This is a genomic window from Acinetobacter sp. AS167 (genome assembly GCF_037152175.1).
In the GTDB taxonomy this organism is placed as follows: domain Bacteria; phylum Pseudomonadota; class Gammaproteobacteria; order Pseudomonadales; family Moraxellaceae; genus Acinetobacter.
In genome coordinates this window covers 57,672-248,026 of sequence record NZ_JBBCMP010000005.1, presented here as the reverse complement: position 1 = coordinate 248,026, position 190,355 = coordinate 57,672, and the positions used below count along the sequence as shown (strand labels likewise).

Below are 190,355 nucleotides of genomic sequence, written 5' to 3'. Positions count from 1 at the left end.
AGTCTTGCGAACGACTTAAAACGTGAACAAAATCGTTTGGAAAAAGCAAACTCCACTCTAATAGTTGTACCAATTTTAAAGTCTATTAAGACTAATATTAAATCATTAACTAGGCAAATTCAGAATCTAGATACACAAATTCAAAACCATATTGATCAAGACCATGAGCTTAAACGTGATCAAAAGCTTCTTGAAAGCATTCCAGCAATTGCTGAGCGTACCAGTTTATTAATGCTTGTTTTTTTACGTGCTCATTCTTTTGAAAAAGCTAGCCAAGCTGCTGCATTTGTGGGTTTAGTTCCCATTCATAGACAATCTGGTAGTTCTGTGCTTGGAAAAAGTCGCTTATCTAAAGCCGGTTCACCTAAAATTCGATCGGGTTTATATATGGCTGCCATTGTTGCAACTCGGTACAATCCTCACATTAAAGAGTTGAGCGAACGGCTCTTAGCGAAAGGGAAAACTAAAATGGTAGCGATTGCTGCTGCTATGCGAAAGTTAATTCATCTTTGCTATGGTGTTCTTAAAAACCAACAATCTTATCAGGCAAATTATAAGGCATGAATCCTTAAATAATTTGCTTGACAGTTAAGACGGTATCTTTTCATCTCTGAAAAGTGAGGCATCGCCTACGCAAAGATATTTAAACTTTGAATGTAAGAAGTGGCAGTGTAAACTTTTTTATAACCAAATAACTTTTTACATATATCTGATTTAATACAAAATATTAATTAATGGCAATAATATTCATGTGTCTGAGTTTTTTTACAGGTTGACTTACTTTGAATAGATATGGTCAGTTCCCCGCATTTTTATCGTCAAATTGCCTCTTCTAAACCATTCTTATTTACATTTAATTACATTTCTCATTAGGCATTTTTGCCTTCTCATTCGTCTATATAGATAAAGGCAGTGTTTTTTAATTCACAGCAATTGATCTGATAGACGAAGCAGGAAGGACTCATGAACAGTACAACGCAATACAATAGATTGAGCAGACAAGAAAAGCATAGGGTCTTATTCAGCACTCAGCAAATGCGCTACATTTATTTGCGCTGTATCTAAGCCTATGTCTGCTGTAATTCTCGCTTCAAATGATAAGCAAAAATACTCTACGCTTTGTGGGGTAGTGATCAGTCATATATTGTTGTTATGGTATTTGTCTTATTTAAAAACAGATGTTCGTATTGAATCACATTCAGTTGAAAATGCGATTCAAATTCGTTTTATCAGCTTGAACAAAACCGATGTTGTACAACAGAGCAGTACCAAGCTGCAGAAGGCATCAGAGCAAGCTGCAACGCAATCAAAAGCACAGCCTCAATCTACAGTAGCAACAGCGGTACAACATCAACAACAGGTAAAAGTGATAAACAGTACTGAGTCAAAAAAGTTGAAGATGGATCAAACAACACAACAGACAACAAAAGCACAAGAAAAAAAACCAACCGATCAACAGACGGAAAGTAAATCTGAATCAAATCGTCAGTCAACGCAAACATTCACGGAAACGAAATCATCTACGAATAGTGAACAGACTGTTACAGGTCAGTCAAATGAGATAGCCAAACGTGCAGGCGGTGAAGCAGGCAAAGACAATAAAAAAGAACAAAACGCTGCCTCTACTTCTCAACCACAGCAACCGCTTCCCGTGAGTCGGGTCGATGTACTCAGCTTTGGCAAGCTTAATTACGATGATCGCGAATTGCAAAACCAGCAGCGCTTGTTGGTTCTCACCATCAAAATCAATCCACAAGGGCAGCCGATAGATGTCAGAGTAAAGCAAAGCTCAGGCATGAGTAGTTTGGACGAAAGAGCTATACAAGCTGCACAAAAAGCAAAATTTAAACCACATATTGTCAATGGTGAAGCATTGGCAATCGTGGTGGATTTTCCCATTCAGCTTAAGCTTGGTCGTAATCGCTGATTGGATCATTAAACAATGAAAAGGTTTATTTAGGAGTTTTTATGAACGCATCAACAGAAAAAGTGATCAGCAGTAGTTTAATGCAACGCTTGAAACAAGAAACACTGGCAGAGCATGAACGTATGGAAATCTTGATGCAGCAATCAGGCGCGTTTGAGAGTAAAGAAAATTATGCGCAATTCACCCTGTCGCAATATTATTTTCAGAAAGATGTTGAACATCTTTATCAAGATTCACAGGTTGAACAATTGATTCCCGATTTAGATGTGCGTGGGCGTTCCGATGCAGCTTTACAAGACTTGGCTGATTTAGGTTTAACGCCTCAGCAGCAGGGTATTGCAACCGATGAAATTAGTTTTCCACAATCTTTGGGCTGGATTTATGTTTCAGAAGGTTCAACCTTAGGCGCAGCATTTTTACTCAAAGAGGCTCAGGCTAGATTTGGCTTTAATGCTGATTTTGCTGCACGTAACTTAGCAGCATATCCAGAGGGGCGTGGTTTAGTGTGGAAGCGTTTCAAGCAAACCCTAGATGATGCAAATTTTAGTTTAGAGGAACAGCAATTGATTATTGAGGGGGCTATGCAAGGCTTTCATCGTTTTGGTGAACTTTTAGCACAATTAAAAACACTGAAATAAATAATTGATGATGGATAAAGGAAATCAAGCAATGAAGCAAACGGGGTCAGAGACCAATCTAAATACCAGTATTTCTATGTCGGAGCCGAGACTTGCGAAGTCATGGTTGGTTCGCTGGATCTGTATTGCACTGGCGGGGTTATGTCTGGTCTTAGGGACGATCGGTTTGGTGGTTCCTGGTTTGCCTACGTTTGATTTTTATTTTTTGGCAACGTTGTTTGCTGCAAAGGGTTCGCAACGAATGCATCAGTGGATTGTTAATAATAAAGTCATTGCTCCGATTTTACAGCAATGGCAACTCAAACGAACTTTGCCCGTAAAAGTAAAACTATTTTCTTTGGCCAGTATGAGTGTGGCTGCTGGCATTTTAATTTGGACTGTGCCTCATCCATGGGCAGTAGGGACCATTGTTTTGATGATGGTTTGTGTGCAATTGTGGATGTGGTTAAAAGCATAAATGAGGATAATCTCAGGATGGAAATCTTTGAATATTATAAAAATACTGAAGAACTTAAACGCTTGCTGTTGCAAGCAAACTTAAAAGTAACCACAACACGATTAACTGTACTGAATATTTTAAGAAATGCACAACGAGAGCTGACAGCAGCCGAAATTTTGTATAGTCCAGATTTAAAAGTGAAAAAATTATCTTTTGCTGGTGTCTATCAAACCCTGAAACAGCTTGTTAAAGCAGGATTGTTGGTTAAATTTAAGCTGGGCAGTGAACAAGCATTATATTCATTCAAGGGAAGTCAAACCAATATGAGAATATATTGTAAAAAGTGTAGTCAGTTGCAACAAATTAATGATGAGGCTTTAGAGCAGCAAATTCGAGGACTTATTTTAGAACATTGTGCAAGTTCATATCATCTGGTTATAGAAAAACCCTCTTGTCCTTATTGTAGTCATTAAAACAACATGTCAAAGGGGAAGATTATTTTATGATAAAAATATCCATAAAATTAAATAATAAATCGGAATTTACACTGAATGATAACCAAGATATTGAGGTTCAATGTGTATTAACGATTGATAATTTAGCTTTATTTTTTAAGTATATTAAATGATCAAATAGAACATAAGGATGTACATAAACTAAAAAATAATCATATATACGGGGATTTTCTCTCAGGGTGTCTTGACATTTAAATGATAATTATTATCATTTAAAAGACCATCAAAGAGTTGATCCTATTGTGAACAAAAATCCTGCATTTGTAGATCAATTGTACCGTAACCACCAATCTTGGTTGCATCAATGGCTTAGAAAAAAAGTAGGCAATAGTGAGCAAGCCGCAGATTTGGTACAAGATACGTTTATTAAAATTCTGCAAACGCGTGATGAACTTTTTGGAGTAAAAGAACCTCGTGCATATCTGGTGACTATTGCCAGAAATTTAATGATTGATCAGGTACGCCGTAAGCGCATAGAGCAAGCCTATCTGAATGAATTAAGCCAGATGGAATATATGCTGGATACAATTCCTTCACCAGAAGATCAGCTTCAAGTTGTTCAAGCGATTGACCAGATTTGTCAGGCTTTGATACGCGTCTCTGAAAAAGCACAACAAGCTTTTGTGCTCCATTATTTTGAAGGTTTAACCCATAAAGAAATTGCAGAAATCATTGGTGTTTCAACCAAGATGATTCAAAAATATCTAGCAACTTGCCTTGTGCAATGCTACGCACTGAAACAAGAGAAGGATTTGTTTGAGTAAATGATTGAAGAAGAGAAGAGTAAGCAAAAATTAATCGAAGAAGCAGCGGAATGGATTGTGCTGCTGAGTAGCGATGATGATTTACTCAAAAGAACAGCGCAATCAGATTTTGATGCTTGGAAAATCAAGAGTCCACAACGCCAAAAAATTGCTCAAGATATCGAGCAATATATTACTTCGATTCAAAAATTGGTACAGAATCCACAACAACAGAAAATGACCCAATCTGTCTTAAAAACAGGTTTACATAGTGCCCGTAAGCAAAAAAATATGCGCTATGGTGGAATTTTAACGGTGATATTGTGTTGTGTAGGGGGTATTTATAGTTATTTTATTTATCATCCAGTGTCATATCTAACCGCTAATATTAAAAATCATGCGGGAGAATGGGCAACCCAAACTTTAGCAGATGGTTCACAACTTAAACTCAGTGGTCAGAGTGCGGTTAATCTAGACTTCTCAGCAAATCAGCGTGTTGTGGAGTTGGTTCAAGGGGAAATATTTGTAGATGTGGCCAAAGACAAAACCCGTCCTTTTATTGTCAAAACCCAACATGGTCAAATTGAAGCATTGGGAACTGCATTTAGTGTTCAATATCAGCCAGACGCGACTGGGCTTAAAATGCTACATTCCAAAGTGAAAGTGCAGTCCTCGAAACAAGACGAAGATCAAACCAAAGCATCTTCTGTGATTGTGACAGCAGGGCAAGAAGTCATACTTGATCGAAATGGTATACAACCTATACATACTTTTAATTTATACAATGAACAGCAGAAATGGAATCAACGGCATTTGATTGTTGAAAATATGTCTTTGTCAAAAGTGCTAAATGAGTTGAATCGAAATAGTAAAGAAAAAATTATATTTAACGCTACCAAGTTAGAGCAAATTAAGGTCAATGCTGTATTGCCTTTAGATCATACCGAAAGCGCCTTGCAACTATTAAGCAGTGTGTTCCCTCAGTTAAATGTCTATCAAATCACCCCATATTTCACAGTTGTGACTTTGCAATAAACAGCATGATTTAAGCACTTGGTTTGAATCATGCTGTTTAGCTTTAAATTAGACCTAAAATTTTAGGATAAAATTCATATCGTTTTTAAAAATGATTGATAAATATGACAAATAATAATTTTGTGAAAATAAAAGATAGATAATTTAAATTTATTTTGAATAAACGGTTCCACTTTTTCATTTCTTGTACGTCATAGTAAGTAGAAGCAAATATTAGGAATACATTTAATTTAATATATTGAATGATTCTTATTTACATTTACTGGGGCGTAAAATGAGTGAAGCTGTTTGCGGTCAAAAGCATCCAAAATATTCTTTCAAAGTGACATCATTGGCATTGGCGATTCATCTCGTTTGTGTTGGTGTGGCAACAACATTCGCGACACAAAGCACTTATGCGCTCAGTACAGAAACGCAGTCATATCATATTCCAGCGGGTTCACTTGCCAGTGTTTTAAATACCTTTGCTGAGCAAGCGGGTACCTCGATTGCAATTGATGCAAATCAGCTCAAAGGTAAACGTAGTCTAGGTTTAAGCGGGCAGTATAATTTAGAAAACGGCTTTCAACATATTTTAGCAGCAACCGAGTTTACTGTGGTGAAAGTTGGAAATGGCTATATATTGAAGCATGTGGATAAAGCTGAAATTAGACCCATACCAGTACAATCTCAGCCTATGACATCAGATCAAGAAAATGTCGTACAGCTTAGCCCAATGACTGTTTTTGGCACAGTCAGTCGCGATACAAAAGGGCAGAATGATGTTTATGATCAAGATATTTCTAGCGTCTATGCCAGCAAAGAGCAAATAGAACGATATAAAGGTGCTCAGCCAGCAGACTTATTTAAGGGAATGGTCGGAGTATACAGTGGTGATGCCCGAAATAGTGGTGCTTTAGATCCAAGTATCCGTGGTGTTCAAGGACCGGGCCGCGTTCCTGTCCTTATTGATGGCACAGAACAGGCACTCACTGTATGGCGTGGCTATAACGGTGCAAACAATCGTAGCTATATTGACCCTAATTTAATTGGTGGGCTACAAGTGATTAAAGGGCCTTCCATCACACGCAATGTAAATACAGGTGTCGGTGGCGCTGTCGTTATTCATACTCTAGCTGTAGATGATGTTTTAAAAGAGGGCAAAAATTTTGGTGGGGAAATAAAAATAGAGACCAGCAGCAATGCGGTGAAACCTCGAGAACCGCAATTACTCACCGGTCAAAGCATTTACGATAATCCAAATTATCCAGCTACAGGAACGGACTGGCAAGGCAATCCAGTTTTCGAGCCTTATTATGATCCATCCTTATTTAAATTAGCACGACAAAATAAAGAAAATAATATTTATTCAGGCGATGATGTTGCAACACGTATTGCTTTGGCAGGACGTAGTGATAATTTTGAAGTTTTGGCTGCTTATGCTTATCGTAATAAAGGCAATCATTTTGCAGGGAAAAATGGCAGTGATTTTTATGATAAACCTGCCACAGGACGATTTAATTACGTTCCATACCTTGCCAAAGTTTACCCAGGAGGTACAGAAGTTCCCAATACATCCCTTGAAACTGAATCTTATTTGTTGAAAGCGACATGGAAACCAACAGATGAACAGCGTTTAGAGTTTGGTTATCGGGACAGTTCAATTACCAATGGAGAAATTCTGCCTTCGCGAATTGCTTGGGGTGAGCTGGTAAAAAATAAAGCAGGGGTACCGCAATGGCCTTTAAGTCATATCGACTCTAAAGCCTATAATATGGAATACAAATATCAACCTAAAAACAATAATTTAGTCGATTTTTACGGCAATATTTGGCGGACAGATACCAAGAGTCATACCTATAGTTCAGGTGGATTTCCCAATGATACCAATACAAACTTAGGTGTTTTTGTGAACAGTGCTACTGCAAACTCAGACAACACCCGCCAAGGAATGACCTTGAGTAATAAGTTTAAATTGCTGTCTAATCTGGGCTTAACAGTAGGGGGAAGTTTTCAAAAAGAAAAACTCAGTTCAGATGATATTTATAAAGATCCGAATATTAACGGAACAAATTTGGGCTATAGGATGCTACCGCGAGCAGGCGAACGAGAAGAGAAAGAGTTTAATTTTAACTTTGACTACCAACCTATCTCATGGCTGAATTTAAGTGCAGGTGCAAGATATCAAAATTATTGGGCATTTGATGATTTTCTCAATGAACGAGTCAATGCGGGTGATCCTCAATTCAGCCTGATTAAAAAAGCCACAGCATTAAACATGACTTATTATACAAAAAGAGCAAATATGACCCCTGCACGAGAACAACAATTAAGAGAAATGTTTGATGCAGAAGCTTTGGCTCAGGGGTGGACGGAAGAATATAAGCAACAGGAATTAAAAAGAAGTCTATACGCTAAACAGAATACGATCGAATATAAAAAGGATAGTCGTGGAAAATTAACCATTGCCAATAATCCATTTTTAAATGGTACTTTGGTGGAGGGTAGGGATTATGGATATTATACGGATGGCACTCCAAGTGGTTATGAAGATATTGATTTAACCAAAACAGGTGTGCAAAAAAGCAAAGATCATGGTTGGACACCGACAGCTTCAGCAACGGTAAACTTTAGCCCCAATAGTAGAATGTATTTGCGCTATAGCGAAGCGTATAGAATGCCAAGTATGTTTGAAAGTACGCTCGGGTTTTCTGGAACCTTAAGTGGTTATAAGTTAGAACCAGAGCATGCATCGAATTATGAACTTGCCTACGTTCATAATTTATCAGAGTTATTTAAAAACAGCAGCTATGCAGATATTAAATTGGCTTATTACTATAACAAAACCAAGAATGCGATTGAGCGTAGTCCAACTTTAGCATTTAGTAATATCGATAGTCTTACTACAGAAGGCTTGGAACTGCAAAGTCGTTTTGACAATGGGCGTTTCTTTACTGACTTAAGTGCCAATTATCGTTTTAAGAATAAAGTGTGTGATGAAAATTCAGCAATGCTTTTAGGAGCGAATCACCAGTTTTCATTAAATCGTTGTGTAGATGATGGATTTGTAGGGGGATATTTGGTCAGTATGGCAACCCCAAAATATTCAGTAAATTTGACACTCGGTGGGCGATTCTTTGATCAAAAACTCGAAGTCGGAACGCGTGCAAGTTATCACCATAAGTATGAAAATCCTGAAACGAAAAACTATAACGATTTAGAGATGAGTTATTACGCGAATACGCCTTTGGCATGGAATTCAATGACCATTTTAGATGCTTATATTAATTATCGGTTGAAACAAGACACCTTATTTGAATTGGTGGGGACTAATCTCACTGATGAATTCTATATTGATCCATTAACTCGTTCGGCAATTGCAGCACCAGGTCGAACATTTAAGCTAAGCATTAGCCATAAGTTTTAAAGGAATTTATAGGTAATGAACTGAATTTATTGTCACTTAGTGGGCAATAAATGTGTGGTAAGAATAAGACTTGTACTCCTTGATTTTACACTTGAATTGAAAAATTAAAATCAGTGCAGCACATGTTTTATTTTAAATGATAATCATTAAGTTTTTTATTTTTATTCTTAATGATAAACCTTAAACTCATATCGAGGAACTTAAAATGAAACTTCAATCTATCTCATTGGCTGTTTTACTATCTGTTGGTTTAGTCGGTGTTGCACAAGCGGCCGTAGTCGGTGAGACGAGTGATGGCACTAAAGTTTTGGTTGGTTCGACTGGTTCACTTGGGCCAAATCATCCAAACTCAGGTGTTGGTTTTGGTGTTAAAACCCTTTATAACGGTGCAATAGTTGCATTTTCAGGGTTTAACGGCTATGCAGATGGCAATGGTGTGGTACGTCTAAGTCCGTACTTACCAGGGCTTCCAGCGTCTCATGCTGGAATTGGTTATGCCAACTATAAACAAGTGCCTACACAAGACGTTTGGTTTGGTGAGTGGAATGCAGAAGCCAAAGATGCCAGCGGTAAGCGTCTAGGTACAGCTGATCCAGCGACACATACTGTTTATTACAACGGTAAAGATGCGGATACCAGCGTACCATCTACAGGTACTGCAAATTATAGCGTTCAAGGTGTCAATAATTATAATGGCTCTAATTTATTGTCAGGTACGTTTACTGCTAACTTTGCAACTAAACAGTTAACGGGTTCATTGAGCGATAGTTCACGTACCTTTAATTTAGGTACTGCAACCATTAATAATGATGCAACGATTAGTGGTTCAAATGCATCTTGGACAGGTGGTCCTTCTGGTGGTGATGTTTCAGGTCAGTTCTATAATAGTCAAACCAGCTTAGCAGGTATTGCAACATTTGCTGGTAATAGAACATATGATGTAGCTTTTGGTGGTAAGAAATAATGATTTGAATGAGAAAGGCTTACTTCGGTAAGTCTTTCTTTTTTATTCTATTTGGTGAGTTTATAGATGAAAAAAATAGTATTGCTTGGTGCCGTATTGCAGTGTGGACAATGCGTTTATGCAGCGGATGATACCAGTATCAGGTTAAATCAGGAAATTAGCCAACAGCAATATCAAAATGATAAGAAACTACTCAAATCAGATGATCCTCAAAAAGACCAAGCATTGCCGAATCTGATCATACAAGGTCAGGAATATATGGTGAAGGATGAACCCGCGGAAGTTGCTTATGCGCTTTACTTGGCAGTGATGCAAAAACAATGGCAAGTCGCTTTACGTTATCTTGAAAAATATAAAAATTTTCCAAATTATGATCAGGCATTGACGGAATTTGCTGAGGGTGTCATGGCACGCACGCAGGGGAATTTAAGTTTAGCTGAGAGCAAACTAAAACACAGTTTAGAGATTCAATCGAATAATTTAATGACTCAACTTGAACTGGCTCGTGTTTACACGGAACAACAAAAAAATCAGCAAGGTCAACAGTTATTTCAGCAGATTCAATCTCAATTGGATCTGTCTACAGATCCCGCTGCCCAAGGTGTTCGTCAAACCGTAGAGATGTATATCAAAGGGCTTAAACAACGAGATGAATGGCATGGTTCATTGGCTTTTGGTTCACGTTATGCCAGTAATGTTAATAATGCTTCCGATAAATACGACATCATTACATATTATGGCATTGACCCTGAGACTAAGAAGGTCGTTCCTATTGAACAAGTAAAGCGTGGCACACCTGACGCGATCAGTGCGCAAGGTTTGGATTATGAAGCCACCTTAACTAAACGATGGTCGCTTTCTGGACAACATGGCATTGCATTGCGTGGATTATTCTATGGTCAAGTTTATCCAGAGCAGACTGATTATAATGAATTAACTTTTAACTTAAATGCGGGTTATAGTTATTACAACGAACGTAATCAAGTCTTGATTGCCCCCGTATTTGAACATAAATACTATGCCCACGACTCGCTGTATAGTGCCTATGGGCTAAGGGGTGAGTGGATGCGTTTTATCTCTAACGACAAAGCTGTCAAGTTAGAAGCCGAAATGAAAGATATAAATTATTCCCAGTATAAAGGCCAAGATGGCATGGAATATTCAGTCTATTCAACCTTTTGGAAAATTTTACCAAAAAACTGGACGCTATTTGGCGGACTGGATTTTGTTGACCATAATACCCAAGAACAATATTTTACGGCTTATCAACAACAAGGTGTACGTTTAGGGCTTTCCAAGAACTTTGAGTCAGGTTTTAACGCAAATTTATTTAGTTCTTTTCGTTGGCGTCAATTTGATAAATTTACTCCAGTGTTGGAGGCTAGACGACATGATTTTGAACAAAATTATACTTTAATTCTAAGTGCACCACGCTGGGTTTTTTATGGTTTAACACCTAATCTCACTTATCAATATAATCAAAATAACAGCAATGTAGAGTGGCTATATTCTTATGATAAACATAATGTTAGTTTAAAGCTGGAGCATCGGTTTTAAAATATTGTAGAGGTTTTATTTCTATTTGAGGAATTGAAAGCATATCAAAGAGGTCTTCTTACTGAATTCTAATTTAGACATTTATATAGTTAACTTGTCAAAAAATTCATACACAAGAAATTAATATTTATAATTAAATCAATTTCATGGAAAAATAAAATTGTTTGATTATAAAAATGCTTGCAATGCCACACTTTATGTTCAAAGTTTAAATAGCTTTGCCTAGGCGATGCCTCACTTTTCAGAGATGAAAAGATGACAAAAATCTTCCGTTTAACAGGGCTCTTGCGCTGCAAACAAAGCAGTGCTTTATTTTTGCTCATATACCCCCGCCCAACGGCGACATCCATGTCGCCTCACGGTAGGACAACCATCTTTTATTCAAAAGTACGAAAAACGAATTGATAACCAATAGCTTCCATAAGTTCATACAAAAACATAAGCTTCATTTATGATCAATGACTTGATGCAAATCACTTGTATGTATGATTAGGTGGTTTGACTATAGCCAAATTGAATTTCAATAAATCTAAGTTTTAAATGGGTCTAAGATATAGAGGAAATCCCTTGATTCCCTCTGTTCATTCATCACTTATTGAGCAAGAAATCTGACAGCTTCCTCAATTAAGTCTGAAATGTCTTTTGGATGTGATGCCAAAGAAGCATGGCTTGCATCTAACGAAATCACTTTTTTTGCATTTAAGCGTGCCGACATGACTTTTTGATTTTCAGGGTGGATCATTCGGTCTTGAGTCGAGATTTGATACCAAGATGGTTTCGTTTTCCAGGCTGGCGTGGAAATCGTATCGCCAAAAGTGCTTGCTACTGGCGCTTTTTGGGTGACACCCATTGCAAACCCTTCATCTTTACTTAAATCCTGACAGAAACTTTCATGGAATTTATCTGCTTTAAGCCAGAGATAACCATCACTGTCTGGTTCTAAGTTTGGTGCAGCCTCAGGTAAATGTTGTTGAGTAATGCCACCAGGGCTTTCGTTTGAGTCAGGTGCAAAAGCAGCAATATAAACCAGGCCTACGACATTCGCTTGATTGCCAACTTCAGTAATTACAGCGCCACCATATGAGTGACCAACCAGAAGGACATCTCCTTTAACTTGCGCAATCATTTTTCTTGTTCGTTCAACATCTTCAGCCAGTGAGCTAAGCGGGAGTTCTACTGCACGTAATGATCCATAACCTCGGTGAGACAGCTCAGTTACGACTTTACTCCAATGAGCAGCGCCTCCCCAAAATCCGTGTACGAATATAATTGTCGGTTTATTACTCATGTATCTCTCCTAGCTAAATGCTATTGTATTTGTTGAGCTAAATGGTTGAAGAATTTTTGTGTAAAGATTGGATATATACAGAATGTAATTTTTATACTCAAAAAAGCTTCTATAAACGATTATTCATGTTTAAATTCAATTTAACAATAACAGAAACACCAATGTTTTTGCAGAAACACTTTTTAGGAATTGTGACAAAAAAATGAGAGATGAATATGCAGAAAAAAGTGCTTTAACGGATATATTCTTTGATATTTATCAATTTGCAAAAATATCAGGTGAGATCTATGACTTCGCGCGATTTACAGATCAACAACAGTTAAGCTTTAAACAGGATTATGCATATATCCATATCGTTCAGCAGGCGACATGCAGACTTAAAGTTGCATGCACTAACCTAGATCTCGTTTTAAAAGCAGGGGATATTATTGTTCTACCTTCAGCAGGAGAACACACGATTGAATTGTTGGATACTGAAAACCAAGCAGCCGCTGTGATTAGCTGTATTTTTAAACTTAGTGGGATTTATGGCGAAGCCATAATCGAAGGGTTGCCTCACTATATCCATGTCCCATCGCACAATGATACGGATAAAATTGCAGAATGGGTGCCAATGACTGTTGCTGCGATAAAGCTTGAACTTGAACATCCTAGCCTTGGTAGTCAAGTGATGCTTTCAAGGATTATCGATCTTTTATTGGTGTGGTCAATACGGTTTTGGTTGGCAAAGGCAACCATTGAACATAAAAGCTGGATTGTTGCTTTACGTGACCCCACGATTAGTAAAGCATTATTTTTGCTGCATGATCGTCCTGCTTATCCATGGGATGTAGAAAATTTGGCTCAATCCACCCATCAATCACGTTCAAGTTTTGCTAAAAAATTTGTTGAACAGGTCGGTGTTTCTCCAATTCAATATTTAAAAAATTGGCGGATGAGACTGGCAAGTCAGTTTTTAAAAGAGACAGACAAAAATATCTTTCAAATTGCTGAATTAGTAGGATATAGCTCACAAGCAGCATTCACTCGTGCCTTTACACAAACATATGGGTGCGCACCAAAAGTATTTAGAGCATCATTGATGCAGAGTCATCAATAAATACAGATAATCAACTGTAGCTTTTTATGCTTTAAATGCTTTTTAACACTGAATCGTACTTAGCCAAACTGATCCAGAACAGCAATAAAACTTAAAGATTTAGGTTAGATTTCAGGTTTTATTGAAGATGAACAAAAATTGGTTAATGTCATAAATGTAATTCCCAAGACCGTGAATTGTATAGTTTCGACCTCTAGAATGAAGTGATACATCAATGGGAAGAATGACATGAAAACTTTAATCAGATTAGCTGTTATTGGTCTTTGTAGTGTTTCAAGTTTAAGTTTTGCATCACATCAAAATACGCAAGAAATACGCATTGATCACTTTGGTACAGGTAGCGATGGAGATAATACGTCAGGTCTTTTATTGAAAGAGCCAATAAAACTTGTGCCTTATTTAAAGCTTGATCAAAATAAGGAGCCGAGAATTGAACATTATGGGACAGGCAATGATGGAGACAATACCACAGGGTTATTATTAGTCGATCATGAAAAGTACTATGCGGCAAACACATCTACTGTGCAAGTTGATACTGGACGTATAGATCATTACGGTACTGGAAATGATGGAGACAATACCACGGGCTTGCTCCTCAAAGATTAATTTACAAAAAATATAGAAGCTTGTTGATAAAAATAGTGACATGTTGATAAGTAATATAAATAAAGATAAAAAAATGGGTGTAATCAATACACCCATTTTTCATTTAAACCAATCTCGTCTTATTGCGCTGCTTTTTCAGCTGCGATTGAAGCAATTGCTGCATCAACACCGTCAATAGAATCTGCAGCTTTTTTAATACGAGCAAGTGCATCAACAAGTACTTCATCAGCAGTCGCATAAGAAATACGCATATAGCCGCCTAAACCAAAAGCATCACCAGGAACTACAGCAACACCAGTTTCTTCCAACAACCATTCTGAGAATTCTGTGCAAGATTTTAAACCTTTTGCACGAATCAAAGGACGAATATTGGCATAAGCATAGAATGCGCCATCAGCAGGTAAGCAGCTAATCCCTTGAATTTCATTCAAACCATTCACAACTAAATCATGACGGCGTTTGAATGCTTCAATCATCGGTTGAAGTACATCTTGAGGACCATTTAACGCAGCTTCAGCAGCAACTTGTGAAATCGAAGTTGGGTTTGAAGTTGATTGTGATTGGATTTTTTTCATTGCACCAATCAATTTTGCAGGTCCTGCTGCATAACCGATACGCCATCCAGTCATTGCATATGCTTTAGATACACCGTTAAGTACGATAACGCGCTCATAAAGGTCAGGAGCTACAGTCGCAATGTTGTAGAACTCATCATCCCAACGGATCGGCTCATACATATCATCAGAAGCAACATAAACTTGAGGATATTTACGGAGCACTTCTGCTAAAGCTTCAAGTTCAGCTTTGCTGTAGATCATGCCTGTTGGGTTAGAAGGACTATTTAAAACCACCAAACGTGTTTTGTCTGTAATCGCAGCTTCTAGTTGAGCAGGTGTAATCTTGAAACGTTGTTCTTCACCACATTTCACGATGACAGGAACACCTTCAGCAATGATCACCATATCTGGATAGCTTACCCAATATGGCGCTGGAATAATGACTTCATCACCTTTGTTTAACAAAGCAAGTGCTAAGTTAAAGAAAGACTGTTTACCACCGCAAGAGACTAAAATCTGATTTGCAGCATAGTCAAGATTGTTATCACGTTTTAGCTTCGCAATAATTGCTTTTTTAAGGCCTGGTGTACCATCAACAGCGGTATATTTGGTAAAACCGTTGTTAATCGCTGTAATCGCAGCATCTTTGATGTGTTGTGGGGTGTCAAAATCTGGTTCGCCAGCGCCCAATCCGATTACATTTTTACCCGCAGCTTTTAATTCAGCAGCTTTGTTGGTAACAGCAAGCGTTGGAGACGGTTTGATGGCATTTACACGATCAGAGAGACGTACGTCCACGGCATTATTCCTTCTTATAGGGATTAAAAAAATAAAAAGCACATTATCATAGCCTAATTTTTCATGTTTGGTCGTCTAATATCTATTCAAATTCAATAAATATTCACGAAAAGCAAAAATTAATGTATCAAGAGAATACAAATAAAAGTGAAAGTTTAAGAGCACTCGCATCAAAGCCGAAATTTACGTACAATATAGTCAGTTAAAATTGAGTGAATCACATGAGCACCCAAAATACTCCCAAAAAGAAGCCATTGGTGAATTTACCATTTCCAATGCCATCATCTTTAGAAAATGATGATGATGTTGCCCATAACAACGTTCGCCCTAAACCTGAGCAATACGCAGACCGTACTTGGATGCCACCTCGTGGTACACGTCGTTCGATGGGAAAACGTTAAGTGTGTAAAATATAAAAATAGGTGCTTGATGCACCTATTTTTATATTAAGTGTTCAAAAGAATATTTTTTCAAGCTTATTGTTTATCTTTGTTGATGGTTAAGCACCGTCATTTAGCATTTCCGTGACATATTCATAATATTTTTTTTTCTTTTGATACATCAGTAAATCTGCTCGTTTTAGCATATTATCTATACTTTCATTTGCACCTGTTGTTGCGTAACCAATTGCAACGCTGATAGGTTGTGACGAGTAGTACTGGTTATCTATATTGAGTAATTCTTCAATAGTCATGATCATTGATTCGACGGTTTGCTCATTTGCCGCAGGCATGAGAATTACAAACTCATCTCCACCAATACGAGAAGCAGTATAACTTGTATTGGTAATGGTACGAGTCAGAATATTGCCCATACGTCGAAGTAATTCATCCCCAACATCATGACCTAACTGATCGTTGATGGCTTTTAAACCATTCATATCAATAAAAATGGCTGAAGTCGGGCGTAGTACGCCACGCTCTAAACGATTGATTTCTTCTGTATAAAATGAACGATTAAATAATTTTGTGAGAACATCATGTTTTCCAAGATATTCCAAATACGTTTCTGCTTTTTTTCGTGCAGTAATATCAGTCAATGCGACTTGAACAAGACTCCAATCATGTTCATAACCTGGGAAAACAGTGAATTGGAGTAATACATTTCGTACTGAACCATCTAATGCATAATTTACAGCTTCACGTTGATGATGAATTTTACCATTCCATAGCTCAATCAGTTGCTCACGGAAAGTCTGGTACATCTCTTTTGCAAATACTTTATTTAAGTTTTTAAATAAGGTCTCTTTATCTTTGGCTTTAAATAAATCCAGTGTTGCTTGGTTGACGTCTAATAAGATGATGTCTTCTATACACTGGTTTACAAAGTCAGTATGAACATCTAAGAAGGTACGAAAATCTTCGATACCAATTTCACGGAGTTGATCTATACGTAGTCTTACACGACTAAAATCTTCCACCCACAATGAAGTTGGCGAATAAATAAAGCGAGATTCTGCCAGTTGGCGATTTTTTTCTTCTAAACGGCGCGCATTTTGATAGTCAGTAATATCTTCAGTGGTGACTAAAACTCGGTCTAAACTGACTTCTGAACCCGGCAAAATGATACCGCGTAATTTGATATCTAACTTTTTACCTGAAATCGTGTAATTGACAGTAGTATTTGAAAATTCAGCTTCTCCATTCCAAAGTGCAACCAACTCTTTAATATGTGAATGCAGCATTTCTTTCTGAAAAATAATATCTAAGCTCTGATAGAGGTGTTGTTGAGTTCTTGCTTCAAATAAATTTAAGGTTTTTTTATTGACCTGAAGAATCTTAATTTTATGCGCACAAGCTGTGATCTGGTCTGGATTTTCTTCTAAAAAGCTTTGTAGATCTGTGATTCCTTGACTTTTCCATTGGTTAAATTGTTCTTTTACTTCGCTATAGTCTTCTAACCACATTGGGGTAGGGGATATATCAAAAATAGAAGAATCAGAAAATTCCATTATAAGATTCTCGTTCGATGTGAGGTGCTTTAGAATATTTGAAATATATCCTAAAAAAGGAGGATATAAAATAATAAAATTCATGATATTTATTACTAATCGTATTTTATGATAACTGGTTATCGTTTAATTGGATTTGCACAACTGTTACTTAATTCAAATTATATTTTTAATCCGTCAAACTATTAATCGGTCTTCAATAAATAATATGCTTGCTTATCTTGATACATAATTTTATCTGCTTTTTTTAATAACTCATCGATATTTTTATAATGGTGAGTTGTTGCATAACCAATCGCCACATGAAGTGGATGTTGCGGATTGTTAATTTGATCAAGTTCTATTTCTTGCTTAATTATTTTAAGCAGTAGCTCTATATGCTGATAATTTGATTCAGGCATAAGAATCACAAACTCATCACCACCAATACGGGAAACAGAATATGGGGTGGTTATGGTGGATTTTTTTAAAAGATTTGCAAAACGTTGAATCAGCAAATCACCAATATGATGGCCCTGTAAATCATTAATCCTTTTTAAACCATTGATATCTAAGTATATGCATGAAAGTGAACTGAATGGGGTAGTTTGTAAGCGTTGAATTTCACCTACAAAAAAAGTTCGATTATATAATTGAGTTAATTGATCATGCTTGCTTGCATATAGCAGATGATCTTCTAATTTCTTACGCTCTGTTAAATCGGTAAAGGCAATTTGCACGGTATCCCAGTTATGTTTTGAATCTGGAAAAATAACAAACTGTTCGAGGACATGTAGCAAATCTCCGTTGATTGACCGATACTCACATTCTCGCTTAAGCTGATGATGGCCATCCCATAAATGTAATAATTGTTTATAAAAATTTTGTTGATAATTCTCTCTGAAAATATGATTTAAATGCTGATAAAAATGTTGTTCATTGTTGGCATTAAATAAATCCAGTAAAGCTTGATTTACACCAACTGATCGAATATTTTCAAAACAAAGAAATAGAAAATCAGGGTTTTGCTGAATATATTGATCTAAGTCAGTGACATTATTCGCTAGCAATTGATTAAATAATGATTTTATTTGGCTATAGTCTTTGACCCAGAGGGCAGTGGGTGAATGCAAAAATAGGGATTCTGCAATCCGACGTGCATTTTGACACTGAGAGATATCTTCCGTGGTTAATAAAACTCGATCCCAACTTTCTTTCGCATCCGTTAAAATATTGGCTCTAAGTTGGATATCAATTTTTTTACCTTTGCAGCTAAGGTTGACCACTTGAATCGAGCAATCTTTTTCTTTATTCCAAAGTGCTGAAAAAAATTGGATATGTAATAGTTCAGTATTTTCTGTATGCATTTCCGGAAATTTTTCTAAAATCTCCGCTAAATCATCAGCTTCATATAAAATCAGAGTGCTTTGATTGATATGAATGGTACGGATCGCTGCCAAACAGGGTTTTAAACGGCTAGTATCCTCCAATAGATGTTGTTTAATATCGGGAATACCTTGCGCCGTCCACTGATCAAATATTTTTTTTATACCACTAAAATCTTGTAACCACATGGCAATTGGAGACAAATCAAATATTGTTAAATCCATTTGCTCCATACGCTTTCCAATATCACTCTTATTAGTTTAGGGGTGTTGACATTTTATAAATGACTTGCCTTGTATCGTCTAAAAATGACTTATAGTCTCAAACAGAATCGGGCTGTCATCAGACCTTGTTCCGAGCGATATGACTTAAGTAAAAATTAAACATAGATTGGTTCAATCAAAAATAACCACACACTGAAGTATATTACTTTTTAGCCCGATGTTCTGCTTTTGGTGCAGCAATGGTACGCTGGCCAGTCCATACTGAAATAAAGTCTGTTTCATTTAAATTATAGAGTTCTAGAAGCGCTAAAATAGCTCCCCCAAAAATCATTGAACCCTCTGAATCAGACTGAAATTCAAATACTTTTCCATTTAGATTGTGAAGAATATCTTGTATTTCAAAAATACGATCTCGACCATTACTATCATTTGGATACATGGGTGTATTGAGAATAATTGTAGCGAGACTTTTTTCAGCTTCAGTTAAATCTAAGCTTTGAATTTTTTGTTCTATATCTGAACTAAAAATGACCTCATCTGATATAAAGCTATGCAGCAATTTTTGTGTGAGCTTAGGCAAAGTTTTTTCTACAAATGGGCGGAATGAAGCAGGGAAGATCACATTGCGTGAAATACCTTTAAACATGGGGGCAATTTCTTCAACTTTATAGCCAGCAACACCACAACCCACAGAAGTAATAAAATATTTTATCTTCGGGTGATTTTTTGTATAAATTTTAAAATCATCAATATAGTGTTGAATTTGCGAAAGTGGCATTTGCTGTAAATGTTCATTCATGGTGGGTATAGCAAAACTTTGTCCCGCCCAGCCACGTCCAACACCTTTAGTTGCGCCAAAATGTAAATGTGCTGTTTTTGCAGCACCGCCTTGATGAGTACCCGCCATATTACTACCAAAAACAAACACAGTATCTTCTGGCAAAGTTTTGATTATGCTTTCATCATGATAGTGATATGTCATGTTTTTCAATCTTTTAATTGGCTTGTTTCCATGTTGCTATTGAAATAAAAAAGGGTCAAGGTATTTGTTGAATATTGTGTAAAAAGCCCCATCTAGAATAGGTGTCAATGTATGGGTTTAATTGGTTTCTGTTAAACTATTATGGCTTCTTCCCGATTGGTTAAAGAGTGAATTATTGTGAGTGAACATCAACCTTTTGAACTTGTTACAAATTATCAACCTGCTGGAGATCAACCACAGGCAATAGCAAAATTAGTCGAAGGCATAAATAAAGGTTTTCACGATCAACTTCTACTCGGTGTAACGGGTTCAGGGAAAACCTACACCATGGCAAATGTGATTGCGCAAACGCAACGTCCAACTATTGTCATGGCACATAACAAAACTCTTGCTGCACAATTATATGGTGAATTTAAATCCTTTTTCCCAAACAATGCAGTTGAATACTTCGTTAGTTATTATGACTACTATCAACCCGAAGCTTATGTTCCATCTTCGGATACCTTTATTGAAAAAGATTCAGCGATCAATGATCACATTGACCAGATGCGTCTCTCTGCTACGCGTGCTTTATTAGAACGCCGTGATGCTATTATTGTCGCATCAGTATCCGCAATCTATGGTTTGGGTGATCCGAATGCTTATATGAGTATGTTATTGCATATTGTACAAGGGGACAGAATTAGTCGTGATGATATTATTCGCAGACTTGTTGAAATGCAATATACGCGAAATGAGTTGGAATTTTTACGTGGTACTTATCGTATTCGTGGCGAAATTATCGATATTTTCCCTGCTGAATCAGACCAACACGCAGTTCGTGTTGAGTTGTTTGATGATGAAGTCGATTCAATTCGATGGTTTGATCCAATTACAGGGAAAATGGTACGTAAAGCACCACGTGTGACAATCTATCCGAAAAGTCACTATGTCACTCCAAAAGATAATCTACAACGTGCAATTGGAACGATTCGGGATGAACTGGCTGATCGATTAGTTTTTTTTAAAGACCATGAAAAATTACTCGAAGCACAGCGGATCGAACAGCGCACACGTTATGATTTAGAAATGATGCAACAGTTAGGCTATACCAACGGTATTGAAAACTATTCACGTCATTTATCTGGTCGTCCAGCGGGTGAGGCGCCACCTACATTATTTGATTATATCCCAGATGATGCTTTATTAATTATTGATGAGTCGCATGTGACTGTACCCCAAATTGGTGCAATGTATAAAGGCGATCGTTCACGTAAAGAAAACTTGGTCAATTATGGTTTCCGTTTACCAAGTGCATTGGATAATCGTCCAATGAAGTTTGAAGAATGGGAACGTATCGTCCCAACCACCATTTATGTTAGTGCAACACCGGCTAAATATGAACTTGAAAAATCTGAACAAGTTGCCGAACAAGTGGTGCGACCAACAGGATTGGTCGATCCAGAAATCGAAATACGTCCTGTTTTAACGCAAGTGGATGATGTTCTTTCAGAAATTAATATCCGTAAAGAACTTGATGAGCGTGTTTTAGTCACTACTTTAACCAAGCGTATGGCAGAAGACTTAACCTCATATTTAAAAGAATATGGGGTGAAGGTGGCTTATCTGCACTCAGATATTGACACAGTTGAGCGAGTCAAAATTATTCATGATCTTCGTACAGGCGTACATGATGTTCTGGTCGGGATTAACTTATTGCGTGAAGGTTTGGATATGCCGGAAGTTTCTTTAGTTGCCATTCTTGACGCAGATAAAGAAGGTTTTCTTCGTTCTGAACGATCGTTAATCCAAACTATTGGTCGTGCTGCACGACATTTAAAAGGTAAAGCGATTTTATATGCTGACCGTATAACCGATTCGATGCAGAAAGCTATAGATGAAACCGATCGTCGTCGGGCTAAACAAATCCAATTTAATGAAGAGCATGGTATTATTCCACGTAGTGCTGTACGCCAAGCAATTAAAGAAATTGATACGGGTGAGGTTATTAGTGATGATCAAATTGAAGTAAACATAAATGATCAGCATCAAGCTTTAACTGCTGATGAACGTCACATTTTGTCTGATCCAAAACTGTTTACTAAGCATATTACGAGACTCGAAAAAGAAATGCTGAAAGCATCTAAAGAATTACAATTTGAACAAGCTGCGCGTTTACGAGACGAAATTGTGCGTTTAAAAAATAGAATGTTAAAATAATTGCTTTATTGACGTGATTTCACTTTTGCACTTGCTGTAGCTTTAGGCCAAACAAGGATACATAAAGCTACAGTCTAAGTTTAAATTTATGATTATTTTATAATAAATAGTAAAAAGTAATGCTGAGGGTATAAAGTGCAATCATTTAAAATATTACCCAAATTATATGACTTCAAAAAATTAATAATCGTGTTGGGGGTGGTTTTTTCGAGCTTTTTATATCCAAAAGCCTATGCTGAAAATTCGACTTTAGCAGCGATTCCAAAATTGGAATTGGGTCAATATTTAGGATTATGGTATGAAATTGCCCGTAAACCAATGTATTTTCAAAAAGACTGTAAGTCAGATGTCACTGCACGTTATACCGTAAATGAATATGGTAATGTTGCAGTAGATAATCGATGCGTCGATCAAAATGGACAAGAATTGCGTTCACTGGGTGAAGCATTTATCAGTAATGAGCCTTTTAATTCAAAATTTAAAGTGAGTTTTATTCCAGAAGCGGTTCGTTGGATGCCTGTGGGCCGTGGTGATTATTGGATTTTAAAAATTGATTCACACTATCAAATGGCTTTGGTCGGAGAACCTAAACGAAAATATTTGTGGTTACTGTCTAGAGATCCTCATCCAGATGAAGCAAAGGTGATTGAATTTCTCCGCTATGCGCAGACGGTAGGTTTTAACTTAAAAGATCTGATTCGAACCAAACAGAATACGCAAGAATAAGATAGAAAATTTAAGTTGATATATTTTAAATATTAAAGTAGTTGTAAATCCTTAATTTTGAAAATAATTGAGAATTCAAATTAATTTTGGGTGAAGGTGTTTATAATGCCTAAGAGTTTATTTGAAAATCATGGTGAGGCCACAGATGTTTAAGGGCGTCGTATTGTCTGTATTGGCATCTGTAACGTTTGGGGTCTTATATTTTTATACCAAAGTGTTGGGCGATCTAGATAGTCAGCAAACCTTTGGTTGGCGGATTATTGCGACTTTGCCGTTCCTTACTTTATTCATGCTATGGAGTGGTGATTTTGTTCATGTTAAAGCGATTTATTATCGAATCCTCAAACAACCTGCTTTATTACTTTTATTAATCATTACATCTATTTTGACCTGTTTCCAATTATGGCTTTTCTTGTGGGGCCCAATGAATGGGCGGGGATTACAAGTTTCACTTGGGTATTTTCTATTACCCTTGGTCCTTGTACTCGCAGGTAGTTTATTTTATAAAGAGAAATTATCAAAATTCCAAATGGTTGCCGTTGCTTTTGCTGTGCTTGGTGTAGGGCATGAATTATGGCGTTTGGGTAGTATTGCATGGGAAACACTAAGTGTTGCATTAGGTTACTCTCTTTATTTCTTGATTCGAAAAACCATCAAAACCGATAATTTAGGTGGCTTTTGGTGGGATATTTTAATTTGTATTCCTATTGCAATTTATTTCACCCAAACTGGATTAGAAGCATATAGTCAATTTGCTAACTCACCCGTTTTAATTCTTGTGGTTGCAGGGCTTGGAGTTTTGAGTGCAATTGGTCTAGGTAGCTATATTTTAGCCAGTCGTTATTTGCCGATGGTTTTGTTTGGGTTATTAAGTTATTTAGAACCTGTTTTGTTGGCGCTAGCCTCGTTGGCGTTGGGAGAGTCTATTTCTGCAGATGAATGGTTTACCTATATTCCAATTTGGTGTGCTGTGAGTATTTTGGTATTAGAGGGGATTTGGCATATCTATCAACAAAACAATAAACGGAAAAATTTAGTATTGAATATTGAAAAATTGGACGAAAGAATCCGTTAGTTAAAACAAAGATCGATAATAGTTGGATTGTCATTTAGAATCGTGACTTTAACAAGATCTAACTCATTAGATGTGTGATAGCTTTACTATTAACAGCAGGTTAAGTGTAGCAATTTGGAATTTAAAGATCTAACATGATCTTTATTTTTCTTCTTACTCTAATAAAGTCAATATCACGACTAAAATCCACATAGAACTGAAATATTATTTAAAGATCAAGGCATAATTTAAAATAAAATACCCAGTATGACAAAATTCTATAAAAATGTATCACGATTTGATTTCAACTAAATGAGAATTACATTACAATTGTGGGGTTTAAAAATCCATGTCTAGATATACATAAATAGAGGACGTATCTGTGAGCAAAGACACTATCATCGCCCTACATGCAGAGCACCAAGGTCGCTGGAAAAACCGTGAAGAAATTGCGGAACGTATGATTGCATTAATCGGTCAATTATACCGTGAAAAAAACATTGTGACTTCTGTGTACGGTCGTTCTTTAGTGAACCGTTCAGTAATTCAAATCCTTAAAGCACACCGTCGTACACGTATGATGGATGTTGAGCTTTCTGTTGTACATACTTTCCCTATTTTAGAAGCTTTAGCGAAATTAGATAATATCGGTTCTGCTGAAGTTGATTTAGGTAAACTTGCAGTTGAATATAAAGAAAAGGGCGGCGATATTGATGCATTTGTTGCTCAAGCTGTTCAATCTTTAGAAGGTCGTCCCGCACAAGTTGAGCCTAAAGATGTTGTTCTTTATGGTTTTGGTCGTATTGGTCGTATTTTAGCGCGTCTGATCATTAGCCAATCAGGTCTTGGTCGTGGTTTAAGCCTTAAAGCGATCGTTGTACGTAAATCATCTGATGGTGATTTAGAAAAACGTGCTTCATTGTTACGTCGTGATTCAATTCATGGTCCATTTGCAGGAACGATTTCTGTGGATGAAGAAAATGAAGCAATCATTGCAAATGGTAACTTTATCAAAGTGATCTATGCATCTAGTCCTGCTGAAGTTGATTACACAGCTTATGGTATCGACAATGCATTAGTGATTGATAATACTGGTAAATGGCGTGATATCGATGGTTTATCTCAGCATCTTAAATGCCCTGGCGTAAGTCGTGTTGTACTTACAGCACCTGGTAAAGGTGATATGAAGAATGTGGTGTTTGGTGTTAACCAAGCGGACATCATTGATTCAGACAAAATCATTTCTGCTGCAAGCTGTACTACTAACGCAATCACACCAGTTTTAAAAGTGTTAGAAGACAAATACAAAGTGATCAATGGTCATGTGGAAACTGTTCACTCATTTACTAATGACCAGAACTTGATTGACAACTATCACAAAGCAGATCGCCGTGGCCGTGCTGCAACACTGAATATGGTTATTACAGAAACAGGTGCTGCAAAAGCTGTTGCGAAAGCATTACCTCAGTTACAAGGTAAATTAACAGGTAATTCAGTACGTGTTCCAACACCAAACGTTTCACTTGCTATTCTTAACTTAACACTTGAGAAAGAAGTAGATCGTGAAGAAGTGAACGAATATATTCGTCAAATCTCGATCAACTCTAACCTTCAAGGTCAAATTGGCTATACTAACTCTACAGAAGTTGTATCGTCTGACTTTATTGGTTCGCGTACAGCGGGTGTATTTGACGCACAAGCAACAATTACTTCTGGTAACCGTTTAACAGCTTACGTTTGGTACGATAACGAAGTTGGTTATAGCTGCCAAGTATTGCGTATTGCTGAACAAGTATGTGGTGTAAGCTATCCAAAAGTACCAGCTGAAACAAATGCATAATTTCTAAGAGTCGTCGAAAAGGAGCTTCAAATGGAGCTCCTTTTTTTATATTATAAAGTTATGGTTCTATTTAAGTTTTAATTTATGATTCTAATTAAAACTTAGAGAATATTAAAAATAAAGAAAAAATTATCAATTTTTGCTTTAAGTTTGCTGAATTTATCAACAATGATTCACGCAACTCCGCATACAAGTCTTGATTTAACTCCTATATTGCAGGATCGTTTTGAACAAAATTGTGCGATTGGTCAACAATTCGATTTTTATACTCATGATGAGATGCAGGTAATTTTAATGAATCAGGTAGTTAAGGATGAAGTAGAAGAGCAAGCGGCTTACGTCAGCAAAAATTTTAGTTTAAAAAATACGGCTTACAGGGGATTAGTCGTAAATAAAATTGAATTTTGATGGGGGCGGTTTGACTTTGAGTGAGACGTTGTACTTTGATCTTCCAATGGCTTCAGCCAAACAGCAATTTAATAAGATTAAAAGCAATATACAGCAACCAACTAAAGCTGCAAATTTTGTGATGGCTGGAAAGGGCAAGAGTGATGCAATTGCTATCTGTTTATGGTCTGATAAAAATGGACTTCAATAGTGTTATTGTGAATTAAGTTTTGGGATGATTTCTAAAAGTGATGAAACTTTTTACTATCACATAGAAATAGGTGTATGAAAAGCAAGTTTGCAATGCCACATTTAAAGTTTAAATTGCTTTGCTTAGGTGATGCCTTACGATAGAAAGACCATCTATGGTTTCATCATTATTTAAAACGATACAAGTATTAAATGCTCATTTTTGACTAACGCAAGAAGTCTAATAAAAGCTATTTTATATAAAGTAATTTGCAACAAAGGAAAATCACATGAAGAAAAAGATATTACTGAGCATGATGTTACTGCTAACGGGAGCTACACATGCCAAATCCTTAGAACTACGTCCTTTATTAAAAGATCGCTTCGAACAAAACTGTGCAATTCGGCAGCAATACGATTTTCATAATGAAAATTCAGAACTGATTGCACCACTTGAACACTATACGATTGATGTAAAATATGTGGATAAACAGGTTTATGACTCAACCACGTATAAATTAAAAAATGTCACTTATGCTGGCATTCCTATTCGCAAAATAGAATTTAGTTTTGGTCGTCCCGCGCAACAATACAATCAATATTTATATTTTGATCTGAGTGCTACAACAGCAAAGCAGCGATTTAAAACTCTAAAATTCAATCAAAATCATGAAAAAGGCGATGTGAGTGTTGAGTATAAAAATAATACAGCAATTGTGCAGTGCTATTGGTTAGCTGATTTTTCGAAATAATCCGTAGATTAGATATCAATTGTTTAATAATTAAACAAAATTCTTCGACTTTTATACATAAAAACGCATATTAATTCACATAAGTATTTAAAATAAAAAATAATTAAGGATAAAAATTAAGGACAGGATTTTGCAGTTGAAGCAAGTTATGGCGGGAGTTGCCTTTATTCTTATTGCTACGGTGTGTGGTGTATTGATTGCAATCTGGGTATTTAAACATTTTAATATTTATATTCCACTTGAAAATCAAGCTGTACGTATCGATTTAAAAGAACCTTTACAAGCCAAAGTACAAATTCATGACGCATTAGATGTGGATGTCAAAGGAAAAGTGAAAGCTGAAATTCCTATTCATGAAAAGCTAAACTTACCGATTACACAAACCTTAACCCCACATGTGTATTTTGATAATGAAGTCCCTATTCAAACCACAATTCCTGTGAATGAAGTGATCAAAATCAATCAGGATATGCCGATTGATACCAAGGTTAAAGTCACTGTGTTAGGTAAAGATATTACTTTACCATTAAAAGGGAACATCCCGATTCATATGGATGTGCCGATTAATTTACAAGTGCCACTCAACCAAAATATTCATTTAAAGTTTGATGCCCCAGTAAAGGTGTTACTTAAAGAAAATTTACATGTGCCACTTGATGCGACATTAAAAACCAATATTCCAATTCAGGGCCATCTCAATGTTCCAATTAAATCAGCACTTCAAGCAACAGTAGATGTTCAAAATACATTACCGGTAAAAATTGAAAAAGGGCAACTTAAAATTCCGCTCAATAGTTTAAGGCTATCACGCCGCGATCATCCGCCAGTAAAACCACAACAACCACAGTCCGAAGCTTTAAAATAGGGTGGTATGGAAATGTGGATCTTTAAATCTATACGAAATTTGTTGTTCACTTTTATGAGCGTCGTATTGCTCATTGCGCTGTGCGTTTGGTTGTATTTGAATATTCATGCCTCAATGCAGGTTTCTGCGCAAAGGGCACAAATTCAATTGTCGGAATCTTTACCGACAAAAATCCATGTGGGGAATTATTTACAAACACATGCACAAGGTGCTTTAGATACTGAGTTGACGATTGACCGTGAGTTGGCTTTACCTTTAAAAGGCAAATATTTGGCTAATTTAAGTTTTGTTGTAACAACGCCGATTGAGGTTGAGCTTGATTATGAGACTGATATTCAGATTGAAACGCTAATGCCATTAGAAACAACCACGGATTTGGTTTATCAAAATAAACTACTGCCTCAATTTCCTTTAAAAGTGGATATTCCGATTAAACTTTCGGTGCCATTTAAGTTAAAACGACGTTATCAAGTTCCAATCAAAATTATGTTTGATGGACCTGTTTATTTAGATTTTGATGAAGTGATTCATTTGTATGTGAAGCATAAACTTAAGCCAATACTGAATATTAATGATCCAATGACGATGAGAAAAATTGCGGTGTTCCGTGCAACCATGTACAACACAGAAAGACAGTCCCTAGCAGATCTGGAGATGAATATCGATTTTCCTATCAAAAATATTCATCCTTAATTGCTCAGTATAGCATGGGCTTAAATTTTGTATTAAGCCCATGCTTATCTTTAAAAATGCCTAAAATAAAGCTCTAACCTGATCCTGAATATGCGTTGTTTTACGACCAATTAAATATTCCAAGTCTTTACTTTCACTATACATTGCACCATTTACAGTCTGTACATCTGCGTCAACAATAACCGCTACTAGTGCATGGGGTAACCCTGCCGTAAGAAGTGACTGAGTATAATCTTCCGAGCTGATATCTTGATACTGTACAGTTTGACCTGATGCCAAAGTGATATAAGAGGCTAAATCTGCAAGGGTAAAATGATTTGAACCTGCAAGCTCATAAGTTTTATTTTCATGATCTGAGGAAGTAAGGACTTTAGCAGCAGCTTCGGCATAATCTAAACGAGAAGCTGAACTGATTTTTCCATTTTGAGCGCTGCCGTAAAGTGTTCCTGTTTCCGCAGTATGCTTAACGTTACCAAGATAATTTTCGCTATACCAATTGTTGCGTAAAAATGTATATTTCAAACCACTTTGCAGAATGAGAGCTTCTGTTTCACGATGTTCTTGCGCTAAACCTAGTGGATTATCTGTTGCATTGAGTAAGCTGGTATAGGCAATGTATTCAACTTTGGCTGCGACAGCTGCCTCTATAACTGCTTTATGTTGTGGGGTACGACGACCAATTTCATTGGCTGAAATTAAAAGTAATTTATCTACATTGTGTAAAGCAGATATTAATGTTTCAGGTTGATCATAGTTAAATAGGCGAAGTTCAATCCCTTGTTGTTTGAGCGACTGTGCTTTATCTATATTTCGAACCAGCGCCACAATATTTTCAGCAGCAGTATGTTGAAGTAAGGCTTGGATCACCAATTGTCCAAGTTGACCCGTTGCGCCTGTAATTGCGATTTTCATAAATTCACCTTTAAATATGATTTAAATTGGATGTTTTTTAAACTTGATGTTATTATCATAATCATTAAACTTACTATATGTAAGTACGTACCTAAAAGTAAGCTAATTACTGTGTAGAGAGAATTTATGAGCATCTATGCTTCAAGTGATTTAATTGGTCAAGTTTTATCCAGTCAGTGCCCATCTAGAGAAATATTGGAGCATTTAACCAGCAAATGGTCTGTATTGGTTTTACGTTGTTTAAATGATGGTGTGCAACGTTTTAGTGAACTGCGCAATCGAATTGAGGGGATCAGCGAAAAAATGCTGGCACAGACATTAAAAGTGCTTGAGCAAGATGGCTTTATATTGAGAACGGTTTACCCTGAAGTACCACCGAAAGTAGAGTACCAATTGACGATTTTAGGTGCACAAGCGGCTGAAAAATTAAACTATTTGATTGGTTGGATCGAGCGCAGTTTGCCCGATATCTTAGAGAATAAACAAAGATTGCAAAAGTAAAACTCAGTGGATTCTATACTCACCAACAACTTGATCGCTGAGTGAGTATATTGAGAGGAAAGTCCGTATTATTGAGGATGATTCCCTTTTGCCGCAGCTTTTAAAGAGACTAGTCCTGTCATGATTGCACCAATGGTGGCTAAGAACATATCCTTATGCGCATCCCATATATCACCTTGTTGCCCATTGTAGTTTTCAGCTTCTTCTGGAGATAGGCCAATGGCAATCCACCATTCAATCCATTCATAAAATAAACTGGTTGCCATAACAAATTGAATGACTAATAAAAATAAGGTTTTAGGCTTTAAGTTTGGTAACCACACTTGGAAAATTCGGTAGAAAAATGGGTAAAGAAATAAGCCATAGAATAAGTGTACAAATCGGTCAAACATGTTACGTGTCCACCCTATTGCTTGATTGAGATCAAAGTTTAAGTATTTGATTGACCAATCATTATAAGGCACATAAGAATAAAGATAATGTGCAGCAATGACATGAATCACCAAGAAGAGGATGTACAATAAAAATGATGAAAATGTCAGCCCTATTTTCTTTAGACAGAAAAATAGAACAATCAGCATGAGTAAGGTGCCAATCTGATGCAGCATGTAAGATGGGTATTCTAAGGGATTGATACTGGCAAGAATGATTGCGATTGCAAGCAAAGCAAGAACAAGCCAATGTTTTTTTGTTAAGGCATGATAAATCATTATGGTATTTTCTAAAAATTATTACTGCGCATTGTAATCAAAATGCAAAAAAATGCGAAGCATCGGCTTCGCATTTTTTAGGTCTTTTAGATGATTAAAAGCTTAGATTTTAGCAATCAAATCTTTAATTTTTTTGGCTTGATCCGCAGCATTACCTGTGTAAGTAGCAGGAGTCATTTCAGCCAAACGTGCACGATCAGCAGCAGGTACAGCTTCAAGCTCAGTACCATTGACAAAATCAACCATCATGTCACGTGTCATCGCTTGACCACGAGTCAATGCTTTTAATTTTTCATATGGTTTTTCAACTGCATAACGACGCATTACAGTTTGAATTGGTTCAGCCAATACTTCTTGTGCATGATCAAGGTCTTCAAGAATACGTGTCGCATTAAGTTCAAGTTTTCCAATACCTTTTGAACATGCTTCAAAAGCAATTAAACTTTGTGCCAAGCCAACACCCATGTTACGTAATACGGTAGAGTCCGTGAGGTCACGTTGCCAACGGGAAATTGGCAATTTTTCACCTAAGTGCGCTAATACTGCATTTGCAATGCCCAAGTTACCTTCTGAGTTTTCAAAATCAATAGGATTGACTTTGTGTGGCATTGTCGAAGAACCGACTTCACCTTCTTTTAGACGTTGTTTAAAGAAGCCTAAAGAGATATAGCCCCAAACATCACGGTTAAAGTCGATTAAAATTGTATTAAAACGACGTAGAGCATCGAACAATTCAGCGATGTAATCGTGTGGTTCGATCTGAGTTGTATAAGGGTTGAAGGTTAAACCGAGTGATTCAACAAATGCTTGCGAGTGAGCAGGCCAGTTGATTTCAGGATAAGCAGAGTAGTGTGCGTTGTAGTTACCCACTGCACCATTAATTTTGCCCAATAATTCAACTTGTTTAAACTGTTTGATTTGACGTGCTAAACGATATGCAACATTGGCCATTTCTTTACCCAAAGTCGTTGGGCTAGCAGTTTGGCCATGGGTACGTGATAGCATCGGTTGTTCAGCATGTGTTTCAGATAAAGCCACAATAGAATCAACAATTTGTTGCATAGCAACAACTAATACTTCACGACCACTTTTCAACATTAAAGCGTGAGAAAGGTTGTTGATGTCTTCTGAAGTGCATGCGAAGTGAATAAATTCACCTGCATTTTTAAGCTCATCAATATGTGCAATTTTTTCTTTTAAGAAATATTCAACCGCTTTTACATCATGGTTAGTGGTACGCTCAATCTCTTTAATACGGTTAGCATCATCTTCAGAAAATTGAGTAACAATCGCATCTAAAGCAGTATTGGTTGCAACAGAAAAAGCGGGCACTTCTGTAATTTCTGGACGATTTGCAAGCGCTTGTAACCAACGCACTTCAACAGTCACACGAGCATGGATGAGACCAAACTCAGAGAGGTAAGGGCGTAATGCATCGCATTTGCTTGCATAGCGTCCGTCTAGTGGAGAAAGGGCGGTTAAAGCGTTCATAAAGATTCCTTAAATTTTGGAATTAGAGCGAATGGCGTAACCCGAACAGTATCAAATTAAACAACCTGATATTGTAATCGAGCCAGATCTTGAATATCTTGAAGAAGTTTGCGTTTGCTAAAGATCATATTCCATGAACTACCACCTAATTGACGCCATAGGTGTGCCATTTGTAAGCCTGTGAATAAACTGGCGCGGATACGATTGGTATGGGCAGAATCTTTAAAGGCCTCTGCATTGCCGCGAACTAGAATTCGAGGATTAATTTGACCAGCAGTGTCGACATAGGTTTGTGCTAAATTGGCAATGATACTTGGATGTAAATAGTTATTATCAAAAAAAGACAGCTGTTTTAATATTTTTTGTTGAGATTGTTCAATAATTTCAACAAATTTTGAATTGCTATAGACTTTTTTTTCCAAGGCCAATAACGACATTGCATAAGTCATTGGTAGTTTTGCATTGGCAATTTTAGGAATTCTAGATTTCGGTGATGTCGAGAAAGGTTGTGTAATACTACTTTCTAAAGCTTTTAAACCTAAAGAAATGTCTGCCAATTGATTGAAAAAATCTAAAGTTTGACCGGATAGATTGGCAGAAGGACGAATATTGAGGCTAGCTTTGATGAGCTGTTCAAAATAGAAATTACCACTTTCACCAATACTTTGACGTCCTGACATTGCAGTCATATGCGTCAGCTGTGTTGCTTGAAACACAGCTGCTAACGCCAAAGCTCGATTTTGGCGTTGATTCAAAGTCTGAGGCTGTTGAAAGGGCAACTCAACCATGCCTAAATTCCTTTAAATAATTTTTAATCATTACTCAATAAAATCTGGTTTTGGTGCGTTGGTATGATGAATCACACCACCACCTAAACATACTTCATCGACATAGAAAACAACACTTTGTCCCGGAGTAACGGCACGCTGTGCTTCATCAAATTCGACACGAACACCATTCGGAGTGTTTGTATCTTTATAAATTGTACATGCTTGATCAGGCTGACGGTAACGAGTTTTTGCCGTGCATCGGAAACCAGTGTCTGAAATTGCTTGTTCACCCGCAACCCAGTCAATAGTTTCAGACCATAAAATGGTACTCTGCATCAGTGGATGTTCATGACCTTGCCCAACTACAAGACGATTAGATTCAATGTCTTTATGTAGAACAAACCAAGCACCTTCTTCAGCACCTTTGAGACCGCCTAAACCAATACCACCACGCTGACCGAGCGTATAGTACATTAAGCCGTGATGATCACCAACCTCTTTTCCAGTATCTAAGACAATTTTTCCAGGTTGTGCCGGTAAATATTGTTTTAAGAAGTCATTAAAACGGCGCTCACCAATAAAGCAGATTCCTGTTGAATCTTTTTTCTTGGCAGTGGCTAAACCCAATTCTTCCGCAATTTTACGTACTTGTGGTTTTTCGATTTCACCAACAGGGAACAAGGTCTTATTGATTTCACGACCATGGACTGCGTGAAGAAAATAGGTTTGGTCTTTGTTATTGTCTACACCACGCAATAAAGGCGCATATTGATCACCTTTTGAGTTTGTGGTTGTTTCACCACGACGACAATAATGTCCAGTTGCAATAAAATCAGCGCCTAAATTGACAGCATGATCTAAGAATGCACGGAATTTAATTTCTTTATTACACAGAATATCTGGGTTTGGTGTACGCCCAGCGGCATATTCTGCTAAGAAATGTTCAAATACGCGATCCCAATATTCCATTGCAAAATTTGCAGTATGGAGTTTGATCCCAATTTTGTCACACACCGCTTGTGCGTCAGCAAGGTCATCCATTGCGGTACAATATTCCGTGCCATCATCTTCTTCCCAGTTTTTCATGAAAAGCCCTTCAACTTGATATCCTTGTTGAAGTAAAAGTGCAGCAGAAACAGATGAATCTACACCACCCGACATACCGACGATGACACGTTGTTGCATAGGATTAGGCATCCAAATTTGAAATTAAAGGAGAGTTTTGGTGCTCATAGATGAGCGAAAGTGGGTATTTTTGCCCAGAAAGTGCATCTTGTACAGCTTTAATGACCAAAGGACTTCTTGCGCGAGCAGATTCAAGCAGTTCTTCAAGCGTCATCCATTGTGGTCCAATGATATCTGTATCCAGCTGTGCGTCTGGAAAGTATTCAGTGACGTGTGCTAAAAAGCAAAATCTAAAATAAGTGCGGTCTGGAAACATGGGTGGGGTATAGGTATAGATCCCCAGTAATGAATTGATTTCTACTGCATATCCTGTCTCTTCCATGGTTTCACGTAACGCAGCTTGAATAATAGTTTCGCCATATTCAACATGCCCAGCGGGTTGATTGAACACAGTATAGCTTACACCTTCGGTATATTCTTCTACAAAAAGAAATTTTCCATCTTTTTCTACAACTGTCGCAACAGTAACGTGGGGTGTCCAAGCGGTCATGACCAGCACCAAGGGAGATAAAGCATTATTCTACAAAATTTAGCACGTGGTGGCTATGTTCGTGCGGATTTTCTTTGATCATCCTAAGCGGACATGTATCCACAATATGCTTAAAATACTTCTGGGCAAGTTTGCTTATCTTGCATTTGGAGCTGAAATCTCAGCGCTTTAACTGATTAATCTATTATTTTATACCAGCTTGTTGTAGGTCAGAATGTTTCACATAAAAATTACTATATAAACTGATGTATTTGGCTCTATCGATCCAGCTCAATAGACCGCTGGAATATTCATGTGTAGATGTGTTAAGTGTAATACGCAATATGTCTGTAAGATTATTCGACTTAATACCGAACACAGAATTAAATACATTCGCTATTTACGGGTGTACCCCACTAAAACATAAAAGACTTTATTTGTTTGAATCTACTGTATCGTCGAATGTTTTTTGGATAGAATTATAAGACATTGACTATAAAAGATAGTCAAATCAAAAAAGCTTGAATTGGGGCTTGATCAAGCAACGTTTTATACAGGTAAAGCCAGTTCTTGTTTTAAGATCGCTTAGCCATTCCAATTCTTGGGCATACAATAGGATTTAAAAAGTATGATAAAGAAATTATTATGTATACCTTTAGGTGTATTACTGATCACTGGGTGTGCTTCAAATCCTAATGATGCCACTTCAAATGTAGGTACACAGGGATTATTAATTTGCCAGCCAAGTGAACTTTGTCCAATCGTCACTGTGGTGTGGAATGAGACACATAAAGACTTTTTAAAGGTGAAACTCAGCTTAAATAGCGCCTATACCAAATATAATATTGAAAAAGTTGTATTTAGTGATGGTGCAAAAAGTCACTCATTTAATGTGATTGGGCCAACTGAAATTGATTTTGCATTTAAAGCAAATCGTTCTCGTAACAGTGTGCTTATTCCAGTCAACCTAATGGGGGACTTCAAAAGCTCGCAAAATATCTTTATGGAAATACATACAGATCAAGGTGTGATTACCCGCTATATCTTAAAAGACAATGTCAAAGCCCCCGTATTTGAAGAATTAACCAAATACTACAAAGTCTCTGAGTAGCGGTTTGATCCAAAATGTAATGCCTAATTCCACTGTAGTTTAGTGGAATTAGATTTACTTGAGCAACATGTATTCAAATAAAAAATACGCTTTTAAGCATGCTTAGATATTTGCTTTAATCCTATGATTAATCGTGTGTCTCTAAATGATGATTCGCCACTTTGACATAATGTCTTGCTGAATAAGGTAGAAATTCTTTTTCTTTATCGGTTAAAGGGCGAACTTTTTGTACAGGGCTTCCTACATAGAGGTAACCACTTTCCAAGCGCTTTCTTGGTGGAACTAGAGAGCCTGCACCAATCATGACATCATCTTCAATTATCACATCATCAAGAACAATGGTATTAATTCCAACTAAAACACGGTTGCCAATGGTACAACCATGTAAAGTGACATGGTGCCCGATCGTCACATCTTCCCCAATTACTAAAGGTGAACCATTGGGTTTAGCATCATTTTTATGACTAACATGTAACATGCAATGGTCTTGTACATTAGAATAACGCCCAATTTTAATGTGATTGACATCAGCACGAATCACCGCAAAAGGCCAAACAGATACATTTTCCGCCAAAGTTACTTCACCGATTACAACCGAGAGATCATCGATATAACAGGTTGAATCAATTTTAGGATGATGGTCTAAATACGAACGAATATTTTTTTTCATGTTGGCTTCCATGTCAAAAGCAAAATTTAACCAATGTGTTTTTACTGAGTATAAATTAAAAAGGCATCCAAATCTGTGATCAGGATGCCTGTGCTTTAGTCTAATAAACTCAATATTAGGTTTAAGCGAATAATTTAGAACAAGTTGCTAAAGAACATTTTGATATGATCGATCAAGCGAGAGAAGAAGCCTGCTTCTTCTACAGCTTTTAACGCCACTAATGGTTTTTCAGCAATGACTTTACCGTCTAAAGTTGCAGTAAGTTTACCTACAACCTGACCTTGTTTTAATGGTGCATTTAAGTTGGGTTGAACAGTAACTTGAGTTTTAATGGCATTAGCCTGACCTTTAGGCATCGTCACATTGAAGTTTTCAGCTAAACCAATTTGTACGTCACTTTCTTTACCAAAATAAACCTTTGCTTTAGCAAGAACTTGATTTGCAGGTTGCACACTGACAGTTTCAAAGTTTGAGTAACCCCATGCTAATAATGAACGTGTTTGACTCGCACGTTCATTCATAGACGGCGCACCAAAAATCACAGAAATCAAACGCATTGGACCACGTTTTGAGGAGGTAGTTAAGCAATAACCCGCTTCATCTGTATGACCTGTTTTTAAGCCATCAACACTTGGGTCAGTATAAAGTAAGGCATTACGATTACCTTGTTTGATGCCGTTAAAAGTAAATTCTTTTTCCGAATAAATAGGATAATATTTTGAACTGTCATGAATGATATGTTTAGCAAGTACCGCCATATCTTTTGCGGTTGAGTAATGACCTTCAGCAGGCATACCTGTTGCATTGATAAAATGCGTATTGACCATGCCCACACGTTTGGCTTCTTGGTTCATCGCATAAGCAAATGAACCCTCATTACCGGAAATATGTTCAGCCATAGCTTTAGATGCATCATTACCTGACTGGATAATAATGCCTCGTAACATTTCTAAAACTGTTGCAGTACCATTTAAAGGTACGTACATACAAGATTCAGTACTGCTACCACGGCACCATGCAGACTCATTCATGCGAACTTTTTCACTTTCGGTCAGTTCACCTTTAAGAAGTTTTTGCTCAATGATGTAACTCGTCATCATTTTAGTCATCGAAGCAGGTGCTAATTTTTCATTTTCATTCTTCGATGCAAGAATTTGACCTGTCTCATAGTCCATTAAGACATACGATTTATTATTTAATTCTGGCGGAGTTGTTAAGACGGTTGCTGCATAAGAAAATGAAGGTAAAAGTAATAATGCAGCAATGGCGCTTTTTCGAGTCATTCTAGGTCGTTCCAATCGTTATATGAGCACAAACAGGCTAGCATTTTAGGGCAAAGCAAAGCCGACTTCTACAAGGAAAGTCGGCTTATTTCTTACTTATTGTAACTAATTCAATATTTGTTGAATATATTGTACAAATCGTTATGACTGATAGTGACTAATGTCATTACAAATCGCTGTATTTTCAGCATCACCTGCTTTTTTTGCATCACTTTTTGCTTCTTTTAACGCTCTTTGGAAATCCTTTTGCTTGGTAAGTGATTTTAAGGTTGCTTTAGGATCTTTGTCATTTGGCATATAGTCTTTAAGCAGATGATCAAAACCTTTGTTAAACGCAGCATCTGTTTTAATTAGACTCGGGCAGATATCCGACAATACATAAATTGCAGCCAATTCTTCTTTAGATACTTGTTGCTGAGTAACTTCGATTTTGTCAGATGCGGCAAAAGCATGTGTCATAAATAAACTACTTGCTGATACAAGGCTTAATGTCAGCATTTTTAACGTCATACGCATAAATAACCTAATCAATTTTTAATTTGAGAATTTGCATAGATTAAACGTAAAAACTGTGAAAAATATAGAGAAAGTGTATCGATGTTGTAGATTTATTTGAAATTTTCGCAAACTTAACAATGCAAAAGATGTCAAAAAAGTATTTTTTAACATCGCATTGGTCGTGAGGTTCTTATGCTGTTCTAGTGTGAAAGTTCAAGTACATCAGCACATACTGCTTTGTGTTCAGCTTGATCCACTTCTTTGGCACTTATTTGTGCTTCTTTCAGTACAGTTTGGTATTCTGGATCTTGTTGAAGCTGCACTAATGTTGTAGTTTTCGAGAGACCCTTTAATAAGATTTGGGTTAAATTCTCAATTTTAGTTTGAAATGCAGGATTGTTACCGATTAACACTGGGCAAACTTCGGCAAGCACTTGGGTTGCTGCAATATCTTCTTTCGCAATTCGATCAGACTCTTGTGAAGTTAATGTTTCTGAAAATGCAGATTGTGCACAAAGTGTGATGAGAGCCATAGAAATAGTATGAGTAAGAGAACGTGTAATCATCTTTATAGTCACAAATTAGATTTAAAATTGAGTAAGTAACTATATATAATTGTTAAATAAATTTGAATTAAATAACTCAGTAGTCATTTAATAAATTTTAATCAGAGAACCCGTTAGTGAATATTTTAATTGCAAATGATGATGGTGTTTTTGCACCAGGTATTCAAGCTTTAGCAAAAGCGTTGCGACCATTAGGTCGAGTTGTTATTGTTGCGCCAGAAAGTGAGCGCAGTGGTTTTTCAAGTGCATTAACCCTAGATCGACCAGTTCGACCAATTCAAATTGCAACAGATATGTGGGCAGTAAACGGTACACCTGCAGATTGTGTCTATTTGTCCATGAATGGTTTGTTCGATTTTGAATTTGATTTAGTTGTGAGCGGAATCAATAGTGGGGCAAATTTAGGAGACGATGTACTTTATTCTGGAACAGTAGGGGCGGCATTTGAAGGGCGTTTGATGAAACAACCTGCCATCGCAGTTTCATTAGCGGGCAGTAATGTGCGTTCATATGACAATCCTGAAGATTATGCGCAAGCCGCAAATTGGGTTTATACGTTTATTGCCAAAGGCTTACCTGAACTGCCTCCACGACATATTCTAAATATCAATATTCCTGATGTAGAAGATATTTTAGGTGCTCAAATTACTTATCAGGGTCGTCGAATACAATCAAAACCGATTACCAGTCAGGTCGATCCTCGTGGTCGTCAAGTCTATTGGATTGGTTTGGCGGGTGAAGCAGTGACAGACCCCAAAAAGAATTCAAAAAATCTGCAATCTGACTTTTTTGCAATTGCCAATGGGTATGTCAGTATTACACCAATTCAAATGGACGCGACTAATTATACGATTCTTGAAACACTACAATCACAACTCTCACATAGTCATTTTGATGTTTGAGTGTTATAACTTTGTGAAAAAGCACTGTTAAACAGTGAAATGCGTGTGTTTTTTGCTAATCTTAAGCAAATATTTTTAAATTTTAAGATTGTAGAGAGGGAAATCAATGCTTTTGGCTCGATCAACACTTCCAATTCAAATGCCTAAACGATGGATAAAAATCATTTTGTCCACAATAGCAATCACCTCTACAATATTGGTGACTGGGTGTGCATCGAAGCCTCAAATAAATAATCCTACACGCTATGCTGTTGCACCTGACTATTACACAGTTCGTTCTGGTGATACCTTAAGTGCAATCTCAATGCGTTATGGTTTGAGTTATCTCAGTGTTGCTGAAATGAATGATATCGCTGCGCCTTATCGAATTTATGTGGGGCAGTCATTACGTTTGAAAAAGGGTAGTGGCAATGTCACTCGATCTACGACGAAAGCGTTAACTAACAATGAACCGCAAATTCAACGTCAAACGATTAAGTTACCAACACAGCAGCCAACACCACCAACTGGGACAATAACTGCTCAGCCAGCAACGCCGCCTGTGCAAACGACGACGACAGTACAATCAACACAATTGAGATGGGTAAAACCATCAAATGGGCCTGTTATTGCAAATTATAATGTTGCGAATAATATAAAAGGAATACGTTTCGGAGGGAATCAAGGTGATCCAATTTTTGCCGCAGCGGATGGTCAAGTGGTTTATGCTGCAGATGGATTAAAAGAATATGGTAATCTTGTCTTAGTAAAACATATTGATGGTTACATTACTGCATATGCTCATAACAGCAAAATGTTGGTGAAAAGTGGTCAAACGGTGACAGCAGGACAGAAGATTGCAGAGATGGGATCTTCAGGCGCCACCAGTACTATGCTGGAGTTTCAGGTACGTTTAGATGGAAAACCAATTAACCCAGCAAATATTTTACCAATAAATTAAATATTTTAATGCAAAGTGTAATTTTCTTCGTATAATACAATGAGTTGTTTTGAACAAAAAAGTGTGAAACAGCTCATAATTTCAGAGGGAAATTTATGTTAGATCAACTTCGGGCAATGGGTGTATTTGCTTGTGTTGTTGAAAAAAGTTCTTTTAGTGGTGCCGCGCGTGACCTTGGCATTACGACTAGTGCGGTTAGTCAGCAAATTAGATCTTTAGAACATGAAATGGAAGTTACGCTTCTACATCGTTCTACACGAAAGCTGAGTTTAACTGAGGCTGGTCAAGCTTTTTTCCACAGTTGTCAAGAAATGCTCGCTGCCGCAGAGCGTGGAAAAATCCGCATTAATGAGTTGCGCGATGATTTAGTTGGGGATTTGCGTATTGCGACAACCCCAGAAATAGGAGCAACACATGTTGTGCCTGCTTTATCGCATTGGATGTCTGCACATCGAGGTTTGATGGTTCATTTTGAAGCAGATAACCAATATATCGACTTGATCCAAGAGCGTATAGATATTGCTATTCGTATGTCTTCAAAAATCGAAGATGTGAATAACTTGAGTTGTACGCCTCTTGCAAGAGTAGATCAAATCTTAGTTGCATCGCCAAGTTATTTAAATCAAACAGTGCCTATTTCGCGACCTGAAGATTTACAGAATCATGATTTGATTCCGATAAATATCATGAAAAATTCTCAACATTTTTCATTTCAGCATGGTGCAACAGGTGAAGTCGTTAATTTAGAAATGAAGCATCGTCTTCAGACAAATAATGTATTTGTTGCAAAATCATTGTGCCAACATGGACATGGTATTGCTCGGATTCTTTATTTAGATGTGCAAAAAGAATTGATGAATGGAACGTTGGTTGAAGTATTACCAGAGTGGAAGTTACCAACTTTCACTTTAAGTGCTGTGACCTTAAAGCGTGAACAGCAACCGATGAAAATTCATCGTTGTCTAGACGCTTTGAAACAATATTTTAGCCAGTTACCTGGTGGTAGAATTTTCCAAGAAGCCTCATAAAGCCAAAGTTCTAACTCTAATAAGTTCTAATAAAAAAGCCGCTTTAAAGCGGCTTTTCTATATTTTTAACTTTATAAGCAATGACGATAAAACTAAAAGAGATTAACAGGTTGAGCTCTTAAAGTGTTGGTTAATGTTTAAGCAAGAAATGCTTTAATTGCAGGCACTAAACGTTTCAATAAGTCATCTGCCTGCTCATGATTCATATTTAACGCAGGAAGTAAGCGGATCACATTACCTGAAGTAACATTAATGATTAAGTGATACTTATCACGTGCTATGTTCACCAATTCAGCACAGTCTTTTGATAGTTCGATACCAATCATCATACCGAAACCACGCACAACCACATCCTGATCTGCAAGTTGAGCACGGAACTGATCGACTAAATAGGTTCCAATTTCTGCAGCATTTGCGACAATATTTTCTTTTTGGATCAAATCAATCACAGTGTAGACGACACGTGAGCCTAAATGTGTGCCGCTATAAGTAGACCCATGATTCCCAGCAGCAAGAACACCAACACCACGACCCTGTGTCATCACAGCACCAATTGGAAAACCATTTCCCAAACCTTTTGCTGTGGTTAAAACATCTGGAATAATATTGGTATGTTGATAGGCAAAGTATTTACCAGTACGGCCATTACCTGTTTGGACCTCATCCAGCATCATCAACCAATTATGTTGATTACAAATGCGACGAATATCTTCAAGATAGCTAAAGCCTTGAGGAGCCGTATTGACACCACCTTCACCTTGGATTGGTTCAACCAAAATTGCCACAATGTCAGGATGCTGAATAGCGGCTTCTTCAATGGCTTCTATATCGCCAAAAGGTACACGAATAAAGCCATCAACCAAAGGTGCAAAGCCTTCCTGAACTTTTTTATTGCCAGTAGCAGAAAGTGTTGCAAGCGTACGACCATGGAATGATTGGTCTGCAACAATGATTTTAGGGGTGGAAACACCTTGTAAATGACCAAATTTACGTGCAATTTTAATTGCACCTTCATTCGATTCTGCACCACTGTTTGAGAAAAAGATTTCTTCCATTCCTGAAACTTCAGCCAGCTTTTGTGCTGCTGCAGTTTGCCAAGCGACTTCGTAAATATTACTCGTATGAATTAACGTAGCTGCTTGTTCTGCAATGGCTTCAGCCAACACAGGATGAGCATGCCCTAAGCCACAAACGGCTATACCCGTCAATGCATCTAAATACTCAGTGCCATTTTCTGTATAAAGATAAGAACCTCGTCCTCGTATAAAGCTGATCGGTTGACGGCTGAATACAGGCATCAAATGTGAAGGTTGATCAGTTTGTACCGGAGCGAGGGTGATGTTATTCATAACTAACTCTTATCTGTTAGGAGTGGAAAGGGTGAAAGATTATCTAACCAAAATATGCGGAAGATTTAAAGCTTTAATATAAATAAAATTGGAAATAATCGTCTAGACATATTCTTTATTGTGGATTTAGGTATAATGCAGGCAGATGAGTTGAGGATTTAATCAATGACTGAACAAGCGCGTGATACAGAAGCGTTAATTCGCGATCAAATAGCTAAACATGCAGTACTTCTTTATATGAAAGGTACTCCGCAATTTCCACAATGTGGTTTCTCTGCGCGTGCAGTTGAAGCACTTAGCCAAATTGGTCGTCCATTTGCTTATGTAAATATCTTGGAAAATCCTGATATTCGTGCAACTTTGCCACAAATTGCAAATTGGCCTACATTCCCTCAATTGTGGATTAATGGTGAATTGATCGGCGGTAGCGACATTATTCTAGAAATGTTCCAAAATGGTGAATTAAAACCATTGATTGAGCAGTATAGCCCAGCGCCAGATGCTTAATGAGTAGATGATGTAGAAAAAGCACCGGAAGGTGCTTTTTTATTTGGCTAAGATTTATTTTGTTCTAGGATGGGAAAATTGATCAACAGCCTAGACAAGACTTTGCGATAACTGGTGAAGAGTTTAAGTGTTTAGATATTTAAAAAAAACAGGAAGTTTAACTCATTTATGATCATGAAAAATAAGACAAAGCCTTGAATATTCAAAGCTTTGTCTATGTGAGGCTGTAAATTAACAATCAACTTAAGATGAATTTCGTTTATTCTGCTTTGCCACAACTTCAAGCTGGTTTTCTTCAGTGAAGACAGTTGGTGCTTCAGCTTCAGCCTTTTTCAGTTTTTTTCCCTTCTTCTTTTTTTTCTTTTTCTTTGGTTTCTGTTCTATTTCAACACCATCTTCCAATGCCTGCCAATATTCAAGCTGTGCCATCACTGCTGCATAGATTGAACCTTTGGTATAGCGGTCTTTCTTGTCTAAGGTACCAACAGGGCGCGCCATTAGGATTTCTAAAGCTTGGTCAATAGTGTCAATTGCGTGGATGTGAAATTGACCTTCATTGACAGCCTCAATCACATCATGACGAAGCATCAAATGCTGCATATTCTGACGAGGAATAATCACACCTTGTTTGCTGGTTAATCCTTGTAGCTTACATGCGTCGAAGAATCCTTCAATTTTTGCATTAACTCCACCAATAGGCTGAACTTGACCCAATTGGTTCATTGAGCCTGTGATTGCCCAAGATTGATCGATAGGCAATTGGCAGATCGCAGAAATTAACGCAGAGAGTTCTGCAACTGTGGCACTGTCACCATCTACTTGACCATAACTTTGTTCAAAGGCGAGGGCAGCAGAAAAATGCAAAATCTGTTCACGACCAAAATGTGCTTTTAAGAAGCTCGACATGAGCAAGACGCCTTTGGCGTGTAATGAACCACCCAGTTCCACACTACGTTCAATATCTAGAATGTCACCACCACCTTGGTATACAGAAGCGGTTAAGCGTGAAGGTAAACCAAACTCAACGTCGGCATATTGGATCACAGATAAAGCATTAATTTGACCTAAGCGATGGCCACGAGTTTCGATTAACTGAGTGCCACGTGACAAGTCTTGCCAATAGAGCTCTCTTAAATAGCCTAAGCGGTATTGACGATGTTTCAGGGCTGTATTGATATGATGAGACGTAACTAACTTTTCGTCCGACTGCGCTGCATGATGATGTGACTCACGAATTAAATCACCAAGCGTTAAAGCATGTAAAGACAATGAGCTTTGGTCTTCAGCTTGGCGACTTGAATCTGTTAATAACGCTGCCAATGCAGAGCGATCAAATGGCAGTAATTTATCTTGTTGAACATAGTCTGCAATCAGTTGCATATAGGCTTGCTCATTATCATCATTACGTTGCAGAGTGTCGGTAAAATCAGCACGAATTTTAAAAACACTGCCTAATTCTGGCTCTAATTCTAAAATTTCATAATAAATTTCAGGTTCTGCCAATAAAACCACTTTTAAGTTAAGTGGCACAGATGCCGGTTCAATTGAAATACTGCCTGTTAAAGTCAGCATGTGCTCAAGAGAAGATAACTTTAATTGTCCTGATTTTAATGCGCGTTTTAGACCTTGCCATGCATAAGGCTGTTCTAACAGTTGTTCCGCTTCTAAAATTAAAAAACCACCATTGGCTTGATGCAATGAGCCTGGACGAATCAGAGTAAAGTCAGTGGTAATCGTACCATTTTGTGTCAACTGTTCAACATGTCCAAGTAAATTGTAATGTGTTGGGAAGTCTTCAAAAATAACCGGTGCACCAGAATTCGGTTTATTGCTCACTACGACATTGGCTTGGTAACGTGAAGGAACACGATTAAATAAAGCAGGAGAGAACTCTTCACCTTCTTGATCTAGAATCGTTTCAACATTTTCAATGATATCAGCAGCAAAATGTTTTAAATATTGATCTAGTCCATTTACGGTTTTAAATTTACTTAAAATTAAATCAATACGAGGAATTACCACTTGTTTGGCAATATCACGATTCAGTTCAGAAACTTGATCACGTGCATCATCTTCTAAATCACCTAACTGAAGACCAAGCCGTTCAAGTTTCTTATCCATATAACGCATATTGGAATTAATTTCTGCACGCTGTTTACTGTCAAGCGCATTTAAATCTTCCTGTGACATTTCCAATATTTTGTCATCTTTGACATGGATCGGCACAAAAATATGTTCATCGTTACGATTAATTAGTTTTAGGTCTAGGTCTTCGCCTTCTTTGGTCAGTTCAACTAAAGCGAGTTGTTGCTCATTTCCCGTAATCTGACGAATGCGTTCAATACGATTGTGATACGTTTCTGCACTAAAGCGACGTTCAAGTTGTTTAAGAATGGTTTGCCAAGCTTGGTGGATTAAAGCTTGAAACTTACTGCCTTGACCTGCTTGAAAACGCAGGGCAATCGGTTGTCGCGCATTTTTAAAATTATAAACATAGACCCAATCATCAGGCGTTTGCATAGTTTTGGCATGTTGTTGCAACAAGCGCTTGATCATGGTCCTTTTTCCAAGCCCTGCCGTGCCCACAGCAAAAATGTTGTAACCTGAATAAGGTAAAGCAATCCCTGCTTCTACAGAGGCTCTGGCACGATCTTGCCCTAAGAAATTATTTAAAGGCTTGATTCTCTTGGTTGACGTAGGAATCTTGCTCAGATTGGGGATATGCGTCAGTTGTTCTGATTTTAGTGCGGTTTGTGTCAACGTGTTTTGAATTTCCGTTTGATCAAAAGCAGATGGAAAAATCGTTTCAGTTTTTTGTATTGGGGTTGCAGTCGTCGTAATTGAAACAGTAGTAGAGCTTAATTGATCGTGTCTTTGGGTCACAGGTGAAATCCAAAACTTATATGGGTTGAAAAGTTAAAGGTATACAGGATTGGGGGTAAAGATCAAGCGCCAAAAGCGGAAATATCTGTAAAAGCGCTCATCAGTTGCATAAAAGTGATTGAAACTCTAAGCATTAAGCGGTTGAATAGCACTATTTCATTTTTCAGAAAATAACAACGCAATGACAACGCAATTATCTCAGCAATCAGCTGAGCAGAATTCCACAGCAAAAAAAGGATGGAAATCTGCTTTTGCCGCTTTTATCGATCGGCGTGCTGCAATTATGCTCTTTCTTGGGTTTTCGGCAGGTATTCCCATTCTGCTAATTTTCTCAAGTTTATCTTTATGGCTAGGTGAGGCCGGAATTGAAAAAAGTGCAGTGACTTTTTTTAGTTGGGCTGCGCTAGGCTATTCTTTTAAATTTGTATGGGCGCCACTGATTGATGAATTACCCGTCCCGATACTCACCAAAAGACTGGGGCGGCGACGCGCATGGTTGTTGATTGCACAAGTACTAATTATCTGTGCGATTTGTATTATGGCGTTTTCTGATCCCGCTTTGGGCCAAAGTTATATTTACCAAATGGCTGTGGGGGCTGTATTACTGGGGTTTTCCGCAGCAACACAGGATATTGTGATTGATGCCTATCGAATTGAGCTGGCTGAAACTGAGATGCAAACGGTGTTGGCATCGACCTATAACGCAGGCTACCGTTTAGGGATGATTCTTGCTGGTGCGGGCGCTTTATTCCTTGCTGCTTCTTTGGGAACTGCAAAAGGGAACTATATTTATGAAGCATGGAAATATACTTATTTAACGATGGCACTGGTGATGCTGGTGGGCATTATCACAACCTTAGTGATTCGAGAACCCTTGGTTAATCGAGTTGATAAACACTATAAAAATATTGATTACTATCGTTTGGTTTTGGTTTTTATCTTGGCTGTGGCGAGTTTTGTTTGTTTATATATTTACTCTGATGACATGGTTCAATATTTACAAGCGACTTGGAAAGTCGAAGACAACTTGCTTAAGTTTTTAATGGAAGCTGTGCGCTTTTTAGGCTCAGGTCTCGGTGCAATTCTTGTTGCTACATCGTTGATACGTTTTGGTGTCGTTAATAAAAAGATGGCCTATGAGACTTGGGTTAACCCGATTGCTGATTTTTTTAAGCGTTATGGGGTAAAACTGGCATTGGTTTTACTGTTATTGATTGGTTTTTATCGAATTTCAGACATTATTGCTGGTGTTATTTCGAATGTTTTCTATCAAGATTTAAACTTTACCAAAGAACAAATTGCAGAAGCTGTTAAAATTTACGGGGTGATTTTTAGTCTATTGGGTGGTTTTTTAGGGGGGTTACTTGCACAACGTATGAACATTATGAAATTGATGTTTGTGGGTGCAGTTTTAGCAAGCTCAACTAATTTAATATTTATTGGATTGGTGAAATCTGGTGCACCGATGCAAGCAGTATCTGTACAGATTGGCGATAAGAAATTTCAAGCTCAACCTGATGAAGTAGGTTATTGGAAGGTTTCTGTGCCTGGTCAGGACTTGATAGGGGAAAATACCATTCATATTAAAGCAGCATTGGTTAATCAGGCTGTTGCAAATGAATATACGGTGCCCTATCTAAAAGAAGAAGCCAAGGCTCAAATTCAATTATTGCCTATCACTAGTGATAATCAATTATCTGCAACAGAAGCGAAGCAAAGTATTGTGGTTAAGGGGCAGATTGCGGGAATACCTGTATCTGAGCTTAATCCAGATCAGCCGATTACACTTAAACTCGATGACAAAACATACCCAGCAAAATTAGATAGAGATGGTTTATTTAGCGGTGCGATTGATGGTAAAGCTTTATATGCTTCTGGCACAAAAAACGTGATAGCTGTGGTAAACTATCAACAAACAAAAGCAGCATTGAGTACTCAACAAAGCTATCAATTAACAGCGATAAAAAGTGATATCGATGTAGATATTCAACCACTTCCAGTGATCAAAGCAGATTCATCTGCAGCCGTTGAGATTAAGGGTAAAGTGATTGAAAAATATAGTTCTGGTTGGCTGTATTTTGCTATCGTTGTTGATAATTTAGCTTCGGGTTTAGCGGGTGCAGCATTTATAGCGTTCTTGTCTAGTTTGACCAGTGTGTCATTTACAGCAGTTCAATATGCGATCTTTAGTTCATTGATGACGCTTACACCTAAGATTTTAGGTGGCTATTCTGGAACAATTGTTACCCACATTGGTTATCCTAAATTCTTTTTAATGACCACCTTAATTGGTATTCCAATCCTATTGCTTGTGTTATGGGTTGGAAAATTGTTGCGACAACATCAAGCGCAAAAGATGAATCAATCCATCGAGTAAGCGACTGAATTACTCAAGATAGATTTATGAGGATAACAAGAAGCCTATTTTATCTTATAGATAAAATAGGCTTCTTTAACAGGATGAGAGTTTGAACCATTGGATTGCTAACACATTCAAATAGTTTATTCTAAAGATAAAGTTGTAGTGTTCTTCTAAAATAAGCTGTTATTGCTTAAAAATAATCCAGAAGATTGTCTCATTGATCTGACAAAATATAGATAATTTGAAATATTGAATTGTATTGCCTATATTGGCAGATAATATCTGACTAAACAGGAAAATAAATCATGCGCATGTTGCATACCATGTTACGAGTAGGCAATTTAGAACAATCTTTAGCGTTCTATACTGAAGTTCTCGGTATGACATTACTTCGTAAACGTGATTATGAAGAAGGGCGGTTTACTTTAGCATTTGTGGGTTATGGTGATGAAGAGCATCATACTGTATTAGAACTTACCCATAACTGGGATACTGCAAGTTATCAATTAGGCAATGCCTATGGACATATTGCTATTGGTGTCGATGATGCCTATAAAGCCTGTGAAGAGATCAAAGCACGTGGTGGTAATGTGGTACGTGAAGCGGGTCCTATGAAGGGTGGTGTCACAGTCATTGCTTTTGTTGAGGATCCAGATGGCTATAAAATTGAATTGATCCAACAAGATCAAGATGCTCGAAATAATTAGGGGCCGTTGACAATTTGTCTACGTTTGCGACTAGGTGTGTTTTTTAGGCGATACTAGGCGCGAGATACGAAATTTAGCCATTCTAAATGATGAAAAACATCGTTTGGCAAGGTAACAATGTACCGGTAAAAACATGCTAGTCCCCGCTGTGCCTTGCGTTGCAAACAAAGCCGTGCTTTGTTCTTGCTCAGGGTTGTGGCTAAAATTATCTCAGCCTATGTTATGGAACTCGAAAATAGTCTCGCTATTCTCTTCATGCTTTACGACGTATACGTCTCATGCTCAATTTTAACCTACAACGCAAGCCATTTATGAAATGTCTACAGCCCCCATCATTAAAAAAATGATGAGGGTCTATTGCTTATTTAGCAAAGAAATATCAATAGGCCTTAAATTAACTTGAGATGTGTCGTAAATAAATAGTGAATATTTAGCCAAATGAATAGCTTTATTTATTTCGCTCAGTAAGATTGAATTTTACCTGGTAGTAAAATTTAACTACTGGGCTTTTTCATGTTTAGAATACAGGACGTTGCTTATGAAAATGTTGAAATTATTAGCATTAGATCGCTTTACGATACTTTTAATCGCAATGGTGGTTTTAGCTTCTATTTTTCCGATTTCAGGACAGGCAGCGCTTATCTTTGGAAAAATCACTACAATTGCAATTGCGATTTTATTTTTCCTACATGGCGCAAAATTATCACGTGAAGCCGTGATTGAGGGGGTTTTGCATTGGAAATTGCACGCACTGGTTTTTGCTTTTACCTTCTTAGTTTTCCCACTATTGGGCCTAATGGCAAAACCTGTGCTTGAACCTTTGCTTGGACAACAATTGTATTGGGGTTTTCTGTTCATGTGCTTTTTGCCATCGACAGTACAATCATCCATTGCCTTTACCTCTGTTGCAAAAGGCAATGTGGCAGCGGCAGTGTGTAGTGCCTCCTTCTCCAACCTGATTGGTATGTTTATTACTCCGATTTTAGTGAGCTTATTCATTTTTGGTCAATCTAAACATAATTATGACCCAACATCTTCTATTATAGAAATTACCTTATTGCTGTTGGTTCCATTTGTATTAGGACAAGTATTACGCCCGTATGTATTCCCACTCATGCAAAAAATGCCAAAGATCGTCAAGGTTTTCGATCAAGGCTCTATTTTGATGGTGGTCTATGGTGCATTTAGTGGGGCAGTAGTTGCTGGTTTATGGCATCAGGTCAGCTTATCTACATTGATCTATCTAACCTTAGCATGTTCAATTCTACTCACAGTGATTATGTTGTTGGCTTTGTATGTTCCAAAATGGCTTGGTTTTAGTAAAGCAGATCAGATTTCGATATTCTTCTGTGGCTCGAAGAAAACTCTTGCCAGTGGTGTACCTATGGCGCAGATTCTATTTATTGGACAGCCCTTAGGCATGATAGTTTTACCGATAATGATTTTCCATCAAATCCAGTTAATGGTTTGTGGAGTGATTGCTAACTATTGGTCTAAGCAAAACCATACTGATGAGTAAATTATATTGATTTTTAATCAAGTGGCTCGCAATTTATATATTTTTCAAGTATAATCTTGCCCACTTGTTGTGCTTAGCTCTGACGCTTATAGTCTCGGTGGGCCAAAAGAAATGGTCTGTTATGGTGTTAATCTGCTGATTTAGAATTTAAATCTGCTTTCCTCAAAGTTTTATTAGATTTTGAGAGTGGTTAATTGCGATGACAGCTAAACCTTTCTTAACTTAGGAGAATCGACCATGCGTGCCGATATTCACCCAAAATATGAAAAATTAGTTGCTACTTGTTCATGTGGTAACGTTATCGAAACTCGTTCAGCTTTAGGTAAAGAGACACTTTATTTAGACGTATGTTCAGCTTGTCACCCATTCTATACTGGTAAACAGAAGAATGTTGATACTGGTGGCCGTATCGATAAATTCAAACAACGTTTTGCTGGTATGTCACGTTCTGTTAAACGTTAATACGACAAAACATAAAAAACGGGCTAAAGCCCGTTTTTTTTGTTGCTGAATTTTATCCAGTTTTAATCTATTTATGTTATCAATTAAAAAGGTTGAGTTTTTTAGGCGCTCAACCTTTTTTGATATTATGCTTTATTGATCTTGGACGTCAGTTAAATGGTCCAATTTTTTCTGAAAATATTCACCTTGTAAGTATCTTACATCTACATTCCAAGCATTTGCAAAAGAGTTCATATCATTTAAATTTTTCAGCAAAAATTCAATTGGTTTAATAGTGTGATATTTTTCCAGGGTATGTTGGAATTGAGTCATGCTGGCCTCACTATTCATCTGCTGCGTAAACTTCTCATCCAGTGTTAACAAACTTACATCCAATTGTTTTAAGATAGCTTCACTTGAAATACTAGAACCAAAACGTCGAATTGAAATTTCGGCACCATGATCACGTAAAACACCAATTTGCTTGTGAGATTCAATGATATTTTTTGCTATATCCTCTTCATCAAATTGTAAAATCAGAGGATGGGATTGACGGCTTCCAACAATCGTTAAGAGTTTAGAAATAAGCTCAGGGAACTGCTTGTCGTGAAATAGGACATGGCGATTTAAATTAACGATTAATTTTGCTTCTGGATACTGGGTGATAAAGTTATGTAATTGCTTACATGCTTCAACTAATATCCAGCGATCTAATTTAATTGAAAGTTCAATATCATCATCTAAATCAATTAAATTACTTACTTTTTTCCACTGATTTTCAAAAATAAAACCGCTACTAACCTCATAAGTATTTAAATTACTATCTTGTTTGTCATAAAGTTGTTGGTATTTTAGCTGAATCTCACTTTTTTCAAGAGATTGTGCAATTTGACCAAGAATAGCGGAGGCTTTAAAGATATGAGCCGCTGGAGTTTCTTTAATTTGTTCTTGTTTCTCTACCAATGTATTTTCAAGCTGAGATTTTGCTGTAGGTTCAATCGGGTCACTTTGTAGCTGCAATGGTTCAGCATCTAACTTTTGTTCAACCAATGACAATTCAATTTTAGTGTCTTGTAAAGTTGCGGTTAATTGTTGGTCTGATACAGACTCTTTTTTTGCTAAACGATGATCATAGGCTTGTTCTAAAACATCCTCAAAATTTGCTTCTGTAAAGTTGTTTTGCTGTATATTTGAATATCCAATCTTAATATTCAGTGGATAAGTATGACTATCGATCTCAAGTAATTGTGGCTTTTCTAAAGCATGAAGTCCATGGATGCGTGACTCTAAAATCGTCTCTGATTCTGCTTGTAAAATAACAGCATACAATAACATATCAATTTGATATACTGTGCTATTGGTTTGTTCTTGAATAAAATTTTTAAAGCCTTCTAAGTACTGAATAGCTGTTTTCCAAGGCGAAGTTAAAATATTCTCAGGACAAGCGGCGAAGCTAAAAAGGACTAAAGCATTAGATTTAGCGGGTTGATTAATTAAAGCATACTGAATTTTTTGGTAACTACTAGCGACACTACTCATTCCTTTTTTAGCAGAGTCGAATGAGTGAGCTTGAGAGGCTTGACTTGTAGAATTGTTCTCAATGGTGATTTGAATACAGTCTTCTTCATCTGAAGGAAGAAACTCAATTTTCAAAGGATTTTCTGATTTAGCATCGCTATTCAGGGTATCTATTTCAAAACGTGCTAAATCAAAATTACCTTGAGAAATCTTTTTAAAACGTTGTTTAAAATCATGGATATTCTTAGGCTTTAAAATATCTAATAAAGGCAATCCAATAATTTCTGCTTCATCTTTTAGACCAAACAATTTCAGATATTCAGTATTGGCTTGGGTATGAATACCTTCCTGAATTAAGGCAATTGCTTTGTGCTGTTCTTCAACCAAGGCTTGAGCTTGGTTCTTGGCATTTTCAAGATCATTTAAAAGGTGTTTTTTCGCTTGTAAGGTGCGACTGTAAGACAGTGCACGAATTAAGCTAATATAAAAACGATCGGTATATTTTAAGTCAACTACATCATAGATGCCTTTTTGAATATAGGATTGATATTGGTTGGTTTGATAATCTTCAGGTTTTAAGAACAAAACAGGTAGATCAATATCAGCAGAGGCTTGAATCAATGTAATAGCTTGCTCAATTTTGATGTCATAAGCACGACCAAAAATAATCAAGTCCCATGAAGTATTGAGCTGTTTTTCAAAACTTTTTAAATCATCAAGTAATATCGCTTGTACTTGATGATTCTTACTTTGAAAAAGATCAATAATTTGATTATAACGAATTTGGTTATCATCAATAATGAGTAATCTAGTTTCAGACAGTTTTAATTTTTTCGATAATAATAGATTTCTCACTTTAAAGCTTCCCATACATCTTGATTATTCAAATTGGCTGATTGGTGTTGAATGAACTGATCTATACGATTATTTTCTTCATCATTGATCAATTCAAATTCGAACTGAATAAAGCTCTGGGTAATTAACAGTGTTTTTGTTAAATACACTTTAATTTCTTCAGTGTCTAAACGTAAATAAATGGCTTGCTGTTCTTTGAAGAACGGTAAATTTGGCAAAATAATAGAAATATTTGATTCATTCAAATTTTGTACTTGAACCATAAGACAAGGGTGGTAGTTAATGGTTGAGCGATCTGCTGGAACTTTTACTGCACATGGGTAAATATCTTGGGCTAAAACCTCTAGACCAACTTCATAGGTTTTTTTAACAGACTGTTTGATCCAACGAATGATTGCACCTTTCCATTTGTCATTGAGGCTTTCATTGACCAAGATAAATTCCCCTGTTCTTAAGTTTCGTGGGGTTTCATCTGACCATCGAATACGATAACCACTGACGCTAATGTCTAGTACTTGAGTTTGATAGATTTGTTTTGCTTCACGGTCTAAACTTTTAATTTGTCCTAAGTTTGATGCGGTGCTTGAGCCTGTTGAAATAGATGAATGGATATTGGATTCAGACTGAAATGCATAATTGTTATTTAAATTGAGTGTTTCATAGAAATTCTTAGCTTTGGATAAATAGAAATGCGCTGTTTGTAAGCTAAAGCAAATTTGAAGTTGTGCAGAGTATTCATAGCGCTCATGTTGACGTTCAGTTGTCGTACCCAAGACATTTTGCACATGAAACTTTAATGCAGCGGATAAATAGATCTGTTCATTTTTAGACAGATATTCATCTTTATGAATCGTTGAATTAATATGTTCCAGCAGATTCTGTGTAGAAATATACAAAGAAGTCCGAAAGTTAGCATGTTGTTTGCGATTGTAAATGGGCGGAACGTCTTTTGAGCCATCAATCACATAACGCGATAAACTGGTTTCTCTTGGTAATATTTGAATAAGTTTAACCCAATCAAATGTACATTGATAAAGCGCTTGTGTTTCTGTTGGACGAATCTGATGCGTATTAAAAATATCCAAAAGTAGTACTTGTGCATAGGCTTGCTGGATATTTTGAATGGTAAAATGTGTGCCTTGTAATTGATTGATATTAATATTAAATTCTTGATTCTTAACAGCGAGCTCATAAAGAAGGTGGGTGGTTAACCATTGATGGGTCAATGGACCACTGTAGAGCATTTGTTGCTGAACTAATAATAAACCAAGCTGTTCTAAAGCATAAAAGGTTGCAAGTGTACGTGCTGTCTGTAAATTTCGTTTTTCTTTGAAATTAAAAAATGAGAATTTATTTGAAACTAGTGTTTGATGACTTCTTCGCACAATATTGATGTACACGTTGGCAAAATAGGTGCGAATTCTAGAAGAAAGATCAATAATATGTTCAATACGCGCATTTTGAGAAAGACCTTGATTTAATATATTTTTTTCAAGGCTAGATAAAATACTTTCTGTAATTGGATGTAAAACTTGAATTAAGTCAAAGCGTAGCATTTCGCTACAATCTAATTCACTGATTTCACTTATGGCTTTTAAGACAGACTCTGAGGTGTCACCAAGTTGCATAATAGAAAGTGTGGCCACCCATGCATTGACAGACGCCACAGAGTTTTCTGCAAAACTTAGACTTTCTCGTTGTAGAACCGTGATATTTTGAAAAATTTCTGAAATTTCTTTATTTATCATGAGTATTTCAACTCTTAAAAGGTTGTGACTCCAAAAAGCGGTGTTTTATTATTCTCTCCCGCGACTTCTCGAACCAGTTTAGGAACTAGATAACCCGGTAAACTGGCCAATACATCCTTATAGATCTGATCAATTTTTTCCGCCCCTAAATCGAAATGATGTGCACCTTTTACCTTATCTAAAACATGAAGATAGTAGGGTAAAACTTGTGCTTCAAAAAGTCGTTGACTCAAATTAACAAGAGTTTGTGCAGAATCATTCACACCTTTAAGTAAGACTGCTTGATTCAACACAAGAATATTTTGTTTTGCTAAATGAGATAACTTTGAACAGGTCAAATTATCTAATTCTGCTGGATGATTTGAGTGTACCACTAGAATTACACGTAGCCTACTGTTTTTCAATAAAGAAACTAGCTCTTCATCGATTCTTTCTGGAATTACAATTGGAACTCGTGAATGAATTCGCAAGATTTTAATCTGACTGAGAGATTCTAGACGTTCTATCCAGATGGCTAATTTTCGATTAGATAGCGTCAACGGATCGCCACCACTCAAAATCACTTCATTAATTTCCGGATGATCTTCTAAATAGCCTTTAATGTTCAACCAATCTTCATTTTTAGGTAAATTGTCTTGATAAGGAAAATGACGACGAAAGCAATATCTGCAATGTACGGCACAAGCACCGGTAAGGGTAAGTAAAAAACGTGACTTATATTTGTGTAATAATCCAGGAATCTGATTGGCTTGTTCTTCATCAAGAGGATCTATGACAAAGCCTTCATGTTCTTCCATTTCAAGATGATGTGGTAAAACTTGTAGTAAAAGCGGATCTAGGGGGTTTCCAACCTCCATCTTTTTTACAAATGCGCGCGGTATACGTAGTTTAAATTGTCCAGACGCGAGGATAGCGCCAGACAGTAACTGGGCTTTAGAAAGTTCAAGTGTTTCTAACAGCTCTATTGGGTCAGTAATTAAATCACTGAGTTGAGATTGCCAATTTTGCTCTTGATATAAGTAATTTAACATGCCACGTGCGATAAATAGTTGGAGATAGGGAAAGCGGATTGTATTGCTTGTTCAGATTGAATTTGTCAGGTCCAATTTGAAATATTTCAATGGAAAAATGCTTTCAGTACAGTTGATTTGTATTGAACAGCAGTGAATCACCAATGAATCGAAGATTTTACCCTCAATCTGACCGAACATGGGTAATTTTTCATTGCTTCACGATGTATTGCTCATTTAGAATACGAAAAATGTAAAATACATTCTTTGCTGTTTGGAATGATCACTATCACAAATCGGGTGATTTGCTGATAGCATCGCAGTAGAGATTTAAATTAGTAAGTTCGGAGTGTGCCTTTCATGGCCTATTATTCTACAAATGATTTCAAAGCTGGCCTAAAGGTTATGCTTGATGGTAACCCATGTTCAATCATGGAAAACGAATATGTAAAACCAGGTAAAGGTCAAGCGTTTAACCGTGTAAAACTACGTAACCTAAGATCTGGCAAAGTATTAGAAAAAACTTTTAAATCAGGTGAATCTCTAGAAGCAGCTGATATTGTAGAAGTAGAAATGGATTATCTCTACAACGATGGCGAATTGTGGAACTTCATGGATCCCGTATCTTTTGAACAAATTGCTGCTGATAAAGTTGCAATGGGTGATGCTGCGAAATGGTTGAAAGACGATTCAAACGAAAAATGCACAATTATGCTATTTAATGGTATTCCATTAAACGTAAGTGCGCCAAATTTCGTTGTATTGAAAATCGTTGAAACTGATCCTGGTGTACGTGGTGATACTTCAGGTGGTGGTGGTAAACCAGCTAAACTTGAAACAGGTGCAGTTGTACGTGTTCCATTATTTGTACAGCAAGAAGAAAGCGTTCGTGTAGACACTCGTACTGGTGATTACTTAGAGCGTGCTTAAGCATTTTTTGAAAAATGAAGAAGCTGAGGGATGATGAAAATCATCCCTTTTTTATTGTATTTAGATTAGAGTTTGTATAAGCCTTTCTAAGGGTAAAAGCTTTTATAAAATAGAGAATAACGGCTAAATTTTCGACTAAAGTCGTAGAATGATAGCCCATAATTAATAGTAGAGTCAGATAGTCGAATTATTATATGAATGATAAAAATAACAAAGTCACGATTTAAGTCATTGTGATGTCATGCTAATAGTACATATTCAGATCAGTTTTAATGCCAAAGTCTTAGATGAAAACAAAAAAATGAGGAGTAGAGTCACCAAGGAATGAGTCACGGAAATGCATTACGCTTTATAAAAACAATGGAACTGCTTTTTGTAATCAAGATGTGAGGTTTTAATGGAAAATATTCAAACAAAATCATCACCCTTATCAAAATTGATCTGGGTGATTGTCGCCATAATTGGTGCAGTATCTTTTGGAATACTTGCGGTGAGCAAGGGTGAGCATGTCAATGCGGTTTGGCTAGTACTTGCAGCGGTATGTGTCTATAGCATTGCATATCGTTTTTATAGTTTATTTATTGCCAATAAAGTTTTTGAACTAAATTCTCGGCGATTAACTCCAGCACATCGTTTAGCAGATGGCTTGGATTATGTTCCGACCAATAAATATGTACTTTTTGGCCACCACTTTGCTGCTATTGCAGGAGCGGGGCCATTGGTTGGACCTATTCTTGCTGCCCAAATGGGTTATTTACCCGGAACAATTTGGCTTTTAGTCGGGGTTGTTCTTGCAGGTGCGGTTCAGGATTTTTTGGTTTTATTTATCTCTACACGTCGAGATGGCCGCTCACTTGGGGAAATGGCAAAGCAAGAGCTTGGTTCATTTGCTGGTGTTGTGGTCATGCTTGGTGCATTAGGCGTGATGATTATCATCCTTGCTGTATTGGCATTGGTAGTGGTAAAAGCACTTGCACATAGCCCATGGGGTGTGTTTAGTATTGCAGCGACGATACCAATTGCCTTATTTATGGGCATTTACATGCGTTATATCCGCCCAGGTAAGATTGCTGAAGTATCTATCATTGGTTTTGTTCTGATGATGGCTGCAATTGTTTATGGTGGAAATGTTGCCGCTGATCCTTATTGGGGACCATTCTTCACATTAACAGGAACACAACTCACTTGGGCTTTGATCATTTATGGATTCGTCGCTTCAGTATTACCTGTTTGGCTGTTATTAGCACCGCGTGATTATTTATCAACTTTCTTAAAAATTGGTGTAATTGCAGGTTTAGCAGTGGGTATTATGGTTGCAATGCCAATGTTAAAAATGCCGGCTGTTACGCATTTTATCGATGGTACAGGTCCTGTCTTTGCTGGATCCATGTTCCCATTCTTATTTATTACCATTGCTTGCGGTGCGATTTCTGGTTTCCATGCCTTAGTTTCGTCTGGAACTACACCTAAACTGATTGATAACGAAGTCAATATTCGTGTCATTGGATATGGCGGTATGTTAATGGAATCATTTGTTGCAATCATGGCAATGATTTGTGCAACAGTGCTTGAACCGGGTGTTTATTTTGCGATTAATGCGCCAGCGGCAGTATTGGGTACTACAGTAGAAAGCGCGGCAGAAGCAGTACGTACACTTGGTTTTGTGGTTACACCTGAAACATTGAGCTTGCTGGCAAAAGAAGTCGGTGAAAGTACGATTCTTTCGCGTACTGGTGGTGCACCAACATTTGCAATTGGTATGGCTCATATCATCACGGATATTTTCAATAATCGTTCAATGATGGCGTTCTGGTATCATTTTGCGATCTTATTTGAAGCGCTGTTTATCTTAACTGCAGTCGATGCTGGAACTCGCGCATGTCGTTTTATGGTACAGGATACGGTGGGTATCGTTGTTCCAGCACTTAAAAACTCACACAACTTCGTGGGGAATATGATCGGTACAGCGGTTGCTGTTGCGGGATGGGGCTTCTTTGTTTATCAAGGTGTAGTCGACCCACTTGGTGGTATTAACAGCTTATGGCCTTTGTTTGGTATTGGTAACCAAATGCTTGCGGCAATGGCTTTGATCTTAGGTACAGTGATTTTATTTAAAATGAAGAAAGAGAAATATGTATGGGTTACCATTATCCCAACAATTTTCTTATTCATTACCTGTATGACTGCGGGTTGGCAAAAAATCTTCCATACCAATCCTAAGATTGGATTCTTGGCTCAGGCGGATAAATTCTCAACAGCAATTGCCAATGGTGAAATTTTAAAACCAGCCAAAACACTTGAAGAAATGCAAACCATTGTATTGTCCAATCAAATCAATGCTGCACTATGTGCATTCTTTATGATTGTTGCGATTGTGATGCTGTTTGCCGCTATTGGCGCAATTCGTCGTGCATTGGCGAGTCCTACACCAACAGTAAATGAAGCTCCAGCGGTATATGCAGATCCTGAAGAAGTGTCTGTTTCTAAATCACACTAAGTTGATATTGCAGATAGAGTGAGAGGTGAGTGATGAAGCTTAAATTTGCTCAAGGTGGTAAAACGGTGATTTATAAAATCATCAAGATGACCATCATGTCGCAAAAGGAACTAATTTTTAATCCTAAAAATTGGTCTAGAATTGCAACATTATGGACACGCTTACAACAAAGTTTCCGTTTGATGGTGGGTGTTCCAGATTATCAAAATTATCTGGAACATATGAAAAAGCATCATCCCGATATGGATGCAATGGATGAAAAGACTTTTCATCGCTATTGTGTAGATGCCCGCTATCCAACAGCTGGTGGAACAATGAAGAAATGCCCATGTTGATGGAATGTATAAGTTGATTTAAAGCTTAAATAGAAACGGCACTTGGGTGCCGTTTTTTATTGAAGATGAGCGAAGTGATTTATCGGTTTAACGCAATAACAGCACACTTCATGATTAGACTTGTCGTATAACTGACAGTTGGCAAATTCTAACTCCGCTAAAATCATGTAATACATATAAATGAAAAGGAGACTGCTATGAAAATCTATATTTATGGTGCTGGTAGTATTGGATGTTATATTGGCGGTCGATTAGCAATGGTAGGTGCTGATGTGAGCTTTATTACACGTTCTCGTGTATATGAAGAATTAAGCACGTCTGGTTTAAAACTGACAGATTACACTGGTAAAACGATAAAAATCGCGGCAAATGATTTACAGCTCAGTGTTGATCCTAAAATAGTCACAGATGCTGATATTATTTTTGTATGTGTAAAGTCGGCTGCGACTGAGCAAGTTGCCAAGGAACTTTATGACAACTTGGGCGCACACAGACCCTATATTGTGAGTTTTCAAAACGGGTTGAGTAATGTTCCGATTTTAAAGCGGATTTTAAAACATCATTCGATTTTAGAAGGTATGGTGCCTTTTAATGTTGCAGTTCAAGCAGTTGGGCATTTTCATCAAGGGACATCTGGTGCGTTGCATGTGAAAGCGTATGCACAGCAACAGGATTTAGCCAAGCTTTTTAAACAAGCTGAATTAGGAATTGTTTTTGATCAGGATATGCTTGCAGTGCAATGGGCAAAAATTTTGCTGAATTTAAATAATTCAATCAATGCTTTATCAAAGTTACCGTTAAAACAACAATTGTCTAATCATCAATATCGACAATGCCTTGCTATGGCGCAACAAGAAACGTTATATCTCTTAGATTTAGCACAAATTAAGCCGGCCAAACTCACAGCAATTTCGGCACATCTATTGCCTAAAATAATCAGTTTGCCCGATTTCATTTTTAAAATATTAAGCCGTAAAATGTTGGCAATTGATCCCTTGGCGCGTTCATCTATGCAAGATGATCTGATGGCAGGGCGAACCACAGAAATGGACTGGATTAATGGTGAAGTCGTTCAGCTCGCCCAGCAGTTAGGTAAACAAGCGCCTATCAATAAAACCTTAATCGAATTGATTAAACAGGCTGAAATTTCAGGAAGTGAATTTTCAATTGGTGCAGATGATTTAAAAATAAAGTTAAAACATGCTGCAAAATTAAAATTTTAGTTGATGGGGGCTATAAATTTTGAAGTATATCTAATATTCAGCAAATGAAAATAAGGAATTATAGCAGTCAAGATTGAGTATTCCTTAAAACCGTGTATGTTAAGGAAGTTACAATAATTTTATTGGGGAAATATAAGGTGATTTGGGGAACAACACAAGTAAAGGCATCAGAACAACATAGTCCTGTAACAAATTTAGACCTCGTTCAGTTTTACCCCAAAATTGATGACTTTTTAAGTCAAATTAACCAAATTATTTTAGATAAAAGTCATCAGACTAAACTGGCGTTATGTAGTCTATTAGCTGGTGGACATTTACTTTTTGAAGATCTACCCGGACTTGGAAAAACCACCTTAGCCAGCAGTTTGTCACGTCTAGCAGGTCTCGATTTTCAACGGATTCAGTTTACCAATGATATGCTGGCAAGTGATGTGATTGGGATCAATATGTTTAATCAAAAAGAGCATCGATTTGAGTTTAAACACGGTCCAATCTTTACCCAAATTCTGCTTGCAGATGAAATTAACCGCTGTAGCCCTAAAACCCAAAGTGCTTTGCTTGAAGCAATGGAAGAGGGCAATGTCACTATAGATGGTACACGTTACTCTTTACCTCATCCATTTTGGGTGATTGCAACGCAGAACCCACTTTTTCAAAGTGGAACCTATAGTTTACCAGAGTCACAACTTGATCGTTTCTTAATGCGACTGTCTTTGGGGTATCCATCACGCGCAGCAGAAAAACTATTACTACAACAAAACTCACGACATGATTTGATTGAAAAGTTGCAAGTAATTTTTCAACATCAGGAAATTTTGCAATTACAATGTATGGTAAATCAAATTACATTAAGCGATGTGGTTTTTGAATATATGCTTGATTTAGCAGAAGAAACACGTAAAGGTCGTCATGGCTTATCTCCACGTGGATTATTGGCGTTAAAAAAATCAGCACAAGCCTATGCTTTGATTGAAAAAAGACAATTTGTAATTGCAGATGATGTACAAGCCGTATTTGTTGCTGTGGTGTCTCATCGTATAGGATTAGGTGAGTCTGAGACACGAGCGCTTATGCAAAAAGTTCCTGTAAAGGGCTAATTGGAAACGCTTATGTTAGGTCAACGATTTGTTAAATGGCTGCATCTTCGGTTTCGCTATACAGGAACTCGTACACTGAAACAAAACCAAGTGTTGGTTTTTATATACCAGCAGGGTTTTTTATATCTAGTCCTCATTCTGATTACTTTTATTGCTGGTATTAATTATGCCAATAATTTAATTCTTGGCTTTTGTTTTTTAATGAGTGCGATTTTATGTATTAGTTTCTATCTCAGTTTTAAACAATTACATGCGATTACATTAGACGTATTTGTCGATGAGGTGGGTAAGGTTAATGAAGTTTTTAAAGTGAAAGTAAACCTACAACAGGACCGTGCTACGCCTAAATTTTTAAACTTTAAATTTGATGAACAATTACAATCTTTTCTATTTGAAGAAAAACAACAAAGTTTTGAATTGAATTTTATCCCACAACAACGTGGCGAATTTTCAGTCCCCCCAATTCAAATTTACTCCACATATCCACTCGGTTTGGTGCGGGCATGGACCTATATTTATTTAACTGAAAGTTACTGGATTGCTCCTGAAGCGAAGCCTTTAACGCATCAATCACAGAATTATTCTAATACGGGCGAACCTGATTTAGATGAATTTAAAGAGTTAAGGACTTTTAAATCAGGTGATTCATTGCAAAGCATTTCTTGGAAACAGGCTGCGCGTGGACAAGGATTATTTGTCAAACAATTCGATGATTTGGTCGATACCCATGCGATGCAAATTGAATATAGCAAAATGCCAAGTGCAGACCATGAAGAGAAGCTGAGTTTTATGATGGAGTTGGTCGATCGATGTCATCAGACTGAAACGCCGTACAGCATTATTTTACCGCATGCACAAACTGAAAATGGGATTGGAGAACAGCACTATATTCATATCAAAACCTTATTGGCGCAAGCGTGAGGATGAACAATGAATAAATCGATACAAATTTCAATTTTAGTTGTGCTGAGTTTAATTTGGTTGGCACAACTGGCTTATATGCCTATTGCATTGTCTATTTTATTCCTCATTAATATAATGACTTTGGCGCTGTATTATGACAAAACTAATAAACATCAAGTCTATAATCTGCCTCGATTATTTACACAAATCCCAAAATTAGTTTTTGCACTTTTAGCTTTGCTCATCATTTATTTTGATTCACGCACATTTTTAGGCGTAGAAGCAGGGACAGCCGTTCTCTCCACTTTTTTATTTGCTAAAGCGCTTGAAACCAAATCAAAACGAGACTTCATTATTCTGTTTAACTTCGCTTTATTCGTCAGTGCCAGTTTGTTTTTACACAGCCAAGCCTTTTGGATGGCACTGTTAGTTTTGTGCTGTTTAATCAGTAGCTTGGTTGGGCTATATCGTGTACAAATCGTTAATTTTGAAATAGATCAACCGATTTTTCAGTCATTTAAAACTGATTCAATACATATTGTTAAATTTATTGCATTAGCTTTGCCATTCTTTGTTTTACTGTTTATGTTTTTCCCGCGGTTGCCACCACTTTGGCAAATCCCCATTCCCAATAATAAAGCGGTAACGGGATTGAGTGATCGCATGTCACCAGGTGATATCGCTGAGCTTTCACAGTCTAGTGCATTGGCATTTCGAATTATTGGCAATATGAAGCAATTACCAAACCGTAATGAACTATATTGGCGTGCGATGGTGCTTGATCGTTATGATGGTACAACGTGGACAAGTGAGTTTGCCAATAAACAGGTAAAAGCGTATTCCAAGATCGCAGGGCATCTTGATGGATTTCATTATCAATATCTTGCCAGTGATCCAAGTCAGCAATGGATTACCGGTTTAGAAAAGTCCATTCCAATAGAACAACGTTTTGAGTTACACCAAGATTGGTCGATTACACCTAAACGACTGGTACAGCGTACCCAGCCAATTGAATTGCAGTGGGTGGGGAGTCAGGTTAGAGATATTCAAGATGCACATTTTGAACAGATGATGCTGAAAAACAACCTCAGTTATCCCAAAAAGAATGATCTACAGGCCCAGAAGTTTGCTTTAAATCTGTATCAGCAGAGCCAGTCCAATCATGAAGCTTATATTCAGAATGTATTGAACTGGTACAAGAAAGAAAATTTTGTTTATACACTTGCACCAGGAAGGTTGGGGAATAACCGCATTGATGAGTTCCTATTTCAATCACGGCAGGGGTTTTGTGAACATTATGCCTCAAGCTTTGTCTTGCTGATGCGTTATGTTGGAATTCCAGCGCGTGTAGTCACAGGCTACCAAGGCGGTGAGTTGTCTCCTGATGGTCAAAGTTGGGAAGTACGCCAGTTAGATGCACATGCTTGGGCTGAGGTTTACCAACACGGGCAATGGCAACGCATTGATCCAACAGCCATCATTGCACCAACACGTATTGATCGTGGTATGCAAAATGTGATGAATGATGATCGTTCGATTTTTGGTGATGCGGGTTATTCAAATTTGCGTTTTCAGCATTCATCGCTGCTTAGAACATTGCGTGTTTGGAGTGACTATGCTGGTTTTCAATGGCAGAGTAAGGTTGTCGGTTACGATGCAGAGAAGCAAAGCGACTGGATGAAGAAACTTGGCTTAACATCGGCCTATAGTTATGGTTTGGTTTTAATTTTTGGAATTCTTGGATTACTGTTGATCTATTGGGGCGTGACGCAATTTTGGCGCATTCGTCAAATGTCAGGACTTGAGCGAATCATTGCTCAATTTAATCATCAATTATCTGTGGTTGATCAAAAAGCAGAAGCAGAAACGTTTCAACAATGGATGCAGCGTTTAACCTTGCGGGCTGAACAAAAACATCTGTTTGAGCAAGTGAATCAGATTTTTCAAAAAATTGTCTATTTAGGTAATGAAAATCAACAGGATATTAAAAATATCAAGAAATTGCTTAAAGAGTGTGCGAATGCATTAAAAGTGAAGAAATAAGGCTTGTCATCTTATTAAAAAATGAATAATATTCTCAGCACTTCAGGTGTATAGCTCAGTTGGTTAGAGCGCTACGTTGACATCGTAGAGGTCTCCAGTTCGAGTCTGGATATACCTACCAAGATATTAAAGTCATATAAACTCAAATAGCTTTGTATGATTTAAAAAATCCCTAAATTATAATGATTTAGGGATTTTTTATTGCTTTATATAAACTATCATAAACACATACAGCAGATCGATCCTTGTATCATCGTGTGTATGTGTATCATGGTTGAATAACTTAACTCATGATACAGTCTGCTTCTTTAAATTGCACCCAAAGCCTTTGAGCTTTTATTAGTTGCTGCTTATAGTCAGGTTCAAGAGTTTTTATTTACTCTGATATATTAAAATCAGTTTCTTTGCTGCCGAGTTTAATTTCTTAGAATAGCATATCTCTAATATTTGTAGAGGATACCAATTCAAGGCAATCTTTAGCAATTACTGAACAGCTTATAAGGCTTATTAAGCTAAAAAAGATAATATGTTTCATGAAAAATATTCCCCCGAGTTTCTAGTCATTTATAAATTAACTGCATCTTGTTCTTTTCAGTAAAAAATCTATCTTAGAGTGAATAAAAAAGGGATCCATAAATGAAAAAACTAATTTTAATTGCTTGTTGTATGTTTAGTGTTGGGGCATGGGCAAGTTGTGAAGATTTGAACAGAATAGCTGATAAAAAAGGCATACATTATGGAACTGAATACAGCTTTGTTGTTAAAGGACCAAAGGGACATAGAGCATACTTTCATTCTGCACCGGCGAATAAATGTAAATATGCTAAGACTTACTTAATTCCTAATGATTCAGTGGTTGGTTATCAAAAGTTTACTAATGATAACCACAATTGGATCTATGTGATGTATGGCTCTAAAGATAGAGTTTATACTTCAGGATGGATTAAAGAAAATGACTTAAAAATATCTGATCGTATCAGTCCTATTAATTAATCAAGTAAGCACACTTTTAGAGATGAAAATAAATGAAAAAACTAATAATTCTTACCCTTTTATTAAGCGGCGGGGCTTGGGCTAAGACATGTGATTACCTATCGAAGATAGCAGATGATAATGGCATGCATTACGGAACAAAGTATTCCTATACAGTTCAAGGTACAAAGGGATTTAGATCATATTTTCATTCAGCACCATCAAGCGAATGTAAGTTGAAAGGTGTATTTATTATTCAGAATGATTCAGTTATAGCTTATCAGGAATTTAAGAACGAAAATCAAACTTGGCTTTATGTAATGTATATAGATAAAAACGGCAATGATACTTCAGGTTGGGTTAAAGCTAAAGATTTTAAATTATTTGGTCGCCTTAGTCCTATCAATTAATCAAGTAAACACAATTTTAGAGAAGCAAACAAATGAAAAAACTATTCCTTTTAACTCTTTTAATTAGTGGTGGGGCTTGGGCTAATGCTCCATACAAAGCTACAACCGAATGCCAATTTGATTATGATGATTTCAACTTTTGCTCAAAAGTAAACGTGGCTAAATACAAAAATGCTCTAAAAACACAAAAACCTAATTTTAACCAAAAGTACATTCTTCTCAACCTAAGCTCATCACCTCAAATATTTAGATTTATTGCTTTAGATACAAAAAATGGCTTAGCTTTACCTTTAAGAGATGGAATTCTAGGTTTTAAAGATAAAAAAGGAGATTTAACAGGAAAACCTCCCGTAACCCAATACTCAGTTAATAATTCACTCTTATGCACTCAAGGAAGTATTTTTGCTTATCGAGATGATTATGATAATGTAAAAACATGTTATTCAATTCAAGATAATGAATACTCTGAATATGGCAAAGAGTTCAAAAGATCAGATACACCAGTGAGTATTAATTAACTAAACCTTCACTCCCTTAGAATTTCTAGTCATTTGCAGATTAACAGCGTCTTGTTCATTACGAACATTTCGAGTTGCCAACATCGGATCAGAATTACCGCTAACGTGAATATCTGTTTTCTAATTGATATTCACATTACGATTAGATGACTGAGTATTATAGAAATTAGGAAAGACAGGTTTAATATTGTCTGGAATTTCTGCATTTTGAGCAAATTTAGAAAGTATCTCCTTGTTAATCGGAGTTTTAGGCTTTGATGGGTTATCTGATTGAGATACATTGTTAAGACTAAGGCGCTGACTAACATCTTTGACCATGGTAAAATTTTTAGATACATAGTTTTATAGGAAGCATAAACTGAATTTTTAAGAACTGAAAAAACATTTCAGGAGTTTTTGCACCTTTAGCTGTTTTATATCATCCTGCTTTTGCTATTGTTTTTATATAGTCATCTGCAAATTGTTCAGGGCTGTCATAAACTCTGTAAGGGTCGTAGGACTTTTCTATTTTATCCCATGCTCTCACCGTTTTTCCTTTCCAAGAAGAACCTGCCATAATATTTCCCAAATTAAATTTTGCCCCTGGATTTATATGTTCTCCCCACCCAGTTTCACCTGAAAATTGAGCTAATATATACTCTGGTTTAACATCAAATGTTTTCCGATTCTAACTACCATGCCCCAATAAGTTTTTAAAAAATCTATTTGCTTTTTACCTTTAGCCCCTTCTTTAATCGCTGCTTTATCCGAATATTCGTTATTCGACTGAGTTCTCGCATTAACATCACCAGCTACAACATTCGCCATTCCAACAATTGCATTCACTCCAGCTAAAGCCGTTTTTTGAAGCATTTGGATTGTTTGTTATTTAGTATTATCTGTACTGGATTTTTCAGCATCAAGTGTTGCTTGAGCTTCTTTATTACCAATAAAGCTAGACCCTTTGCGACAGTGCGCCTGATTCAATCTAATCCATTTAACTTGTTTAAGAAATCTACTAAGCCACAATCTTATTAATCAAGCTCAGATCGATAGAGTCTTATTGGGAATTGAAGTTTAAGAACATGATTTGAAATGTTACAATGATTTTTGATAAAATTATCCTATGTATATTTTTGATATTATTAAATTTTTTATTTAAATGTGCTATTATTAATTATAATAATTTATCTATAAAAGTTCTAAAAAATTTAATTTTTTGAGAAAGAAATCTCATAATAGTAGAATCTTTTAAATTTTAACAGTTGATTATTTTACTAAACCTGAATTATTATATCTATAAAATACGATATAGTGAATCGTAGCTCAAGCGCCATCGCTTCTCTGACTGATCAAACTTTTAATTAAAAAGGATTTTTGGTTGGAATTGCGAGATTCTTTATCTGATTATGGAAAGAAGGAATATGCATAGATTTTCAAAAATTGTGTTGATAACAAATAACTTAACTAAAAAGATTGAGCATGATCTAGAATTAAGAATGAGTTGTGATGGTGCATATACACATACTATAAATAGAGAAGATGAAAATTATAAAATTGAAGTTATGATTGATCCACCAAGTGATGTTTTAAATACTTTTAAAAATATAGCGCATGACATTAAAGATTATTTGGATGAAATTGATTATAAAGGGAAATTTGAATTTAAGTTCATTGTTTAGTGTCTGACTGGCTACATGCAAGATTTCCTATTATTATTGTAGTGAACCTATTCTATTTTTCTATCATTTTGTATGATTTACATACCCACATGACCCTCTCTTTATGAATATTTATTTGTGTTATCTTTAAAATAAATGCCAATGAGCATTATGGTCATCAGTGAGTATTGAATATTTCAAAATCGCTTTTTTTTAATAGTGTTTAAAATAACCAAAAAAAATCAAGTTCTATTATTTTAAATAAAATAGTATATATATCAGTATTTTATTTGGTTTTATATGCATAATATGAGATAAATTTAGAATAGAAAATGTGAGGGTTGTGAATCTATAAAGATTGATGATTTAGCTTTTTTCGCACAAAATCTTTGATTTCTCTAGTCTAAATAATGAGGCTGTTACATAAAGTTGACGATACATATATGAAGATTTACCAAAAGGTAAAATATTTTATTTGAATGTTAATATGAATTGTGTAAAATTTAATCAGTGAAGAAGGTTGTGCTTTTCACTTTGACTTGCTATCTAAGTCTTTAATCAACCCACCTTTTTTAGGTGGGTTGATTAATTTTATGTTAGACAATAAACAATCGGTTTCTGACTTCTACTTAAAAATAGGAAATAAGAATAATTAAATTGGAAATAAGATGAATTGTTCTATTTATTTCAAAAATATTGTGTGTTTAATGTGATTTTTATCACGTTATTTTTGGAGGGAGTCAATATTAGGAATTGCTATCGTAAATTGTTGAGCTGGTTTTTTAGCTTTAGCTGATAAAGTATTAAATAATGCACCATAGGGACGAATTATGAGAGTAAGTTTTTGATTAAAATTTATACCAAGGTATAGATTGTTTATTCCACGATTTAAATGTACATTCAAGACCACATTTTTTAATTCAAACATTATGAATATTTGTATAGGTGGACCTTGGCACGGAAGTAAGCTGCTAGGACATGATAATAAAAAGTCTTTTAAAGTAAAAGCTAACCAGTCAGACTCAGTAACAAACTATTCGAAAAGAAAGATTAAGTTTAAAAACGAGTTTTATATTTTTTGGGTAGCTGATGAGTTGATGATATTAGATGAGAATGAAATTATTAAAACTTATTTACTAAAAAACTAAATATTATTGTTTAAATATACTTTAGATATAAAAAAGGCGCAAATGTGCCTTTTTTATATCAGTCAGCTTTGCCTTGGAATATTTGGTTTAAAGTCAGATATCTATAATTTAGGATAATCTATGAATTCTCTTATTTTTATTATTTGGTAGTTAATTTTGGTTTAGTTGCACAAAGCTATCTCTAAAGGCTCATTCAGCAATATAACTCTTAGATGAATGAGTCTGCATCCAAAATATATCGTATAACGAATTGGTTTCCTTACATGAGCAGTATACTGCGAAGATTTAAATTAATTGTCGCAATATCACTATTTGGTTTGATTCCAATTACTCAGCGCTATGCACAATCAATACACAATCAAGGACGAAATCAAACCTACTCAGATAAAGCGATTCAGTACTGTTTAATAATTAAATCTCTCTTTCGTTTAACTTTACGAATAACCACAGGATTTGTTCAAAGTCTCGTTCGTCTTTGCAGATTAGACTGGACTGCACCAAATTATTCAACCCTTTTTGGAAGACAAAAGTATACTGATATTGCAATTAGCTTAGAACAAAGCAGAGATGGACTTCACCTATGAGTTGACTCTACAGGTATGAAATTTTTAGTTGAAGGAGAATGGAAGCGTAAAAAACCTTAGCCTGAATATTGTCGACAATGGTGTAAACTCCACATTGGTATTGATACTAAAACATTGTAAATACGTGCTGTTCAGCTCACTACAAATATCGTGGGAGATTCAAAAGTATTAAGGGATTTACTTGATTAAATTCCAAAAATAAACATATAGATTCCAACTATGCGGATGGAGCTTATGACAAAAAATACTGTTGATAGGTGATTTCAGATAGACATACACGTTCTATCGTTCTGTCGAGAAAAAATGCAAAGCCTTGGAAAGATACAAAAGCTCATACATTAAAGAGAAAACAACAACTAAGAACGATTAAGTATTTGGGGAGGACAATGTGGGAAAATTGGTCAGGCTATCATCTTCGAAGTTTGGTTGAAACCAAGATGCACTGAATTAGGTTATTAGGAGATAAATTATCAGCAAAGTACTTTTTAAGTCAGGTCAATGAAGTGCATACGAGAATTGCAGTTTCGAATAAATTCACTGAAATAGGTAGACCTTATACCCCAGTTGTATCTTAAATTTGAGTTGATTAGGCTAGTTTTAGCTTTGCAATCTTTTTGCAATCGAAAGGTTAATTTTAACAAATGGTAAAAAATAAATTATAAGTTATTTAAATTATTTGATATTTTAAATGATTTATTGTATAAAAAAGAAACAACAATAAAGTGGAGGTGAAATCATGATACACAAATCAATAAGCATTGCATTTTTCTTTTTCATGTTTGTAGCTTTAACATTACTCGTACACTTATTGGGAAATGTTCCAACTGGAATATGGCTTCCATAATAAAATTGCTGGCTGGGAAAGCTCATCTTGAGGTGAGCTTTTACCCTATGGAGGAGTTGATTTTGATTCAATTCATAAAATGTATTTTTGGCTTTCATCGCGTAATTGAAACACATTATTGTAAAGATGGTGAGTTGGAAGTTTGTCATCATTGCTTAAAAGTTGTTAAAAAATAATCGTATAGATTGATTTCAACCGAATACATGATATTTCAATATTTATACTCAATTCAAAGTTAAGTTGATCATAATATTTTTGACATTCTTTAATATGAGTTTTTTTAATGCCAAAACCAAAAATGAGTGACAATAAAATAGATTCAAATCACATGCTGTATTTTTCAATTGATCAGCTTAAAAGTTTTTTGAAGACCCAAATTCGGTTAAAAGCGGATCAAGGAGAGCTGTTTATAAGTGAATATATCACTAAAGATTTCACTCATCATGAAATAATTAATTTGGGTGAGGAATTTAAGAAAGCAGGGTATAAAGTTAAGATTAGAAATACAGGCGAAGAAAAAATATTTTCTGTTTTTTGGAATTAAATAACTGCGAGTTTTTATACTTCCAAAAATAAGAATAATTTTATTTCGACATTTTGACGATTTATATTTTATTTTTTGATAGGATTTGATTTTTAAACAGGATAGGCTTAATTAGAAAATTATTTAAATAGTTAGCTTAGTTTTATTATATCGCTTAAATACTAGTCAAAAATAAATATACAAGATCAAACTTCAACTTAACATATCTTTGATAAAGACAGTTAATAAATGCTAGCGATTGGTGTTATGAGTGAGTTGGGCATATTTCACCTGTATTGAATCACGTGCTGGAAATCTATGAGATAACCCGATAGGATTTATGATTTTTATGAGAGAAGAAAGTGAGTAATCTAGAAAATGAAAATTTAGAACAGCAATCTCAACAACAGCAAAAAGATTCTAGCGTAATGAATGATATCGTGAATTCGATCAATCCATTGGATGCTGTTGATCTGATTGTGGAAGCAGGTCGGTTGATTGTGAATACGGGTAAAGATATTGTTTCTGACATTGCCAATAACATCGATATTGATATAAGTCTTTAAAATTACTGAGCGAGTGCACCCATCTAAAATTAAGGCTTTAATTTATGAGATTAAACTTCTTTGCATATGACATTTAAATCAATGATGAAAAAATTTGTCTTGGCGTTTCTTATATTGAATTCGAAGTTTAGCTTTGCTGATCCAATAAAACCAACTTTTCTTGAAGAAAAATTAGATATTAAAAAGTTTAAAAAAGAGCTAGATGATAAGCATACATCTAAAATTAAAAAATCCCTTTTTCTTGTAAAAAGAGAGCCAGAATTGGACCAATTTAAATATAAAGCAGTTATGTTGAGAATTGCTAAGGATAGGCAGGGTAATTCTTTTAAATATATGAAAATGATCACTTATCTAGACTGTGATGAAAATAAAACCTATACATATTTGTCATTTTATGATGAAAATGGTATTACGCATGGTATTGGTTCGTCTAATGGCGATCTTCCTCAAGATAGTCCATTAAGAAAACAAGTCTGTATCAATGAATGATGGTGAATAGCTGTAAAACATGCTTATTTTATGTTTTAAATTGACACATTTCACGTTATTTAGTAAAACCGTGATTGTTAATTCATTATAGTGAATAAACATACAATAATCCTTAATCAGCGCAAAAATTAAGGGGAAGCCTCACAGTGATGTGGGGCTTTTTTATTTGAATGATTTATTCCAAGCGGCGTTTGCAATCATCAGTGAGTATATGTCTGTGATTTTGTTTAAATCTAATAGAGATGATGTTCTGCTTTAAAACGTTCTAGATTCCGAAGCGCATCTTGGTAACGTGAGCGTACTTGACTGCTATTGCTTCGGAGGTCAGATAATTTCTTTTTATAGTCATCACGATCTTTGTTAGACAGGTCTTTACTGTCTAATTTTCCAAGATAGTAATCTATATTATTCTGTGAAGTATTAAATTCTGTATTCGCATAGTAAAAGTTACTGGCGACTTGAAAATAATGACGTAAGGATTCGCGTTTCTCTGCCGGGCAAACCCGAAAATTACCGCGCCCCTCTAAAGCTTCGTAAAAGATATTTTCAGGTTGGCAGTAAGCCCCTAAACCTTTTAGATAACCCATTTCATAAAGATTTTGACTAGGAATAATATTGGCTTTTTTACAAGAAGAATAGTATTTATCTATATGGGATTTATTTCCAGCAGCGCCATCTTTTTCACCAACGTTAAACCAATTCGCAGTTTTACATTGTTCAACACTCATTGCAGCACAACCAGAAAGTAAAACCATAAAAGTAGATAAAATTACTATAAGTTTCATGAAAAATTCTTCCAAACGATTTTTGAATTACTTTTTAAAAAATGATTTTATCATGACAAGATCAATAATTTCCTGATCATTAATGTGGTACTACATGAAAAGTGCATTTAAATTCTTAAAAATACAAAAGATTTTTTATCTTGATTCTGCAGTTATTGCCGATATCGTATTCTAACTTTGGCGTATCTTCAGCTTGCGCATAATATTTGTATCGCAGTTGATCGATATAAACTTAGGGATTCCATCTCCAAAAGAGCAGATCTGCCAAATTCATAACTTAATTTAAAAATAGTTGATGGATAGTTAAATTTAATTAGTTGATCATTTGTTCAGATTTCTTTTAAAAAACAGGACCTTTTATCTAAAAATTACGGGGATTAAAGCAAGACTACAATTCGAGAACATAGACAGCCGTTGAGCTAAGTACAGTCAAGATTACACAGAAATTTATCGTTACTTTTTTAATTTCATAAAACTTATATACTATGATTTTATAGTTAAATTTACATTGATCTTTAAAGTGGCTTAATTCTAATGTTTGGGAAGATCGTTTTTACTGTATCGGTAGTCTTATCCATAGTTTTTTTTGTTCTAGGTTTAATCGAAGCTATTGTTGAGTTTATCGTTATTGGATGCCTCGGTTTTATAGCATCTGGCTTGGTTTTTAAACAAATGAAAATATCATTCAAGCAGAGTGACGACTAATTTTGTGGTTTTAAACAATAGCGCTTCTGGCTATTTTATTTTCACAATGATATGGCGGCGTTGAGTGAATGTTAAAGATCCAAAGTAAATTTTTGAATTGAAGTCTTTTTCAGATTTCTCTTCTACTATTTGTCAATCAAAAGAGAGCAGATAAAATTATAAACTTAGCTAAAGGTTTAGATATGATTCGATCAAGTGGAATATTGTGATCTGAAATAGAGTGTAAGCGTTGGTAAAGCGCTAAGCTAACGAAATTTAAAAATTTGATAAAACCCTCATAAGAGGGTTTTTTGTATGTAAAGGTGCTGAAAAACAGTAAAAAAATTACATATTATTATAATAATATAATATTTTATTATCATTTTATGATATTTTTATGTTGTTATAGAGCGTTATAAATCTATATAAATCATCTTATATTAAATAAAGGGGTTAAAAATAATGGCTAAAATTGACTTAAATCCATTAGCGGAAATTGATGGATTCACAGCAGCAGCACTTGTAGACTATACCAGTGGATTATCACTTGCCGCTCAAGGAACGGGGATCGATTTAGAACTTGCTGCTGCGGGAAATACGGAAGTTTTGAGAGCAAAAATTAAAACAGCAAAAGCATTAAATTTGCAAGATACGATTGATGATGTTTTGATCACACTTGGGAAGCAATACCATTTATTACGACCACTTGAAAAGAATAGCGATTTATTTTTATATCTGGTATTAGATCGCCAAAAATCGAACTTAGCGATGGCAAGACATGAGCTTCGTATTTTTGAAAAAGAGTTAGATTTTTCTTAAAACATTGATTGGCTATTATATTTGATACGATGTAATAGCCATTTTAAGTCATCAATACTAAGAAATTAGAAAATATATTTAACATATAAATACAGCCCGAATATAGGTTATCTAAAGACGTTGAAACTTGAGTGAAATAGTCGACTTAAGTCTATGAATGTAAAGTTATAAATATGAATACTATAAAATAAAAAAATATCATTGAAAATCTCATAAATGTTATTAGAATTCTATTTCTAAATAAATTAAGAGATTGGGGATATGGAAAATAAAACAGCAAGATTAACTATTTTGATAGACCCGAACAAAAAGGAAGCTTTTGAAGAATTGTGCAATCGTCAAGATCTAAAGCCTTCACAAGTGGTTCGCCAACTAATTCGTGAGTATTTAGAAAAGCATGGTGTAGATTACGCAACGAAACCTAATTTACCCAAAAAGTAAGAATTTTAGTTTATCTATTTTATCAATAAATAGGACTATGCTTTTTTGGGGAAAAGTGTGTCTTATTAATATTGAATTAGAAGAAATTGAGTAAAATTGATCAAAAACGTTGCACTAATTATTGAAGATTCTGATATTTATAAATTTTTAATGTATTTGATTCTTTAAATCTGACCAATTTGAGCTTGATGATATTCAGTAAATAAGTAAAAGAGAGCTTACAAGCATTTTATGGCTTGTAAGCTTTCTTTTTTGTAGAAAAAGAAAGCTATAAAAAGGACATTTAAAAAGAAATTTTTGAATTCAATTTTACAAAACTACTTCTTGAATTTGGTCTTTAAAAAAATACTTTTCATGTATTTTAGATTAAGAGTATTTGCATAAATTTACCTCAAGTTAAAAATATATAAATGATAATTATTATTATTAGTAATTGCATTTGAAGTTTTGCTCAAATACAATACGCAACAATTCTTTCACAATTCCTCCGTATTTAAGTTGCGTATTAACATGAATAAACAATTAAGATTCCAGACACTGTCAATTTCAATACTCACCGCAATGTCAATTTCCGCATATGCAAAAGATACTTCTGAAGATGCGACAAAATTAAAAACAATTGTGGTGACTGCGAGTAGTCAAGCTGTAGATGTTAAAGAAGCACCAGCAAGTATTAGTGTTATTACAAGCGAAGATATCGAAAAACAACCAGTGGGGAGTCTTGGAGAATTATTAAGTAAAGTCCCGGGGGTAACGGGTGGAATTAGTCCCTCAGGCGAAGGTTCTAAGATTAAATTACGTGGTTTACCAGATAATTACACGCTGATTTTAGTTGATGGCAAACGCATCGGGTCTTCAAGAGATACAAATTATCGTCCAGATTTAGGTCGACAGGATTTAAATTGGATTACTCCTGATATGATTGAAAGAATTGAAGTTGTCCGCGGTCCAATGTCTTCTTTGTATGGTTCAGATGCAATGGGGGGAGTAATTAATATTATTACCAAGAAAATTCCTAGTGTTTGGGGTGGTAATGTTACGTTAAATTATACTCAGCCAACGACCTCTTCTGATTTAGGTACATCTTTACAAACAGGCATCATGGCTGCTGGCCCATTAACGGATACCTTAGGTCTGCGCTTGACAGCAGGGATGACTGAACGAGAGGCAGATAAAAAATATAAAGCAGGAAATGGGACCACAGGTTCTCAAGATCAAAACTACAATGCGATGTTGCATTATCAGCCAACAGATAAACACTCACTCAGTTTTGAAGCGGGGCATAGTATTCAAAAGAATGAAAAGGGTTCTCAAATTAACGCCACAACAGGTGCTGAGCAGGAGACCAGTTGGGGCGCAAATAAATTAGAACATAACTCATATAGCATATCGCATGATGGCGAGTGGGCAATTGGTAAATCTAAATTAAGTGCATATTACAATGACTATGATTCAAGTGTGCTTGGTTCTAAAACTAAATCAAATGAAATGATTGTTGAAGGTAGTTTAACCATGCCATTTGAGGCAATGTTTAAGCAAGTCTTAACTGTTGGCGGTCAATGGAAAAAACAAGAATTAACCAATACTGACACGATTGGCACTCTACCAGGAGGGAGTTGGGATGGGAAAAGTTATACCGATCCTACAGTGAATAATAAGAATTGGGCATTATTTTTTGAAGACAATATTTCAGTGTTGGATAATTTGACATTAACCGTAGGGAATCGTTTAGATCATGATGATAAATACGGTGCACATCATAGTCCACGAGGTTATTTAGTTTATAGTCTAACAGATGATCTGGTAATTAAAGGTGGGGTCGCAAAAGGCTTTAGAGCACCAACAGTGAAAGAATCATCTCCTGGTGGAGCTACTCAGTCTGGCGGGAATGGTTGTAATGGTTTAAAAGGTAAAACTTGGTATGACAGTAAGCAAAAACCAGATACCTATACAGGCGGTGGTTGCTATATGACAGGTAATCCCAACTTAAAACCTGAAGAAAGCATAAACTATGAAATTGGTGTGAATTATACTGGTTTTGGTGCGGACTTAGGTTTGACACTTTTCCATACAGATTTTAAAAATAAAATCGCTTATTCACCATTAGGTCACGAAGGTGGTATTTGGTTTACCCGTAATGAAAATATTCAAAAAGCGGTAACACGTGGTATCGAAATGGTTGTAAATTTCCCAGTTTTAGATAATCTAAAATGGAATAATAATGCTACCTATTTCTTAAAAGCAAAAAATGAAGATACTGGTGCAACTTTACTGACTACTTCAAAATTAACAGTGAATTCCGCATTAAATTGGCAGCCAACAGATCCACTCAATTTAGAGTTGTCCGCACAATATTTGGGTAAACAATATTTGACCGATAAAGGCGCTACCCCTACGATGCAAAAACCACATACGATCGTAAATCTAGCAAGTAATTATCAAGTCAATGATAAGCTTATTGTACGTGGCGGTTTTACTAATTTACTTGATAAAAAGTTGTCAAATGGTAGAGATGCATACTTCGTTGAACGTCAAAAAGTATTTGTAGGTGCAACCTTTAAATTTTAATCAATTATATTGAAGTGAAGACAGACTTCACTTCAATAATAGATCATGTGTTAAAAAACCATCTGCGGATGGTTTTTTTGCTATGTTTTTTATTCATATCAAAAATTTACCCTAATTTTTTTTACACTCTTATAGTTCAATAAAATCAAGTGGTTATATATATTGTAAAAAACTTTGGTATTTTATGATTTTTATAATTAACTTGCTGTTATCAGAGTGTTTTTTGATTTAAAATTATTGTTCACTGCCATATAGGCAGCTTAGAAATATCAAGCCATTAGCTTGAGCATTTGCACTGTGTTCACTGCCATATAGGCAGCTTAGAAAAATAGAACGCCCCTTGCGAAGTTTTCATTGTGGTTCACTGCCATATAGGCAGCTTAGAAAATCTCGTGACCCAATCATTCTAGAAATGTCAGGTTCACTGCCATATAGGCAGCTTAGAAAAGACAAGGAAAATAGACATGACTGATTATGTAGTTCACTGCCATATAGGCAGCTTAGAAAAAGTGGGAGAATTGAGATTTAACAATCGGGCCGTTCACTGCCATATAGGCAACTTAGAAAATTATCTTTTCAGCATAACTACTACTGCACATGTTCACTGCCATATAGGCAGCTTAGAAAATAGAGTTAAGCGCTTCCTGTGTTGGTAAGATGTTCACTGCCATATAGGCAGCTTAGAAATTGAAAGCATTACCTACATATGCTGCTTGGGGCGTTCACTGCCATATAGGCAGCTTAGAAATTAACCGACTTCAAAGATCGTTTTTTAAAGCCGTTCACTGCCATATAGGCAGCTTAGAAAATCAAGGTCATGCCTTCATTTGCTTGCCATTGGTTCATTGCCATATAGGCAGCTTAGAAAATTTACGATTCTCATTAAACTGATACTCTTGTGTTCACTGCCATATAGGTAGATTAAAAATCAATAGATGAGCAATAGATGATGTTGACTGCTAGTTAATTGAGAATTTTATTTTGTGTATTTTAAGCAGTGATAATTTTATCAGTAGAGAAAGCCACCTTAGCGATAACTTTCTCTGATTAAACCTATTAATTTATTTTAATTTAAATCAATATTTAGCCAATTATAAATAGGTTTTAGTATTACCACTCGTATTTTAAGCCCACTCTAAAATTAGTCGGTGCACCATAATAGCTATTGGTTGTCGCTAAATGATATTTTTCATTAAACAGGTTGTTGATATTCAGATTCAGCAATAAATTTTCATTGATTTTATAACGTGCCATTAAATCAACTAAAGTATAACTGTTCTGGATAAAACGAGTCTTTACAGGGAGGGTTATATCTGAATAAATATCACTTTGCCAACGTAGACCGCCACCTATTGTCAGAGCCTTATCAAAGTAAGGCAGAGTATAGGTGGTAAATAATTTAGCAGTATTATTTGGAATGTTGGTGTTTATACTATTACCTTGACTGTTTTTCGACAAATTTCGAGTAAAACTTCCTGAAACTTGCCATAACTCATTGAGTTTTCCTGTGGCTTCTACTTCAAGACCGCGGCTCTTTGTTCCCGATTCTGCTGTATATGCTTGAGATCCATCAGGAGCTATGTGAGAGTTATCTGCTTGTTCAGGGACAGCGATTGCAAAATTATCTTCTTTAGTTTGATAAACAGCAGCACCTATATTTAATTGATTATCGAAAAATTCACCTTTAATGCCTACTTCTGTACTGTTGCCGACAAGTGGGTCTAAATAATCTCCCTTAACTGTCTTTTTATCCTGAGGAGAAAAAATATTGGTATAACTGGCATATGTTGTCCAATTGTCAGTTAAATCATAGCTAAGCCCTACATACGGGATGACTTCACCAGTCTCTTTATGAGTTTTGATATCTGTTGTATTTTTAGCATTATCATGATTTACAGCAACACGTTTCCAGTCTTCAACGCGCGTACCTAAAATAATCGCTGCCTTGTCTGATGGCTTTAAACGAACTGCACCAAATATAGAACGACTACTATCATTTCCACTATACCAGCCGTCAATTATCGTTTCAGGTCGACTTGGTGTATGACCATCCCAAGTGAAAATATTGTCTAATTTTCCATTCCAAGACATTCCATTATTCCAACCCGAGTAGGTAGGACGTTGATTTTCACTTTTGGTATAGGTTGTACCTAAAACAACTTCATGGGTTTGATTGAATAGATTAAAAGAACCATTCAGCGTTAAATTAAATAAGTTTTGTGTTGGTTCATAATCCCAGCGTGTCGCATAAATTAAAGCACCTTTTCCAGTTTGTTTATCTATTCCTGAACTATTATATGCATAACCGACCACTTCGTCAGACGACGTCTCAGTTCGAGATACCGTCCCTTTGATTTTCCAGTTATCGTTAAATTTATGTTCAATATCTGCAAAATAACCAGTCGTTGATCGATCTGAATACGTCCAACCTGCAGCTGCTGAATCAGAGCGTGACCATTCAATCTGTGAACCATCCGTATAATATGAAGGCAAACCTCCACGAGCAATGCCTGAAATATCAATTTTTTGATAGCTAATTCCAAGACTTGCTTTGGTTCGATCTGTTAAATCAGCTTCAAGTACGCCATATGCAACTTTACGTTCTTCCGCATAACGGTCTATATAAGAGTCGCCATCTTGATAAGCTAGTACGGCACGACCACGGATATTCCCAGACTGATTCAGCGGTGTTGAAACATCGATATCTGTTCTATAGGTATCCCACGATCCAGCACTAGAGCTTATAGAAGCTTTAAAGTCTTGTAATGGTTTTTTTCGAACCATATTAATACTGGCACTGGCTGAACCAGCACCAGTCATCAAACCATTAGCACCCCGAACAATCTCAATTCTGTCAAAAAGTGCAGTATCTTGACTTTGAAAAATGTTGGAATATGAATTCAGTAATTTCACACCATCTAATAAATAGTTGTCTACAGTTTGACCTCTTGCATAAATTGGTGAGTTATCTGAGCCAATATTTCCACCTTGATTGATTGTTAATCCAGCAGCTTGCGTTACGACATCTGTTAATTGTGTTAAGTTTTGATCCTCCATTTGCTGACGTGTGATTACACTGACCAATTGAGGTGTTTCTTTTAGGCTGAGTGCTAAGCCTGTTGATGCAGTGGTGGCTTTTGCGGTATATAAACCTGAGTCTTCAGTTGTCAGGCTATTTGTATTATTGACCGATACAGTGATGGTAGGGAGCTGAGTAGAATTTTGTTCTTGGCCATCAGATGTACTTATTGCTGAGAATACAGATCCATTTACTAGAAAAATAGATCCGCCCCAGAGTGCTGTACGAATTGCAATCGCTAAAGCATCTTTAGTTTGATGTTCCTTCATTAGATTCTCGTATGAGTAATATTCATGTACTTAGTCGTTTTTGTCTTAAAAAAAGCTCATTTTTTTATTATTTAAATACTGGATATGTATTTAGTTGCAACAACAGTAGATAACAGGAGTGAATAAGATAGAGAGTGTTAAAAGAACAAATATTTTTTAACTATTTGTTTTATCAATAGAGGGATTTCAAAAGTTTGGGGTAAGTATTGCAATATACTTTATTGAATTTATAGATTTAATTTTCATTTACTAAATTTTTTTATAAGTAAAAATGATGATTAATTAAATGTTGTGTTATAGATACTAGAGCAGGCGTGAAAAGCTTGTTTAATATCTCGTTTAACGGTGGCTTCAGAAATATTAAGTTTTTCGCCGATAGATCGGTAAGTCATATCTTCCATCTGTGATAATAAAAAAACCTGTGCAACCCGGTCGGGGAGCTTTTCTAGCGTTTGATGAACTTGGTATAAACTTTCCTGAATACATATTGTATGTTCTACAGATGGGTGACTATCCTGAGGTGTATGTATTAGTGCATCTAAATATAAGCGCTCAATTTGCTGATGGCGCCAATGATCAATAATCACGTGTTTGGCAATCCCCAATAACCATGCTTTGGGTTCTTTAATATTTTCAAAACTGTAGTTACTTTTTAATGCACGATAAAAAACTTCCTGACTTAGATCTTCGGAGTGGTGATGGTTGTGAAGTTTATGTTTGAACCACAGAAGTAAAGTATTTTGATGGTCTTGATAAATATGATCAAACCACTGTTGCTTTTGTACGTTCAAATTCATTAGATTTGCCTGTTTAATAAGCGAACAACACACAGTTATGCTAAGGTGGGGAAAGTGTTGAAAATAATGATAGTGATAATGATTATTAAATGCAATAATAAAACTTACAAAATGCAACATGAATAATTGAGTTGTTTTGAACCTTCTTTCACCTTAATTATTAATGAGATGAATAATTAATAAATGTGAGATTTCACTTTATTTGGTTCGTAATTGTAAATTTTGATCGTTCTACGAATGTATGAATAAGAGTTCTTATGAGTAAGCCATCTGTAAATGTAAACCTCAAAAAAAGTTTTATTGGCCGCAAATTTAAATATTTAATTGGATTTATGCTGCTGATTATTTTCGGACTAGCAGGCTTCTATTGGAAAAAAACCTCATCCAAACCCGCAGAGGAATATAGCCAATGGAGTAAACCTGTACCCGTGCGAACTGTGCCAGTACAACGACAAGATTTACAGGTTGAAATTAAAGCAATTGGTACAGTCATTCCTACACATATTGTGAATGTACAAAGTCAGGTTTCTGGGGTTTTACAGCAGATTTATTTTAAAGAAGGGCAAACCGTAAAAAAGGGTCAGCTCCTTGCACAAATTGATCCCGCACCATTCCAAGTCGTGCTTGCACAGGCTGAAGGAACACGACAACAGAACTTAGCACAATTGCAAAATGCTGAAACAGAGTTGAAGCGTTATCAATTATTGTTTAAACAAGATTCAATTGCGAAACAACAAGTAGAACAACAACTCGCTCTGGTCAATCAACTCCAAGGACAGATACAAGCAAACAAGGCGCAAGTGGATGCCGCAAAACTACAGCTGTCTTATACTAAAATTTATTCACCTATTGATGGGCGGGTTGGATTTAGACAGAAAGATGCTGGTAACCTGATTCAAGCCAATGAAAGTGGTGGTTTAGTCAGTATTACTCAAGTTCATCCAATTTTTGTGCAATTTGCAGTGGCAGAAAACTACTTAGCAAACCTGCGTCAATCCTTAAAAAAGGGAGACAAGGTGCTGGTAAGTGCTTGGGATAAAACAGAACAAAAACAACTTGCGCTGGGCCATGTACAAGCAATAGATAATCAGATTGATATCAGTACTGGGACTTTAAAAATAAAAGCAATTTTTGATAATTATGATGATGTTTTATTTCCAAATCAGTTTGTCAATGTGCATTTAAATACTCAAACCATTCAAAATGCACTCAGCATCCCTAATGATGCTGTACAACATGGCGCAAAAGGCAGCTATGTTTATATCATCAATCCGCAAAACAAAGCCGAAATTCGGATGCTAAAACTGGGCATGACCTCGAATGGTCAAATTGAAGTTTTAGACGGATTAAAGGGTAGCGAAAAAGTCGTACTTGAAGGAATTGATCGTCTTTCGGAAGGCAAAGAAGTTCAAATTGTTGTAGAGAATCAACAGCCAATTTCTACGGCTAAGCCAACTGCTGGATAAATCATGAATATTTCACGGTTCTTTATTTTACGTCCAGTCGCAACCACATTATTGATGTTAGCACTATTGTTAAGTGGCTTCTTGGTTTGGCGATTGTTACCTGTTTCTGCTTTGCCACAGGTCGATTATCCAATTATTCAAGTCTATACTTTTCAACCTGGCGCCAATCCCGATACAGTACAACGTACAATCACCGCACCACTCGAACGAGAAATGGGCAAAATTGCGGGTTTAAAACAAATGTCTTCCAGTAGTTCAGTGGGGGCATCCGTCATTACCTTGCAGTTTGAACTGAGCGCAGAGCTTGGTGTCGTTGAACAAGAAGTACAGTCAGCACTCAGTACCGCCAGCAGTAAATTACCCAATGATCTACCAGCACCACCGGTTTACCGTAAAGTAAATCCTGCTGATGTTCCTGTGATTACCCTTGCCATCAGCTCAGAAACTTTACCTTTAACCACTGTCTACGACATGGTGGATACCCGAGTTGCACAAAAGCTTTCTCAGCTTTCAGGTGTAGGGATGGTGAGCCTTGCAGGGGGGCAACGTCCAGCAATACGCGTGCAAATGAATGCTATGGCACTTGCTGCTTATAAAATGAGTGCTGAGGATGTACGCTCCGCAATTAATTCTGCCAATGCGAATCAACCCAAAGGAAGCTTTGATGGTCCATATCGCACCACAATGTTGGATGCCAATGATCAGATTCGTTCGATTGCAGATTATGAAAATTTAATCTTACGCTGGAACAATGGTGCTCCGATACGTCTGAAAGATGTGGCAAAAGTCATCGAAGGTAGTGAAGACCGCTATATGGCTGCATGGGCAGATAGTCAATCTGCAATCTTAGTCAATGTGCAGCGTCAACCAAATGCCAATGTGATTCAAGTTGCAGATCAGATTAAACAGATATTGCCTGAACTACAAAAGAATCTGCCTGAAAATGTCGAAATTCGGGTGTTAACAGATCGAACAGAGAGTATTCGTAGTTCCATTGATGATGTGCAAAAAGAATTGGTTTTTGCCGTATGTTTGGTGGTGATGGTCACTTTTCTCTTTTTAAGAAATTTATCTGCAACCGTAATTCCAAGTATTGCAGTGCCACTGTCGATTGTTGGTACCTTTGTTGTGATGTATTTTTTAGGCTTCTCGGTCAACAATTTGACCTTAATGGCGCTCACCATTGCGACAGGATTTGTAGTCGATGACGCAATTGTGATGTTGGAAAATATTGCACGACATCGTGAGGCAGGAGAAAGTTTATTACAAGCAGCACTCAAAGGGTCTAAGGAAATAGCTTTTACTTTGATTTCCCTGACGATTTCTCTAATTGCTGTATTAATCCCATTACTGTTTATGGGCGATGTTGTTGGAAGACTGTTCCACGAATTTGCTGTCACTTTAGCAGCTGCAATCGCAATTTCATTGGTGGTGTCACTCACATTGACCCCGATGATGTGTGCATATTTATTAAAAAGTACCAAACATTCAAGTTCACACAGTCGCTGGAGTCTAGATCGCATTATTCAGCATTATGGTAAAGCTTTACAGTGGGTTTTTCGGCATCAAGTGCTGACACTTTCGGTGATGTTGAGTACCGTCATTTTAGCTGGGCTGTTGTATTGGATGATTCCAAAAGGTTTTTTCCCTGTACAGGACAGCGGTGTCATACAAGTGGTCACTCAAGCACCCGATGATATTTCATTCCACGCTATGAGTGAGCGTCAACAAGCACTTGCAGGTCAGATCCTAAAAGATCCTGCTGTGGAAAGTTTGTCTTCATTTATCGGTATAGATACCAATAACCCAAAACTAAGTAATGGGCGTATTTTAATTAACTTGAAGCCGCATGCTGAAAGAGACCGTGTAGATCAGATCATGGCACGTCTACGAGAACAGTTCGCTCAAGTTAAAGGGATTCAAGGTTGGATGCAACCCGTACAAGAGCTGAGCATTGAAGATAAAATCAGTCGAACTCAATATCAACTCAGTATAAGCGCTGCTAAAACGACAGATTTAGCACAATGGACTCCTGTATTTGTTGATGCTTTACGGCAACAACCTGAATTTGCAGAGGTGACCAGTGAAGACGGTGGGCAAGGCTTACAGGCATTTATTGATGTCAATCGAGATGCCGCAGCACGTTTAGGTTTAAACATTGAAGATATCAGTTTAGCTTTACAAAATTTATTTGCGCAGCGCCAGATTGCGACTTTATACACGCAATCCAATCAATATCGTATTGTTTTGGAACTTGACCCAACATTCACTCAAGGTATAGATGCTCTAGGGCAAACCTATATTCATAATAAAAGTGGAGAGCCGATATTACTCAGTTCTGTTGCCAATATTGTGCAAAAACGCGTGCCTACTATTCTGCAACAGCAATCACAATTTCCAGCCAGTGGGGTATCTTTTAATCTTGCATCAGGGGTCGCGCTCGGGGATGCGATCAAAGCGATTGATCGCGTACAACAGCGTCTAAATCTACCAACAGAAGTAAAGGTGAAACTACAAGGTGCAGCCGCTGCTTATGAGAACTCACAACAACATACTTTCTGGTTGGTGATTGCAGCAATAGTGACCATGTACATTGTGTTAGGCATTCTGTACGAAAGTTTTATTCATCCGATAACTATTCTTTCTACTTTGCCTTCTGCTGCAATTGGTGCTTTGTTGGCATTGTTTTTGGTCAATCGGCCATTGGACATGATTGCCTTGATTGGGATCATTTTATTGATTGGTCTGGTCAAGAAAAATGGCATCATGATGGTGGATTTTGCTTTGGCTGCACAACGTCATGAAGGATTGTCACCACAGCAAGCGATTTATCAAGCCGCATTGATGCGTTTTCGCCCAATTTTAATGACCACACTCGCGGCGCTGGTTGGGGCAATCCCATTGATGCTTGCGTCAGGTTCAGGCGCAGAATTACGTCAGCCTCTCGGGGGCGTCATGGTGGGTGGTCTGATTTTAAGTCAAGTCCTCACGTTATTTACCACACCAGTAGTTTATTTGTTTTTTGATCGTCTGCAATATTCATTACAACACACCAATTCAGATTTAACTGTAGATGATTTCCCCCCAGATCATGATACGACAAGGAGAGAGTTTTGACCTTTCTCTCGACCTTTATTCATCGACCTGTTGCCAGTATTTTACTTGGGATCGCAATTGTATTATTGGGTATATTGGCCTATTTTCGCTTACCTGTAGCCGCTTTACCACAGGCAGATATTCCAACGATTGTGGTGCGAGCAAGTTTACCTGGTGCAAGTCCTGAAAGCATGTCTGCCACTGTGGCGACGCCGTTAGAGCGTGCCATGATGGGCGTTTCAGGGGTAAAAGCGATTAATTCTTCAAGTAATCAAAGCGCAACCCAAGTGGTTTTGCATTTTGATTTAAAGACTGACATCAATGAAGCCGCCAGAGAGGTCCAAGCTGCAATCAATGTTGCGATGTCACAGTTGCCTTCTGGAATGCCAAGCCCCCCTGAATATTTCAAGATCAATCCAAGCCAGAGTCCAATTTTTTATTTGGCATTGAGTTCGGAACATCTTTCTGCGGGCAAACTCTATGAAATTGCCAGCAATCAGCTCCAGCCAAATCTTGCGCAAATTAATGGGGTTGGTGAAGTTGTCATTGACGGGGCATCTATGCCAGCTGTGCGAATTCAACTCAATCCAAATGCCTTGATTTCACAAGGGGTGTCTTTGGAGCAAGTTCGTGAAGCGATTGTAAAAAGTAATACAGTACAAGCCTTAGGGGTAATTGAGACTGAACAGTTACGTTGGCAAGTTGAGCTTCCAAATCATTTAAAAAAAGCGGATGATTTTGCCAATTTGATCGTGCATCAAAATGGTCAGACAGTTGTTCGTTTAAAAGATGTGGCTGAGGTACAGGATTCTGTCGAAAACCGATATGTAAGTGGTTTCCACAATGGCAAACCAGCGGTGATTATTAAAATCAGCCGTCAGCCCAATGCAAACACCGTTGCCACAATCGAAAAGATCAAAGAAAAACTACCTGAGTTAAGCACATTAATTCCAGCAGATTCACAACTGACCACAGTGATGGATGGATCGGAAATTATTCGGGCAGGCTTAAATGAGGCAAGAGATACTTTATTATTTTCCATGCTTTTGGTGATTATTGTGGTCGCTCTGATGTTAGGTCGTCTGCAAAGTGCTCTTGTTCCAAGTATTGCCTTGATTGTGACTTTGATTGGCGCATGCAGTTTGGTTTATCTCGCGGGATTTTCACTGAATAACTTGTCAATTATGGCAGTCATTGTTGCGATTGGACTTGTAGTTGATGATGCAATTGTGGTTTTGGAAAATATTGAACGCCATATAGAACAGGGTGAACAACCTGTACAAGCTGCCTTAAAGGGTATTCAAGAAGTCGGTTTGACCTTGTTAGCAATGAATTTAGCTTTGGTAGTGATCTTTATTTCCGTGCTATTTATGGGTGGTGTAATCGAGAGACTGTTTAGAGAATTTTCTTTAACCTTGATTTTTATCATTATTCTATCTGTATTTGTCTCTCTGGTCCTTACGCCAAGTTTATCCGCACGCTGTTTAAAACCATTGGAGCGTTATCAACATCAGGCTTTGTATCGCTATAGCCATCGCTGTATGCAAGGTTTGAGTCGGCTCTATTTGCATTCACTAAAATGGATGATTAAACACGGTTATTTGGTCATTTTGCTATGGGGCGGTGCAATTGCTGCCTCTGTATATGTGTATCAAACATTACCCAAACGTGTATTACCTGAGCAAGATACCGGACGGGTTGAAGCTTTTATTCGAGGGGATGATGGCTTCTCCTTTCAAATTATGCAACCCAAAATCGCCACCTTTAGTGAAAGTGTATTAAAGGATCCCGCAGTCAAAGATGTGATTGGTACGTCTGGTGGTGCTGGCGGAATCACCAATTCATTTTTAATGGTGAGTTTAAAACCTAAAGCAGAGCGAGATGGCAAATCTTCACATGAAATTGTAGACAGAATTAAAAAAAATGCCCCATGGTTGGCAGGTGCGATTTTCTCTGCACAAGTCAAACAGGAACTAGAATTGGATGATCCATTTTCAAGTGGAAGTGGGCAAGATTATTTGTTGTTACTGCAATCTGATAATGTTGCGTTATTACGTCAGTGGGTGCCTAAAGTCGCTCAGGCAATGCAGAAACTTCCAGAGTTAGAAGAAGTTGAAACCATGGGCGATGAAGGTGCTCAGCATGTGACTTTAGACATTGACCGTGAAGCTGCACGTCGTTTGGGGGTGGATATAGACAATATTTCAAGCGTACTCAATAACTCATTTTCGCAGCGCCAAATTTCGACTATTTATGATCAAACCCAACAGTTTTATGTGGTGATGGAAGTTGATAAACACTTTACTGAACACCCTGAAGCGCTGGCAAATGTACGTATTCCAAATCAACAAGGTATTGCAGTGCCTCTGAGTAATTTTGCCACATGGTCTTATGGCATCACCAATGATCGGGTTTATCGACGCAACCAATATGCCGCAATGGGGATTGGTTATGTGGTTAAACAAGGCTATAGCTATGAACAAGCGGATGTAGCTATTCGGAGTGTTTTACCCGAAGTCATGTTACCCAATGAAATTTTTATCATGACAGATAAAGATGTAGAGGCAGAAAGTTTGCAGACTGGTTTATCGACCCCTTTACTTGTCTGTGTGGTGATCTTACTTATTTATATTGTTCTCGGGGTTACCTATGAAAGTCTGGTTCATCCATTGACGATTTTATCGACAGTACCCGCTGTGGCTTTGGGGGCTTTGCTAACCTTATGGTTATTTAATTTCCAATTTACCTTAATTGCACTCTTGGGCATGTTTTTATTGATTGGAATTGTTTTAAAAAATGCCATTCTTTTAATTGATTTTACTTTATTGGAAAGAAGAGCAGGCAAGACTGCATATCAGGCTATTTTGTCTGCCGCAGCACTTCGTTTTCGTCCAATTCTGATGACTAATACCGCAGCGTTGCTGGGTGCAATTCCACTGGCACTTAGCTGGGGAGAAGGGGCAGAGCTACGTCAGCCTCTAGGTGTTGTCATTGTGGGTGGTTTAGCTTTGGGTCAATTATTGACGTTGTATACAACGCCAGTCTTGTATTTGGTGTTGGAAAAATGTGCTGAATCTTGTTTGAAATTTAAAAGTAAATACGCACTTCATTAAGGTAAATAGGAAAATATAATGCAGAGTTTAATCGTTAAAAATGTCATGTGCCTTAGTGTTCTATTGATGTTAACTGCATGCAATTCTACTGTTGTGTTGCATCCGCCTGAATATAAAGTGCCTATCCTTCAAACGGATGATCATTATAAATATGCTGTTTTAAATTGGGAAAAAACCTCAAACATAGAAGTCAATGCCAACACTTGGTGGGAAATCTTTCAAGATCCTATTCTCAGTCAATTGATGCAACAATTGAATCAAGAAAATTTGAGTCTGAAACAGGCAGAAGCACGATATCAACAAGCCAATGCCTTACTTGAGCAGCAACACGCAAACCGTTTGCCAAGTTTAAAGTTAAATGGTTCTGCACAACGTAGTGGAACAAAGGATAGTACACCAAACAACCGATTTACGGCGGGTGTTCAAGTCAGTTGGATTCCTGATTTATGGGGCAGAGTCGCCAAAGCGATTGAAGGGCAACAAGCAAATTTAGATGCTTCACAGGCTGACTTAGCCGCAGTTAAACTTAATCAGCAATTATTGGGCACAGAAACCTATTGGAATATCCGAGTACTGGATGCGCAGTTGGATGTTTTACAACAAACTCAACACAGCTATCAACGTTCCGTCAAAATTTTAAATAACCAATATGTTGCCGGGATGAGCGCGCGAGCGGATGTGATACAGGCTGAAACACAACTCAAGCAAGTGCAAATCCAGCAGATAGAAACCCAACGAGAACGTGATTTACAAGAAAATATTTTAGCTGTGGTACAAGGTAAAACGGTTGCTCAATTTCAATTGCCCAAACAAAAACAGTACTTTCAAGTTCCAATATTACCAAGTCAGCTACCAAGTCGGATGCTTATCCAGCGTCCTGATGTGATACGTGCTGAACGTGAATTGGCTGCAACACATGCCCAATTGGGCTTGGCTCAAACAGCATGGTTACCCGATCTCAGTATTGGCCTAACGGGTGAATTAAATAGTCTCGTATTGAGTCAACTGTTTCAAGCACCACAGTACTTGTGGTCGACTGGATTACAAACAACGGCATTGATATTTGATGGTGGAAAACGTAAGGCTGAGATTGCACAAGCACAAGCGAGTTATACTGAAAAAGCAGCGGCTTATAGACAGGCTGTTTTAACGGGTTGGAAAGAGGTAGAGGACGCACTTATTCAGTCATCCAGTTTTAAACAACAACAATCTGAACAATTTGAATTGTTTAAGATTGCTTTGGAAAATGAACAAGTCGTGACTCGACGTTATAATGCAGGCTTAGTCAGCTATTTAGAAGTCATCACTGCACAGAATTTAAGATTACAGGCAGAACAGGCAACTTTACAACTTAAGCAATTACAGTTAAAAAACACAGCTCAACTGATTGCCGCCTTAGGTGGTAATATAAGTTAAGGTTCTAAAAAGCAATTAAATCACTGGATTTATAACTTAAATTTAATTAATTCAATATCTTATATTATTTTTAAGGTGTGTAATCTAAAGTGTGAAAACCCTTATTGGTGACTATTTTATGCTTTCAAAGATTATTATTGAATTCGATTTAAGCAATGAGAATGATCATTTTATAAAAAGGTTGCTGTGCTTCATGTGAGAACAATGCGTATTTTGCTAAAACAATATTTTAGCTAGCGAGTGCACCGAATAGGGCTATTGTGTTTTTTCATATTGTTATTTAATTCGATGTTTTAAATCACAATTTTGATAATTAGCAGTACTTTATATGTATGACTCAATTCAACGTTTTGTATGCACTATGAAAGTGCAAGTTTAGATTAGTGATTAATTAAACAATTTTATTGTTAAAATGTTATTTATGTCACATTTATGTGTATAATTGTGGGAATTTATACCTCGATCTGATTTTGAAATGGTAAAGCTTGTAACTTTTTTCGTGTTAAGTAGTGTGATATTTCTAGGCTATTTCTCTTATGTGGATTCTCAACAAAGAAAATATGAAGAAATGCAAAATATTATTAAAGATGCGAATTTAACCATTCGGAAAATTGAGTCTAATCCTAATAATCACAATCATCTAAAAGTAAGTAATACCGTGATTTGATTTAAGTGCTGTATATCCTTAAAGCACTAAACTTCTGAGTTCACATGAATTGGATGACTAAAAGAGTCAGATTGATAAAATTATTTAAACTGTATGTTATAATTTGTAATATGTAATCGATAACGACCGTTAAACCTTCTAGAAAATGAAAGCTGCTAATCTGCAGCTTTTTTAATTCAAGTTTTTTATCGGAAATGTCATTTTGGTATGTTTATTGAATGCTGAATTATGGCCTAAATTGAAGGCATTTAGCATTTTTTTAAATGAACTCGATTTTATCAACGAATAGCTCAAACTTAACAGGGGCTCAACAATGACGAATCCAAATCCTTCAGCGGGTTTGCTCGAACGCTTATTTAAACTGAGCGAAAATAAAACAACGTTTAGAACCGAAATACTGGCAGGTTTAACGACATTTTTAACGATGTGTTACATCATTATTGTTAACCCATTGATTCTTTCAGAAACAGGTATGGATCATGGCGCCGTATTTGTGGCAACGTGTTTGGCCGCTGCGATTGGTTGTTTGGTCATGGGGGTGGTTGCAAACTATCCGATTGCACTTGCACCGGGTATGGGGCTGAATGCTTATTTTACTTATTCCGTTTGTTTAGGTATGGGCGTTGAATGGCAAACCGCTTTGGCTGCTGTATTTGTTTCCGGACTCGTTTTCATCGCAATTAGCATGTTTAAAATCCGTGAAGCCATTGTCAATGCAATTCCAATGTCATTGAAATTTGCAATCGGTGGTGGTATTGGATTATTCCTTGCACTGGTTGCATTGAAAAATTCAGGCATTATTGTTGCAAATCAAGCAACTTTGGTGGGTTTGGGTGATTTAAAGCAACCTACAGTTTTACTGACTTTATTGGGTTTTTTCCTGATTGTGATTATGCACCACTATAAAATTCGTGGCGCAATTATTATCAGTATTTTAGCGATCACTGGTATTGCAACAGCTTTAGGCTTAAACGAATTTAAAGGAGTTGTTGGTTCGATTCCTTCTATTGCACCGACTTTCATGCAAATGAATTTTGAAAACTTATTTACAGTAAGTTTGGTAGGCGTGATTTTCGTATTCTTCTTGGTTGATTTATTTGACTCAACCGGAACATTGGTCGGGGTTTCACATCGTGCGGGTTTATTGAAAGATGGTAAATTACCACGTTTGAAAAAAGCGCTGTTTGCTGATTCAACTGCAATTGTTGCTGGTGCTGCTTTGGGTACATCATCAACAACACCTTATATTGAGTCATCTGCGGGTGTTGCTGCAGGCGGTCGTACAGGTTTAACTGCAGTTGTTGTTGGTATTTTATTTTTAGCGTGTTTATTTTTAGCGCCACTGGCTCAATCTGTTCCTGGATTTGCGACCGCTCCAGCATTATTATTTGTTGGAGTGCTGATGATTCAAGGCATCATCAATATTGAATGGGATGATATTACCGAAGCAGTTCCAGCATTTTTAACCATTGTATTTATGCCATTTGCTTATTCAATTGCAGACGGTATTGCAATGGGCTTTATCAGTTATGCATTGGTTAAATTATTTACAGGTAAAGCCAAAACTGTTCCATATATGGTTTGGATCATTGCTGTGCTCTGGGTGATTAAATTCGTTGCATTTGGTGGTTAATAAATTTAAATAAGGAAAGGGTGTAAACTCAAGTTTGCACCCTTTTTTGTTTTAATCAGATTGAAATGAATCCAAGCGATTTGGATGATTGAAATTTAATTTAATAAGTTTGAGGAAAAACGTGAATAGATTAGAACTTATTCGTGCCTTACCTAAGGCAGAACTCCATGTACATATCGAAGGCACGTTTGAGCCTGAGCTGATGTTTGCGATAGCTCAACGTAATCAAATTGATATCCCGTATAAATCTGTAGAAGAAGTCAAACAAGCATATAACTTTCATAACCTACAGTCTTTCCTTGATATTTATTATGCAGGTGCAAATGTACTGATCAATGAACAAGACTTTTATGATTTAGCTTGGGCATATTTTGAAAAATGTGCAGAAGATAAAGTTGTACATACTGAAATGTTCTTTGATCCGCAAACGCATACCGACCGTGGTGTAGCATTTGAAACGGTAATCAATGGTTTACAGCGCGCGTGTGATGATGCCCAAACAAAGTTGGGTATAAGCTCTCATTTAATCATGTGTTTCCTACGTCACTTAAGTGAAGAAGCAGCATTTGAAACATTAAAGCAAGCCTTGCCTTATAAAGATCAAATTATTGCTGTAGGCTTAGATTCAAGCGAAGTTGGACATCCACCAGCTAAGTTTGAACGAGTTTTTGCTCAAGCACGTAAAGAGGGTTTCTTGGTGGTTGCGCATGCGGGAGAAGAAGGTCCTGCTGAATATGTATGGGAAGCTTTAGATTTATTAAAAGTAAACCGTATTGATCACGGGGTACGTTCAGAAGAAGACCCAGCCCTGATGCAACGTTTAATTGCAGAAAAGATGCCTTTGACTGTTTGCCCACTGAGCAATTTAAAATTGTGTGTGGTGGATAATATGGCACAACATAATATTCATCGTTTATTGCAAAAAGGAGTGCATGTGACTGTTAATTCAGATGACCCATCTTATTTCGGTGGCTATATGAATGATAATTTTATTTCGATTGCTGAAGCACTAGATCTTTCCAATACAGAGTTAAAGCAATTGGCAAAAAATTCATTTGAAGCGTCATTTATTTCAAATGAAGAAAAGCAAAAATGGAACAATCAAATTGATCAATTGGCTTAAATCAAGCTATATTCTTTAAGCCTATAAAAGCAGTGTGTGAACACTGCTTTTTTTCATAAGGAAAATAGAATGAAATTTTTAACAACAAGTTTAACCTTATTCATTATTTTACCTGTGACTATTGCATGTGCAGACTCAAGTACAGAAACGATTACGCATAAGATGTTAAAACCATTAATCGAACAGCAGTGCGCCAGTGAATTAAAAGCTTCAAAAATTTGGCAAGCATCTTCATTTTTATGGACTGCTACACAGCAGCAACATGCACAGCAAAAAGTTTGTGGCTGTGTCAGTGAGAATGCTTTGAATGATATCCCTGCTAAACAGCTGGTTATGGCAACTTTTAATGAAGCTACAAAAAATAAGCTGATTCAACAGGCGGTGATAAATAGTTTAAAAGGTTGTGCAAAAGAAGCATTAAAGTAAAGATCTAGAATTTAAAACATAATAAAAATATAAAAAAGCACACCGTTTGATGTGCTTTTAATTTGTATTTGACTAGCCTTGTCTTGTCATACTTTTCAACACATTGTCTTTATCAATAAAATGATGTTTGAGCGCAGCGAGAACATGTCCGACAAGAAGTAGACCAGCAGCCCATGAAATATAAATATGTAAAGGTTTCACAATCGCTGTTAAATCGGGATTATCTTGAACAAGTCTTGGAATTTCAAATAAGTACAATACAGGCACGGGATGACCAGCACTCCAGCTAAATAAACATCCAGTGATTGGCAATGCCAATAACATGAAATATAAACCTAAATGTCCTAAATGAGCCAAAGTTTTCATTAATGGTGACATTGTTTCAGGTAGTTCAGGAGCAGGGTGTGTATAACGCCAAAAGATACGGATAATGACTAAAAAGATAATTACCGATGCAATATTTTTATGTAAGGTGATGACATCACCTTTAAACGGCCCATCGACATCATAGCTTAAAAAATTGCCACTATAAAAACCAATGACCCAAGCGGTAATAAAGATGATTGCCATAATCCAATGCAACCATTGTGCTGTCCTTGTATAGTATTGTGATTTTTGTTGCATGACACAGATTCCAGTTTAATTTAGTGCTTATGATATGGATTTTATTTAAAGAAATCATTTCTAAAAACTCAACGTATTGTTTTAAATTTGCAACGCTTAAAGCAATAATTGTGAAATATTTATCCATTTAGCATCTAATGAGTTGATTATTGAAATAATTAGTTTAATACAAGTATAAGTTTAGGCAAAATACCCTAGCTTTATCTCATAAAAAGGAAAAAATTGTGAAAAATCGTGTTGTCTTGCTTGCTTCAATCGCTTTAGCTCTAACGGCTTGCGCGACCAATGACCCAACAGGTGCTGCAGCAGCGTCAACAACTCAGCAGTTAGGGGGTGTTGCGCTTAAAATCGCGATAAATGCGAAATGTACAACTGAACTGAATAATTTACCTGCTTGGAAGACTGCAACAAAAGTCATGACTACAGATCAGAAAAACAATGTACAAAGTGAAATTTGTGGTTGTGTCAGTGAAAAAGCACCACAAAGTGTCAGTACTGTAGATTTGGCAACGGCTGCTTTAGACCCTCAAGCACGTGCAACGATTGTTTCAAACGTTGTGACAAAAACAATCAATGCATGTGTTGCTGAAGCAATGAAATAATTGCATTAAAACCAAAGATATATGAATTTATTGATATAGATTTTTGTATTTTAATAAATTCATGGTCTTAGGGTTGATGCTCTTTTCTTAAAATTAAGTCATTCACTCTAAGCAAAGTATTTTAAATTTTGCTCAGTCCATTGAATTTATGTAGAAAGAAAAAGGTCTAAAATCTGTCATCATCTCAAGGTGATGATGTAAGAACTCAGATAAAATCTATTGAGCTTCTTTTATGATAGGAAAGAAAATGTTAGTTGCTGGTGTAGATGAAGCAGGACGAGGTCCTTTGGTTGGCTCTGTGGTTGCAGCTGCTGTTATTTTAGATCCAAACAATCCAATTCAAGGGTTAAATGACTCTAAAAAATTAACTGAAAAAAAACGTGAAAAGTTGTTTGTTGAAATTCAAGAAAAAGCGATTGCTTGGGCAATTGCTGAAGCAACACATCAAGAAATTGATGAGCTGAATATCTTGCAAGCTTCATTATTGGCAATGAGACGTGCAGTAGAGACCCTTAAAACCATACCTGAACATGTGCTTGTGGATGGAAATAAAGTTCCTAAAGGCTTAAGCATGAGCTGTGATGCGGTCGTAGGAGGGGATGCTCTACATGCTGAGATCAGTGCGGCAAGTATTTTAGCCAAAGTAACACGTGATCATGAAATGGTTGAGTTAGACAAGCAATATCCACAATTTGGTTTTGCAAAACACAAAGGCTATCCAACCAAAGCACACTTTGAAGCTATTGCTGAGCATGGGGTGATTGAACAGCATCGCCGTAGCTATTCGCCAGTCAAAAAAGCACTGGGTCTTGAATAAAACGGATGATGTTTTTTACTGATCAATAAAAATTTAAAGCGGCTTAAAAGCCGCTTTAGTTTCCAAAACCACTATAATCTTAACGATTATAGGTGTTTTGCGAATTATCATCTTCAAAAGAAGGTTGATAATCTTGATCAATATGTTGCAAATGCTCGTGCATAGCACGCTCATGTTGAATACGTTGATAAATTTCTTCGCGATGTACAGAAACTTCTTTTGGGGCATTTACACCAATACGAACTTGGTTGCCTTTAACACCAAGCACAGTAACACTGACTTGATCCCCAATCATCAAAGTTTCTCCGACACGGCGGGTCAGAATCAGCATGTTTATCTCCTTGCTTAAACGCTAAACCTGCGATGAATTTCTAAAAAATAGAAAACACAACTTTAAATAGCACCGATAATTTTAACAGAATAATGTGACAAGTTTTTCATTTTCACATAGCTCTATTGAAATTTCTCTAAAACCTCAAAACTAATATAACAGAGCCACTATAGAAAACACTATAGTGGCTCTGATTTTTTCTTGGTCAAAACAGCGAATAAGTTGCTATATTTGATCAAAAATTACGCACGCGCACTCGATTCGCCATGTTCACGATCTAAACCGAAAGCTGTGTGTAGTGAACGAACAGCAAGTTCTAAGTAATTTTCTTCAATAATCACAGAAATTTTAATTTCCGAAGTTGAGATCATTAAGATATTGATACCTTCATCTGCAAGTGCAGTAAACATTTTACTTGCAACACCTGCATGAGAACGCATACCTACACCGACAATCGAAACTTTGACAATATCATCACGTGTAGCAACTTCACGTGCACCAATCGCTGTAGCAGTTTCTTCTAAGATTGCTTTGGCTTTTTTAAGCTCACTACGATTCACTGTAAAGGTAAAGTCAGTAGTACCATCTTCTTCAACGTTTTGGATGATCATATCCACTTCAACGTTTGCAGAACCAATAGGTGATAAGATTTTAGACGCAATACCTGGTTCATCAGGTACACCTAAAATTGTTAATTTAGCTTCGTCACGGTTAAATGCGATACCAGAAATAATTGGCTGTTCCATATTGTCTTCCGCTTCAGTAGTGATTAGTGTTCCGACATTGTTTTTGAAATCTTCGTCGAATGCGCCATCATTGTCATTATCAAAACTTGATAATACGCGTAAAGGCACTTGGTATTTTCCTGCAAATTCAACAGAACGAATCTGCAATACTTTAGAACCGAGAGATGCCATTTCAAGCATTTCTTCAAATGAAATACGATCAACTTTTTTTGCTTTAGGTGCAACACGAGGATCAGTGGTATAAACCCCATCCACATCTGTGTAAATCTGACATTCATCAGCTTTTAATGCCGCAGCAAGTGCAACACCAGAAGTATCAGAACCGCCACGGCCTAAAGTTGTTGTATTACCATCAATGTCGAAACCTTGGAAGCCTGCAACAACAATGACACGACCTGCATCCAAATGATTTGTCATCACATCTGTATCAATAGATTCGATACGGGCTTTGGTAAACGCGCTGTCAGTTTTGATACCAACTTGGCGACCTGTGAGTGACTTAGCTTCAACACCAATTGAATTGAGCGCCATTGCTAACATTGAAATCGTTACCTGTTCACCCGTAGACACCATTTGGTCTAGTTCACGAGGATCAGGGGTTTCGGTAATGGCTTTCGCTAAAGCCAATAAGCGGTTTGTTTCACCACTCATTGCGGATACAACCACTACGACCTTGTGGCCGTGGTCATGCCAACGCTTTACACGACGAGCAACATTTAAAATGCGCTCGGGAGTACCCATAGAAGTACCGCCATATTTTTGAACGATTAATGCCATAGTTGTTCCATATAAGCCATGACCCTAATCGGCATTAGGGTCAGTTACACAAAAGGTGAAGTATTATTTTTGAGCAAGCCAAGCAGTTAAATCTGCCATTACTTGTTCAAACTTCTCGTTTAGTGGCGCGCCACCTTGTGCTAAGTCAGGTTTACCACCACCTTTACCACCCAACTCAGTAGCTAAGTGTTTGATGATGTCACCCGCTTTTAGATTTGCAGTAAAATCTTTAGCTACAGAAGCGATAAGGCTAACTTTTTCACCCTCTACAGCTGCAAGCACAATCACTGCATTATCTAATTTTGATTTGACACTGTCATGAAGATGGCGAACAGACTTCGCATCTTGTCCCTGAACTGTGGCAATAAGTGTTTGGCGACCTGAAATTTCTGTCACTTGATTGATTAAATCAGAGGCTTGGAAGTTCGCCAATTTTTGATTCAATTGCTCGATATGTTTTTGCAATTGATGTGCTGTTTCTAGAGTTGATTGAACTTTTTCAACTGTTTGATCTTTCTGTGCTTTTAATAAGTCATTGATATGCAAAATGTCTGCATCAAATTTTTGAACAATTTCAAGCGCTTTGGTACCTGTGACAGCTTCAATACGACGAACACCTGCTGCAACACCACTTTCAGAGGTGATTTTAAACAGACCAATATCGCCAGTGCGTTTAACATGGATACCACCACAAAGTTCGATAGAGAAATTTTTCTCATCTTTGATTGAGCCCATAGAAAGTACACGAACTTCATCACCATATTTTTCACCGAACAACATCATTGCGCCTTTTTCTTTAGCGGCATCGATGTCTAAAAGTTCAGTAGAAACGGCGGTGTTTGCAATCACTTCACGGTTTACAATACGTTCAACCTGTTGAATTTGTTCAAATGTCACAGGTTGGTCATTGGCAAAATCAAAACGTAAAATGTCAGAAGCGACCAACGAACCTTTTTGTTGTACGTGCTCGCCCAATACTTGACGTAAAGCGGCATGTAAAAGGTGAGTTGCAGAGTGGTTGCGTGCAGTAGCTTCACGAAGATCGGCTTTTACAATTGCTTCAACATTTTGAGTCGCTTTTAAGCTTCCCATTGTCACGATGCCTTGGTGGACAAACGCGCCGCCAGATTTTTTAGTATCTTGAACTTCAAAAATACCCGTATCGTTTTTGAACACACCTGTATCACCAATTTGACCACCGCTTTCTGCATAGAATGGTGTTTGGTTCAATACGATCAGTGCTTCGTCGCCTTCAGCAATTTCATCAACTTGTACGCCATCTTTGTAGATCGCAATAATTTGACCTTGACCTTGAGTTGCTTCATAGCCATCAAATTGAGTATCGCTATCTACTTTCACAATACTGTTATAGTCAACAGCAAACTTGCCTGCATCACGTGCACGTTGGCGTTGTGCTGCCATTTCAACTTCAAAACCTGCTTCGTCAATTTCCAGTTCGCGTTCACGTGCGATATCTGCAGTTAAATCAGCAGGGAAGCCATAAGTGTCGTAAAGTTTAAAGACTGTTTCGCCTGGAATGGTTTTACCCTTAAGATTGGCTAATTCACCTTCAAGCAGTTTTAATCCTTGTTCAAGCGTTTTCGCAAACAATTCTTCTTCACGAACCAAAGCAGCTTCAATCACATTACGACGTTGTTCAAGCTCAGGATAAGCAGTGCCCATGGCATCGATTAATGGTTGTAACATTTTGTAGAAGAATGTACCCGTTGCGCCCATTTTATTACCATGACGTACTGCACGACGGATAATACGACGCAATACATAACCACGACCTTCATTTGAAGGATTAACGCCATCTGCGATCAGGAAGCAACATGAACGGGCATGGTCTGCAACTACTTTAAGTGAAGCAGGGTATTCAATTGGTTTATTGTTTGCTTGTGCAGTTGCAACCGCTTCAGATGTATCAACACCAATAATTTCAGCAGCAGATTTTAATAAATTTTGGAACAGGTCAATTTCATAGTTTGAATTGACATGCTGTAAAACAGCAGAAATACGTTCCAAGCCCATGCCTGTATCTACAGATGGTGCAGGAAGATTATGCAGTACGCCATCAGCAGTACGGTTAAACTGCATGAAAACGTTGTTCCAGATTTCAATGAAACGGTCACCATCTTCTTCAGGTGTACCCGGTAAGCCACCCCAAATATGATCGCCATGGTCAAAGAAAATTTCAGAACAAGGACCACACGGACCAGTATCACCCATTGCCCAAAAGTTATCAGAAGCGTATTTTTCGCCTTTATTGTCACCAATACGGATAATACGATCTGCAGCTAAGCCAATTTCCTTGTTCCAAATGTCAAAAGCTTCATCATCTGTATGATAAACAGTGGCATATAATTTATCTTTAGGTAGTGCCAACCATTCTTCACCCGTAAGGAAATCCCAAGCGAAACGAATCGCGTCACGCTTAAAGTAATCACCAAAAGAGAAGTTACCTAACATTTCAAAGAATGTATGGTGACGTGCTGTATAACCGACATTATCTAAGTCGTTGTGCTTACCGCCTGCACGGACACATTTTTGCGACGTCGTTGCGCGAACATAGTCACGTTTTTCTAATCCAAGGAAACAGTCCTTAAACTGGTTCATCCCTGCGTTGGTAAAAAGCAGAGTAGGGTCATTGGCAGGTACAAGTGAACTTGACGCGACACGTGTATGTCCTTGCGATTCAAAGTAGCGCAAAAATGCTTCACGTATTTCAGCAGTTGTCATAAAACGAGTACTCACAACCAAGTCACTCCTTAATTTTCGTATTGGCTAAAAGTGCGTTGCTGAGTCTGATTTTTGCGCTCAGTCACCACACGGGCTTATTTGTAAAAACGCCAAAGTATAACGGAAAATGTAGTGTCCACCAATGATTTTAAGGTGAATTATTGGTATTTCTATACATTTTCAACTTTCGTCTGGAGTAAATTTTGGTTGTATAAATTTAAAACTTAGCCACTTTACCATTATCGTATTTAAGCTTGCTTAAAAAGGGTCAATTCCCAGTAGATCATTATGCTGTAATTTATATTCTTGACCATTAAATTTAATGGTCTGTTGTTGTTTATATTGTTTTTTTACAGATTTGCATGTCTGATAGTTGGTTTTCGTTTGGTCTTTGATTTCTTTTAATACAATATCTTGTAAACCATGTGTGGTTTTGTTGGAAAGCACTAAAATACGTCTTACATCTGAACTGGTATTATTTCCTATACAATTTCCAATTCTTTCATAGCCACTATCATTTGTTCCAATACCCGCAAAAACTTGTTTAATTGGTTGGCGAGGATTAACTTTAAATAAAGCAAGATTATTATGGCTATAGGTAAAACCACCTTCATGTGAGGATGAGGTTTCTAAGCCGATCACATCTGTATTCGGCAAGGTTGAAAATCTTGTGTTGTGGAGTTTTGCTCCATCATAATGATCTGCATCTGAATAAAAAGTTTCTGGGGCTTTATACTTTTGCAGAATTTTATGCTGAGAAGAGTCAATTAAATATAAATTTAGATCATGCTCCATATCATCATAAGATTTATAATTAATCGGTTGGCTAATGGCAACCAATTGAATTCTTTGTGTACTGTCCAAATTGATACAGCTTTTATATGTTTTAGCTTCAGTCTTGGCAAAACTTGGGTTGGTTAGTTTAAATTTTTGAATTAAAGAATCTTGTAATTGTTCTGAACAAGCTTGATAAGGTGCTGCAAAACTATTTCCAGTAATCAAAAGCAGTGCAGCGTTCAATACAATTTGTAATGTTTTCATGCGCTCATCTCTAAAAAGTTCAAAATACAATTAAATTCCAAAGTCTAAAAAATTAAGATGTTCAAAATGATATTTTTTCCCATCAAATTTCATGATATGGCGTTGCTTTTTGACAATACGCTGGGTACTACAGTTTTTTTCGTTAAGTGTTATACGCTCTGTTTTTTCCGTTAATTGAATGTCAGCTAGACCATGACTGTTTTGTTTTAAGGGGTGAAGTAAAATTTGAGTCTCAGTTTGTGCATTATTTTCACATATAGATGGTCTTTCGCCAGCTGAGTAATTCGTCATAAATTTATCTAAAACCAATTGCATTTGTTGATTGCTGATTTTGAATAACTTTATTTCACGTATTGTATAGTAAATTCTACCTAAATGCCCATAGGTTAAGGCTAGACCAATGACTGGTGTCGCATTGTCGGTAGAAAAGTGGTGAATATCAAATTTTAAACTTTCAAACTGACCAGCATTTGAAGAGATGATTTTTGGATAAGTATAATGATTTAAAATTTTTGAAGATGCAGGATCGATCAAATATAAATTCAAATTATAATCCGCAAAGCCAGATTGCATTGGAACAGGATTGCTGATTGCAATAATCTGTTGATGTTTCCTGATCGTTAAGCAGGTTTGGAATACAGGATAAAGGGGATCTAAATTTTGTTGGGTGTTTAAGTTGAATTTTTGAATGAGCTGTTTAGTCTGTGGCTCTGTGCATCGCGAATAGACATCTTGGGCATGTGTTGATTGTATACATAAAAAAGTTAGTAAAATCATACAGTAAAGGTAAAGTAATTGATTTAATTTAAAAGTATTTTGAATGGGAGAATACATTTATTTTATCCTAAATAAATTAAAAACTTATTTTTGAGAAAATTTTATGACTAAATAAAACATATTTTAACAGTAGACTCTATAAATCTTATAACATATACGCATAAAGTAGTTTGGCTGTAAAAGGACATCTGATGCAACGTGTGGCAATAAACGGATTCGGGCGAATTGGACGGAATGTATTACGTGCTTGGTTTGAAAATCCGAAAAGCTTCCATTTTGAAATTGTTGCCATTAATGATATTGCGGATGTTGAAACGCTGGTTCATTTATTTAAATACGATACAACGCATGGTCGTTTTGATGGTGCGGTGAATATCTTACAAGAAGATGGACAGCTTTATATGTTGATTGACGCACGTCAAATTAAACAGAAAGTGCAAATTTTAAGACAAGCCAATCCTGAATTATTGCCTTGGGAAGCACTCAATATTGATGTTGTTTTAGAATGTACAGGGCTGTTTCGTTCAAGAACCGCTGCCACACAACATATAACAGCAGGTGCTAAGCGCGTCATTATTGGTGCAGCACCTTTTGACACTGTCGATGCTGCCATTGTTTATGGGGTAAATCATCATGATGTGAAAGCCGATGATCAAATTATTTCGGGTGTGTCATGTACCACACAAGCTTTGGTCCCTTTGGTCAAAATTATTGATGATGCCTTTGGAATTGACAGTGCATTAATGACAGAAATCCATGCGGTCACAGCAGATCAATCTGTACTGGATCATGCACATCGAGATTTACGCCGCGCACGTGCCTCAGGACAAAATATTATTCCAACAACATCTTCTGCTTTGGGTGCATTAAAACAAGTCATGCCCAAAATGGAAAACCGTATTGACGGTTTTTCAATCCGTGTACCAACAATTAATGTTGCCGCGATTGATTTAACATTTGTTGCTCAAGCGCCTGTAACAGCTCATTTAATTAACCAAACCTTAATTCAATCAGCAAAATATGATTATGCGGAAATTATGTCTGTCACAGATGAGCAATTGGTTTCAAGTGATTTTAATCATTCACCTTATTCACTGATTGTTGATTTGACTCAAACTATGGCCGTGGGTCAACAGGCGAAAGTGTTTGCTTGGTATGATAACGAATGGGGCTATGCGAATCGCTTGTTAGATTTGTGTGAATCATTTTATTAATCTAATATTTATCACTTTAAAATAACTTTAATGACTTGAGTTTAATCAAGACTAAGATTGACATGTTTTGTTGGGGGTGAATGATGTTTTTTATATATTTGGTGATTGTGATTCTTTATCTGGCCATGATGTTTGTGATTTGGCAAATGGGAAAATTAAAGAAAGAAAACCTTGAATGGCTTAAGCATGTGCAGAATCATGAGCAACAGATCCATGCACAAGAGCAACATCTCAAACAGACCTTACAAATTATGCAAGATTTGGCTAAAAAAATGCATGTACAGCAGGAAGTTTTAGACAATACCTCAACACGTTTGACTCAAGTTGAGTTTCAAAATGCTGAATTAATTAAAATATTACAGCAAAATTCAAAACCTTAATTGAGGTTTTGAATTGCATCAAGTCAGGAGTGACAGGCTATTGAGAACGTTTAAAGCATAAAGTATCTCAAAATCCCTGTTGCAATGATACTGATCAGTACAGTGGGTAATAATGAAAAATAACAAGCTGCGAATAGTGTGATGATAATTGCAATCAAGTTGGCTGGTTGATCTGTAACAAAGTAGGGTGCAATCACTGATATCAAAACACAGCCGGGGATAACCTGTAAAATTCGCGTGGTTCTTTTGCTGAGATGTCTATTCTTTAACAGTAAATAGCCTAAAATTCGAGTTAAGTAGGTTGTTAATCCCACACAAACAATGGCGATGAATGTCGTCATATGAATCATTCCTCATCTCCAATCAGTAAAAAAGCAGCGATAATTCCTGAAATAGAACCAATCAATACATACCAGCCTTTGGGTAGATAATAATAGGCCAGTGCAGCGGCAATCAGACTAATCAACCAAGGCAGTGCGGGTTTAAAGCCTTTCCACATTCCGCGTAAAAGCACCAGAAAAACTGCGGGGAATGCCATGTCAAAACCAAACTTTGTGACATCACCAAGGAAAGAACCAATGCCGACTCCCATAGTGGTAAAAACCACCCACATAACATATAACGCAAAACAAAGGCCGATATAAAAAAACACACTAAATCCTGCATAGGGATTGCGAGGGTTTTGTTTGTGTGAATCCGTAATGCTAAGGGCCCAACTCTCATCACACATAAAAAATAATAATGGAAGGGCTTTACGATTGGGCAAATGTCGAATATAGGGTGCTAAACTTGCACCCATTAAAATATGGCGGCTGTTGACCAGAAAAGTGATCAGAATTAAAAACAACAATTGAGGTGGCTGCGTCCAGACTTCAATAATGGCGAACTCAGAACCACCAGCAAAATTGAGTCCTGTTAACAATGGAACTTCTAAGGCAGAAAATCCTTTTTGCGCTGCTTGCGTTCCTAAAACCAGTGCAAAAGGGATAATACCCAGTAGCATTGGAATAGAGGTTTTAAGCCCACGTACAAACTCTCTAAATTCAATTGAATAGGTCAGTTCAGTCGTAGCGTTCTTAAAACTTAACATGAGTCGCTCAATGGTCGGTAAAACAAGATGATTTTTATTTTATGCCAATTGATTCGCTATATTTCGCTAAAATTGCTGCCTGTAAAATAATTTTTGCAATATTATTGCTGGAATATGTTATTTTTTGGTTTTATCTACTAGAAATAATTTTATGAAATTGGATCAGATAGATCGGCGTATTCTGTGTGCATTACAACGTAATGGAAAACTACAAAATAATGAATTGGCAGAACAGATAGGTTTATCCGCTTCACCTTGTTTAAGACGAGTAAAGCAACTGGAGGATGAGGGGATCATTGACCAATATGTTGCATTGGTCAATCCACACAAAGTAGATCTTAGTTTGACAGTCTTTGCACGAATTTGGTTAAAGAGTCAGGATGAACAAGCGGTCAATCGATTTATCGAAAGCATTATGAATATTTCTGAAATTGTTGAATGTCAACTTATGGCAGGAGATTGTGATTTTTTCTTACGTATTGTGGTTTCTGATTTAGAGGCATATCGTAAATTTCAAATTAATCATTTAAATAAAATTCCAGGGATCCAGAATGTCAAAACTGAAATCCCTTTACAGAAGATTAAACAGACCACAGCCTTACCGCTGGATTAGTTTTTTTGATTCGCTTTCGAATAACTTTAAATATTTTATCGGCACTTGTTCAGTCAACCAAACCCCATTTTCAGCACAATAAAATTGGAAACCATCTTGATGCATCTGTTTGGTGTCTAGGATGAAAATGATGACTTTGCCATGTCGTTGTCCCACTTTCTGGGCTGTGACTAAATCAGCAGATAAATGTACGTGATGACGTTCACCTGAAATTAAGCCTTTTTCTAAAATACTGTCGACAAAGCGAGTTGCTGTTCCATGAAAAAGTGTATCGGGTGGCGTAATAGCAACATACTCACGTTGAACCTGAGCACTAGAGTGACCTTGTACTGCGCGGATTTTGTTTTGATCAGGTGAAAGTTGGAAGCGTTTTTTATCACTGCTTTCAACAACCTCAATCAACTCTACGAGTTTAAGTGGTCTTCTGTGTTTGATCATTTGCTGTAAAAGGATGTGTACATCCGTCCAGCCTTCAGAATCGAGTTGGATTGCAATGGTTTCTGGTTGATGTCGAAGTACTAAACTTAGAAATTTACTATGTTCGCGTAATGTTTTTTCTGAAGATTTCATTTGTTATTCTTACATGATATGGATTTGGATATAAAATTAAGGCTGAGTTTCAATTGCTCTTACGACACTATCTACTGAATATTGTCCCCATTCAGAGAGTTGCTCGATAAATAGATTGATTGCATGACTATCAAAATGCGCAACCAGCATATAGCAAGCGGAACCACAGACTTTATAGCAACTTTCAATTGACTCAAATTGAGCGATAAATGCTTCAAACTGTTCAAATTCATTAGTCTGCATCATCACACGTATAAATTGTGTTGATTGGTTCTGTAGCGTAATCGTATATTTCTGAATTGTGCCTTCATCTTGCATTCGCGCAATGCGACTTCCTACAGCTTGGCCTGTACGGTGTACTAATTTTCCGATCTCTTTATTGCTTAACCGAGAATCAGTTTTTAGTATTTTTAAAATTTTGAGGTCAATTGGGTCATTTGGCAACATAGTGAATTGAACAAATTTTCAGTTTGAAAGTTTCTAATCGATTATTCTTTCATGAGTGACTGCAAATCGCCAGTTGTTTTGATTAATCTTATAAAAACATCAACACAAGGGTTAGGGAAACACCATGAGTCAAACAGCATTATTAGTGATAGATGTACAAAACGATTATTTTCCTCAAGGGAAGATGGAGTTGTTCTGTGCGGAACAGGCTTTAAAACATATCAATCGATTGGAAGATCTATTTATAAAGCGTGAGCAGCCGATTATTTATATTCAGCATATTGCCAATCAACCCAATGCTACATTTTTTGAAGCAGGAACGCAGGGTGTAGCACTACATTCGGGTTTACGTGTTAAGATCGATTCAATTGTGATTGAAAAACATTATCCCAATAGCTTTTTTCAAACCACTTTAAAAGCAGAATTAGAGCGACTGAATGTTGATAAATTGGTGATTAGTGGCATGATGACGCATATGTGTGTTGATGCGACGTCACGTGCAGCGGCAGAATTTGCTTATCAACCGACGATCATTGCAGACGCTACAGCGACGCGTCAATTGAGCTATTCAGGCAGAACAGTTGAAGCAGAAGATGTACAAACAGCCTGTTTGTCAGCCTTTCAAATGTTTTCACAAGTAGTCAGTATCGAGGACTATTTAAAATAGCTGAAAGAGTCAAAATAACAGGGAAGTACAGCGATTCGATTTTGTACTTCCCTTTAAATCTGAATAAAAATTTATTCTTGGTTTAAGAAACCTTCTTTGATTTTTTCAGGTAAACCTGTATGCCACCATGTATAAATGGAAGATTTTATTTCGTCATCTTGTTCAGGATCATTGAAAGGTTCATCATCTTCACGAATCAACTCATCGCCTTCAAATTTAAACCAGAATTCCCACGGGTCATCATCCCCACAACCCCAAGCCAGAGTGTGAATTTCAGGGAGTAATGCTTTTAAGAAAAGTAGGATTGCTTCGATAAACTCATCACCCGAAGAACCATGCACAAAATGGGCAACTGAATAGCCTGCAATAGTGTGTAATGATTCAGGACCCAAATCAAACTCAATATTGTCAACTGTATTTAAAAGATCTTCTGCAAGTTCTTGCCCCAATTGTGAATTGAGCTCAACTGCAACAGCAATAAATTTGTCTTGTTCACCGCGATGCTCTTGAAATAAACGGCCTAGCTTTTGCATGATTTCCGTATTTGGATGCGTGTAATATAAGTTGCTATGTAGTTCCATACTTCCCCAGTTTTTAGTATTTCAGTTGCTTTAAATAGATGCTGTTTTTCTAAACGAATAAATTATATTTTCAACAACGCAAATAGCAATCAACACTTGTGTGAAAAGTTAAATAAATACAAAGAATTGAAGTGGGGTAATGTGTAATAGATAGTTTTTTGCCTAAATTATGCATAAGTGGTCAAATTATCTAGGCATCAAAAGTTATTTTATTAATGCATGGCGCAGATGATCGTGCTAAAATAAGAGAAATCGGGTGTGTTCCCGATTTTTTTATGCGGATTACTTCCGCGCTGACAGGATTTAGGTTTACAACATGCCCATTTCAGAGACATGGTTATTACCTGATGGTGTAGCTGATGTATTACCAGAGCAAGCGCAAGTAATTGAAAAATTGCGCCGTGAAGCTTTAGATTTCCTCGCATCACGAGGTTATCAGCTGGTGTATACGCCATTCATCGAATACATCGAATCTCTTTCTTCTCTCTCCGAATCGAATCAAGATTTAGACTTAGCCACTTTTAAAGTCATCGACCAACTTTCAGGTCGTTTACTTGGTGTGCGTGCCGATATGACACCACAAGTGGCTCGTATTGATGCCCATGTACATCAAGTACAAGGTGTGGCGCGTTACTGCTATGCAGGAACTGTACTTCATACTAAACCACAAGGTTTTAATACCACGCGTGCACCACTTCAGTTAGGTGCAGAGTTATTTGGTTCAGACAGTATTGACGCAGACGTTGAAATGATCGATGTGATGCTCAATCTGCTTAATACCGCGGGTTTAGCTGATGGTATCCATCTTGATTTAGGGCATGTAGGACTGTTTAGAAGTCTGGTAAAACATGTGGGTTTAAACAAATCAACAGAAAGCCATTTATCTGATTTGTATCAGCGCAAAGCACTACCAGAACTTGCTGAATTCACTCAAAATTTAGAATTTGGTTCTGATTTTTATGCTTTAGGTCGTTATGCAAGTGATCTGGATGCATTGCAAGCGAATATTAGCGCAGAAATTTTTGCTGATGAAGCATTTAAAAATGCTTTTGAGGTACTTAAAACAACATATACAGAAATTCAAGCACGTTGGCCAAAACTCAATATTGGTATCGATGTTGTAGAGCTTCGTTCGTACCATTACCACACTGGGTTAATGTATGCCGTGTATGCACCAAACCGTGCTGCACCGTTGGCACAAGGTGGTCGTTATGATGGTATTGGTGAACACTTTGGACGCGCGCGTCCTGCAACAGGCTTTTCTTGTGACTTGTATTCCTTAAGTGCGGGTCAACGTCAACAGATTGAAAAAGTAGTTGCACCGAAAGGTACCGAATCCACTTTGCTGGATGCGATTGCCGTAGCACGTCAACAAGGTTTAAGTGTAATTCAGTTATTGGGTAATGACGATTTAAACTCAGTTCCAAATGCAACCCACCAGATGGTGAATGTTGCCGGTGAGTGGAAAATCGAAACAATTTAAGTATCAGATTGAATGTTCATGTCATTCGATTTGGTTTTCTATTTTAACAGCATGATGTAATGAGGCTATTATGGGCAAAAGTGTTGTGGTACTCGGTACCCAATGGGGCGACGAAGGTAAAGGTAAAATCGTTGACCTGCTCACAGATCAAGCAGCTGCGGTAGTCCGTTATCAAGGCGGACATAACGCAGGGCATACGCTCGTCGTTGGTGGTAAGAAAACAGTTCTTCACCTCATTCCATCAGGTATTTTACGTGAAAACGTACTTTGCTTAATTGGCAATGGTGTTGTACTTTCACCTGAAGCATTGATCAAAGAGATGGATATTCTTGAGAAAGAAGGTGTACCCGTTCGTGAACGTCTGCGTATTTCTCCAAACTGTCCGTTGATTCTTCCTCACCATATTGCACTTGATCAAGCGCGTGAGAAAAAACGTGGTAATGCCAAAATCGGTACAACTGGTCGTGGTATTGGCCCTGCTTATGAAGATAAAGTAGCTCGTCGTGCGATTCGTGTTGCAGATTTAGTACGTGGTGGCGATCATCTTAAAGCACTGCTTGAAGAGCTTCTTGAATACCATAACTTCCAATTGACTCAATTCTTCGGTGTTGAAGCCGTTAAAGTTGAAGATGTTTTGGCACTTTGTGATCAATGGCGTGAAGTGGTTAAGCCATTAGTTTTAGATGTGATTACAACATTGCATAACTATCGTAAAGATGGTGCAAACATCATGTTTGAAGGTGCGCAAGGTTCACTTCTTGATGTTGATCATGGTACATACCCATATGTAACTTCATCGAATACTACCGCTGGTGGTGTAAGTTCAGGTTCAGGTCTTGGTCCATTGCATCTTGACTATGTTTTGGGAATTACCAAAGCCTATACAACTCGTGTAGGTGCAGGTCCATTCCCAACTGAGCTTGTTTATGATGCTTCCAATGATGTTGGTGATGCAGTTGGTAAACACTTGGGTACTGTGGGTTCAGAATTTGGTGCGTCGACTGGTCGTCAGCGTCGTTGTGGTTGGTTTGATGCTGAAATCTTACGTCGTTCTGTAGATGTAAACTCATTATCAGGTATTTGCTTAACTAAACTTGATGTTTTAGATGGTTTGGAAGAAGTAAAAATCTGTGTCGGTTATGAAGCTGCGGATTCAGGTTGTGTAGGTTCTACAGATGCACTTGCATTTGAAACCTTAAAACCAATTTATGAAACTATGCCAGGTTGGTCTGAGTCTACGTTTGGTGCGAAATCATTAGATCAATTGCCACAAAATGCAATTAATTATGTAAAACGTATTGAGCAGTTGATTGAATGTCCTATCGACATCATTTCAACAGGTCCAGATCGTGATGAAACAATTGTGATGCGTCATCCATTTGATGCTTAATTGATTCAATCTTTAAAAAGCTCCTTCGGGAGCTTTTTTTATTGTTATTGTTTTTAGGCGTTTTAAATAAACTGTGATTATATTTTGATTTTTTTTGTAAAATACAACATAATGCAGCCGCTAAGAGCTGAGCTTCGTTTTGAAGCTTGCAATAAGATCTATGAAATTTGGTGAAAATAATGATTAACAAGAAACTATTACTTGGATTAGGGTTGGCTATAGGCTTAACAGGTTGTACAACTGTTGCTGAATTAACGGGTAATGATTCTGCGACGCTAAACCTCAATGCAGCAGCAGATTATAAACTTCTTGTAGATGATGCAAGGGCACAAAAAGCACTTGATACAACATCTGCAACATATAAACGAGTCAATGCTGTTTTCTTAAAGATGAAACCTTTTGCTGATCAAGCAAATCAAACTGGTCAAAAATTTGACTGGCAATTGAGTGTACTTAAATCAAATGAACTCAATGCATTTGTAATGCCTGGCGGTAAGGTTGTATTCTTTACAGGTATTGTCAATCAATTGAAACTGACTGATGCTGAAATTGCTGCCATTATGGGACATGAAATGACCCATGCCTTAGAGGAGCATTCTAAACGTGGTGCTGGTGCAACGGCAATTACTGACTTTGCTGTGAAAATGGGCAAAACCTATGCAGGCGATAAATTGGGTTCAGTCGGCACTCAAGCTTTAGACATCGGGAGTAAATATGGTGTAGGTCTGCCATATTCACGTAGTTTAGAATCATCTGCTGACCGTGGTGGATTAATGCTTATGGCGAAAGCTGGCTATAATCCTGAAGCGGCAATCAGTGTTTGGCAAAAAATGAACAAGATTGATGGCGGCAGTAATAATGGTGTACAGAAGTTCACTTCAACACATCCATCAAATAACGACCGTATATCAGATTTAAACAAAAATATGGTTGAAGCAAAGCAAATCTATCAATCTGTTGTTAAAAAGTAATTTGATCGCAGAGTGTTCAGCCCGATGTAAATCGGGCTTTTTATTTAAAGCTAAAAAAGACTAAAGTCGATATCAATCAGGCTAGGTTTTCAAGCTTGGCTTGTTAAAATGTCCTTTTATATACACATTGAGTTTGTAGGATGCAAAAGAATATATCGAGCACAATATTTTACTCTCTGATTTTCGCAATGGGCGGTGCTCCAACGATTGCAATGCTGATTATTCAGGCTCAAACCACTGATCTGAATATTATCAATAATGCATTGTTAGGTCTGAGTGTAATGGTTGCATGTGTGCTGGTTCCTGTTATTTTGATCCAAAATGCATTTTTATTTATCAAAAGAAACGACCAATTGTTAGAGACAAAAATTATTCCATTGAAAAACATATATTTGATGCTTAATGTGATTTGTCTCATCTATTGGTTGGCGATTCAATTTTTGTAAAATTTCACTTACATAATTAATATGAATTAATGGATCTTATTGATTTAACCTTATGTAACATTTGCATATAATCCACAGTGCTTTTCATTGTTCTCCATGGAGTTGATTATAATGAACAATAAATTAATGCTTAGTCTTTGTGCGGCGACTGCCATTTCAATTTCAGGGTGCTCAACTATTGCGGATATGGCAGGTGCTGATTCTGCAACGCTTAATTTAAACGCAACACAAGGCTTTAATAAAACGGTGCAAGAAGCACGTTTGAATAAGACTCTAGATACAACTTCTGCAACTTATAAAAAAGTGAATGCAGCATTTATCCGATTAAAACCTTTTGCAGATCAAATGAACCAAACGGGTCAAAGATTTGATTGGCAGTTGGCTGTCCTTAAGTCAGACGAAATCAATGCTTATGTCGCACCCGGTGGTAAAGTGGTTTTTTACACAGGGATTGTAAATCGACTCAATCTATCTGAAGCTGAAGTTGCTGCAGTAATGGGACATGAAATGACCCATGCTTTAGAAGAACATTCTAAACAAAAATTAGGTGCGCAAGCGTTGACCAATCTTGCAGTAGGAATTGGTAAATCGTATGCAGGTAGCCAAATTGGTGAATTAGGTAATGCTGCTCTCGATTTGGGAAGCCAAGTTGGAGTGGGTTTACCATACTCACGTAGTTTAGAGAGCCGTGCAGATGAGGGCGGCTTAATGATGATGGCAAAAGCTGGCTATAATCCTCAAGCAGCAATTAGCTTGTGGGAAAAAATGGCGAAACAGGGTGGAGGAAAAGGTTCTGCATTACTGTCAACACATCCATCTGATGTTAATCGTATCAATGCAATGAAAAAGAATTTACCTGCTGCAATGGCAGTTTATACTGCGCGAGGCGGAAGATAAGTTTTTTGATAAAACCTATCGAATAAAAAAGGATGCTTATGCATCCTTTTTTATTGAAAACAACGTAGAACAATGAGCGTTTCAAAAATTGTGCTTAAGGTGCAGGGTTTGGCTGCTGCTGATGAATCGCATCTATTTCCAATAAGATTTCTTCAGACAATTGGGTATCAAAGGCCTGAATATTCTCTTTTAGTTGCTCGAGCGTAGTCGCACCAATAATGGTACTACTCACAAAAAATTGTTGTTTAATAAATGCTAAAGCCAATTGGGTAAGGCTTAAACCATGTTTTTCTGCAAGCTGTGCATATTGTTCTGTCGCCCAATCGCTCTGTGGATTGCTATAGCGGCTAAAGCGAGAAAATAGTGTAATACGTCCTTTTTCAGGGCGTGCGCCGTGGCGATACTTGCCAGTTAAGTAACCAAAGGCTAAGGGTGAGTAAGCGAGTAAGCCAACGCCCTCGTGTTGTGCGATCTCAGACATCCCAATTTCATAAGTACGATTGAGCAAACTATAAGGGTTTTGTACACTCACAATTTTTTCTAAGCCCAATTGTTCAGCTAAATGTAAAAACTTTAAGGTACCCCAAGGTGTCTCATTGGATAAGCCAATATGACGAATACGCCCTTTTTTAACTTCTTTCGAGAGTGCTTCTAAGGTTTCAGCAAGCGGGGTGATGTCTTGTGTACGTGCCGCAAGCTGATTGCTGTAACCCAGCGTGCCAAAGAAGTTAACAGGGCGTTGTGGCCAGTGCAGTTGATAAAGATCTATATAGTCTGTTTGTAAGCGCTTGAGCGAGCTATCAATAGCACTACTGATCTCTGCTTCTATAAACTTGGTATGCCCATCACGAATTTGACTGCCACCTTGTTGGGGGCCTGCAATTTTTGTGGCAATGATAAGTTTGTCACGCTGACCGTTTTGAGCAATCCAATTCCCTATGATGCTTTCAGTCGATCCCTGTGTCTCTGGTTTAGGGGGTACCGGATACATTTCAGCAGTATCCCAGAAATGGATATTTTGATCGATTGCATAAGCAAGTTGTTCAAATGCTTCATTCTGATTATTTTGTTCACCAAAGGTCATGGTACCTAAACAAATTTCAGGGACCACAAGATCAGAATGCCCTAAACGATTTGACTTCATTTTATGTCCTTCAAAACTAATATTCAGTATCTTGTGAGAATAATAGCGTAATTTAAATTTGATAACTAAGTGAAAAAATGTTTCTAATTATCAAAATAAGATAAAGTTATCTGATTCTTTTATAAAATGCTCATTTTAGCTTGGTCTAGTTTTATAGCATGGTCATGAGACCAGCTCACAGTCATTCACTGTGTAGTTCTAGCAACATGAAAAAAGCAAACTCGGGAGTTTGCTTTTAAACTATATTTCAACTTTTTGACAATATTTGATATTTACCCCATTCAACATAATTCTTTAAGGAAATAAATTCTCAAATTTGTTCTCAAGTTTTATTCATCATCTGTGCTTAGTTCGTCTTCAGAAAAATTAGATTCTTCTAAAGATACATCAAATATAAGGATGGCTTTACCGTCGGTTTCGATCATGCCTTGTTCTTCAAGTGTTTTTAGAACACGACCAACCATTTCACGGGAACAGCCCACAATACGACCAATTTCTTGGCGAGTAATGCGGATTTGGCGGCCGTTTGGCAAGATCATCGCTTCAGGCTGTGCTGAAAGATCAATTAAACAACGTGCAATACGCCCAGATACATCAATAAATGCAAGGTCAGTTACTTTGCGTGTTGTATTTTTTAAACGACGAACAAGTTGTGCAAATACGGCATAACTTAAGTCAGGATATTGTTTACTAATTTCGTGGAAATTATCATATGAAATTTCAGCAATTTCACATACGTCACGGGTTCTTACTTCCGCAGTACGTTGTGGATTCTGCTCAAATAATCCCATTTCCCCAAAAAAGTCCCCAGGGTTCAAATATGCAACAACAATTTCACGTTCATCATCTTCACGTAAAATAATTGAAACTGAACCTTTTAAAATTAAATACAGTGATTTTGACTCTGAACCTGCATCAATAATCGTTGAGCGTTTTGGAAAACGATTGATGTGGGCTCTTTTGAGCAAAGCTTTGACTGACTCAGGTAGTTGACCAGGAGACAAAGCATCTGTACTAAGTTGTGCAAAATTAGAAGACATGCTTAAAAATTCCGAATTGGATAATAACTAGATCTGTTGATCTAAATTGAACTCGTCACGTAGAAGCAGTAGAGATGAAATTCCTTATCAACTCATTTTATGCTAGTGTACAGGTACCCCGTAAATTTATAGCTTTTTTTAGGTAGTTGCAATGCAAACTAGCGTTCATTGGTTAGAGAATGTTGCTTTCGAAGCAAAATCAGAAAGTGGTCATCAAATTGTGATGGATGGTTCTGCTGAATATGGTGGTGAAAACCGTGGCCCACGTCCTATGGAACTCATATTAATGGGACTTGGTGGGTGTGCTTCATTCGATATTGTGACCATTTTAAAGAAATCTCGGCAAAATGTAACAAATGTTGTTTGTCAGCTCAAAGCGGATCGAGCAGACACGATTCCAGCTGTATTCACTAAGATACATTTACATTTTGTGGTAACAGGGCATGATGTAAAAGAGAAGCAAGTAGCGAAAGCTGTTGAATTATCAGCCGAAAAGTATTGCTCAGCAAGTAAAATGCTATCCGATGGTGGTGTTGAAATCACCCATGATTTTGAAATAATTTTAGCTGAATAATTAAATTATTATTCTAAAAAGCCAATCCTTAGATTGGCTTTTTTTTATGTGCTCTAACTTTTTAAATTCATGACTCATGCTAACAATTTTTTAAAAAATAAATTATTACAAAATGTGTATTTCTTTAAAAGGACCATTTTTGAAACAAATGTTCAAAGTTTTCTTTGCATTTTGCTTGCAAAATTAAAGTGATAAAAATAATTGTGGATCAACTCGGGCATTATTTAAGCTCATTCCCCAGTGTAGATGTGGACCTGTTACTCGTCCTGTTTTACCCACCAATCCCAATAATTCACCTTGTTTCAAGATTTGCCCTTTTTCTACATTGATTTTACTGAGGTGGCAAAACATGCTGATCAGACCTTGTCCGTGATCAATCATAACGGTATTTCCATTAAAGAAATAATTGCCTGTGGCAACCACTGTTCCTGCGGCAGGCGCAACCACTTTTTGTCCGATGGGGGCAGGGATATCTAAACCAGAATGTGGAGCACGTTCTTCACCATTAAAAAAGCGTTTACGACCAAATGAATTACTAAATTTTCCTGCTGTAGGACGGATAAATGTTGGAAAGTCTTTCCATTGTGCAGGGCTAAAAGAGCTATAAACACTGTTTTGTTCTTTCGCTTCTTGGCTATAACGATCAAGTTGTTCTTGATTCGGATTGACGTAGTCCTGATTTTTTACATTGAGGCGCTGCTCAGCGTATTTAAATGGCTTCACTTCAATATTAATTGGGCCTTTAGAGCTTTGTAATTGCAGTGTACCCAGTGGCGCTGAAAGCGGAATACCAAAAACAATATGGTTTACTGCATTTTCACCATCCACGATCAAGACAGGTTTGTCTTGATAAGTGACATTTAACACGGTTTTAGCAACAGGAATAACCGCTATGCCACCTGCACGACGTGAGTCTTGAGGTAAGGCAAAAGCTTGTGTTGCTATAATTAAGCTAGATAGTAGGAAAAGTTTTTTGATTGAAGGCATAAATAACATACAAGGTTTAATTTTTTGTAGTATCTCGCTTTTTTATTCAGATGCTCAAGCATGTGATTGTTAAATTGTAAGTAGAGTGTTCTTGATGACTATTCAAAATACTGTAGGGCAATGAATATTACCCAATTATTTGAATATCTGATTTGTTAAGAAAGATTCAAGAGATCTAATTGAGAACATTGGTCAATAGGCTTGATAAGCGAGTTGATTGAAATATGAATAGTGTAAAGATATTGATCAATTTAAATTATTAAAATTATTTAATAATTCTATTAAATTTGTCTTAATAGTTGGTTTTATGTTTCAATTGCTATGTTCTTCATTCAATAACAATAATTGGCCTCAGTATGACGAAACCTAAATTTTTACATGAATTACCAATTGAGCAGTTAAAGCAGATGTCTCAAGAAGACATAAAGCAAACAATAAAAGCAGAGCAGCTTTATTTTCGACACAGACCCAAAAAGATCTATTACCTTGCGGTAAATGGGGCTAAAACCAAAAATGGTGGGTTAGTTAAAGCGACTGCATTGCAAAGCCGAATAGGTGGATTGCCTATTGCTTTAGTTGGTGACGATGCTATTTACGCAGATGGGACAATTTCTAAAATCATTTCAGGTGCTGGCAAGGGTTGTCTTATAAATGGTCAGTCCGCTGCATTGGTAGGAAGCCACTTAGAGAATGGTGATGAGATTGTCGATAGCCCTAATAACTCTGTAGCTATAAATATCTTTATCGGTGATAAGGCCCCTGAAGGCTTTTTGTGCCAAGATGGTTTTAATCATGACTAAAGGTTTTGCAATTCATAACTCTATGACAAATCATGGAGGCATCATTCAAGCAACACAACAACGAACATCTCAAATGGGAAATCTATTTCTACGTGCTGGAGATGGTCACTTTTGCCCTAAGTGCAAATGTTGGTCTGAAATTGTTAAAAGCCATGATCATATTATTATGGATGGCAAAGCTGTTGCTTATGTTGATGACTTATTGACTTGTGGAGCTAAAATTTTACCTAAACAAGATCATGTTGTTGGAACAAGCCAAGGTGAGAATTATAGAAGTTCTTCAAGCTCAAAAGAGCCTTTACAAAATAGCTTTATAGATAAAGTAATCTCAACAAATTTTGGTTTGCAACACCAATTGTTAGATAAAGCTACTCAGAAACCGTTAGTTGATTTTCCATACCAATTGAAACGTGCAAACGGTGAAGTTATTGAGGGGAAAACTGATGAAGATGGAAATACAGTTCATATTGATTCAGGTGATCAAGAGGAACAGGTAGAGCTAATAATTTATGACCTTTCTAAACCAATGCCTCCACTAGATGATGACTTAGGGTAAAAAATTATGGCTGACGTTATTGTAACTGATAAGGGTATGTTTCCTAGGGATGTTGAAGTTTGTAACTATCCCTCTGTAACGTGTAATCCAGCGTTTAAAGTTGGTAATTACTACATTGCTGCGCCTTACAATTTTTTCTTTGACGAAGATCATTGGCAAAGGCTGGAACGCACAAATAAAGTAGAGTTTCTACTGGCTTTACGTTTTGGTATGGAATATGACATAAACAAATTTGGTGATGGAATGATTAATAAGCTTTCCTTCAACACTATGATGTATGTAAAGTTTCAACAGTATGTACGGAAACACTCAATGCATGAAGCCAGTAAATTAGTTGCTCAATTTCAAAAACAAACCTTTTCAATCAGACTTAAAACAGGATTTAGTTTTTTTGATGTATTGGCAGTAATAGGAATTGCAAAAAATATTACTGTTCCAGAAACCATAGTACATCTTCGGCAATTGGCTGAAAATAATCATTGTCCTCTATATGTAAACAGATCCACATTTAAAAATATATTTAATGAAGATTATCATTCGGGAATGTTAAAACAGTTAACAGGAGATGGAACGTATAAGGGGGAAGGTTCTGTTGTAGACTTGAAGCAGTTTGACAATAAAGGAAGTGGGTAATTATGAAATTTAAATTTTTAACTCTAATATTAATACCACTGGTATCGATAGGATGTTCTGCTAATGAAATAACAAAAAAAGACATTCAAAAATACGTAGAAACAAGTGATGTATTTATCAATATTGATACACCTATTTATAGATTAGCTGACACGACTAAGAAAAATGCGATGGCTGACGCAATTTATAAATCATCATTAGCCAAGCTTTATTTTTTAAAAAGTTATGAGAAAGAGCTATTCCCTATTTACAATCTCGAAGACAAGATGATGTCTGAAAACTTCTTTGGCTATTGTTGGATGGGAAAATTCATCAATGATTATAAATCCTTTGCACCCAAGCCTTCTTTAGTAGATGTTGAAACATTGCAATGGCTGGATAAAAAGCGCGCTATATGGGCTCAGCATATTAGTAAAAAATTTGGGAATGATACGTCCGTTAAAAATTACTGTCCTTACTAACAGGTACAGCCGATATATTTACTTTTAAAGTTATGAGTAATATAGTCTTAAAAATGTTGCAAAAATAGGTTGATAAAAATAATGGTAAATCAACCTGATTTAAACTAAATAGCGGCTTAATTTTTTTGTTGTAGTGTATCGTTTTATCGAATTGAGGGGATATTTTCACTAATTGGATGAATTACGCATCCCCATTCAAAAATAGATCATACAATCGTCACCTCGAAAAATCACATGCCTAATTAATTAAGCATGTGATTATGATCGATCAATAAAGTCTTTGAAAACTAAAACTTAAAAACTAAGCTTTAAAAGCTAAAGTTTAAAATTAGGATTTATAAGGTTTAGCACGGCGGAGTTGATGCAATACTGAAACCAATAAATCAATTTCCTCAGTGGTATTATAAAACGCAAGAGAAGGGCGTACAGTACGTTCAACACCGAAACGGCGTAAGATCGGTTGGGCACAATGATGCCCAGTACGCACGGCGATACCATATTGATTGAGTACTTTCCCGACCTCTTCCGTTTCATAGCCTGCCAGTGTAAAAGACATCACACTGGCTTTATTTAATGCAGTACCAATCAGGCGTAGTCCAGAAACGCTTTGTAGTGCATGTTGACCATATTCAAGCAAGTCATGTTCATAACGTGCAATGTTATGGATTCCAATACTTTCTACGTATTCTAAAGCAGCACCTAAGCCAACAGCATCTGCAATATTCCCCGTACCTGCTTCAAATTTATTTGGTGCAGGTTGATAGACCACATTCTCAAACGTCACATCCTGAATCATATTTCCGCCGCCTTCCCATACAGGCATGCTATCAAATAATTCAGACTTGGCATAAACAGCGCCAATACCCGTTGGGCCAAAAACTTTATGCCCAGAAAACACAAAGAAATCGGCATCTAAGGCAGTAACATTGGTGGGCATATGCGAAACAGACTGAGCACCATCAATCAAAACTCGCACACCTGCTGCATGCGCCAATGCAATAATTTCTTGAGTAGGCGTTACAGTACCCAAAGCATTAGAAACCTGTGTGATCGAAACCAGTTTGGTTCTAGGATTAAGCAATTTTACAAATTCCTCAATTTGAATCTGACCAGTATCATCCACAGGAATTACACGGAGTTTTGCACCAGTTTCTTTACTAAGTTGGTACCAAGGCACAATATTGGCATGATGCTCAAGATGGGACACAATAATTTCGTCTCCCGCTTGAATATTCTGTTTACCCCACGATTTTGCGATTAAATTAATACCTTCTGTTGTACCTCGAACAAAGACGATATTTTTTGCTGAAGCGGCCCCAATAAAGCGAGCCACAACATCCCGGGCATGCTCATAAGCATCACTGGCACGTGCTGCAAGTTCATGTGCTGCGCGGTGAATATTCGAGTTTTCATGTTGATAGAAATATGAAATTCGATCGATGACCGCCTGAGGTTTATGGGTGGTGGCTGCATTATCCAACCAAACCAATTGCTTACCATTTACACGCTCTTGTAGGATGGGAAAATCCCGACGGATTTGCAAAATATCAATGGGTTGATAGTTCTGAGCATTCGCTGGTATTTGCACATCTGAATGCGGACGAACAGCTTCAATGGTAGGTGATTGAAGAAAATAATAACCAGACGCTGCTGTTGTAGGTTTGTCATTACGATCTTGTAATACACTTTTTAATTGCTGGTCATCTGTCACATGATAATGATCAAACGCATATGGATTTTTAAGCACATCAGTTTGAGCCGTATTGGTATTGACTGTTTGGGCGCTAGCAACTTCAGGGTGAGGCAGATCCAAAAAGTAATAACTCGATTGAGCTTGATGTGGCGCAGTCGTTGTTAGGTTTGATGGTGCAGTCTGTTGTGTGATTTGTGTAGGATTCAAAGACAAATCTAGCTTTTGTCCGACAGCAAATGGATCAGGAGTATTTGCACCACCAACAATGGGCGAAGAAGATAGAATTCTACGCTCGGGATGGTCGGCGGTCGGTTCTACATAGTGATGTGTAGAATCCGGGTTTAAATTTGCCTGTTGTACAATGGCAGGTATGCGCCCAGACAATGCAGTAATCGGGTCTTTAGGCTGTGGTTGGTGACTAATACCTTGAGATCGTTGATCGGGTATATCAAAGTTGAAACCTTGTGGGTTTTGCTTGGGTAAAGCCGAAAAAAATTCAGCAGCCAATTGTGCAATGACAGATTCACTGATGGGCGCATCAGCAATATGATCAGAAGAAATATCTGGAGTAGGTTGATTACTTGTAAGTTGTTGGATAGTCATGGTACTTGTCTACCTCCACATCTTCGAGCACAGCGAGTGCATCATCTGTTAACACAGCAAGAGAACAATATAAGGAGATTAAGTAAGAGGCGATTGCATTACGATTGATGCCCATAAAGCGTACAGATAGGCCAGGTGCCTGTTCACCAGCAAGACCTGGTTGGAATAAGCCAACAACACCTTGACGCTTTTCACCAACGCGTAACAAGATGATTTTGGTTTTGCCATCTTCAACTGGAATTTTATTTGAAGGAATCAGTGGAATACCACGCCAAGTGATGAACTGTGAACCAAATAGGCTTACGGTGGGTGGTGGAACCCCACGACGGGTACATTCACGTCCAAAAGCTGCAATCGCATCGGGATGTGCTAAGAAGAAGCCTGGCTCTTTCCAAACTTTACGTAGTAAATCATCAAAATCATCTGGTGTGGGTGCACCTGTCAAAGTGGAAATACGTTGCTCATCTGCAACACTTGCCAATAAGCCGTATTCAGGATTATTGATTAATTCACTTTCTTGACGTTCTTTAATGGTTTCGATGGTTAAGCGTAACTGTTCTTTGATTTGATCGTGAGGACTACTATATAAGTCAGAAACACGAGTATGAATATCCAGAACTGTGGAAACACCATTTAAAAAGTATTCACGTGGATTAACTTCATAGTCGACAAAAGTTTGTGGAAGTGTTGCTTCATCACGTTGTGTACAAGCCACCTGAATATCATCGGTATTGCTGACTTTATTGACCCGATAGATACCTGCTTCAACAGGGGTCCATTGCAATAAATGTGTTAGCCAACGTGGCGTAATGGTGGAGAGTTGCGGTACTGTTTTTGTCGCATTGGCAAGTTGACGGGCTGCTTGATCATTTAGCGCTTGGCGTGTGACTTCTTGGTTCTTAGCCATGTTTTAATCCTTGGTGGTATTGGAAATTAATTTATTGATTACTCATCTGATTTAAAAATGCTGTTTTTATCATCTCCAATAAAGTAAGAATTTTGCTATTGGTGTTTAATTGTGACCGGTATTTATTGCATTAATTTGATTCTAATTAAGAGCGTTTTTAATCATTATCAACTGCTTATAAAAATTCATAAGAGGAATAAAGCAAGAGCCTTATTCCTGACGCCAAGGTAAGTTGTGGAAACGCCATCCATTGAAAGAACCACGATGATCATTTTCGTCAAGGTCACCTTCAAAGCCTTGTTCGATATTGTAAATATTTTCAAAACCCGCATTAAAAGCCACATTTGCAGCAGCTGCGGAACGTTTGCCACTACGACAAAGCAGTAGAATGATCTTGTCTTTTCCAATTTTAGTTTCAAGTTCTTTGGCAAAGCGTGGATTGCGGTTCAGCGCAGTTCCTGTCGCCCAAGGAATATGAATAGTATCTTCTACATAGCCGACAAATTTACGTTCTTCGTTGGTGCGTACGTCGACAATCACCACATGACCCGCTTTAAACAATGCCCATGCTTCATGAGGTAAAATTGTTCCCGTAAATTCTAAATAATGATCTTCAACACGTTGTTTTGCTTGTTCAAAGATATTTTCAATTTGAGCCGTTGTTAATTCGGTAAAGTGTTGTTGATTTAAACTCGTCATTTCAGTTGCCTTTCTTCAAACTTAGAATTACATCTAAGTCTTGATGTATCAGATGTATTGATAACAACTATAATGATTTTATATATTCAATAAATTAATAAAAATTGAATTGCTTATTCTTATTTTGAAATAAGATTTAAATGATTTTTAAAGATATCTTTATACGAAGAATGTTTATCTACAAGATTGCTAATAAAATAGTATTTACATATTCAAAGTGAATAATAAAATTTCATGTTAAGCGCATGGATTGTGAAAAGTCATTTCAGTAGGTAAATATATGACCCAATGGAATATCCCCAATATTGTGGATGAGCTACAACAAGCTCGTAATGAATGGCGTACTCAACGTAAAAGCTTAAAAGACTTTGGCGGTAGGGAATTACCTTCAAAAGATGAAATTAAGAAAATCATGAATGATCTGTGTGGTATCTTGTTCCCTATGCGACTAGGGCCACCTGATCTACGCCAACAAAGTGAAAATTTTTATATTGCACATGCACTTGAGAAAACTTTGCACTCATTATTGGAGCAAGTCAAACTTAATCTAACTTATGATTATAAATATAAAAAGCACAACGAAAATGCCGACGTAATTGAGGTATTGGCACAAAGTATCGTCAGTGAATTTGCACAAAAATTACCAGATCTACGCCGAATTTTAGATACAGATGTGATTGCAGCCTATGATGGTGATCCAGCTGCACGAAGTGTCGATGAAGTTTTATTGTGTTATCCGGGTATTTTGGCAATTATTTACCACCGAATTGCACATGAGTTTTATAAAAAAGACTTGTCACTGTTGGCACGTTTAATTGCTGAGATTGCACATTCAAAAACTGGCATTGATATACATCCAGGCGCACAAGTCGATCAAGGTTTCTTTATTGATCATGGTACAGGTGTGGTGATTGGTGAAACCTGTATTATTGGTAAAAATGTGCGAATTTACCAAGCCGTAACGCTTGGCGCTAAACGTTTTGAAATCGATGATTTTGGGCGTTTACAGAAAGAATATGCACGTCACCCAATCGTAGAAGATAATGTGGTGATCTATGCAGGTGCAACTATTCTTGGGCGTATTACCATTGGTCAGGGTGCTGTAATCGGTGGAAATGTATGGATTACCCAAAATGTCGCAGCGAAAAGCGCAGTTTCTCAAAGTTCTGCAACCAAGTCAGAAGTGTAAGTGCATTGAAAGTTTAATAGGTTGTGTAGCTTAAAATTTTATGAGGTTAAAATGCTTCATTAAGAAAGTGGAATGATGTAGTAAGTTTGATCAACCGAGATGATCAGTTTATTTCTAATTTGATATATCCAAGCAGTGTCAATGGGCAGCTTAAATTGTTTATTTTGCCCATGTTGTTTGATTTCAAATACGTCATAGCCAATAGGTGTAAACCAGAATATATAATGATTTCCTGAACCTTGAACATCATCAATACTTTGATATTTTAGATATTTGGCATTTACAGTGGGTAACTCTACTGGCTTTTTGCATTCAGGCAGTCTTATCTCATCTTTCAACTGTGGCAGAAATTTGGAAAAATCGCGACTATAGAGATAACTTTGAGGTGTTTTTAAGAGCCGTGTTTCGTGTTCAAGAATTAAATAACATTCTGCTTGGTGCTGTTGTAGATAGAGCCTTAATTGTTGAATGAGTTTTAAATTAAAAGGTTCGGCAGGTTGAGCAGGATAATCATCTGGTGAAAAATCACGTTTTGGTTGTTCAGGCTTGTCTCTAAAAATATCTTTGAAATTTTTGATTACAGATTGCTGCTGTTGTTTATGTTCTTTTTGAGCTTCTGCGGCTGCTTTGGCCGAAATATATTGAGGATCAAAATAAACTGTTGTGTCATATTCTAAGACTTTCTTTTGATATGTTTTCTCTTGCACCATTTGCTCTAAAATTGTCTGAGAAAATGCAGCATAGGAAAACGAAGTCATGGCCGTTAAATTTTGTGTCTGTGCATTGAATAAATAAGCTTGCATTGGATCATTCACACCAGATTGAAAGGTTTTTATAGTGATGAGAAAGTGATTGTGATTTAAGGCGACAATTTGATCGATCAATTGATTTGTTTGTGCAGCAATGAAATGAGGCTGAATCTGTTGATCATGATTTAGATCGTAAGTACATATTTTAAAATTCTTTACAGGATTTTGTTTTATATGACTTTCAGGGCAATTGTAAACAATAAAATTTTCATTGAGGGCTTTTCTATTCATGTCATCAGGCGTTTTAAACCATGTGAATTCTATGCCTGATATATTCGGTGTTAATTGCTGGATATGTTTGTGGGGAAATTCTTCACTATTTGGCGATTTGTAGCCACAGGCATACAGTGCAGATACTGCAATTAATACAGATAATGATTTACCGAAAGTCAACATTGTTATTATACTAAAATCTCTCAATACTCCTTACTCTAAAGCATATCGTTGAAAATACAAACGTTTAAAAAACTAATTCTCTATATTTTTCCATAAGCTTACTTGAAAAATAACGTTTCAGCACAGATATTAATACTGAAATCCATTCTAAGTATTTTGGTAAGTTTTTGAAAAATATATAAATTAATTCATTATTGCTATTGAAATCGAAAAAAACGTTCCCATTTATTATTCAAGTACAAAATTTGTTGTGAGGAATAACAAGAATGCGATTTGAAAAATTTACGAACCGCCTGCAGCAAGCCTTATCTGATGCACAATCTCAGGCAATGGGTAATGATAATACCGCAATTGAGGGTATTCATATTCTTTCCGCTTTATTGGAAGAACCATCTAATCTTAGTCTTTTGCAACAGTCAGGCGCCAATCTACCTGAGTTAAAAACAAAATTGCAAAAAGCCTTAACAGATGCGCCCAAAATTGGAACACCAACTGGAGATATTAATTTAAATCCAGAAGCTGTACGTGCGCTTAATTTGGCAGATAGCTTTGCTCAAAAAGCAGGAGATGAATTTTTATCTACTGATTGGGTAATCTTGGCACTTGCTGAAACAGGTGCTACCAAAACATTGTTAACAAGCGTAGGTGTCACGACTGACAAACTACGCAAAGCAATTGAAAATATTCGAGGTGGCGAACAAGTTATGGCAAATAACCATGAAGATCAACGAGATTCACTTAATAAATATACCATAGATTTAACAGCACGTGCTGCGGAAGGTAAACTCGATCCTGTGATTGGCCGTGATGAAGAAATTCGTCGGACTATTCAAGTGTTGTCGCGTCGTACTAAAAATAATCCTGTATTGATTGGTGAACCTGGGGTAGGTAAAACGGCGATTGTTGAAGGTCTGGCACAACGTATTATCAATGGTGAAGTGCCTGAAGGCTTAAAAGGTAAGCGTGTTTTATCGCTAGACTTAGGTTCGTTGCTGGCTGGTGCAAAATACCGTGGTGAGTTTGAAGAACGTTTAAAAGCAGTACTCAAGGATCTAGCGAAGTTTGATGGTGAAATCATTCTCTTTATTGATGAGCTACATACGCTTGTTGGTGCAGGTAAGGGTGATGGTGCGATGGATGCAGGTAATATGTTAAAACCTGCATTGGCACGTGGTGAATTACGTTGTGTGGGTGCAACGACACTGGATGAGTATCGTCAATTCATTGAAAAAGATGCAGCTTTGGAACGCCGTTTCCAAAAAGTTTTGGTAGATGAGCCAAGTGTTGAAGATACCATTGCAATTTTGCGTGGTCTCAAAGACAAATATGCAACACATCATGGTGTTCAAATTCTCGACTCTGCAATTATTGCAGCGGCGAAAATGTCACATCGCTATATTACAGATCGCCAATTGCCAGATAAGGCGATTGATTTGATTGATGAAGCAGCATCACGTATTAAAATGGAGATTGACTCTAAACCTGAGCCACTTGACCGTTTAGACCGCCGTTTAATCCAGTTAAAAATGCAATTGGAGGCGGTAAAAAAAGATGCAGATTCAGTCAGCAAAGCTGAAGTTGAGCATTTGGAAAAACAAATTGCAGATGTCGAAAAAGAATATAGTGATTTGGAAGAAATTTGGATTGCTGAAAAGCGTTTAGTGGATGGTACAAATCAGGCGCAAATCGAACTTGATAAAGCCCGTACTGCATTTGAAAAAGCGCAACGTGAGGGTGATTTGGCTGAAGCAAGTCGTTTGCAATATGGGGTGATTCCAGAATTGCAAAAACGCTTGAGTGAGGAAGAGGTAGCGGAAGTCAATGAAGAACCGAAACTGATTCGTACCAAAGTGACTGAAAATGAAATTGCAGAAGTAGTCAGTGCTGCAACTGGTATTCCTGTATCAAAAATGCTACAAGGCGAGCGTGAAAAATTACTCCATATGGAAGATTTTTTACACAACCGTGTGGTGGGACAGGATGAAGCTGTGGTTGCTGTCTCAAATGCAGTTCGTCGTTCACGTGCGGGCTTATCTGATCCAAATCGCCCAAGTGGTTCGTTCTTATTCCTTGGACCAACAGGGGTGGGTAAAACTGAGTTAACCAAGGCTTTAGGTAATTTCTTATTTGACAGTGATGATGCAATTATTCGTATCGATATGTCAGAGTTTATGGAAAAGCATTCGGTTAGTCGATTGGTGGGTGCACCTCCGGGTTATGTTGGTTACGAAGAAGGTGGTGTTTTAACTGAAGCAGTACGCCGTAAACCATATAGTGTGGTGTTATTTGATGAAGTTGAAAAAGCCCATCCAGATGTATTCAACATTTTATTACAAGTGTTGGATGATGGACGATTAACTGATTCACAAGGCCGTCTGATTGATTTTAAAAACACCGTGATTGTGATGACATCGAATTTAGGTTCAAGTGATGTACGTGAGCTCGGTGAAGGTGCGAGTGATGAGGATGTTCGTATAACGGTGATGAATGCCGTATCACAACATTTCCGTCCTGAGTTTATTAACCGTATCGATGAGTTGGTGGTATTCCACTCGTTGAAAAAATCACAAATTCGTGGCATAGCAGATATTCAATTGAATCGCTTACGTTCACGTTTATCTGAACGAGATATTGGGTTGAAAGTCGATGATCAGGCCTTTGATATTCTGATTGATGCTGGTTTTGATCCTGTATATGGTGCACGTCCACTTAAACGTGCGATTCAACAACAGGTTGAAAATCCATTGGCTCAGCAAATTCTTGCTGGTCAATTTACAGCAGGTGATACCATTTTAATCAGTGCTGAACATGGTCAACTTAATTTTGGTAAATTAAAACTAAGTTAATTTATCTAGCTGTATAACCAAAGCCAACTACCGCAAGGTAGTTGGCTTTTTTAGTAGAGAAGTATTTATATTTTTACGTGTTATATAGTCAAACCAGCTAATTACTCATACAAGTGGTTTCCATCAAGTCATTGATCATAAATGAAGCTTATGTTTCTAAATGAACTTTTAGAAACTATTGGTTAACAATTCGTTTTTTGTACTTTTGAATCATAGATGGTTGTTTTAATCATGGGGCGACATGGATGTCACAGTTGGGCGGGGGTATAGGACGTACCCCCGTCCATGAGCAAAAACAAAGCACTGCTTTGTTTACAGTGTAAGGTTTGGCAACCCTTACGAAAAGTGAGACATAGCCTACGCAAAGGTATTTAAACTTTGAATATAAGGTATGGTATTGCAAGCTTTAGGACTTTTTAGCGTTCTACATAAGTGTAAGCATTGGCTCAAAAGGTAAGTAATCTTAATGGATAACACTTGTGAAGGGGAGATGAGGTTGATTGAGCAGTAGAATGCCACATTAAGACTTTCCGCATAATAGGGAAAACACTACACATCGTAGAATTGATGCAAAGGTTTAAAGCCTGTTTAATCCCCCAATCAAGCATCCAGAGCTATAGGAATGCATAGATTTATAAACCATCCTAAACCACTAATCGGCATAGCTTGGTCTTTTCATCATATTATTTTAATCATCAAATATTTATGTGTATTGATTTAGGTTTTACCTATTATCGGGTTTTTCATGAATTTATTGAAAAAACGGTCAAAAATTGATAGTTTTTTCAGTGAGGAATAATAAGAAAGGAAACGTTGATCATGAGGATCAAAGATAAGGATAAATCTGATTATTTAAAAATATTCGGTTTTCTCTTGATGGCATTCAGTTCGGTAGAGGTATTGGCAGATAAATTAGATGATCAAGATCTTGCAGAGCAATCTGTAGGTGTGGTTAAACTGTCACCTATTATTATTAAAGCTGTAAAGGAAAATGCACAACAACCTGTAGAAGAGCAAAATAATTTGCATAAACAAGTTGCTCAGGAAAGGTCAGATGATGCTAAAAAAGATGAAATTTATTCTACAGTTTTAACTGATTTCGAGTGGCAGAAAAAAGACCCAGATCCAAATCAACCTGGGGATAAATATTTAAAACCACTTGAAAAATATAGAATAAGCGAAGTTGGTTATAATCCATATCAACGCCATGATGTCCGAATTACAACCCAAGATCGCGTTACACTTTATATAGGACATGAAATTGACCCCGTGACTTATAAATAAGTCCGAGGTCTAACATAATTAAACAGGGAAGTGTTTAATTTTCCAGGCTCTATGAATTTTTTGATTACGTTTGAAATCTAAGCCAATCGTTTCATTGGTGATCTCCTGTACATCGAACATTGCATCGATTTCTTCATCCATCTCAAAACCACGGTAGTTATTTGAGAAATACAAAGTTCCCTCTGTAGTTAGACGGTTCATTGCACGTTTAAGTAAAGAAATATGGTCACGTTGCACGTCAAAAGTACCGTAGAATTTCTTTGAGTTTGAGAAGGTTGGTGGATCAATAAAAATCATGTCATATTGTTCATGACCTTCTTTTAACCATTCAAAACAATCGCTTGAGAAAAATTGATGCTGTTCATCAGGATGATCAACCGTTAAGCCATTCAAGACAAAGTTTTCTTTAGACCAGTTTAAATAAGTATTGGATAAGTCAACACTTGTGGTACTTGCAGCACCGCCTAAAGCAGCGTGTAGACTTGCTGTAGAGGTATAACTATATAGGTTAAGGAAATGTTTTCCTTTAGCTTCAGCTGCAATGCGCAGACGCATTTGACGGTGATCTAGGAACAATCCAGTATCCAAATAATCAGTCAAATTGATTAAAATCTTGGCTTTACCTTCTTGAACAATAAAACGTTTAGATGCTGTGCTTTGTTTTGCATACTGGGTTTTACCTTCTTGACGGGCACGGGTTTTAATAAAGATCGCATCACGACCTAAACCTGTTACAGCACGTATTGAAGCCAAAGCAAGGTTAAAACGTTTTTTGGCTTTTTCTGGGTCAATGGTTTTTGGTGGTGCATATTCTTGAACATGTAAACGATCACCATACAAATCTACAGCGACATTGAAGTCTGGTAAATCTGCATCATAGAGACGTAAACAGTAAATATTTTCTTTTACAGCCCATTTCTTTAAAGCTTGCATATTTTTTTGCAAGCGATTGGTAAAGTCTTCTGCACCTTCAATTTTTTCAAATTGTTGAGGTTGCCAATCTGCAAGGAAAGGTTTAACCACTGCAGCAGGCTTAATATCACCAAAACGAATGTAAATTGGTAATTTACCATTCATTAAACGTAAAATTTGTGGATTGTTAAACGCCAATACATCTGCTTGTTCAACAGCAGCTGCGATAACCGCAGCATGCTGATTGGGGAAATTCTTTTGTAGAAGCGCGGATAGGCCCAGATACAAAGCTCGGTTAGAAGCCTTTTCCCCTAAACGCTCACCATATGGTGGGTTGGTGACAATAAATGAAGTTTTTCCTTCTGCTTGGAAATCAGGCCAATCGGCTAAAGTTCGCTCTTCAATTTGAATTTGATCCAGTTGTTGCTCAAATCCAGCAGCAATAATATTTTGTTTGGTTGCTTTTACTGCTTCCCAATCTGCGTCATAGGCATAGAATTTAGGCAAAGGTTGTTCTAAGGCAACTTTATGACGTTCAGCTGCTTCAGCTTTAATCGACATCCATAACTCATGGTCATGTCCATTCCAGCCATTAAAGCCAAAACGGCGTACTAAACCAGGTGCACGATCAGTCAGGATCATCAATGATTCAATAATAAAGGTTCCTGAACCACACATTGGGTCGAGAATAATTTCTGGATTACGTTGTTTAAGCTGTGCTTTTTGTAAGATAGCAGCTGCTAGGTTTTCTTTTATTGGGGCATCTGTCATAAAACGACGATAGCCACGCTTATGTAAAGAATCCCCAGATAAATCTAAACAATAGGTGTGTTCAGTTTTTCCAGCAAGTACATATAGTGTAATTTCAGGCTGTTTAATGTCGATACTTGGACGTTTACCTACAGCTTCCATGAAGGAATCAACCACACCATCTTTGACACGTAAAGTCGCAAACTGTGTATTGACTTTAATATCACGTTCTACATGAAGACGAATCGCGAAAGTACTTTGTGGTGCAAAAATAAGTGACCAATCAAAATTGATCGCACCTTCATAAAGTTCTTCTGCAACGTCACGTGCATCATGGGTAAACTCAAGCTCATGAACATGAATCGGTGTCAGTACACGAGAAGCCAAACGTGACCACATACAAACACGGTATGCATCTTCGAGTTTGCCTTTAAAAATTAAACGCCCAGGAAATTTTTCAATATCTTGAATCCCTAAACCTTGAATTTCTTCTTGCAGTAAGGTTTCTAGTCCATCTGCACAGGTAACCCAATATGTAGAAAGACGTGGTTTCGAATTCATGAATATTTCCAAAGACATTAAAAAAGCAATCGCGTATTTTAGCGTATTTTAATGACGAAAACTTATAGAATGGTCTTTTAAGTCCGAAATTTTATAAAAAGTACTAAATTCAGTTAAAAATTTGGTTTTTTTGCTTGAAATATATTCAAATATCAATATGTAGATAAGATCGAATAAAGAATTTAAAAAATGCTTAGTCTTATTGTTTCAATGTTTATTTTTTCGCTGTCTATGTCGATTTCACCAGGACCTGTGAATTTAACTATTTTAACCAGCAGTATGAATTATGGTGTAAAAGCAACTTTTGCATTTATCTCAGGGGCGACCATTGGTTTTACCTTGTTATTGGCATCGGTCTGTTTTGGTTTGTATCAAATGATTGTGGTTTATCCTGTACTTCTTGATGTGATCACGATTTTAGGTACAGTTTTATTGTTGTGGATTGGACTGAATATTCTACGTGCAAAAGGGACAATTATCTCTAGTCAATCCCAAGATGAAGCAAAAATACCGACCTTTATACAAGGTGCGTTAATGCAATGGCTAAATCCCAAAGCATGGATTGCCGCAGTGGCGGGTACAGGGCTATTTTCAACGGGGCATATTCATGCTGTTTTATTGGTTTTTGTAGTGATTTATTTTGTCGTCTGTTATCTATCTTTATTGCTATGGGGGATTGCTGGTGAAAAGTTAGCAAGCTTTTTAAATACAGGAAATCGGGCGCGTCTTTTTAATATCGTGATGGGGCTATTATTGATTTTAATTTCATTGGAAATGTGTTGGCGCTATTTTTATCATTAGAATTTGATTTAAAATTCTTGCGTTACTGAAATCATTTAAGAACAAGAAAAATTTGCATGCAGTATTGTAATTTATATAGATGAATCATCTATGAATAAAGCACACATGTAGTTCTTGATTTATGATGATGAGAGCAAATTTCATGACGGAGTAATTTATAGATCTATTTGACGCTCCGCAATGTGTAGGGCGATTTTTAGTAGGCAAGATTTTAATAGAGAATAATGTGTATGCATTATTATTTCATTTAATGGCGTTATTTTGGTACACAATTTGCTTAATTATCCACCGTATTGGCTCAGAAATTTAATTGAATTTTTAATGAATTAATAAATACGGGGATTTCTATGCAAGATCTTAACAACAGCAGATTTATTGCACATGCAGATGCATTTTCCATTGGGGCATTAATCTTAACGCGATTAAGACGTGTGACAGGGCGCGTTATTGATGTAATGTATTTAGTGGATAATAAAAGCTATGCACAGTATGTGATTGATATGTCATTGGCGACTCAAGATCCAGAATTAAATCGGCATGCCTTGCGCTTACAGCATTTATTAGAACAGGAACAACCAGTTTCTTCTGTGAATATGCTAACAACAACGCAAGTTGAACAAAGCGAGGAAGCATATGTTTCTGGTGCAACAGAAGAAGAAATTTATCAAGCACAAGTTTCACATCACTATATTGGTGCATTGAGATAGGTCGGGCATTAAGCTCTAACTATTGGGTTAGAGCTTGATTGATACAGTGTGATTAAAATTAAAACTCATTTATAGTATTTTTAAGCTGAGGATAAGCTGTGAGACAATCTCTTGAGTTATACGAAATTAAATGCAGAAATTAGCAAATATTTAAAAAACAACCAAATGATTTACGTGGGTACCGCTGATGAGTCGGAACAACAAACTGAACTGCGATTAAGACACTATGATCAAGCAAAGGCTGCTGTGTTTAACCTGTGGATTGAACAGAAAAAATATAAAGAATTGATCTCTTGTGCGCATGGGCGTTGGTATCCTTATGAGGATTTTACTCTGCCATTGGCACAATATTTTGCTGCTCAACAGGATTTGCCACATTTAAAATTTCTTTGTGAACATGAGATCCGCTTTCGTTTAGAAGATACCTTAAAGTGCTTAAAACGTGTAAAAGAATATGATGTGACATTAAGCAATATAAAAATATTGGAATATCAATTGCATGATTTTGATCCACAAATTTACCATCCAATAGCAGAATTACTTAAATGGCGTAATCAATCCTTGCTGAGAATAGATGCTTATATCAAGCTTTTAAAAGATCAATCAGATATTGATTACATCAATATAATTCAGCAACTTCGAGAAAAATTAATGAACTTAACGTTCAAACTGGCAGACTTAAAGCAGATCAAATTTAAAATTTGATCGCTGACTTTTATGACTATTTGTCCAAAACTTCAACTGCCAAAGAAAAAGAAAATCTGTATAATACGTTAACTTAACCTCTAAGGAATCTCTCATGCACTTGGCGGCATTGCATACACCGAGTCAGATTCAACTCAATAATGACGGAAACTTAAAGCATTTCCTCACCATCGAAGGTCTTTCTAAAGCAACCCTCACTAAAATTCTAGATACAGCCCATTCCTTTATAAATGATCAAAATCAACTGATAACGACACCACTTTTAGAAGGTCGTACAGTGATGAACTTATTCTTTGAAAATTCGACACGTACACGAACTACTTTTGAAGCGGCTGCAAAACGGTTATCTGCAAATGTATTGAACATTGATATCGCACGATCAAGTACTTCAAAAGGGGAAACATTGCGCGATACGCTATGGAACCTCGAAGCGATGGCAGCAGATATTTTTGTTGTACGCCACTCTTCATCAGGTGCAGCACATTTTATTGCTGAAACAGTTTGTCCGCATGTTGCAATCATCAATGCTGGAGATGGGCGTCATGCTCATCCAACTCAAGCAATGTTAGATATGTTAACCATTCGCCGTGAAACGAAAAAGAATTTTGAAGACATTAGTCTGGCGATTATTGGTGATATTAAGCATTCGCGTGTTGCACGTTCAGATATTGCAGCTTTGCAGACTTTAGGTTGCAAAGATATCCGTGTAATTGCACCAAATACTTTGCTTCCGTGTGGTTTTGACGAATATGGTGAAGGTGTTCGCTTGTTCAATAAAATGGATGAAGGCATTAAAGACTGTGATGTGATCATTACTTTACGTATTCAAAATGAACGTATTGATTCACCAGCTTTGTCGTCACAAGCTGAATTTTACAAAATGTATGGTTTAAATAAAGATCGTCTTGCCATGGCTAAACCTGATTGTATTGTTATGCATCCGGGACCGATGAACCGCGGTGTAGAGATTGATTCTAGTATTGCTGATGGTGCACAGTCGGTAATTTTGCATCAAGTGACCAATGGTATTGCAGTGCGAATGGCTGTTTTGGCTTTGGCAATGCAAGGTCAGTTGCAAGAGAAAGGTTTGTTAGAAGCAATTGCGGTTTAAGGTGAAGGATAAAGTCATGAGTAGTGTAAAAATTGAAAATGTACGTGTCTTAGACCCAATAAAAAAAACTGACACTGTACAAACGGTTTATGTTGAACATGGAAAAATAGTCGAATCATCTGCCAATGTTGTAGATACAATTGACGGACAAGGCAAATGGTTGATACCCACCATGGTGGATTTGTGTGCACGGTTACGCGAGCCAGGTCAGCAACAGCATGGTACCTTGAAGTCAGAAGGTAAAGCCGCACGTGAAAATGGTATTTTGCATGTATTTACCCCACCTGATTCAAAGCCGATCGTGCAAGATAATGGTGCTTTGATTCATGGACTGGTAGAAAAGGCCATGTTAGATGGTGGTATTCATTTACAAGTGATTGGTGCACAAACCCAAGGTTTAAATGGTAAACAACCCGCAAATATGGCAGGTTTAAAAAAGGGGGGGTGTACTGCTGTTTCAAATGCCTATGCTACTTTTAAAGACGATGATGTGGTTCTGCGTACCTTGGAATATGCGGCTGGTTTAGACATGACTGTAGTGTTTTATCCAGAAGAGCACCAGATCGCAAAAGATGGTTGTGTACATGAGGGGTTTATTGCCTCACGTCAGGGATTACCAATGATTCCAGCACTGGCTGAAACAGTTGCTATTGCGAAATACCTATTGATGATTGAAGCGACAAGCGTCAAAGCGCACTTTGGTTTGCTTTCAAGTGGTGCATCTGTAGAGTTGATTAAAATTGCAAAAAACAAAGGTTTGCCAGTGACAGCAGATGTTGCAATGCATCAATTGCATTTAACAGAACACTTAATTGATGGTTTTAACTCTTTGGCACATGTGCGCCCACCATTACGTGCTGAAAAAGATAAAGAATTACTGCGCCAAGGCGTCAAAGACGGTGTGATTGATGCGATTTGTACGCATCATGAACCTTTGAGTGGTTCTGCGAAATTAGCGCCTTTTGCCGAGACGTTACCCGGTATTAGCGCATTTGATACTTATGTCTCTTTTGGGGTTCAATTGGTCCGTGAAGGTTTGTTTGAGCCTTTAGAATGGGTTGAAAAAGTCACGCTCGCTCCTGCAAAAGTGGCCAATATGACGGATCGTTGGGTAAAAGAATCGGGTTGGGCTTTGGTTGATCCAGATTTGGAATGGGTTGTTAACAATGACAGTATTTTATCTCATGGAAAAAATACGCCATTAATCGATCAAAAAATGATTGGTAAAGTGCTCCATACTTTTATTGGCTAAGATGTAAATTTTACATAAGCCTAAAAAAGTAAACAAAAAGCCAGCATAAGCTGGCTTTTCAAATAGATATTGAACACATTGCGCTACAAAAAGCTATTATAACTATTAGAATTTAATCACTAGAATAAAAAACGATCAATAAAATGATTATTAAAGTGACAAATACAACAATGAAATCGGAGTGTCCAAAATTATGAATATTATTGAGCTTTTAAAAGAACGGGTGACCACAAAAGTTTTACAGGGTGATCTTCAGTTTCAAGACGAAAAAATCGGTGCTTTAAGTGCCTTTTACCCCATTCTCCTTTCTGTTTTAAAATCAAAACCTGAACTCATTGACACACTGCAGCAAAATCTAAATCCTCGCTTAAGCGATATTTTCAGTCATCAACCAGAAACGGTCGCGCATTTTTTAGGCTTGGTTGCGGGCAATGCACCAACTCAAGACATTGAAACCACATTAAACCATTCTATTGCTCCAACTTTATCATTGCTTGCAGATCAAGCAGGCTCAGATAGTAAACATGAAATTTTTGATTTTATCAAAGCACAATGGAACAATATTCAGGATGCTTTGCCCGCTTGGGCAACAGGATTATTTGCAACATTAGGCTTAAGTGTAGGTGGTCTTGGTTTCGCAGGCACTACTCAAGCTGCTCCCGTGGCTGAGGCTGTTATCCCCCCTGTAGAGCCTGTGGCACCCACACCTATACAAAGTGTATCTCCAACACCAGTACCCCTTGATACGTCTACAATCACAACAAATTCGATCCAAGATGAACCTAAAAAATCCAATTGGTTATTGCCAATTATTGCTTTGTTGGTGATTGCAGGATTGGCCGCATTGTTATTTAAACAATGCAGTAGCAAACCGCCTGCTGGGGGAGATCCAGTAAGCAGTGGAGCTTCACAAGCTGTTGCTGATTTGCAAGCTGCTGAACTGCAAATTTCTACAGATGTTGAAGGTAAATTAGCAAGTTGTCAGGCACAATCGAGTAGTCAATCTTTATTAGACAGCTTAAAAACCAGTATTGCCTCAGTGTTTGGTCAAACCGATCATTGTCAAGTTACAGCCAGCAGTGCTTATGCCGCTGATTTGCCAGATCAAAATGCTGTAGATCAGGTGTTGGCTAAAATTAAAGGTATTCCAAATATTTCACTGGCTTGGATCGGTGATCAACTTACCATTCAAACACCAAATTTAGCGCAAGCACAAAAATTGGCAGATGAGTTAAAAGCTATTGCTCCTAATCTACATATTTCTGTAGAGCAAACAGCCGATGCAAATGCAGCTGCAACAAGCAGTGCTGCAAATGTAGATACAAGTAATTCACAAGCAGACCAAGCACTTTCAAGCATTCAGGCAGATAAAGCCAATGTAAATGATATTGCCGCTGCATTGAATTTACAGGTGATTAATTTTGCGACAGGTTCTTCTGGTATTCCAGAAGCCAATAAAGCGATTTTGGATAAAGCAGCGAATTTGTTAAAACAACTACCAGATGCAAAACTCGTGGTTAAAGGCTATACCGATAATGTTGGGAATGCGGATTCAAACAAAAAATTATCTGAAAAACGTGCAAAATCGGTTGTGGCATATTTGGTTGAAAAGGGCGTACATACCTCACAGTTAACTGCTGAAGGACATGGTCAAGACAATCCAATTGCAGATAATTCAACCAAAGAAGGGCAATTTAAAAACCGTCGTATTGAGTTTGAAGTACTTGGTGCAACGACACCATAATCTTTTAAAGTGGTATGTTCGGTGCTAAAACAGGCATAAATTGTATAAAAAGCTTCTGAATATCCAGAAGCTTTTTATTTTTTACTCGAAAATTCTTAAATTATTTGGTTAAATGATCCACATAAAAATATGATCGGATAAACAATGAATAAATCATTAAACCCATTATTTATGATTGCTGCGATTTCGAGTACTCTGATTCTGTCAGGCTGTGATTACTTCAAAAAGAAAAAAGATGAAGGTAATGCTGAGCTTGCAGAGTGGAGTTGTACCAATCAAGATAATATCAATCAAATTCAAAAATATTTGAAAGATGAGTATTTGCGTGAAGTCGCAGACAATATTAAAAATTCTGGTTATGAAGCTGACCAAGCACTACTTCAGAAAATTAACAATGCTTTAAAGTTTGAAGTGAAGAATGTTCGTACGATCACTGAAGACTCTTCTAAAACCAATCAGTTGGAATGTGAAAGTCAGTTAGTGGTTCAATTCCCGAAAGGCTTACAACAGCGTGCTGAAAATTCATATGCAGAATTTGGGCAAGATTGTGAGGATGGATGTGAAGGTGATGGGTATCGCAGCATACGTGAATATATCGAAGCTGGTGAATCTAAATTGGTACTAGCCAATGATCAGTTGAAAGGCAAGTTTAATTATAATGTTGTGAAAACAGACAAAGATGGCTTAACCCTTGATGTGCTTAATCAGGATGCAGTTATTCAAGGGGTAACTTTTGTTACGGTAAAAGCAGTGCAATACGCAGCCTATATGAAAGAAAATAAAGATATGCGTGAACGCGAGCAGGTCAACCAAATTGAAAATGCAGAGCAAACAGCGCTTGCACAAAAAGCCATGGATATCCGTAAAAAAGAGCTAGATGAAGAAAAACTCAAACAAGTCGATCGTTTAAACCAGACTTGGGATAGTTTGAGTGATGAACAAAAAGAACAGTTTAAGCAAGATCAAGCAGAATGGTTTGAAAAACGTGATGTTGATTGTAAAGTCATTTCACAGAAAAGTTTTGGCGATATTCCAGATAGCGAAATTGAAACCTATCAGCAACAACGTCAATATTGGGATGATGCGATGTCTCAGCAAAACAAAGAGATGCAATATACCAAGTGTTTTAATAAACGTACCGCTGAGCGAATTATTTATTTAAACAATGCATTAAATTGATGTAGTTATCAAAATGATCTGAGAGGGATGAATTGATTCATCCCTTTTTTATTGGCATGCTGTAACTATATTTAAAGTTTTAGATGTTGATATGCGTATTAGTATTGTTGGTTCAGGTCGTGTTGCTACACATTTTGCAAAAGCATTGTCAAAACAACATCATATTGTTCAGATTTATAGTCGTGATTTAAACAAAGCACAACGCTTAGCCCAGCTGGTGAATGCTCAGGCTATTGATATTATGCAAGGTATAGATCCTGAAATTGATTTATTGATTATTGCGGTGAGTGACCAAGCCATTGCTCAAGTCATCCAAATGATTCATTCACAACTTTCAGATGTTTTGATTGTCCATACTTCAGGCAGTACCAATCTGAATATATTAACTGAACACCATGTAAAATCTGGGGTTTTTTATCCCTTACAGACTTTTAGTTTTGAACGTGAAGTGGATTGGAAAAATACCCCGTTGTTTATTGAAACGGCTTTACAAGAGGATTTGTCTGCTGTAATGACGCTAGCAAATAGTCTAAGCGATCAAGTTTATCCCTATAATTCAGCGCAGCGGCTGAGCTTACATCTGGCAGGGGTATTTGCTTGTAATTTTACAAATTATTGTTATGACATGGCTAAACAAGTGGTCGATGCACAGCAGGTCGATTTTAATTTACTGTATCCATTAATTTTGGAAACAGCAAAAAAAGCCACTCAAAATGATCCTGAAACAATGCAGACGGGTCCTGCAAGGCGTGGAGATGTGAATATTTTAAATATGCATCAGCGCATGTTACAGGATATGGGACGGGAAGATCTTAAAGATGCCTATACACTTTTAAGCCAACAGATACAGGAAAAACACTCACTTGATTAAGTGAGTGTTTTATCAATCGTATCTTTTGAAATCAATTGAGATTTAGTTTAAAGCAGCGTGATCTGCACCGATTGTGACAATAACACCAATACAAAACAGGCTACAGTAGATAAAAAACCAGATGATCATGCGTTTAAAGGCTTTGTCTGAAATCGAGCTATCAGCATATTGTGGTTTTTTAGGGCTTTTGTCATCATTCATCGCAAAATCTCTTTCTGCTTAATATAGATTCATTATGGATAGAAACGAATTCACACTGTAGATACAAAAAATTAGAAAAAAACTATAACAGATAAGTAAGCAATGATGAATCTGTTATAAAAATTCAGCTTATGTTGCGACTAATTTACCAATAATATGAATCAATTCATTTAATGCATTTTGAATCTTTTCATTCATTTCAAATGAACAATTCATCCGAATAAAGTGATTTTGTTGATTGCTAATATTAAATAAGCTGCTCGGTGCGACACTGACACCGTGTTCTAACATGTGTTGATAGATGTCATTACTATCGACCTGTTCAGGCAATTCAATCCATAAAAAGTACCCGGAAGGATAATAATTGACATGGCATTGCTCAGGTAAATGGGTTTTTAAATAATTAAAATATTGTTTTTTATAGCGTTGTAAGGTGGAACGTAAAGTTTTTAAATGTTTTTCATAATGACGATGAGAGAGATATTCAACCAAGGCATTTTGGATAAATGAGTTGACTGAAAGGGTACTCATAAGTTGAGTGTGCTGAATATGTTCAGAGAATTTCCCTGCATAGACCCAACCGATACGAAAACCTGCACCTAATGTTTTTGAAAAAGAAGAACAATGTAGCACCCAATTTTGTTGATCAAAGTACTTCATCGAGAGGGGTTTTTTTTGATCATAGTAAAGTTCTTCATAGACATCATCTTCAATCAAATAAATCTGATATTGGTTGAGTAGCTTCGCCAATTTTAATTTAATTTCATCACTCACAGTAAAGCCAATTGGATTCTGACCATTTAACATCATCAAACACACTTTAATTGGATATTTTAAAATTGCGTGTTCGAATGCATCTAAATCAATGCCATGTTCAGGGTGCTCTGGAATAGTAATTACTTTTAATCCAAGTCGTTCAGCCGCTTGCCATGCACCATAAAAAATCGTCTGTTGTAATAAAATATAGTCCCCAGCTTGCGTAAGTGCTTGCAATGAAAGATTTAATGCATCCAAACCTCCAGAGGTAATCACAATATCAGATGGATCAGTGGGGATGCCTTGCATCGCATATTTCTGTGCAATAATTTTTCTAAGTTGATAATTTCCGGGCGGGAGACTTGGAGTTTGTTCATAGCTACGCCGTTGTCGAGCAAGTTGTCCAAGCGTTTGTATCAGTTTAGCGGAGTAGAGCAACTGGCTATTGGGAAAGGCAGAACCTAAAGGGATAATGTGTTCAGACTGTGTAGATTTCAAATATTTGAAAACAATTGAGTTAATTTCAACTGTTTCATTAATCACATGTAATGTGGTGGGATGATCTGAACTTTGTTCTACCACAAAATACCCTGACTTTTCTTTTGAATAAATCAGGCCTTGCGCTTCGAGCTCTTGATAAGCATTCATCACCGTAATTAGACTTAACCCTGATTGTTGAACCTGTTGGCGTAGTGAGGGTAATTTTTCATGTGCTTTCCACGTCCCATTTTCAATCAATAATTTTAGGCTATGGGCCAGTTGTTCAGATTTATACATAGGTCAATGCAAGTGAGTATTTAAAATAACTATAACAGACGCAATCAGTACAGCTCTATCTGTTATATATTTTTTCTAAAATTTTGTGGCTATATTTCTTTTTGATTTCTTTTCAAAATAGTCGCACGCGATGCAGTATAGAATGAGGCAGGGATATGTTTGTTACGACTCAGTTGAATGTGCTCACACAAGTTTTATTTGAGCATGGTTGCTCTGAAAAGGTGATAGAACAACTCAATCAAAGATTTGTAAACTTAGAAGCAACATTGTTGCGTGCCAAAGTCTTACGTGAATTTTCAAAAAAGAAAAGTACAGCGATTATCCAATCTGCAATTGCTTCAAATCATTTAAGTCTGGCTTATTTGTTTTCACCGTTTATTTTGGCGAATTTAAATCAAACAGTGCTTTACTCAACACTTTTTACGGCACAGGTTCAAGATATTTTAAAACCTTATTATCAGGTTGAAAAAACCATGAACTTGACCAAGGATGATGTCGTTCTAGAAAGTTTAAATCTATTTTTAGATCTACAAGATCAAACATGGGATGCACAGGAATTTGTTTATTTTCAGTTGTTCAAAGCACTGACTCAGGCAGAAGTTTATCGTATCTTTTTAATTACAGATCAACCGATCAATCCAGATTATTTGTTTGAAATAGAATGTTTTTTTAAGGTTCGAATTTTCTTGGTAAATCCCGAAAATGATCAAGATGGTCTAAATCTGCAATTAGATCATCATGATCATAAACTAAACATGCAGAAGCTTTTGTTTAAATATAAAGATGATTTTCATGTGGCTTTATGTCGTAAATTTTCAGAAATGAATGCTAAAATTTTAAATTTATCAGATCTTTATGATCTAGCCGAAGCGCAAAACCTAGTCGAAGATATGTTTTATTCTGAGCATATTTATGAAAAACTATCGGTTTATGCTGAATATATGCAGACCCGATTACAGAACAATGTGTTTAGTCCAAAATTCAAATCTGTGTCAAGTTTGCAAGCTTAGATGCTGAGTATTTGCATACACAACGCTTTATTGAAGTGCTTTATGTATTGTATAAAGATACAACATGAGCCGTGAATACTTAGTTCTTAGGTAAAAGTCTGGTCCAAAGCTTTATATTTTAGCGATCAGATAAGTGTTTTTTGAGATGATCTAAAAAGAGCTTCACTTTTTTTGGAATCTTTTGTTGAGATGGCGTAATTGCATAAAAATAAAGTTGCTTTGAATGATAGTCTTCTAAACAACGAACAATTTTTCCAGCATCTTGATCTTTTTTTGCTAAAAAATCGGGTAAAAATATAATGCCTTGATCTTGTTTACAAAAATCCAAAAGGAAATCGCCACTATTGCATGTCAATTTCGGCGTACAGTAAATAGTTTCTTCTTTTTTATTCTTATTCAGCACAATTTTAGTACTTGAATCGGTTTGTGAATACAACAATAGACTGTGCTGTTTTAACTCATCGATTGTATTGGGTACGCCAAATTTTGCAAAATAAGCTGTAGTTGCATAAAAATGTCGATGATAGGTACTAAACAGGTGGGCATTACGCTGATCAATATCTTGACTGATTCTGAGAACAATATCATATTGATCTTCACTGATATTTAAAAACTTATCTGAAAGAAACAAGTCTATTTTGATGTTGGGATACTGTGTCATAAATTTAGAAATGATCTCGGTAAGATGCGCATGTCTAAATGAATGAGGTGCATTGATTCTGAGTTTACCCTCGGGATATTTCTGGTCGTGGGTAAAGTCACTGGTTGCCCATTCAAACTCACTCATAATGACTTTAGAGTGTTGATAAAATTTTTCACCTGAATGAGTTAAATCCATTTTGCGGGTATTGCGGATGAACAGGACCGTATTAAAAATAGTTTCCAAATGGCAAATTCTTTTCGCAACTTGATCTCTAGTAATGTTTAAGTGACGTGATGCACTGCTGAAATTTCCATATTCAACGACACTAATAAAAGTATTGATACAGTCTAATTTATCCATTTAATTTTAAAGTACTCTTCACTTGAATGATTAAAGTAACGCATCATCCTATGCTGATCAATCATTGTATCTTTTTAGGATACAGTTTGTATTTAAAATAGTGTCTAGTGGTTTACGTGTATTTTTGCTTTTATATAAATTCCTTTATAAATGTGTTGCGAATCAAAATGAATAAAGCATTTTTAGAACAACTTACACCTCAAAACTGTCAAATCATCTTTATTGATCAACAACCACAAATGGCTTTTGGCGTACAGTCAATTGATCGTCAAACTTTAAAAAATAATGTGGTGGGATTGGCTAAAGCCGCTCAGGTTTTTAATATTCCAACCACCATTACAACAGTAGAAACAGAAAGTTTTTCAGGGCACACTTTTCCAGAATTATTAAATGTGTTCCCTGAAGCCCCTTTACTCGAAAGAACCTCTATGAACTCATGGGATGACCAAAAGGTTCGTGATGCATTGGCAGCCAATCATCGTAAAAAAATTATCGTATCGGGTTTATGGACTGAAGTTTGCAATATTACATTCGCTTTTGGTGCAATGCTGGAAGGTGATTATGAAATTTATATGGTTGCCGATGCTTCAGGTGGAACTTCAAAAGAAGCACATGATTATGCGATGCAACGGATGATTCAAGCAGGCGTGGTTCCTGTAACCTGGCAACAAGTTTTACTTGAGTGGCAACGTGATTGGGCACATCGTGAAACTTATGATGCAGTGATGGACATTGTGCGTGAACATTCGGGTGCATACGGTATGGGCGTAGATTATGCATATACTATGGTACATAAAGCGCCAGAAAGAACCACAACGCAACATGAAGTTATTGCACCTGTGTCAGCAAAATAAACCTTATGGATATAAATATTCATCTACATGGAGATGATCATGACAGATGTACAGTTAATTCTTAAGAACGGCAAAATTACCACGCTTGACTCGAAACAGCCTGAAGTGGATGCAATTGCGATTGCTGACGGAAAAGTGTTTGCCACAGGTGATGAAAATAGCATCATGAAGTTGGCCAACGACTCGACAAAAGTGATTGATTTAAATGGTCGTCGCGTTATTCCCGGTTTAAATGACAGCCATCTCCATATTATCCGTGGCGGGCTTAACTATAATATGGAGTTGCGTTGGGAAGGGGTTCCGACTGTTAAAGATGCTTTAAGCTTACTCAAAGAGCAGGCAGAAAATACGCCAGCACCACAGTGGGTACGTGTTGTCGGTGGGTGGACTGAATTCCAATTCGCAGAAAAGCGTTTACCAACTTTAGCTGAAATCAATAAAGCTGCACCTGATACCCCAGTTTTTATTCTGCATTTATATGCAAGTGCAATGCTGAACAGAGCAGCATTAGATGTCTTAGGTTTTAATAAAGATACTCCTGATCCACCCGGGGGCAGAATAGAACGCAACGAAAAAGGCGAGCCAACAGGTTTATTATTGGCAACGCCTTCTGCTGCAATTTTGTATTCAACACTGGGCAAGGCACCCAAATTACCCGTCGAAGATCAAGTGAATTCTACCCGACATTTTATGCGTGAGTTAAATCGGCTCGGTGTCACTTCTGCGATAGATGCCGGAGGGGGTGGGCAAAACTATCCAGATGATTATGCAGTGATCAATCAATTGCATGAAAAAGATCAAATGACCGTTCGTATTGCTTATAACCTCTTTGCACAAAAAGCTGGTGAAGAGTTAGAAGATTATCAACGATGGACAGAAATGACGTTTCCTGGCGATGGTGATGCATTATTGATGATGAATGGTGCGGGTGAAAACCTGACTTGGTCAGCTGGTGATTTTGAGGATTTTTATGAACCTCGCCCAGATCTTCCAGAAAAAATGGAAACTGAATTAGAAGCTATTGTTGAACATTTGTCTGAGAAGAAATGGCCGTTTCGAATTCACGCCACCTATGATGAAAGCATTAGTCGATTGCTCAATGTTTTTGAACGTGTCAATGGTAAAAAGCCATTTGAAACCCGTTTTATTATTGACCATGCAGAGACGGTTTCAGAAAAAAACATAGAACGGATTGGTGCCCTCGGTGGAGGAATTGCCATTCAACACCGTATGGCGTATCAAGGCGAAATCTTTGTTCAGCGTTATGGTGCCGATGCAGCCAAAGACACGCCTCCGGTAAAAAAAATGCTTGAGTTGGGTGTACCAGTGGGCGCTGGAACAGATGCGACGCGTGTTGCATCATACAATCCTTGGGTCTGTTTGGCATGGTTAACCACAGGTAAAACCGTGGGTGGTTTTACTTTATATGATGAGAAAGACTTACTTGATCGTCAAACAGCGTTAAGACTATGGACCAAAGGATCTGCTTGGTTTTCAGGCGAGCAAAACCATAAAGGCGCTTTAGTCGCAGGGGAACATGCGGACCTAGTTGTACTCTCAGATGACTATCTCACTGTTGAGGGCGATGAAATTCAATTTATTGAATCAGTCATGACGGTGATGGACGGTAAAGTGGTCTATGCGGGTGCCGAATTTAAGCAACAAGATCCACCGATTCCACCCGCATCGCCTGATTGGTCACCAGTCAAGCGATTTGGCGGGCAGTGGCGCCACTCTGAAAATCGTAATGCGCCTTCCTTACAACCCTTACAAAAAGATTCAGCAGTGTGTGCATGTTCTAGCAGCTGTGGCATGCATGGACATTCGCATGCATGGATGCTTGATGTTCCTATCAATGATCAGGATAAAAAATCATTTTGGGGCGCATTAGGCTGTTCTTGTTTTGCTTTTTAAAACCAACCTAAAAAATTCCATCTGAAACTAGGTGGAATTTTATTGGGGGAGAAATTTATGAAAATCTATCTGATCTCTTTGGCCGTTGGGTTGTTGGTTGGCGTGTTGTATTACCTATTAAATGTGAAATCTCCAGCCCCTCCTTTTGTGGCCCTATGCGGTTTATTGGGGATGGTTATTGGCGAACAACTCATGCCAATGATTAAAAACTTATTATCCTAACGATAGGGTGATGCAATAACAGGAGAAAGGGGCAAATGATGCAATTCAGACTAAGTAAGTTATTGAGCTTCAATGCAGGCTATGTCGATACTGCAAGCTTTCTCGCATTGCATGGCTTATTTTCTGCCCACGTGACAGGTAATTTTGTAACATTAGGCGCGGCTTTAGTCTCCGAGAGTCAAACAGGTGCTTGGGCTAAATTGGCAGCACTACCGATGTTCTGTATTACAGTTTTATCGGTCAAATTGTTGGATCAAAAGTTTATCCGACATCAAAACAGTTCATATGCGTTTTTTCTAAAACTGATGTTTTTGCTTTTTAGTATAGTCGCCGTATGTTCCTACTTTTATTTGCCTTTTCCGAAATACGATACCATCATGAGTTTCACTGTAGGCATGTTGTTGGTGGCGGCTATGGCGATTCAAAACGCGATGCACCGTATCCATTGGACGAAAGAATCACCAACAACCGTGATGACGGGTGCTACAACACAATTGATGTTAAATATTGCTGAGCTTTTTTCCAAACCTTCTCAGGAAAAAAGACTGCAAATTCGACAGAGTATTGTTGCAATTTTTCCAACCATGTTGAGTTTTGCACTGGGATGCGCAGTTGCCGCAATCGTATATAAATTTGCACTACTGTGGTTATTTTTGCTTCCCCCAGTTTTATTGCTGATGATTTACATCAATCGGGATAACTATAAAAAAGCTTAGGTTTTGACAGGTCCTAATTCTAATTAATTATTGAATGACGAGTAGAACATGGAAAATATACAAACGACGCCGCCGAGTGGGTTTTGGAAAACATGTCGAGATCCTTTGTTATTGACAATTGTGGGTGGCGCAATTGATACCATTGGCTTTATCGCACTGTTTGGTTTTTTTACTGCGCATGTCACAGGAAACTTAGTCTTAGCTGGTGCTGCTTGGGTCAAAGGTGGGCCTGGGATTTGGATTAAGCTTGGGGCAATTCCCTTATTTATTCTGACTGTTGCCATCACCAAATATTGGATTGATCGTAGTGTACAAAAACATACCACCTTAAGTTATTTATTTTTGGGGGAAGCAATTTTTTTAATTGGGTTTATGCTTGCGGGTTTATATTTTGAACCGTTTAAAGATGCCAATAGTGTCACTGTCGCAATTACAGGTGGTTTAGGGCTGATCGCCTTAGCTATTCGTAACACTTCAAGTAAAACCTTAATTAAACATATTAGTCCGAGCACCATGATGACGGGAAATACAACACAGTTAGGTATAGATATTTCTAATTATTTAAGAGATCGGAACCATAGCAATATGCAAAAATTACAGCACAGTTTCAGCATTGTGGTGGGTTTTGTGATTGGCGCATTTTTAGGTGCTTTTTTATATGTGTATCTAGATTTCTGGAGTGTCGCTTTCTTTGTGGCACCCGTGTTGTATCTGTCTTATCTCGCAGCCCAGCAAAGATTTGTCCAACCAAGCCAGTGACTCAATGATGAATAAACGTCAATGAGTAATCATGCTTGATGGAGTTTTGTCATAATTATTGTGACCACGTAGGTGCTTAAAAATTCCCTAAAATATTTATTGGAACAATCGTCTTTTAGTTAAATCAAGCCTTGATTGATTTAACTCGCATTCATCATTCACATTTTTGAGAAATCCAAAAATTAAACCATGTTTTGTCGAATAGCAAAACCAGCATCTGTCATTTATTTAAATTATGGACTTTGCAAAATTAAGGTAAACCTATGTCAAATTTGATTAAATTTACAATTTCTCTTGTTTCATTGCTCAGTATACAGTTACATGCTGCTCAATACAGCTTAGACAAAAATAGCCCTTATTTGTTTGGTGATTGGCAGGGGATGCGGACTGAACTTTTAAAGCAAGGCATTAAATTAGATGCAAACTTGATTGTAGACAGCGCTTATTTAGTTGATGGTGGCTACAATCCGGGGAGTGATCCTAAATATGCCAGTCAATTTTTAATTGGTTCAACTTTAGATTTAGAAAAGCTGGCAAATTGGGAAGGGATGACATTAAGAGCAACAATCACAGCAAGACAAGGACAAAGTTTATCTTCAGAAGATATTTCTGATCCATCCGCACCACAGCTTGCCAATGTTCAAGCAAATTATGGTCGTGGCAACAGTAAAAGTCGATTGACCGAGTTTTCTTTGGAGAAAAACTTTAAAGAACAGGGGCTCAGTATTAAATTAGGGCGTTTGGGAATGGGTACAGATTTCAATGTGATGTCTTGTGAATTTCAAAATAATTCATTTTGTGCTGCGCAAATGGGAAAATGGCAAAGCGGAATTTGGTATAACTCTCCAATTTCTCAATGGGGTGTTCGTTTAAAATATCAATTTCACCCAGAACTCGCCTTACAAATCGGTGTTTATGAATATAACCCTCAAAATGCTTTAGAACGGCATGGCTGGAATCTGAGTACCCATCAAGCTGATGGTATCACTATTCCCATAGAGATGATCTGGCGACCGAAATCATTGATCAATGCATTAGCAGGAACTTATCGTGTAGGGGCTATGTATAACACTGCAGATGAAACTAAAAATCAAAAGGATATACGGACGGGGCAGCAACAAAATCATACCTATGGCGCTTGGTTTAATTTTGACCAGCAACTTACTTCAGTTGGTGTAGGAAAGCAGGGCTTACACAGTTTTGCAAATTTTACATTCCATAGCCGTACCACCAACAAGGTGGATCAGTCTCAACAGATCGGTCTAAAGTATTATGGGGTGATAACCAGCCGAGCTGAGGATAATTTGGGTTTTGCGCTTAATCGTATTCATATCAATAATCGTTTTGCAGATGATAAGAAACAATTTAATGCTGATGCCGAATATAATATTGAATTAAATTATAGTTATTATCCAAAAAAATGGCTGATGTTACGTCCAAGCCTGCAATATATTGTTCATCCTAGTGCAACACATGATATCAACAATGCTTGGGTCTTGGCATTGGGGACAAAGCTTAACTTTTAGAATCAAGAATAGTTAATTAAATTTTATCAATGCATACTGATGTTACGAACACTAGGTATTTATCTATATTGATTATAGATGGGTTTATATACTGCTTGATCCATGCTTATGCCATATAATATAAGGCAATAAAAAGCCGAAAATAATTCAAAGTATTCTCTTAAATAGAAAATGAAGACTGATTTATTTTTAGTAAAACCACCTTACACAAGCATCTGCTAAAAGTTGCGTAGTATCGAAGCTTACATTTAAAATTGGAGATTGAATGGCGTGTAAGCCCAAGGGAATTTCTGTACAGGCTAAAATAATTGAACCTGCACCTACATCTATAAGCCGTTGACTGAGTTCTTGAAAAATGATACCTGCTTTTTCTGATTCATTCCGTTTTACAGCATAAACTGCAGGCATAAATTTTTTTTCAATTTCTTCTTCAGAATTCATTACATAAGGGATGTTATATTTACTTAATTCACGTTGATATAACTCGGTAGAAAGGGCGCCTTTGGTTGCTAAAATTCCAACTTTATCACCATATTTATAATGATCCAAAATCTGTTGTACAGTAATTTCAATCATATTTAAGATTTCAATATTGGTCTGTTGTTGTAAGTCAGCATGCCAAAAATGTGCGGTGTTACATGGAATTGCCACTTTAGCAACACCACTACGTTCTAAAATTTTTAAACCATGTAACATGGCTTTGAAAGGACTTTCACCTAAGTTTTTAAGTGCAAGTTGTCGGTCAGGAATTCCACCATGATTCCAAACAATAGTTGGAATATGTTCCTGATCTTTAGTTGCAGGGCTTGCATCGAGCAGGCGCTGTTGAAAATCAACTGCAGCACCTGGCCCCATGCCACCTAGGATTCCGAGCGTAGGAAATTCTGAAAAATCAATCATTTTACAAGCGGTATGCGTCTTTGTGAGAGAATGCTTTACGGTACCCAAATAAGCCTACAGCACCACCAGTATGCAGAAAGATCACTTTATCGTTTTTAGTGAAATAACCTTGGCGAATTAGGCCTACTAAACCTGCAAAACCTTTACCTGAGTAAACTGGGTCAAGCAAAATACCTTCAGTTCTGGCAAGGAGTTCAACAGCTTCAACCATGCTGTCTGTTGGGATACCGTAACCATCGCCAACATAGTCACTATTTGCCACAACTTTTTCACGTGCGATAAGATCAGCACTCAAACCAAGATGTTCTAAAGTTGAGCGAGTAAGTTTATAGACGTTTTCTTCTTGTTTAGATTTTTCAGCACGAACGCTGATACCTAACACAGGTAAGTTAGAATTTGTTGCAACAATACCCGCTAAAAGACCTGCTTGAGTTCCAGTACTCCCTGTTGCATGTACAAGATGAGTTGGGGCAAGTTGGATCTGGTTGAGTTGGTTAATTAATTCAATTGCAGTAGATACATAACCTAAAGCACCAATAGCGTTTGAGCCTCCACCTGGAATAATATAAGGGCGTTCACCTTGTGCTTCTAATTCTTTTGCTTTTGCTTCTAAAGCAGCAGCCATGTCTGTACCGCCAGGAACAACTTCAATTGATATGGCACCTAAAATTTCGTCCAGCAATAAGTTCCCATTGTTGTAATATTCATCTGCAGCATCACTGACGCGTTGTTCAAGTAAAACAGATGCTTTTAAGCCGAATTTATTTGCTGCAGCAATGGTTTGACGAACATGGTTAGATTGAGTTGCACCTTGAGTAATCACATGTGTTGCGCCTTTTGCAATTGCATCGCCTATTAGAAATTCTAATTTACGGGTTTTATTTCCACCAGTAGCAAGACCTGTTGCATCATCGCGTTTGATATAAATTTCAGGACCGTTTAATGCTTTGGTTAAGTTAGGTAAAAACTCAAGAGGAGTAGGTGCATGAACAAGTTTAACGCGGGGTAAATGACTTAATAACATAAAAGTGTCCTGTAGATTTAGTGTATGTAATCAATCATGCGGTTAACTTCTTTGCGCATAATTTCTAAAATATGTTTTTTGGCTTCAATGAATTCTGGCTGTGGAGCAATATTTTCAATCGTACGTGTATGGGGTAAATTGACTTGAATATCTTCTGCAATACGCCCAGGATGTCCTGCCATTAAGATAATGCGATCTGCTAAAAGTAAAGATTCGTCTATATCATGAGTGACAAATAAAACGGTCGTTTTGTTATCTTGCCAAAGCTTAGTTAATGTTTCCTGCATCAAAATACGTGTTTGAGCATCCAAAGCACCAAAGGGTTCATCCATGAGTAAAATTTTTGGTTTCATGACCCAAGCACGGGCAAGTGCAACACGTTGTTTCATCCCCCCTGAAATTTGCCAAACGCGATGATTTTCAAATTTTTTTAAACCTGTTTTTTCTAAGTAATATTCAGTTTGTTCGGTAATGTATTTAGGCTCTCCCTTTAATTGCTTAAGGGGAAAATAAATATTTTCTTTCACTGTAAGCCAAGGGAATAATTGTGCTTGTTGGAATACAACAGCTCGATCAATGCCTGGTGCTGAAATAGGTTGACCATCTACATAAATGTTACCAGAGCTAGGTTTTTCAAAACCTGCAAGTAAGTTCAAAATAGTTGATTTACCGCAGCCAGATGGACCAAGTAAACAAACGAACTGACCCTCAGAAATTTCTAAGTTAATGTCTTTTAGAACCGTATTTTCAGATTTGTTTTGCTTGAATGTTTTTTGAAGATTATTTAGCTGAATAAATGTTTGAGTCATTATACTTTTCCTGTCCAAGGTGCCCATTTTTGCTGTGCTTTTACAATGAGCCAATCTAAAATAAAGCCAATTGTTCCAAGTAAAATAATACCGACAATCACAACATCAGTACGTAAGTATGAGCCCGCGTTAATGATCATCCATCCTAAACCTGACGTTGCAGCAACCATCTCAGCCGCAATTAATGAGGTCCAACCAATACCAATCGATAAGCGAATCGTGGTGAAAATTTCAGGAAGTGAAGAGGGTAAAATGACACGAAATAAGATTGATGCTTTTCCTAGTCCCATTGTTTGTGCAGCTTGAATTAAACCCTGTGGAACGTTTTGGCTTGCTGCAGTTGCGCCAACAATTACACTAAGTAAAGTAGCAATAAAGATTAGGAAAAATTTTGATGCCTCACCAATCCCCAACCACACAACAACTAATGGGATTAAAGCAATTTTAGGAATAGGGCGTAAAAATTGTACGAATGGATCTAAAATGGCATTGAGTACAGGACTACGGCCCATTAATAACCCCAAAGGAACACCAATAATAATGGCAATGAAAAATGCAAAAAATGCACGTGCCGTACTCACTAAAATGTGTTGATAAAATGGAGCATCTCGATAACCGTTTTGAAATAAATCTAAAACTGTATCTACTATTTGTAAGGGGGATGGCAATAAAATGGGTGACACAAGTTTAAAGGTACACACAAGCTGCCAAATAACAACAAAAGTGATTAGTGATAATGCACTAATTACTTTTGCTTTAAACGGGTTCAACTGACTCATTCTATAACCTTATTTAGTTGCTTCGATAAGGTATTTACTGTCGATATTGGGCGCATAACTTTTTGGAACATCAGACTGTTTTAGCTCGCCGATACCGACTAAAAATTTAGCAATATCTTGAGTTGCTTTTGCCAAGCCTGAGTTTTCATCGTTTGATGTTGTACCTAGGTACTTTTCAGATGCTTGATCTTTCAAAGGAATGTAATCAATACCTGCCAATGTAGTTTCAACTTGCTCGTATGGAAGGTTTAAGTATTTAGAAATTTTTTCAGAAGCTAATTTCGGATCTTTTTTATATTCATCAACTTGTTCTTGGTATGCTTTTAAAAACTTAATCACAAGATCGGGGTGTTTTTCTGCAAACTCTTTGCGGACAGCGAAGTTGTTATAAACCAAAATGCCTTGTTCATTTAGTGTCGTTGTACGATAAATCTCTTTGCCACCTTGTTTTTCTAATTGTTGTGTAAATGGGCCCCAAACATAGGCAGCATCAATATCGCCACGAGTCCATGCAGAAACAATTTCAGCAGGTTTAAGTGGTAATAATTTGATTTTTGATTTATCAATTTTATTTAATGTAAGTGCTTGTTCTAATGCATATTGTGCAGTTGAGTTTGCAGGGAAAGCAACTTTTTTACCCACTAAGTCTTGTAGAGTTTTAATTTCAGGTCGAACAATCAAACGCTCTGCACTTGAAATTAGACCCTCTAAGCCAATGACTTCAATGGGTAATCCGCGAGTGATCCCTGCAACAGCAGGACTTGAACCAAAACGGGCGATATCAATTTCATTGGCAGCAAAGTAATTAATCACATCTGCTCCCGATGCAAATTCAACCCACTTAATTTTGGTGCCTAAAGCTTTTTCAAAATCTCCGTCGGCTTTACCTAGGACCCAGACACGGGGACCACCACCCCAAGCAAAACGGACCTCTTGTGGTTGTTCTGCTGTTTGTGACGCTTCAGCTTTGGGTTCATTGTTTTGTGGCGATTTATTTCCACAACCAACTAAAAGTGTAAAACTGAGAATACCGAGGGACAAAGCCAAATTTTTAAAATGAAAACCTGTTGTATTCAACATTTTTCTTTCCAGTGTTTTTGAAATTTCTCCGATCTTAATGAGAATTTTAAATTAATAAAAATATGAAAAAATGGAATAGTTATATATAAAATAGATGTTATCTTTATGAATAAAAAAGAAATATTTATAGTTTTTAAAAGTAAAGATTATACCTTGTAGTCAAATTTTTAAGATGATGTGCTTTTAAAGCATAGGTAGAAATTTGATTATAAAATCATTTATTTAAATAATTGATGATCACATTCTGATTACTTCAAGTAAAAAATATCAAAAATACACATGCTGGTTTTCGTATTGATAAGTACTTTCGGACCAAGCCTATAAGTTTAATTAAAAAGGGTGATTAAAATGAGAATGATCAATTAACAAACAAACTAAAATTTGGTTTGATTAACATTCATTTAACTTATCTAACTAGGTATATGAATTTTAAACCATTATTAGATTAGGAGGTAATGAACATGTGCTTGATCAAAATTGTGGAATATTAAAGCCAATCAGTTACGCACAAAAAATGTATAAGTAATTAGTCTCTCCATTAAAAATATATTATTGAATATATCTTTAGTGATGGCTTTATAAAATGAAGTCAGGTGACTTTAGCTTAAATTCTTCTTTAATGATGATAATTTTAATATAATAGGCAAAATTTTTGTTAGGTTTCATTTGTGACAGCACAAAAAATTCAAAGTATTGCATTGCAGCGATTCGCAAAACAAGGCTTTACTGCAACATCAATGAATGAAATAGCCGAAGACGTTGGCATTAAAAAACCCTCTATTTATGCACATTTCAAAAATAAAGATGATTTATATTTGAGTCTAATTCCGATTATGATTAATCATGAACTGACTTATGCAAAAAATACATTAACTGGTGGAGAAAATTTTCATCAACAACTTTGTGCGTATTTCTGCAGCATAGGTGAACGATTTGATGCTTCATATGATGTACAATTTTGGATGAATGCGCTCATTAACCCACCACAGCATATTTATGATCAAGTGATTGATCCGATGCATATATTTATGGATGATTTGGAGAATATCTTTAAAAACGTATTCCCTGAAAATATAGAAAACAAGAAGTTTGATTCAACAACTTTGGCTCGACTGTGCATGTGTTTTGTAGATGCTTTGCAAAGTGAGCTCATTTATGGTGGTAAAGATAAATATAAAAAAAGATTAGATGCGATCTTAAAAGCACTTGAGGTGTTAATCGGTTAAAAGGTGCTAAATATCTAATATTAGATATTTAGCACTATCTATTTTTAAGCATTTTTATGAGCAATTGTATTTAATATAATCATACAAAAAGCACATATAAGTAAAGTTACAGGAAGGACGAGGATATTTTCTGTTGCAAGACTGGCAATAAAACCAATAACTGCTCCGAAACTATATTGAAGTAAGCCAATTAAAGCTGAAGCGATTCCTGCTAAGTGATGTTGTACCTGTTGCATGGTCAGTGCTGTAAGATTACCAAATAAAAGCCCTGTAGAACTAATAACCACAGTCAGTAATAGGGTGTAAGCCCATAAACTTGGTGTATACAGTAACGTTACTAGGCTAAGCATAAGTGTAAAAAACATTAAAATAATAGAGCCTAGCTTTAAAACTTGGTAAGCAGACCATCCTCTATTCAATAACCAAATTGAAAGCTGACCAAAGATGATGAAACACAGTGCATTGAGTGCAAAGAGATAACTATAATGTTCAGGGCTGACTGAGTAATGTTGAATAAAAATATAGGGTGAATTGCTAATGTAGAAGAAGAACCCACCGAGTAGAAAGCCTCCAGCAAGGGTAAAACTGAAATAGCTTTTATTTCTACATAGAAGATAGTAATTTTTGAAAATATTTTTTAGATTTAAGGGTTGTCTATTCGAAAGAGCTAATGTTTCTGGAACAGATATACTACTCCACACCAATAACATAAAAGATAGTAAGGCTAATGTATAAAAAATAATATGCCATGTGCCGTAGTTCAAAAGTTGACTTCCAACCAAAGGGGCAATGATTGGAATGACCATCATGACTTGCATTAACACAGAAAAATGGCGAGCTGCATCTTGCTCATTACAAATATCGCTAATAATTGCTCTAGGTGTGACCAGACCAGATGCAGCACCAATGGCTTGAAGAAAGCGTGCGAACAATAATAGTTCAAGTGAAGTTGCGACTGCTGCGAGCAGAGAACCCAAAATAAAAATAATTAAACCAATTAATAATGGAATTCTTCGACCAAAACGATCAAGAAATGGTCCATATAAGCCTTGGCCAACAGCTAAACCTACTAAAAAAATTGATAATGTTTGTTGGATTTGACTGGTAGATACCTGTAATGAGGTCGCTATCACTGGAAATGCGGGCACATAAATATCAATTGCTAAGGCATCTAAAGCAGTTAATAGTGAGAGTAATATGATAAATGAAGTACTCATTTTGTGAGTCTGTAAGTGACCTTGCATAAATTTCACCCAAGTTTGTATAATTAAAACTACCTAACGGTAGGTAGTTTATTTTTGTTTGTTTTTAAAATCAACCAAAATACGATTTTTAATGGAGTTAAAGAGCAGGGCGCCAAAGGTAGCTTTATATGTATAAAAAGAATCCTTACTGAATAATCTTTTAAAATGAACCAACTATCGTCATTAAATTACAACATATAAAATAATAGTCACGCTGAGTGAATGCTGAAAGTATTAGTCAAAGAGCTTGATGTAAAATTACATGCAAGTAGAGAATGTTGTTTTAGAACCGGTTTCAATTTGTAGTCGTTCAGACTTTGATCTGACAATTATCAATATTTGTTTGAATATCAAAAAATGACCATTATTTAATTGACCTTTAGCCCTGATTTGTTCTCTTGATTCTTATCCGGCTGAATTTTGCGCTGAGTAGATACTATGGCTCGTATGAGGTCTTATATTTATGTTTTGATTGTTTGAATTAATTATTTTTAGAACAAGAATTAACTCGAATAATTACCTAAATTTAGATGTAAAAATAGGGTTAAATAATTAATATTTAACCCTATAATATTTAATTGTAGACTCAGTCTAGTTTTCTTAGATCATTAATTTATTTTCTTAAAAATAAAGTCATTAATCTTATGGCCTGCCTCAATACCACGACGTTCAAACTTGGTTTGTGGACGCCAGTCCGGACGAGGATAGCTATTGCCTTTGCCTGCTAAGTTTTCTAAACGAGGGCGATTGTCTAAAACATCAAGCATCCATTCAGCGTACGGTTCCCAGTCTGTTGCAGCATGGAATGTACCACCGATTTCAAGTTTTTCTTCAACCAATGGCATACGATCATGAGAAACAAAACGGCGTTTAAAATGTCGTTTTTTCTGCCAAGGATCAGGGAAATAAAGTTGAACCGTATTGATACTATTGTCAGGCATTTCTCGTAAAACTTGAATTGCATCTGCATCTAAAACACGTAGGTTTTTAACTTCCGCCATTCCTGCTTCATAAACACATTGCGCAATACCAGGTACATGCACTTCGATTCCAACAAAATTACGTTCAGGATTGGCTTTTGCCATCAGGACCAAAGAGCGGCCCATACCAAAACCAATTTCTACCGTAAGTGGGCGTTCAGGATGTTCAAAGTGTTGACGTAAATCGCCGACAGGGTATTCCAAAATTAAATCACGATGTTGTTCAAGCGCAGTACGTTGTGAAGTATTGAGCGGTGACGATCTACGCATAAATGTCACAATTTCACGGTGTTCTTGCAAATTGTCTAATTCTACAATTTGTGCTTCAATTTGATCGTTTGACATGTTTTAGGTAATACTAGAAATCTAAAAGGCGTATTGTAAGTGCTGAGCTTCGCAAGTCAAATTTTTTATAGAATTTCATTCAATTCTAATAAATTCACAATGAAAACTGGATAAAATAAAATCACTATCGAGCGCTGAGTCAGAGAGTATTGCTGTTACTCAAAGAGTCGTTATGTTCATTTAGACTTTGTCTAATTAACTCGATTAATTCGCGCGATGCTTTAGGTAGTGCTTTATCTTTTAACCAAATCAGATAAATCGGAACAGAAAGTTGATTGTAGGTATTTTTAAAATCAATTTGGATTAAACGCCCAGCATCAATATGTGACTTAACCAATGAATATGGAAAATTTCCCCATCCTAAGCCGATCTCAACCATATCAATCGCCGTTTGTAGATCATTGGTTCGCCAGTAAGATGCAGCAATGACCGATCTCAAATCTGCAATATCAAGCGCACTACTCGCGACAACAATTTGCCGAACATTAACCAAATCCTCGATATAAATAGGATGAACTGCTTGATTCATCAAGGCATGATTTGCAGATATCGTTGCAACAACAACCTCCATGCTGACCAACTGCAAATGTTCTTGCATTTTGATATGTTGCCCTGAACCCGCTAAACAAATTGTGATTTGTTCTGAATACAGTAAATGCAAAATATCATCTTGTGGTGCAGTAATAATTTCGATATTGAGCAGCGGATATTTTAATGCAAGTTTATCAATAGATTGTAAAAGTTTCTGATTGTTTACATCCGATACAACACCTATTTTTAAAGTACTCTCCAAACCTAAGGACAGTTCATAAGCATGCTTACTCAATTGTTTTAATTGTTCTGAGATGATTCTTGCTTGTGGGGCTAAGGCAAGTGCTGAAGCTGTTGGAATCACTTTGCGGGGTGTTCTTTCAAACAGCTGTAAGCCTAATTCTGCTTCGATATTTGCGATGCCCATACTGACGGCTGATGGTACTCGATTTAAGGCACGAGCCGCAGCAGAAAAAGAGCCTGTATCCAGTACTTTTACAAATAATTCTATATTTTCGCTGGTGAAATTCATAATTGGTATCAGTCAAACTGAAAGCTATTGTCTTTATCTATTATTATAACTGAAATTAAAATAGCTTTTTTGAAAATCTGTTTGGGTAAGTTTATGCAAGGTCTTAAACGTAGAGTAATTTATGTAAGTACCTATGAAATCATTGGATTAGGTATTTCTTCTTTAGGGCTGGCACTACTTTCGGGTACACAATTAACCCATACGGGGCCTTTGGCTTTCCTGATTACCACGATTGCTGTGAGCTGGAACTTTATTTATAACTTAATTTTTGAAGCATGGGAAAAACGCCAAACTTTACGTCAACGTACAGTAAAACGCCGTGTAGCTCATGCGATTGGATTTCAATTAACCTTAGTGGTTTTTCTTATTCCATTGATTGCATGGTGGATGAATATTAGTTTTCTAGATGCATTTTTATTAGATGCGGCTTTAATTGTTATCATTCCAATTTATACCTTTATTTTTAATTGGTCTTTTGATCGATTATTTGGTGTTCCACTTTCAGCTCAAGCTTAAAAATGTAGTTGTTTCTGCTTAAGTTATTTGGCCATTCAATTGAATGGGCAAATAACTCAGGTTTTTTCTAGCCCAATAATTTCTATTTAACGCTTTAAATTTATACGACAGCTGGTGTCGCAACAATAAAGAAATAGCCATTGCTGAACGCTCATAATTTATATAATCACTAGAGTTCATTCGGAAAATTAGGTGTGAGTGATGACAGAGCGTATTAGAGAAAAACTGCAAATTTTAGCAGATGCTGCGAAGTATGATGTGTCATGTTCATCCAGTGGCAGTAACCGTAAAAACAAAGACAGTGGGCTAGGCAATACGGGAGCTGGAATTTGCCATAGTTATACCGAAGATGGTCGATGTGTGTCGCTGCTTAAAATCTTATTTTCCAATGTGTGTATTTTTGATTGCTCATATTGTGTTTCTCGCCGTTCTAACGATGTCAAACGAGCTGCTTTTACGGTACAAGAAGTTGTTGATTTAACCATTAATTTTTATAGAAGAAATTATATCGAAGGGCTGTTTCTCAGTTCAGGAATTTTTAAGTCAGCAGACTATACCATGGAGCGCATGCTACAAGTCGTTAAAAAGCTACGATTAGAAGAAAACTTTAATGGCTATATTCATTTGAAAACAATTCCAGGTGCTTCACAGGAGATTATCCATGAGGCTGGGCTTTATGTAGATCGGATGAGTATCAATTTAGAAATGCCTACTGCTGAAGGTCTTAAAAAGTTTGCCCCTGAAAAAACCCATGATGAAGTGCAAAAAGATTTGGGTATTATTCGCGATCGCTTGATTCAATTTAAAGATGAAAGAAAGATTATAAAAACTGTGCCGAAGTTTGTCCCAGCAGGGCAAACAACTCAAATGGTGGTGGGCGCACATAATGAAACGGATCAGGATATTATCTTAATGGCTGATCGTCACTACAAAGAATTTAAACTAAAACGGGTATATTTTTCGGGCTATATTCCGATTAATGATGAAGAAAAAGCATTGCCTTCGGTGGGTTCAGCACCGCCATTGCTGCGTGAAAATAGATTGTATCAATCTGATTGGTTAATGCGATTTTATGGCTTTGAAGCGACTGAAATTGTTAATGCACAGCATCCAAATTTAGACTTAGATATCGACCCCAAACTAAGTTGGGCGCTACGTCATCCTGAACAATTTCCTATCGATATCAATCAAGCTGATTATCGAATGATCTTAAGAGTCCCAGGAATTGGGGTGCGTTCAGCTAAAAAAATTGTTCAAGCACGTCGCTTTGGTAAAATTCATATTGATCAAATCAAAAAATTGGGTATTGCTTATAATAGGGCAATGCATTTTATTCGTTGTGCAGATACCCCGCCATTTTTAAAAGATCAATTACCCAGCCAAATTCGCCAGAAAATATTACAAACAGGGCATTCAAAATATACTCAACAACTTTCACCCCAGTTGGATTTATTATTCTAAATGGCTAAATATATTTTTGATGGGACCATGACCGGGATTTTGTGTTGTGTATTTCGTGCATTTCAATTCAAAGAGTTTGATGTCTTTGTCTCAAGTGAAAACAACACTCAATCGGCTTTATTTGATGAAACGATTTTTGTTGAATCTAATGACGACCAAGCCAATAGAGTTTGGCAAGGCCTAAAGTTAAAAGTTTCAGCAAGTGGTTTACGTAATTTTTACTATACTTTTTTATCTGAACAGGAAGATGCTTTTCAACATCTGTTTAATTTTAGTGTTTATGCATTCTTCGCTCAAAAAGCGATTGACCGTGATTATGGTCATCCAGATGTTTTGGCACTGTCAAAGTGGGCCAAACAAGTGGGAAGAGAAAAGCACCGTATGGAAGCTTTTGTTCGCTTTAAAAAATGTAAAGATGAATTATTTTTAAGTTTGGTTAAGCCAGATTTCAATGTTTTGCCTTTGATCGAAAAGCATTTTAAATCCAGATATCAAGACCAGCGCTGGCTTATTTATGATGAAAAACGAAATTTTGGTATCTACTATGATTTAAAACAGGTTCACCATGTCAATATGAATGTCTTAGACATTGATCAAAATATTCGTCAAGGCTCTAGTCAGGAGTTTAGTGTTGAATTAGATCATCAAGAGGTTCTATATGATCAGCTTTGGAAAGATTATTTTAACAGTGTAAATATTTCAGCGCGGAAAAACATTAAACTGCATATTCAATATGTACCAAAGCGATATTGGCGTTATATGAATGAGAAAACGATTTAAATGTTTTTAAATCAACAATATGAACTGTATTGTGGCCTAGATAATACGAGTTTGGTCTCGATGTTTTACTGGCTTTCTCCATTACATTCATGAAGGAATTTGAAATTTCTTTAGTTTTTAGAGACATGACCAGATTCTCTAATTATTTTATATTTCAAAGACTCGTGTTCTTTTCAATTGAGTTTTTTCGGAATTAAAAACCTTATAAATACTAGTTTATAAGGTTTTAGAAGTTTTACCTGAAATAATACCAATTATATATTGAGATTGATCATTTATTCACTTTGAGCTTAATCATCTATCACTTTAGACTGTCGCTCATTATCTGCTTTCCCAATCTGCCAATAAGAACAAGCATAACAATCTTCTTTGCCCCAATCACTTTGCTTTCTTAAGATGTTACGACATGCGCGAACAGCTTGTAGTTCAGCGGTAATATGTGCAAAACGGCTTGCTGGTAGATTAATAAATTCAGGATGGCGTAGCAACTCGTCAGCCAATAAACTTCGCTGAAGCGGCTGCGGATTGAACAGCCATATTTGCTCTAAATTAGCTTGTGTATGCAGTTCGATTTGATCTTCTACAGTTGCCACTTCGGCAATGACATATACTTTGGCATCAACTGTTAATTTCTCTAAGATCGCTTGAGTGACTGCAAGCCCAGTCCCATCAGTAATAATGAGATAATGATTCAGTCCTGTAGGGATTGAATTTTTAGCGGCAGTAGACATGGTTATACCAATTTGATCCCCTGGTTGGGCACGATCTGCCCAGTGACAAGCCACCGTATCTGTACCATGCATTGCAAACTCGATGGTTAGGGTTTTATTGACTAAATCAATATCGCGATGGGTATAAGTCCGAATTTCTGGCATCATCTCAGGATTATTGACGATCCATTTACGCTGATCAAAATCAAAATCGGGAATTTCTATTGTGGTTTGATCATGCCTTGGAATAAAAATTTTATTGTTATCACCAATACAGGTGTGTTTGAATTTCTCTACATCTGCACAGTCAAAAATAATACGGATATAGTTTGGACCTAGATATATTTTCTCTTTCACTTGAATAAAAGTGCGATGTGCATTCAGCGCCATGATTTATTCCATATAAATAACAATAATTCTCATTATCGTATCGGCTTTTACTTGAAAATGCCACCATTACCGCGAGAGTTGACTATAAAACTGCAAAGATGCTCGGCATCCTGCATCAATAAATCATAAACAATTCAAGCTATCCATTGGTATTATTGAGTATGAGGAGGAATAGCATAACTTACAGAATCATATTTAGGTTTCTTTTTATACTCAGAAATAATCCCACCTAAAGATTCCGCGATATGGCGACTGGCATAATTTTCGACAGCTACAGGATAAATAAAATTTTTAAAACTCAAGTTAACAGAAGCCCAATGAACCATGCTTGTTACCGCATCTTTACCAAATCCTGACTTATGTCGATCTTCTCGAATCCAAATGCCTAATTCAGGTGTTTCCGTTTGTATTTGATGCAGTCCTGCCAGGCCAAGAAACTCATGATTAACAATGTGTCTGACAACGAAAATTAACTCATTCCCATCTTTAATATTCTCTAGCCATTTATGCCAGATCTCATCAAACTCTTGACGGCTTTGCGGTGGATCCCAAGTCATATATCGTGTCAAGGTGGGAGTAATATACTGAAATACCTCATCAGCATCTAAAGGTGTAAATGGTTTTAAAACAACTTGAGAAAAATGAATCTCTATATTATTCCAGTTCAAAAGAACCTCGAAAATTGTGAATTAGGGTTAATTTATCGCATAGAAGACAAAAGGTACATGGTTAAAATCAGGATAGGTTTAAGCTAAAAACGATCTTAAATTGAAGTCATCAATAGGGATATCGATCCTAGTTTTCTGACTTTATTCTGAATATCGAGTTTCAATTTAATCCTTGTACGCATGGCAATCAGAATTTTTATTGATTTACTTTAATCACTAATCCTCGGAGTAAAAGGTTTAGTGCAGCTCTTCCAGACTTGAGTCCTTTATTATGGTTTTCACCATCAGCCCAAATAATGCGAATGATTCATTTCCTTATGTTTTCTGGAATGGTCTTTGATTGAGGACTTTAATTTAAGGAAATGCATGATTCATAAAAAACCATTTCAGTGACTCAATGCTGAAATGGCTTATGATGAAATATGTGTGCTTAAGATAGCGTTAAAGGATTTTATCTAAAGCGTATTGTGTTGCTAATAGTGCGTTGGTTATGTAGTGCATTGGTTTTGCTACAGAATAAAACTCTAATTTTTCCCCACTATGTGTTAATTGCGTTTTAATTTCCCAATTCATTTTTTGCCCAGTTCGGATCATCTAACATTTGATGTACACGTTTCTTATCAACATCATTTTCCCATACACCAATCACTAAAGTTGCGACACAATTACCAATCAAGTTGCTTACTGCTCTTAAAATACCAATCAGCCAATCCACTGAAAGGATCAATACCAAGCCAATCGCCGGGATAACAGGAAAGCTGGATAAAGTCGCAGCAAGTACAACGATCGCTGATGCAGGAATGCCATGTGCTCCTTTTGAGGTAAATAAGGTGATTAAAAGAATCATGATGAGGTCTGAAATTGTGAGGTGAACCCCTGTCGCTTGCGCGATAAATACAACAGCAAGGGTGAGATAAATTGAAAAGCCATCTAAGTTAAAAGAGTAACCCGACGGAATGACTAGGCTTACAGTGGAGTCTTTTATCCCTAATTTTTTTAGTTTATACATCACTTGCGGTAATACCGAATCAGAAGATGATGTGCCACATACAATGGTGATTTCCTCTCTAAAATAGCGAATGAGCTTAAAAATATTGAAACCTAAGAGTCTTAATACCAGACCAAGTATGACGATCACAAAGAAAATCACAGTTGCATAATAAATTAAGACCAAATAGCCCAAATTAAGTAAAGTTTCTATTCCAAATTTTGCCACGGTAAAAGAAATTGCACCAAAAACGCCTATAGGGGCCAGTTTGATGATGATGGACATGATTTTAAAAATAACTTGAGATATTTTGTCAATAAAAGAGGCGACAGGATCACTGACATCTTTAGACAGCATAGATAATGCAACGCCAAATAAAATTGAAAAGACAACCACTTGCAGAATATCATTCCCTGTGAATGCACCTACCGCAGTCTGAGGAATCATATTTAAAAAGAAATCAGATACACCTGTAACTGCATGGATATTTTCATTGTACTTGGTCATTTGGGACGCATCTAAAGTCGAAATATCCACGTGCATTCCATGTCCAGGTTTAAATATGTAGGCTGCGGCTAATCCTAAAATTAAAGCGATAGTGGTCATGATTTCAAAATAAATCAGCGTTTTTATTCCCACTTTCCCAGCTTTTTTTAAGTCTCCTGCACCATAAATTCCTAAAACAATGACGCAGAATATAAGCGGTGCAATCAGCATTTTGACAAGTTTGACAAAGCCATTACCAAGCACTTGAAAATTGATCGCAATATCAGGCAAAAAGTAACCAAATAAACAACCAATCACCAATGCAATCATTACTTGTAAAAATAAAGAGCGTTTAATAAGCTTCATTGAGGAGATTCATAAATAAAAGGTCACTTGAAAAAGCAATAGTTATGCCATTTTTGAATGAATAATTTTTGGTTTTTGCTGTGGTTTTTGTTATTGCGATATTTGATCTTTTGATACATAGACTGCTTAATGCGGTTTTCGATTATTTATAGATTAAAAAAATAAAAAGGATATATAACAAGCCTTAAAACAATATCCTAAAACATTTAACAATAAGAAGCTAAAACTTGTACATGTACAATCGCATTTTTTGTTAGCTTGAAATATACCGTATTGTTGGAGTAAGAAAATGACTAAAAAAGTACTATTCATCACTTCCAATTCTGGCGTTGAGCATGATGAGCTTAAAAAACCTTTGGACTTTTTGACGAGCAAAGGCATAGAAAGTATACACGCTGCAATTGAATTAAACGATGTACGAACCGTTGTTCATGATGATGAAAAATCGGTGTCATATAGTCCGCATGCGATTTTGGAAAAAGTAGATCCAAGTGATTATGATTTGCTGGTTATTCCAGGGGGAACGGTCAATGCCGATCAATTGAGAATTGATGAGAATGCTAAGAAAATCATTCAATCCTTTACTGACCATAAGAAACCGATTGCTGCCATATGTCATGGACCATGGGCTTTAATCAATGCAGAAAGAATTAAAGAGAAAAATTTGACTTCATATAAAAGTATTCGTATCGATCTAGAGAATGCAGGTGCAAACTGGATAGATGAAGAAGTTCATCGTTGTAATACTGGTGGATGGGTACTCATTACATCGCGTAGTCCAGATGATATTCCTGCCTTTAATGAGGCGATATTAAAAGAGTTGGAATAAGTGAATAGAGCAGGCTAAGCAAAGTTTAAACTTTTGAGATAGCCCTTTAATCGAGGGTTATTTCATACTTCTTGTCTGGTTAATTTGATATGTTCTGGAAGAAACTTAATTATAATATTTAATTCTTGTTCAGAAACACAGATCAACTGACCACTTAGCTTAACCATCGCATTCTCATTGATAAAATCTAACAAATTTTTTTATATAGTAGTAAGGTTAGTTTATATATTAAAAAACCACTTAGGATTAATGCACCTAAGTGGTTGTCTTATTTGGTGGGCCCACCCAGACTTGAACTGGGGACCAACGGATTATGAGTCCGCTGCTCTAACCAACTGAGCTACAGGCCCTTTATCAAGTGAATTGATTAATTATCAACTACTTGGAACGTCAGCAATACTATCTAAGATTTTAGAGTTTATCAAGTTTTTTTTACAATTAGACTGTAGAGAATAGCTTGATATAGTATTTAGCATTGCGATAGCTAGTGATTCTATATAGGTCAACACCAAGAGTAAAGCTGACAAAGACATTTATTGATCAATCGGAGCCTAGTTATACGATTTATCGAGTCAATGAGTTGATTGGCTTTGTTGTAGGTGTGAATACCAACTATAAAACTTATAAATATCGAGAGGAAAAGTCTACAGTTGGTACAGCAAACGAAGCTTTTATAAATTACTCCAATTTAAAGTTTCTTAAATCAAAATCAATCATGGGTTATACATTCAAAAATAGAACGTTTTAAAAAGGGTGGTATTGAAATTGTGATTAGAATCTTAATTAAAGATTTTTTATTTTAATAGTATTTCAATTAATTCACTATTAGAAAAGCAAGGAAACACCTTGCTTTTCTTAGTTTAATTTAAGCACTTCTAAAATGCTAAGCTTATAAAAATAGCTAAAAATTACGCTAACTTAGCCTTGCCAACTCGCAAGCATATAGATCGCAATCGCAAGCAAAAATAGACCCACCAAGAGTAAAATATATTTAGGGATCCTACGCTTTTCTTGTGCTTTTTCTGACCTTTCTTGAGCGGTTGATGGGTTGTTATCATGTTGCATATTAACCTCTAAGATTTATCAAGTGATTAATTTATATGGTGGACTAATCTCAGTACTACTGTGTGAATAAATGTTGTTAAAAAGTGAGCAGTGTGGATTGAATGAAATTTTAAGTATTGAATGAAATGATACTTTAAAATAAGGGCTAGTTATTTTAAAAATAAAAAACATAGTGTTAATTGATATTCTATATTGATTAAAAATAAATAAGCATGACTTAAATTCACAAGTACTTACAACACTAAACAGCGAATAAAATAATCCATGCTATAAAAACTATGTTTATATCTATTATTTATCGTTATATGGAGAAGTGATTATGCCTGTAGGAGATAAATCTGCATATACTGCAAAGCAGAAAAGACAAGCCCAACATATTTATGAAAGTGAGAAAAAACAAGGTCGTTCGGATGAAGATGCGGAACGTATTGCTTGGGCGACCGTAAATAAGCAGGATGGAGGTGGGAGAAAATCCCGCCACTCTTAACTGCTTAAATCCACTTCGGTGGATTTTTTTATTTGTTAGATAAACTGCTAACTTTGAAAAATTAAATAATAGAGTTATAAAGATGTTTTTTAAAACTTATATAGGATTATTTATGGGTATTTTTTTAAATATTAAGCCGTTAGTCATTATCAATTGCTACTCATAATTTCTAGAATGGAAAATATATCAAAATGTAAACAGGGCAAATATTAAGTATAATTGACTTAGACAGATGTAAAAGTAAATACTTAGACCTGCATGCGGATCTAAATACAATGATTGAAGAAGATTCTAAGTCAGAAAAATAGCTGCTCGTTATTAGTTCAAAATTAATACGGATCACTTGAAAATTTGTTTCTATCTCCTATAACAAGCTAAAAAATGATAATGATATGTATTCTTGATTATGTTTAAAGGAAAAAGCTTCGATAATTTTTTAAAATTTAGCTTCTCTATGTTTATGGTTTTAACCTTTTGTGCGCTCGGCATGGCGATCTATCAGAAATTCACAGGTCAAGTAGATAAAAATGTTTTAGGTTCAGCTCTAAACTTTATGTTTTTTGCATTTTTGCAAAATATCAATAGGAAATTCAATACTTGGAGAACCGGTTTGACCTTATCAATGAAGATGAAAGACAGCGCCAATTGAGATTGGATGAGGACACGAAAGTCTTAAAAATAAGGTTTAATCAAATATAAAACGCTCGATGAAATTCATTGAGCGTTTTATATCAAATAAGTGTCAATCTACTGTACAATGAAACACATATAAAATTGAATATAACTCAGTTGTAATCGGCCAAATCTATACTTCTAGCCAAGTGTCTTTAACCTCTTGAGAATCTTTAGTTAAGATAACTTTTTCGCCTTTTATCTCACCAACCCAAGATGTTGGTATAAGATGATGATGTCCATCTCCATGTTTGGTTAGCTTGATTTGCTCTGCACCAACAAGGTGATCTACCTCACCAACTTTGGTTCCACAAGACGCAATAACATCGGCATGATTCTTAATACTTTCAACATTGATAGAAGTCATTTGATACTTTCCTATTGAAATGTGATTTGAATATTTACCTTATATGAAATATTTGGGTGAGTCTTGGTCTGAAATGAAAAGGCTACAAGACAGTCAAAATAATTACTTAATGAATTAAATTTTATACATGGTTATTTTTGAAATTAATTATAAATGAAGCCATTACAGTATTTTAAGTTGCTGTAATGGCTTCAAGTTCTAACAGATAGGCTTAGAAACGATAACCTACACCAAGGTAAGTGATCAGTGGATCGATCTCAATTTTAGTTTTAGCCTGAATAAGCTTGGCATTGTTATTGGTATTAAGGACAGTAATGGTTGCCGTATTGTCTAACTTTGCATAAGAAATAGAGGCAGTTGCAAACCAGTTTTGTTTAAAGTCATAGGTAAAACCAGCTGTAACAATGGGCGCAATGGTATCAGTAGCATCTACTTTAACTTTCATATTGCCGCTCGATGGTTTTCCCTCCAAAGAAGCCCCAGCTTTACCATCATGAATATTTTGAATCATATGTCCAGCACGTATCAAATCATTTTCAATTCCTGAATTGATTTCGATATCGTTGAAGTAGGCATACATTAAACCAGCACCTACAAATGGTCTGAACTTATTGACACCAGATTTACCAAAATAGTACTGTGCTTGTATTGCAGGCGTCCAAGCTCTAGCAGATGCGGCAGTGTCATAACTATCCAAGTCTGTAATTAAAAGATTGTTTTTTAAATATAAATCGCCCACTAGGCCCTGAAGTGGTTGTGAAGTCGCTGAAAAAGGTGCATAGACAGTTCCTTTACCTTTTAAGTCAACTTTTGGGGGAATCCCAGCAATCAATTGAACGGCAACATTGTCTGTGACATTATAAGTAAACATCATACCTAGCGTGTCTACATCTTCAACTTCCAAACCAGCATCTGCTGACCAGTGGGCAATTCCATCGATTTCAGCAATTCCTGTTAATTGGTCTATTAAGGTTGGATCTTCTGCCATGATTACATCTAGCAGGTCATCAAATAAATAGCGTCCTTCTTCATTACTGGGTGCATTGAGTAAGCTAATTAGGTTGGGGTCCATCGCATCAATGCGAGATTGATCAACATTATCTAAAATGGTTTTCCCTGAAATTACACCTACGGAAGCTTTAGTACCATCACTTACAGAAGTATTGATTCTAAAAGGTTGTGCTTTCCCCATTGATGACATATGCAACCAACCTGAAGAAACCGAGAAGCGTTTAAAATCTTCAGCTTGGCTGATTCCCGCAATACAAAATAGTGAGGTTGTAACTATGACTTTTTGAAAGATCTTTTTTGTTTTCACTTGAATTCATCCTTTTTAAATACAATCACTGTCTTCTTGACAAATGAGACTATTAAAATTACATAAAACAACCAATAAGTAGAGTAAAAACTCTAATTTAGAAATAGCATTAAGACTTAAAAGCTAATAAATAATGGTTGAAAAGTATTATAAAAAACATAAAATCATAGAGTTGTTTAAAAACAATGTATTTGTAGGTATATTTTTTATATAAATAAAGTATTACAAAATAGTGACATAGTTTTACTTTTTGATAAATTTACTTTACTCTTAATTATATTAAAAAAATTACAGGATAAATTAGAAAATCTAAATTTAATTATTATTCATGAAATCTTTTTAATTAATTGTCGATATAAATTTTATTATTTTTCAAGATCTAAAATACAACTTAAACTAAAATAGAAAATGATAAATAAATGCCTATTGATTTGCATTTATTTAAAATCCAATACATCTCATCACGATTTTAATTGCTAAAAGAATGAGGCAGATTATTCCAACAGCATAAGAAATACTGCGCCATGGTTGAATTGCACTGAGATAGGTGACTGTATGTGTGAATCTTGCAATCGTAAAAATACAAAATACCCAGACAATAAAATCACTGTTTAGGTTTAATGCAATACAAAGCGCTCCAAGCACCCAAAACACGGGAATATTTTCTAAATCATTTGCCCAAGCTTGACTCGCTCTAACTACCAGCGGCAAGTCTTCTGGCCTAACTTTTACACTGACAAAATTAGCGTCTTCGGTATTTTTAAACGCTTTATTCTTAATACAGTGAAATCCTTGATAACAAGAGATTGCAAGCATTTTAAGAAAAAGTAAGATTACACAAAATGCATAGATATGCAGTAAATTATTCATAGGTACTCATTTATTGGTATGCTTAAGATGTATTTAAATAAGTATATCTATTTAAGGTGACTTGTAATTCTTTTAGAGTAAAATATTTTTACGTGGTTTAAGATTCCCATCTTCATCAATATTGCTTAGATGATTGCGGTATAAGATGATACATTTAAATTTGTGAATATCGAGCATGATTAATAAGGAGTTATTTTTATCGCTTTTCTAAATAAATTTAAATGCTTTTCACCTGTAAATCAAAATAAAAAATAAGGCAATTATGCGAAAAAGGAGCATAAAAATTTTGCAATTATTTTACCTGAAAACTCTTCCGTCTGGGGGTGTAATTAGGATTAGAGGAGTTGAAATGATTTAATCAAGATAGAAAAAATCAATTAAATTTTTATACAAATTAAATTTATTTATTTTTTATTGTTAATTTAGAATTTGAATTGAGTTAAATGTACTGTAAGGCGTTTAACAATTTTACATTTTTAACTGACTATTTTTGTGTGCAAAACAAGTGTTTAAAATGACAAAAATAAATATATAAATGTAAAAAATAAGCACAATAGAGATTGTCTTTTTAAGCTTTTACTTGGACAATTCGCAAATTCTGATTTTATTATGTTAGGTAGTTATGAAAAAGTTGTTGGGAGAACTTACTTTTAAGCTCTCAGGTTGGTCCTATGAAGTTAATCAAAGTGTATTAGAAAAAAAACAAGTGATCATCGGTTTTGAACATACCTCCATGATGGATGCAGTATTGTCATTGGCAATTTTTCAAATTCATGACCTTAAAATCCATACTTTAATTAAAAAAGAATTATTTAAAGGTCCATTGAAACCATTTTTAGAAAAAATTGGTGGCATTCCTGTAGATCGTAAGTCAAACAAAGACGTCGTTTCACAAATGGTTGATCTATTTCAGAGTAATGACGAATTTAATTTGGTGATTGCGCCAGAAGCGACTCGTGCAGAACGTGGGCAAGCTCGTAAACCGATTCGGACTGGTTTTTGGCATATCGCAAAAGCAGCTGGTGTTCCTATTGTTTTGATGTATGCAAACTCAAAAACAAAACAAGGTGGAATCTTTGGAAAGATTTACCCAACAGATCTAGATCAAGACTTAGCAGAAATTAAACGTCTATATAAAGAACATACAGGACTCGATATTATGATTCCTGAGGCAAAAAATTCTTAATTTGCATTAAATCTAAAAAATAAGCACTTTCTCATAAAAAAGTGCTTATGGTAGAATTGTCGCAATTTGATATGGCATAAAGCCAATCTACAGGAGCATATTTCGCATGGCGGGTCATTCCAAGTGGGCCAATATTAAGCATCGCAAAGCAAAACAAGATGCAAGTCGTGGTAAAGTTTTTACCAAATATATTCGTGAATTAACCACAGCAGCAAGACTTGGCGGTCCTGATGTGGGAAGTAACCCTCGTCTACGTGCTGTTGTCGAAAAAGCACTTTCAGTGAATATGACACGCGACACGATCAACCGTGCTATTCAACGTGGTGCTGGTGGTGAAGACAACGATGACTTAAAAGAAGTCACTTATGAAGGTTATGGTGTTGGTGGTGTTGCGGTGATTGTAGAAACCATGACAGATAACCTTAATCGTACTGTGCCTGATGTTCGTCATTGTTTTTCTAAAACCAATGGTAACTTAGGTACAGCAGGCTCAGTGGCATATTTGTTTACCAAACGTGGTGAGATTACTTTTGAAGATGTTTCTTTAGAAGACAAAATCATGGATGTGGCTTTGGAAGCTGGAGCTGAAGATATCGAAGTGAACGAAGATGAAATCTTAGTAATCACTACACCTGAAAGTTTTGGTGATGTACAAGATGCATTAACTGCTGCTGGGTTAAAATCAGATAATGCAGAAGTGGTTATGAGTCCATCTACAAAAGCATTGATCGCTGATGTGGATCAAGCAAAACTCATTGTTAAAATGATTGATATGTTTGAAGATCTTGATGATGTTCAAAACGTATATACCAACGTTGAATTCACAGATGAAGTATTGGCTGAATTAGACAGTTAAGTCTGATTTAAGTAGATAAAACGCACCTTGGGGTGCGTTTTTATTGAGAGAAAATTTATTGCTGATTTAAAACAGAGGAAATAAATTTATTTTTTTCAATCCGGTAATCGATCATATCTAAATTTTCACAACGCTTTTTTAGATCATTGTAAGTTTGCACCAGTTTAGAGGACTGCCTGAGTGTATCTCTAAATTTAATAAATGACTCAAATTCAGAACCATTAACAACAAGTTGAAAGGCGACATCATCACCATTGAGCGATTCCAACATACACAATTGATCTGTTCTCAGTGTTTCTAATTTCTCTTGAAAATTTAATCGATAAAGTTTTTGAATTGCATCATTAAATTCAGATTGATCCACTGCAATATAAATGTCTAAATCTCCTTTAGAGATTGCATTGGGAATCGAAGAGGCACCAATGTGCTCAATTTTTGCATTGATTAAAAGTGCATTGATTTGAGTTTTATAATACGCAAACCGTGCATTACATTGGGGTTGATATTCTTCAGCTAAATAAAATCTCATAAAAAGATCCATTCAAATACAATGTGATATCTTTGATTCTAAATTCTACCTTTCTAAAATATCATAAAATAAATGTTTAAGACCAATGAGAGTAGCTTTACTTTATTGGTTTTAATTTGGTTGGATGCACCATGCAAAAGCTAAACTGGTTCAATACAAAATTTAAATTCGATTGAGTAGGCCAGTACAATTAAACACATGTTTATATTCTTTAATCACGAAGCTTGAATGTAGTGCAACCACATGCTCAATTTTACCAATTCGCTTGAGTAAAATTTCACTGTAATTCTCCATATCTTTTGCGATCACTTCGACTAGGAAATCGGCGGTTTGCCCAGTCACTAAAAAGGCGTTAATCACTTCAGGGATGTTTTCGAGTTCTTCTAAAAATTTAGCAAAGGTATCTGTGTCATGTTTACTTAGGGAAATTTGTAAAATGACATGTAATTTAAAGCCTAACTTTTCAAAATTAATATCACGCTTTAGATTGGTCATGATATCGGTTTCGATCAAGTGTTTGATACGACGATGAACAGAACTTACAGATAGGTTAATACGTTCTGACAATTCATTTAGATTGATGTCTTCATGAGTTAAAATTTCTAAAATTTGTTTGTCGTAACGATCCAATTCCATATTTTTATCCAGGTTGAAAAAATTTTCTGTATTAATGTAGATTGATTTTTATATTTTTTCAATATTTGAATGAATTTTGAGAATAAATATCATAAAAATATAATTTATAGAAAATGAATCAGTTTAATTCTGAAAGTATTCTGGGTTGGTCCATATCCTAATGCACTTGCGAATGGGCTGTTGAAAACATTGAGCTAATTGATAAAGCTTAATCACAAGGATTGAAGCTTATTTTTAGTTATTTCTCATCTATAAAGTTTTTACTTTATACTGTTTAAAATTGAAAAGTTTATCCACCAATGCTTGAACATGATCTAGAACTTACCGAATCTGAAATGCATCTCTATTCTCGTCAAATTTTACTTGATGGTTGGGATATTGAGGCACAGGAAAAATTAAAACTCGCCAATGTACTGATTGTTGGTTGCGGTGGAATAGGGTGTACCACTGCCGAATTGTTGGCACGTGCAGGTATTGGGAAAATTAGTCTGATTGATGCTGATACAATTGAAATGAGTAATTTACAAAGACAAATTGCTTATGTTGAGCAAGATGTAGGATTTTATAAAGCAGAGATATTGGCCAAGAGATTGCAAACAATTAATCCTTTTATCCAAGTAGAAAGTTATATCAGTAAATTGGATGAAAATAATGCGCAAGCTTTGATTGCTCAGCAGGATTTAGTTTTAGATGGTTGTGATAACTTTACCACCCGTTATCTGGTGAACCACATTTGTACCCAGCTGCATGTTCCATTGATTAGCGCTTCTGCGATTGGTTTTCAAGGTCAGCTCTTTATGATTGATGGTGATTCAGCTTGTTATGAATGCTTATTTCCCAAAGCGCAACAGCATAATGAAAGTCTTCGCTGTGCTGACTCAGGTGTATTAGCCACCACACCCAATGTCATGGCAAGTTTACAGGCACATCATGCTCTTCTATTTTTAGGTTTAGCGAAAACCCCATTGAAGCAAAAACTGTTGCTATGGGATGGGTTAACAATGAAACAACGAATTTTAGCCTTTGAAAAAGATAGAGATTGTACAAACTGTCAGGCAAGCCATACTGCAAATGCTGATTAATTTGCTACACTTATACAAATTCAATTTAATGTTGACATTATGAAAAATAATATCTTTTTAGATGGTCTACGTTCAGTTGCCCGAGTTGGGGAAACTGCTGTTATCGCGGCCAAAGCAGGTATTAAATATGCCACTGAAAAACCAAGTAATGCCAAACTGATGCGTGAAACCTTTGAATCATTAGGCTCAACTTATATTAAATTGGGTCAATTTATTGCCAGTACGCCATCTTTATTTCCTCGTGAATATGTTGAAGAGTTTCAAGGCTGTTTAGACCAAACGCCTTATTTACCTTTTAGCTATGTTCAGGGCGTGTTGGAACAAGAATTTGCTGGGCGTAATTTAAGTGAAATCTTTGCATCTATCGATGAAAAGCCTCTTGCTTCAGCATCTATTGCCCAGGTTCATGCTGCCAAATTGGTGACTGGTGAAGATGTTGTAATTAAAGTGCAAAAACCTGGTGTAGAAACTATTCTTTATACCGATTTAAATGTATTGCACTGGGCAACCAAGGTTTTGGAAAAAGCGATTCCAAAAGTAAAATTTGCTTCATTGGCAGATATTGTTGATGAAATTAAAACACGTATGGTGCGTGAAGTTGATTTCATTGAAGAAGCACAAAATTTGGATGATTTTGTGAATTATCTCAATGTATCTCAAAACACGGCAGCAACAGCTCCAAAGGTCTATCATCAATTTTCAACACGCCGTGTACTCACCATGCAACGCTTGTATGGTGTGCCACTGACTGATTTTGATGTAGTCAGAAAAGTCGCGAAAGATCCATCTCAAGTGCTGATTACCGCCATGAATACTTGGTTTGGTAGTTTAATGTTATGCCAGTCTTTCCATGCCGATTTGCATGCGGGTAATCTTATGTTACTTGAAGATGGCCGTATTGGTTTTATTGATTTTGGTATCGTAGGACAGTTAAAACCTGAAGTTTGGCAAGCATGTATGGCATTTATGGATGCTTTGCAAAAGACAGATTACACGTTGATGGCTGAAAATATGTTGGGTATGGGTATGACCAGTACTCAAGTCGATACTCAGGTTTTGGCAGAAGATTTAGAGCGTCTATTTAGTGGGGTACTACTTGCAGATCCACAAAAAATTATGACGTCTAATCCATCAGATTTAAATGACATCATGATGGATATGGTGGGTGTAGGCGAGCGTCATGGTATTCGTTTCCCACGAGACTTCGCGTTATTATTTAAGCAAATGCTATATTTTGATCGTTTTATGCGTGTTCTTGCGCCATATACCGATATTTATGCTGATCAACGTTTACAGATGGTGCAAAATATTGATCCTGTGTCACTGTTAAAACATTGATATAGATGTTTTCTCCTTGTGGAAAAGTGGCTAGGTCTGATTGTATAATCTTGCTTGGCCCTTTTTTAAAAGGGCATTTTTTATTTAAATTGAGAATTTATAAACGTCATGGATGCAATTATCATTGAAGGGTTAAAAGTTGAGACTGTGATTGGCTGCTTCAATTGGGAACGGCAAATTATCCAACCTTTAATGTTGGATCTCCACATTCAAACCAGTTTAGAACAAGCGTCTAACTCAGATGAATTAGTCGATACATTGAACTATGCTGAAATTTGTGAAATTTCTGCCAGAGTGATTCAGGATGCTGCACCAAAATTGATCGAACATGCGGCCAAATTAGTATTAAATACGCTTTTCTCTACCTTTAAATCTATTGAATCGATTATGATTACAGTCCGTAAGCCTGCCATTATCCCGCAAGCAAATTCTGTAGGAATTCGTCTTGAACGACACCGAAATGATATTCGCCCTAGCTCTAGCGAGTAATCGCGATCCACAACAAAATTTTCAAAAAGCATTTGCTCAGATTGCCCATTTGGGAATGGTGTCATTTTCTCCAATCTATTTAATTCCATGCCGTGATGGAATTGGTGCAGATTATTGGAATGCTGCATGTTTGGTTCAAAGCCAGCTGTCTGTAGATGAAATGCTATCTTTATTAAAAAAGATGGAAGCAGACTCAGGTCGTGTACGCCCATCACATCAAATTTCCTTGGATATTGATCTCATTGCATGGGGATCTCATTTAACTGCAATGCAATTTAATCCAAAGAAACTACCATTGGCGTTGGATGTTAAAGTGCCGATGTCTGATCTTTGGGAAGATGCATTATTCAAACATTCCGCAGATCAATTTCCAGTTATCATTTTATAGTCTTTAAAATAAATAGGTTAAAAAACAATGTATTTTAAGCCCTTGGCATTATTCAGTTGTGTGCTTTTATTTAGTGCATGTCGCCATTTACCTGAACAATCTGTTACACCAGTACAAGCTGTAAGTGAAGTGCAAAGCTTACAACAGCGGGATAACAATCTTAAGCAAAAAGTGAATGCTTATACACAAGATCAAGCTTTATTTGATGTGGCATTTGATGATCTCAATCAAGATGGGCAAGATGAAGCCATCGTGCTTTTAAAAGGGCAAGATTGGTGTGGGTCTGGTGGTTGTACAATGCTGATCTTTCAAGGAAAATCTAATCACCAGTTTGACTTTTTAAGTAAAACAACCTTGGTGGATACGCCAGTTTACTCTACAACATATATGCATAATGGTTGGAAGCAAGTGCTGGTTTATAGCCGAAAGCATGGGCAAGTGATGTTGAAATTTGATGGAACTCAATATCCGCTCAATCCATCTTTATTGCCTGTCGCAACTGCAAAATTGCCACCGAATACAGCTAAATTACTTTTGGGTGTTGCTGACTAATTTTTTATTTTAACCCACAGCTCTATATCAAAATGTGGGTTAAACAGAACTTAGTAAAATGCTAAAAAACAAGCCCAGCAAGTGGGCTTGTAAATCAGTTAAATCATGCTGTGAGATAAATTAGATAAAATAACTGGTCTTGGTCATCAGTTTGGAAATTGCAGTCATGGTGATCTTCACTGGAATAGGCAGCTCGACACCACCAGCAGTTAATGCTGTATCACGATGATGCAGTTCATCTTCATTCATCTGCACCAATATTTTACGTGAGCGCTCGTCTTGAGCTGGAAGCTGACTGATATGGTGTTGTAAATGTAAACTGACTTGGCGTTCAGTTTCAGCCACAAAACCTAAACTATATTTATCACCTGCAATGCCCGCAAGTGCACCCATACCAAAAGAAAGACCATACCATACCGGGTTAAGCAAACTGGTATGACTGTCGAGTTCTTTTAGGCGATCTTCACACCAAGCCAAATGATCTTGTTCTTCAATCGCTGCAAATTCCATTTCACGACGTACATTTGGAAGTTTGGCTGTTAATGCTTGCCCATGATAAAGTGCTTGTGCACAAACTTCACCACTATGGTTAACGCGCATTAAACCTGCAACATGACGTGCTTCGCTGACAACTAGTTTGGTTTCGACTGCATTGGATGGATTGCTTCTTTGCGCTGAAGTTGCACCAGGAACTAAACTTCTTAAAGCTTGGTCAAATGAATTGATCAATTTATCGATGCCAGTATATTGACGCATATTAGTCCTCCAAAGAAACCTGAGTTGTCGCTATTAATGGTTTTAAACGAATTAATAACCAAGCACTAAAAATAGCACTCAGCACGGCTGTGATACAGAATAATATTTTAATGTCTATTTTCAAAATACTTAAGATGAGAATAGAAAAAATTGCCGATGAAACCATAAATATTGCATTAAAGATATTATTTGCCGCAACCACACGTGCACGGTGTGATTTAGGGGCATAGGCTTGCATCATCGCATAAAGTGGAACGATATAAAAACCTCCACTTATACCCAATAAAGTGACTGCAAACATCACATGATAATAAATTGCCCCTGAGTTAAACATATCAGAAATCGCAATCAGATCACCAGTTCGTTCTGGAACAAAGGCCAAACTACCTGCCAAATAAAGCGCAAATACCGTTAAGCCAATTGCACCAAGCGGTACCATTTTGATATTTACTTCTGCACCACCAATTTTACGACACAACAATGAACCTACACCAATTCCGACAGAAAAAAATGTAAGCAATAAACTGACGACATTTTCATTGGCATGCAGATTTTGCTGTGTTAACTGAGGAATTTGTGTGAGGTATGTTGCACCATAAAACCAGTACCAAGAATTACCTAAAAGTACGATAAAAATTAACGGTAAACTTTTAGCATAACGAATGGTTTGGAAACTGGTTCGAAAGAAATTCCAATCGATTTCAAAGTCTTCATTTGACGTAGATTGTGTAAGGATAAAACGACTGGATAAATAACCCACCACTGCAATAGATACGATGGTTAAGCAAATCCAGATCATATTGCCTTGTGATAGCGAAATGACTGCACCTCCTAAAATCATTCCAATTAGAATCGCAATGGATGTGCCTGACTGAAACAAGGCATTACCAGACATCAGTTCATTCGGTTTTAAGATTTCAGGCAAAATCGCATATTTGATTGGCCCAAAAAAAGTACTATGCGTACCCATTAAAAATAAAGCGAAGAGTAAAATCCAAAGATTGCCCAATAAAAAACCCGCTGAGGCAATCAGCATGATAATGATTTCTAAAATTTTAATGCTTCGGACTAAAAATGAGCGTTCGTATTTATCTGCAATTTGACCTGCGGTCGCAGAGAAGATGAAATAGGGTAGAATAAACAGTAATGCAGCGAGATTGTTGAGTGTGCTGATATTGGCAGACTGATGATGAATCCAACCATAGGTGATGACGAGTAATAATGATTGTTTATAAACATTATCATTCAGGGCGCCAAAAAACTGGGTAAGGAACATCGGTAAAAAACGTCGTGTCCCTAAAATATGCTCATTTTTTTCCATTGTAGACGACTTCATTTAGTTATATATAAGAAATGTGTTGAAATGGTAACTATCTCTCAAAATCATGTATCATGTTTTTAACTTAAATCATGTGTAAAACCAATTGGTTTGGGTATTTGAAAGATTTTTAATAATTGATCTTTCTACAAATAAATTTAGGTCATTCGAGCTTGGTATGCCAGCAAAAATTAATTTTAAAAAATCTGTGCTTTCACATAGTGTACATTTACACTTTGACCGTTATCATATCAATAAACTGATATGTTCAAGTGTTTTTTTAAGTGTTTTTGCAATCCCTGTCAGTTATGCCGATCAAATACAAAGCAATCAGAATTTGACATCAAGTTCTGAAACTATCAGCACAAATTCTGAAAAAATCAGCAATACTCAAGAACAATTAGAATCGGCGGCCATTCAGCAAGGTGTATCAAACGAAAAGATCGACCAGTTAGATCAAAAAATTCAACAAGCTCAACAAACTGATCAAGTTGATAGTGTTAAAATGCTTGAACAACAAGAAAAAAATATGGGGGTGCAAGAGGATTTTAAGCCGATCCAATTTGAAGATCTTGAAGAGCTACCAGCTGTCGCTGTGGATCAATCGTTGGCAAATGAAATTTATAAAGTTGCAGAAGAAGCGAAAACAGATGCACAGAATTTTCGTAATGGTGTGATCAAAGAACCTCAAATTGAAGTGGCTAATGCGACCCAACAAGAATTGAATGAAATTACGCAAGCGCCGGTCAATGTTGATGAACTTATACAAACTATTCGTGCAGACAACAAAATTTCTGTAGAAGAAAATCAATCGGGTAAAACTTTGGTTGATAATACACAGAGTAATACTGATGAAGAAAAGGCTAAACCTGGCTTCTTTAAAAGTTTAGTCAATAAAATTCGTGGACCACAAGACAACGGTGTACCAATTCCAAAAATCGGTGTCTCAGTGACGGGTGCGCCTGCGGTTCTTGCAACTAATTTAAAAGCAAAGTTAGGCACCTTTACCCAAGAAGCATATTCTGATTTTAACGGTTCAGTACCACAGTTGAGAACACTCGCTGTACAGGCTGCCCAAGCGGTGGGCTATTACAATGCGGAATTCAAATTTAGCAAAATTGATGATACTCATTTAGGTGTTAAAGTCACGCCACATGATCCAGTCAAAGTGGCTGAACAAAATATTGAGTTTACTGGGGCAGGTTCTAAACTGGCACAGTTCCAAGTTATTGGCGTACTTCCTGATTTAGAAGAAGGTGATATTCTCAATCACGGCGCCTATGAATCTACAAAAAGCCGAATTGTGGATGCAGCCTCAAATAACGGATTTTTTGATGGTTATTGGCGTTTACATGATGTCAAAGTTGAGCAACCGCAAAACAAAGCCAAAATTGATTTAAAATACGAAACGGGTGATCGTTATAAATTGCAAGATGTGGAGTTTAGAATGAGTGATCCTTCTAAGCCACTCCCGATTGATTTAAAAATACTAAAAACCTTAGCACCGTGGGAAGATGGAGCGGATTATACCGCATGGCGTGTCAATGGTTTGGCCAACAACTTAACCAACTCGCGTTATTTTAACTATACCTTGGTTGATGCGGTTAAGCCGGATGCAATTGTAAAACCACTTGAACTTCCCGCAGACCTGCAAGCCTTAGTGGACCAGCAGAAAATTACTGAAACTACATTGTCTGCTCAAACCAATGCAGATAAAGCACATTTGTCAGATAAAGAAGTGACTCAAAATGTGGTCAATGAAAATCAGTTTGCGGGGACGCAAGGGGAAGAAGTCAATCCAAATTTAAAGCAGCTTCAAGCGCAACAGAAAGAAAAAGAATCAGATGAAGATCTACTCAAAGATCAGGCTCGTGAGAATAAAAAGATCCCAGTGATCGTGACCTTAAATGCGGACCGCTTAAACAGCTTAGAAACGGGTATTGGTTATGGGACGGATACGGGCGTCCGTTTACGTGGTCAATATAGACGTGCGATTGTCAATCATCTGGGACATTCTTTTGATGCCAATATGGAATTGTCAGAAATCCGCCAAGCCATTGATGCTCGTTATAACATTCCTTATAAACATCCACTAAATGATTACTTTAGTCTAGTTGCAGGTTATGAACGCGAAACTCGTGATGGTATTGGTAATGACATGGACTTGGTCATCGAGTCTGCTGTTGCTGGGGTTGACCGTATTATTAAAGGTTCAAGAAAAGAGTGGCAACATATTCTAGGTGTGCGTTACCGTTTAGACCGTGTCACTCAAAATGGCCCTGTAGATATTGCCAATATTCCTGACGCTTTTTTAATTCCTGGCTCTAATCAAGAACAACAGTCATTGTTATTGGGTTATGAAGCAACCAAAACAACCAGTGATAATCGTATCAATCCAACACGAGGATATAAACAAAGTTATAAAATTCAGCTTGGAAGTCAATCCTTACTTTCAGATACTGATATGGCAATTACGAGCGCGGATTGGAAAGGCTTATATTCGTTCGGTGAAAATGATAATCATCAGTTTGTAGGTGGCTTAAATGTTGGTTATATTTTTGCTAAGGATTTTGAAAAAGTTCCTTATAATTTAAGATACTTTGCTGGTGGCGATCAAAGTTTACGAGGTTTTGACTATAAGAGCCTCTCCCCAACAGAATATGGCTATAAAGTGGGTGGTCAAGGTTTGGCTGTTGGGTCATTGGAATACAATTATCAATTTAAAGAGGGTTGGCGTGGAGCTATATTCAGCGATTTTGGTAATGCTTACGATAAATCATTTAGTAACGATACCCAATATAGCTTAGGCTTAGGAATACGTTGGAAGTCACCAATTGGTCCGATTCGTATTGATGTTGCATCAGGTGTTTCAGATCCTGCACATCCAATTCGACTGCACTTCTTTATTGGTTCACAACTTTAATTAACTAAAAATATAAGAGAAATACTGGAAATATTATGGCTGATGAAGAACATCAAGATGTTCAAAATGATCAACTAAAGCAAGAGCAAGCTCCGAAGAAGCGTAATATATTACGTAATATTCTGATGTCATTGCTTTTGGTCATTATTTTATTGATTGCTGCATTGGCTGTGATGTTTAGTACCGATAAAGGCAGTAAGTTTTTATTGGATCGGGTAGCTTCAAGTCAGAAAATTATTGATTATCAATATGAAAGTGGAAATCTACTTCAAGGGATTATTCTAAAAAATGTTTTGGTTACCTTGAGTTCGGTTGATGTCAAAATTGATCGTGCAGATATTTCATTAGGTTGGAGAGCAATATTAGACAAAGAAATTCATCTCAGCCATGCCGATGTCAATAATTTAAGAATTATCAGTAAAACCCCTCCAAGTGATGAGCCATTTAAATTTAGCGAAATCAAACTACCTTTTGTTTTACGTTTAGATGAGGCAAATGTAGATCACATGCAGTTTCAAACATCATCTACAAAAATTGATTTTAAGGATATTCATTTAGAAAACGCATTGTGGTCTGGTACAGAGCTTAAATTTGAAAACTCTAAAATGGACATGGGCTATCTATCTGTAAAAGACGCAACAGGTAATATGGACTTTAAACAAGGAGATTATCCGCTTAATGCTAAAGCTATTTTAAAAATCCCAAGTTTAAAAAGTTTAAATGTTGAAGATATTTATGTACATGCGCGCGGCTCACTCGACACTATTAAAGCTGGCGTTGCAACCAAAACTCCCGATCTTTTAACAGGTTGGGCAGTAATCCACCCAATGCGTCACGATGTTCCAATGAATGGTGCTTTGGTGTTTAAAGATTATCACTGGCCGCTGTTACAGGAACAAGAATTACTTTCTAAAAATGGTTTGGCAAAATTCCATGGTGATGTTAAAGGCCTAAACCTAGATATCAATACTGATATCAGTGGTAAAAATATTCCGCAAGGTCAATATACTGCTTTAGCGCATACCGATTTAACCAATCAGTTGAATATTAACAACTTAAATGGTCAATTGATGGGTGGTGCTTTAAATCTTGCTGGCTTGGTGAGTTGGCAAGATCATGTACATTGGGATGTGCAAGGTCGTTTAGATCGAATTAATCCAAAAGATAAAATTATTCCACAAGTGATTCAAGACTTTTTACCTGTTTCACTTGATGCCAAAATTGGATCAGTAGGTGCACTTAAACAAGGTATGCATTTAACCGCCAATGTGGATTTTGACAAATATGAAGCTTGGAACGTTAAATTAGATCAAGCTGAACAAAAGGGTAAAAAGCCTGAACCTATGTTATTGGGTGTGAACTGGAAAAATATTGACCGAGCAGTGCCTTATGTTGGTTGGTTGAGTAGTGAACAAGGTCAGGTTGAAGTTGCACTGGTTGATGATCAGCAAAACATTCATGTGGCAACCGTTGTGCGTCAGCATGAAAAAGGCAGTTTGCCTGAGGGTAAATACACAGCTCAGCTGGACTTAAAAGGTAATGATTTACATGTCCCTGCATTTGAATATGTGGCTGCTAAAGGCAGTTTATCTGGGAATGCAGTTGTGGAATTACCAACTGAAAAACGTCAGTTAAAATGGAATGCTTTGTTAAATGCAAAAGATTTCAATCCACAAAGTATCATTGCAACTGCACCAGTAGATTTAATCAATGGACAAATAAAAGCCAATGGATTTGCAAAACCAAATCAACAACTGATTAACTTTGATGCGATTAATTTAACAGGTAGACTCGCAAATCAAGCCAATCCTGAAACAATCCAATTGACTGGTAAAAGTACTGCAGCAGTTATTTTCAATGACGCCAATGCCGGTGGTGCTTTTAAAGGCTTTGCAGTGAATTATGATGGTGCATTAAATGCATCACAGATGAAACAAGGTAATGGTTTGTTGAAGATTAGAGTTTCGGGTACACCTGAGCTAATCAAAATATCTGAGCTACAACATGATGGTATTGCAGGAAAAATTTTAGCCAATGGTTTGGTTCATATCAGTAATGGTATCGGTTGGGACATCAATGCATCTTTGGTGCGTTTTAAACCGCAGTATTTTGTCTCTTCTGTACGTGGTGAAATCTCTGGTAATGTGAAGACTCAGGGGAATTGGTCAGATCGTATGAAGAAAATCAATATTCAACAATTGAATATTGCAGGCATGATCAATAATAAGCCATTGAGAGGGCGTGGTAACCTTGCAGTCGTTTTGAATTCTGATTTAAAGGGTCTCATGCCACAGCAATTTGAGGCAAATAATTTATTTTTGTCTTATGCTAACAATCAAGTACAGGCTACAGGAAATGCACAGAATCTAAGATTAAAAGTCAATGCACCTGCATTATATGAGCTTTATCCAGGATTACGTGGTACAGCTTATGGTTATTTAAATTTACAAGCCCAGCCGCGTTTGAGTGCAACTGCCAACCTCACTGTCGATAATTTTAGTTTTAATGACAGTTTAAGCATTAAAAAATTAAGCTTGAAAGGTGAACTGCCAACCTCAGAAACTGTAGCTTCTAAAATGGTTGCGCAAATGGATACTTTGCGTAGTGGGAATCGTGAAATCCAGCATGCAGGGATTACACTTTCAGGAACTCGTAAAGCACATTTATTGCAGATTCAGGCGTGGAATTATTATTCTAAGTTCTATGTGCAACTTGCAGGCGGATTTAATGCCCAAAACGATTGGTTAGGTCAGATTCAGAAAGGCGAATTTGACTCTGTAAGAGCGCATTTATTGCAACAGCAAAATGCACCGGTCATTTTTAATGCCTCAAAATCGGAGCTATATGTAGGTCAACATTGTTGGTCAAGCCAGCAAAGCCAATTGTGTTTTGATCAACCCATACGTGCAAGTCAGCAAAATGGTAATGTTTCGTTCCTCACCAAGAATCTGGATCTGAATGATTTTGCAGCATTTATGCCAGAAGGTTTAGCATTAACTGGCAAATTAAATGGTTATGCAAAAGCATCATGGGCTAAAGGTGCACAACCTAAACTGGATGCTAAACTTGTTACCCGTAATGGGCAAATTGGTATTGCTGCTGAAGATCCTAATGACCCTTCGACTTCAATGAACTATGACGAAGCCAGTGTAATTGCGAAAAGCATAAAAGATGGATTGTTATTACGTGTTGATTTGAAAGCTCCTAATGTGGGGACGGGATATGCCAGCGTTATTGTGAACCCATATGTGGCGTCTAAGCCGATGCGTGGAGAGGTAGCATTTAACGAAGTTCAGTTGAAAATATTAAAACCGTTTATAGCCGATGTTCGTAAACTCGATGGAACGTTATCACTTGCAGGCAAAATTAACGGGACACTCACACAGCCATTGTTTGATGGCGAAATGCGATTGAAAAATGGTGAAATTAGTATGATTTCACTGCCTGTGAACTTAAATAATGTTCAGATTTACACTTCAATTCGTCAAGATGTTGCAACAATTAATGGTGCTTTTAATAGTGGTCGTGGTGTAGGTAAAATTAGCGGTAGTATCGATTGGAAAAATGACCCTCATGTACAATTACGTTTAAATGGCGATAAATTGCTGATTCGTCAAGCACCACTCATTACTGCAATTGTTGATACAGATATCGAATTGGATGCATTACCTTTAAGTAAAAAAATTACAGTGAAAGGTAAGGTTGATGTTCCTAGTGCATTAATTTCAATGCCTGAATCAAGTGCAACAGTAGTCAATGTATCACCTGATGTTCGTATTGTGAAAGAAGGTCAAAATCAGTTGGCTGTGCTTAAAGCAGCACAACCGTGGTCTATACGTGCAGATGTCTCGGTAAACTTAGGTGATAAGGTGATTTTCCAAGGGTTTAACAGTCGTATTCCATTGGTTGGACGTCTATACCTGTCTCAACGCGGTTTAGAAACTGCGATGCGTGCCAATGGCGCAATTGGTGTTAGTCAGAAAGTAACCGTTGAGGCTTATGGTCAACGCTTGGATTTGAATCGTGCGATTGCTCGTTTTAATGGACCATTGTCCAATCCTACATTAGATGTCGATACCAATAAGAGTATTTCTGGAAGCACAGTAGGACTTCGTATTACAGGTACTGCTTCAAGTCCAAATATCCAAGTTTATAACGATGCTGGACTGTCAGATCAGGAAGCAATGAATGCTTTAATCACAGGACGTATTAATGAAGGTTCGAGTGGTTTAAGTAATGCTGAAGGCTTTAAATCGGATGTAAACAATACTATTGCGGCAGCAGGGATTAGTCTGGGTCTAGGTGGAACGCGAGCATTTACCAATCAAATTGGACGTACTTTTGGTTTAAGTGGTTTATCTTTTGATGCGCAGGGTACAGGTGATGATACTCAGGTCAGTTTGACTGGATATATTACGCCAGACTTGTATATTCGTTATGGTGTGGGGGTATTTACACCAGTGAATAAACTGACTTTACGTTATCAAATGAATAAACGTTTGTATTTGGAAGCAAGTCAGTCCTTAGAAAAAGCCATTGATGTGTTCTATCATTGGCGGTTCTAGACATTGATAAAACATTTTAGATGCGATTGGCATTGAAATGTAGTTGAACAATATTGAAAAACTCGGATTTCGATCCGAGTTTTTTATGCTTATATAAAATGAGATGAGTCATTGAGGTAAACCGCGCAGATCGTTAAATGGTTTGAATGTGCGTAGCGCAAAATATTGTACATACGATTGAAAAGCCAAAAAATGTATATGTTAGGAGTATTTATCTTGTATTTATTTTGCTTATTTAAGCTAGTTGTTCAAAGTGAATCATTGGTTTAAATATCTAGTTTTTTTTTGTGAAATAGAAAAAGCCCAATGGCACATTGG

172 protein-coding genes, 2 tRNA genes, 1 pseudogene and 1 CRISPR repeat array are annotated in these 190,355 nt (G+C 36.7%); of the genes and pseudogenes, 107 read left to right on the top strand and 68 right to left on the bottom strand.

All coding sequences use genetic code 11. The annotated features are described in order from the left end of the window. The 10 genes from WFN33_RS11500 to WFN33_RS11455 all read left to right on the top strand — a co-directional run. On the top strand, positions 1–564 hold a 564-nt coding region (locus tag WFN33_RS11500), incomplete at its 5' end, for a transposase (protein WP_336953261.1). Between the two features lie 505 nt (positions 565–1,069). Further along, positions 1,070–1,927, top strand: coding sequence for an energy transducer TonB (locus tag WFN33_RS11495; protein ID WP_336953259.1), 858 nt, complete (start codon positions 1,070–1,072; stop codon positions 1,925–1,927). Positions 1,928–1,968: 41 nt separating this feature from the next. Continuing rightward, positions 1,969–2,565 carry a biliverdin-producing heme oxygenase gene (locus WFN33_RS11490; RefSeq protein ID WP_004721344.1) on the top strand — a complete coding sequence of 199 codons (597 nt, stop codon included), beginning with the start codon at positions 1,969–1,971 and terminating at the stop codon, positions 2,563–2,565. 31 nt (positions 2,566–2,596) lie between these two features. Next, positions 2,597–3,022, top strand: coding sequence for a YbaN family protein (locus tag WFN33_RS11485; protein WP_004721341.1), 426 nt, complete (start codon positions 2,597–2,599; stop codon positions 3,020–3,022). Further along, positions 3,001–3,477: a Fur family transcriptional regulator gene (locus tag WFN33_RS11480; protein ID WP_336953255.1), complete on the top strand. Its 477-nt coding sequence runs from the start codon at positions 3,001–3,003 to the stop codon at positions 3,475–3,477. The genes WFN33_RS11485 and WFN33_RS11480 overlap by 22 nt, the downstream gene beginning before the upstream one ends. Positions 3,478–3,761: 284 nt before the next feature. Beyond that, positions 3,762–4,283: a sigma-70 family RNA polymerase sigma factor gene (locus WFN33_RS11475; RefSeq protein ID WP_004721334.1), complete on the top strand. Its 522-nt coding sequence runs from the start codon at positions 3,762–3,764 to the stop codon at positions 4,281–4,283. Next, complete coding sequence (locus WFN33_RS11470; RefSeq protein ID WP_336953254.1) at positions 4,284–5,297, top strand: FecR family protein; 1,014 nt, start codon at positions 4,284–4,286, stop codon at positions 5,295–5,297. Between the two features lie 274 nt (positions 5,298–5,571). Next, a complete protein-coding gene (locus tag WFN33_RS11465; RefSeq protein ID WP_336953253.1) occupies positions 5,572–8,703 on the top strand; it encodes a TonB-dependent receptor in 3,132 nt (1,043 codons plus the stop codon). A 205-nt stretch (positions 8,704–8,908) separates the two neighbouring features. Beyond that, positions 8,909–9,667 (top strand): Slam-dependent surface lipoprotein, encoded by a 759-nt coding sequence (locus tag WFN33_RS11460; RefSeq protein ID WP_336953251.1) that lies wholly within the window; start codon positions 8,909–8,911, stop codon positions 9,665–9,667. A 66-nt stretch (positions 9,668–9,733) separates the two neighbouring features. Continuing rightward, positions 9,734–11,224, top strand: a complete 1,491-nt coding sequence (locus WFN33_RS11455) for a surface lipoprotein assembly modifier (RefSeq protein ID WP_336953250.1) — start codon at positions 9,734–9,736, stop codon at positions 11,222–11,224. Positions 11,225–11,816: 592 nt separating this feature from the next. Here WFN33_RS11455 and WFN33_RS11450 read toward each other — a convergent pair. Then, the gene (locus tag WFN33_RS11450) at positions 11,817–12,512 is read right to left on the bottom strand and encodes an alpha/beta hydrolase (protein WP_336953249.1); all 696 of its coding nucleotides are present in this window, start codon (positions 12,510–12,512) and stop codon (positions 11,817–11,819) included. A 202-nt stretch (positions 12,513–12,714) separates the two neighbouring features. Between WFN33_RS11450 and WFN33_RS11445 the strand changes: the two genes are divergently transcribed. Continuing rightward, a complete protein-coding gene (locus tag WFN33_RS11445; RefSeq protein ID WP_336953248.1) occupies positions 12,715–13,611 on the top strand; it encodes an AraC family transcriptional regulator in 897 nt (298 codons plus the stop codon). Between the two features lie 228 nt (positions 13,612–13,839). Continuing rightward, positions 13,840–14,217: a hypothetical protein gene (locus WFN33_RS11440; protein ID WP_336953246.1), complete on the top strand. Its 378-nt coding sequence runs from the start codon at positions 13,840–13,842 to the stop codon at positions 14,215–14,217. Between the two features lie 119 nt (positions 14,218–14,336). Here the strand turns inward: WFN33_RS11440 and WFN33_RS11435 are convergent, their stop codons facing one another. Further along, positions 14,337–15,572, bottom strand: a complete 1,236-nt coding sequence (locus WFN33_RS11435; protein ID WP_004721317.1) for a pyridoxal phosphate-dependent aminotransferase — start codon at positions 15,570–15,572, stop codon at positions 14,337–14,339. Between the two features lie 221 nt (positions 15,573–15,793). Here WFN33_RS11435 and WFN33_RS11430 point away from each other — a divergent pair, with 221 nt between their 5' ends. Beyond that, on the top strand, positions 15,794–15,973 hold the full coding sequence (locus tag WFN33_RS11430; protein ID WP_004721316.1) for a hypothetical protein: 180 nt from the start codon (positions 15,794–15,796) through the stop codon (positions 15,971–15,973). Between the two features lie 98 nt (positions 15,974–16,071). Here WFN33_RS11430 and WFN33_RS11425 read toward each other — a convergent pair whose 3' ends face one another. From WFN33_RS11425 to WFN33_RS11415, 3 genes are all read right to left on the bottom strand, one after another. Beyond that, positions 16,072–17,523 (bottom strand): sensor domain-containing diguanylate cyclase, encoded by a 1,452-nt coding sequence (locus WFN33_RS11425; protein ID WP_336953244.1) that lies wholly within the window; start codon positions 17,521–17,523, stop codon positions 16,072–16,074. Between the two features lie 185 nt (positions 17,524–17,708). Continuing rightward, complete coding sequence (locus WFN33_RS11420) at positions 17,709–19,121, bottom strand: sensor domain-containing diguanylate cyclase (protein ID WP_336953243.1); 1,413 nt, start codon at positions 19,119–19,121, stop codon at positions 17,709–17,711. 193 nt (positions 19,122–19,314) lie between these two features. Continuing rightward, positions 19,315–20,094, bottom strand: a complete 780-nt coding sequence (locus tag WFN33_RS11415) for an A1S_2505 family phage non-structural protein (protein WP_336953242.1) — start codon at positions 20,092–20,094, stop codon at positions 19,315–19,317. 177 nt (positions 20,095–20,271) lie between these two features. On the opposite strand from WFN33_RS11415, the gene uvrB reads away from it, so the two are divergent. The 9 genes from uvrB to WFN33_RS11370 all read left to right on the top strand — a co-directional run bounded on the left by uvrB (position 20,272) and on the right by WFN33_RS11370 (position 28,799). After that, the gene (gene uvrB, locus WFN33_RS11410; RefSeq protein ID WP_336953241.1) at positions 20,272–22,293 is read left to right on the top strand and encodes an excinuclease ABC subunit UvrB; all 2,022 of its coding nucleotides are present in this window, start codon (positions 20,272–20,274) and stop codon (positions 22,291–22,293) included. A gap of 135 nt (positions 22,294–22,428) precedes the next feature. Then, positions 22,429–23,019 (top strand): lipocalin family protein, encoded by a 591-nt coding sequence (locus WFN33_RS11405; RefSeq protein ID WP_336953240.1) that lies wholly within the window; start codon positions 22,429–22,431, stop codon positions 23,017–23,019. 145 nt (positions 23,020–23,164) lie between these two features. After that, the gene (gene rarD, locus WFN33_RS11400) at positions 23,165–24,094 is read left to right on the top strand and encodes an EamA family transporter RarD (RefSeq protein WP_336953239.1); all 930 of its coding nucleotides are present in this window, start codon (positions 23,165–23,167) and stop codon (positions 24,092–24,094) included. Positions 24,095–24,455: 361 nt separating this feature from the next. Beyond that, positions 24,456–25,913 carry a glyceraldehyde-3-phosphate dehydrogenase gene (locus WFN33_RS11395; RefSeq protein WP_336953237.1) on the top strand — a complete coding sequence of 486 codons (1,458 nt, stop codon included), beginning with the start codon at positions 24,456–24,458 and terminating at the stop codon, positions 25,911–25,913. Positions 25,914–26,081: 168 nt separating this feature from the next. After that, the gene (locus tag WFN33_RS11390; RefSeq protein WP_336953235.1) at positions 26,082–26,321 is read left to right on the top strand and encodes a hypothetical protein; all 240 of its coding nucleotides are present in this window, start codon (positions 26,082–26,084) and stop codon (positions 26,319–26,321) included. A gap of 10 nt (positions 26,322–26,331) precedes the next feature. Continuing rightward, positions 26,332–26,511 (top strand): hypothetical protein, encoded by a 180-nt coding sequence (locus WFN33_RS11385; RefSeq protein ID WP_336953234.1) that lies wholly within the window; start codon positions 26,332–26,334, stop codon positions 26,509–26,511. Between the two features lie 268 nt (positions 26,512–26,779). Next, positions 26,780–27,241: a hypothetical protein gene (locus tag WFN33_RS11380; RefSeq protein ID WP_336953233.1), complete on the top strand. Its 462-nt coding sequence runs from the start codon at positions 26,780–26,782 to the stop codon at positions 27,239–27,241. Between the two features lie 130 nt (positions 27,242–27,371). After that, positions 27,372–28,106, top strand: a complete 735-nt coding sequence (locus WFN33_RS11375; protein WP_336953232.1) for an MFS transporter — start codon at positions 27,372–27,374, stop codon at positions 28,104–28,106. Between the two features lie 12 nt (positions 28,107–28,118). Continuing rightward, a complete protein-coding gene (locus tag WFN33_RS11370) occupies positions 28,119–28,799 on the top strand; it encodes a hypothetical protein (protein WP_336953231.1) in 681 nt (226 codons plus the stop codon). Between the two features lie 60 nt (positions 28,800–28,859). Here WFN33_RS11370 and WFN33_RS11365 read toward each other — a convergent pair whose 3' ends face one another. After that, positions 28,860–29,711 carry an SDR family oxidoreductase gene (locus WFN33_RS11365; RefSeq protein WP_336953229.1) on the bottom strand — a complete coding sequence of 284 codons (852 nt, stop codon included), beginning with the start codon at positions 29,709–29,711 and terminating at the stop codon, positions 28,860–28,862. 126 nt (positions 29,712–29,837) lie between these two features. Here WFN33_RS11365 and WFN33_RS11360 point away from each other — a divergent pair, with 126 nt between their 5' ends. Continuing rightward, positions 29,838–30,212, top strand: coding sequence for a winged helix-turn-helix transcriptional regulator (locus WFN33_RS11360; RefSeq protein ID WP_004721299.1), 375 nt, complete (start codon positions 29,838–29,840; stop codon positions 30,210–30,212). 68 nt (positions 30,213–30,280) lie between these two features. Here the strand turns inward: WFN33_RS11360 and WFN33_RS11355 are convergent, their stop codons facing one another. The 5 genes from WFN33_RS11355 to WFN33_RS11335 all read right to left on the bottom strand — a co-directional run bounded on the left by WFN33_RS11355 (position 30,281) and on the right by WFN33_RS11335 (position 34,858). After that, positions 30,281–30,922, bottom strand: coding sequence for a DUF2238 domain-containing protein (locus WFN33_RS11355; protein ID WP_336953227.1), 642 nt, complete (start codon positions 30,920–30,922; stop codon positions 30,281–30,283). Positions 30,923–31,024: 102 nt separating this feature from the next. Beyond that, a complete protein-coding gene (gene purB, locus WFN33_RS11350; RefSeq protein ID WP_336953225.1) occupies positions 31,025–32,413 on the bottom strand; it encodes an adenylosuccinate lyase in 1,389 nt (462 codons plus the stop codon). 56 nt (positions 32,414–32,469) lie between these two features. Further along, a complete protein-coding gene (hflD, locus tag WFN33_RS11345) occupies positions 32,470–33,201 on the bottom strand; it encodes a high frequency lysogenization protein HflD (RefSeq protein ID WP_336953223.1) in 732 nt (243 codons plus the stop codon). Between the two features lie 30 nt (positions 33,202–33,231). Continuing rightward, positions 33,232–34,368 (bottom strand): tRNA 2-thiouridine(34) synthase MnmA, encoded by a 1,137-nt coding sequence (gene mnmA, locus WFN33_RS11340; RefSeq protein ID WP_336953221.1) that lies wholly within the window; start codon positions 34,366–34,368, stop codon positions 33,232–33,234. Between the two features lie 4 nt (positions 34,369–34,372). After that, the gene (locus tag WFN33_RS11335; RefSeq protein WP_336953219.1) at positions 34,373–34,858 is read right to left on the bottom strand and encodes an NUDIX hydrolase; all 486 of its coding nucleotides are present in this window, start codon (positions 34,856–34,858) and stop codon (positions 34,373–34,375) included. A gap of 607 nt (positions 34,859–35,465) precedes the next feature. Here WFN33_RS11335 and WFN33_RS11330 point away from each other — a divergent pair. Beyond that, a complete protein-coding gene (locus tag WFN33_RS11330; RefSeq protein WP_336953217.1) occupies positions 35,466–35,948 on the top strand; it encodes a hypothetical protein in 483 nt (160 codons plus the stop codon). A 127-nt stretch (positions 35,949–36,075) separates the two neighbouring features. Here WFN33_RS11330 and WFN33_RS11325 read toward each other — a convergent pair whose 3' ends face one another. The 4 genes from WFN33_RS11325 to WFN33_RS11310 form a co-directional block, all read right to left on the bottom strand. Beyond that, positions 36,076–36,618 carry a gamma carbonic anhydrase family protein gene (locus WFN33_RS11325; RefSeq protein WP_336953215.1) on the bottom strand — a complete coding sequence of 181 codons (543 nt, stop codon included), beginning with the start codon at positions 36,616–36,618 and terminating at the stop codon, positions 36,076–36,078. Between the two features lie 134 nt (positions 36,619–36,752). Next, entirely contained in the window at positions 36,753–37,901 is a 1,149-nt protein-coding gene (gene dacC, locus WFN33_RS11320; protein ID WP_336953213.1) for a D-alanyl-D-alanine carboxypeptidase PBP5/6, read from the bottom strand. Between the two features lie 141 nt (positions 37,902–38,042). Next, complete coding sequence (locus WFN33_RS11315) at positions 38,043–38,417, bottom strand: MCR_0457 family protein (RefSeq protein WP_336953211.1); 375 nt, start codon at positions 38,415–38,417, stop codon at positions 38,043–38,045. 182 nt (positions 38,418–38,599) lie between these two features. Then, the gene (locus tag WFN33_RS11310; protein ID WP_336953209.1) at positions 38,600–38,965 is read right to left on the bottom strand and encodes an MCR_0457 family protein; all 366 of its coding nucleotides are present in this window, start codon (positions 38,963–38,965) and stop codon (positions 38,600–38,602) included. 116 nt (positions 38,966–39,081) lie between these two features. Between WFN33_RS11310 and surE the strand changes: the two genes are divergently transcribed. The 3 genes from surE to WFN33_RS11295 all read left to right on the top strand — a co-directional run bounded on the left by surE (position 39,082) and on the right by WFN33_RS11295 (position 41,835). Continuing rightward, positions 39,082–39,867 (top strand): 5'/3'-nucleotidase SurE, encoded by a 786-nt coding sequence (gene surE / locus WFN33_RS11305; RefSeq protein WP_336953208.1) that lies wholly within the window; start codon positions 39,082–39,084, stop codon positions 39,865–39,867. Between the two features lie 106 nt (positions 39,868–39,973). Further along, complete coding sequence (locus WFN33_RS11300) at positions 39,974–40,807, top strand: peptidoglycan DD-metalloendopeptidase family protein (protein WP_336953206.1); 834 nt, start codon at positions 39,974–39,976, stop codon at positions 40,805–40,807. A gap of 95 nt (positions 40,808–40,902) precedes the next feature. Next, a complete protein-coding gene (locus WFN33_RS11295; RefSeq protein WP_336953204.1) occupies positions 40,903–41,835 on the top strand; it encodes a LysR family transcriptional regulator in 933 nt (310 codons plus the stop codon). Between the two features lie 137 nt (positions 41,836–41,972). On the opposite strand, the gene WFN33_RS11290 is transcribed toward WFN33_RS11295, so the two are convergent. Next, complete coding sequence (locus WFN33_RS11290) at positions 41,973–43,184, bottom strand: aspartate aminotransferase family protein (RefSeq protein ID WP_336953202.1); 1,212 nt, start codon at positions 43,182–43,184, stop codon at positions 41,973–41,975. A gap of 165 nt (positions 43,185–43,349) precedes the next feature. Here WFN33_RS11290 and grxD point away from each other — a divergent pair, with 165 nt between their 5' ends. Further along, the gene (gene grxD / locus WFN33_RS11285; protein WP_336953200.1) at positions 43,350–43,691 is read left to right on the top strand and encodes a Grx4 family monothiol glutaredoxin; all 342 of its coding nucleotides are present in this window, start codon (positions 43,350–43,352) and stop codon (positions 43,689–43,691) included. A 243-nt stretch (positions 43,692–43,934) separates the two neighbouring features. On the opposite strand, the gene WFN33_RS11280 is transcribed toward grxD, so the two are convergent. Next, on the bottom strand, positions 43,935–46,574 hold the full coding sequence (locus WFN33_RS11280) for a Lon protease family protein (RefSeq protein WP_336953198.1): 2,640 nt from the start codon (positions 46,572–46,574) through the stop codon (positions 43,935–43,937). Between the two features lie 181 nt (positions 46,575–46,755). Here WFN33_RS11280 and WFN33_RS11275 point away from each other — a divergent pair, with 181 nt between their 5' ends. The 4 genes from WFN33_RS11275 (at position 46,756) to rpmE (ending at position 51,624) form a co-directional block, all read left to right on the top strand. Continuing rightward, on the top strand, positions 46,756–48,951 hold the full coding sequence (locus WFN33_RS11275; protein WP_336953195.1) for an AmpG family muropeptide MFS transporter: 2,196 nt from the start codon (positions 46,756–46,758) through the stop codon (positions 48,949–48,951). A gap of 290 nt (positions 48,952–49,241) precedes the next feature. Beyond that, complete coding sequence (gloA, locus tag WFN33_RS11270; protein WP_336953193.1) at positions 49,242–49,643, top strand: lactoylglutathione lyase; 402 nt, start codon at positions 49,242–49,244, stop codon at positions 49,641–49,643. A gap of 538 nt (positions 49,644–50,181) precedes the next feature. Continuing rightward, a complete protein-coding gene (locus WFN33_RS11265) occupies positions 50,182–51,162 on the top strand; it encodes a bile acid:sodium symporter family protein (RefSeq protein WP_336953192.1) in 981 nt (326 codons plus the stop codon). 237 nt (positions 51,163–51,399) lie between these two features. After that, positions 51,400–51,624: a 50S ribosomal protein L31 gene (gene rpmE, locus WFN33_RS11260; RefSeq protein WP_004721254.1), complete on the top strand. Its 225-nt coding sequence runs from the start codon at positions 51,400–51,402 to the stop codon at positions 51,622–51,624. 132 nt (positions 51,625–51,756) lie between these two features. On the opposite strand, the gene WFN33_RS11255 is transcribed toward rpmE, so the two are convergent. The 3 genes from WFN33_RS11255 to epmB are packed head-to-tail and all read right to left on the bottom strand — an operon-like array spanning position 51,757 to position 56,755. After that, complete coding sequence (locus WFN33_RS11255; protein WP_336953191.1) at positions 51,757–53,991, bottom strand: EAL domain-containing protein; 2,235 nt, start codon at positions 53,989–53,991, stop codon at positions 51,757–51,759. Continuing rightward, positions 53,973–55,724, bottom strand: coding sequence for a GTPase (locus WFN33_RS11250; RefSeq protein ID WP_336953190.1), 1,752 nt, complete (start codon positions 55,722–55,724; stop codon positions 53,973–53,975). The genes WFN33_RS11255 and WFN33_RS11250 overlap by 19 nt, the downstream gene beginning before the upstream one ends. Positions 55,725–55,738: 14 nt before the next feature. Then, on the bottom strand, positions 55,739–56,755 hold the full coding sequence (epmB, locus tag WFN33_RS11245) for an EF-P beta-lysylation protein EpmB (RefSeq protein ID WP_336953188.1): 1,017 nt from the start codon (positions 56,753–56,755) through the stop codon (positions 55,739–55,741). Between the two features lie 339 nt (positions 56,756–57,094). Between epmB and efp the strand changes: the two genes are divergently transcribed. The 8 genes from efp (at position 57,095) to WFN33_RS11205 (ending at position 65,883) form a co-directional block, all read left to right on the top strand. Beyond that, entirely contained in the window at positions 57,095–57,664 is a 570-nt protein-coding gene (gene efp, locus WFN33_RS11240) for an elongation factor P (RefSeq protein ID WP_004721246.1), read from the top strand. 397 nt (positions 57,665–58,061) lie between these two features. After that, positions 58,062–60,161, top strand: a complete 2,100-nt coding sequence (locus WFN33_RS11235; RefSeq protein WP_336953186.1) for a carbon starvation CstA family protein — start codon at positions 58,062–58,064, stop codon at positions 60,159–60,161. A 32-nt stretch (positions 60,162–60,193) separates the two neighbouring features. After that, positions 60,194–60,496 (top strand): YbdD/YjiX family protein, encoded by a 303-nt coding sequence (locus tag WFN33_RS11230; protein WP_004721243.1) that lies wholly within the window; start codon positions 60,194–60,196, stop codon positions 60,494–60,496. Between the two features lie 197 nt (positions 60,497–60,693). Then, the gene (locus WFN33_RS11225; protein ID WP_336953184.1) at positions 60,694–61,719 is read left to right on the top strand and encodes a 2-dehydropantoate 2-reductase; all 1,026 of its coding nucleotides are present in this window, start codon (positions 60,694–60,696) and stop codon (positions 61,717–61,719) included. A gap of 137 nt (positions 61,720–61,856) precedes the next feature. Then, positions 61,857–62,816, top strand: a complete 960-nt coding sequence (locus tag WFN33_RS11220; protein WP_336953182.1) for an AAA family ATPase — start codon at positions 61,857–61,859, stop codon at positions 62,814–62,816. A gap of 12 nt (positions 62,817–62,828) precedes the next feature. Further along, entirely contained in the window at positions 62,829–63,737 is a 909-nt protein-coding gene (locus WFN33_RS11215) for a DUF58 domain-containing protein (protein WP_336953180.1), read from the top strand. 9 nt (positions 63,738–63,746) lie between these two features. After that, positions 63,747–65,762, top strand: a complete 2,016-nt coding sequence (locus WFN33_RS11210; RefSeq protein WP_336953178.1) for a transglutaminase family protein — start codon at positions 63,747–63,749, stop codon at positions 65,760–65,762. A gap of 44 nt (positions 65,763–65,806) precedes the next feature. Beyond that, positions 65,807–65,883, top strand: a tRNA-Val gene (locus tag WFN33_RS11205). Between the two features lie 162 nt (positions 65,884–66,045). Here WFN33_RS11205 and WFN33_RS20435 read toward each other — a convergent pair. After that, positions 66,046–66,138: a lysozyme inhibitor LprI family protein gene (locus WFN33_RS20435; RefSeq protein ID WP_419327541.1), complete on the bottom strand. Its 93-nt coding sequence runs from the start codon at positions 66,136–66,138 to the stop codon at positions 66,046–66,048. Positions 66,139–66,398: 260 nt separating this feature from the next. On the opposite strand from WFN33_RS20435, the gene WFN33_RS11200 reads away from it, so the two are divergent. The 3 genes from WFN33_RS11200 to WFN33_RS11190 are packed head-to-tail and all read left to right on the top strand — an operon-like array spanning position 66,399 to position 67,662. Continuing rightward, the gene (locus WFN33_RS11200) at positions 66,399–66,755 is read left to right on the top strand and encodes a hypothetical protein (protein ID WP_336953176.1); all 357 of its coding nucleotides are present in this window, start codon (positions 66,399–66,401) and stop codon (positions 66,753–66,755) included. Between the two features lie 32 nt (positions 66,756–66,787). Then, positions 66,788–67,144: a hypothetical protein gene (locus WFN33_RS11195; protein WP_336953174.1), complete on the top strand. Its 357-nt coding sequence runs from the start codon at positions 66,788–66,790 to the stop codon at positions 67,142–67,144. Positions 67,145–67,176: 32 nt separating this feature from the next. Then, a complete protein-coding gene (locus tag WFN33_RS11190; RefSeq protein ID WP_336953172.1) occupies positions 67,177–67,662 on the top strand; it encodes a hypothetical protein in 486 nt (161 codons plus the stop codon). Between the two features lie 418 nt (positions 67,663–68,080). Here the strand turns inward: WFN33_RS11190 and WFN33_RS11185 are convergent, their stop codons facing one another. Both WFN33_RS11185 and WFN33_RS11180 read right to left on the bottom strand, forming a co-directional pair. Then, positions 68,081–68,296: a hypothetical protein gene (locus tag WFN33_RS11185; protein ID WP_336953265.1), complete on the bottom strand. Its 216-nt coding sequence runs from the start codon at positions 68,294–68,296 to the stop codon at positions 68,081–68,083. Further along, positions 68,290–68,514, bottom strand: a complete 225-nt coding sequence (locus WFN33_RS11180) for a hypothetical protein (protein ID WP_336953170.1) — start codon at positions 68,512–68,514, stop codon at positions 68,290–68,292. The genes WFN33_RS11185 and WFN33_RS11180 overlap by 7 nt, the downstream gene beginning before the upstream one ends. A 551-nt stretch (positions 68,515–69,065) precedes the next feature. Between WFN33_RS11180 and WFN33_RS11175 the strand changes: the two genes are divergently transcribed. From WFN33_RS11175 to WFN33_RS11155, 5 genes and pseudogenes are all read left to right on the top strand, one after another. Then, a complete protein-coding gene (locus WFN33_RS11175; protein WP_336953168.1) occupies positions 69,066–69,323 on the top strand; it encodes a hypothetical protein in 258 nt (85 codons plus the stop codon). Positions 69,324–70,662: 1,339 nt separating this feature from the next. After that, positions 70,663–71,609: pseudogene (locus WFN33_RS11170) on the top strand (IS5 family transposase). Positions 71,610–72,161: 552 nt separating this feature from the next. Continuing rightward, the gene (locus WFN33_RS11165; protein ID WP_336953166.1) at positions 72,162–72,422 is read left to right on the top strand and encodes a hypothetical protein; all 261 of its coding nucleotides are present in this window, start codon (positions 72,162–72,164) and stop codon (positions 72,420–72,422) included. Positions 72,423–72,763: 341 nt separating this feature from the next. Beyond that, positions 72,764–72,967, top strand: coding sequence for a hypothetical protein (locus WFN33_RS11160; protein ID WP_336953164.1), 204 nt, complete (start codon positions 72,764–72,766; stop codon positions 72,965–72,967). An 81-nt stretch (positions 72,968–73,048) separates the two neighbouring features. Then, the gene (locus WFN33_RS11155; RefSeq protein ID WP_336953162.1) at positions 73,049–73,456 is read left to right on the top strand and encodes a hypothetical protein; all 408 of its coding nucleotides are present in this window, start codon (positions 73,049–73,051) and stop codon (positions 73,454–73,456) included. 233 nt (positions 73,457–73,689) lie between these two features. On the opposite strand, the gene WFN33_RS11150 is transcribed toward WFN33_RS11155, so the two are convergent. Beyond that, positions 73,690–74,241, bottom strand: a complete 552-nt coding sequence (locus WFN33_RS11150; protein WP_336953161.1) for a DUF2799 domain-containing protein — start codon at positions 74,239–74,241, stop codon at positions 73,690–73,692. 1,146 nt (positions 74,242–75,387) lie between these two features. Here WFN33_RS11150 and WFN33_RS11145 point away from each other — a divergent pair. From WFN33_RS11145 to WFN33_RS11135, 3 genes are all read left to right on the top strand, one after another. Beyond that, positions 75,388–75,744 (top strand): roadblock/LC7 domain-containing protein, encoded by a 357-nt coding sequence (locus tag WFN33_RS11145; RefSeq protein WP_336953159.1) that lies wholly within the window; start codon positions 75,388–75,390, stop codon positions 75,742–75,744. 261 nt (positions 75,745–76,005) lie between these two features. Further along, a complete protein-coding gene (locus tag WFN33_RS11140) occupies positions 76,006–76,185 on the top strand; it encodes a ribbon-helix-helix protein, CopG family (protein ID WP_336953158.1) in 180 nt (59 codons plus the stop codon). 510 nt (positions 76,186–76,695) lie between these two features. Then, positions 76,696–78,753: a TonB-dependent receptor domain-containing protein gene (locus WFN33_RS11135; protein WP_336953157.1), complete on the top strand. Its 2,058-nt coding sequence runs from the start codon at positions 76,696–76,698 to the stop codon at positions 78,751–78,753. A 239-nt stretch (positions 78,754–78,992) separates the two neighbouring features. Next, positions 78,993–79,682: a CRISPR direct-repeat array (repeat unit 29 nt; unit sequence GTTCACTGCCATATAGGCAGCTTAGAAAA). A 181-nt stretch (positions 79,683–79,863) separates the two neighbouring features. On the opposite strand, the gene WFN33_RS11130 is transcribed toward WFN33_RS11135, so the two are convergent. Continuing rightward, positions 79,864–82,101 (bottom strand): TonB-dependent siderophore receptor, encoded by a 2,238-nt coding sequence (locus WFN33_RS11130; RefSeq protein WP_336953156.1) that lies wholly within the window; start codon positions 82,099–82,101, stop codon positions 79,864–79,866. A 278-nt stretch (positions 82,102–82,379) separates the two neighbouring features. After that, on the bottom strand, positions 82,380–82,898 hold the full coding sequence (locus WFN33_RS11125; RefSeq protein ID WP_336953154.1) for an RNA polymerase sigma factor: 519 nt from the start codon (positions 82,896–82,898) through the stop codon (positions 82,380–82,382). Between the two features lie 257 nt (positions 82,899–83,155). Here WFN33_RS11125 and WFN33_RS11120 point away from each other — a divergent pair, with 257 nt between their 5' ends. The 7 genes from WFN33_RS11120 to WFN33_RS11090 all read left to right on the top strand — a co-directional run bounded on the left by WFN33_RS11120 (position 83,156) and on the right by WFN33_RS11090 (position 95,838). Next, the gene (locus tag WFN33_RS11120; RefSeq protein ID WP_336953152.1) at positions 83,156–84,364 is read left to right on the top strand and encodes an efflux RND transporter periplasmic adaptor subunit; all 1,209 of its coding nucleotides are present in this window, start codon (positions 83,156–83,158) and stop codon (positions 84,362–84,364) included. Positions 84,365–84,367: 3 nt separating this feature from the next. Then, positions 84,368–87,481, top strand: coding sequence for a multidrug efflux RND transporter permease subunit (locus WFN33_RS11115; RefSeq protein WP_336953150.1), 3,114 nt, complete (start codon positions 84,368–84,370; stop codon positions 87,479–87,481). Then, positions 87,478–90,573: an efflux RND transporter permease subunit gene (locus WFN33_RS11110; protein WP_336953149.1), complete on the top strand. Its 3,096-nt coding sequence runs from the start codon at positions 87,478–87,480 to the stop codon at positions 90,571–90,573. Before WFN33_RS11115 ends, WFN33_RS11110 begins: the two co-directional genes overlap by 4 nt. Before the next feature lie 18 nt (positions 90,574–90,591). After that, the gene (locus WFN33_RS11105) at positions 90,592–91,989 is read left to right on the top strand and encodes an efflux transporter outer membrane subunit (protein ID WP_336953148.1); all 1,398 of its coding nucleotides are present in this window, start codon (positions 90,592–90,594) and stop codon (positions 91,987–91,989) included. Positions 91,990–92,969: 980 nt separating this feature from the next. Next, positions 92,970–94,289 carry an NCS2 family permease gene (locus WFN33_RS11100; protein WP_004721188.1) on the top strand — a complete coding sequence of 440 codons (1,320 nt, stop codon included), beginning with the start codon at positions 92,970–92,972 and terminating at the stop codon, positions 94,287–94,289. A gap of 121 nt (positions 94,290–94,410) precedes the next feature. Beyond that, entirely contained in the window at positions 94,411–95,412 is a 1,002-nt protein-coding gene (locus tag WFN33_RS11095; RefSeq protein WP_336953147.1) for an adenosine deaminase, read from the top strand. A 69-nt stretch (positions 95,413–95,481) separates the two neighbouring features. Continuing rightward, the gene (locus WFN33_RS11090; protein WP_336953146.1) at positions 95,482–95,838 is read left to right on the top strand and encodes a hypothetical protein; all 357 of its coding nucleotides are present in this window, start codon (positions 95,482–95,484) and stop codon (positions 95,836–95,838) included. A gap of 72 nt (positions 95,839–95,910) precedes the next feature. Here the strand turns inward: WFN33_RS11090 and WFN33_RS11085 are convergent, their stop codons facing one another. Next, complete coding sequence (locus WFN33_RS11085; protein WP_004721181.1) at positions 95,911–96,462, bottom strand: cytochrome b; 552 nt, start codon at positions 96,460–96,462, stop codon at positions 95,911–95,913. Positions 96,463–96,686: 224 nt separating this feature from the next. Here WFN33_RS11085 and WFN33_RS11080 point away from each other — a divergent pair, with 224 nt between their 5' ends. Both WFN33_RS11080 and rnhB read left to right on the top strand, forming a co-directional pair. Beyond that, complete coding sequence (locus tag WFN33_RS11080) at positions 96,687–97,064, top strand: hypothetical protein (protein WP_336953145.1); 378 nt, start codon at positions 96,687–96,689, stop codon at positions 97,062–97,064. A gap of 247 nt (positions 97,065–97,311) precedes the next feature. After that, complete coding sequence (rnhB, locus tag WFN33_RS11075) at positions 97,312–97,881, top strand: ribonuclease HII (protein ID WP_336953144.1); 570 nt, start codon at positions 97,312–97,314, stop codon at positions 97,879–97,881. Positions 97,882–97,960: 79 nt separating this feature from the next. Here rnhB and csrA read toward each other — a convergent pair whose 3' ends face one another. The 5 genes from csrA to WFN33_RS11050 all read right to left on the bottom strand — a co-directional run bounded on the left by csrA (position 97,961) and on the right by WFN33_RS11050 (position 104,352). Then, a complete protein-coding gene (gene csrA / locus WFN33_RS11070; RefSeq protein WP_004721174.1) occupies positions 97,961–98,212 on the bottom strand; it encodes a carbon storage regulator CsrA in 252 nt (83 codons plus the stop codon). Between the two features lie 242 nt (positions 98,213–98,454). Continuing rightward, positions 98,455–99,735, bottom strand: coding sequence for an aspartate kinase (locus WFN33_RS11065; protein ID WP_336953142.1), 1,281 nt, complete (start codon positions 99,733–99,735; stop codon positions 98,455–98,457). Between the two features lie 63 nt (positions 99,736–99,798). After that, positions 99,799–102,492: an alanine--tRNA ligase gene (gene alaS, locus WFN33_RS11060; RefSeq protein WP_336953141.1), complete on the bottom strand. Its 2,694-nt coding sequence runs from the start codon at positions 102,490–102,492 to the stop codon at positions 99,799–99,801. Positions 102,493–102,735: 243 nt separating this feature from the next. Beyond that, on the bottom strand, positions 102,736–103,518 hold the full coding sequence (locus WFN33_RS11055) for a hypothetical protein (protein ID WP_336953140.1): 783 nt from the start codon (positions 103,516–103,518) through the stop codon (positions 102,736–102,738). 30 nt (positions 103,519–103,548) lie between these two features. After that, entirely contained in the window at positions 103,549–104,352 is an 804-nt protein-coding gene (locus WFN33_RS11050) for a hypothetical protein (protein ID WP_336953138.1), read from the bottom strand. A gap of 134 nt (positions 104,353–104,486) precedes the next feature. On the opposite strand from WFN33_RS11050, the gene WFN33_RS11045 reads away from it, so the two are divergent. Together WFN33_RS11045 and WFN33_RS11040 are read left to right on the top strand one after the other, a co-directional pair. Then, positions 104,487–105,509, top strand: a complete 1,023-nt coding sequence (locus tag WFN33_RS11045) for a type I glyceraldehyde-3-phosphate dehydrogenase (RefSeq protein ID WP_336953136.1) — start codon at positions 104,487–104,489, stop codon at positions 105,507–105,509. Between the two features lie 83 nt (positions 105,510–105,592). Further along, complete coding sequence (locus WFN33_RS11040; RefSeq protein ID WP_004721164.1) at positions 105,593–105,889, top strand: hypothetical protein; 297 nt, start codon at positions 105,593–105,595, stop codon at positions 105,887–105,889. 50 nt (positions 105,890–105,939) lie between these two features. On the opposite strand, the gene WFN33_RS11035 is transcribed toward WFN33_RS11040, so the two are convergent. After that, positions 105,940–106,239 carry an AzlD family protein gene (locus WFN33_RS11035; protein ID WP_262085811.1) on the bottom strand — a complete coding sequence of 100 codons (300 nt, stop codon included), beginning with the start codon at positions 106,237–106,239 and terminating at the stop codon, positions 105,940–105,942. Continuing rightward, complete coding sequence (locus WFN33_RS11030) at positions 106,236–106,979, bottom strand: AzlC family ABC transporter permease (protein ID WP_004721160.1); 744 nt, start codon at positions 106,977–106,979, stop codon at positions 106,236–106,238. The genes WFN33_RS11035 and WFN33_RS11030 overlap by 4 nt, the downstream gene beginning before the upstream one ends. Positions 106,980–107,136: 157 nt before the next feature. On the opposite strand from WFN33_RS11030, the gene WFN33_RS11025 reads away from it, so the two are divergent. Further along, on the top strand, positions 107,137–107,592 hold the full coding sequence (locus tag WFN33_RS11025; protein ID WP_034614550.1) for an Lrp/AsnC family transcriptional regulator: 456 nt from the start codon (positions 107,137–107,139) through the stop codon (positions 107,590–107,592). Here the strand turns inward: WFN33_RS11025 and WFN33_RS11020 are convergent. Next, complete coding sequence (locus WFN33_RS11020; RefSeq protein ID WP_105712858.1) at positions 107,578–108,162, bottom strand: RNA 2'-phosphotransferase; 585 nt, start codon at positions 108,160–108,162, stop codon at positions 107,578–107,580. The genes WFN33_RS11025 and WFN33_RS11020 overlap by 15 nt on opposite strands. 36 nt (positions 108,163–108,198) lie before the next feature. After that, positions 108,199–108,609, bottom strand: coding sequence for an Lrp/AsnC family transcriptional regulator (locus tag WFN33_RS11015; RefSeq protein ID WP_234623015.1), 411 nt, complete (start codon positions 108,607–108,609; stop codon positions 108,199–108,201). 124 nt (positions 108,610–108,733) lie between these two features. Here WFN33_RS11015 and WFN33_RS11010 point away from each other — a divergent pair, with 124 nt between their 5' ends. Beyond that, entirely contained in the window at positions 108,734–109,276 is a 543-nt protein-coding gene (locus WFN33_RS11010) for a cysteine hydrolase family protein (protein ID WP_336953131.1), read from the top strand. 71 nt (positions 109,277–109,347) lie between these two features. On the opposite strand, the gene WFN33_RS11005 is transcribed toward WFN33_RS11010, so the two are convergent. Beyond that, entirely contained in the window at positions 109,348–109,857 is a 510-nt protein-coding gene (locus WFN33_RS11005) for a hypothetical protein (protein WP_336953129.1), read from the bottom strand. A gap of 316 nt (positions 109,858–110,173) precedes the next feature. On the opposite strand from WFN33_RS11005, the gene WFN33_RS11000 reads away from it, so the two are divergent. The 5 genes from WFN33_RS11000 (at position 110,174) to WFN33_RS10980 (ending at position 115,044) form a co-directional block, all read left to right on the top strand. Continuing rightward, complete coding sequence (locus WFN33_RS11000; RefSeq protein WP_209826323.1) at positions 110,174–111,340, top strand: ATP phosphoribosyltransferase regulatory subunit; 1,167 nt, start codon at positions 110,174–110,176, stop codon at positions 111,338–111,340. Between the two features lie 70 nt (positions 111,341–111,410). Continuing rightward, positions 111,411–112,730 (top strand): adenylosuccinate synthase, encoded by a 1,320-nt coding sequence (locus WFN33_RS10995; RefSeq protein ID WP_336953128.1) that lies wholly within the window; start codon positions 111,411–111,413, stop codon positions 112,728–112,730. A gap of 179 nt (positions 112,731–112,909) precedes the next feature. Then, positions 112,910–113,701 carry a M48 family metallopeptidase gene (locus WFN33_RS10990; protein WP_336953126.1) on the top strand — a complete coding sequence of 264 codons (792 nt, stop codon included), beginning with the start codon at positions 112,910–112,912 and terminating at the stop codon, positions 113,699–113,701. A 140-nt stretch (positions 113,702–113,841) separates the two neighbouring features. Beyond that, positions 113,842–114,147 (top strand): hypothetical protein, encoded by a 306-nt coding sequence (locus WFN33_RS10985; protein WP_336953124.1) that lies wholly within the window; start codon positions 113,842–113,844, stop codon positions 114,145–114,147. A gap of 111 nt (positions 114,148–114,258) precedes the next feature. After that, positions 114,259–115,044, top strand: coding sequence for a M48 family metallopeptidase (locus WFN33_RS10980; protein ID WP_336953123.1), 786 nt, complete (start codon positions 114,259–114,261; stop codon positions 115,042–115,044). Between the two features lie 94 nt (positions 115,045–115,138). Here WFN33_RS10980 and WFN33_RS10975 read toward each other — a convergent pair whose 3' ends face one another. Further along, positions 115,139–116,188 (bottom strand): NADP(H)-dependent aldo-keto reductase, encoded by a 1,050-nt coding sequence (locus WFN33_RS10975; RefSeq protein WP_336953122.1) that lies wholly within the window; start codon positions 116,186–116,188, stop codon positions 115,139–115,141. Between the two features lie 329 nt (positions 116,189–116,517). Then, positions 116,518–117,228, bottom strand: coding sequence for a cAMP-activated global transcriptional regulator CRP (crp, locus tag WFN33_RS10970; protein WP_004721139.1), 711 nt, complete (start codon positions 117,226–117,228; stop codon positions 116,518–116,520). A 151-nt stretch (positions 117,229–117,379) separates the two neighbouring features. On the opposite strand from crp, the gene WFN33_RS10965 reads away from it, so the two are divergent. Next, positions 117,380–117,802 (top strand): OsmC family protein, encoded by a 423-nt coding sequence (locus WFN33_RS10965; RefSeq protein WP_336953120.1) that lies wholly within the window; start codon positions 117,380–117,382, stop codon positions 117,800–117,802. Positions 117,803–117,985: 183 nt separating this feature from the next. Here WFN33_RS10965 and WFN33_RS10960 read toward each other — a convergent pair whose 3' ends face one another. Beyond that, positions 117,986–118,789, bottom strand: coding sequence for a peptidoglycan DD-metalloendopeptidase family protein (locus WFN33_RS10960; protein WP_419327387.1), 804 nt, complete (start codon positions 118,787–118,789; stop codon positions 117,986–117,988). Between the two features lie 356 nt (positions 118,790–119,145). Here WFN33_RS10960 and WFN33_RS10955 point away from each other — a divergent pair, with 356 nt between their 5' ends. Genes WFN33_RS10955 through WFN33_RS10940 form a run of 4 tightly spaced genes read left to right on the top strand, consistent with a single transcriptional unit; the run spans position 119,146 to position 121,239 of the window. Next, positions 119,146–119,589, top strand: a complete 444-nt coding sequence (locus WFN33_RS10955) for a PAAR domain-containing protein (RefSeq protein WP_336953118.1) — start codon at positions 119,146–119,148, stop codon at positions 119,587–119,589. After that, positions 119,582–120,145 carry a PAAR domain-containing protein gene (locus tag WFN33_RS10950; protein ID WP_335954937.1) on the top strand — a complete coding sequence of 188 codons (564 nt, stop codon included), beginning with the start codon at positions 119,582–119,584 and terminating at the stop codon, positions 120,143–120,145. Before WFN33_RS10955 ends, WFN33_RS10950 begins: the two co-directional genes overlap by 8 nt. A gap of 6 nt (positions 120,146–120,151) precedes the next feature. Then, positions 120,152–120,778 (top strand): hypothetical protein, encoded by a 627-nt coding sequence (locus WFN33_RS10945; protein WP_335954936.1) that lies wholly within the window; start codon positions 120,152–120,154, stop codon positions 120,776–120,778. A gap of 2 nt (positions 120,779–120,780) precedes the next feature. After that, entirely contained in the window at positions 120,781–121,239 is a 459-nt protein-coding gene (locus WFN33_RS10940) for a hypothetical protein (protein WP_333667274.1), read from the top strand. A gap of 328 nt (positions 121,240–121,567) precedes the next feature. Here WFN33_RS10940 and WFN33_RS10935 read toward each other — a convergent pair whose 3' ends face one another. From WFN33_RS10935 to WFN33_RS10925, 3 genes are all read right to left on the bottom strand, one after another. After that, positions 121,568–123,535: a family 2A encapsulin nanocompartment cargo protein cysteine desulfurase gene (locus WFN33_RS10935; RefSeq protein WP_336953117.1), complete on the bottom strand. Its 1,968-nt coding sequence runs from the start codon at positions 123,533–123,535 to the stop codon at positions 121,568–121,570. Then, positions 123,510–124,442 (bottom strand): family 2A encapsulin nanocompartment shell protein, encoded by a 933-nt coding sequence (locus WFN33_RS10930; RefSeq protein WP_004721119.1) that lies wholly within the window; start codon positions 124,440–124,442, stop codon positions 123,510–123,512. The genes WFN33_RS10935 and WFN33_RS10930 overlap by 26 nt, the downstream gene beginning before the upstream one ends. A gap of 210 nt (positions 124,443–124,652) precedes the next feature. Further along, positions 124,653–125,141 carry a rhodanese-like domain-containing protein gene (locus WFN33_RS10925; RefSeq protein WP_004721117.1) on the bottom strand — a complete coding sequence of 163 codons (489 nt, stop codon included), beginning with the start codon at positions 125,139–125,141 and terminating at the stop codon, positions 124,653–124,655. A gap of 280 nt (positions 125,142–125,421) precedes the next feature. Here WFN33_RS10925 and epsC point away from each other — a divergent pair, with 280 nt between their 5' ends. Further along, on the top strand, positions 125,422–126,330 hold the full coding sequence (gene epsC / locus WFN33_RS10920; RefSeq protein WP_336953113.1) for a serine O-acetyltransferase EpsC: 909 nt from the start codon (positions 125,422–125,424) through the stop codon (positions 126,328–126,330). Between the two features lie 59 nt (positions 126,331–126,389). Here the strand turns inward: epsC and WFN33_RS10915 are convergent, their stop codons facing one another. After that, positions 126,390–127,535, bottom strand: a complete 1,146-nt coding sequence (locus WFN33_RS10915; RefSeq protein ID WP_336953111.1) for a hypothetical protein — start codon at positions 127,533–127,535, stop codon at positions 126,390–126,392. A 266-nt stretch (positions 127,536–127,801) separates the two neighbouring features. On the opposite strand from WFN33_RS10915, the gene clpB reads away from it, so the two are divergent. Next, positions 127,802–130,381 carry an ATP-dependent chaperone ClpB gene (clpB, locus tag WFN33_RS10910; RefSeq protein WP_336953109.1) on the top strand — a complete coding sequence of 860 codons (2,580 nt, stop codon included), beginning with the start codon at positions 127,802–127,804 and terminating at the stop codon, positions 130,379–130,381. Positions 130,382–131,200: 819 nt separating this feature from the next. Beyond that, a complete protein-coding gene (locus WFN33_RS10905; protein ID WP_336953107.1) occupies positions 131,201–131,665 on the top strand; it encodes a hypothetical protein in 465 nt (154 codons plus the stop codon). Between the two features lie 18 nt (positions 131,666–131,683). Here WFN33_RS10905 and rlmKL read toward each other — a convergent pair whose 3' ends face one another. Next, positions 131,684–133,888 (bottom strand): bifunctional 23S rRNA (guanine(2069)-N(7))-methyltransferase RlmK/23S rRNA (guanine(2445)-N(2))-methyltransferase RlmL, encoded by a 2,205-nt coding sequence (gene rlmKL / locus WFN33_RS10900; protein WP_336953105.1) that lies wholly within the window; start codon positions 133,886–133,888, stop codon positions 131,684–131,686. Between the two features lie 189 nt (positions 133,889–134,077). Here rlmKL and WFN33_RS10895 point away from each other — a divergent pair, with 189 nt between their 5' ends. From WFN33_RS10895 to WFN33_RS10860, 8 genes are all read left to right on the top strand, one after another. After that, entirely contained in the window at positions 134,078–134,689 is a 612-nt protein-coding gene (locus WFN33_RS10895) for a LysE family translocator (RefSeq protein ID WP_336953103.1), read from the top strand. Between the two features lie 347 nt (positions 134,690–135,036). Next, entirely contained in the window at positions 135,037–135,396 is a 360-nt protein-coding gene (locus WFN33_RS10890; protein WP_336953101.1) for a hypothetical protein, read from the top strand. 111 nt (positions 135,397–135,507) lie between these two features. After that, positions 135,508–136,101, top strand: a complete 594-nt coding sequence (locus WFN33_RS10885; protein ID WP_336953100.1) for a hypothetical protein — start codon at positions 135,508–135,510, stop codon at positions 136,099–136,101. Positions 136,102–136,195: 94 nt separating this feature from the next. Beyond that, entirely contained in the window at positions 136,196–137,212 is a 1,017-nt protein-coding gene (locus WFN33_RS10880) for an aspartate carbamoyltransferase catalytic subunit (RefSeq protein WP_004721095.1), read from the top strand. 16 nt (positions 137,213–137,228) lie between these two features. Further along, positions 137,229–138,464, top strand: coding sequence for a dihydroorotase (locus WFN33_RS10875; protein WP_336953099.1), 1,236 nt, complete (start codon positions 137,229–137,231; stop codon positions 138,462–138,464). Between the two features lie 193 nt (positions 138,465–138,657). Beyond that, positions 138,658–140,208, top strand: coding sequence for an OmpA family protein (locus WFN33_RS10870; RefSeq protein ID WP_336953098.1), 1,551 nt, complete (start codon positions 138,658–138,660; stop codon positions 140,206–140,208). 144 nt (positions 140,209–140,352) lie between these two features. Beyond that, a complete protein-coding gene (locus tag WFN33_RS10865; RefSeq protein WP_336953097.1) occupies positions 140,353–141,387 on the top strand; it encodes a DUF1311 domain-containing protein in 1,035 nt (344 codons plus the stop codon). Positions 141,388–141,478: 91 nt separating this feature from the next. Next, complete coding sequence (locus WFN33_RS10860) at positions 141,479–142,258, top strand: Rossmann-like and DUF2520 domain-containing protein (protein WP_336953096.1); 780 nt, start codon at positions 141,479–141,481, stop codon at positions 142,256–142,258. A 42-nt stretch (positions 142,259–142,300) separates the two neighbouring features. Here WFN33_RS10860 and WFN33_RS10855 read toward each other — a convergent pair whose 3' ends face one another. After that, complete coding sequence (locus tag WFN33_RS10855) at positions 142,301–142,459, bottom strand: hypothetical protein (protein WP_004721086.1); 159 nt, start codon at positions 142,457–142,459, stop codon at positions 142,301–142,303. A gap of 129 nt (positions 142,460–142,588) precedes the next feature. Then, entirely contained in the window at positions 142,589–143,992 is a 1,404-nt protein-coding gene (locus WFN33_RS10850; RefSeq protein WP_336953095.1) for an aminotransferase-like domain-containing protein, read from the bottom strand. Positions 143,993–144,147: 155 nt separating this feature from the next. Between WFN33_RS10850 and WFN33_RS10845 the strand changes: the two genes are divergently transcribed. Then, positions 144,148–145,002 (top strand): hypothetical protein, encoded by an 855-nt coding sequence (locus WFN33_RS10845; protein ID WP_336953094.1) that lies wholly within the window; start codon positions 144,148–144,150, stop codon positions 145,000–145,002. 118 nt (positions 145,003–145,120) lie between these two features. Here the strand turns inward: WFN33_RS10845 and WFN33_RS10840 are convergent, their stop codons facing one another. Further along, complete coding sequence (locus WFN33_RS10840) at positions 145,121–146,005, bottom strand: LysR family transcriptional regulator (protein WP_336953092.1); 885 nt, start codon at positions 146,003–146,005, stop codon at positions 145,121–145,123. Positions 146,006–146,172: 167 nt separating this feature from the next. Here WFN33_RS10840 and WFN33_RS10835 point away from each other — a divergent pair, with 167 nt between their 5' ends. The 6 genes from WFN33_RS10835 to WFN33_RS10810 all read left to right on the top strand — a co-directional run bounded on the left by WFN33_RS10835 (position 146,173) and on the right by WFN33_RS10810 (position 151,996). Beyond that, complete coding sequence (locus WFN33_RS10835) at positions 146,173–146,859, top strand: hydrolase (RefSeq protein ID WP_004821006.1); 687 nt, start codon at positions 146,173–146,175, stop codon at positions 146,857–146,859. A 39-nt stretch (positions 146,860–146,898) separates the two neighbouring features. Beyond that, positions 146,899–148,773 carry an amidohydrolase gene (locus WFN33_RS10830; RefSeq protein ID WP_336953089.1) on the top strand — a complete coding sequence of 625 codons (1,875 nt, stop codon included), beginning with the start codon at positions 146,899–146,901 and terminating at the stop codon, positions 148,771–148,773. Between the two features lie 57 nt (positions 148,774–148,830). Continuing rightward, a complete protein-coding gene (locus tag WFN33_RS10825; protein ID WP_004721074.1) occupies positions 148,831–148,995 on the top strand; it encodes a DUF1427 family protein in 165 nt (54 codons plus the stop codon). Between the two features lie 35 nt (positions 148,996–149,030). Beyond that, positions 149,031–149,711, top strand: coding sequence for a YoaK family protein (locus WFN33_RS10820; RefSeq protein WP_004721072.1), 681 nt, complete (start codon positions 149,031–149,033; stop codon positions 149,709–149,711). 48 nt (positions 149,712–149,759) lie between these two features. Then, positions 149,760–150,470: a YoaK family protein gene (locus WFN33_RS10815; RefSeq protein ID WP_333665027.1), complete on the top strand. Its 711-nt coding sequence runs from the start codon at positions 149,760–149,762 to the stop codon at positions 150,468–150,470. Positions 150,471–150,733: 263 nt separating this feature from the next. Further along, the gene (locus tag WFN33_RS10810) at positions 150,734–151,996 is read left to right on the top strand and encodes a carbohydrate porin (protein ID WP_336953086.1); all 1,263 of its coding nucleotides are present in this window, start codon (positions 150,734–150,736) and stop codon (positions 151,994–151,996) included. A 189-nt stretch (positions 151,997–152,185) separates the two neighbouring features. Here WFN33_RS10810 and WFN33_RS10805 read toward each other — a convergent pair whose 3' ends face one another. Genes WFN33_RS10805 through WFN33_RS10785 form a run of 5 tightly spaced genes read right to left on the bottom strand, consistent with a single transcriptional unit; the run spans position 152,186 to position 156,588 of the window. Then, the gene (locus WFN33_RS10805) at positions 152,186–152,896 is read right to left on the bottom strand and encodes an aspartate/glutamate racemase family protein (RefSeq protein WP_004721068.1); all 711 of its coding nucleotides are present in this window, start codon (positions 152,894–152,896) and stop codon (positions 152,186–152,188) included. Position 152,897: 1 nt separating this feature from the next. Beyond that, on the bottom strand, positions 152,898–153,920 hold the full coding sequence (locus WFN33_RS10800) for a D-cysteine desulfhydrase (RefSeq protein WP_056510583.1): 1,023 nt from the start codon (positions 153,918–153,920) through the stop codon (positions 152,898–152,900). A 17-nt stretch (positions 153,921–153,937) separates the two neighbouring features. Then, on the bottom strand, positions 153,938–154,729 hold the full coding sequence (locus WFN33_RS10795; RefSeq protein WP_336953085.1) for an ABC transporter ATP-binding protein: 792 nt from the start codon (positions 154,727–154,729) through the stop codon (positions 153,938–153,940). Next, positions 154,729–155,508 carry an ABC transporter permease gene (locus WFN33_RS10790; RefSeq protein ID WP_056510591.1) on the bottom strand — a complete coding sequence of 260 codons (780 nt, stop codon included), beginning with the start codon at positions 155,506–155,508 and terminating at the stop codon, positions 154,729–154,731. Before WFN33_RS10790 ends, WFN33_RS10795 begins: the two co-directional genes overlap by 1 nt. Before the next feature lie 9 nt (positions 155,509–155,517). After that, a complete protein-coding gene (locus WFN33_RS10785; RefSeq protein ID WP_056510594.1) occupies positions 155,518–156,588 on the bottom strand; it encodes a taurine ABC transporter substrate-binding protein in 1,071 nt (356 codons plus the stop codon). A gap of 668 nt (positions 156,589–157,256) precedes the next feature. On the opposite strand from WFN33_RS10785, the gene WFN33_RS10780 reads away from it, so the two are divergent. After that, positions 157,257–157,814, top strand: coding sequence for a TetR/AcrR family transcriptional regulator (locus tag WFN33_RS10780; protein WP_056510597.1), 558 nt, complete (start codon positions 157,257–157,259; stop codon positions 157,812–157,814). Positions 157,815–157,858: 44 nt separating this feature from the next. Here the strand turns inward: WFN33_RS10780 and WFN33_RS10775 are convergent, their stop codons facing one another. The 3 genes from WFN33_RS10775 to WFN33_RS10765 all read right to left on the bottom strand — a co-directional run bounded on the left by WFN33_RS10775 (position 157,859) and on the right by WFN33_RS10765 (position 161,446). After that, positions 157,859–159,058, bottom strand: a complete 1,200-nt coding sequence (locus WFN33_RS10775) for a multidrug effflux MFS transporter (protein ID WP_224965358.1) — start codon at positions 159,056–159,058, stop codon at positions 157,859–157,861. Positions 159,059–159,666: 608 nt separating this feature from the next. Next, positions 159,667–160,383 carry a tRNA (guanosine(46)-N7)-methyltransferase TrmB gene (gene trmB, locus WFN33_RS10770; RefSeq protein WP_105712828.1) on the bottom strand — a complete coding sequence of 239 codons (717 nt, stop codon included), beginning with the start codon at positions 160,381–160,383 and terminating at the stop codon, positions 159,667–159,669. Between the two features lie 139 nt (positions 160,384–160,522). After that, positions 160,523–161,446 carry a LysR family transcriptional regulator gene (locus WFN33_RS10765; RefSeq protein ID WP_333665014.1) on the bottom strand — a complete coding sequence of 308 codons (924 nt, stop codon included), beginning with the start codon at positions 161,444–161,446 and terminating at the stop codon, positions 160,523–160,525. Positions 161,447–161,539: 93 nt separating this feature from the next. Here WFN33_RS10765 and WFN33_RS10760 point away from each other — a divergent pair, with 93 nt between their 5' ends. From WFN33_RS10760 to WFN33_RS10750, 3 genes are all read left to right on the top strand, one after another. Further along, complete coding sequence (locus WFN33_RS10760) at positions 161,540–161,962, top strand: PACE efflux transporter (protein ID WP_234623905.1); 423 nt, start codon at positions 161,540–161,542, stop codon at positions 161,960–161,962. Positions 161,963–162,163: 201 nt separating this feature from the next. Further along, positions 162,164–163,423, top strand: a complete 1,260-nt coding sequence (locus WFN33_RS10755; protein ID WP_336953081.1) for a putative DNA modification/repair radical SAM protein — start codon at positions 162,164–162,166, stop codon at positions 163,421–163,423. Next, positions 163,424–164,203 carry a TIGR03915 family putative DNA repair protein gene (locus WFN33_RS10750; protein WP_336953080.1) on the top strand — a complete coding sequence of 260 codons (780 nt, stop codon included), beginning with the start codon at positions 163,424–163,426 and terminating at the stop codon, positions 164,201–164,203. Between the two features lie 290 nt (positions 164,204–164,493). On the opposite strand, the gene WFN33_RS10745 is transcribed toward WFN33_RS10750, so the two are convergent. From WFN33_RS10745 to dctA, 3 genes are all read right to left on the bottom strand, one after another. After that, positions 164,494–165,303, bottom strand: a complete 810-nt coding sequence (locus WFN33_RS10745; protein ID WP_336953079.1) for a siderophore-interacting protein — start codon at positions 165,301–165,303, stop codon at positions 164,494–164,496. Positions 165,304–165,455: 152 nt separating this feature from the next. Continuing rightward, positions 165,456–165,971 (bottom strand): GNAT family N-acetyltransferase, encoded by a 516-nt coding sequence (locus WFN33_RS10740; RefSeq protein ID WP_336953078.1) that lies wholly within the window; start codon positions 165,969–165,971, stop codon positions 165,456–165,458. A 556-nt stretch (positions 165,972–166,527) separates the two neighbouring features. After that, the gene (gene dctA / locus WFN33_RS10735; RefSeq protein WP_336953076.1) at positions 166,528–167,811 is read right to left on the bottom strand and encodes a C4-dicarboxylate transporter DctA; all 1,284 of its coding nucleotides are present in this window, start codon (positions 167,809–167,811) and stop codon (positions 166,528–166,530) included. A gap of 289 nt (positions 167,812–168,100) precedes the next feature. On the opposite strand from dctA, the gene WFN33_RS10730 reads away from it, so the two are divergent. Continuing rightward, positions 168,101–168,640, top strand: coding sequence for a type 1 glutamine amidotransferase domain-containing protein (locus WFN33_RS10730; protein WP_336953074.1), 540 nt, complete (start codon positions 168,101–168,103; stop codon positions 168,638–168,640). A gap of 273 nt (positions 168,641–168,913) precedes the next feature. Here the strand turns inward: WFN33_RS10730 and WFN33_RS10725 are convergent. After that, positions 168,914–168,990: transfer RNA gene (locus WFN33_RS10725), tRNA-Ile, on the bottom strand. Between the two features lie 568 nt (positions 168,991–169,558). Continuing rightward, positions 169,559–169,705, bottom strand: a complete 147-nt coding sequence (locus WFN33_RS10715) for a hypothetical protein (protein WP_336953072.1) — start codon at positions 169,703–169,705, stop codon at positions 169,559–169,561. Positions 169,706–170,024: 319 nt separating this feature from the next. On the opposite strand from WFN33_RS10715, the gene WFN33_RS10710 reads away from it, so the two are divergent. Continuing rightward, entirely contained in the window at positions 170,025–170,192 is a 168-nt protein-coding gene (locus WFN33_RS10710) for a hypothetical protein (protein WP_336953070.1), read from the top strand. A gap of 805 nt (positions 170,193–170,997) precedes the next feature. Here WFN33_RS10710 and WFN33_RS10705 read toward each other — a convergent pair. The 3 genes from WFN33_RS10705 to WFN33_RS10695 all read right to left on the bottom strand — a co-directional run bounded on the left by WFN33_RS10705 (position 170,998) and on the right by WFN33_RS10695 (position 173,419). Continuing rightward, positions 170,998–171,231 (bottom strand): DUF2171 domain-containing protein, encoded by a 234-nt coding sequence (locus WFN33_RS10705; protein WP_336953068.1) that lies wholly within the window; start codon positions 171,229–171,231, stop codon positions 170,998–171,000. A 211-nt stretch (positions 171,232–171,442) separates the two neighbouring features. Further along, positions 171,443–172,549 carry an OmpW/AlkL family protein gene (locus WFN33_RS10700; RefSeq protein WP_336953066.1) on the bottom strand — a complete coding sequence of 369 codons (1,107 nt, stop codon included), beginning with the start codon at positions 172,547–172,549 and terminating at the stop codon, positions 171,443–171,445. A 441-nt stretch (positions 172,550–172,990) separates the two neighbouring features. Further along, the gene (locus WFN33_RS10695; RefSeq protein ID WP_336953064.1) at positions 172,991–173,419 is read right to left on the bottom strand and encodes an MAPEG family protein; all 429 of its coding nucleotides are present in this window, start codon (positions 173,417–173,419) and stop codon (positions 172,991–172,993) included. A 622-nt stretch (positions 173,420–174,041) separates the two neighbouring features. On the opposite strand from WFN33_RS10695, the gene WFN33_RS10690 reads away from it, so the two are divergent. Together WFN33_RS10690 and WFN33_RS10685 are read left to right on the top strand one after the other, a co-directional pair. Continuing rightward, on the top strand, positions 174,042–174,605 hold the full coding sequence (locus tag WFN33_RS10690) for a 1-acyl-sn-glycerol-3-phosphate acyltransferase (RefSeq protein ID WP_336953062.1): 564 nt from the start codon (positions 174,042–174,044) through the stop codon (positions 174,603–174,605). 106 nt (positions 174,606–174,711) lie between these two features. Beyond that, positions 174,712–175,461: a YebC/PmpR family DNA-binding transcriptional regulator gene (locus WFN33_RS10685; protein ID WP_004821088.1), complete on the top strand. Its 750-nt coding sequence runs from the start codon at positions 174,712–174,714 to the stop codon at positions 175,459–175,461. A gap of 55 nt (positions 175,462–175,516) precedes the next feature. Here WFN33_RS10685 and WFN33_RS10680 read toward each other — a convergent pair whose 3' ends face one another. Next, entirely contained in the window at positions 175,517–175,990 is a 474-nt protein-coding gene (locus WFN33_RS10680) for a GrpB family protein (protein WP_336953060.1), read from the bottom strand. Between the two features lie 162 nt (positions 175,991–176,152). Beyond that, the gene (locus WFN33_RS10675; protein WP_336953058.1) at positions 176,153–176,626 is read right to left on the bottom strand and encodes an Lrp/AsnC family transcriptional regulator; all 474 of its coding nucleotides are present in this window, start codon (positions 176,624–176,626) and stop codon (positions 176,153–176,155) included. 299 nt (positions 176,627–176,925) lie between these two features. Here WFN33_RS10675 and WFN33_RS10670 point away from each other — a divergent pair, with 299 nt between their 5' ends. The 5 genes from WFN33_RS10670 (at position 176,926) to WFN33_RS10650 (ending at position 180,475) form a co-directional block, all read left to right on the top strand. Further along, the gene (locus tag WFN33_RS10670; protein WP_336953056.1) at positions 176,926–177,708 is read left to right on the top strand and encodes a HesA/MoeB/ThiF family protein; all 783 of its coding nucleotides are present in this window, start codon (positions 176,926–176,928) and stop codon (positions 177,706–177,708) included. A 39-nt stretch (positions 177,709–177,747) separates the two neighbouring features. Then, a complete protein-coding gene (locus tag WFN33_RS10665) occupies positions 177,748–179,046 on the top strand; it encodes an ABC1 kinase family protein (protein WP_336953054.1) in 1,299 nt (432 codons plus the stop codon). A gap of 108 nt (positions 179,047–179,154) precedes the next feature. Next, a complete protein-coding gene (folB, locus tag WFN33_RS10660; protein WP_336953052.1) occupies positions 179,155–179,535 on the top strand; it encodes a dihydroneopterin aldolase in 381 nt (126 codons plus the stop codon). Beyond that, complete coding sequence (locus WFN33_RS10655) at positions 179,492–179,923, top strand: 2-amino-4-hydroxy-6-hydroxymethyldihydropteridine diphosphokinase (RefSeq protein ID WP_016539512.1); 432 nt, start codon at positions 179,492–179,494, stop codon at positions 179,921–179,923. The genes folB and WFN33_RS10655 overlap by 44 nt, the downstream gene beginning before the upstream one ends. Before the next feature lie 27 nt (positions 179,924–179,950). Continuing rightward, the gene (locus tag WFN33_RS10650; RefSeq protein ID WP_056510676.1) at positions 179,951–180,475 is read left to right on the top strand and encodes a hypothetical protein; all 525 of its coding nucleotides are present in this window, start codon (positions 179,951–179,953) and stop codon (positions 180,473–180,475) included. A 120-nt stretch (positions 180,476–180,595) separates the two neighbouring features. On the opposite strand, the gene coq7 is transcribed toward WFN33_RS10650, so the two are convergent. Further along, positions 180,596–181,231 carry a 2-polyprenyl-3-methyl-6-methoxy-1,4-benzoquinone monooxygenase gene (gene coq7 / locus WFN33_RS10645; protein ID WP_336953050.1) on the bottom strand — a complete coding sequence of 212 codons (636 nt, stop codon included), beginning with the start codon at positions 181,229–181,231 and terminating at the stop codon, positions 180,596–180,598. 1 nt (position 181,232) lies between these two features. After that, positions 181,233–182,552 carry an MFS transporter gene (locus WFN33_RS10640; protein ID WP_336953048.1) on the bottom strand — a complete coding sequence of 440 codons (1,320 nt, stop codon included), beginning with the start codon at positions 182,550–182,552 and terminating at the stop codon, positions 181,233–181,235. Between the two features lie 175 nt (positions 182,553–182,727). On the opposite strand from WFN33_RS10640, the gene WFN33_RS10635 reads away from it, so the two are divergent. Together WFN33_RS10635 and WFN33_RS10630 are read left to right on the top strand one after the other, a co-directional pair. After that, positions 182,728–185,472 carry an autotransporter assembly complex protein TamA gene (locus WFN33_RS10635; RefSeq protein ID WP_336953046.1) on the top strand — a complete coding sequence of 915 codons (2,745 nt, stop codon included), beginning with the start codon at positions 182,728–182,730 and terminating at the stop codon, positions 185,470–185,472. 35 nt (positions 185,473–185,507) lie between these two features. Continuing rightward, positions 185,508–190,037 carry a translocation/assembly module TamB domain-containing protein gene (locus WFN33_RS10630; protein WP_336953044.1) on the top strand — a complete coding sequence of 1,510 codons (4,530 nt, stop codon included), beginning with the start codon at positions 185,508–185,510 and terminating at the stop codon, positions 190,035–190,037. Positions 190,038–190,355 lie beyond the last annotated feature (318 nt).

Excerpts from the sequence above, each read along its gene's own strand:
- WFN33_RS11495 (WP_336953259.1), top strand. The coding sequence starts at position 1,070 with ATGTCTGCTGTAATTCTCGCTTCAAATGATAAGCAAAAATACTCTACG.
- WFN33_RS11490 (WP_004721344.1), top strand. The coding sequence starts at position 1,969 with ATGAACGCATCAACAGAAAAAGTGATCAGCAGTAGTTTAATGCAACGC.
- WFN33_RS11485 (WP_004721341.1), top strand. The coding sequence starts at position 2,597 with ATGAAGCAAACGGGGTCAGAGACCAATCTAAATACCAGTATTTCTATG.
- WFN33_RS11470 (WP_336953254.1), top strand. The coding sequence starts at position 4,284 with ATGATTGAAGAAGAGAAGAGTAAGCAAAAATTAATCGAAGAAGCAGCG.
- WFN33_RS11465 (WP_336953253.1), top strand. The coding sequence starts at position 5,572 with ATGAGTGAAGCTGTTTGCGGTCAAAAGCATCCAAAATATTCTTTCAAA.
- WFN33_RS11460 (WP_336953251.1), top strand. The coding sequence starts at position 8,909 with ATGAAACTTCAATCTATCTCATTGGCTGTTTTACTATCTGTTGGTTTA.
- WFN33_RS11455 (WP_336953250.1), top strand. The coding sequence starts at position 9,734 with ATGAAAAAAATAGTATTGCTTGGTGCCGTATTGCAGTGTGGACAATGC.
- WFN33_RS11450 (WP_336953249.1), bottom strand. The coding sequence starts at position 12,512 with ATGAGTAATAAACCGACAATTATATTCGTACACGGATTTTGGGGAGGC.
- WFN33_RS11445 (WP_336953248.1), top strand. The coding sequence starts at position 12,715 with ATGAGAGATGAATATGCAGAAAAAAGTGCTTTAACGGATATATTCTTT.
- WFN33_RS11440 (WP_336953246.1), top strand. The coding sequence starts at position 13,840 with ATGAAAACTTTAATCAGATTAGCTGTTATTGGTCTTTGTAGTGTTTCA.
- WFN33_RS11430 (WP_004721316.1), top strand. The coding sequence starts at position 15,794 with ATGAGCACCCAAAATACTCCCAAAAAGAAGCCATTGGTGAATTTACCA.
- WFN33_RS11425 (WP_336953244.1), bottom strand. The coding sequence starts at position 17,523 with ATGGAATTTTCTGATTCTTCTATTTTTGATATATCCCCTACCCCAATG.
- WFN33_RS11420 (WP_336953243.1), bottom strand. The coding sequence starts at position 19,121 with ATGGAGCAAATGGATTTAACAATATTTGATTTGTCTCCAATTGCCATG.
- WFN33_RS11415 (WP_336953242.1), bottom strand. The coding sequence starts at position 20,094 with ATGACATATCACTATCATGATGAAAGCATAATCAAAACTTTGCCAGAA.
- rarD (WP_336953239.1), top strand. The coding sequence starts at position 23,165 with ATGTTTAAGGGCGTCGTATTGTCTGTATTGGCATCTGTAACGTTTGGG.
- WFN33_RS11390 (WP_336953235.1), top strand. The coding sequence starts at position 26,082 with ATGATTCACGCAACTCCGCATACAAGTCTTGATTTAACTCCTATATTG.
- WFN33_RS11380 (WP_336953233.1), top strand. The coding sequence starts at position 26,780 with ATGAAGAAAAAGATATTACTGAGCATGATGTTACTGCTAACGGGAGCT.
- WFN33_RS11370 (WP_336953231.1), top strand. The coding sequence starts at position 28,119 with ATGTGGATCTTTAAATCTATACGAAATTTGTTGTTCACTTTTATGAGC.
- WFN33_RS11365 (WP_336953229.1), bottom strand. The coding sequence starts at position 29,711 with ATGAAAATCGCAATTACAGGCGCAACGGGTCAACTTGGACAATTGGTG.
- WFN33_RS11360 (WP_004721299.1), top strand. The coding sequence starts at position 29,838 with ATGAGCATCTATGCTTCAAGTGATTTAATTGGTCAAGTTTTATCCAGT.
- WFN33_RS11355 (WP_336953227.1), bottom strand. The coding sequence starts at position 30,922 with ATGATTTATCATGCCTTAACAAAAAAACATTGGCTTGTTCTTGCTTTG.
- purB (WP_336953225.1), bottom strand. The coding sequence starts at position 32,413 with ATGAACGCTTTAACCGCCCTTTCTCCACTAGACGGACGCTATGCAAGC.
- hflD (WP_336953223.1), bottom strand. The coding sequence starts at position 33,201 with ATGGTTGAGTTGCCCTTTCAACAGCCTCAGACTTTGAATCAACGCCAA.
- mnmA (WP_336953221.1), bottom strand. The coding sequence starts at position 34,368 with ATGCAACAACGTGTCATCGTCGGTATGTCGGGTGGTGTAGATTCATCT.
- WFN33_RS11335 (WP_336953219.1), bottom strand. The coding sequence starts at position 34,858 with ATGACCGCTTGGACACCCCACGTTACTGTTGCGACAGTTGTAGAAAAA.
- WFN33_RS11330 (WP_336953217.1), top strand. The coding sequence starts at position 35,466 with ATGATAAAGAAATTATTATGTATACCTTTAGGTGTATTACTGATCACT.
- WFN33_RS11325 (WP_336953215.1), bottom strand. The coding sequence starts at position 36,618 with ATGAAAAAAAATATTCGTTCGTATTTAGACCATCATCCTAAAATTGAT.
- dacC (WP_336953213.1), bottom strand. The coding sequence starts at position 37,901 with ATGACTCGAAAAAGCGCCATTGCTGCATTATTACTTTTACCTTCATTT.
- WFN33_RS11315 (WP_336953211.1), bottom strand. The coding sequence starts at position 38,417 with ATGCGTATGACGTTAAAAATGCTGACATTAAGCCTTGTATCAGCAAGT.
- WFN33_RS11310 (WP_336953209.1), bottom strand. The coding sequence starts at position 38,965 with ATGATTACACGTTCTCTTACTCATACTATTTCTATGGCTCTCATCACA.
- WFN33_RS11300 (WP_336953206.1), top strand. The coding sequence starts at position 39,974 with ATGCTTTTGGCTCGATCAACACTTCCAATTCAAATGCCTAAACGATGG.
- WFN33_RS11295 (WP_336953204.1), top strand. The coding sequence starts at position 40,903 with ATGTTAGATCAACTTCGGGCAATGGGTGTATTTGCTTGTGTTGTTGAA.
- WFN33_RS11290 (WP_336953202.1), bottom strand. The coding sequence starts at position 43,184 with ATGAATAACATCACCCTCGCTCCGGTACAAACTGATCAACCTTCACAT.
- grxD (WP_336953200.1), top strand. The coding sequence starts at position 43,350 with ATGACTGAACAAGCGCGTGATACAGAAGCGTTAATTCGCGATCAAATA.
- WFN33_RS11275 (WP_336953195.1), top strand. The coding sequence starts at position 46,756 with ATGACAACGCAATTATCTCAGCAATCAGCTGAGCAGAATTCCACAGCA.
- gloA (WP_336953193.1), top strand. The coding sequence starts at position 49,242 with ATGCGCATGTTGCATACCATGTTACGAGTAGGCAATTTAGAACAATCT.
- WFN33_RS11265 (WP_336953192.1), top strand. The coding sequence starts at position 50,182 with ATGAAAATGTTGAAATTATTAGCATTAGATCGCTTTACGATACTTTTA.
- rpmE (WP_004721254.1), top strand. The coding sequence starts at position 51,400 with ATGCGTGCCGATATTCACCCAAAATATGAAAAATTAGTTGCTACTTGT.
- WFN33_RS11255 (WP_336953191.1), bottom strand. The coding sequence starts at position 53,991 with ATGGGAAGCTTTAAAGTGAGAAATCTATTATTATCGAAAAAATTAAAA.
- WFN33_RS11250 (WP_336953190.1), bottom strand. The coding sequence starts at position 55,724 with ATGATAAATAAAGAAATTTCAGAAATTTTTCAAAATATCACGGTTCTA.
- epmB (WP_336953188.1), bottom strand. The coding sequence starts at position 56,755 with ATGTTAAATTACTTATATCAAGAGCAAAATTGGCAATCTCAACTCAGT.
- efp (WP_004721246.1), top strand. The coding sequence starts at position 57,095 with ATGGCCTATTATTCTACAAATGATTTCAAAGCTGGCCTAAAGGTTATG.
- WFN33_RS11235 (WP_336953186.1), top strand. The coding sequence starts at position 58,062 with ATGGAAAATATTCAAACAAAATCATCACCCTTATCAAAATTGATCTGG.
- WFN33_RS11230 (WP_004721243.1), top strand. The coding sequence starts at position 60,194 with ATGAAGCTTAAATTTGCTCAAGGTGGTAAAACGGTGATTTATAAAATC.
- WFN33_RS11225 (WP_336953184.1), top strand. The coding sequence starts at position 60,694 with ATGAAAATCTATATTTATGGTGCTGGTAGTATTGGATGTTATATTGGC.
- WFN33_RS11215 (WP_336953180.1), top strand. The coding sequence starts at position 62,829 with ATGTTAGGTCAACGATTTGTTAAATGGCTGCATCTTCGGTTTCGCTAT.
- WFN33_RS11210 (WP_336953178.1), top strand. The coding sequence starts at position 63,747 with ATGAATAAATCGATACAAATTTCAATTTTAGTTGTGCTGAGTTTAATT.
- WFN33_RS11200 (WP_336953176.1), top strand. The coding sequence starts at position 66,399 with ATGAAAAAACTAATTTTAATTGCTTGTTGTATGTTTAGTGTTGGGGCA.
- WFN33_RS11195 (WP_336953174.1), top strand. The coding sequence starts at position 66,788 with ATGAAAAAACTAATAATTCTTACCCTTTTATTAAGCGGCGGGGCTTGG.
- WFN33_RS11190 (WP_336953172.1), top strand. The coding sequence starts at position 67,177 with ATGAAAAAACTATTCCTTTTAACTCTTTTAATTAGTGGTGGGGCTTGG.
- WFN33_RS11180 (WP_336953170.1), bottom strand. The coding sequence starts at position 68,514 with ATGCTTCAAAAAACGGCTTTAGCTGGAGTGAATGCAATTGTTGGAATG.
- WFN33_RS11175 (WP_336953168.1), top strand. The coding sequence starts at position 69,066 with ATGCATAGATTTTCAAAAATTGTGTTGATAACAAATAACTTAACTAAA.
- WFN33_RS11165 (WP_336953166.1), top strand. The coding sequence starts at position 72,162 with ATGCCAAAACCAAAAATGAGTGACAATAAAATAGATTCAAATCACATG.
- WFN33_RS11155 (WP_336953162.1), top strand. The coding sequence starts at position 73,049 with ATGATGAAAAAATTTGTCTTGGCGTTTCTTATATTGAATTCGAAGTTT.
- WFN33_RS11150 (WP_336953161.1), bottom strand. The coding sequence starts at position 74,241 with ATGAAACTTATAGTAATTTTATCTACTTTTATGGTTTTACTTTCTGGT.
- WFN33_RS11145 (WP_336953159.1), top strand. The coding sequence starts at position 75,388 with ATGGCTAAAATTGACTTAAATCCATTAGCGGAAATTGATGGATTCACA.
- WFN33_RS11140 (WP_336953158.1), top strand. The coding sequence starts at position 76,006 with ATGGAAAATAAAACAGCAAGATTAACTATTTTGATAGACCCGAACAAA.
- WFN33_RS11135 (WP_336953157.1), top strand. The coding sequence starts at position 76,696 with ATGAATAAACAATTAAGATTCCAGACACTGTCAATTTCAATACTCACC.
- WFN33_RS11130 (WP_336953156.1), bottom strand. The coding sequence starts at position 82,101 with ATGAAGGAACATCAAACTAAAGATGCTTTAGCGATTGCAATTCGTACA.
- WFN33_RS11125 (WP_336953154.1), bottom strand. The coding sequence starts at position 82,898 with ATGAATTTGAACGTACAAAAGCAACAGTGGTTTGATCATATTTATCAA.
- WFN33_RS11120 (WP_336953152.1), top strand. The coding sequence starts at position 83,156 with ATGAGTAAGCCATCTGTAAATGTAAACCTCAAAAAAAGTTTTATTGGC.
- WFN33_RS11115 (WP_336953150.1), top strand. The coding sequence starts at position 84,368 with ATGAATATTTCACGGTTCTTTATTTTACGTCCAGTCGCAACCACATTA.
- WFN33_RS11105 (WP_336953148.1), top strand. The coding sequence starts at position 90,592 with ATGCAGAGTTTAATCGTTAAAAATGTCATGTGCCTTAGTGTTCTATTG.
- WFN33_RS11100 (WP_004721188.1), top strand. The coding sequence starts at position 92,970 with ATGACGAATCCAAATCCTTCAGCGGGTTTGCTCGAACGCTTATTTAAA.
- WFN33_RS11090 (WP_336953146.1), top strand. The coding sequence starts at position 95,482 with ATGAAATTTTTAACAACAAGTTTAACCTTATTCATTATTTTACCTGTG.
- WFN33_RS11085 (WP_004721181.1), bottom strand. The coding sequence starts at position 96,462 with ATGCAACAAAAATCACAATACTATACAAGGACAGCACAATGGTTGCAT.
- rnhB (WP_336953144.1), top strand. The coding sequence starts at position 97,312 with ATGTTAGTTGCTGGTGTAGATGAAGCAGGACGAGGTCCTTTGGTTGGC.
- csrA (WP_004721174.1), bottom strand. The coding sequence starts at position 98,212 with ATGCTGATTCTGACCCGCCGTGTCGGAGAAACTTTGATGATTGGGGAT.
- WFN33_RS11065 (WP_336953142.1), bottom strand. The coding sequence starts at position 99,735 with ATGGCATTAATCGTTCAAAAATATGGCGGTACTTCTATGGGTACTCCC.
- WFN33_RS11055 (WP_336953140.1), bottom strand. The coding sequence starts at position 103,518 with ATGAAAACATTACAAATTGTATTGAACGCTGCACTGCTTTTGATTACT.
- WFN33_RS11050 (WP_336953138.1), bottom strand. The coding sequence starts at position 104,352 with ATGTATTCTCCCATTCAAAATACTTTTAAATTAAATCAATTACTTTAC.
- WFN33_RS11045 (WP_336953136.1), top strand. The coding sequence starts at position 104,487 with ATGCAACGTGTGGCAATAAACGGATTCGGGCGAATTGGACGGAATGTA.
- WFN33_RS11040 (WP_004721164.1), top strand. The coding sequence starts at position 105,593 with ATGTTTTTTATATATTTGGTGATTGTGATTCTTTATCTGGCCATGATG.
- WFN33_RS11035 (WP_262085811.1), bottom strand. The coding sequence starts at position 106,239 with ATGATTCATATGACGACATTCATCGCCATTGTTTGTGTGGGATTAACA.
- WFN33_RS11030 (WP_004721160.1), bottom strand. The coding sequence starts at position 106,979 with ATGTTAAGTTTTAAGAACGCTACGACTGAACTGACCTATTCAATTGAA.
- WFN33_RS11020 (WP_105712858.1), bottom strand. The coding sequence starts at position 108,162 with ATGAAATCTTCAGAAAAAACATTACGCGAACATAGTAAATTTCTAAGT.
- WFN33_RS11015 (WP_234623015.1), bottom strand. The coding sequence starts at position 108,609 with ATGTTGCCAAATGACCCAATTGACCTCAAAATTTTAAAAATACTAAAA.
- WFN33_RS11010 (WP_336953131.1), top strand. The coding sequence starts at position 108,734 with ATGAGTCAAACAGCATTATTAGTGATAGATGTACAAAACGATTATTTT.
- WFN33_RS11005 (WP_336953129.1), bottom strand. The coding sequence starts at position 109,857 with ATGGAACTACATAGCAACTTATATTACACGCATCCAAATACGGAAATC.
- WFN33_RS11000 (WP_209826323.1), top strand. The coding sequence starts at position 110,174 with ATGCCCATTTCAGAGACATGGTTATTACCTGATGGTGTAGCTGATGTA.
- WFN33_RS10995 (WP_336953128.1), top strand. The coding sequence starts at position 111,411 with ATGGGCAAAAGTGTTGTGGTACTCGGTACCCAATGGGGCGACGAAGGT.
- WFN33_RS10990 (WP_336953126.1), top strand. The coding sequence starts at position 112,910 with ATGATTAACAAGAAACTATTACTTGGATTAGGGTTGGCTATAGGCTTA.
- WFN33_RS10985 (WP_336953124.1), top strand. The coding sequence starts at position 113,842 with ATGCAAAAGAATATATCGAGCACAATATTTTACTCTCTGATTTTCGCA.
- WFN33_RS10980 (WP_336953123.1), top strand. The coding sequence starts at position 114,259 with ATGAACAATAAATTAATGCTTAGTCTTTGTGCGGCGACTGCCATTTCA.
- WFN33_RS10975 (WP_336953122.1), bottom strand. The coding sequence starts at position 116,188 with ATGAAGTCAAATCGTTTAGGGCATTCTGATCTTGTGGTCCCTGAAATT.
- crp (WP_004721139.1), bottom strand. The coding sequence starts at position 117,228 with ATGTCTTCTAATTTTGCACAACTTAGTACAGATGCTTTGTCTCCTGGT.
- WFN33_RS10965 (WP_336953120.1), top strand. The coding sequence starts at position 117,380 with ATGCAAACTAGCGTTCATTGGTTAGAGAATGTTGCTTTCGAAGCAAAA.
- WFN33_RS10960 (WP_419327387.1), bottom strand. The coding sequence starts at position 118,789 with ATGCCTTCAATCAAAAAACTTTTCCTACTATCTAGCTTAATTATAGCA.
- WFN33_RS10955 (WP_336953118.1), top strand. The coding sequence starts at position 119,146 with ATGACGAAACCTAAATTTTTACATGAATTACCAATTGAGCAGTTAAAG.
- WFN33_RS10950 (WP_335954937.1), top strand. The coding sequence starts at position 119,582 with ATGACTAAAGGTTTTGCAATTCATAACTCTATGACAAATCATGGAGGC.
- WFN33_RS10945 (WP_335954936.1), top strand. The coding sequence starts at position 120,152 with ATGGCTGACGTTATTGTAACTGATAAGGGTATGTTTCCTAGGGATGTT.
- WFN33_RS10940 (WP_333667274.1), top strand. The coding sequence starts at position 120,781 with ATGAAATTTAAATTTTTAACTCTAATATTAATACCACTGGTATCGATA.
- WFN33_RS10935 (WP_336953117.1), bottom strand. The coding sequence starts at position 123,535 with ATGACTATCCAACAACTTACAAGTAATCAACCTACTCCAGATATTTCT.
- WFN33_RS10930 (WP_004721119.1), bottom strand. The coding sequence starts at position 124,442 with ATGGCTAAGAACCAAGAAGTCACACGCCAAGCGCTAAATGATCAAGCA.
- WFN33_RS10925 (WP_004721117.1), bottom strand. The coding sequence starts at position 125,141 with ATGACGAGTTTAAATCAACAACACTTTACCGAATTAACAACGGCTCAA.
- epsC (WP_336953113.1), top strand. The coding sequence starts at position 125,422 with ATGACCCAATGGAATATCCCCAATATTGTGGATGAGCTACAACAAGCT.
- WFN33_RS10915 (WP_336953111.1), bottom strand. The coding sequence starts at position 127,535 with ATGTTGACTTTCGGTAAATCATTATCTGTATTAATTGCAGTATCTGCA.
- clpB (WP_336953109.1), top strand. The coding sequence starts at position 127,802 with ATGCGATTTGAAAAATTTACGAACCGCCTGCAGCAAGCCTTATCTGAT.
- WFN33_RS10905 (WP_336953107.1), top strand. The coding sequence starts at position 131,201 with ATGAGGATCAAAGATAAGGATAAATCTGATTATTTAAAAATATTCGGT.
- rlmKL (WP_336953105.1), bottom strand. The coding sequence starts at position 133,888 with ATGAATTCGAAACCACGTCTTTCTACATATTGGGTTACCTGTGCAGAT.
- WFN33_RS10895 (WP_336953103.1), top strand. The coding sequence starts at position 134,078 with ATGCTTAGTCTTATTGTTTCAATGTTTATTTTTTCGCTGTCTATGTCG.
- WFN33_RS10890 (WP_336953101.1), top strand. The coding sequence starts at position 135,037 with ATGCAAGATCTTAACAACAGCAGATTTATTGCACATGCAGATGCATTT.
- WFN33_RS10880 (WP_004721095.1), top strand. The coding sequence starts at position 136,196 with ATGCACTTGGCGGCATTGCATACACCGAGTCAGATTCAACTCAATAAT.
- WFN33_RS10875 (WP_336953099.1), top strand. The coding sequence starts at position 137,229 with ATGAGTAGTGTAAAAATTGAAAATGTACGTGTCTTAGACCCAATAAAA.
- WFN33_RS10870 (WP_336953098.1), top strand. The coding sequence starts at position 138,658 with ATGAATATTATTGAGCTTTTAAAAGAACGGGTGACCACAAAAGTTTTA.
- WFN33_RS10865 (WP_336953097.1), top strand. The coding sequence starts at position 140,353 with ATGAATAAATCATTAAACCCATTATTTATGATTGCTGCGATTTCGAGT.
- WFN33_RS10860 (WP_336953096.1), top strand. The coding sequence starts at position 141,479 with ATGCGTATTAGTATTGTTGGTTCAGGTCGTGTTGCTACACATTTTGCA.
- WFN33_RS10855 (WP_004721086.1), bottom strand. The coding sequence starts at position 142,459 with ATGAATGATGACAAAAGCCCTAAAAAACCACAATATGCTGATAGCTCG.
- WFN33_RS10850 (WP_336953095.1), bottom strand. The coding sequence starts at position 143,992 with ATGTATAAATCTGAACAACTGGCCCATAGCCTAAAATTATTGATTGAA.
- WFN33_RS10845 (WP_336953094.1), top strand. The coding sequence starts at position 144,148 with ATGTTTGTTACGACTCAGTTGAATGTGCTCACACAAGTTTTATTTGAG.
- WFN33_RS10840 (WP_336953092.1), bottom strand. The coding sequence starts at position 146,005 with ATGGATAAATTAGACTGTATCAATACTTTTATTAGTGTCGTTGAATAT.
- WFN33_RS10835 (WP_004821006.1), top strand. The coding sequence starts at position 146,173 with ATGAATAAAGCATTTTTAGAACAACTTACACCTCAAAACTGTCAAATC.
- WFN33_RS10830 (WP_336953089.1), top strand. The coding sequence starts at position 146,899 with ATGACAGATGTACAGTTAATTCTTAAGAACGGCAAAATTACCACGCTT.
- WFN33_RS10825 (WP_004721074.1), top strand. The coding sequence starts at position 148,831 with ATGAAAATCTATCTGATCTCTTTGGCCGTTGGGTTGTTGGTTGGCGTG.
- WFN33_RS10820 (WP_004721072.1), top strand. The coding sequence starts at position 149,031 with ATGATGCAATTCAGACTAAGTAAGTTATTGAGCTTCAATGCAGGCTAT.
- WFN33_RS10815 (WP_333665027.1), top strand. The coding sequence starts at position 149,760 with ATGGAAAATATACAAACGACGCCGCCGAGTGGGTTTTGGAAAACATGT.
- WFN33_RS10810 (WP_336953086.1), top strand. The coding sequence starts at position 150,734 with ATGTCAAATTTGATTAAATTTACAATTTCTCTTGTTTCATTGCTCAGT.
- WFN33_RS10805 (WP_004721068.1), bottom strand. The coding sequence starts at position 152,896 with ATGATTGATTTTTCAGAATTTCCTACGCTCGGAATCCTAGGTGGCATG.
- WFN33_RS10800 (WP_056510583.1), bottom strand. The coding sequence starts at position 153,920 with ATGTTATTAAGTCATTTACCCCGCGTTAAACTTGTTCATGCACCTACT.
- WFN33_RS10795 (WP_336953085.1), bottom strand. The coding sequence starts at position 154,729 with ATGACTCAAACATTTATTCAGCTAAATAATCTTCAAAAAACATTCAAG.
- WFN33_RS10790 (WP_056510591.1), bottom strand. The coding sequence starts at position 155,508 with ATGAGTCAGTTGAACCCGTTTAAAGCAAAAGTAATTAGTGCATTATCA.
- WFN33_RS10785 (WP_056510594.1), bottom strand. The coding sequence starts at position 156,588 with ATGTTGAATACAACAGGTTTTCATTTTAAAAATTTGGCTTTGTCCCTC.
- WFN33_RS10775 (WP_224965358.1), bottom strand. The coding sequence starts at position 159,058 with ATGCAAGGTCACTTACAGACTCACAAAATGAGTACTTCATTTATCATA.
- trmB (WP_105712828.1), bottom strand. The coding sequence starts at position 160,383 with ATGTCAAACGATCAAATTGAAGCACAAATTGTAGAATTAGACAATTTG.
- WFN33_RS10765 (WP_333665014.1), bottom strand. The coding sequence starts at position 161,446 with ATGAATTTCACCAGCGAAAATATAGAATTATTTGTAAAAGTACTGGAT.
- WFN33_RS10760 (WP_234623905.1), top strand. The coding sequence starts at position 161,540 with ATGCAAGGTCTTAAACGTAGAGTAATTTATGTAAGTACCTATGAAATC.
- WFN33_RS10755 (WP_336953081.1), top strand. The coding sequence starts at position 162,164 with ATGACAGAGCGTATTAGAGAAAAACTGCAAATTTTAGCAGATGCTGCG.
- WFN33_RS10750 (WP_336953080.1), top strand. The coding sequence starts at position 163,424 with ATGGCTAAATATATTTTTGATGGGACCATGACCGGGATTTTGTGTTGT.
- WFN33_RS10745 (WP_336953079.1), bottom strand. The coding sequence starts at position 165,303 with ATGGCGCTGAATGCACATCGCACTTTTATTCAAGTGAAAGAGAAAATA.
- dctA (WP_336953076.1), bottom strand. The coding sequence starts at position 167,811 with ATGAAGCTTATTAAACGCTCTTTATTTTTACAAGTAATGATTGCATTG.
- WFN33_RS10730 (WP_336953074.1), top strand. The coding sequence starts at position 168,101 with ATGACTAAAAAAGTACTATTCATCACTTCCAATTCTGGCGTTGAGCAT.
- WFN33_RS10715 (WP_336953072.1), bottom strand. The coding sequence starts at position 169,705 with ATGCAACATGATAACAACCCATCAACCGCTCAAGAAAGGTCAGAAAAA.
- WFN33_RS10710 (WP_336953070.1), top strand. The coding sequence starts at position 170,025 with ATGCCTGTAGGAGATAAATCTGCATATACTGCAAAGCAGAAAAGACAA.
- WFN33_RS10705 (WP_336953068.1), bottom strand. The coding sequence starts at position 171,231 with ATGACTTCTATCAATGTTGAAAGTATTAAGAATCATGCCGATGTTATT.
- WFN33_RS10695 (WP_336953064.1), bottom strand. The coding sequence starts at position 173,419 with ATGAATAATTTACTGCATATCTATGCATTTTGTGTAATCTTACTTTTT.
- WFN33_RS10690 (WP_336953062.1), top strand. The coding sequence starts at position 174,042 with ATGAAAAAGTTGTTGGGAGAACTTACTTTTAAGCTCTCAGGTTGGTCC.
- WFN33_RS10685 (WP_004821088.1), top strand. The coding sequence starts at position 174,712 with ATGGCGGGTCATTCCAAGTGGGCCAATATTAAGCATCGCAAAGCAAAA.
- WFN33_RS10680 (WP_336953060.1), bottom strand. The coding sequence starts at position 175,990 with ATGAGATTTTATTTAGCTGAAGAATATCAACCCCAATGTAATGCACGG.
- WFN33_RS10675 (WP_336953058.1), bottom strand. The coding sequence starts at position 176,626 with ATGGAATTGGATCGTTACGACAAACAAATTTTAGAAATTTTAACTCAT.
- WFN33_RS10670 (WP_336953056.1), top strand. The coding sequence starts at position 176,926 with ATGCTTGAACATGATCTAGAACTTACCGAATCTGAAATGCATCTCTAT.
- WFN33_RS10665 (WP_336953054.1), top strand. The coding sequence starts at position 177,748 with ATGAAAAATAATATCTTTTTAGATGGTCTACGTTCAGTTGCCCGAGTT.
- folB (WP_336953052.1), top strand. The coding sequence starts at position 179,155 with ATGGATGCAATTATCATTGAAGGGTTAAAAGTTGAGACTGTGATTGGC.
- WFN33_RS10650 (WP_056510676.1), top strand. The coding sequence starts at position 179,951 with ATGTATTTTAAGCCCTTGGCATTATTCAGTTGTGTGCTTTTATTTAGT.
- coq7 (WP_336953050.1), bottom strand. The coding sequence starts at position 181,231 with ATGCGTCAATATACTGGCATCGATAAATTGATCAATTCATTTGACCAA.
- WFN33_RS10640 (WP_336953048.1), bottom strand. The coding sequence starts at position 182,552 with ATGGAAAAAAATGAGCATATTTTAGGGACACGACGTTTTTTACCGATG.
- WFN33_RS10635 (WP_336953046.1), top strand. The coding sequence starts at position 182,728 with ATGCCAGCAAAAATTAATTTTAAAAAATCTGTGCTTTCACATAGTGTA.
- WFN33_RS10630 (WP_336953044.1), top strand. The coding sequence starts at position 185,508 with ATGGCTGATGAAGAACATCAAGATGTTCAAAATGATCAACTAAAGCAA.